The organism is Burkholderia sp. Bp9004, from assembly GCF_003858025.1.
In the GTDB taxonomy this organism is placed as follows: Bacteria; Pseudomonadota; Gammaproteobacteria; order Burkholderiales; family Burkholderiaceae; genus Burkholderia; species Burkholderia diffusa.
Genome location: NZ_QTQD01000003.1, coordinates 168254 through 395343, shown reverse-complemented (window position 1 = coordinate 395343; position 227090 = coordinate 168254). Strand labels below are relative to the sequence as shown.

Here is a 227090-nt window from a genome sequence, read left to right as displayed (position 1 = left end):
TCGGGCGCACGATGCAAAGCAGCAGTTTTTAACCTCGGACTCTAACTGCAGTTCGGACTAAAACCGGGGGCAGGTCAGTCTTAATGAAACCAGCCTGAAATGCATCAATTCTCACAACACCACATTCCCATTATAAATCAATCGCTTACGCGAAAGAACGGTGGCAGCGTAACTCACCGTGAAATTTGACGGGTCATTTCACGTTGGATAACGCGATGCAAGTCGCGTGAATCACGTCACGGGCAATCTATACCCGTCGCGAAGGCCACCCCCAAATGAGATGCCCTCCGCACGTTGAAGCTCAGCGCTCAGTTGGGCCACGGAATAACTGTGGTTCCACGAGAATTCATAGAATTGATAGCCACGCCGTGTTCAAATCCATAATTAACCCCACTCTCAAGATCACCTTCGAGAGTTAAACCAAAAGATCTATTTTCAATATCGGGTGTCGCCCAGAGGAATAGATCAAAAGTCAGATCCGATGGATGGTATCCTGACGCGGGCTTCGTAAGCGTAAACCATATATCTTGGGGCTTTATAATAAGCTGTGAGATCGGATTGCCGATAGCACCACCACCGGAGTATATTTGGATTCCGATACCTCTCTCATCACCTTGCGGAGGGTCACCAGCGGAAAAAGCCTGAAAATACACTGCGTGATAATCCGTATCAACTGAGATATTTACTTGAGATCCGTTTCTTACTCTCTCCATGGCAGACGCGCTTATTTGAAAGGTGAACTGCGTGGATACGTAGGTTGCGGCCATAGCAAACTCCTTTGCGGTCTTTCTATTTCGTTAAGCCGGGAACTACGGCAGCCAGCATAGCGCACTCCGTTTCAGACGCAATCCTCGTAAAAATATCAGTATGCTGACGACGCATACTACAGGTGAAATTTATTACCTAGTTGCGCCGACGAATTGTTTCAATCGGTAAAAATCACTGAAGGGCTCCTAGGAGAAAATTTTACGCCCTCGCTCTAATGGCATTCCTACCGCTTCAGTTGCTCCCAGGCCGCTGCATCCGGCCCGCCCCTCCAGACCACATTCACTTACGTTACGATGACTGGCCCTATAATCGTGCAGGCACGAGCGGTTGCGACGTGGAACAACACGGGCATAGGTCCAGCTGCGAATCCAGCCCGTCTGCATGCCAACAAAGACCGCTACGCGCCGCCATCCGGGGATCATATGACCAACACAAATTCTTCGCTTCCACCTCTCACGCTACCTGCGCAATCCTTCGCAGATGACACCGCAGCTTTCGACGGCGATCTCCTTCGACGTAGCGTCCTTGCAAGCCAAATCGAACAGTTTCTGCCAAGGCTCCGGAATGGGGCAGTTATTGCGGTTGACTCTCAATGGGGCGGCGGCAAGACCTGGTTCGGAATGAATTGGGCGAAGAGTCTGCGCGCCAGCGGACACAAAGTCGCGTTCATTAATGCCTTCGAGCAGGACTACACGGAGGACCCCTTTCTCCCTATAGCAGCCGAGCTTACTGCGCTGCTCGATGGCAACTCCAAGAAAGCTTTGTTGAAGAAAGCCGCTGAGGTCGCCAGCGCGTGTTTGCCAGTGGCCGCCAAGGTGGCAACAAGTGCGCTGTCCAAGTGGGCCCTTGGGGAAGTCGATCTCGCCGACGAATACGAAGCGGCAGTGAAGAAGGCTGAAGAGAAATCTGAGGAATTCGTCAAACGGTGGGTAGAGCGCAAACTAGAGAATCACAAAAAGGAACAGGAATCGTTGAAGGGATTTCGGCAAGCGCTCTCGGACATGGCGACCAAGGAGTCGAAGCCCGTGATCGTATTCGTCGACGAGCTCGATCGGTGCCGCCCCGACTTCGCCGTCCGCTTGATCGAGCGGATCAAGCACTTCTTCGAGACGCCAAACGTCATCTTTGTGTTGCTGATCCACCGCGAGCAGTTGAATCGAGCAATCGCTGGCGTCTACGGCCCGGCGACAGACGGCGCGGCATACCTGTCGAAGTTCGTGCACTTCTTCTTTACATTGCCGAGCGTCAGCACCAGAAACTACATTCCTTCTGTTCTCAATCGTCTTGGCTTTGACGGCCGGGATTCCGTCGCGTCGAGATTCGCGCAGGCACTGACGCTGTGGCAGGCGACCGTAGGACTTACAATGCGCGATATCGAGCGCGGTTGTGCACTATTTTCCTATGCGCGCTCGCGCGAAGCTGAAGAACTGCTGGCCTACCTTATTACCGTCAAATTGAAACGACCGGACCTTTTTGACGGTATGTTATCTGATAGCCATCTCGCATTCAAAGAGGCAAGGGAGTGGGCAGGCCGCGCCAGACTCGCCCAGAATAGCAACGACCTAGTAAAAAATGCCAGCGACTTCTTTAACCAACTGGATTTGATGCACGCAGTAAAGTTGGGTGAACATAATATTCGGACTTTGGCTACTACTGCAAGTATCGGCACCGGGTCTGGATTTGATTTTAGTTATCTTGGATCCAGCATACGCGCCAGGAGCGTGGAAGATGCTTTCAAGATGTATCTGCGTCAAATTGATCTTCCCATAGAGTAGACGACACGGAACTCTCGGCCAGAGGGTTGCTCTGGCCGGTAGCGACGCTATCGCGGATTCGTCTCATATCTTGAGCGCAAAGGTCCGCTCGTCTTGCGGATTCTTCCAGCCAGGCGCCGACCAGCCCCACGCCTCTCGGCGCTTCGTCTCCCATGTGGTGTAGTAGGGGCTATGCTGGACGGCCGGCATGATGTCACGCGGATCCGCCTTCAGTGCCGCGAAGAATTCCTCTTTCGTGACGACACGGAAGCCGACCGGAACGGTTACCTCGGCTCCTGTCGGCCGGCGCACGACGACGCACTCGGCCACGCTGTAGAACGCGCAGGGCTCGTCATCACCCTCGAACGTGAATCGGAGCTGGAAATCGCGCGGTCCGTGCGACACATCGACTACAAGACGGCCATCAGGTCAGGTCGGACGCGTGATGATCCGATCTCCTACTCGCACTTCGTTCGCCGTCACGCTCATGTCCTTCGTGTTCACGTCATTTCCCTTGTTCGTTGCGACAACATCAATTCTCGTGACCTCCCTGCGGAACACCATCAGCGACGTGCGGAATCTTCTCGAAGCACGGGCCGTAGTCCTTGTCGACCCACGCGTCGATGGCATCCTTGCAGCATGCGCAGTAGTAGGCACGCGTCGACCTGTTCCACCAGACGATGCCTTCCCCGCGCACGTCGCATGCGGTGCGATTGCACTTTCCCTTGAACAGCCCCTTGCCGCGCTGATCCACGTCATCCGTCAGATTGCGCGGGAATCGACGGTAACGATGCGCGAGCGACACGCGCTGCGTCGCCGTCATGCGATGTTGGAGCAGCTGGCGCTCACGTTTGGTCAGGTGCATTTGATTCCTTTCATGACGGGGTAAGTGTTGTCTCCGAAGACGGTAGAGCGATCGAAGAAGTTCTCGTCCACGTATTCGGCCGCAGCGCGCCACTGCGCGTTTCCGAGCAGCCAGACTTCGTCGCCGAAGTCGTCGACCGTGCTGCCCGCCAACGAAATCGCGAACGGAACAGGCAACGCCGAGGGAAAGTGACTCAGTCGCATGCACCCTCCTCGATCCGCTCGAGGTAGCACGGCCCGCGGCGCCGGCCATTCTCGTCGTCCCATTCGAACAGCTCGGCAAGCCCCTTGAACACCGGAGAAATCGCCTTGAATTCGCCCGTGTGCTGCCAGTGGGCGGTATCAAACAGGAAGTCGCCCGTCTCGCCGGTGGTGACATCGCGACACTGAATCGCATAATTGGTGAGACACGCCATTTCAGCCCTCGCTCTCGCCGAACGCACGATCCGCGCAGTTGCCACAGAGCCCGTCGTATCCTTCTCCGCCCGTGCTGTCCTCGCCGCATTCTCGGCAGGCATCGTCGTCATTCGGCATCCAGACCCACGCTTGGACCCATTTGCCATCGGGGGCCGGTGCGACGATCGCACCATCGTTGATTTCGATGTCGTCGGTTTCGTCGGTGTATGCCAGGCGCGCAGCAGCCAGCAGTTTCTCGTCCGCGAACTGCAGCTCAAGATAGGCAGCCTTCAGCTCATCGGCAGCGGATTGAGCGTCTTCGAGGATCGCGATACTTTTGGACTGCGCCATGTAGTCGCGCAGTGCATTGATGACCCGCATTACAGATCCTCCCATTCGACCGCGCCGACCTTCCGGTATCGCATAGCAGTGCAGCCGTAGCGGGGCGTCGCCCAATCGAGCGGTTCGAACGCGGCATCACCGTCTGCGTCATCCAGGCCGGCACATCGCCCGAGCAGGTAGACGCGACGATCGTCGTCGAGCAGTTGGAATTCATGCTCGAACTGCGAAGCATGTTCATTGACGAAGTGGTCAGTCGCCTCTTGCCGCAACTTCGCGTCACGTATGACGAGCGTCGAGCCGCCGTTGTAGCGCCCGGCGCCGACCTGACCTGCGTCGATGCAATCTTGTGTGATGATCCAGAACATCGTATTGCCCTCAGAAGAGTTTGTCCGGATGTGCTCCGGCGCCGAGGTCGCACCATTTAAGCAGGCGCTCATAACGCTCGCAGACGGACTGGTGATCCGCGAGGAATGCCGCGTATCCGGCGCTCGTCATGTGCGAAGGCTGATGGCGCGCCGTGTAGAAGTAAGCGTTGCAGCGGACGTGTGCGGCCAGGTCCGGACTCTCGACTTGCCAGTGCTTCGGGTCGTAGCGGCCCTGATACTGTGCGCCGCTCCCCCACTCCACCTCGAAGTCGCACTTATCGTATGCAAAGTTCGTCGGTGCAGTATCCGACCACGCCCGCAGCTGCGAGTCGGCGGCGGCCCAGGAGCTGACCACAACCCAGCGGTCGGACGTGCACCCCTCTGCGCGACGCAAGCGGATCTTGGTGACTGCTGCTTTCATAGATGTATCCCGTGTGGTATTTCGATGTTTTTATTGTCCCGACGGGGCGATGGCGTCTTTCAGGACTTCTGCGCATGAGGCACCAGCCTTGAAGGCCCAGCAGGACCAGCCAGTGCCGTCCGTCATGTTGACGAACACTCGACCAACATCCGCAAGCGCAAACACGTAGCTGCGATAGTTGTGGCCGAGGTAGTGCTGTCGGGCCTTACCGACGTCACTTGCTTCCACTTCGAATTCCTGATGGAGCGCGGCCGCGTCTCTGCCCCAAGCGTTGCGCGCTACGATCCGCTTCGGTTCATTGAGCTTTTTCATGCATGATCCCGGAACAGTTCGGTAAGTTTGCGATCGGCGAATCGGCAAAGCTCGCCGATGTAATCTTCGGGGTCCAATTCACCCGCCTCCCACAGCAGGTCGAATTCGTTCGCCCAATCGATGAACTCCTCAATCAGGCCGCGCGATCCGTTCAGTGCGTCGATCACCTTTCCGCACAATGTCGAGTCGGTGCGCGCCCAACGATTACCAGCTTCGAATGCGATGTCCGCTAGAATCTCCTGCTGGCGCTCAAGCGCTTCCTTCGTCAACTCGGTCATGCGTCTTCCTCCCCATGCTCTACGAGCACCGCGAGGATCTTCTCGGCCAGGTCGGAGCTGATCCATCGCATGTCGAGGCTGCACTCCCCGCTGGTATGGAGCGCTAGGGTCACGGAATAGCCGGCGGAGGTGTTCGTGCGATGCACATGCAGCCGCCTGTTGTCCCGACCGTCAGGCGACCAGCACTCACCCAGGATCCCGGCAAACTTTCGCATCGCTGCGTCGCGGCGATCCTCTTCGTCGGCCTCCTGCTTCAGCTCGATCCGGATGAGTTCCAACGCCTTCAGATAGCCCGACAGGATTCGGCGCTCGATGTCGACGGCCAACTGCGCCGGCGTCTTCGTCAAACCGAGCGTGATTTCGGACGTGAAGTCGATCTTCTCGAGCTGTCCCGGTCGCAGGTATCCGGCGGCAGCGATATGGCCGCTTCTGCTTTGGCCCAGCCGATTGAACGACGGCGTTACGACTAGCCGCCCAATCGATCAGGAGCGACGCACGATTCTTCACCTTCATGCCCATGCCGTCGATGATCGCCAGCGTCTCGTCCTGCTTGGCCTTGAGAGCGTCGCCCTCGAGTTCGGCGTCGGCGACCTCCAGCACCAGATAGTTGCCGAGGTTGTCGCCGTGACGGGCCTTGATCCGGTCGAGCTTGTTCGCGTAATGGACGCGCGGAGTGCGCTCCTTCTTCGCTGCAGCCGCCTCCGGGTCGGCGGTGTTCTCGGCGACCTGCGCCTTCAGGTCATCGGCGAGCGCTTCTTCGGCGATCAGGCGCTCCTTCGCCGCCTCCTCGTCCGTCATCGCTGGTAGTGCCGGCGAGTCGGGCACAACCATCGCGTAGTGCTCCTGCGTTTCCACCTGGGCAACGATCTCCGCAAGCGGAATCGGCGCGACCTGGACCGCGGCCGGCGTCTCGATTGCCGCGAGCAGCTCGCCAAGCTCTGCGTCCGTGTTGGCTTGCGTGGCGTCCGCCTCCGGGAGTTCGATGACTTCGCCCGCGTCGGCGACCAGCGCAGGCGCATCCTCGATTTGCTCGACTATCGGCTCGGCAGCCTCTTCGACCAGCGCCGCGCTCGGGCTGGCGACGCTGTTAACGTCAAGTGCGGTAAGCAGTTCGGCGAGTTGCGGACTCGACTCGCAAACTATTCGAGCGCGCGGTCAGGGGAGAAATCGGCTCCGACTTTCCCAAAGACCTGCTGACCACGCTGCAATCTGCCACTTGGTTTGACGAATTGCTGTTGATCCGCGATGAGCTTACCCACTCAACAATCGGAGCATGTCATCAGTGCGAAGGCTCCGAAAAAATCACATACATTCATCACGGCGTCCGGAAAAATAATAACGCGCTCGTCATAGACGACGTGTTTGAGAAGATCGACGAATTCTTCGACTCGACCAACCGATTCCGTGGGAAAGTGTTTCACTTCTTGAATACGAGCCTAGCCACGACACCTGTCGACGTCGTGTGCGCCTTTGCATTTGATCGCGTCTATGTGCGAAAACTGGTGATCGGGGATACGATCGACTTCAACAGCGGGATATGCGCCTCTTTTCATTGGTTTGACAAAGAACCGGAGCGCCGCTGCCTGCTTGCCGATGAGTGCGGCGCTTATAGGCGAGCAAAAGTGCAGGCCCCTCTACCCGTGGAAGAACCGGATGTCGACTCGAAACCACAGATAAAAAAGGACGCATAAAGCGTCCTTAAACTCAATAGCCTGAAAATCCTCAACCAATTTCGTCTAGCAATGGCAGAAGGTCCATTGAAATGAGCCGCGATTCGATGTTGTGCGCCGCGACCAAGTGCTCCTCGTTGTTGATAGAGAACGGCTCGTCCTTGATGCTGACAATGATTGTTCCAAGCCGCTTCTTTCCGGACAGAACCGGGATGAGCTCCTGGGCTTCAGGAATTTGCTGGGCAGAAAGCTCGATCGGCAGATACAGCATCCAGCCCACACCGGGCCGATCATCGAATGCCTGCTTCTCTTCGTAGCCTTTCGGTGCCGCCGAAATCACCGCCGGTAAGAATTCGAGTGCCGCCCTCTCCACAATCGCAGCAACCCGATCTTTACTCTCATCGACGAAGGCGCCTCGAGCGTTGATCGTGACGGTATCAGGGAAGTCCCCGCCGCATGCCAACACCTCGATCGATGCGCCGAACTCCTTGCGCACCTTGCCGCCCCATATCCCGAACGACGCTATGTTCTCACCGCCGAGATCGTTCTGAAGCTCCTCGATCGCGGCCGGACTCGGAGCGCCGTCAGCTTGGAAGACCGAATTGGTTTGCGCCTCTTCCAAGGAGTCGCCCTGCATGCGCCACTCCTGGCGAGACAGTGCGGGTTCGCCCGCCGCGATGACGTCGATGATCGCGCCGACCTTGCTCAGTGTTTGAGCGATTTCTGCCGGTGGAATCCCACCGCCCTTAACAGTGCACTCGATGTTCATGGCAGAGACTTACGGGAAGTATTCAGATTCAATTTTGAGCTTTTTCAGTGCGCGAGCCATCTTCTGATAGGTTAAGCGCCCTTGAAAATAATACCGCAGCCTCGTCGGCGGGTTCATCTTCACCGGACCCGCGCGCTTGACAACGGACTTCATCATCTTGGGGAACCCCTTGAAGAACTCATCCGAGCCAGGGATCGATCCGTCCAGAAACTGATCGTAGTTCCCCTTTGCCTCTTGCAGCAAACACTCCTCCGGCCTAAAGCCATCGAAGTCGATTTCTAGCCATTCCCACTCTTCGCTCCAGTGACACCCTTCCGTGTCGTAGGCATAGCCCGTCACCCTAGCTTGATACTCATACGCTGGCCAGTTGACGCCGTGGTTGTTGCGGACCTTCCTGCCTGTGTTTTCCGGTGGGCACTTTTTGCATGATTTCGTCGAATCGGAGATCGTTCTCGACCGTGCTTGCGCATCCTCCTTCTTCTGCGCCGTGCTGCCAGACATACTAGCCACGCCCGCTACTGCCGCCCCTCCCAACAAGGCGTTTCCAATAGCTGCCAAGGCCGGCCCCGCTTCCGCCGCCACCGCCGTCACTAGAGGAATCAATGGTGCCGCCATGCGGAACTCCTTTCAAGCTGTCTGGATGTTGTGATCGCCAAATGACTTCTTGGACGTATACGTGGAAGCGTTCATCGGCGCTTCGACCGGGTTTTGTGAGCCACGCTCGCGTCGCAGGCTTGTCATAGAAGTTGGGCGAATACGCTTCGACTTTCAGAAACTGGACCAGATGGTCGCTGTCCTGAATTCCGAACGACCGCGCCGCTCGATATGCATCCCACAGGCGGTTGTGGAGGTCGATGTCCTGCCCCAGCGCAGGATCGGCCTTGATCAAATCGCGACGCACGCCGTCGACGAAGTTGCGTGCTTCGCCTTCCGCGAGTGCAGAGAGATGGGCTGGTGTGAGGTTAAGTGGCATACGGGTGTGCCCTGAAAAGCTGTCCGTCGATCTCGATCAGCCAATCGAACATCGGGGAGAAGAACACCGGAAGTTCCGTCGAGCTGAGCGCCGGCGCGAAGTGCCGCATAACGCGTGCATCGTAGTAGCGAAGCATCACCGATCGACCATCCGGTAACGTCGCATCCAGTCGCTCACGAAGCTCACTCGCGAGTTGAACAGGCTGGTGTGCACTGACGATCCAGTTCACCCCGTATTCGCTCTGCGCCAGTTTCGCAAGCGCACTTTGTGCGTCTGCACCCGCGCGCTCACAATCGAACAGCCAGGGGCCGGCATCGGCGAGCGACGCATCAGGAGTCGCGTCGAGCAGCGCCATTACGGATCCGTCCACTCGCCTTGGGGCCGACCCGATAAGCTCGGAATACAGTAAGCCGTCGACGAGCGCAAACAGACGCAGGGGGAGACTTGCGCGCTGCTGCCACGCGGAGAATATGACCTGAACGCTCACGTCGGGTCACCCACGGACAATCATCGCGGCCGCATTCTTCGCCGCTGCAATCATGCAGGAAAGGCAAAAGCCTTCAGAGGGTTGCGGTGTTCCAGGATTCAGCGCCATCTGCTCGCCCGATGAAGTGAAACCCATGCTGCTCAAGGCTTCCGACTCGAACGACACAAACATGGAGGCTTGCGAAGCGAGCATTGTCGGCAGCGGACTGCACCGACAAGCGACCTTGTCGCCCTCAAGGGCCGGCTGCAGCCCCATCATCGAGCCCGGCCAACGCGGCCCGTTGGCAACGATGACACCCATCTGTTTGCAAGCGGGGCAGACGACCTTGGCGCCGACATAAGTCATCTGGCGCCCTAGACATTCCGTCGTCGGAATGCCGTCCACAACCGTGCCGCCTGTGGACGAATGATCGCCAACCCGGAGATAGTTCCGTTTCAACTGGTGGCCCTCTCAATTTCTATTTGTCCGACTATTACCGAAGAACGGGGAATTTGTCGAGAGAGCCGTGACGACTTAACCAAATGTGACAGTTCAGCCGAAGACCCAACTACCAGCTACCAGCGATATCGGCCACTTCTTCCTCCATGCCGCGTGTGTCGACGGCATCGGGCGGAGGTGGAACCAGAAGGTTCCCCCGCTCGACAAACTGACGGCCACCCTGACCGTCTGACGATGGCAGCCATTCGCAGCCCGCGTAGCGCACCAAAATGTCCTCGTAGGCGTCGATCAGCTCTTGCTCGCTGCGAAACTCGCGCGACGCGGTCGGGTCAGCCGTGCGCAACGGCTTCTCCAGCGGCCGCCCTTCTCCGTCCGTCGTGACGATGTTCACCACCGATAGGACAAAAGGCTTCCAGTGCTGCTTGGGAATGTTCATGCCGTTCTTGATTACGCCGGACCACTCGGCCGTGACGTTGATCCGCTCGTTCTCGAATTCGCGGACGATCGTGTATTCACGATCTTGACGGAGTTTCGACCACTCCCGCGGCTGAAGCGACAAGCGTCGTCGGTCCATATATGCCACTGCCATGACAGCACCTCAATGAAAGTTAAGCTATTGCTTATCATTGTAGTCATGCGACCCTGGAGCTCACCTGTCTATAATCACAGCGTAGGTTTTGGCGTAGGTTTTTCGGGAATTCAGGCTTTTCGGCACGCATCGCGCGAAGCTGCCGGCGGGCGATCTCGTGCTGTATCCGGCGTCGAGCCTGCATCGCGTGACGCCCGTGACGCGCGGGGAACGTGTCGCGTCGTTCTTCTGGATCCAGAGCATGGTGCGCGACGACGGCGATCGCACGCTGCTGTTTCAGCTCGATACGCAGATTCAGACGTTGTCGGCGGAAAAAGGCGCGAAGGATCCGATGGTCATTTCACTGACGGGGATTTATCACAACCTGTTGAGGAAGTGGGCGGATGCGTAGGGTGGCTTTTCGGTAGAAATTAATGCGCATGCACGCGAGTAGCGCCCGAGCGTTGGCAGCGTAATCGATTACATATCCGACGTTACAAAATCGAGATAGCATGCCTCCCGAATTTGAGCTATGTTCTTATGGTATGACAATTAGACATTAAGAATTAGCGCCAATCGGTGGAAATTGCATGATGCCGAATCCCGCCTGGCGATTTCGGCGCATCCATTTTAAGGAGACGATTATGCACACGGATGTGATCGACGTTTTGTTAGCAATCGACACGGAGGCGATCGTAAAATCGGTTGGATTCAACAATAGCGCTTCCAATCCTTCTACGGTGGACCCCTTGCATGTTTCCATTGCCGGAAGCGGCCAGAGTGCCAAGGATAACAACCTTTCTTTCAATTCACCGGATCCGGTCTATTGGCGGGCCTCTGCAATTGGTCTTGGTGACCCATGCGAAATTTATGATTTCGTCGGCACTGACGAAGTAATCACCCAGCCACAATTAGAGTCGCTTAACGGAACAACGCTCACCCCGAACCCAGAAAACCCGAGTGAGCCAACCGTGAATAACAATATAAAACTATGGCACTGGAAATCTACCGCAGGCCGCAAGGGACAAGCCACATGCGGGATTCGCTTCGTAATAGTTGGGCGCGAAGGCCGACAGACCGGTTACTACCAGTGCAATATATCAATCACGACTAGTTGACGGACTGCAGTTCATTCTGTGGCGCTCATTCTTCACCGCGGCGAGGGAGCGCCACTCAATGCGATCCATCCACTCATTCGTTCCAACCTGCCTGCACAATCGCGCGAAGTTCCGCCATTTCCCCTGTGGCACGTCGGGTTCGGGTGAGCACCGCGATAGCGGCGTCGGAATTCCTGGCGTTCGCCGCGACTCACCGTATCCAGGTCGGGCAGCGCCTTGTTCTGACGGGCTCTGCTTGCCCTGTCGAGCGCGTCCCGATCGCGCCGCATCTCCCCGAGCCTCCGAAAGCTCGTGCGCATGCAACTTCGACAATCAGGCATTGCGTTGCCGGTCGCGCGACCGACCGCTTGCTGCATCGCCCGTCGGCGATCTCCGGTAAAGCCGTGCCACGACGGAAAACGTCGGCCGAGACCGTCCCGCTCGTCGCTTGCATCAGGTCGCCACGCCGATCTAAAATGACCATCGTCAAATGACCATGCTCATATCATGATGCCGCACGCTCCCGTATCGAAATCCGAATTCAAGGCCCGCGCACTCGAATACTTCCGGCTCGTCGAGGCGTCGGGCGAAAGCCTCATCGTTACCGACCACGGCAAGCCGACGCTGGAAATCCGGCCCTATCACGCGAGCGAAGCCCAGCCATTGGACATATTGCGCGGCTCGGTCATGCGCTACGACAATCCTCTCGATCCGATTGCGGAAGATGATTGGGAGGCGTCGCGGTGATCGTGCTGGATACGCATGCATTGGTGTGGTGGGTAGCGGGCGACCCGTCGCTCAGCAAGAAGGCCCGCAGCGCAATCGATCGCGCGCGCGGCGAAGGCACGCTCGCCGCGTCCGCGATCTCCGCATGGGAAATCGCGATGCTGGTGCGCAACGAACGCCTCGCGCTGACGATGGACGTCGATGCGTGGCTCGCGACGGTCGCGCAAATCGACGGCATGCGCTTCGTGCCGGTCGACGCCGACATCGCCGCGAAGTCCACCGCCCTGCCCGGCACGTTCCACAAGGATCCGGCCGATCGCATGATCGTCGCCACCGCGCGGCGGCTCGGCGCGCCGCTCGTCACGCGCGACGAAAAGATTCGTGCGTATGCGCACGTGAAGACGCTCTGGTGACCGTCATCGACCCGTCGGCCAAATTCACGCACCGACGGAGCGTGACTTCGGTCGACAGGCGATTCGTCTGACCGAACCGATGGCGACGCTCGCGCGAAACCGTCCGCTATCGATCAACGCGCCGCCCCATACCGGTTTCACGCGTTACCACGCGAATAGTGGCATTGGCAGCGCTACGACCGCGATTGCCTCGTGATGCAAAGCGAATCGCTCGCCATATCCAGCCCTGTCGAGCACACTCTGCTCGACGAAGCTGCCCGCGGACATTCTTTCCGGCAGCAATGCGCACGCATCGGTAACATCCGCACTTGCCGATCCCCGCCCGCTCCCGCACAATCGGCCCACCTGCCTTCCTCCCCCCGCGCCGATGCCCTATGCGTCACTCGCCACCGGCGTCCTGCTCGCCGGCGGTCTCGGTCAACGCTTCGACCCGAGCGGTCTGCACAGCAAGCTGCTCGCGCTGCTTCCCGACGGCACGCCGGTTGCGGTCGCGGCTGCCCGTCGCCTCGCCGCGGCCACGGCCGACGTGATCGCCGTCGTGCGCCCCGGCGCGGAAAAACTCGCGATTCTGCTGAACGAAGCCGGCTGCCAGGTCGTCTACGCGCCCGACGCGATGCGCGGCATGGGCGCGAGCCTCGCGGCCGGTGTCCGTGCGACGCCGGAAGCAACCAGCTGGCTGGTCGCGCTCGGCGACATGCCGTGGATCGCGGCATCTACCTACGAAATGCTCACGCGCGCGCTCGACGCCGATGACGCGTCGATCGTCGCCCCCGTCCATCGCGGCGTACGCGGTCATCCGGTCGGCTTCGCCGCGCACCATTACGATGCGCTGGCCGCGCTCGACGGCGATACGGGCGCCCGCGCGCTATTCGCCAACGCGTCGGTGAACCTGCTCGACGTCGACGATCCCGGCATCCTTCGCGACGTCGATACGCCGGCGGATCTGGGCTGACATCGGAACGCGCCGGCCGCACCGCACATCGCGGATGCTGGCCTTCGCGCGATCCGGCGCGATACCTGCAGAGGCTCGCATATCGCCGGCAATCCGCATGCCGCTGCGAGAATCCCGCTGCAAACACCCGCCCGATTGCCTATAACGGAGACGAGGCACGCCCGCCGCGCCACCGCCGCCACGCATTACGCGAGTTTCCCATGGACCACACGACCCCGACGCCCGAGCCCCCGGCCGACCCGAACCGCGATCCGGAAGACGATCCGTTGTCGCCACCGCCACCGGGGCATCCTCACGACAACCCGCAGCAACCCGACGGACCGCCGAGCAAGGACCCGGTCTAGCCGGCATCCGCCGGTGCCATCGGACCTGCTCCGGCATTCGCCCCGACAAGCGCACGGCCACCTGCCGTGCGAGTGCCGCCGCTTGCGCCCGCTACCGCGCCGTATACCCGCCGTCGATCGCCAGCGACACGCCGCTGATCATCGACGCCGCGTCGCTGAGCAGGAACAGGATCGGCTCGACCACCTCGTCCGGTTCCGCGAATCGCCCGAGCGGAATCGCCGCGAGCATCGGCGCGCGCTTCTCCGGCTCGCTCCACGCGAACTGCGCCATTGGCGTGAGCGTAACGGTCGGGTTCACGCTGTTCACGCGGATTCCGTGCGCGCCGAGTTCGATGCAGAGCACACGCGTCACCGCATCGAGCGCCGCCTTCGATGCGCAATAGCTCAGATGCGCCGGCAGGCCGACGAGCGCGGCCTGGCTCGATACGTTGACGATACTGCCCCGCGCGCATGCCGCGCCGCGCCCCGCGCGTTCGATCATCTTCCGCGCGACGGCCCGCGCAACCAGCGCCGCGCCGCGCGCATTGACGGCCATCACGCGATCGAAGTGCGCCGCACTCACCTCGAGCGCCGGTTCGAGCGACGCGATCCCCGCGCAATTGACGAGCCCGTCGAACGCATCATGCACGGCGAGCGCCGCATCGATCGCGTGTTCGTCGCCGCCGATATCGATGCGCAAGGTTTCGCATGCGATCTCGCCCGCAAGCGAATCGAGCGCGGCCACATCGCGCCCCGCCGCGACGACCCGCGCGCCTGCATGGGCCAGCGCAACCGCGCAAGCGCGCCCGATCCCGCTCGACGCACCGGTGACGAGCACCCGCGCACCGCTGAAATCGAATCGTGCCTTCATGATGATGCGCGCAGTTCGTGCATGATCGGCTTGAGTGCCGGATACAACGCCGTATAAAGCGCGAAGCGCGCCGCATACGCATTCGCGCGCGCGGCATCGGGACGCGCGCGTTCGACGAGCGTGACCCAGCCGCCCTGCGCGTCGCCGTGCGACATCAGCCCCGCGCCGACGCTCGCGAGCAACGCGGCGCCCATCGCGGCTTCGACGTCCTGCTCGATCGTCCATACCGGAAAACCGGTCACGTCCGCGATGATCTGCATCCACAGCGCCGAATGCGCGGCACCGCCGACGACGATCAACCGGTCGTCCAGCGCCACCACGCCGCGCCGGCCGGCCTCGATGTTGTGCCGCAGCGCGAACGCGACGCCTTCCAGCACCGCGCGATACAGGTGCGCGCGCGTGTGCGCGAGGCTCAGTCCGACGAATGCGCCGCTCGCCTTCGCGTCCCACACCGGGCTGCGTTCGCCCATCAGGTACGGCAGGAACAGCACGCCGTCCGCGCCGGGCGGCACGCTTTCGGCCGCTTCATCGAGCAGCACGTGCGGGTCGCCGTGCGGCAGCAATCGCGCCGCATCGATCTCCGCATGACAGAACTGATCCCGGAACCACGCGACCGATGCACCGGCCGTGATCGCGCCGCCGAACACGTACAGGTCGCGCTGACCGTTGAACACGTGCGGCATGCTGACGAGCCCGTGCCGCGCATCGACGTGCTGGTTCACGTAGCCCCAGCACATGCTGGTGCCGATCATCGCGACATGCTGGCCGGTGCGCGTCGCACCGGCCGCGAAGGTCGCGACGGCCGCATCCACGCCGCCCGCGACGACCGGCGTGCCGGCCGGCAGGCCGAGCCGTTCCGTCCATTGGGACAGCAGCCCGCCGACGACGTCGGTCGATTCGACGAGCCGCTCGGGCATCATGGTCGCGGGGATGCCGAGCATGTCGAGTGCATCGTCGGACCACTCGCGGCGCGCGACGTCGTACACGCCGCCGATGTTGCCGGCCGAACTGTGGTCGACCGCGACTTCGCCGGTCAACAGATAGATCACGTACGCGTTCGGCGGCAGGAAATAACGCACATTCGCCCACACATCAGGGCGCTGCTCGCGCAGCCACAGCATCTTGGTGAACCCGTAGTAGCTGTCGACGCCGTTGCCTGTGATCACGCGCAGCCGCTCGACGTTCACGTTCTCGTTCACCCAGTCGACCTCCGCGGTCGCGCGCCGGTCCATCCAGATCAGGCACGGGTGCAGCGGCCGCATGTCGCTGTCGACCGGAATGCCGGAGCCGCCGTACAGGCTGCTCACGCACACGGCGCGGATCGCGTCGGCCGGCACGCCGTGCGCGCGCGCGTCGCTCACGCAGCCCGCGATGCAGTCGAGCACCGCATCGAACCACACCTGCGGCCACTGCTCGGCCCACAGCGGGCGCGGCGTGTCGGGCTGGTAGCCGGCCGAACGGCGCGCGACGATCGTGCCATGCCGGTCGACGAGCAGCGCCTTGGTGCTCTGCGTGCCGATGTCGACGCCTATCACGTATTCCATGATGTCTCCGGTGAGGGATCGCACGAGCCGTCGTTCAACGCGCCGGCTTCAGCAGCACCTTGATCGATTCGGGCGACTTCGCGACACGGATCGCTTCGTCCCAGTCCTCCAGCGCGAAGCCGTGCGTGACGATGCCTTTCGACGTGACGAGTCCGCGCGCGAGCAGGTCGATCGCGACCGGATAGCAATATGGCCCCAGATGCGCACCGCGCACGTCGAGCTCCTTGCGATCGCCGATGATCGACCAGTCGGCGGTCGTGTCCTCGCCGAACACGCTGAACTCGACGAACCGGCCGAGCTTGCGGATCAGTTCCAGCCCCTGGTTCACGCCGACCGGCGCGCCGGTCGTCTCGATGTACACGTCGCATCCGTAGCCGTCGGTCAGCGCGCGGACGATCTCGCGCGCATCGTCGCGCGTCGGATTGATCGTCACGTCCGCGCCGTATTGCCGCGCGAGTTCGAGCCGCTCGTCGATCAGGTCGATCACGACGAGCTTCTTCGGCGTCTTCAGGTGCGCGACCTGCGTCATCATCAGGCCGAGCGGGCCCGCGCCCGCGATCACCACGACGTCGTCGAGCTGAAGGTCGCCACGGTTCACGGTATGGATCGCGCACGACAGCGGCTCGATGATCGCCGCATCCTCGAGCGACACACCCAGCGGAATCCTGTGCACGATCGCCGTCGGCGGAATGCGCATGTACTCGGCCATCCCGCCGTCGGCGACCTCGCGCTGGAAGCCGAAGATGTTGTGCACCTCGCACATCCAGTATTGGCCCGACTTGCAGTAGCGGCACTTTCCGCACGGCACGATCTGCTCGGCGATCACGCGGTCGCCCAGTGCGACGCCGAAATGCTCGGCCGCGCCGTCGCCGAGCGCTTCCACGTAGCCGAAGAATTCGTGGCCGGGAATCACGGGCGCCTTTACCCATGGGCTCGGGCCACCCCAGAACATTTTCGCGCCCGTGTAGCATTTGCAATCGCTCGCGCAGATCCCGCACGCGGCGATGCGGATCACGAGCTCGTTCGCGCCCGCGCGCGGCTTCGCGACCTGCTCGACGCGGTAATCCTCGGGGCCGTGGCAAACCACCGCGGTCATGCGCGGCTGGGCTTCGGGTGTCGTCATGAGTTGTCTCTTCCGTTGATGTTTCGGATGTCTGATGAATGAATCGTTACCGCGACCGTTCGCGGCTTATGTAGATCGCGAGCAGGATGATTCCGCCCTTGATCACGTTCTGCACATACGGGTTCACGCCGATCATGTTCAGCCCGTTGTTGAGCACACCGAGCAGCAACGCACCGACGAGCGTGCCGAGGATCGCGCCGCGCCCGCCGGAGATCGACGTGCCACCCATCACGACGGCCGCGATGGCGTCGAGCTCGAAACCGACGCCGGCGTTCGGCTGCCCGCTCATCAGGCGCCCGGTCAGCACGATCGCGGCAAGCGCCGACGTGAGCCCGGCCAGCGTGTAGACGATCAGCTTCACGCGCGCCACGCGCACGCCGGTGAGCCGCGTCGCCTGCTCGTTGCCGCCGATCGCATACACGTAGCGGCCGAACGGCATCCGATCGAGCAGCAGCCATGCGATCGCGTAGACGACCAGCATGATCAGCACCGGCGCCTGGATGCCGAGCACCTTGCCGCTGCCGAAGAACGCGACCCAGTCGGGCAGCCCGTCGATCGGATAGCCGCCCGTATAGATCAGCGCGAGGCCGCGCGCGATGCCCATCGTCGCGAGCGTGACGATGATCGGCGGCATCCCCGCGAACGCAACGAACACGCCATTCAGGAAGCCGAACCCGAAACCCACCGCGATGCCGATCGCGAGCGCGGCGACCGCATTCACGCCGGCCACCATCAACCCGGCCGCCAGCGTGCCGGACAGCGCCATGACCGAGCCGACCGACAGGTCGATCCCGCCGGTCAGGATCACGCAGGTCATGCCGACCGCGATGATCGCGTTGATCGACACTTGCCGCAGCACGTTCTCCAGGTTCGCGGCGGACAGGAAGCTCGGGCTCGCGATCATCATCGCGATGCACACGACGATCAGCCCGACGAGCGGATAGAACAGCGTCGAGTGCCGCAGTTGCGTCCACATCGCGCGCGGCGGCGGCATCTCGCCGGCCGCGGCCGCGAGTGTCGAGGAAGCCGGGGAAGAAGAATCAGGCAAGTTCATGGGTCGCTCCTCGCGTGCCGCCCGTGGCATGGGTCATGACCGTGTCGGGATCGATCTCGTCGCCTTCGAGCGTCGCCTCGATGCGGCCCTGCCGGAACACGGCGACGCGATCGCACATGCCGACGATCTCCGGCAGCTCGGACGAGATCATGATGATGGCGTAGCCGCGCGCGGTGAGTTCGCGCATCAGCCCGTAGATTTCTGCTTTCGCGCCGACGTCGATGCCGCGCGTCGGCTCGTCGAAGATCAGCACCGTCGCGTGGTGATTCAGCCACCGCGCGATCACGACCTTCTGCTGGTTGCCGCCCGACAGCGTCGCGACTTCGGTATGGATCGACGGCGCCTTCACGCCGACACGCCGCATCACGTCGTTCGTCGTACGGGCTTCACCGCGGCGATCGATCAGCCAGTGCATCGACCGGTACTTGCCGAGGTTGTTCAGCGAGATGTTGTCGCGAATCGAGAACGACGTGACGAGCCCTTCCGTCTTGCGGCTCTCCGGCAGAAGGCCGATGCCTGCGCGCAGCGCATCGGCCGGATCGGCGAGCTTCGCCGCCGCGCCGCGCACGCGCACGTCCTTGCGGTGCGCGCGCGTCGCGCCGATGATCGCGAGCGCGGTCTCGGTACGGCCGGAACCGACGAGCCCCGCGAAGCCCAGAATCTCGCCCGCATGCAGCGCGAAGCGGTTGACCGGGCCGTCGCGCTCGATCTGCAGCGCGTCGACTTCGAGCACGGCGGGCGCATCGGCGGCGCGCGCCGGCTTCGGCGGGAAGCTGCTTTCGAGCCGGCGTCCGACCATCATCCGCACCAGTTGCTCGACGTCCGTGCGCGCGACGTCGGTGGTCGCGACATACTGACCGTCGCGCAGCACCGTGATGCGATCGCACACCGCGAAAATCTCGTCGAGATGATGCGAGATGAAGATCATCGCGACACCCTGCCGCTTCAGCTCGCGCATGATCGAGAACAGGCGTTCGGCCTCGGCCGGCGTGAGCGTGGCGGTCGGTTCGTCGAGAATCAGGATGCGCGCGTCGAGCGACAGTGCCTTGCCGATCTCGACGAACTGCTGCTGCGCGACCGACAGCGTGCGCAATGGCGCGTCGAGATCGATCGTCACGCCGAGCCGCGCGAAGATGCCGGCCGCGACGCGCCGCATCCGCGCACGATCGCGCACACCCCAGCGGGTGCGCAGCTCGCGGCCGAGGAACAGGTTGTCGACGGCATCGAGGTGCGGAATCAGGCTGAATTCCTGGAACACGATGCCGACTCCGGCCTCGACCGCGTCGTGATAACTCGCGAAATGCCGCGCGCTGCCGTCGATCTCGATCGTGCCGGCATCCGGCTGCTGGATCCCGCAGAGGATCTTCATCAGCGTCGACTTGCCGGCCCCGTTCTCGCCGAGCAGCGCATGAATCTCGCCGCGCGCGATTTCGAGGTGAATGTCCGACAGCGCCTTCACGCCCGGAAAGCTTTTCGTGATGTGATCGAGCGTCAGTATCGTGTCCATCGGCTTCTCCGTGCGAAGGGCGTCGGCCGGGCCGCCGCCCTCCACGTCGCGTTGCGCGTCGCTCACCAGCTGAATCCCTTGGCATTGCCGCGATCGACGACCTTCACGTCGACCGGAATCGCCTTCGGCACCGTCGCGCCCCACTTGCGCGCGATCGCGATGCCGAGCGCGATGCGCACCTGGTCGGCCGGGAACTGCGCGGTCGTCTCGATGAACTTCGAGTTCGGTTTCTGGATCGCCGCGATCGCCTCGGGGGCGCCGTCGACGCTGGTCAGCCTGATGTCCTTGCCCGATCCCTCGATCGCGGCGAGCGCGCCCATCGACCCGCCGTCGTTCACGCTGAAGATGCCCTTCAGGTTCGGATGCGCGGAGATCATGTTCTCCGTCACCGACAAAGCGGTCGCGCGCTCCTGCTTGCCGTTCTGCGTGTCGACCAGCTTCACGTTCGGGAATTTCGCAAGGCCGGCCTTGCATCCGCGCACGCGTTCGAGAATCGGCACGACCGGAATGCCGTCGAGGATCGCCACCTCGCCGCTGCCGCCGATCGCCTTCGCGAGGTATTCGCACGACATCACGCCCGCGTCGTAATTCTTCGAGCCGACGAACGAATCGACCGGGCCGTTCGCGTTCGCGTCGACGGCCACGACCACCGCGCCGGCCTTCTTCGCCTGCGTGATCGCCGACTGGATGCCGGTCGAATCGGTCGGATTCACAAGCAGGATGTCGATCTTCTTCTGCAGCATGTCCTCGACGTCGCTCACCTGCTTGCTGACGTCGTGATGCGCGTCCGTCACGACGACCTGTGCGCCGATCGACGCGGCCGCGTCGTTCAACGCCTTCTGCATCGTCACGAAATACGGGTTGTTCAGCTCCTGGAAAGTCATGCCGATCCGCAGCGGCGCCGCATGCGTGACCATCGGGAACCAGGTTGCGACAGCTGCCGCGGCAACGGTCGCGATGCGGGCGGCGCGGCGGCGGGATGAAGCGAGCGATGCGTGCGTCATGACGGTGTCTCCGGTTATGTGCGGTTTTTTCGTGGGTAAGCGAGCCCCTCGCGACGCGAACGGCGCGATCGGCTGGGTGAAACGGCAAGGAAAGTCAGGCGGGCGAATGCCCGTCGATCATCCGGGCTGCGGTACGAGCCCGAGCGCACCGGACGCGACCACGCGCGGCGGCATCGGATTGCCGGTGGGCGCGGCGTGCAGCGCGAGCTCGCGGCTGCGTGCGTTCAACCGCTGCAGCGCGCGGAATTCGGACGGTGCCATCCCCTTCACCGCGCGGAACTGGCGGTTGAAGTTGGACACGTTGTTGAAGCCGGCCTGGAAACAGATGTCGGTGATGTTCGCGTCGTCGGCGAGCAGCATCTGGCATGCGGATTCGATCCGCAGCCGGTTCACGTACTGGACGAACGGCAACCCGGTGTGGCGATGGAACGCGCGCGAGAATGCGCTGACGCTCTGTCCGGTCAATTGCGCGAGATCGGATTCGCGCAGCTCGGATGCGAGGTTCTTGCCGATGTACGACAGCGCGTGGCTGAGCCGCGTCGGCGTCACGTGTGCCTGGTCGTACGCGGGACTCGCGAGCAGCGTGCGTTCGGCCGCGCCGCACAGCCGTTCGAGAATCGTCATGAACAGCGCGATGCGACGCATCCCGCGCGCGTTCAGCAGTTCATCGAACAGCGGTGTGATCGCGGCGCTCGTGTCGTCGTCGAAGCCGACGCCGCGCCGCGCGTCGTCGAGCAGCGCCTGCGCGTCGCGGCATTCGGGAAACGCGTCCATGCAGCGGCGCACGAACGACGGATCGAACTGGATCACCAGGTTACGGCGCTCGACGGTTTCCCCTTCGGCCATGTCGCTGACCCAGTTGTGCGGCAGGTTCGGGCCGAGCAGCACCAGATGGCCGGGGCCGAATGAGCCGATGTGGTCGCCGACGAAATACTTGCCGCTCGTCGCGACGATCAGGTGCAGTTCGAATTCGGGATGGAAATGCCAGCGGATCGTGCGGTACGGATAGCCGTGCGACCAGACCTTGAACGACTCGTCGCGTCGCACGTCGACCACTTCCAGATCGGGATGCATCATCCTGGCGTCTCCATTCCCATGTCTCGCTGGCCGGGCCGTTCGGCGGTTCGCCTCGTTCGCCGCGTGAGTCGTGCGGCAACGCGACCGGTCGCATGGGAAGCAATGTAGGTCGATCGCGTGCGCGGCTCCACCAACTTTACGCCTGATTTTCGATACTTTTTTGCAGGTTGCGGGTGGAAACGGACACGAAACGCAAAATTGTGCAGTGCGGCACCCCGCCGACCGAACGCCGGCGGGAAGTACGCGCGCGCCGGAGAGCGGCCGCCATGCGGATCGACGACGGCCGCTGCCTCGGCTACGCCGCCGCGCTTTCCCGCGCGACACGCACCTCGTACGCCTTCAGGTGGTTGTACGCGATCCGCAGCAACGACAACGCATCCGCCGCCCGCGGGTCACGGCGGGCAAGCAGGTCGCCGATCACGTGATCGGCTTCGACCCGTGCGCGGTTTTCGACGTCGCGCAGCATCGATGCGGTCAGCGGCGACGGCGTCAGCACCATCCGCTGCATCCGCTCGACCGCGGCGGGATCGGGCCTGTAACCGTTATGCGCGGCGATCGCGCTGCATTCGTCGAGCATCGTCTCGAGCAGGCGGCGGCCGTCCGGCGCGGCGAGAATGTCGCCGATCGAACCGCGAAACAGCGACGTGCTCGCCGCGAGCGTCGCGAGAAACACCCATTTGTCCCACATCCGCGCGGCGATGTCGTCGCTGAGCGTCGCATCGAAACCCGCGCCGCCGAGCACCTCGGCCACCGCGCGCACGCGCGCCGATTCGCCGCCGGCGAGCTCGCCGAACGACAGCCCCGCCGTGTCGTTCAGGTGCACGATCCGCTGCTCGCGATCGAGCGTCGCCGCGATCACGCACAGGCCGCCGAGCACCTGCGCGGCATCGAACCGGTCGCGCAGCACGTCGAGATGGCGCATCCCGTTGAGCATCGGCAGGATCAGCGTCGTCGGCCCGACGAACGGCGCGAACGATGCGATCGCATCGTCGAGGCTGTACGCCTTGCAGCTCAACAGCACCAGGTCGAACGGCGCGGCCGCGTCGCTCGCGCGCAGCGTCTGCACGTTCGCGAGCGTCAGGTCGCCGCGCGGGCTGCGAATCAGGAGCCCGTCGCGCGCGAGCGCGGCCGCTCGGCCATCGCGCACGAGGAACGTCACATCGCGCCCCACCGCCGCGAGCCGGCCGCCGAAGTATCCGCCGACCGCGCCGGCTCCCACCACCAGAATTCGCATCGTTGCCTCCTTTCGGGTTCGTTCGACGCCGCCGCCGTTCGCCCGACCGTCGGGGCACGACGCGCAGCCGCCATCGCCCGACAGTATAGCGACGACGAGTATGTATATGCATAGATACCCGTACCGCGCGCGACGGTATCGAGCCGCTGCCGTTTCTAAGGGATTTCCCGCCTACGGCAACGTCCGCTTCATGCCGTCAAAGAATTATCCCGTCACGCCGTTCCGGCGCGCTTGTTCGACCGACCGACCTCACTACCCATGCGCACCCTTTCCCTGAACCAGAAACTCGCCTCGATGATCGTCATCCTGTGGCTCGGCCTGCTCGTGATCGCCGGCGTCGGCGCGTGGCAGACGCGCGCATCGATGATCACGGACCGCCGCGACCAGCTTGCGTCGCTGGTCGCGCAGGCGACGAACGTCGCCGACCACTACTACAAGCTGTCGCAACAGAACGCATTGCCGGAAGCGGACGCGAAGCAGAAGGCGCTCGAGGCGATCGCCGCGATGCGCTACGGCACCGACGGCTACGTCTCGATCAACGATTCGAAGCCGGCGATCGTGATGCATCCGATCAAGACCGAGCTCAACGGCAAGGACATGTCGAATTTCACGGATCCGAACGGCAAGCACCTGTTCGTCGAGATCGTGAAGGCCGGCAACGTGGAGGGCGGCAAGGGATTCGTCGAATATCTGTGGCCGAAGCCGGGTGCCGACAAGCCGCAGGACAAGACCAGCGCGGTGCAGCGCTTCGCGCCGTGGGACTGGTATCTCGTGACGGGCATGTACACGGACGACGTGCGTTCGGCCGTGCTCGCGAGCGTCGGCCGCTGGCTCGCGATAACGGCCGTGCTCGGCGCGATCTCGACCGCCGTGATGGTGGTCGTGCTGAAAAGCGTGCGCGCGAACCTCGGCGGCGAGCTCGAAGTGGCGCTCGACGCCGCGCAGCGCATCGCACAGGGCGACCTGACCGGGCGCGTGAGCGTGAAGCACGACGACCGCGGCAGCCTGCTGCATGCACTGCATACGATGCAGAGCGGGCTGATCGACATGGTGTCGCGCGTGCGCGCGGGCACGGAGAACATCAACGTCGGCGCGAGCGAGATCGCGTCGGGCAACACCGATCTGTCGCAGCGCACCGAGGAACAGGCGGCCGCGCTCGTGCAGACCGCATCGAGCATGGACCAGATGACCGCGAACGTGAAGCAGAACGCGGACAGCGCCGCCCAGGCCGCGACGCTCGCGGGCCAGGCCGCGCAGGTCGCGACGCGCGGCAGCGAGGTGGTCGACGATGTGGTGCGCACGATGAACGAGATCACCGACCGCTCGCACAAGATCGGCGACATCATCGGCGTGATCGACGGGATCGCGTTCCAGACCAACATCCTCGCGCTGAACGCGGCCGTCGAAGCGGCGCGCGCGGGCGAACAGGGCCGCGGCTTCGCGGTGGTCGCGGCCGAGGTGCGCTCGCTCGCGCAACGCTCGGCGACGGCCGCGAAGGAGATCAAGTCACTGATCGTGTCGTCGAACGAAACCGTCGAGCACGGCGCGTCGCTCGTCACGCACGCGGGCGAGACGATGGCCGAGATCGTGCAGTCGGTGCGGCGTGTGAACGAGATCCTCGACGAGATCAGCCATGCGTCGCGCGAGCAGAGCGCGGGGATCGAGCAGGTCAACCGCGCGGTGGGCGAGATGGACCAGGTCACGCAGCAGAACGCGGCACTCGTCGAGCAAGCCGCGGCCGCCGCGCATTCGCTGCGCGACCAGGCCGAAGCGCTGCGCGACGCCGTCACGCGATTCGCGTTGCCGGCCTGACGTCGCTCCATCCGTCGGCATCCCGCCGGATTCCGACGGATTTCGCCTGACCGGCCGGCAATGCGCGCCCGGCCCCTGCACGACCCAGGCCCCTCTCGCGCTACTTGCGCGCTTCTTCCACGCTTACCCCGCTCCGCCGGGCCGGCTCATGGCCTTGACACCGCCGAACCCGATCCCGGCCGCCCGCTGGACCAGTTCGATGTCGTTGGTCACGCCGAGTTTCTTCATCGCGCTGATCTTCTGCGCGCTGACGGTCTGCTTGCCCTTGTTCAACCGCTGCGCGATCGTCTTGATCGGCAGGCCGGCCAGATAAAGGCGCATCACCTCGATCTCGCGCGTCGACAGTTTCACCGGCGCCTGGTCGTGCTCGGCGACCGCATCGAGCGCGCGCCGGACGAGCGGCGACTGATAGCGCCCGCCGCTGTAGCTCGAATGGATCGCGGTGACGATGTGACCGACTTCGTCGAACTTGCTGACGAGGCTCGTGCCGCCTTTCGCGAGAATCGAGCGGAAGATCACCGGATTCTCGTTCCCGACGAGCGCGACGACTCCGACGTTCGGGCGCGTGCTGTGCAGCCAGTCGAACAGTGCGAGACCGTCCAGCTGCACGTCGCCGCGAATCGGATAGTCGACCAGCACGATGTCGCAGTCGAGGCGGCCGAGCACCTCGATCAGATCGCCCGGGGTCCGGGAGACGCCGACGAGATCGATTGCGCACGCGTCGCCGGCAATGTGCTCCATGCCAGCGAGCGTCAGCGGCGAGTCGTACGCGAAAACAGTGCGAATTCTGAATTTCCCCATGCGCAGTTCCAGAAGGTTCGCCGGGCCGCACGACGCGGAATGCGTGCGCGGCCGGATCGGCATTGAATCGACGTTCAGGATATTTTTATCCCGAACATCATTCTAGGCAGCAACGCGCGGTCGGGATATGGGGCGCCGTCTGAATTGATCCGTGCAGGCGTGATACGAGTTTGATATCGGCGCCGGTCGGATCGTTCGGCGGCAGCCCGCGGTCGGCCGGACGGCCGACGTTGCGGGTCGCGCGGGCCGCACGGACGGCCCGCGGGGTAAAATTGCGGCCTTTGCATGCCACTCCGGGCGACCGGCCAGGGGCAGCGCGCCATTGCCGGCCGCGCGCCCGCCCGTTCGCCGGCTACCCGTACTCCCCGCTTCCCCCATGACCGAATCCGATCTGCAACCCGACGACACCACCATCCACGAAGACGGCCTCTGGCGCGACAACGGCTGGACGGCCCGCATCATCAAGAACGAGGACGACGACGGCTGGGCCGTCGAGATGATCAAGGACGGCGAAGCCGAGCCCGCGCTCGTCGGCCCGTGGACGATGGGTCGCGACAAGAAGAATCCGAAGCCGATGGATGCGAATGCGTTCCGCACGCTGGTGAAGACCGCGACCGAGGTGCTGATGCGACACGAGCAGCAACGCCGTGCGATGCTCCACAAGGAAGTGACGGTGCAGGACGACGACGGACAGGATGTGTCGGTCACGCTCGACATCGTGCCGGACGAGTTCGAGCCGTATGCGCAACTGAAGGCGTTCGACCCGTACGGCGAGCTGCTGGCCGACGCGAAGGTTTCCGCCGGGTTCAAGCTCAACAAGGCCAGTGCCGCGCGCTGGGTCGAATCGGGCTTCGAACGGCCGGCCTGACGCCACGGACCGGCGCCCGCGCGAGCCCGGGCCGCATGCCGCGCGGGCGCAACCGGCGTCAGCCGTGCAGGCCGTGCGCGGTCATCAGGCGGTACAGCGTCGCGCGCGAGACGCCGAGTTCCGCCGCGACGTCGGCATGCTGGCGCCGATGCCGCAACAGCGTTTCCTCGATCGTGCGCCGCTCGGCCTGGCGGCGCGATTCCACGAGCGTCGGCGGCCGGTGAGACGTGTACTGGCTCAGCTCGAGATCGACGGCCGAGATCAGCGGGCCATTCGTCATCACGACCGCGAAGCGGATCCGGTTGATCAGTTCGCGCACGTTGCCGGGCCATGCATAGTCGTGGATCGCCTCGATCGCGCACGGCATGAAGCCGCGAATCCGGTGCGCGCTGTCGCCGCGATAGCGCCGCAATATGTGGTCGGCAAGCAGCATGATGTCGCGGCCACGCGCGCGCAGCGGCGGCTCGTCGATACGCAACACGCACAGCCGGTAGTACAGGTCCGCACGGAACCGGCCCGCGTGCATCGCGGCCTCGAGATCGACGTGGGTCGCGGACACAATCCGCACATCCACCGGAATCGACGCATACCCGCCGAGCCGCTCGATCTTGCCCTCCTGCAGGAACCGCAGCAGGCTCGCCTGGCTCTCGAACGGCATGTCGCCGATTTCATCGAGGAACAGCGTGCCGCCGTGCGCGGACTCGATGCGGCCGATCTTGCGCTGATGCGCGCCGGTGAACGCGCCGCGTTCATGGCCGAACAGCTCGGCCTGTAGCAGCGTCGCCGGAATCGCCGCGCAATTCACGGCGACGAACGGCGCGTCGGCGCGCGAAGAATGCTGGTGGATCGCCGACGCGGTCAACTCCTTGCCGGTGCCGGATTCGCCGGCGATGAACACGGTGGCCTCGGTGTTCGCGACCTTGCGGATCGTCGCGAACAGACGGCGCATCGCGTCGCACGCGCCGATCATCGTACCGCCGGGCGGCGCGGCATCGGCGGCCGGATCGCCTTCCTCCAGTTTCAGCATCCCGTACGCGTGGCCGACGAGATAACCGATCGTCGTATAGGCCGTCGCATTGCGCACGTAGCCGAAGCAGCACTGGCGGATCAGGCGCGCGATGGTGGCATCGCGCAGTCGCTCGTCGTCGGCGAGCGCGACCCAGCCGATCCGCGGATCGCGCAGCAGCGCCTCGAACGACGCGACGTCGGGCGACGCGAGGTCGTCGAAATCGACGATGCCCGCATGCAGGCGGTTCGCCTTCACGAGATTGAGTGCGTCCGCAACGGATTTCGCGCGCCACATGTCCCAGCCGCGCGACGCGAGACAGTCGACGAGCCCCGCATCGGGACGCTGCGACAGATACACGAGCGGGCGTGATGGCACGCTATGGAGACGCGGGACCGCGACGAACTGCGGCGTGCACGGGGCCCGTTCATCCTCCTGCGGGCCTGACAGTCTGATTGGGCAGCATTGGTTCACGATGGCCTCGCCGCATGGGGTTGTCTGGCGGAACGGACGGCGCGAAACGGTGCGCGGCAGGCCTCCCTGCCCACGCGCGACGCTGCCGGCATGTCCGCTCGGGAAAGTTTCGTCATCGGCAGAACACGACACGCTGCAGGTAGATCTGCGGTTCGACGACGGGCCGCGCGGCCTGGTTGAGATCGTCGCGATAAGCACGGTAGGTCTTGCCGTTCACCGTCACTTCCGTCGCAGGCGCCGTCTCGATCGTGTTCAGCCCCTTGCGCTGCCAGTCGCTGACTCGCGCCGACGCGGACAAGCTCGACTCGCCGGCGATCTTCTGCGTGATCGCGCTGCTGTCGCTCCACGGCTGCGTCTGCATGTCCTCCGCGTGCTGCATCGCGCCGATCGTCTTGCCGGTCGGCGTCGGCCCGGTCTGCGCTTCGAACGGCGCGCCACGACCGTACACCGGCGATTGCCACGACGGTGCGTGTCCTTCCGCCGGCATCATGTAGATCATCTGCGGATCGCCGACCATCATCATCGGCACGCATGCCGTGTTGTCCGCGCGGCCGAGCGTCGTCAGCGCCTGCTGGACGCTCGCGGCATTCGCGAGGGTCTGCTCGCTCAGGATGACAAAGACCGCAGGGTTCTGAAAAACCGACTGCGCGGCGGCTTGTGTGCCGACCAGCAGCAGCGCGACCAAAAAGATCCTCATGATTGAGGCCTCCTTGTACCCTCGTCAGGCAAAAAGAGGTGTTGACCTCGGGGAGGAACCAACACCCGTCAAACTTGCGACCTGCGTCGCGCCGCGAATCCCGGCGGCGCCCGCGCCACCGGCATGCCGATCGCACGGGCGCCCTGTCCGCATGATTACGACGACGTGCTCGTCGAGATGACGGTCGGCGCCGGCATCATCGGCGCGGCCGGGGCGGCCTGCCGGTCAACCGTGGCCGGCGCCGGATCGGATGCGGCCGGCATGTCGGCGGACGGTGCGGGCGCGGCAGCGGATTCGACGGCTTCCGTCGCCTTCGCGTCGGCGGCCGGCGTGTCGGCAACCGCAGCCGCTGCGGCGGGCTGCGCGGCTTCCGGCGCAGGCGCTTCGGCTGCTGCCTGCGTGGCCGGTTCGGCAGCCTTCGCATCGATCGCGGGCGCGGACATTGCAGCGTCCTGGGTCCGCGGTGCGGCGTCGGTCGCGGCCGGTCCGGATTGCGCGATATCCGGCGTCTTCGTGACAGCGGCCGGCGCTGACGCGGCTTGCGCGGCGGTGTCGGTTGCAGCCGGTGCAGGTTCCGGTGCCTTGTCGGCGACCGCCGGCGCGGGTTGTTCCGGCGCCTTCGTATCGACCGCAGGCGCAGCCGTGGCTTGCGCCATGGTGTCGGTTGCAGCCGGCGCGGGTGCCGAGGCCTTGCTGGCAACCACCGGCACGGGTTCCTTCGTCTTCGTCTCGACCGCCGGCGCCGCCGTGGCTTGCGCCGTGGTGCCGGTCGAGGCCGGCTTGAGTTCCGGAGCCTTGTCGGCAACCGCCGGCGCCGCAACGATGGCCGCAGCCGGCACCGCGCTCACCGCGGCCGGTGCTGCCGCAGGCGCGGCGCTCACTGCCGGTGCGGCCGCGGCAACCGGTGCGGCAACGGCGGCAGGCACGAGGGCAGCCGCTTGCGTCGCCTTCACGGCGGCCGCCTGTGCTGCAGCAGGCACCGCGCTGGCCGCCGGCGCGGCGATCGACGGCGCGGGCACCGGCGCCGGGATCGGCGCCGCCTGGACCGCGGTCGTCGCCACCGGGCGCGTCTGCACGGGCGCGGCGGCATCGAGCGGCGGCAGGCCCATGCGGTTGCGCACGAGCGGATCGCGATACTTCACGTCGTCGGCCACGGTCGCTTCGGCGGAGGGCGCCACGTTCGAGCGCGCAAGCGGCGCGGTCGTGCCCGGGCACAGGTGCCCGGTCGCTTCCACCGCACGCCGGTTCGCATCGCTCTGGCACAGCAGCGCGAGCGCGACGTCGGTCAGCCCCATCGCGCGGAATTCACGCGCGTCGAGACGACGCACGCATGCCTGGTCGACCAGGGTCGTGCCGCCCGTCGCGCCGAAGCCCGGAAACGACACGCCGACGCTCACCGAGCCCATGCAGGTATCGGACAGCGTGGTCGTGAGACCTGGCGCCTGGATCGCCGGGTTCGTCTTGATCGTCTGGGTGCCCGAGTAGTTGACGTTTTCCGCCGCCTGGGTGTTGTACGGGCTGGTGCCGGGCGAGCCGGCCGCGAGCGAGCTCGTGCTCTGCGGCGTCACGTTCGAGCCGCCACTCGTGGAAGACGGCAAGTTCAAGTTCACCTGCACGCTCGAATTGCCGCTGCTCCGAACGCCGCTGCTGCTCGTGGCATTGCCGCCGGTCGTGTTGTTCGTGTTCATGCTCGCGCCGCCGCCAAGGCTGACTGCCGTCGACGACGTCGAGGACTGCGCGCTTGAAGTCGAGTCGGCGGTCTGCGCTTGGGCACCGATCGTGGCCATCGCGAACATTGCCGCACATGCCACCCTGATCTTGTTGCTGTTCATTTCAATCTCCGGACGTGGTTTGACCTCCCACCCAGGCAACCGTATTAATTCCCCTGAATTCCTTCAGCTTTGCCTGCTTCCCCGAACTGCTTCCAGCCGCTGCCCAGCTGGGACCATGAACCGCCCGACATGCCCGGCCATTGCGGGGCCGCCGATGCACCGATGGCGCTGCCCGACGAAAGCGTGTGTTGTTGTGACGGTTTGGTTGTCTGGTCAGGATTGCTTGACGTTTGCACATTCGATTGCACGTCGTCGGCAGCACGGTCAGCGCCATACGCCGTCAGAGACGCGAGCATCAGAGCGGCGGCAATCAGTTTCTGCTTCATGCCAACTCCTTACGGTGACAACAAGGCGAGGAAAGAGAGACCAGCGTCGTTGGGAAGCTGGCCCCCCGACACGCGAATCAGGGACTGCCGGCGGTCGCGCCGGAGCTGCCCTGACTGCCGCCCGATGCGAACGGCGATCCGGCCGGACCCGTGCCCCATACCGTCGACGAGTTGTAGTGGTTCGAGCCCGCGACCGTTCCCGACCACCCACTGCCCGCCATGCCAGCGGCCCCCGCGTTGGCAATACCGTTGTCGTTCGCGCCGGTTGCCGTGTAGTGGTTCGCGCCGAGTACGATCGTGGCGGTCACCCCTCCCGACAGCGCATTGGCGTTCTCGCTCGTGTTGCCGGTTCCACCGAACGAGCCTGCGGCACCGATACCGCCGCCTGCCGCGAACGCGCCTCCGTTCGTGCCCCAGCCGCTGGCCGTCGAAGTCGAGTCGTGATAGGCGGATGCCGTGCCGGTGGATCCGGCGGGTGTCACGGTGCTTCCGGCGTTCGCGCCCGCGACCGAAGTCGAGTTGCTCGTGTAGCTGCCGGTACCGACCAACACCGAACCGGAGACGCCTGCCGCGACGGATTGCGTCTGGTTGAATGTCGTCGGACCTGCCGCCAGCACGACTGACGATAGGGCGGTGAGCGCTGTCGCTAAAATGACGTTGGCTTTCATAGCAATTCCTTGCTGTGAGGAAATTCGGTGGCCAGGTCGCCGGGTCCGCCCTCACGGGACGAAACCCGGCATCCCTGTCACCTATCCATGACGAACGCTATGCGCCGCGGCTTAGTAGTGATACATCGTCCAGCCGGTCGATCCGGCATTCGCGCCGCTGGAACCGCCCGCTTGTGCGCCGCCGAAGCCGAAGCCGCTCACCGTCGATGTGTTGGTGTGGTTCGTGTACGAGATCGAGCTGCTCGCGCCGCCACCGGCCGTTGCACCGGCAGCGCCGAGCGCCGCGCCGGAATCCATGGCAGTGAACGAACCGAACCCGACAACACCGGCCATCGTCTGGCCACCGCTCGACGAATTGCTGGTCGAAACCGTGCCGCTCGCTGCGAACGCTGCACCCGAAACCGCCATAACTGCTACTGCAATCAGAAGCTTCTTCATGGTCGACTCCATAACGGCGTGGACGGAACAAGCGAGGAAAGCTGCACGCCTTCAACTTCCCTGCCTCGAGCAATCCTTAAAAATAAGGATCACTATCCAATCACAAAGAAACGATTCATCTCGAATCCGAGACCACGTAATCGTTGGACAGTCCAACTTCAGGTTCGTATTTTTTAGTTTTCCGAATTTTTATTTAAATTTTCGATATCCAATATCGATTTTTAAAAATCAGAAAACAAATTGCCTCACGCACCCGAATTCAGGAACTCGACTTTCGGGACTGGTTTTTTCGAAATTCGCACCCGCGACATACCTGCACATGGCATTCGCTTCAGCGATCGAAAATGCGTGAAAATGATTAACTACCGAAAATGCAGCGCCAGCGAAAACATGCACGTCATCGTGGCGATAACGGGCCTGCATTACGGTCAGTCGGCATCGCTTCTCCCTGAGCTACCGATCAACGATCTTCCGGGCAATCCGGCCAATGGGTATTCGAGCTAGTCCGCCGAGCGCCGGCATTTTCCCGGCCCACTCGATACGGCCCTGCACGGTCGAAGTCGAATCGGGGTCAAGCTGTCCGGCACGAACAGCCCGGTCCACCCGGACGCGCCGAAAGAAGGGGAGCACCGCTGTCGGCCGGTTGTCATGCGGAACGACAGGCGTTCCAGCACGTGCAACACGCGGATGCCGGGAAACCGGCAACGAACCCGCGAGGCTGGCACTGCATCGCGAGCCGTACTCCGAGCTGTCCGACTACCCCACGGATGCGCAAGGAATGCGCGGAAAGAATGACTGCTTCTGGTCTTCATCGCTGTTTCCCCGACTGCTTATTGACGAACGCGTCGCCCCCCATCTTTGTCGCATCAGGTCGACCGCTCGCCGGTGCGTCCAATGTTGCAAGCGGCATGCCATGCGTGATTCCACCGACGGTTGCATGACGCGTACCGTCCGCGACGCGCGGCCACATCGCCAGGAATCGCTTTTTTCGTTTCAGGAATGTATCGCGACGACCGTGGGCAGCTTGCGCCGATCATTGAATGCCGCGAAACAATGCCGGAAAAGGCGGACGAATACGGCCCGCGGGGCCTCCCGCAAGGGGGTGGCGAACGGGTGTTTCATACTTGAGAACTGCGCGGTCGCACATTGCGGCCGATCTGCACATCGGCCCTGCCAAACCGCCTGCTGCAGCCCGTTCGACGGCGTTCGCAGGCCCGAAAAACGACGAATCGAAATACGCGGCGCCCGGTGCAGCGGAGCCCGCACGGCCGATATCGGCAAGCTTCCGGATGTGCACACCAGCCGCCGCGAAACGCGATTGATTCATCCGTGAAAATACCGACGGGATCAGGTCTCGACCGACAATGCGAACGTGCGGCAAAAAAAAACGGCAATTGCGATGCAGGCCGACATGCCCTTCACGCCACCGGCATATCGGAAAAAATGACAGCATGTGCCGCACGAACCCTTCAACACCCTTTATTCATTTTTACTGTCGTCATTCAATTTGGCGACATTCAATGTCAATAACCGTCGTGCTCCAATCGCTGGATGGCAACGCACGATGCGCGCGAGAAACATTTCCGATGCAATATCGGCGCGAATCTCATTGCTGAAACATGTTCGTGCAAAGCACGATTCATGCAGAAAATTCGTGACGACGCGACTTTTTTGCGCGTTTCGATCGGTCGATTCGTGTGCTGCTGGCAAGTGTCGCACTGGTTCGCGCAATCCAGGGATGCATGCGTGAAACAGAAGTTCGCGCGCGGCGCGGCAGCGCTGTCCGCCGCTCCCTCGCATCCTCACGCAGCAACCCTGGCACGCCGATTGTATGTCGTGCCGATTCGGCCGACCGCGCATCGCGCGACGAAGCCAGGCGCGATGCAATCGAAATGAACCGCGCGGCCGCTATGTGCCGAGCAATTCCTTCTTGCGCAGATGCACGACGTCGCGCATCGGCGGCGCGCCGAACAGCCGGCTGTATTCGCGGCTGAACTGCGACGCGCTTTCATAGCCGACGGTCGCGGCCACGGACCCGACGTCGCCGCCCTGCCGCAGCAATAGCCGCCGCGCCTCGTGCAGCCGCAGCTGCTTCTGATACTGCAGCGGGCTCAGCGTGGTCACGTGCTTGAAGTGGTGGTGTAGTGACGACACGCTCATGTTGACCGCCTGCGCGAGCGTGTCGACGCGCATCGGCTCCGCGTAGTGATCGCGGATCCATTCGATCGCGCGTGCGATCCGGTGCGTCTGGCTGCCGGCAACGGCCATGTGCCGCAGCCGCGTGCCCTGCCCGCTCGTCATCAGCCGGTACAGCAGCTCCTTTTCGATCAGCGGCGCGACCACCGGAATGTCGGCTGGCGTTTCGAGCAGCCGCAACAGCCGCAGTGCGGCATCGAGCAGCGGCGGCGTCAGCTCGGCAAGTGCGATGCCCTCGCCTTCGGGGCCGGCATCCGGCTCCGGCAGCCGCATCTCGGCCGCGAGCTCGACGATGCGTTGCGGATCGAGCGTCAGCGACAGGCACAGGTAAGGCGCGTCCGGCGACGCCTGCGTGACGCGCGAGAGAATCGGCAAGTCGATCGACGCAATCAGGCAGTTCCGCGTGTCGTATTCGTAAGCCTGGCCGCCCACGATCACACGCTTCGCGCCCTGCGCGGCGATCACGAGCGCGGCGCGCGACACGCCGCAGCCGAGATCGACCGGATGCCCATGCCGATGCAGCATCAGCGCGGGCACGGCCGTCGAGTGGGAGCCGTCCGTCGGCGCGAAGCGGGCAATCAGCGATGCCAGTTCGCGCCGCCCGGATTCGCGCGACGCCGCGATTTCGGTCATGTCCATGACGGGTTCCTCGCTTCGTTTCCCTGAACCGCGCGAGCATAGCGAATCGCTTGCCGTCGCGCCGGGGATTTGCAGGATTGTTCAATAAATTTGCAGGATTGGGTAGACGCAAAAATCGCGCGCTCGCGCACACTGCCCGCTAACCGGGCGCATGCCGGGTTTTCCCCATGGAGACATACAAACATGCCTACCTCGTTTGTCCTCAACGGCAAGAACGTTACGCTCGACGCCGATCCGTCGATGCCCGTCCTCTGGGCGATCCGCGAGCACGCGGGGCTGACCGGCACGAAGTTCGGCTGCGGCATGGCGCAGTGCGGCGCGTGCACCGTCCATCTCGAAGGCCAGCCGGTGCGCTCGTGCGTGCTGCCGCTCGCCGGCATCGCGGACAAGCACGTCACGACGATCGAAGGCCTGCAGAGCAAGCCCGCGCAGGCCGTGCAGGCCGCCTGGGTGAAGCTGCAGGTGCCGCAGTGCGGCTATTGCCAGTCCGGCCAGATCATGTCGGCCACCGCCTTGCTCGAACAGAATCCGAAGCCGACCGACGCAGACATCGACGCGGCAATGAACGGCAACATTTGCCGCTGTGCGACCTACGCCCGCATCCGGGCCGCGATCCACGACGCGGCAGCGACACTGGGAGCCTGACCATGACGATCGAACTCGAGAATCGCGGTTCGGTGCGACCGTCGCGCCGCACGTTTCTGAAAGCCGCGGGCGCCGCGGCCGCCGTCAGCCTGACGATCGGCTTCGAATGGGCCGGCCTCGGCCGCCGCGCGCTCGCCGCGACGGCACCCGCCGCCGATTTCGCGCCGAACGCATTCCTGCGCATCACGCCCGACGGTGTGGTCACCGTCGTCGCGAAACACGTGGAAATGGGCCAGGGTGCCTACACGGGCATCGCGACGATCGTCGCCGAGGAGCTCGACGCCGACTGGTCGAGCGTACGCGTCGAAAGCGCGCCGGCCGATGCGAAACGCTATGCAAACCTCGCCTTCGGCACGATGCAGGGCACGGGCGGCAGCTCGGCGATGTCGAACTCGTGGCAGCAACTGCGCGAAGCGGGCGGCAAGGCCCGCGCGATGCTCGTGTCGGCCGCGGCGGCGCGCTGGAAGGTGCCGGCCGGCGAGCTGACCACCGCCAACGGCGTGGTCACGCACGAGAAGAGCGGCAAGACGGCCGCCTACGGCACGCTGGTGGCCGACGCGTCGAAGCTGCCGGTGCCCGACAAGGTCACGCTGAAGCAGCCGGCCGACTTCAAGCTGATCGGCCATCGCATTCCGCGCGTCGACGGGTCGGCCAAGTCGAACGGCACCGCGCATTTCACGCTCGACACGACCTTCCCCGGCATGCGCGTCGCGCTGCTGCAGCGCCCGCCGCGCTTCGGCGCGACGGTCAAGTCGTTCGACGCGACGGCCGCGAAGGCCGTGCCGGGCGTGGTGTCGGTCGTGCAGGTGCCGGGCGGCGTCGCGGTCGTCGCGACCGGTTTCTGGGCCGCGAAACAGGGCCGCGACGCGCTGAAGGTCGACTGGGACGAAACGAACGCCGAAAAGCGCGGCTCGGCCGAGATCATGCGCGAGTACCGGCAGCTCGCCGCGAAACCCGGCGCGTCCGCGCGCAAGGACGGCGATGCCGACGCGGCGATCGCGGGTGCCGCGCGCAAGGTCAGCGCGACGTACGAATTCCCGTATCTCGCGCACGCTCCGATGGAGCCGCTCGACGCGGTCGTCAAGCTGACCGCGAACAGCTGCGAGATCTGGGCGGGCGACCAGTTCCAGACGGTCGACCAGGGCAACGCCGCCAGGGTCGCGGGCCTGAAGCCCGAACAGGTGCAGATCCACACGCTGTACGCGGGCGGCAGCTTCGGCCGCCGCGCGAACGCGTGGTCGGACTATGTGGTCGAGGCCGTGTCGATCGCGAAGGCGCTGGGCGCGGACGGCCAGCCGGTCAAGCTGCAGTGGACGCGCGAGGACGACATCCAGGGCGGCTTCTATCGCCCGATGTACTTCCACAAGCTCGACGCGGGGTTGACCGCGGACGGCAAGCTGGTCGGCTGGCGCCACCGGATCGTCGGCCAGTCGATTCTCGCCGGCACGCCGTTCGAGGCGTTCATGGTCAAGAACGGGATCGACGCGACATCGGTCGAGGGCGCGGCGAACCTGCCGTACGCGGTGCCGAACGTGTCGGTCGAACTCACGACCACCAAGGTCGGCCTGCCCGTTCTCTGGTGGCGCGTGGTCGGCAGCTCGCACACCGCGTACGCAGTCGAGGCGTTCATCGACGAAGCCGCGCACGCGGCCGGCAAGGATCCGTATCTGTTCCGCCGCGACCTGCTCGCGAAGGAGCCGCGGATGCGCGCAGTGCTCGAGCTGGCCGCGCAGAAGGCCGGCTGGGATCCGGCGAAGCCGCTGCCGAAGGGACGCGGGCGCGGGATCGCGGTGGCCGAGGCATTCAAGAGCTATGTCGCGCAGGTCGCGGAAGTGTCGGTCGACGCCGCCGGCAAGGTGAAGGTCGAACGCGTGGTGTGCGCGGTCGACTGCGGGATCGCGATCAACCCCGACATCGTCGCCGCGCAGATGGAAGGCGGCATCGGCTTCGGGCTCGGTGCGGCGTTGCACAGTGCGATCACGCTGAAGGACGGCCAGGTCGAGCAGCGCAACTTCGACGGCTATCACGTGCTGCGGATGGCGGAGATGCCGAAGGTCGAGGTGCATATCGTGCCGTCGGCCGAGGCACCGACCGGCGTCGGCGAGCCGGGCGTCGCGCCGGTGGGCCCGGCGGTCGCCAACGCGATCTTCGCGGCGACCGGCAAGCGCCATTACGTGTTGCCGTTCGATTCGGGCGACACCGCGAAGGCTTGACCGGCAGGTGAAACGCCGGTCGCGCGGCGGGCGTGTCGCGCGACCGGTTTGCTTTCTTTCCGCTTGGGGCAGGCCCCGGCGTACGGTCCGAAATCGGCAAAAATCCGCCCCAACCCATTGATTCCGCTCTGCAATCCGTCCAGGCAAGGGAGCGTTCGATGCAGGGTTCGCCGTCCGGTCGGCGCGCTGCCTGATCGGCGGGAATTTCCCGCCCCCACGTAACACCACCCGTAACGCCCGTAACGTTCCCGCCGGATGCTACGTAACAATCCTTCACTGTTGCTCCGACCCTTTCGAAGCCCGCCGCGCGTCCTGCGTTAAAAATTCTTTTAGATTCAAGGCCGGCGTACCGCCCGCCCCGCCCCCGCCGCCCGTCGACGTCCGACAGTCCATCCCTGGCCCGGAAGTTGCGGTACATGACTCGCAAACACTCCTTTACGGACATGCGAGGGCCAACATGGATTGCAAATACCTGTACATCGACAACATAAAAATCAACTTCGTGCGCCGCACGATCGAAATCGACAACAAAGTCGTCGACGTCACGCCGCGTGAATTCGACGTCGTCGAATTCCTGCTCGACAACATGAACAAGATCGTGCCGCGGCAAGCGATCCAGGAAGCGGTCTGGGGCCGCGAGCTCGGCGTGTCGTCGCGCACGCTCGACACCCACATCTCGCGCATCCGTTCGAAGCTGCAGCTCGATCACGACAAGAACCTGCGGATCATCCCGATCTATGCGGTCGGCTATCGGCTGGTGCTGTTCGGCGCGGCCATGACGCACGTCGAGCGCCATGACGCGGCGCCGATCCTGCGCGCCGCGCCGCAGCAGGCGCTGGCTGCCGACTACGCGTAACGGCTCACCCGCGCGCCGCCACTGCGCGGCGCGCCGGCAAGGCTCCCCACCGCGCCGCACGTCCGACGTGCGACGCCTCGCGGCCCGGCACGCGTGCCCGCCGCGCCACGACCGCCGCCTCCGGGCGGCGGCCGCCTTTGTGCGTGCGACGCGCCGCACGCGGCCACGCCGCCGCGCACCAGGCTTCGTAGCTCGCCGCCGCCCGCGCGGCCGGCACACGCGCGCGACTACGGATTCCGGCGCGGCACGCGGCCGGCGCCGTCCCTACAATCGACGCAGCAGCCGCGCGCCCCCCGCGCCGCCGGCCACAACAACCCGTCGAACCAACGCCGAATCCGCCCCGATCCCGCCGTGCCTGCGCTGTCCCTGACGAATGCCGACGCCGGCGACGCCGCGAACCGGGCCTCGCCCGCCGCTGCCACCCCGCCCGCCGCGGCGCCCGCCATCCCGCCCTCGCCGGCCGTGGTCGCGCTCGACGCGTCGCCCTGGCTGCCGCGCCTGTCCGCCGCCGCCGCGCGCGGGCTGTCGCATGCCTACGGTGCCACGGGCGCGGTCCCGGTCACGCTCGGCGAACACGCGTACGAGGTGCGCTGGCGCGTCGACGCCGAACCGGCCGCCGACGCGCACGCATACCGCTTCGTCATCGGCCCGGCCGCCGGCACGCTATGGATCGATCCGGTCGCGGAAAGCGCATGGCTCGACGACGCGGCCGACCCGGCCGTACCGGCCGTGATCCGCGCGGCGCTGCTCGCCGACCTCGTCGCACCGCTTTCGGCCGTGCTGCAAGCCGCGACACGGCAGCGCGTGGAACTGCTGCCGCCGCCGACGAGCGTGCCCGCGTGGCGCAGCGCGCCGGCCGCGCTGCGCTTCGAACTGCGTCGCGCCGACGGCGCATGGCGCTGCCACGGCGCGCTGCTGTTCGATGCACCGGACGCACTCGCGGTGTTCTTCGCGGCGCCGGCGGCCACGCGGCCCGACACGCGCGCCGCGTATGCAAGCCTGCCGGTGCCGCTGGTATTCGAGATCGGCCGGACCGAGCTGACGATGGCCGAGCTGGCCGACGTCGTCAGTGGCGACATCATCGCGATCGAGCGCTGGCGCGCGCACGAGCAGAACCTGCTGTGCGTCGCGCGGGTGCCGGCCGCGCCGTCGTGGGAGATCACCGGACGGCCGTCGGGCAACCGGCTGACCGTCGAACGAATCAGGGAGATGCCTTTGGAACCGACCCGCACCGACACCCCGCCCGCGACTGCGCAGGATGCGTCGCCCGACGATGCGCCGCGCTCGCTCGACGGCCTCGCGGTCGACCTGCGTTTCGAATTGCCGCCCACGTCGATCCCGCTCGGCGAACTCGGCGCGCTGCAGCCCGGCGCGGTGATCGAACTGCAGCAAGGCATCAACCAGAGCGTGATCCATCTCGTCGCGAACGGGATGCTGATCGGCACCGGCCATCTGATCGCGGTCGGCCAGAAGCTCGGCGTGCGCGTCGTCACGCTGACGCAGCCCGCGCCGCGCGAGCGCTGAACGATGGGCAGCCTGCCGAATCCGGTCGCGCTGATCGCGGTGATCGCCGCGCTCGGCATCGCGCCGTTCGCGGCGCTGATGGTGACGAGCTACACGAAGCTCGTGGTCGTGCTGGGCCTGCTGCGCTCCGCGCTCGGGATCCAGCAGGTGCCGCCGAACCTCGTGCTCAACGGCATCGCGCTGATCCTGTCGCTGTTCATCATGGCGCCGGTCGGCATGTCGATCCGCGACGCGCTGCAGGCACGCCACTTCGACGCATCGGGACAATTGTCGACCGCCGACATCGGTGCGCTCGCCGATGCCGCGCTGCCCCCCGTCAAGGATTTCCTGGTGTCGCATACGCGGCAGCGCGACCGCGAATTCTTCGTGCGCACCGCGACGTCGGTCTGGCCGAAGAACCGCGCGGACGGCATCAAGGACGACGACCTGCTCGTGCTGGTGCCGAGCTTCACGCTCGCCGAGCTGACGAAGGCATTCCAGATCGGTTTCGTGATCTACATCGTGTTTATCGTCGTCGACCTGCTGGTTGCGAACATCCTGCTTGCATTAGGCATGCAGATGATCTCGCCGACGACGATCTCGGTGCCGTTCAAGCTGCTGCTGTTCGTCGCGCTCGACGGCTGGTCGCTGCTCGTGCACGGGCTCGTGCTGTCGTATCGCGTGGCGGGGGCAGGATGAGCGCGCGTGGCCCGCGCGGCGTCGCCGCGATCCTGTGCGCGCTGCTCGCGCTGGCGCTCGCAGGCGCGGGCATGCAGCCGCGCGGCGCGCAGGCGGCGGGCAGCGCCGCAGGCTTCGCGCAGCTCGCGCGCGCCTGCGCACCGAACGTCGATCCCGACACGCTCGCCGCGCTGGTGCGCACCGAATCCGGTTTCAATCCGTATGCGATCGGCGTGGTCGGCGGCCACCTGACGCGCCAGCCCGCGTCGCTCGACGAGGCGCGCGCGACCGCAGGCGAGCTGGCCGCGCGCGGCTTCAGCTACAGCGTCGGCCTCGCTCAGGTTAACGAACGAAATTTCGCCAAATACGGCCTCGACGACACGACGATGTTCGAACCGTGTCGCAACCTGCGGGCAGGCGGCGCGATCCTGACCGAATGCTTCACGCGCTCGTCGAACACCGGCCGCCCCGCGCAGGCCGCGCTACGCGCGGCGCTGTCGTGCTATTACAGCGGCAACTTCACGACCGGGTTCTCGAGCGGCTATGTGAGCCGCGTCGTCGCGAGCGCGCAGCGCAACGCACGCGAAGGCGGTGTCGAACCGATTCCGGTGGTGCGCGACATGCCGCCACCCGCGCGGCAACGGCGCATGGACGCGGCCGCGACCACGCCGCCCGAACGCGCGCGCAGGCTCGCGTCGCCCGGCGCCTCCGCCGACGCGCCGTCGTGCCATGCGCGACCGGTCGTGATGATGTGCCGCGGATTGTCGGCGAGCCAGGCGAAGCGGCTGTGCGTGCGGTGCCTCGACCAGTGAGCGAGCGCCGAACACCAGCATGACGTGACGCGGCTCGCCGCGTCATCCCGCTTCATGCCGCCCGCTGATGTTCCAGCCACGCCTGGAACATCAGCACCGTCCACAGCTGATGCTGCCAGTTCATCCGGCCCGTCTGGTGCTGGCGCCACAGCCGCTCGACGGCCGCCGCATCGAAGAAGCCCTCGTCGCGCAGCCGCGACGGCTGAAGCAGCGCTTCGGCCCAGTCGCGCAATGCGCCGCGCAGCCAGTGATCGACGGGCGCGCAGAAGCCCTGCTTCGGCCGGTCGATCAGCGACGACGGCACGTACTGGTCCAGCAGCCGGCGCAACAGCGCCTTCGACTGCCCTTCCGGCAACCGCACCGACGCAGGCAGGCGCCACGCGAATTCGACGACGTGATGGTCGAGGAACGGCATGCGCGTCTCGAGGCTGACCGCCATCGCCGCGCGGTCGACCTTCGCGAGAATGTCGGTCGGCAGGTACGTGAGCGTGTCGATCGCCATCGCCTGCTCGGCGAAGCTCAGGTTCGCGGGCCATGCGGACACCGTGTCGAGCGGCGTCGGCGGCTCCTGGCCGCGTAGCGCGATGCGCTCCGGATGATGTACCGACGACATCAGCAGCCGGTACAGCCCGATGCGGCTCTCGGCCGTCATCACGTGACCGAGCTTGTGCAGCCGGTCGCCGATGCGGGTCGCCGAGTCGCGCGCGTCCACGCCGCCCCATGCGCCCTGCGCAACCGCCGCGAGCTGGTCGGCATGATCGGGGCGCAGCGCATGCAGCGCGGCGGCGATCCGCGCGCGCACCGCCGCCGGCACGCGATGCAGCTTGCGCCACAGGCGCGGCGTCAGGAAGTAGCGCGTATAGCCGCCGAACAGTTCGTCCCCGCCGTCGCCGGACAGGCTCACCTTCACGTGCCGGCGCGTCAGCTCCGACAGGAGGAAGGTCGGAATCTGGGACGCGTCGGAGAATGGTTCGTCGTAGATCGTCGGCAGCTTCGGCACGACGCCGAGCGCATGGTCGGCCGTCACGTAGAGCTCGGTGTGGCGTGTGCCGAGATGGCGCGCAACCGCCTTCGCGTAACCGGCTTCATCGTAACCGGCCTCGTGAAAGCCGATCGTGAACGTGTCGACCGGGTTCGCCGACTGCGCCTGCATCAGCGCAACGATCGCCGACGAATCGATACCGCCCGACAGGAACGCGCCGAGCGGCACGTCGGCTTCCATCTGCCGCGCGACGGCCTGCCGCAGGACCGCGTCGAGTTGCCCGACGGCCTCGTCGGCACTGCCCTCGAACGGCTGCTCGCGGCCCGCTTCGATCGCCTGCTCGAGCGTCCAGTACGCGCGCAGGCGCGGCGTGTCGCGCGCATGTTCGAACTGGACGAAGGTGCCCGGCGGCAGCTTGCTGATGCCGCGATAGATCGTATGCGGCGCCGGCACGCTCGACTGGCGCAGGTACAGGCACAGCGCGTCGCGATCGATCGTGCCGTCGAAGCCCGGATACCCGCGCAGCGCCTTGAGTTCCGACGCGAACACGAGTGCGTCGCCGATCCGGCCGTAGTAGAGCGGCTTTTCGCCGATCCGGTCGCGCGCGAGCGTCAGCACCCGCGACGCGCGATTCCACAGCGCGAACGCGAACATGCCGGTCGCGCGCCGCAGCGCCGCCTCGACGCCCCACGCGACGATCGCCGCGATCAGCACCTCGCTGTCGGAGTGGCCGCGCCACGCCGGTGCGCGACCCGCGCGCTCGAGCTCCGCGCGCAACTCGCGATGGTTGTAGATTTCGCCGTTGAAGACCATGACGTAGCGGCCGCATGCGGATGCCATCGGCTGCCGGCCGTGTACCGACAGATCGACAATCGCAAGCCGCCGGTGCCCGAGCGCGATACCAGCCTCCGGGTCGACCCAGAGGCCCTGCCCGTCGGGCCCGCGATGCGCGAGGCTCGCCGTCATTCGCGCGAGCGTGCCGCGCGCTGTCTCCTCATCGCAGGCGACGCTATTCAGAAAGCCGTCGATTCCGCACATTGATTTGTCTGCCCCTGTTGACCTGTTCCGTCAGCGGCGGCGCAATCTCGCAGCCCGCCGCCCGGTTGACGGTCGAGCCATATTACGAAGAAATAAATCAGCAATAATTCATGGGTGAATGTCGGACAAATCCGGAAAAAAACCGCGTCAAGCCCGACGTGCCATCGGCCTGGCGAGCAGGAAACGGGTCCACATCACGGCGCATCGACGCATCGTCGAGTCGCGTGCATGCCGGCGTGCCCGACGGGTCGTATTCGTCATGCCGCGCCGGTCGCCCACTTCAGCAACTGCGCGACCTCGCGGAAATGCTGCTGCTGGATCGTGCCCTTTTCTGGCGTGCTTTCGTACAGCGCGTGCGCGAGGCCGGCGTTCGCGAGCGTCGGGCGCAGCGCGTCGCGCGCGAGCCGCACGATCCGTTCGGCCGCCTCGCCCTCGCCGCGCGCGAGCACCCACGGCAGCGTCCCGATCCCGCCGTAATAGAGCGCAACCGCGACGCTCGACGAATAGACGACCACCGACGCGAAGCCGATCCGGTCGGGCAGCGACGAGAACTGCGCTTCACGCGCGAGCTGCCGGCGCTTTGCCTCGATGTGCGGATCGCCCTCGTCTTCCTTGTGCTCGCGCCGCACTTCGTCGATCGACATCTTCATCTTCTGGTTGAACTCATGGCGCTGGTGAACGATGTCGATCAGCGCCATCACGATGTAGATCAGCGCGGCCCAGCCGAACAGCAGCATCAGCAGCTTCACGATCAGCGCGAGAATCGACATCGGCCGCGTGAAGCCGGCCTGCACCGACGGGTCGAGCGACTCGACGATCAGCCAGCCGAGCGTCGCGGCGAGCAGCACGGTCTTCAGCAGCATCTTCGCGAGGTTCACGAGGTTGCGCATCGACCACATGTTCTTCAGCCCCTCGGCCGGATTGAGCCGCGACAGCTGCGGCACGAGCCGGCTCCACGCCATCACGCCGCCCACCTGCACGAAGCCCGCGAGCACGCCGGCCAGCAGCCCGGCCGCGACGATCTGCGCGAACAGCAGCGCCCAGTCGCGCGCGGCGCCGTGGATCAGCACGGCGAGCCGCGCGGACGGATCGGCCGCGCCGGCCGCATCGAACACGAGCCGGAACAGCGCCTGCAGCCGCGCGAACAACGTGCCGAGCCCCACCGCGAGCGCGACGCACACGCCGACGAAGAAGGCCGACGAGATCGTCTCCGCGCTCTTCGGCACGTCGCCCTTCTGGCGCGCCTCGCGCAAGCGCTTCGCGGTTGGCTGCTGGTTCTTCTCGGACATGGGCGCTCCGGTTCCGGCGGGCCGTCACGCGCCGCCGTGCGCGGCGAACAGCGCGCGCAGCAGCGCCATCAGCCCGCTGTCGGGGCTCAGCAGCGCATGCAGCGACGCGTACACCACCGGCAGGAACAGCACCATCATCAGCACCGCGAGCGCGCTCTTCACGGGCTGCGCGAACACGAAGATGTTCAGCTGCGGCACCGCGCGCCCGACGAGACCGATGCCGAGCTCGACGAGCACCAGCACGATGATGACGGGCGCGGCGAGCTTCACCATCCATTCGAAGATCGTGTCGGTCTGCCGCACGACGAAGGTCTCCAGCATCGACGAGAAATCGGGGCCGAGCGAGCCGATCGGCCACCACGCGTACGACTGCGCGAACAGTTGCACCAGCACCTGCAGGCCGCCCGCGGTGACGAACAGCGCGATCGCGACGAAATTGAGGAAGCCCGACGTCGGGCCGCCCTCGTGCCCGCCCATCGGATCGAAGAACGCGGCGCTGCCGCTGCCGGTCTGGAAATCGATCAGGTAGCCGACACCCTGGATCGCGAACAACACCGCGCTGAACGCGCCCGCGAGCAGCATACCGACCACCGCCTCCTTCGCGACGAGCAGGCACCACATCAGGAACGGCAGCGCGGCGACCTGCGCCGGGTCGATCACCGGCGCGACGAACGCGGCGATCACCACCGCGATTCCGTTGCGCACGAGGCCCGTGACGATCTGCTCGTTGAACACCGGCACGACGAACATGACCGGCAGCAGGCGCGGCATCACGTAGAGCAGCGGCCGCAGCGTGCCGGCGATGTCGTTGAAGTTCGCGGCGTGGTCTAGCATCGGCGGTCCGCGGCGGCGGGTGCCGGGTCGGCGGCGGGGGTGGGTGCAGTGTCTGCGGCGGTCGAGTCGGAGGTGTCGGCCGCGTCCGTCCCATCCGCATCCGCCGGCCGCGACACCATCTGCGCATCGAATACGGCGGCCATCTCCGGCTGCCCCGACGCATGCGCCTGCGCATCGCCCGCCCAGACGCCCGCCGTCGCGAAACGCCGCACCGCATGCGCATCCGCCACTTCGTCAGCGTCGCGCTCGACCCGCGCGGCACGCGCCTGCAATGCCTTCTCGCCAGCCTTGTCGAGCTTGTCCTCGGCAGCCTTCGCCTTGCGTGCGGCGCGCTGCAGGTCGGCGAGCGTCGCCTCGTGATCACGATGCACGTGCGCGGCTTCGCTGACCGACGCATTCGCAACGCCGATGTGGCGATCGAACGTGCGCGTGTCGGCCGCGGCGTTCTGCAGCGCGCGCGCCTCGCGCAGGTCGTCGGCGAGCCGCGTCTGGATCGCGGCCTTCGCGGCGACCTGCTGCGCGAGCTGCGCGTGCGCGGCATCGAGCGCGCGGCGGCTCTGCGCGGCGATGCCCTGCTGGCGCGCGGCCGCGACGCGCGCGATCTGGCTGCGCATCTCGCGCACGCGCTTCAGGCGCGCAAGCGTCGCGAGCACGAGACGGTCGTCGGCTTCAGACATGGTCGTTCGCGAGTTTCGTCAGCTTCGCGAGCAGCGCGTCGAAACGCACGTCCTCGTGCGAAACCTGCGCGCAGAACGCGCCGATCGCATCGCGCGCACGCAGCGCGAGATCGCCGAGCCGGTCGCTGCCTTCGCGGTACTCGCCGATCTGCACGAGCAGCTCGATCTCCTGGTACTTCGCGATCAGCTCGCGCACGCGCGCGGCCGATTGCTGATGCGCGCGGCTCGCGACGAGCGGCATCACACGCGACAGGCTCGCGAGCACGTCGATCGCCGGATAGCGGTTCGCGAGCGCGATCTTGCGCGACAGCACGATGTGGCCATCGAGGATCGAGCGCACTTCCTCGGCGATCGGATCGGACTCCTCATCGCCTTCGACGAGTACCGTGTACAGCGCTGTGATCGAGCCCGTCGCGCCCTGGCCCGCGCGTTCGAGCAGGCGCGGCAGCACGGCGAACGTCGACGGCGGGAAGCTGCGCCGCGTCGGCGGCTCGCCGCTCGCGAGGCCGACCTCGCGCTGCGCGCGCGCGAAGCGCGTCAGCGAATCGACCAGCAGCAGCACGCGCTTGCCCGCATCGCGGAAGTGCTCGGCGATCGCGGTCGCCACGAGCGCGGATTTCACGCGCTCCATCGCGGGACGGTCGGAAGTCGACACGACGACGATCGAGCGCGCGCGCACCTCGGGCGACAGGCTGTGCTCGATGAACTCGCGCACTTCGCGGCCGCGTTCACCGACCAGCGCGATTACGTTCACGTCGGCTTGCGCACCGCGCGCGATCATCCCGAGCAGCGTGCTCTTGCCGACGCCGGACGGTGCGAAGATGCCGACGCGCTGGCCGATGCCGAGCGTCATCAGGCCGTCGATCACGCGCACGCCGGTCGGAAACGGCGTGTCGATCATCTTGCGCGCAAGCGGGTTCGGCGGGTCCTGCTGCGTCGATACCCACGCGGCACCCGTCACGGGCCCGCGATCGTCGAGCGGGCGGCCGAGGCCGTCCAGCACGCGGCCGAACAGCGCTTCGCCGACCGGGAACACGTGCTCGCGCCCGGACGGCACGACGGTCGTCTCCGGCGACAGCCCGGCCACGTCGCCGAGCGGCGTGAGCAGCGTGGTCTGCCGCGAGAAGCCGACCACTTCGGCGAGCAGCGTCGGCTGGTTCGGCGTGCGCAACTCACAGATCTCGCCGAGTCGCGCGCGGATGCCGGTCGCGTTGAGGATCTGCCCGACCGCGTGATTGACGCGGCCCTGCACCGACACCGGCGAGAAGAACGCGAGCCCCGCGTCGAGATCGCCGACGAGGCGGCCGCGATCGAACGGCGCCGCATCGTCGTCGCTGTCACCGCCGAACGACTGCGGATCGTCGAGCGGCACGTTCATCGCGTCGTGCCCTTCAGCGCATCGCGGCGGATCGCCTGGCGCAGCGCGTCGATCTGCAGGTCGAGGCTCGCGTCGATGCGCCCGGACGGCGTCTCGACCGTGCACGCATGGCGTTCGAGCTGTGCGTCCTCGACGATGCGGATCCTTTGACGATTCGACTGTCCGGCGAACGCGCGCTCGAGCGCATCGCGCATCTCGTCCTCGCGGCCCGGCGCGACCCGCACGATCAGGAACGCCTCGTCGCGCACGAGCGGCGCGATCCGCGCGAGCGCGGCCTCGTAGAGCTTCTGCGTGCCCATCTCGCCGACGATCGCGCGCACGGCCTTCACGACGATGTCGGCCATCGAATCCTTCATCGACTCCATCGTCCGGGCGGCGGCCAGCGCCTGCGTGTATGCCTGCGCCGCATGCTCGCGCTGCGCGCGGCGCATTCCCTCGTCGTAGCCCGCCGCCTGGCGCTTGTCGAATTCGCGCTGCGCATCGGCGACGATGCGCGCGGCCTCGTCGCGCGCGGTCGCGATCACCGCGGAGGCGTCGAGCAGCGCCGCGTATTCGCGCTCCTTGAGCACCTTGCGCTCCGACAGCAGCTGCAGGTTGTCGCTCGTGATCAGAAAAGCCAGTCCCATGACGCAAGCCTCTCGGGAATCAGAAACAGGAACAGCAATTCGCCGAACTGGTCGCGCTGCGCGCGATTCAGCCAGTACGGCGCTTCGTTGTCGATCGCGCGGTTGAATTTCAGGCGCGCGCGCCGCGCGACCGCGTCGCCCGCCACACCGACGAAATCCGCGAGCAATCGCCCGCCGCGCGCACGAATCACCACCGGCAGCGCGGCCGGATCGCCACGCCACGGTTCGAGCGTGTCCGCGAGCGCGCCGAATTCCGGCGCGCGCTCGAGCGCGAGTTCCAGCGCGTCGCCGCCGAGCTTCGCCGCGACTTCCGCACGAATGCGGCGCACGGTCAGCGCGTCGCGCAGCCAGCCGCGATGCAGCAGCAGCCCCGTATACGACGCGAGCTGCTCGAGCGCCGCGCCGGGCAGCAGCGCGAGCCGCGCACACGGATTGGCGACGTCGAAGTCGTGGAGTCCGGCCACGCCGTTCGCATCGAGCAGGTGACGAGCAAGCAGCTTGCGGCCGGCCGGGCCGAACGCGTCGGGCGAGCGATAGCGCGAGGGCCACTCGGCCGGCACGCGCGTCACGTGCAGATAGCGGTCCGGGCGCAGGTTGAATTCGCAGACGAGCGCGTGAAACGCCGCGCGCCGCGCGGGAGGCGGCGGCGCGAGCGGTTGCAGCCACGGCAGCGGCGCGGCATCGGGCCTGGCACCCGGCGGCAGCGCAGCGTGTTCGCTCATGCGCCGTCGCGCGCGCCGTCCGGCGTGCGCAGGCCGCTACCCGACGACGCTGACGCACCGCCGGTTCCGTTCGCCCCGCGCGGCGTGCCGACCAGCCCGGCCAGCCGGGCGCCGAACATCCCGCGCCGCGCGGCCGACAGCGCGATCACCGCGCAGGTCAGCAGGATCAGCGCGAACACCAGCCAGCCGAGCGGCGAGCGCAGACGCAGGACGTCCGACACCGCGCTGCCGATGCCGTCCACGCGCGTCGTGTGTGCGGCGGCTGGCTGCAGGAACAGCGACACGTTGTCGTACTGCAGCCCTTCGATGCTGTGCGCGACGAGATCCTTGACCATCGGCGCCATCGCGCGCAGGTCCACGCCGGGCCGGTAGCGGATGTACACGGCCGCCGACGACGGCTTGATCTTGTCCGCGAGCGGATCGTTCTCCGGAATCACGACCTGCACGCGCGCGACCACCACGCCCTCGATGTCCTGGAGCGTGCGCGACAGGTCCTGCGACACGCCGTACAGGTAGCGCACGCGCTCCTCGGCCGGCGTCGACACGAGCCCCTGCTTCTGGAACAGCTCGCCGAGGCTCGCATAGCTCGGCTTCGGCAGCCCGTTCGCCTGCAGCACGGTGAGCGCCGACTGCATGTCGCCGTCCGCGACGCTCACCTGCCATGCGTTGCGATCCGACGTGTCGCGCGCGTCGTTGTCCTTCGACGCGCTGATGCCCGCATCGCCGAGCACGGCGACCATCTGGTTCGCGTCGCGCTCCGACAGGCCGGAGTACAGCTCCTTCTGGCAGCCGGCCAGCAGCGCGAGCAGTCCCGCGAGCAGCGCACGCGCTGCCCGGCTGCGCCACGCATGCATGCGCGGCGTCGAATCGATCGTCGTCATCGTTTGTCCGCTTCAGGGCGCGCGGCCGCTTCAGGCACACGCACCGGCCTTCGTCACTCCTGCGTCTTCAGCACCGTATGCGTGAAGCCGTTCGCCGCCTGCGCGACCGACAGGCTCAACTGGTATTCGGAAATCGTGGTCGTCGCCGTCCACTGGAAATCCATCGCCTTCACCATCGTCATCAGCGGATCGCTGCGGTTGTCCGCCATCGACGTCAGCATCTCGGTGCGATGCTTGTCGATGTTCGCGTACCGCGTGTCGAGATCGTTGCCGTACGTGCGCAACCGCTCGACCAGCGACGCATGATTCGCCTGCGCGGGTGTCGCGGGTGTCATCTGCACCGCCGGCACCGCATCGGCCGGCGCGCGCGACATCGCGACGCCCGACGCCGACGACGAGCCCGCGGCTGCACCCGGCTGCATCAACGCATCGAACTGGCGCACCTGCGCCGGATCGGACGCCGTGCCCGCCTGCTGCACGGCGCCCGCGAGCGCGGCCGCGCCCGGCGGTGCTGCACCTACGCCTGTTACCGACATGATCGTGTCCTCCTTGACCGGCAGCGCCGGAAACGAGCCGGCCGACACGCACGCGCGCCCCGCCAGGCACCCTGCACGGGCTGCCCGGGCATGTGGCGTCGCGCGGCGCGGCCGGCGTCCGGCGTCATGCGCGGCCGGCGGAACTCAGGTGTTGCGCAACCTGGGCGTTCGCCGTCCCTTCCTGCGCGGTCACTGCGTTGCTGGTTTCGAACGTCGCGGTCGACTGCTGGACCTGGAAGTTGATCTTCGTCAGTTCGAGCTGCGTCTTGGTCAGGTCGTCCGCCTGCTGCTGGACCTGGGTCGTGTCGTTCGGACCACCCGTGCTACCGGCTGCTGAGGCACCCATATTTCGCTCCTTTTGCGTGAAGAACGTCATCCACTTTCCGGCGGCGGCCCCATGCCCCGCCAGTGACGTGACGCGCCGCATGCATGCGGCGTGTCGCGTAATGCGCGCACCGCGCGACACGCGATGCGCAAATCCTGTCGCGACGCTAGTGCGCCGCCTCCTTCGGTGCACCAGCGGCCGCGACGGCCGGCGCCGCCGGCGCATCCTGCAGCAGCGTCGGGCCCGGCACCGGCTGCGCGACGCCTGCCGCCGCACCGCTCGCGAGCGGCGGCACGGGCGGCGCCGGCGCGCGCTCGGGCGCGCTCGCGGACGGGCCGCCAAGCGGCATCGTGATGCGCTGGCCGTTGCGCTCGAACACGACTGCGTCCGGACCGATCGACATGACGGTCGGCCCCTCCTTCAGCCGCGCGCCTTCGAAATAGCGGCTGCCGTCCGCCATCTCGATGTAGCGCTGGTCGCCGTCGCCCGCGAATACCGTCGTGATCTCCGGAATCCCCGCGACGCCGCCGAGCGTCGTCGCGGTGCGTGGCGCGGCGGCATCGGCGTCGCGCACGTGGTCCACCACCTCGAGCGCCGGACGCGCGTCCTTCATGTAGTTGCGGATGCGCGGCTCGATCTGCGCGCGCTCGGCAGCGCCCGTCAATTCGATCCGGCCGCGGCCGAGATACGCGACCGTCAGCGCCGTGTCGCTGAAATAGGTCTGCGCGGTCGCGACCAGGTCGCTGACCACGTAGATGTTGCCGAGCGCCGCGTTGTCGACGCCCGCGACGATCTGCGCGACGCGTTCGCGCGCGGCCGGATCGCTCACGTAGCCCGACACGATCACGCCGTCGTCGCGCGGCGCGACGGCCAGCTCCGGATACGCGTGCAGCAGTTGCTGCAGCCGGTGCGTGCGCGCGAGCACCGATTCGTGCTGCCACGGCAGGCGCCCGGACCAGGTGACGAAGCCGTAGCCGAGCGCGCCCAGCAGCACGCCGAGCCACAGCGCGACCAGCGCGATCACGAGCCGCCGGCTGCCGAGGCGGCGCAGCCCGCCTGCGAGCCAGCCGAGCCACGCGGCCTCGCGCGCGGTATCCGGCGCACCGGTTTCATCCGGCAGCGCGACGCTCGCCTGCGCGTGCCGCGCGATGCCGAGCCGGATCGAGCCGACCGTCACGACGTCATGCGGCGTCAGCGAGCGGCGGCCCGCGCCGAGCGGCTCGTCGTTGAACAGCACCGGCGCCCCGCCGTCGCCGCCGTGGTTCTGCACCGTTACAGCGAGCGCACCGACCTGCAGGCACACCTGTTTCGCGCCGATCTCGCGATCGGGCAGGATCACTTCGCAGTCGGCCGCGGTGCCGACCCAGTTCGCGCCGCGCGCGAGCGACATCGTGCGGCCGTACATCGGCCCGCTCAGGAAGCACAGGTTCCACGGCGACACGAGCGCGGCCGACCCGGCCGCGGCGCCTCCCGCACCGCCGGGCAATGCGCCGTCGCCGTGCGGATCAATGATGGTCGTCGACATGAGTGGTGGCTCCTGCGGTCGTCGCCACGGGCTGCGCGGCCGAATCCTTCGGCGGCGGCAGCGCAGGCGGGCCGAACTTCGTGCCGGGCAGCGGCGCGGGCGTGAGCGGCACCGCGATGTCGTTGTCCGGCGGGCGGTACATCGACGTGCCGTTCGAACCGGCCGGCCCGTCCGCGCCCGGATTCACCGGCGAGCCGTCGGGCGCATACATCGACGCGGTCGTCACCACGCGCGGCGTCAGCAGGTAGAACCGCTCCATGTGGTTGCCCGACTTGTCGGTGTACTTGAACAGGTTGCCGATCAGCGGGATGTCGGACAGCCACGGCACGCCGCTCTTGTTCAGCCTCACCTCGTCGTCGTTGAAGCCCGCGATCAGCAGGCTCTTGCCTTCGTCGATCATCGTCTTGGTGACGATGTTGCGCTGCTGGATCACCGGCACGTTCGACACGGCCTGCCCCGGCACGATGTTGCCGTCCTGGATGTCGATCGACATCATCACGCTCTGCGGGTTGCCGGAGACGGCGGCCGCGTTGCGGATCGCCTCGTCGACGATCATCGGCGTCACCTTGATGCTCGTGCCGGTCGTCACGCTGTACAGCGACGAATCCTGGTAGCCCTGCACCTGCACGTAGAACTGCGTCAGGTTCTCGAGAATGGCCTCGGTGTTGTCGAGCGCGAGCACCTTCGGCTTCGATCGCAGCTGCGCCTGCCCCTTCTGCGCGAGCGCGTTCACGCGCGTGAGCAGGTAGTTGCGCAACGAGCCGCCGATCGACGCGGTCAGCGCGATCCCGGTCGGCATGAAGGCGCCCGTCTGCCCGGTTTCCGACGTGCCGATGCCGAACGTCAGCGGCGGATTGCCGGCGCCGTTGAACTGCGTGTTGCCGTTCAGCGGGTTCTGGCCGTTGCCGATCTGCACGTCGCCGTGCGTCGTGTGCAGGCGCCAGTCGATCCCGAGGCTGTCGAGCGAATCCTCGTTGATGTCGATGATCGTCACGTTGATCTCGACGATGCGCGGCCGCTCGTCGAGCTGGTTGATCAGCGACTGGTAGCGGTACATGTTCTCCGGCAGGTCGCGCACGATCACCGCGTTGATCGCCGGATCGGCGACGATCTGCGGCAGCGTGTCGCCACCGCCGCCGCTCGAGAACGGCGAGAAGCCGCCCGCGCTGCTGTCCGCGCCGCCATAGCCGCCCTGGCGCGGGCCGCCGGACATGTCCGGGAAGTCGAGCCGCGGCACCGCGATCGTCAGGCCCGAGCCGAGCTTCACCTGACGCGCGGCCTGCCCGAGCGGCGTGCTCGACGGCAGTTCGCTCGTGCCGCCGCCCCTGCCGAACAGCCGGCGCAGGATCGTCGCGACGCCCGGCACCGTCACTTCCTTGCCCGAGCGGTTGATCGTGAAGTCGGACGCCCAGCCGTACCTGAGGCGGAAAGCGCGGATGTCCGCATGCGCGCCGTTCGCCGACGGATCGCCGACCGAGCCGACCGCCTGCCGCACGAGCTCCACGTAGCGGCGCGGGCCGGCCACGTATACGCTGTTCGCGCGGTCGTTGATCACGAGCGTGTAGCGCTTGTCGGGAATCTGCATCGCCTGCAGCGCGCGCCCGATCTCGCCGGCCGCGTTCGGCGGAATCGGGATCATCTGCGTCTGCGACTGGTCGGCCGGGTCGACGTACAGAAACGAGCCGTCGTAGTACCACGTGAGCCCGTAGGTCGAGCAGATCGTGTCGAGCGTCTGCTGCGGCGTGCCCGAGAAGCGGCCGCTGATCACGCCGTCGACCTTCGGGTCGACCACGGCCGTCACGCCCTGCGACGATGCGAGCTCGCGAATGAAGTCACCGATCTTCTTGCCGTTCGCGACGATCGTAAACGGCTTGTTGCGCCAGCGCAGGTCCGCCGCGCGCGCCGGCTGCGCGACCGTCATGCACAGCGATGCCGTGAGCAGCGCGGTCGCGCACATGGCGAGCGCGGCCCGTTGCAGGCGGCGCGGTTGAAACCGGATCGGGGTGACGCGTCGGCGCATCAAAGCACTCCTGTGGAAGAAACGAACATGCGTTCAAGCGCCTGCTGCGCGAAGCGCAACACCTCGCTGCCGAGCCAGCCCGACAGCAGCACGAGCGCGACCATCACGGCGATCAGCCGCACCGCGATGCCGATATTGGCGTCCTGCACCTGCGTGACCGCTTGCAGGATCGCGACCACGAGGCCGGTGACGGTGGCGATCAGCACGATCGGCAGCGACAGCAGCAGCACCAGCATCAGCGCCTGCCGGGTCAGGTCGAGGATCGTCGAGCTCGTCATTGCGCGACTCCCGGCGCGCGCACGCCGGCGCCCGCGCCGAGCGTGCCGTCGTCGGGCGGATTCTTCACCCAGCCGACCGTATGCAGCTGCACGTCCTCCTCGACCTCCTGGTACGACAGCACCGCGAGCTCGGGCAGCACCGGCTGCAGGATCGTCTTCACGTAACGACGCGCGCCGAGCGCGACCATCACCGCGAGCCGCGCGGCGCCTTGCGGGTTGCCATGGCCGCCTGCGCCGGCCGCCTGCGCCGACGTCGCGGCCTGCACGATCGCGCGCACCTGTTCGCCGATGTCCTGCTTGATCGCGCTCGACAGCGCGAGGAAATTGCCCTGCTTCGTGCGCATGACCGCGTTCTCGATCCGCTCCTGCAGGTTCTGCTCGAACAGCACGACGCGCAGCTGCCGCGTCGCGCCCGCATGACGATCGGTGATCATCCGGCGCAGGTCGACGCGCACCAGCTCGACCAGCGCGATCACGTCGTCCGGCTCGTTCGGCGCCCACGTGATGAGGCTTTCGAAAATCACGCGCAGGTTGCGGATCGGCACCTGTTCGGCAAGCAGCCGGCGCAGCACCTCGGTCACGCGCTGCAGCGGCACGAGCCGCGTCAGTTCGCCGACGAGTTCGGGATGCTCGCGGCGCACCAGGTGCACGAGCGCCTGCGTTTCCTGGATGCCGATCAGTTCGTCCGCATGCTGGCGCACGATCTGTTCGACGTGCGCGGCGAGCGCGCCTTCGCTCGTCAGCCACTTGCCGTCCGGCGCCGCGCCGTCGGGCTTGATCCACAGCGCGGTCGCGAACGGGCCGAACGCCTCGGCCGGCTGGCGCTCCGCGCGCTCAGGCAGCGGCGCGACGCCGTCCCACAGCAGCCAGCCCGGCTTTAGCGCGCCATGCGCCGCGAGCACGTCCTGCAGATAGATCCGGTACGTGCCGGCCGCTGCGCCTTCGTCGTCGTTCAGCGTGATGCGCGGAAATACCGTGCCGATATCCGCGTCGACGCGCGCCTTCGCGCTCGACAGCGCGGTCTGCAGCTGCGCAAGGTTCAGCGTCGTGCGCAGGTCGTCCGACAGCGACACCGCGATCAGCGACGTGACGCCCGCCGCATGCGACACCTTCGCGGGCTGGCCGTCGTCGGTCGCGCCGATGCGGCCCGCGATATGAATCAGGTTGAAGCTCGGCGCGGTCGTCTTGCGCTTCAGCTGCGTGAATGCGAACGCGCCGAGGCCGAACGCGATCAGCGCGAACGACCACTTCGGAAAACCGGGCACGACGAGGAAGCCGGCCAGCACCAGCGCCGCGATCAGCAGCGCGCGCGGATGCGCGCCGAGCTGCTCGCCCAGTTGTTCGCCGAGCTGGCGCTGCCGCGTGTCGCGCGTCGCGACGCGCGTCGTCACGATGCCGGCCGCGATCGACACCAGCAGCGACGGGATCTGCGACGCCATCCCGTCGCCGACCGTCAGGATCGCGTAACGTTGCAACGCCTCGCCGATGTCCATGCCGTGCATCAGCGTGCCGACCGCGATGCCCGCGACGATGTTGATGAACGCGATCACGAGGCCCGCGATCGCGTCGCCCTTCACGAACTTCATCGCGCCGTCCATCGCGCCGTGCATCTGCGATTCCTGTTCGAGCTTCTCGCGACGCTCGCGCGCTTCGTCGGCGCTGATGATCCCCGCGCGCAGGTCCGCGTCGATGCTCATCTGCTTGCCCGGCATCGCATCGAGCGAGAAGCGCGCACCGACTTCGGCGACCCGCTCGGAGCCCTTCGCGATCACGATGAACTGCACGACGGCGATCACGAGGAACACCACGCCGCCCACCACGACGTTGTTGCCGACCACGAGCCGGCCGAACGCGTCGATCACGTGGCCCGCGTTCGCGTGCAGCAGGATCAGCTTGCACGACGCGATGTTCAGCGCAAGCCGGAACAGTGTCGTAAACAGCAGCAGCGCGGGAAACGACGAGAAGCTGACGGCCGAAGGCACGTAAGTCGACACCGTCAGCAGCACGACGCTGGCGGCGAGATTCAGCGAGATCATCCCGTCGAGCGCGGCTTGCGGAAGCGGCAGGATGAACAGCGCGACCACCGACACGATGAACGCGGCGAGAAACAGGTCGGCGCGCGGCGATGCCCCGAGACGTCGCCCGGACACGCTGCGGGCGGCGGAAAAGATCCGCTGCCAGTCGCGAGGGAGCGCCTTCGGTTCTGCCATCGTGCCGTCGTCCTGTCGTTGTCGCCGGCGGGCACGGGCCGTCATGCCCCGTGTCGCGCGGACCGTTGAATGGGACGAGTGTAGCGACGCGACACCGCGCAAAAAGGGATGCACCTCGTAGCGGCGCGGCGGTTTTCCGGTGACGATCGGATCCGACTACGAAACCCGGCGGCGCCTGCTCGCGCGCATCGCCGGAACCGCTTCCATCGCGCGGCGGGCGCCGCGCGCGCAGACAGGGTCAGGACTCCAGACGGCGTGCGGCGAGATACGCGAGCTGCGCGCGATTCCGGACGTTGAAGAGTTTTTCGAGCGAACGGATATGGTGACCGACCTTGTGCAGCGACGTGCGCAGCGCGCTCGCGATCTCCTGGTCGGACAGCCCGTGCACGAGGCGCTCGAGCACCTGCTGCTGCTCGTCGCCCAGCGCGAAGCCGCGCATGCGCGCGATGCGCGCCTCGAGAAACGGCAGCGCGACGCGATGCACGGCGAGGCTCACCGCCAGCGCGCCGCCGATCACGCGATCGTCGATCCACTCGGTACCGTGCGCTTCCGACGTCACGTTCACCGCGACGCGCAGGTCGAGCCGCGGCGCCGACAGGCTGAAGATCACGCCGCTGTTCATCGCATGCGCACGCAGATGGCCGGCCAGCGCGAGCACCTTGCGGTCGCCGCTGCCCTGCGCGGACGACTCGATCTCGTCGAGCCGCCACGCGACCGGAAAGCCGCTTTGCCGCACTTGCGCGAAACGCGGGTCGCTCTCGTAGAGCATGCCCTCGATATACGGCTGCACGAACGTCGCGGGCGCGAGGTCGCGCAGCAGATGCGCGCACAGAATGCGCCGCCCGATCATTTCATACGCACCGTAACCGAGTGTGCTGAAACCGATTTGCCGCAATCGGGCATGGCATTGGGCGAAATCGACGGGAGCGAGGTCGGATTTACCGGGTGCGATTTGGATGCCGGTAAAAACGTCGCGCTCGATTGCATGAATTTCTTTCGAATAAGCGGCAGCAGCAGCGATATCGGCTTGCGAGAACCACTCGACGCGTGGCGCGTCGTCAGCATATGTCATGAGGAGCCCACCCTTTCCCAATATGTGAACCTGCCCCGTCACGATCTGGTCTTTTCTTTATGTTTTTCTGGTCTTCTCTATACCGGTGCGAATATGAACCTTTCGCCCGAATTAGTATTACGGCATATTACGCGCACACAGGCATTTTTGTACAATGCCCCCGCGTTTCGTCAGGATGACGATCGACGCATATCATAAAGATGCTCGATCGCATCGTCGCGAGCGCCGTACACGATACGGCTGCCGCCACGCGATGCGCGTCGATTCCGAGGGATGGCTCATGTCCGATATTGCATTGCAAGAAGAAGCGGTCGCCCCAACGTTGTCCCGTCCGTCGCGGCGGACGGCCGCCTGCACCGACGCGTCGAGAGAACGCACGGTGCAGGTCGTCTGGTGCGACGACATCAAGCGCGGCGACATCGCGCAGCCACACGCGCCGAAGCTCGGCGTCGCCGATACGCTCGCGAACGCGCAGAGCACCGCGGAGCGCAACCGGATCGTCGCAAGCCTGCTGCACCTGACGGGCTTCTCGACGTTCGCGTATTTCGCGCTCGAATTCTCGCGAGAGCGCGTCGAAAGTCTCTACCTCCACGAGGCGTTCACGCCGACCACCTATCGCGGCGACTACGTGAGGCACAACCATCACGACATCGATCCGCGCACGCTTGGCGCGCGCGTCTGCAACATGCCGATCGTGTGGGACCTGCAGCAGCTGCGCCGCGAACACCGCGAGCGCGACGACGCGCCGTGCGTGACGCCGGCAGCGCTCGACGGCTTCCTGCAGACGATGCAGGACGACGGCATGTGCAGCGGCATCATGTATTCGATGGCCGTGCCCGGCACGCGGCTGCACGCGTTCATGAGCTTCACCGCGCCGCGCCGCACGCGCGAATGGATCACGCCGGCGACGATCGAGCAGGCGCTGTCGATCGGGCTGTCGGTGCACAAGTTCGCATCGCCGCAACTGATCGCGACGTCGCGCGAACGCGCGGTGAACGGGCTCACGCCGTTCGAACAGGAACTGCTGCTGGGCATCGCGGAAGGCGCGTCGGACAAGGAGATCGGCCGGCGCCTCGACACCAGCGCGCACAACGTCGACTATCACCTGCGCAAGCTGCGCAAGCGCTTCGGCGTCGCGAACCGGATCCAGCTCACGTACCTGACGTCGAAGCTCGAACTGATCTGACGCGCGCGACGAACCCGCGTATACGCACATGCCGGCCTCGCGGGCCGGCATGTGCACACACCTGGCGACGACGCCGTAAGGCGCTACTTCAGCAGCGTCATCTGCACGACCTTGACGATCACGAGGCCGACCGCGATCACCAGATAGCCGCGCATCACGGCCATCCAGACGCGCGTCGCGACCGTCATCTTCTGCGGCTCGAGAGAATCGAGCGGCGGCATGCGCCACGTTTCGCGCAGCGTGCGGTCGATGCCCGGCTCGACGACACGCTTGTTGCGGCGGATCAGCACCGTCGCGAGATAACCGGCAATCGCGAGCACGGTGCCGCCGATCAGCACGTCGACGATCGCTTCGCCGCTGATGTCCGGATACATCACCGATGCGGTCAGGATGATCGACAGCAGCACGAGCACCCAGATCACCGCGCCCGTGAACACGTTCAGCTTCGTGGAGTTGACCCACGGGCCGAGCACCTGGCGATCGTTGCAGAGCACGAGCAGGAACACGGTCGCGCTCGGCAGCAGCACACCGGCGAGCGTCTGCACCGCTTCGGTCAGCAGGCCGAGCGGGCTGCCGGGAATCAGCACGAGCGCGGCAGCCGCCGCGACGATGCCGAAGTAGACGAGATAGAAGCCCTTCGCATCCGACACGCCGCGATGCAGCGAATGACGGATCTTGAACACGTCGCCGATCGCGTACGCAGTCGACAGCGACACCGCCGCCGCGCCGATGATGCACGCGTCGAGCAGCGCGACCGCGAACAGCGTCGCGCTCGTGCGGCCCGCATATTTCTCGAGGCCCGCGATCACGCCGCCCGCGTCGGTGAAACTGCCCGCTTCCGGATGGCCGCCGAACAGCGCGGCACTGAAGCCGATCATCGCGACCGCGCCGATCAGCACGAACGCGATGCCGATCCACAGGTCGACCTTCTCATACTTCATGAAGCGCGGCGTGATGCGCTTGTCGATCACGTAGCTCTGCTGAAAGAACAGCTGCCATGGCGCGACCGTCGTGCCGACAATGCCGATCACGAGCAGCATCACGTCGGACAGCTTCGCGTGCGCGGGCCAGTTCGGCACGAAGAAGTCGCGCGACATCTGCGCCGCCGGCGGGTGGATCGACACGAGCACCGGCACGAGCAGCAGGCTCATCACGCACAGCACGATCGCGAACCGCTCGAAGCGCCTGAAGTCGCCGGTACTCACCGCCGCCATCGTCAATGCGGCCGCCACGCAGACGCCCGCAACCTTCGGGAGCCCGAAGAAAGCCAGCACGAACGTGATGCCGATGAACTCGGTGACGATCGTCAGCGCATTGAGCAGGAACAGGTCGATCACGCTGAACGCGCCCCAGAACTTGCCGAAGCGCTCGAAGATCAGGCGCGCATGGCCGACGCCGGTAACGGCGCCGAGGCGCAGCACCATCTCCTGATTCACGTACAGCACCGGCACCAGCAGCAGCAGCGTCCACAGCAGCGTCGTGCCGTAGTTCTGGCCGGCCTGCGTATAGGTGCCGAATGCGCCGGCGTCGTTGTCGCCGACCATCACGATCAGGCCGGGGCCGATGATCGCGAGCAGCGTGCGCAGGCGCGCCCACCACGTCCCGCGCGCGGCGGTGTCGTGATGCGCGATGGTGCCGAGCGCGCCGCGGATGTCGCCCAGGTGGGCTTCGTCGAGCACGGCGCTGCGTTCGACGGCGATCGGTGGAGAGACGTTCGATGGCGTGGACATGATGAATTCCGTACGGCTGGTTTTTTTATACGGCAAGCGTGTGGCCTTGGAATACGCGCGCGGAATGGGTCCGCGCGCGCATGCCGAGACGCGCTCGGCGCTTCTTCAGCGGATCAACGATTTCAGCTGGTTCAGCAAACGGGAGAACACCCGCGGACGGGCGTCGAGCGTCAGCATCGCGTCGTAATGCGGACGCGATTCCGTGACGTGCGGGAGGTTCGACAGCAGAAGGCCGAAGTTCATGGTCTGGCTCCTGGCGGCAACGGCATGCGTGCCGGCCGCTTGGTGGGCGCGGGGCCAGTCCGGGGCCTGAACGACGTGTCAGGCTAGTCGGCCGGCATGTCCCTGCGACCCGGGTTCAAAAGGGTCTGTTGATGCAACGGGCATAAGGGACAACTGTCACTGTCGTTCACGGCGGCTCCTGTGCGGTGTTCCGGAGAACACGGTTGACCGCCGTCAGGCGCGGTCCGCCGTTCGGGTGCATGCGAAACGCATGCGCGAACGCGGCCGCGCGCCGGGCGGCGGCAAAACCGGATGGCGCATGCGAACACGCATCACGCTAACCGGCGCGAATCAGGGTGCACGTAGGGAGTTGCTGCGGAATACTGCTGCGCGCACCGTTTGCCTGGACGACAAACGGCGGCTTCGATGAGGCGCGGACGTCGGTCGCTCAGGCGGAAATTTCGTTCGAAGATCGACTACTGCAGGCGTCCAAGGCGGCGGCCCCAAGAGTGAAGATGCAGGATTCTATGGACCGGCCGAAACGGAAGTCAACCCTCTGGCATGCGCCGCGGGAAATTTTTTTCCGTCCCCTACACACTGAAAGATTCGCGCCCGGAATGGCGCGCCGCAACCTTTCAACGCGTTGCAGGGCGCGCGCCGCCGATGCGTGCGAGCAACAGTCGCCGCTGCCGCCGGTGGGCGGGCGTGCTGGGGCATCGGCCTGCCTGCGGCGCGGCGGCGCTGCCGATGCAACATGCGCAACGCCGCTGCTTTTTTGCTTGCACCGCAGCAAAGCTCGCGACTACAATCCGCCCCAATTCATCAAGGGAGTCCCTTCGTGGACACATGCTCCAGTTGCAGTTCGATGCCGGTCCAGGCCGGCCAAGCCATCGCGAGATAGCAGCCAGACACATGTCATTCGCCGCTAGCTCGCATTCGTCGGGTTAGCGCGCTTCCCCCGATGCCGGCATAGCCGGCTCGTCCGTCGCACGCTCCGTTACGTTCCAACCGCCGATCGCAGGTCGCGTCATGCACCCGCGCTCGATCACGTCGTCCGGCATGCGCCGGACCGGACGGAGGATCGTCATGTTCTTTCAATCGTTCGCGGCCAAACTCAAGCGACTCGCGCACGTCGCGTCCGACCGCTTGCTGGTTTCGGGCCTTTCGCCGCTCGCCCACGCGTTCGGCGACTGGCGCGGCAGCGCCCTCGCGCACCTGCCGGCGGCAACGCGCCCGCTCGACTGCGTGCTGATCGGTGCGGGCCGCCGCCGTCGCGCTCGTCGCGCTGCTCTGCACGGCCGCATCGCGCCTCGGCTTCGCATACGTATGGCGGATCGGCGGCTGGCTGCCGTAACTGGCAGTGCGCAACGCGCCGCATGCCTGCGTGTCGCTACCCCCACCTGCTCCATCGCTTCGCGTTCCCATTTCTTCAGTCAAGCTAATCAATCAAACAACGGAGCCCGCATGAAAAATCGCTTCGAATCCGCACCGCGTACACCGCGCCTCGATGCGCTCGCCGCGTTGCTGCTGTCGCTCGCCGCCGCGCCCGCGCTCGCGCAATCGTCGTCGCCGGCTGCCGCGTCCGCCGCGGCCGAGCCGGCGGCCGGCGTCAGCGACGCCGCCCCCGCACCGGCTGCCGATGCTGCCGCGCCAGCGCCCACCGGTTTCTGGGAGCGCTCGAACCTGCTCGGCAACATGGGCGGCCTGCGCGACGTGCTCGGCGATCACGGCATCACGCTGAACCTGCAGGAAACCAGCGAATACCTGTACAACGCCGCAGGCGGCACGCAACGCGGCGGTGCCTATCAGGGCCTCACGCAATTCGGCTTCAACGTCGATACGGAAAAGGCGATCGGATTGCCGGGCGGCACGTTCAACGTGTCGGCGCTGCAGATCCACGGCACCAACCTCACGCAGCGCTATTTGCAGACGCTGCAGACCGCGACCGGCATCGAAGCGAATTCGACCACGCGGCTGTGGGAGCTCTGGTACCAGCAGGCGTTCCTCGCCGGCAAGGCCGACGTGAGGGTCGGCCAGCAGAGCGTCGACCAGGAATTCATGGTGAGCCAGTACGCGGCGACGTTCATGAACGCGACGTTCGGCTGGCCCGTGCTGCCGTCGACCGACCTGCCGTCCGGCGGCCCCGCGTATCCGCTGTCGTCGCTCGGCGTGCGGCTGCGCTTGAAGCCGGCCGACGCGTGGACCGCGATGGTCGGCGTGTTCGACGGCAACCCGGCCGGCCGCAGCGACGGCGACGCACAGGTGCTGAACGCGCACGGCACCAACTTCAACCTGCGCAGCGGCGCGTTCGTGATCGGCGAACTCCAGTACGCGCTGAACGCGCCGCCGACCGATCCGAAGGCGCCGCAACCGCTCGGCCTGCCGGGCACGTACAAGCTCGGCTTCTGGTATCAGTCGCAGCACGCGAACGATCCGCGCCTCGGCACCGACGGGCTGTCGCTCGCGAATCCGGCCAGCAACGGAATCCCCGCCACGCATCGCGGCAACTACGGTTTCTATGCGGTCGCGGATCAGATGGTGTGGCGGCCGTCGGCGGACAGCCCGCGTTCGGTCGGCGTGTTCGCACGCGTGATGGGCGCGCCGGGCGATCGCAACGTCGTCGATTTCGCGGCGAATGCGGGCGTGACGCTCAAGGCGCCGTTCAAGGGCCGCGACGACGATACAGCCGGCATCGCGATCGGCTACGCGAAGATCGGCTCGCACGCACGTGCGCTCGACGGCGACACGGGCACGTATACGACGCCCGGCTATCCGGTGCGCCGCGCGGAAACGGTGATCGAGGCGACCTATCAGTACCAGGTCGCACCGTGGTGGCAACTGCAGGCCGACCTGCAGCACTTCTTCCGGCCTGGCGGCGGCATCCCGAACCCGAACCAGGCCGGCGCGCGCATCGGCGACGAAACGGTGGTCGGCGTACGCACGACGATCACGTTCTGACACGCGCGCATGTGATATGGGCCGGACTGCCGCTCGCGCGGCGATCCGGCCCGTGTCCGTTTACGTGCCTGCGTGCCTGCGTGCAACGCACGCGGCCCGTCACTCGCCATACAGGCCGAGCAGTTTCAGCGTGACGCCGTTGGTCCAGCCGAAGCCGTCCTGCAATGGATATTCGCCGCCACCGCCACCGCCCGCGCCGGCCCCTTCCACCACGTACTTCTCGACGAGCTTGCCTTCGGTCGCATACACATGCTTCACGTCGGCCAGGAAGCGCGTGCCGATGTCCTTCGCGAGTGCCGGTTCGCCGTAGCGGCGCAGTCCGTCGATCGCGATCCACTGCAACGGCGCCCAGCCGTTCGGCGCGTCCCATTGCTGGCCGGTGTTCTCGGTCGTCGTCGCGAGGCCGCCCGGTTGCAGCAGCGTCTTGCGCACCTCGCGCGCGGTCGCCTTCGCGCGTTCGGGCCATGCGACACCCGCGAACAGCGGATACAGCGCGGCCGCCGTCACGCCGTCGCGCGGCTTGCGCAACTGCCAGTCGTAGTCGCCGTAATAACCGCGGCGATTCCACAAATAGTGGTTGATCGCCGCCGCGCGCCGCGCCGCCCGGCCGGAAAAATCCGCCACGCACGCGATGTCGCGCGTGACCGCGCAGCCCTTCACGATCGTCGTCTCGAGATGGAACATCAGGCTGTTCAGGTCGACCGGCACGATCGACGTCGTGCGGATCGTCGCGAGCGTCTTGCCGTCGCCGAACCAGCGCGAGCTGTAGTCCCAGCCGCTTTCGGCGCCCGCGCGCAGGTCGCGGTACACCTCGTTCGCGGGGCGATTCGGCACCGCCTTCGCGGTCGTCACGTCCTCGAGATACGACTCGTCGCGCGGCGTGTCGCTCGCGTCCCAGTAGCGGTTCAGCACCGCGCCGTCCGGCATCGCGACCACGTTGCGCGCCGCCTGCCCGCGCGGCGTCGTGGTTTCGCCCTGCATCCAGTACGCATGCTCCTTGCGCAGCGCCGGCAGGTATTTCTGGTAGACCTTGTCGCCTTCGGCTTGCGCGGCGAGCGTGACCATGTAGGCGAAGAACGGCGGCTGCGATCGGCTCGCGTAGTACGTGCGGTTGCCGTTCGGGATGTGGCCGATCGTGTCGATCAGATACGCGAAGTTGTCGAGCATGTCGTCGACGAGATCCTCGCGCCCCGACACCTGCAGCCCGAGCATCGTGAAATAGGTATCCCAGTAGTAGCCTTCGCGGAAGCGGCCGCCCGGCACGACGTACGGCTTCGGCATCGCGATCAGCGAGCTGTACGGCGGCACCGTCATGCTGGTGCGCGTGAGCTGCGGCCACAGCCAGTCGATGTGCTGGCGCAGCGTCTGGTTCGCGGGTGGCGTGACCCCGCCTTCCGGCGGCGGCGTGAAGTGCTGGTCGACGAACGCCTTCAGCGAGAAGCCCGGCTGCGACTTCTGTTGCTGATACAACTGTACGATCGTCGCCGGATCGGTGTTGGGCGTCGCGTCGACGAAGGTCTTCTGATCGGGATAGATTTGAGCCGTCTGCACCGCGACGAACAAGTCGCCGTAGAGCTGGCTCGGTGGCGGCAGCAGCGTGCCGGAAGCCGGGCTCGCGAGCGTCGCCGTGGCGGGCGCGGCGGACTGGCTGGCCGCCTGCATCGAGGCTTGATTTGCGCTGTCGGCCTGCGCCGCGCAACCGGTGACGGCGAGGTAAGCAACGGCAAGGACGGCGGCCCAGCGCAGACGCGGCGCGGGAACGGACGGATGCGAGGCAGGATGCGATGCGGTCGATGCGGCACGACGTGACGTCATGACGTGTCCCCTCCTTTCGATGATGAATGGTTCGGCAGGGGTCTCGTTCGCGCGTGCGCTCGTCGCGATGGCCGTCGATCGATGCGCGTCGTTGTATTACGCAGATGAGTTCCGACTGTCGCACGAAACGCGCAACGCACGCAAGTTTCGAGGCGGCCACCGCGAGCGCACGTCATGTGCCGTGTCACGAACCGCACCCGGCACCGCAGTCGTTCCTTCTTTCACGCGCGGTAACAGGAACGACTGTTGCAACATGCGGAACAACCATTGTCTCGCGTGACGCAACGACCACATTGTGGGCATAATGGCGTCTTTACCGCGCGCCCTGCCCATGTCGCCCGTCTTTCTAGCACCGCTCATCGTTGCCTGTGCGTTGTTCATGGAAAGCGTCGACGCGAACATCATCGTCACCGCACTGCCCGCGATGGCGAGGGACTTCGGGCACAATCCCGTCACACTGAACATTGCGATCACGGCCTACGTGGTCGGCCTCGGCGTATTCATCCCGATCTGCGGATGGCTTGCCGACCGCTTCAGCGCGCGCGCCGTCTTCCGCACCGCGATCGGCATCTTCGTCGCCGGCTCGCTGATGTGCGCGGCCTCCAACTCACTCGGCGTGCTGACGTTCGCGCGCTTCGTGCAGGGCGTCGGCGGCGCGATGATGGTGCCGGTCGGCCGGATCATCATCTTCCGCGCGGTGCCGCGCTCCGATCTCGTGCGCGCGATGAACTACCTCGCGATTCCCGCGCTGTTCGGGCCGACGCTCGGGCCGCTCGTCGGCGGCTTCATCACGACCTATCTGCACTGGCGGATGATCTTCTTCATCAACGTGCCGATCGGCATCTACGGGATCTACCTCGCCAGCAAGCACATTGCGAACACACACGAGCCCGATCCCGGCCCGCTCGACTGGTTCGGCTTCCTGCTGTCGGCAAGCGGCGCCGCGCTGCTGCTGATGGGCCTCACGCTGATCGACGGCTCGCTCACGTCGCGCGGCAACGCGCTCCTGATGTGCGTGGCCGGCGCGGTGATGCTCGCGCTCTACGTGCCGTACGCGCGCCGCAAGGCGCGTCCGGTGCTCGATCTCAGTTTCCTGAAGATCCCGACCTATCACGCAAGCGTGGTCGGCGGGTCGCTGTTCCGCATCGGCCTCGGCGCGGTGCCGTTCCTGCTGCCGCTCGCGCTCCAGGAAGGCCTCGGGATGAGCGCGTTCCACTCCGGGCTGATCACCTGCGCATCCGCGCTCGGCGGCGCGGTGAGCCGCTCGACGGCCACGCATACGCTGCGCCGCTTCGGTTTTCGCACGGTGCTGATCTACAACGCCGCATTCGCCGGACTCGCGATCGCCGCCTACGGCGTGTTCCATCCGGGCATGGCGACCTGGGCGATCTGGACGATCGTGCTGGTCGGCGGCATCTTCCCCGCGCTGCAGTTCACGAGCCTGAATTCGATGATCTACGCGGATATTTCGCAGGCCGATGCAGGCCGCGCGACGAGCCTGGGCAGTGTCGTGCAGCAGATGTCGCTCGGGCTCGGCGTGACGGTCGCCGGCCTCGTGCTGCACGTGTCGCACTGGCTGCAGGGACATCAGACGATGGTGTGGTCGGATTTCTGGCCCGCGTTCGTCGTGGTCGGGCTGTGTTCGTTCGCGTCGATTCCGATCACGCGACGGCTGCCGCCCGGCGCCGGCGATGAAGTCGCGCGCGGCAAGCGGCAATAAACAGGCTGTCCGGGAAAAGGCTGGCAGCGGAACAACCGGAAAACAAAAAAAATCAGCGGACATCCACACGGGGCCGGTGCACAGCCGCATGGATGTCCGCTCAGGGCTCCGGGTCTCTCATTGGGGGTTGAGATTCCCTGATCTGCTTCCTGCGTGCCATGGACATATGTGCGTCGGAAGCCGAATCGTTGCGCGCACATTTCGTCGCGCCATGACTGCACTATAGGGAAAGTCGCGCCGCGCATCTGTCAAGCATTGTCAGAAGCGTCGCGTGCATGCGTCGCACACGTGCGCCGCTTTCGCGCTAAAGTGGTGCCCGACTGCCACCCTCAGCCGCCGTTCCGATGCTTACGCTCTCGCCCGCCGCCGCCCGCGCGCTGCATCTCGCCGCGCAGGGCCTGCTGACCCCGCCCCGCCGCAAGGCCACCAAGGCCGACGTGCTCGACACGATCCGCCGGATGGCGCAGTTGCAGATCGATACCATTCACGTCGTCGCGCGCAGCCCGTATCTCGTGCTGTTCAGCCGCCTCGGCGACTTCGCCCCGCAGTGGCTCGACGAACATCTCGCCGAGGCGCGCCTGTTCGAATACTGGTCGCACGAGGCGTGCTTCCTGCCGGTCGAGCAATTCGGGCTGATGCGCTACAAGATGCTCGATCCGTCGGGAATGGGCTGGAAATACGCGGCCGAATGGCACGAGCAGAATCGCGCGGACATCGACCGCATGCTCGCGCGAATTCGCGACGAAGGCCCGGTGCGATCGGCGGATTTCATTCGCGAAGACGGCGCGAAGGGCAACGGGTGGTGGGACCGCAAGCCCGAGAAAAAGCACCTGGAGGTGCTGTTCACGACCGGCGACCTGATGGTGTCCGAACGCCGCAACTTTCAGCGGATCTACGACGTGCGCGAGCGCGTGCTGCCCGGCTGGGACGATGCACGCGACCTGCCGCCGCGCGACGCGGTGCTGCCCGCGCTGCTCGACTACACGTGCCGCGCGCTCGGCGTCGTGCGCGCGGACTGGGTGGCCGATTACTACCGGCTGCCGCGCCGTTCGTACCGCGCGGAGCTCGAGCGGCTCGCGGATGCGGGCGAGCTGATTCCGGTGGAGATCGCGGACTGGAAGGAGCCGGCCTACGTGCATCGCTCGCTCGAAGCGCTGCTGCCGGCCGCCGCGGCCGATACGCTGCGCTCGACCGTCACGACGCTGCTGTCGCCGTTCGATCCGGTGGTGTGGGACCGGCGGCGCGCGTCGACGCTATTCGGGTTCGACTACACGATCGAGTGCTATACGCCCGCGCACAAGCGGCGCTACGGCTATTTCTGCCTGCCGGTGCTGCATCGCGGCCGGCTGATCGGGCGCGTCGACGCGAAAGCGCATCGCGCGCTCGGCACGTTCGAATTGAAGGCGGTGCATGTCGAGCCGGGCGTGCGGTTCGGCACGGGGCTCGCGGCCGACGTCGCGAAAGCCGTGAAACGGCTGGCGGCGTGGCATGGGACGCCGGAGGTGGCGGTCGCGCACGCGCCGCCCGAATTGTCGAAGGCGCTGGCCGGCGCGTAAGACCGGCGGAGCCGCGCCGCGCGACGGGCAACAGCGACGCGCGCGCCGCTTGCGATTGCGCGGCGGCGCGCCCGTCTGCCGCCACCTGCCACCTGCCACGGCTCAGTCGCGCAGTTTGCGAAAGCGCGGGGTGCCGTCCGGCAGGTTCTCGTTGAACATCGCTTCCGGCCGCACCCACAGGCCGCGCGCATGCGGCCACAGATGCTCGTACACCACCACCGATTCCTCGGTTTCGGAATGACGGGCGACGCCGATGTAGCGATACAGCCCGCCCTTGTAGTGACGATGCGTGGCGAGTTGTTCGGCTTCCTGTTCGGTCATGATCTGCTTCCCTTCGGCAAAACGAAAGCGCGTATTGTATGCGCTCGCCGCGCGTCAGCGTTTCGCGTAGATGTCGGGGCGGCGAATCTCCATCAGCCGCTCCGGATTCGCGGACGGCCCGAAGCCGACCGGCCGGTACAGTTCGTGCGCGTCGGTCGTCACGAGCATGATGCGGCGCAGGCTGCGCACCATCGGCTGCGCGAATACGTGGTCGATCAGCGCGCGGCCATAGCCGTTGCCGCGGTCGGCCGGCAAGACGAAGACGTCGCACAGGTACGCGAACGTCGCGTGGTCGGTCACGAGCCGCGCGAACCCGACGAGCCGGTCGCCCACATACGCGCCGAAGCACAGCGATCCGTCGATCGCACGCTCCACGACGTCGCGCGGAATGCCCTGCGACCAGTACGCGTCCCGGTGCAGGAAATCGAAGATCGCGTCGATGTCGAGTTCGCGCTTGTCGGTGGAAAATCTCAGCGTGGCGGGAGTGGCTGCGGGCACGTCGGCTCTCCGGTCGGGTCGGGGGCGGAGCAGCAACGATAGCGCGACTCGAACAGCCGAGGCAACCGAACGCCGCGCGACGCGCTCCGGCGTCTGCTCCTCCATCTCGTCTCGCCTCGCCACGGGCACAACCGATCGCACGGGCCACGCGGCTCGATTCGGTGATATCGTCACCGGCTCAATGAACTCGCAGCATCGCTTCATGCCCTATCGACTCATCGCGTTCGACTTCGACGGCACGCTCGCCGATTCGCTCGACTGCTTTCTCGCGGCGCTGACCGAAGCGTCGCGCATGCACGGCTTTCGCGACGCGACGGCCGACCTGCGCCCGGCGCTACGCGGCATGTCGGCGCGCGAGATCATTCGCGCGCTCGAGGTGCCGATGTGGAAAGTGCCGCGCGTGACGCTCGACATGCGCCGGCTGATGCGGCCACGCATCGCGCACGTGAAGCTGTTCCCGGGTGTCGACTCGACCTTCGACGCGCTCGCCGCGCGCGGCATCCGCATCGCGATCGCGACGTCGAACAGCGAGGACATCGTGCGCGACCGGCTAGGCCCGCATGCGAGCCGATGCGTCGATACGTTCGCGTGCGGCATTCCGCTTTTCGGCAAGGCACGCCGGCTGCGCGCGCTCGTGCGCGAAGCGGGCATGCAGCCCGCCGACGTGCTGTACGTCGGCGACGAAATCCGCGACGCCGAAGCGGCACGCCGCGCGCGGATCGCCTTCCAGGGCGTCTCGTGGGGCTACACGGCCGCCGATGCGTTGCAGGCGCATTGCGCGACGCCATTGCTGCCGCATCTCGACGCCTTGCTCGACCGCGTGTGAGGAAGCAGCGCGAATCGCGCGTTCGATTCGACGGATCGCGAAGCAACCAACGCGCTCTGCCCGCAAGACGATGAAACGCCGATGACACGCGCACACATCGCAGCCATTGCATGCACGCCGCGCACGCAAAAATTTCCGCCACGATGCGCGCGACAGGTACGCTCTACCTGCCCGCGCGCACACACATCGATTCGTCTTACCAACCGTTACACAAACCACAGCGCGGTTGCACCTGCTACCTGAGCGGTCTCCTAGAATCAGTCGGGCCGGGAAACACTTCGAACGCCGCCGCGGCAGAGCGGCCACCGAGTCCGGCCCGGGCGCGCCCGGTCTCTCGCACAGCTGCGGATCACCCGATCCGCCCGTTAATCAGAGCCCCGATTGAAAGGAGGTCCCATGAACCGCTTTCCCCAAGTCTCGCGCCTTGCATTGTCTGCCGCTGGCCTGCTTCTCGTCGCCGTGACGGCGACCGCGCAAACCGCGCAACCGGCGCCGGCCGCACCGGCCGCCGCCACGCAAACGCGCATCCACGAAGCCGACCAGACTTTCATCACCGACGGCACGAAAACCGTGTCGACGCAGCACGATGCCGCACGCATCGCCAATTCGCGCACGTCGGACAGCCAGGTGAAGGCGTTCGCGCAGCGCGTGTCGACCGACGATGAGAAGATCATCCAGGCGATGCGCGCGGCCAGCCCGCGCGGCGTCGACGTGCCGGCCAACGATCCCGACACGGCCGTGCTGGACGGCATCAAGAACCTGCGCGGTGCGGAATTCGACAAGGCATACATCGAGCAGGTCGCGCTCGCCGGCCAGCAAAAGACGATCTCGGCATTCCAGGCCGAAATCGCTTCGGGCCGCGACACGAAGCTGAAGGAAGTCGCACGCCAGGCGCTGCCGATCCTGCAGGCGCACTACGCGGACGCGCAGAAGCTCGCCCAGCGTCACCACCTCGCATCGGCACAGTAACGCGATGCCCCACCGCGCATCGCGCGCGGTGCTTCTCTTCCCCGCTCGTCGCGTCGCCGCCCCCCTTTCGGCGGCGCGACGCCAGCGCCTCCCCGGTTCGCGTTACGTCGCCAGCTTCGCGCGCAACCGCTCGCTCACGTCCGGCCATTCGTCGTCGATGATGCTGAAGCGCACCGAATTGCGCTTGCGGCCGTCGGGCATGATCCGCTCGTGACGCACGATCCCTTCCTGCTTCGCGCCGAGCCGCAGAATCGCCGCGCGTGACTTCTCGTTCAGTTCATCGGTCGTGAACTGCACGCGCACGCAGTGCAGCGTGTCGAACGCGTACGAGAGCAGCAGCCATTTCGCCTCGGTATTCGCACGCGTGCGCTGCGCCGATTCGCTCAGCCACGTATGACCGATCTCGAGCTTGCGATTCTTGCGGTCGATCTTCCAGAAACGCGTGCTGCCGATCGCGCGGCCCGACGCGCGATCGACGATCACGAACGGCATCACGGTGCCGGCCGCGCGGCCTTGCAGCGCCGTGTCGATATAGGCGTCGACCGTGTCCTCGCCCGGCACGACCGTGACCTTCAGGTTCCACAACCGACCGTCCGCCGCCGCATCGAGCAACGCTTGCCGGTCGGATGCCTCGAGCGGCCGCAGTACGATGCGCTCGCCGGTGAGCGTCGGTTGTTCGAGGGAAGATGATGCGTCCGTCATGTCCGGTTCCGTTTCCATGAAGATGACGCGGAGGATGACCCGCCGCGCAGCGAAACGCCCATCATACGGCCGGCGTCAGCCGGGCAGCGCGGCGAGCCGCTGGCGAATCGCGTGCGCTTCGCCGCGCAGCGCGTCGGCGAATGCGTCGACGAGCAGGCTCTTCGGCCGGTGCTCGGGCACGATCACGCTGACGCGGTATGGAAACGAGCGCGTGAGCGGCCGCACGTGCAGGTCGCGCCCGACGAAATCGAGCGCGGTCAGCGGGTTGACGATCGCGGCGCCGAGCCCCTGCCGCACGAATGCGCACACCGACACGGCCGACGGCGTCTCGACGATCGAACGCGGCGCGACGCCGAGCTGCGCGAATGCCTCGTCGATCAGGATCCGGTACGGGTCGTTCAGCGACAGGCTCACGAACGGGCGATCGGCGAGATCCGCGAGATCGATCGCGCGTTGCGCGAGCAGCGGATGGCCGTCGGGCAGCACGCACACCTCGTCGACTTCGAGCAACGGCGTGAGGACCGTGCCGGCCGGCGCGATGTCGTGTTCGGTCAGCCCGAGATCGTAGCGCTGCGCGGTCAGCCACTCCTCGAGCACGGGTGACTCCTGCGTCGCGACCGACACGCTGACGCCCGCATGCGCGTCATGGAAACGCCGGCAGGCGCCGGGCAGGATCGCGTGCGAAAACGCCGGCAGCGCGATCACCGACAACTGCCCGTCGCGAAACTCGCGCAGCCGCGCGGCCGTCGCCGCGACGCGCTCGAGCCCCACATACGCGAGCCGCACGTCGTCGAACAGCGTGAGCGCGGCCATCGTCGGCCGCAGCCGCCCGTGCGAGCGCTCGAACAGCGCGAAGCCGATCACCTGCTCCATGCGCGCGAGCTCGCGGCTGATCGTCGGCTGCGACGTATAGAGCATCTCGGCCGCACGCGTCGTGCTGCCGGTGACCATCAGCGCGCGGAAGACCTCGATGTGCCGGTGTGTGAGCATGAGCACCTATATCCAAAATGAATAGAATCTCGAAAAACAGGCATTTTACTGTATAGACGTTCAGGCGCATCATTCACGCTATCCGTTCATTCGATCCGATTCTTCCGCCATGTCCCTCGATTCCCGCCAGCTCGCGGCGCTCGCGCAGCAATACGGCACCCCGCTGTGGGTGTACGACGCCGACGTCATCCGCGACCGCATCGCCCAACTGCGCCAGTTCGACGTGATCCGCTATGCGCAGAAGGCGAACTCGAACCTGCATATCCTGAAGCTGATGCGCGACGAAGGTGCGTGCGTCGACGCCGTGTCGCTCGGCGAAATCGAGCGCAGCCTCGCGGCCGGGTTCAGTCCTGCGGGCGAACCGGAAGGCGTCGTGTTCACGGCCGACCTGATCGACCGCCCGACGCTCGCGGCCGTGCTGAAGCACGGCGTGACCGTGAACGCCGGCTCGCTCGACATGCTCGCGCGCGTCGGCGAGCATGCGCCCGGCCACCGTGTATGGCTGCGCGTGAACCCGGGCTTCGGCCACGGCCACAGCAACAAGACCAACACCGGCGGCCCGCAGAGCAAGCACGGCATCTGGATCGACGACGTACCGCGCGCGATCGAGATCGTGCGCCAGTACGGGCTGAAGCTGGTCGGCATCCACATGCATATCGGCTCGGGCGTCGACTACGGCCATCTGTCGCAGGTGTGCGACGCGATGGTCGACCTCGTCACGTCGCTCGGCCACGACATCGAAGCCATCTCCGCCGGCGGCGGGCTGTCGATTCCGTATCGAGACGGCGAGCCGCGCGTCGACGTCGGCCACTACTTCAGCCAGTGGGACGCCGCGCGCAAGCGGATCGAACGGCATCTCGGCCACGCGGTGCGCATCGAGATCGAACCGGGCCGCTTCCTCGTCGCGGAAGCCGGCACGCTCGTCACCGAAGTGCAGGCCGTGAACCACCGGCCGAAGCACGACTTCGTGCTGATCGACGCGGGCTTCAACGACCTGATGCGTCCGTCGATGTACGGCAGCTACCACGCGGTATCCGTGCACACGCACGACGGCGCGCTGCCTGCCGGCCGGCCGCTCGTCGACATCGCGATCGCAGGGCCGCTGTGCGAGTCGGGCGACGTGTTCACGCAGGACGCGGGCGGCGTGGTCACGCACCGCAAGCTCGCGCAGCCGCAGATCGGCGACCTGCTGTTCCTGCACGATGCAGGCGCATACGGCGCGTCGATGTCCTCGAACTACAACAGCCGGCCGCTCGCGCCGGAAGTGCTCGTCGATCGCGGCACGCCGCGGCTGATCCGCCGCCGGCAGACGATCGACGAACTGCTTGCGCTCGAAACGTTCGAGTAAAACGCGCCTTCGCGCCGCGTTCGACGCGGCGGACGCCAACGGCCAGGCTTGCCACTACCGGCATGCCTGGCCGTTCTGCTTTTCAGCAATCGTTTCGGGCGCAACCGCTCGACCACGCCGTAGCACCCGATGCTGCGCAACCCGCACAACCGCAGCAGATCGCATGCAACGTGCTTCACGCATGGAGAAAAACTTTCCACGCCGCGTGGAAAGTCCATGCTTTTTTGGAAGCACTTTCCTTTTTGACAAAACTAAGATTGCCCTTAGTCGTTCAGCATTTGCGTCACCGGACACGCATCGACGATGCAGCCGGTCTACCCCACTCGCAAGCCGCACGGGCACTCATGAACACGATGCTTGAACTCTTCGCCGCGCAACGCTACGCCACCGTGCGCGAACGCATGCCGTAACGCCTCGCGGCACACGGCTCGCGCCGTCTCTCGCCGCACTGTTTCCCGCTTCCCGCCCACGGCGACGCCACCCGTCGCCGCGGACGCGCTCACCCTGAATTTTCGACAACGACGTTTCGACAACCACCCCGGAGACAACCATGAAGCCCTTCACCCCGACGCTCAAGCAAGGCCTCGCCGCCGCCCTCCTCTGCGTGGCGGCCACCGCATCGCACGCGGCGGACCTGCTCGACACCGTCAAGCAGGCCGGCGTGCTGAAGATCGCGCTCGAAGGCACCTACCCGCCGTTCGACTACCGCAACGCCGAAGGACAACTCGAAGGGTTCGACGTCGACGTCGCGAAGGCCGTCGCCGCACGGCTCGGCGTGAAGCCGCAGTTCGTCACGACCGAATGGAGCGGGATTCTCGCCGGGCTGCAGGCCGGCAAGTTCGACGTGATCGTCAACCAGGTCGCGATCACGCCGTCGCGCCAGCAGGCGCTCGACTTCAGCATGCCGTACGTGTATTCCTCCGCGCAGCTGCTGCAGCGCCAGAACGACACGCGTGCATTCAAGTCGCTCGACGAGCTGAAGGGCAAGAAGGTCGGCGTGACGATGGGCAGCAACTACGTCGATCTCGTGAAGACCGTGCCCGCGATCGATCTGCAGGTCTATCCGGGTACACCGGAAAACCTGCGCGACCTCGCGGCGGGGCGTATCGACGCGGCGGTCAACGACCGCCTGATGCTGAGCTATCTGATCAAGAACTCGCACCTGCCGCTGCGCCCCGGCTCCGTGCTCGCCGGCGGCGAGGACCGCATGGGGATCCCGTTCCGCAAGGGCAACCCGAAGTTCGCGAAGGCGATCGACGATGCGGTCGCGTCGCTGCAGCAGGACGGCACGCTGAAGAAAATCTCGATGCAGTGGTTCGGCTCGGACACGACGAAACCGATCGCGCAATAACGCAGCCGTCACGCGGCCGCGCACACGCACGCGCGGGCCGGCCGCCACCTCGGCGCACACGACACACAATCAGGAGACACGCGATGGAAGCACTCGATCTGGTCATTCAAACCCTGCCCGTGATGGTGAAGGGCGCGCTGCTCACGCTGAAGTTCGCGGTGGCGTCGATGGCCCTCGGCCTCGTCGTCGGGCTCGTGGTCGCGATCATGCGGATCGGCAGCAACCGGCTCGCGTCCGGTCTCGCGCAGGGCTACGTCAGCCTGATGCGCGGCACGCCGCTGCTCGTGCAGATGTTCGTCGTCTACTACGGGCTGCCCGATCTCGGCATCACGCTCGATCCGACGACGGCCGGCATCTTCACGCTGACGCTCAACGCCGGCGCTTACCTGTCGGAAAGCATGCGCGGCGCGATCCTCGGCATCGGCCGCGGACAATGGGCGGCCGCGCACAGCCTCGGCCTCACGCATGTGCAGACGCTACGCTACATCGTCTGCCCTCAGGCGCTGCGCCTCGCGGTGCCGAGCCTCGGCAACACGCTGATCAGCCTGATCAAGGACACGTCGCTCGTGTCCGTCATCACCGTCACCGAGCTGCTGCGCTCGACGCAGGAAGTGATCGCCGCGACGTTTCAACCGCTGCCGCTCTACCTCGCGGCCGCCGCGATCTACTGGGTGCTGAGTACGCTGCTCACGCGGCTGCAGGGCCGCGTCGAGACGCGCCTCTCGCTGCCGTCCACGCATTGAGCATGCGCACCTCGTTCAACCCGAACCTCAATCACGGACAACCATGATTACGCTCGACAACGTTTCCAAGTGGTATGGCAAGCATCAGGTCCTTTCCGAATGCAGCGCGGCGGTATCGAAAGGCGAAGTGGTCGTCGTCTGCGGGCCGTCGGGCTCCGGCAAGTCGACGCTGATCAAGACGATCAACGGCCTCGAGCCATTCCAGAAAGGCAGCATCGTCGTCGACGGCATGCGGCTCGGCGATCCCGCCGCGAAACTCGCGCAACTGCGCGCACGCGTCGGCATGGTGTTCCAGCATTTCGAGCTGTTCCCGCACTTGTCGATCACCGACAACCTGACGCTCGCGCAGGTCAAGGTGCTCGGCCGTCGCAAGGACGAAGCGATCGAGAACGCGATGAAGCTGCTCGATCGCGTCGGCCTGAGGGCGCACGCGCACAAGTATCCGGGGCAGCTGTCGGGCGGGCAGCAGCAACGCGTCGCGATTGCACGCGCGCTGTCGATGAACCCCGTCGCGATGCTGTTCGACGAACCGACCTCCGCGCTCGATCCCGAGATGATCAACGAAGTGCTCGACGTGATGGTCGAGCTCGCGCGCGACGGCATGACGATGGTGTGCGTCACGCACGAGATGGGCTTCGCGAGGAAGGTCGCGCATCGCGTGATCTTCATGGACCAGGGCGCGGTGGTCGAGGATGCGGCGAGCGAAGCATTCTTCGCCGCGCCGCGCTCCGAACGCGCGCGCGACTTCCTCGACAAGATCCTGCACTGACCGCGCGACGGCTTCGCTCCGATTTGACCGACTTTCAAAGGACGACATCTTGAACCAACCGCACTCGACCGACACCCTGCTCGCTCACGAAGGCCGCGCGCACGGCCAGCCCGGCTCGCCGGTGAACCCGCCCGTGTATCGCCAGTCGACGCTGCTCTTTCACGGCACCGACGCGCTCGACGCGGTGCGCGGCACGCCGCTCGCGTACGGACGCCACGGCAGCCCGACCACACGTGCGCTCGAAAAGGCGCTCGCACGCCTCGAAGGCGCGCACGCCGCGCTGCTCACGCCGAGCGGGCTCAGCGCGATCACGACCGCGCTGCTCGCGGTACTGAACCCCGGCGACCATCTGCTGATGGCCGACTCGGTGTACGACCCGACCCGCTCGTTCTGCGACGAGACGCTCGCGCGCCTCGGTATCGAGACGACCTACTACGATCCGTCGATCGGCGCCGGCATCGCGTCGCTGATGCGGCCGAACACGCGCGCGGTCTTTACCGAATCGCCGGGCTCGCTGACCTTCGAAGTGCAGGACATTCCCGCGATCTGCCGCGTCGCGCACCAGCACGATGCAGTCGTGCTGCTCGACAATACGTGGGGCACGCCGCTGAATTTCCGCTCGTTCTCGCACGGCGTAGACGTGTCGATTCACGCGGCGACCAAGTACATCGCCGGACACTCCGACGTGCTGATGGGCGTGATCCTGACAACCGAGGCGCTCGCGCAGAAGGTCACGCGCTGCTACCGGCAGCTCGGGATGACCGTCAGCGGCGACGATGCGTATCTCGCGCTGCGCGGGCTGCGCACGTTGTCGGTGCGCCTCGAACGCCACCAGCGCAACGCACACGTGCTGACCGAATGGCTCGCGCGGCAGCCGGAAGTCGCGCAGATCCTGTATCCGGCCCGGCCGGGCGATGCCGGCCATGCGCTGTGGCAGCGCGACTTCACGGGCGCGTGCGGCTTGTTCGGCCTGGTGCTGCATCCGCAGCCCGACGATGCCGTGCGCGCGCTGCTCGACGGCATGACGTGCTTCGGCATGGGCTACAGCTGGGGCGGCTTCGAAAGCCTGATCATCCCGTCGAATCCGTCGCGCCACCGTACCGCGACGCCATGGCTGGCAGCCGGCCCGCTGCTGCGCATCCACGCAGGGCTCGAGCATCCCGACGACATGATCGCCGACCTCGACGCCGGTTTCGCGAGAATGCGTGCCGCCGCGGCCGCGCTCGCGGAAGCCTGACATCGGGCGCGTCGCACGCATCTCCCCGCACTCCCGTTTTTTTCAACGTCCGACCACCACTGATAGCGAGGCCATCATGAAAGACACGCTGTTCATTCTCCGCCCGGGTTTCTTCAAGGACTCCGAAGGTCCGTTCTACTGCGGCGATTCGGTTGCCGTCGAAGGGCTGCTGAGCTTCTATCCGCAGTTGCGCGACGCCGTCTCGGTCGAGTACGTCGACGCGCCGCGGCCGCGCCGGCCGATCGTCGCGCTGATCGGCGAGGACAACCAGTCCGCGCCGGTGCTCGTCCTGGGCGACGGGCAGGCGCCGAAGGACGACGCGGTCGGGATTCGCGAACACAACGGCCGCCGCTTCATCGATTCGCCGGCCGATATCCGGCGCTACCTGTCCTCGCAATACGGCGTCGCGCACGTCGCGTAAGCACGCCGGCGCCCGGTGTCGACGGGCGGCGCCGAACGGGGCGCGCGGCAGGCGCGGCCCGTTCGCCGTTTCCGGCACGCACGTCGCCGCGCGCGTGCGACGTACTCGGTCACGCGGCTCGCCGCGACCGATGGCCGGCCCGGGCACCCCGCGTCCGGCCCGATGGACTTCAACGCAACGCGACACCGGATGCTGGCACACACCGGGGCCCGCCGCGACCAGCCTCAGCCGGGCGAACTGCAGACGGGCGCGAACGCGAATGCCGCCGGCTCGGACGGCACGTGGCGTGCGAGCCACAATGCGGCCTCGGTCCGGTTGCTCACGCCGATCTGGCGGAACAGCGCATACAGGTGATTCTTGATCGTGCCTTCCGCGACGTTGAGCACGCGGCAGATCTGCTTGTTCGATTTGCCTTCGGCCAGCAGCCGCAGCACGTCGCGCTGGCGCGGCGTGAGACGCTCGAATGCGCGATCGTCCCCGGCCGGCACGCCGCCCGGGCGCGCCTGCGTCGCGCCGCCGTCGTTGGGCGGCACGTAGATCGCACCGGCCGCGACCCGGCCGAGCGCGTCCGCGAACTCGTCGGCGCTCGCGTGCCGGTCGATGATGCCGGCCGCCCCCGCCAGCAGCGCATCGGCAATCGTGCGGCGGCACACGGTGGCCACCACGCACAACCACGGCGCGCCGGCGAACGTCTCGTTCAGCACGCTCGGCCAGCTTGGCCGCGCGGCATGCTCGTCGCATTCGATCGTGATCGCCTCGACCGTCCCGGGCAGCAACGCGTCGCGCAAGCGCAAGACGTCCTCGGGACGGCGGGCCGACCACACATGCCAGTCGACATCGCGTTTACACAGTACGTCCGCCACGCCCGCGACGAATAACGGCGGGCTATCGATCATCAGAACGTTCATTGCGCGGTTTCCTCGAAATCGGGATGCTCGGTTTAGGTTTTTTTGCTTCCCTACCCGGCGTTTTTTTACCGCTCTTTTACCCGCCGCGCACTAGGCCCGTCGCTCCGTGACGAATGGCCTAATTCATCCACGCCGCGCGTACCGATGCCCGCCGAGGGCCGGCCATGGCCGCCGGACGTGACCGACGTCATATTTTGTAAACGTCTTCAATTTCCTAATGTAAATAAAGACAACGAATTTCCGTTGTCTTCAACACGAAGAGGAGTTTATTCATGGACGCGAATTTCATCGGCTCAGTGATTAACGCTTTACCCATGGACCAAATGATCGCCGGCCCGTTAAAGGCGATGATCAGCGCGCAGACGCAGGCCGCGAAGAGCTACGCGGATTTCCTGATGCAGGTCTGCATCCAGGGCGGCAAGGCCGTGGCCGTCCAGTTCGACTACGACGAGACGCTGGTGGACGAAGCCGGCGTGTCGAAGGGCGTCGTGCAGAAGACGATGCGCATCCCGCTGCTCGCGGCGATCGTCCATCCGATCATCGCGATCGAGGAAGGCACGATCGACTTCGAAATGGAGATTACGCAATCGGAGAAGTCGTCGTCGTCGACCGAGGCCGGCGGCGAATTCCAGGCGAAGTTCGGCTGGGGGCCGATCAGCGTCAGCGTGTCCGGGCGTGTCTCGCACAAGGCGGAGCAGACGCGCAGCACCGACACGCGCGCGAAATATTCGATCCATACGCAGGTGAAGCGCCAGTCGCCGCCCGAAGCGCTGATGCGCGTGATCGACTTCCTGACCGAAGCCGCGACCAAGCCGGTCGTCACGGAAGGCAACGCGAAGGCCGTGAAGCCGCTGCCGGCGACGCCGACCGACGGCAAGCTGGTCGGCGATGCGTCGGCGGCGGGCGGCGGCACGGCCGCGCCTGCCGGAGCCGGTTCGGATGCCCAGCAGCCGGCGCACGCGTAAGCGCGCGGGCCGGCCATGTTCAGGCTCTTCAGACGGTCTCGCCGCGCGGACGGCGGGCACGACGATGGGGATACGCGTCCGGGCGGCAGCACAGCCCGACCGGAACCGGACGCGACGGACCCGCCGCCGGCCGGTGCGGCGGCCGGCAATACCGGGACGGTCGCGGGCACCGGTGCCTCGGCGGCGGTAACCGCCGATCCGGTGCGCCACGTGCCGCCCGAGGCCTCCGGCTCGCCGGCCGGGGCCGCGCCGGGCACGCACGACGCACCGGGCACCGCGGCGCCCGGCGCGTCCGCCGGCGGCATGCCCCCCGCTCCGCCCGCCCCACCGGCGCCGCCGGGCATGCCGGCCGACGACGAGCGCCCGCCGCCACGCGGCATCGCGCTCGACGAAATCGCGCGCGGGATGCAGCACGCCGCGGCCGCCGCGAACCAACTGCTCGCGCACCAGTACACGGCCGTGCTCGATCAGTTCTTCGACCTGCGCGACGACGGCCTGCTCGCACCACGCGAGGTCACGGTCGCGCTCGACGCGGAGCACACGATGCCGGTGCCGCTCGTCGCGCTCGCCACGCCGCGCGGACTCGCGCTCGACCGGATGATCGTGCACCTGACCGTGCGCGGCGACTTCACCGAGGCGTTGCCGGCCGGCGGTGTCGCGGGCGACGACGACCAGCGCGGCCGCTTCTACGTGACGTTCGCGCCGCGCTCCGGGAAGAAGGACGCGCAGGGCAACGCGCGGCAGCGCGACACCGAGCACATCGACATCGAAATGCAGTTCGCGGCGCTGCCGCCGCCCGAAGCGATCATGCGCGTGATCGACGAATACACGCATCGCCTGGTGCCGCGCGCACGGCCGGGCAGCAAGGAGAACGACGATGGCGAACCAGCCTGAACACACCGGTGAGCAAGGCATCGCGCTGATCAAGCAGTTCGAGGGGCTGCGGCTCGCGCGCTATCTCGACGCGGTCGGCAAGCCGACGATCGGCTACGGGCACCTGATCCTGCCGCACGAGCGCTTCACACGACCGCTCACGCCGGCCGAAGCCGAGGCGCTGTTGCGGCGCGACCTGCGCGGCGCCGAGCTGAACCTGCGCAAGCTGCTGCGCGTGCCGGTCACGCAGCAGCAGTTCGATGCGCTGATGTCGTTCGTCTTCAATCTCGGCGCGGGACGGCTGCGTTCGTCCACGCTGCTGCGCTACCTGAACGCCGGCGCGTGCGCGCGTGCGGCCGACCAGTTCCTCGTCTGGAACAAGGCCGGCGGCAAGCCGCTCGCGGGGCTCACCAAGCGCCGCCAGGCCGAGCGCGCGCTGTTCAGGTCGTGAGCGCCGCGGCACCGCACCGGCCGAACGTCACGGGTCGCCGCGCATGTCGTTCGCGCCATTTCGCACGTCGTCGGCGGCACGTAAGCTGAAACCGTCGCTGAAGTCTTGCCGCATCCGTTCCAGCCGTTCGTCATTCGCCATTCGTTACTCGTCACGACAGGAGTCCCGCATGAACGTCACTCGCTCGCCCGGCCGCACGACGCCGCCCGGTTCCACCGTTTCGCGCACGCTGCGCCGCGTGCTCGGCGCCGCATGCGTCGCCGTTGCCGCAGTGGCGTCGGTCGCGCCGCACGCCGTCGCCGCCCCCGCCGATCCGCTGCCCGCATACGGCGCCGACCTCAAGCGCACGTCGGTGTCGGGGCTGTCGTCCGGCGGCTTCATGGCCGCGCAGTTCGACGTCGCGTTCTCGAGCCGGCTGATCGGCGCGGGCATCGTGGCGGGCGGGCCGTTCTACTGTGCGGGCGTGAACGAGTTGATCCCGCCGGCGGTGGCCGCCACCACGCTGTGCATGCAGCCGATCGGCCCCGCGCCATCCGCGGCCGATGCATGGCGCGCCGCGCGCATGTTCGCGCAGCGCGGCGAGATCGACGATCCGGCCGCGCTGCGTGGTCAGCGCATCTACGTGTTCAGCGGCGCGAAGGATACGGTGGTGTCGACGCGCGTCGTCGACCAGACCGCGCGCTTCTACACGCTCGCGCAGGTCCCGGCCGCGAACCTCCAGTACCGCGAATCGCCGGACGCCGGGCATGCGTTCATCACGAACCGCCCCGAAGACAACACATGCAGCGCGAACGCGAGCCCGTATATCGACAACTGCGGCTTCCAGCAGGCGCACGACATCGTGCGCTGGATCTACGGCACACCTGACAAGCCGCTCAATCCGCCGGCCGCTCAGGCAGGCGGCAAGCTGCTGAAGTTCGATCAGCGCGCGTTCGATCCGCAGCGCGGCGCGTCGCTCGGCGACACGGGCTACGCATACGTACCGGCCGACTGCGAGCGCGTGGCCTGCGCGGTGCACGTGGTGTTCCACGGCTGCGTGCAGAACGTCGCTGCCGTCGGCGAGAAGATGATTCGCGGCGTCGGCTACAACGAGATTGCCGATACGAACCGGTTGATCGTGCTCTATCCGCAGGTCGAAAAATCGGCCGTCAATCCGCTCGGCTGCTGGGATTTCTGGGGCTATACGAGCACCGATCCGCTCCACCCCGGCTTCTACCGCCGCGACGCGCCGCAGATGGCCGCCGTGATGCGGATGGTGCAGCGCCTCGGCGCCGCGCGTCAGTAATCCACGTATCGGCCGCCATCGCGCCGTCACCGCCCCTTCATCACGAGGAATCGCCATGTTCTCCACGTTCATCGCCCAATGGGAACGCGCGCACGCCGACGCGCTCCAGCAGTTCGGCAAGGTCGCCGCGCAGGCGACCGGCACCGGCTGCACGCCCGGCGGCCCCGCGTGGCGCGCGTTCGCGCACACCGCGCTGCTCGCCGGCCACCGTTACACCGATGCCTGCCAGGCCGCGACCGACGCGTTGTGGCGCGGCCAGCTCGAACGGTTCGCGCCCGGCAGTTCGGCCGCCGCGGTCAAGGAGCTCGCGGCACTGAACGCCGATCTCGCGACACGCGTCACACAGAGCCATCTGCAGCATGCGGGCGCGATGGCCGACGCGGCCGCGCAATATCTCGACGATCTCGGCCGCACGCGCGGCCCCGCCGATGCCGTGATGGCGCTCGGCCGCTTCGCGGGCGACCTTCAGGCCCAGGCGCGTGCACATGCGCTGCACGTCGCGTCGCTCGCGAACGGCGTCGCGCCCGCGCTTGCGCAGTGGGCCGACCGCACGCTGCGCGACGATCGCGGCACGTCCGATCAGGAGCAGGCGTCATGAACATCAAGCTCCGCTTCGTCAACCGCTCGAACGACTGCGGCAACAGCGAGGTCGTGCTGTTCCAGCGCGACGTGATCCCCGATCTCGACGCATTCGCGATCGCGTGGAAGGTGATCCGTTATTGCGGACGCGACTGCTTCCATCCGTTCGACTACTCGACCGACATCGACGTCGCGCTCGGCGACGAGCACGGCAACTTCTCGCCGCGCGTCACGGCGCCCGCCGGCGTGCGCTTCGTGGTCGACGCGCAGCCGACGGGACGCGGCCGGCTCGTGCCCGACCCGGCCGACGCACCGGGCGGCGACATCGAGGTCGTCAACCGGCTGCGGCGCGGCGCCGTGAACGTCAACGCGTTCAGCGCGGGCCGGCTGATCGCGGTGAAGGAAGCGGTCGCGCCCGGGCAGAAGGCCGTGTTTCGCTTCACGCCGACGCTGTGGATCGGCGTGGCGTCGCAGATACAGGAAAGCCGCGCGCTGCACGCGGCGGTGCTATCAAGCGCGAACACGCTTCTGCCGCTGGCGGGCGTCGCCGCGGCCGACATCGTGATGACGGGCGGCGGCACCGGCACCGACGCGCAGCCGTTTGCATTCGCGCTCGAACACATCGTGCGCGCGTAGCGCCGCCAGACACGGATTGAACCGGCTTGACGGCACGGCTTCGCGGCCGGGCCGGCGGGAAAGGTGTGCGGCAGACCGACTGCCGTCTTTTCAAACTCAAGGAGCAACGACGTGGATATCCAACTGAACCTGATCAACCGCTCGAACGACGCCAACAACTCGAGCGTCGTGATCTTCCAGAAGAACGTGGCGACCGACTTCGACGAACTCGCGATCGCGTGGAAGGTGATCCGCAATTGCGGCCAGGGCGACAACCATCCGTTCAAGTTCCCGATGACGATGAGCGTGAGCGCGAGCGACAGCTGGGGCAACTACATGCCGCAGCAGGTCGCCTCGAACGGCCAGGTGTTCCAGGTCGTGCGCTCGAGCTCGGGCGACGTGCTGCAACTCGGCGGGGACCCGGGCGCGAGCTCCGAGGTGCAGGTGCGCAACGACCTGCCGGCCGGCGCGATCAACGCGACGATCTACAAGGACGGCAGCGCGCTTGCGCGCAAGACGTCCGTCGCGCCGGGCCAGAAGGCCGTGTTCCAGTTCAAGCCGACGATCTGGATCGGCGTCGCATCGCAGATCGAACAGGGTGCGCTGATGAATTCCGCGGTGATCTCCGACATCAACACGGAACTGTCGCTGCTCGGCATTGCGAGCGCCGACATCGTGATGACCGGCGGCGGCCCCGGCCCGCGCTCGATGCCGTTCACGTTCCGGCTGGAAAACGTGGTGATGGCGTAACGGTTCGTGCGCCGGCGATGCACGGCCGGCGCCCATTCAATCAGTTATCCAAATCGAACCAAGGTGACTCATGGACATCAATCTCAACTTCGTCAACCTGTCGAACGACGTCAACAACAGCCAGATCGTGATCTTCCAGAAGAACGTGTCGACCGACTTCGACGAGCTCGCGATCGCGTGGAAGGTCATCACCAACTGCGGGCGCGGCGACAACCATCCGTTCGTGTTCCCGATGCTGACGACCGTCTCCGCGAGCGATGCCGACGGCAACTACATGCCACAGAAGCGCGCGGACAACGGACAGGTCTTCAACGTGTCGCGCTCGACGTCGGGCAACGTGCTCGCGTTGGCCGGCCCGGCGCCGACGTCGCGCGAGATCCAGCTGCGCAACGACCTGAGCCAGGGGGCGATCACCGCGTCGGTCTTCAAGGACAACCGGCTGCTCGCGCACAAGACGGGCATCGTGCCGGGGCAGAAAGCCGTGTTCGAGTTCAAGCCGACGCTGTGGATCGGCACGGCGTCGCAGATCGAACAGGGCGCGGTGATGAATTCGGCCGTGCTGTCCGACATCAACACCGAACTGTCGCTGCTGGGGATCAAGAGCGCGGACATCGTGATGACGGGCGGCGGCGGCGGCACCACCGCGACCGCGTACCAGTTCCGGCTCGCGAACGTGGTGATGGGGTAAGCCGCAAGCCGCGCCCGCGCGACGGCGAACGGGTGGCACCCGTCACGTCGTCGCGCGCCGGCGCGTCAGCCCGCGCGCTGCACGGGCGCCATCTTCGAGAAGTACTTCGCCCCCGCGACGCAGCCGACAACCACGGCCGTCACGGCGAGCATCGACGGCGGCACCGTCTCGTGCAGCAGCCCGGCCGCGAGCAGGAAACCGAAGAACGGCTGCAGCAACTGAAGCTGGCCGACGCCCGCGATCCCGCCGAGCGCGAGGCCGCGATACCAGAACACGAAGCCGATCAGCATGCTGAACAGCGACACGTACGCGAGCCCCCACAGCGCGGCAGCGTCGACGCCGTCGAACGTCGCGGGCCACGTGAACCACGCGAGCGGCAACATCACCGGCAGCGACAGCACGAGCGCCCACGAGATCACCTGCCAGCCGCCGAGCTGGCGCGACAGGCGCGCGCCTTCCGCATAACCGAGCCCGCATGCGACGATCGCGGCCAGCATCAGCGCATCGCCCACCACCGACGCACTTCCGCCGTTGCGCAGCGCGAACGCGGCCACCGCCCCGCTACCGACCAGCGAGAAGATCCAGAACGGCAGCCGCGGCCGTTCGCCGCCACGCCAGACACCGAACAGCGCGGTCGCGAGCGGCAACAACCCGACGAACACGATCGCATGCGCGGACGTCACGTGCTTGAGCGCGAGCGCCGTCAGCAACGGGAAACCGACCACGACCCCGAGCGCGACGACGACGAGCGACGCGGTCTCGGTACGCGTCGGCCGCTTCTGTTTCAGCGCGACGAGCAGGATCAGGCCGAGCACGCCGGCGATCGTCGCGCGCGCGAACGTGAGGAACAGCGGGTCGAGCCCCTGCACCGCGACGCGCGTCGCGGGCAACGAGCCACTGAAGATGATCACGCCCAGCAGGCCGCTGAGCCATCCGTCGGTCGTCTTTTGCACGGGAAATCCTGATCGGAAAAAGGTGAATGACCGATGATCCGCCGCCCGTGAAAAGCGCGTAAGCTACAGCCCAATACAATTCGGACAAACTGTACTGGACAACCGTCTGTACAGTTCCCTCTCGCCATGAGCCGTTCCATGCAAGCCCCTGCTCCGCCCGCGCCGTCGCGCACCCGCGTGGAAACGGTGATGGACACGCTGCGCGCACGGATCGCGAGCCGCGCGCTGATGCCCGGCGCGCGCGTGCCGTCGATCCGGATGATGGCCGACTCGCTGCACGTGTCGAAATCGACCGTCGTCGACGCATACGAGCGGCTCGCGAGCGAAGGCGTGCTCGTCGCGCGGCGCGGCTCCGGCTTCTACGTGTCCGGGCACGCGCCGCCGCTCGCGCTCGCCGAACTCGGCCCGCGCCTCGATCGCGAACTCGATCCGCTGTGGCTGTCGCGCCAGTCGCTCGAGGCGGCGCCGAGTTCGGTGAAGCCGGGCTGCGGCTGGCTGCCGTCGTCGTGGCTGCCGGACGAAAGCCTGCGACGTGCGCTGCGCGCGGTGTCACGCGACGAAACCGACGCGCTGACTGACTACGCGACGCCGCTCGGGCTGCCCGCGTTGCGCCAGCAGTTGGCGTGGCGGCTCGCGCAGCACGGCGTCCATGCGGAACCCACGCAGATCATGCTGACCGACGGCGGCACGCACGCGCTCGATCTCGTGTGCCGGCTGCTGCTGGAGCCGGGCGACACCGTCGTGCTCGACGATCCGTGCTACTTCAACTTCCAGGCGCTGCTGCGCGCGCATCGCGCGCGCATCGTCAGCGTGCCGTACACGCCGAACGGCCCCGATCTCGCACGCTTCGAGCAGGTGCTTGCCGAGCATCGGCCGCGCCTGTACATCACCAACGCGGCGCTGCACAACCCGACCGGCGCGACGCTCGCGCCGCCGGTCGCGCACCGCCTGCTGACGCTGGCGGCCGAGCACGGCCTGCTGATCGTCGAGGACGACATCTTCGCGGATTTCGAGAGCACGCCCGCGCCGCGCCTCGCGGCATTCGACGGGCTGTCGCGCGTCGTGTCGATCGGCAGCTTCTCGAAGACGCTGTCGGCCGCAATCCGCTGCGGCTATGTCGCGGCGCGCCCCGAATGGATCGACGCGCTCGTCGACCTGAAGCTCGCGACGTCGTTCGGCAATGCGCAGATCGGCGCGAACATCGTGCACCGGCTGCTGATCGACGGCACCTACCGGCGCCATCTCGACGGCCTGCGTGCGCAGCTGGCCGATGCGATGGGCGAAACGATCCGGCGGCTCGCGCGCGCCGGGCTCGGGATCTGGACCGAACCGCGCGGCGGCCTGTTCGTATGGGCGGAACTGCCCGACGGGCTCGATGCCGCGCGCGTGGCGCGTCATGCACTCGACCACGATGTGGTGCTCGCGCCCGGCAACGTGTTCAGTGCGTCGCACGGCGCGACGTCGTTCATGCGCTTCAACGTGTCGCGCTGCAAGGGGCCGGCGGTGTTCGATGCGCTGGCGCGGGCGATGGAGGCAACGCGTGCGGCGGAGCGCAGCGGTCGCACACTGGCCGGCGACCGATGAACATCCACGGCGGCGGAGCGCACGAACGCCCCGCCGTCGCCCTCACATTTGCGCCGCGTGCGCCCTCGCCCGCACCTCGGCGAACGTCGTATCGACCAGCATTCTCCCCGTATCGAACACCGTTTCGAGCGCCTCGTCCCATTCGCCTTCCAGCGCGCGATCGTCCCATGCGACCGGCAGCGTCACCGTCCGGTATTCGCCCGTGCGCCGATTGCGCAGCAACGTGAGCCGCCCCTTCTTCGAGCGCTTGCCCTGATCCGTGACCGGATCCTTGCGGACGTCGTGCCATACGTCGCCACGACGGATCGCCGAACACTTCATCGCGAAGCGCTGCGTATCGCGGTTCACCTGCTGCAGCAGCGCGCCGCCCATGCCAAACACGACGTTGCCGGCCGCATAGCCTGCGTCGTCGAGCGCGGAGAGAATCGCGTCGATCGACAGCTCGTCGACGCCGTCACCCTGGATCACGCGGACATGGTTCAACACGCGCCGTCCCTTGCCGTTCACGGACGATCCGAACGATGCGTCGAGCGCGCGCACGGTCTGCAGCACGATCGCCACGGGGTCGCCCGAATCGGGACGCACGACCAGCGTCGCACCCGAATCGATCACGGCTTGCCGAAGCTCGCCGCCCCACATCTCGAGTGCGGCGAACAGATCGTAGGAGTCCGACACAACTGACACGATCGCGCCGGGCAGACCGAAGCGGGCGATCATGTTGCGATACGCATCGGCTTCGTGCTCGCGCCCCCAGGACGTGATCGTGCTGTGCTCGGCCGCCGGCACCGAATACGCGGCCATCGGCTCGCGATAAAAGCGGTTCGCGGCCAGCACGCCGAGCACCGTGTCCGAACCCATGAAGCTCACGAGATGCGCGGCGCCGCCGATCGCGGCCGATTCCGCGCTCGATACGCCGCGCGCGCCGAAGTCGTGCAGCTTGAACGGCAGTTGCGCGAGATCGTCGTCGGTCTTCTCGAGAAAGCGTCGGATCGTCTGCCGCAGGTGCCAGCTGCGCGTCGCGACCGTCACCGGGTACCACACGCGCAGCAGCATCGTCTCCAGATACGACGCGAGCCAGAACACCTTCGGGTCGTCGCATTCGACGGTCATCAGCACGTTGTGCACCGGCACGATCGAACCCTCGGGCACCGCGCGAATCTTCACGGGCAGGTAGCCGTCGTAGTGCTCGACGATATGGCGCCAGCCGTCCTCGTTGAACGGCTCGCCATGCACCGCGAAGAAATCGCGGGCTTGGTCGATCATCGCGTGCGTGACGGGCCGGCACAGATATTCCTTCAGCAGCATCTGCAGGCCGAAGAACAGCGTGCGGTCGTAGCGGCCGCCGCGCGACTCGACGTACGAGAACATCGCCTGCGCGTCGGGCGGATATTGCAGGAAGTGGGAAGCCTTGTACGAATCCGTGTTGAGGATCGGATTGGCGAGAACCGCGGCAAAGCCGCCGGGATCGTTTTGCATGGCTAGAGCTCCTCTAGGCCGTTGAAGTGCCGCCGCGTCTGTCGCGACGGACCGGAATCCGGGGAATCAGCGCGTCACAGCTTCCCCAGGAAGTGATACGCGATCTCGAAGTGATCCTCGAACATCACGTTGCGCATCTGCGCGAATTCGTTGAGCGGCACCCAGCGCGCCTTGTCGGCGTCGTCGCTGCCCTTCACGCGCGGCAGCTCGCCGGTCGGGAAGTTGAACAGGCACGCGTGCGTGATCGTGCGGCCGCGCAGCGAGCGGGCCGGATGATCGAACACCTGGCGATCCTTGATCGAGCCGCGCAGCACGGGCTCCGGCAGCTTCAGGCCGGTTTCCTCGCGCAATTCGCGGATGCACGCCGCGTCGAGCCGTTCGTCCTGGTTCACGAACCCGCCCGGCAGCGCCCACAGGCCGCGGCCCGGTTCGCTGCGCCGGCGCACGAGCAGGATATGGCCCGAGTGCACGACCACCGCGTCGACCGTCACGAACGTGACCGGATACGGTGCGGCCGACCATGCCTTGCGATACGCGGCGATGAATTCGGCCTCGGCCTTCAGCTGCGCGAATTGCGGCTGCGTGCGGAAATGCTCGAGCCAGCCGAACACGGGTTCCGGCACGGCCCATTGCACGAAGCTGTTGGTGCGTTCTGCGAAATACTGGTCGCGGATTTCGGTGGCGGAGATGTCTTCGGTCGCATCGACGTCGACGAGCTCCCATTGCGGGAACATCCGCAGGTAATACGACGTGGCGTCCTTTTCGTGGCCGATCAGCCCGACCTTGCGCTGCGCGACGTCGCCGAGCGCGGCGGCCACCGCATCCTGCACCCAGCGCACCCAGTCGCCGTCGTTGTACGTCGAATCCTGCACGGGCGCGACCGTCACGCGCTCGCGCTCGGACGGCTCGAGCAGCGAGGCCAGCATCTGGCAGCGCTCGTCGAACGAGAACGGATCCTTGATGGTGCGGGGCTTGTCGGTCGACCCGATCAGCACGCACACGCGCTCGGCCCGGCTCAGTGCCGACTTCAGCACGTTCAGGTGACCACGATGCGGGGGCTGGAAACGACCAATGAAAACGAGCGCGTCGAAGCGCCGGTTCTGTTGCGTACTCATGAGGCTCCCTCAAGAGATTGAAACGCTTCGGGTCTGTCCCGAAGGCATGGAATCGATCGTAGGGGAATTCCCGCAGAAGGTCAATCGAGCACGCGCTCGACTTGACGAAGTCTGACGAAATGCGCGGCACCGGCGCGGTACACTCGATTTCATCCTAATCCGCGCCCTGGCGCCCGCCATCCATCATGAGGATCTCAGTCAGCCGGACCGTCGGCGTCGATCGCAGACGCCTCTTCACGTGGTCGCAGGACTACGCGCGGCGGCTCGTATGGGACAGCTTCCTCACCGACGCCTATCTGCTCGACGAAACGACGGCCGACGTCGGCGTCGACGCGTTCTGCCGTAGTCAGTCGGGCGCGACGATGGTGTCGCGCTACATCTCGTACCGCCCGCCGCAGGTCGCCGCCGTCGAAATGGTCGAAGGGCCGAAGGTGCTCGAACGCTTCAGCGGCAGCTGGAACTTCACCGAACACACGCCGGGTTCGACCGAAGTGAAATTCACCTACCACTTCCGCGCGCAGCCGTCCTGGCTGCGCTGGCTGCTCGAACCGCTGATCGGCGCGTTCTATCTCGTGCACACGCGCCGGCGCCTCGATTCGTTCAAGCGCTGGGCCGAAGCGGAGGCGTTGCTGCGCTGAGAGTCGCTCACGCGATGCCGCGCGCCACCTGCTGCCGGACCTGCGCCCGCGTACCGAGCGCAGCGGCGATCGCATCGACCGCATCGGCCGCGCGTGCTGCGCCGCACATGAACGCATCGACGGCCGCGAAGCAATGCTCGGGCCACGTATGGATCGTGATGTGAGATTCGGCGAGCAGCACGACACCCGTCACGCCATGCTCGCCGCCGAAATGATGAAAGTGCGCACCGATCACGCGCGCGCCTGCCCGTTGCGCTGCTTCGGTCAGGATCGTTTCAAGCCGTGCGGCGTCGCGCAGCAGCGCCGCGTCGATGCCGGCCAGGTCGGCCAGCACGTGCGAGCCGAGCATCGCACGCGGCGCGGCGAGACCGTCGCGCGCGGTCATTTGTGCGACCCGTACGACGAGTAGCCGCTGCGCGCCGACGAACTGCCCCACCCGCTGCCACCCGACCCGCCGCCGCCGAGCGACGCGCAGCTGAACAACGTGACGACGATCAGCCCGTAAAGTCCGTAGAGGATGTAGCGCATTACGCGTTGCCCCCGTCCGACGCGAAACCCTTCCACAGCCATTCAGGCAGCCACAGCACCAGCAGGCCGACCAGCACGTAGACGGTGCGGCCGCTGAACGAGAACAGCGAGTCCATGTTGAAAATCACGAGCAGCGCGCTGAACACCCACGGCAGCGGCGCGAAACTGTGCGGGTGTTTCCCGCCGAACAGGCCCGTCGACGCGGTGGCGCCCGTCGCAGCCGCCGTCGCGAGCGCCGGCGTGCCGAAGCGCTCGGCCAGCGCGCTGCCCGACAGCGGCCGCGCGCGCGACCAGACGATTTCCGCGGCGCTGCGCTCGCGCGTCAGTTTGTCCTTCTGCCAACCGTAATCGATGATCGACGTGCGATCGCCCACCTGCACGCGCCAGTTGAACGCGCCCACCACGTAGACGACCTCCGATTCATACGCCTCGCGCAGGCGGTAGGTCTTGCCGCCGTCGGTCACGTCGGACTCGCCGCCGATCGTCGGCCAATGGTCGAGCACCTGCACGCGTTCCCAGCGCCCTTCGCTCTGCACGAGCCACAGGAAGCCGCGCTTCGGGTTCAGCAGCAGGTATTCGTCCCACGTCTCTTCGTCGCCCGGCACGCGGCATCGCATCATGCCGATCACCGTGTACTTCACGCCGTCGAACGTGCCGATTGCACCGAGCTCCAACGCACCCTTCACCGATTCGAGCTTGCGCTGCGCCGCGAACACGGTCTGCTGCTCGGCCGTACACTGCACGCCAGCATGACAACTGCCGCACACGACGTAATCGGCCACGTTCGGCGCATAAGACAGCGGCGCGCCGCAGCTCGGGCACGCGAACGGCACCATCTCCGCGCCGCGCTTCTCGCGCGTATCGGTCTCGGTATCGCGCAACCCGGTGAACGCGAGCGCGTCGAACTCCAGTGCCTCGCCCGTATAGACGGCGGGGCTCCCGCCGTTCGCATCGGCGTCGGAATAGTCGAAGGTCGCGAACGCGTTGCCGGTGCGCAGGTCGACGACGCGCGCTTCCCAGCCCGCGTCGACGCGGAACGGCAACTCGCCGTCGCCGCCCGTGCAGCGCGCGGTGCGCACGTCGGACACGAGAAACGCGCGGCCGCCGTGGTCGATCCGCATGCCCGGTTCCAGCGTGCCGAACGCCGGCCACGCGCCGCCGGACGCGTCGTCGGGCTCGCGCACCGTGACCGCATACTGGCCCGACGCATCCGACAGCCAGCCGAACGCGCCGTCGTCGAACACGACGTACCACTCGCTCCACGCGCCGGCGTCGTAGGTCATCTGGAGGCGGCCGAGCACCGTGAACGCGCGCTTGCCGTAGCGTCCGGCCGTGCCGATCTGGATCGGCGACGCGTCGTCGAGCACCGTGGCCAGCTCGCCGATGCGCTCGACGTCGGTGCCGCGCTTGAGCAGCGTGCTGCGACAGAACGCGCAGACGGCCATCACCGCCGCCGCCGAGCGAAACTCGACCGGCGCGCCGCACTGGGGGCACGAAGTGCTGAACATGCGCGACGCTTACCGTGTGAGCTTCGCGAGGATTTCCGCCTTCGCGCGCGAATAGTCCTCTTCGGTCACGAGGCCCTTGTCGAGCAACGCCTTCAGTTGTTCGAGACGCTGCACGTAATCGGTTCCTTCGGCCGGCGCGGCCGGCTGCGCGGCGGCGACCGGTGCCACGGCGGGTGCGGGTGCAGGTGCGGCCTGCGCCGGTTGCGCGGCGCCCGCGATCTGGCCGGCCATCGCCTGCCCGATCGCCGCGCCGGCCGCGAGCCCCGCGCCGACGCCCGCGATGCCGCCCGGGTTCTGCGCGGCCAGCGGGATTGCCTGTGCCGTCTGGTATTGCGTCGCGCGGGCGAGATCGCCGGCCATCCCCGCGCCGATTCGCAGGTCGAGCGCCTTCTGCAGCTCGGCCGGCAGCGATACGCTTTCGACCGCGAACGCATCGAGCGCGAGGCCGTAGCGCGTGAACACCGGGACCAGCGCCTCGGCGACGCGTTGCGACAGCAGCGTCTGGTTCGCGGCCATGTCGACGAATGGCACGTCGGCCGAGCCGAACGTCGTGCTCATCGCTGTGACGACCAGATTGCGCAGCTGCTGTTCGAGATCGTCGACCGTGTACTGCGCGCGCGTGCCGCTCACCTCGCGGTGGAACGCGGCCGCGTCGACGATCCGGTACGAGTAGATGCCGAACGCGCGCAACTGCACGAAGCCGAATTCGCGATCGCGGATCGTCACCGGCTGCGCGGTGCCCCAGCGCCGCCCGAGCTGCAGCCGCGTGCTGAAGAAGTAGACATCCGACTTGAAAGGCGACTGAAAGAACTTGTCCCAGTTCTTCAGATACGTAAGCACCGGCAGCGTGCGCGTTTCCAGCTTGTACAGGCCGGGCTGGAACACGTCGGCGACCTTGCCTTCGTTGACGAAGATCGCGACCTGCGTTTCGCGCACGGTCAGCTGGCCGCCGTACTGGATCTCCTGGTCTTCCATCGGATAGCGCCAGGCCAGCACGCCGTCGGTGTCTTCCGTCCATTGCAGGACGTCGATGAACTGCTTGCGGATAAACGAACCCAGACTCATGTCGGTCTCCTCGCGCGCGGGCGCGTCAGGTCAGGCAGGCGGCATTGATGATGCCGACGACGAGCGACGCGGCGCCCATCAGGCCGCCCATCGCGACGTTGCGATCCTCGATCGCATGGTTCATGCCGGGAATCAGCCGGGTCAGCACCGCATAGGTGACGAGCTGCACGGCCATCGCGCCAACGGCCCACAGCATGACTTCGCCGAGCGTCGAGTTGTGCGCGATGCTGGAGGCGAGCGTCAGGCAGAAGCCGATCAGCGCACCGCCGAACGACAGCGTCGCGGCCGCGTTGCCATCGCGGATCAGTGCCAGTTCGTCGAACGGGGTGACCTTCAGGTACACTGCCGCGAACACGAAAAGCAGCACGAACGCCGACAGCAAATGAACCGCATAAAGATAGGCACTATTCATTCTTTTCCTCGGATTTTGTGCTCGGTTCGCCGCCCCCTCGCCGGCCGGCCCATGGCGGGCCGCCCTACTGAAATCCGCGCCAGTATAGCCACATTGACGAGCCCTGCACAACGGACGCGCCATGCTGCATAAGCGCGCGCTCGTCCTGTCGATCCTCGTGCTCGCGTCGTGCGGGCTCGGCTACGAACTGATCAGCAGCGCGCTGTCGAGCTACCTGCTCGGCGATTCGATCCTGCAGTTCTCGTCGGTGATCGGCTGCTACCTGTTCGCGATGGGGATCGGCTCGTGGCTCGCGAAGTTCGTCGAGGACGACGACGTGCTCGACCGCTTCGTCGACATCGAGCTGCTCGTCGGCCTGCTCGGCGGCGTGTCGGCAGCGCTCCTTTTCGCGGTGTTCGCGTGGCTGGCCGCGCCGTTCCGCGCGGCGCTCTATGCGCTCGTGCTCGCGCTCGGCCTGCTGATCGGGATGGAGATCCCGCTCGTGATGCGCGCGTTCCAGCAGCGCCGCCAGGCGTTTCGCCATACCGTCAGCGAGGTGCTGACCTTCGACTATCTCGGCTCGCTCGCCGTGTCGCTGATCTTCCCGCTCGTGCTCGCGCCGCGTCTCGGCCTGTTGCGCACGAGCTTTCTGTTCGGGCTACTGAACGCATTCGTCGCGCTGTGGACCACGCACCTGTTCCGCGACGAGATCCGCAACGTGCGCGGCAAGCTGATGCGCGCGTCGCTCGTGATCGGACTGCTCGTCACCGGCTTCGCGCTGTCGGACCGCATCACACACTGGGCCGAGCACGGCGTATACGGCGACGAGACGATCTATTCCGAAACGACGCCATACCAGCGCATCGTGCTCACGCAATGGCACGACGACATGCGGCTGTACCTGAACGGCAACCTGCAGTTCTCGTCGCGTGACGAGCATCGCTATCACGAGGCGCTGATCCATCCGACGATCGAGGCGCTGCCGTGGGCGAAACGCGTGCTCGTGCTCGGCGGCGGCGACGGCCTCGCGGTGCGCGAACTGCTCAAGCACCGCAACCTCGAACGGATCACGCTCGTCGATCTCGACCCCGCGATGACGAAGCTGTTCTCGACCTCCGCGCCGCTCGTGAAACTGAACCAGGGCGCACTGAAGGACCCGCGCGTGCAGGTGATCAACGACGACGCGGTGCGCTGGCTCGAATCGAATGCCGACGTGTACGATGCGATCGTCGTCGACTTCCCCGATCCGACCAACTTCGGGCTCGGCCGGCTGTATTCGGTGCCGGTGTTCCGGCTGCTCGCCCGCCACCTGTCGGAAAACGGCTATGCGGTGATTCAGTCGACGTCGCCGTACTTCGCGCCGCACGCGTACTGGACGATCATCGCGACGCTGCACGAAGCCGGGCTCAACACGTGGCCGTACCACTGCTACGTGCCGTCGTTCGGCGACTGGGGCTTCGTGATCGCGGGCAAGCGCCGCGACTTCGCCGTGCCGACGCGCTATTCGGTGCCGACGCGCTGGCTCGACGCGCAGACGGCCGCCGAGATGTTCCATTTCCCGGCCGACATGCCGGCGCTGCCGATGTCGCCGAACGAACTCAACGACCAGCCGCTCGTGCGCCGCTTCGACGACGACTGGAAGCACGTGCTGCGCTGATGGATCGCCGCACGTTCCTCCTCGCGTCCGCGGCCGCGTCGCTCGCCGCGTGCGGCCGCACCGGCTGGATCGAGACGACGCCGCGCGTCGGCTACCCCGGCATGCGCGAAGGTCACGCGCTGCGAGATCTCGCAGCGCTGCCACCGCCGTCCGGCACGATCGAGACCGACGTCGCGATCCTCGGCGCGGGCGCGGCCGGCCTGTCGTGTGCGTGGCAGCTTGCGCGCGCCGGTCACACGCGCTTCGTCGTGCTCGCCGGTCCCGAATTCGGCGGCAATATGGCCGGCGGCCGCTTCGGCGAGCTCGGCTATCCGAAGGGCGCACACTACCTGCCGCTGCCCTCGCTCGAATCCGCGCATCTGCGCGACATGCTCGCCGATCTCGGCGTGATCGAATCGGCGGCGTTCTCCGCGCACCCCGCATACGACGAACGCGCGCTCGTGCACGCGCCCGACGAACGGCTGTTCATCGCCGGCCAGTGGCAGGACGGCATCGTGCCGACGACCGGCCTCGACGACGCCGCGCTCGCGCAGCAAACACGCTTCTTCGCATACACCGACAGTTTGCGCACCGCGCGCGGCGCGGACGGCCGCAAGGTGTTCTGCATCCCGATCGCTGAATCGTCGCGCGATCCGCGCTGGCGCGCGCTCGACCGGCGTTCGTTCAAACAGTGGCTGCTCGACGAGGGCTACACCGCGAGCGCGCTGCACTGGTACCTGAACTACTGCTGCCGCGACGATTACGGCGCGGGCTACGAGCACGTGTCCGCGTGGGCCGGCCTGCACTACTTCTCGTCGCGCGGCGCTCACGCGAGCGATGCGGGCGACGGCGCGGTGCTGACCTGGCCCGACGGACTGCACACGATGGCGACGAAGCTGGGCGACTCGATCACCGCGCGCACCGACTCGAACACGTGGTCGCGGGACGGCTTCGCCGTTCGCGCGACCGAACGCAAAGGCGGCGTCGACGTGCTGTGCGCGCGCGTCGCCGACGACGGAACGCTGACGACGTTCACGCTGAAGGCGCGGCGGGTCGTCAGCGCGATGCCGCTGTTCGTCGCGGCGCGCGTGTTTCCGCAGCTTCACGCATACGGCTTCGATCCCGTGCGCGACCTGCCGCCGCGCGCGCCGTGGCTCGTGTCCAATTTCCTGCTCGACGGGATGCCGGCCGAGGAAGCCGGCGTGCCGCTCGCATGGGACAACGTCGTCTACGACGGCGCGGGGCTCGGCTATGTCGTGTCGACGCACCAGCTGATCCGGATGTCGCCGCCGACGCGCTCGGTGTTCTCCGCCTATCAGGCGCTGAGCGCGCGCTCGCCGGACGACACGCGTCGCTGGCTCGCGCAGGCGAAACCCGACGCGCTGCGCGAGCAGGCGGCGATCGACCTGCAGGCCGTATACGGACGCGAGCTGTGGAAACATGCGACCGCGCTCGAGATCACCGTGCGCGGCCACGCGATGGCGACGCCCGACGTCGGTTTCCTGAGCCGGCCGGGGCTGCTCGCGCTGCGTGAGGCAGACGGCCCCGTCGTGTTCGCGCATGCGGACCTGTCCGGGCTGTCGCTGTTCGAGGAAGCGTCGTACTGGGGCATGCTCGCCGCCCGGCGCATGCTCGCCTGATTGCCGGCTCGCGCCTTCCGTGCGGCAGTGGTCATTGCGTCATTGCGCCGCCGCCGGCAACCGCTATAATCGCGCGACATTCCGACTGCATTGAGCAGGCCGACGGTGCGCGCCATGCGACGCGCCGCATGTCCTCCTCGACAACAATAATGACAAACCGAACCGTTCGACGCCTTCGCCCGTTCGTGCGCGCCGCCGCGCGCCTGCTCGCGTGCGCCCCGCTGCTGGGCGTGCCGCCGGCGCTGCATGCGGCCGATGCCGCAAGCCCGGATGCGCAGCCGGCCTCCGGCCGCTACGTCGTCGTCGACACCGGCCATACGCCGGCCCACCCGGGTGCCACCGGCGCCAGCGGCCGCGTCGAATACCGGTACAACCTCGACCTGTCCACCGCCGTCGCGGAGAAGCTCGCCGCGCACGGCGATCGCGTGCTGCGCACGTCGGCCGACGGCCGCGAGATCGCGCTCGACCAGCGCTCGACGCAGGCGCCCGACGCGAACCTGTTCGTGTCGATCCATCACGATTCGATGCAGCAGCAGTTCATCGACGCGGGGCGGCAACGCGAATTCCGCGGGTTCGCCGTGTTCGTGTCGGAGCGCAATCCGCACTACGCGGAAAGCCTGCGTTGCGCAAAGGCGATCGCCGAGCGGCTGGTCGCGGCCGGTGAACGTCCGTCGCTGTATCACGCGCAGCCGATCAAGGGCGAGAACCGTCCGCTGATCGATCCACAACTCGGCATCCACCGCTTCGATGATCTCGTCGTGCTGCGCACCGCGCCGATTCCGGCCGTGCTGGTCGAGGCCGGCGTGATCGTCAATCCCGACGAGGAAAAGCGGCTCGCGCAGCGCGAAACGATCCAGCGCCTCGCCACCGCGATCGCGAGCGGGATCGACGTCTGTACGGCGACCAGGTAAAGGTAACGCCCGTTGGTTTCAACGGTTTTCACCCAGTGAGGAGGAGTCCCATGAAGAAGAAGAATCTGCTCGTATCCTGCGCGCTGCTTGCGCTCGCCGTGCCGTTCGCCGCGCATGCGGCCGGCTGCGGCAAACCGCGCAGCGCGTTCGACCAGGTGTACTGCAGCAGCAACGAGTTCTCGCAGCTCGACCGCGAACTGAACGACGAGTACGGCCGCGTGCGCAAGCAGTTGAGCGGCGACCAGCAGGCCAAGCTGAAGACGGGCCAGCTCGCGTGGATGAAGCAGCGCGACGACCGCTGCAGCGAAACGCGCGACGACGGCTATCTCGTGAACCTGCAATGCGCGATCGACTTCACGCAATCGCGCCTGTCGTTCCTGCGCGAACGCGAGCGCGAGTGCTCGAGCACGGGGTGTGTGACGGCGAAGCTCGGGGAGTAAGGGCTTTTTCGCATGCCGCGCCGCGAAGCGCTTTGCGGCGCGGCGTGTCGTGCCCTTGCGGTTCCGCCACTTCGGCACCGCGAAAGGAGCGGCGATGCGACTTAAATGCTCTGAAGTCCTCAATGATCTGAACACGATGAAGATCGACATCCGCGCCGCCACGCCCGACGATGCCCCGGCCATCGCCGCCATTCACGTCGCATCGTGGCAGGCCACCTACCCGGGCATCATGCCGGCGTCGTTCCTCGCCGGCCTGTCGGTCGAAAAGCGCACCGCTTCGTGGTGCCACGCGCTCGGCGCAGGACGGCCGCGTGTCGCGCTCGCCGTCGCGCAAAATGGGCCGACGGGCTGGATCGCCTACGGGCCGACGCGCGACACCGACAAGGATCGCACCTGGGGTGAAATCGAAGCGATCTACCTGCATCCGTCGCATTGCGGGCAACGCGTCGGCGCGGCACTCGTCGACCATGCCTGCCGGGCGCTGCACGACATGGGCCATGAATGGGTGTCGCTGTGGGTGCTGGTCAAGAACCATCGCGCCCGCGCGTTCTACGAACGCGAGGGTTTCGTCGCCGAAGACGACATCAAGACGTTCGAGATCGACGGTGCGCCGATCGACGAAGTGCGCTACTGGCGCGCACTGCTGAAGCGATCGTCATGACGGCATCGCTTCCGCCACCGCAAGCCGCGCCTGCATCAACTGCAGCAACGCGCGAATCTTCGCGTTGACGGAATTGCGGCTCGAATAGGCCGCCAGCAGTTCGAGCGGCGCCGGCACCATCTCCAGCGGCACGCGCACCAGCCGCCCGGCAGCCAGTTCGGCCGCGCATCCGCGTTCGACGAGAATCGCGAAGCCGATCCCGTTCACCGCCGCCAGACCCGCCATTTCCCCGCTATTGACGCGATACCGGCTGGTGACCGGAATCTTGTGAATCCGCCCGTCGCCGTCGGCGAACTGCCACGGCTGCCCTTTCAGCGTGCTCAGCGTCGTGATGCACGGCAACTGCCTGAGCTGCTCCGTCCGCGTCGGCATGCCCGTGCGTTCGATCAGCGACGGCGCAGCCACGACGACGCTCGGCAAGCTGACGAGCGGCCTGACGACGAACGCGCTGTCGTCCAGCCTTCCGCGATTGACGATGATCGACAGGTCGATATCGTCGCGCAGCGTCGGGACGCCCGCGAGGCGCGTGTCGCAATCGATTTCGACACGCGGGTGGCGGCTCGCGAATTCCGCGACGATCGGCCCGAGCATACGCGGCCCGATCTCGCCGGGCACGCATAGCTTCAGCACGCCGCGTAATTCCGTCTGCTGCGAGGTCAGTTCGAATTCAGCATGCGTCAGCGCATCGAGCATCGGCTTTGCGCGCTCGTGCAACAGGCGTCCGGCCTCCGTCATGCGCAAGTGCCGCGTGCTGCGCTCCAGCAGCCGCACGCCGAGCCTCGATTCCAGCTGCGCCACATGGCGGCTCACGTTGGAACCGGGTATCGACAGTACGCGTGCGGCGCCGGCAAAGCTGCCTTCGTCGACGACCGACACGAACACGCGCACCGCGTTCAGATCCAGCTTGCTGCGCATCATTATCCCGTTTCAGGTATCAAAGCTCGCCGTTTTTCGCGGCTTATCCCGTTCGTGACCGTAAATTACGATGTGGATCCAGTCAAGGCGCGGCCGCCGGCACGAATCCGCGCCGACGCGAGCACGCGCACGCACCTACCGGAGCATCAATATGGATATCGCCATTCTCGGCGCCGGCGTGGCCGGCATGAGCACCGCGCTTGCGCTTGCCGGGCACGGACATCGGATACGGGTCTACGAACGCAGGCCGTCCGAGACGACGATGGGCGCCGGCGTCGTCCTATGGCCGAATGCCTGCTTCGTGCTCGAGCAGCTCGGCCTCCTGCCCGACATCGTCGAAGTCAGCGGCCACCTGCGCGCGATGCGGTGCATGGACCGGCATGGCACTCCGTTCAAGCACGTCGATATCGGCGAACTCGACCGACACATGGGTTTTCCGACGCGCGCAATACTGCGGCGCGACCTGCAGGCCGTGCTGGCCCGACACGTCGCGGCACACGACATCGACGTCCGCTTCGGCCACTGTGCAACAGCCATCGACGCCGGCCCCGACGGCCGCGCCGTCGTTCATTTCGACAACAGCGCGACGATCGCCCCCGATCTCGTGATCGGCGCGGACGGCCGCATGAACTCCGTCGCGCGACGCCATGTGGCTGGGGACGCCACACCCGTCTATCAGGGATTCGTCAACTGGATCGGCGTGGCGCACGGCGACGTGCCGCTGGTCGACGACGTGTCGATATTCGACTACTGGGGCCAGCGCGAACGATTCGGCATCGTCGCGCTGGATCGGCATCGCATGTACTGGGCGGCGGCCCGGGCCGAGGCCGAATTCGACGACAGCCGCTACGGCGACGATGCAGCGCCGGATGATCCCGGCCCGCTACTGGAACGTCTGTTCGATGGCTGGCCGGCACCCATCGCGGAGGTGATGCGCGCAACGCCACCCAACACGATCGCGAAGATCCACGTGCACGATCTCGATCCGGTCGATGTATGGCATCGCGGCAATGTGCTGCTGATCGGCGATGCCGCGCACGCGCCACTCCCCACCTCCGGACAGGGCGCATGCCAGGCACTCGAAGACGCGTGGCATCTCGCCCAATGTCTCGACGAGCATGGCAAAGGCAACGGTCGCGGCCTCGACGCCGCACTCGTGGCGTTCACGCTGCGCCGCAGCCGTAAAACCGCGACGATCACGCTGCGCGCACGCGAGTTCGCTCACCGGTTGTTCGGCAACGACATGCACGAAGCCGCGCGACAGGTCGATCCGATCGCCGAAATCGAAGCGCTCGCGAACGCGTGGGGAGCGGGCCTGCCGATGATGCAGGGGCGAGATCGATAAGAGCCTGACACGTCACTCGACGGCGGCAGTCATGCGCGCATGGTCGTCGTCGACATCAAACGCATCGTCACGCGGACATCCCTGCCCCCGTGCGTCCTACAGAAACCACCGATACTCCCGCGCCCCGATCTCGTTGCGAAAATCCAGCTCCTCCTGCCGCTTGTTCTCGCAATACACCATCACGAATTCACTGCCGAGCCCTTCACGCACGGCCGCGTGATCCTGCATCGCCGCGACGGCCGACAGCATCTCCTTCGGAAAATCGATCCCGCTGCCGCGATCGTCGTTCAGCGGCGCGATCGGCTCGATCCGTGCGTCGAGCCCGTGCTCCATCCCGCTGAGGATCGCCGCGAGCACGAGGTACGGATTCGCGTCCGCGCTCGCGAGCCGATGCTCGATCCGCAGATTGCGCGCATCCGATTCCGGAATCCGGATGCACGCGTCGCGATCCTCGAAGCCCCAGCTTGCACGGCTCGCCGCGTTCACCATCGATCCATAGCGCCGGAACGCATTGTGATTCGGCGCGAACACCGGCATGCAGTGCGGCAGCAGCTCGAGGCAGCCGGCCACCGCATGCCGTAGCGGCCGCTGCCCATCCGCGGCGAGCAGGTTGCGGCCCGCGTCGTCGTACAGGCTCACGTGCACATGCATCCCGCTGCCCGGCGCATGCAGATACGGCTTGCCCATGAAGCTCGCGCGATAGCCGTGCTGCAACGCGACGCCGCGCGTGCTGCGGCAGAACAGCGCCGACCAGTCGGCCGCGCGCAACGCGTCGTCGGTATGGCCGAAGTTGATCTCGAACTGGCCGGGCCCGAGCTCCGCCGTGATCACCGTCGCGTCGACGCCCTGCTCGCACGCGGCCTCGACCATCTCGTGCAGCACGTCGGAAAACCGCGACAGGCGTTCGATGTGCATGTTCGGCTGGTCGTCGCGGTCGTCGCTCAAGCGATCGCGCGGATACTGCGGCATCCCGTCCGCGAGCTGCGCGGCGAACAGATAGAACTCGAGCTCGAACGCGACGACCGGCCGGATGCCGCGTGCCGCGAACCGCCGAAGCACGCGCGCCAGCACTTCGCGCGGCTCGAACTCGATCGGCGCATCCGTGCCATCGGAGCTGATCAGCATCTGCGCGAGCGGCTTCCGCTCCCAGCGCACCGGCTTCAGCGTGCCTGGAATCAGGCGACGCGGCGCGTCCGGGTCGCCGTCGTTGAAACAGTAATCGCCGATCTTGTAGAGGCCGCCCTGCGTGCCGAGCAGCACGCAGTTCTGCGGCAGCTTCAGCAGCGAACCCGACGCGACCTTCTCGAGCGCATCGATCGGATAGCGCTTGCCGTAGAAATGGCCCGGCAGGTCGAGACAGATCAGGTCGACATAACCGATCTCGGGATGCGCCTGCCGGAATGCGCGGATTTCATCGACCAGCACGGGAACGACGTCAGCCATGTCTCATCCTTTCCATGTCTTGTATGGCGGTGCCGCAACGCGGCGAACCGGACTCACCGGCATGCGGCACGTCACATGCCCGATATCGATCAGTACTGCAAACCGGCAACACGGCGAGACGGCCCCTCGGGCCGCCGGCCGACAAACTCAGGTGAACACCCAGATCACGCGCGCCGGGGCATCGCCCAGGTTCGCGTAACGGAACCGCTTGTGCGCGGGAAGCTGGAATGCGTCGTTCGGGCCGAGCGTGATGGGTGTGTCGTCGCCGTCGATCCAGATCGTCAGCTCGCCTTCGAGCACGAAGCCGCCCTGCTCGTCGCTGTCGTCGACGGAGCGCTCGCCGCTGCTCGCCCCGGGCGCGAGATGACTCTCCAGGATCGAGAAGCGCGAACGCATGTTCGGCGACACGAGGATGTCCGTGATGCCGGCCGCGTAATACACGGTGCGCCGCTCGTCGGGCCGCGTGACCCACGGCACGCTGCGCGGTTTGCTGAGGCTGTAGAAATACGTGGTCGGCACGCCGAGCGCCTCGCCGATCGCGGTGAGATCCGCGACCGTCGGGCGCGACAGCCCGCGCTCGACCTGCGATAGAAAGCCGACGGAGCGGCCGATTCGTTCCGCGAGATCGTTGAGCGTGACCTTGCGATGCTTGCGCAGATCGCGGATCAGGATCGCCAGACTTTCTATCTCTTCCTGCTCGTTCATGATGGATTCCGGTGCGTCAGACGGTATCGCGCAAACGGTACCAGGCCTTGCCGATCGCTTCCAGCGGCGCGGCGAGGCGGTCGCCGCCCGGGAAGCGCGGGTTGCGGATGCGCTGGTACAGCGCGAGCAGGCGATCGTCGCCGAGCACGGCGTCGGCGACCGCGCGCGCGCCGGCGAGCGTCGGCAACACACCGTGCCCCGAGAAGCCCTGCAGCCAGAAACGCTGGCCGCGACGGCCGATGTCCGGCGTGCGTCGCATGCTGATGTCGATGTGGCCACCCCACGCGTAGTCGAGCGACACGCCGGCCAGTTGCGGGAACACGCGTTCAAGGTGCGGGCGCGTCGCGGCCGCGATGTCGGCCGGAATCCCGCCGAGATACGTGCAGCCGCCGCCGAACAGCAGGCGGTTGTCCGGGCTGAGGCGAAAGTAGTCGGGCACGAACTGGTTGTCGATCACGCAACTGTTGCGCGGCAGCAGCGAGCGTGCGACGTCCGGCGCGAGCGGCGCGGTCGCGACCTGGTAGGTGCCGACCGGCAGCAACCGGCGCGACAGTTCGGGATCGAGCCGGTCGACATACGCGTTGCACGCGAGCACCAGCACGTCCGCGCGCACCTCGCCGTGCGCGGTGCGGGCAACGTGACCGCCCTCGGTCTCGCGATACTCGAGCACGCGGCTTTGCTCGAAGATGCGGCCGCCGGCCCGTTCGATCGTCTGCGCGAGACCGAGCGCGAGCTTCAGTGGATTCAGATGGCCGGCCTCGGGATCGTGGAGCGCGGCGAGATAGCGCGCGCTGCCGATCCACTCGGGCATCTCGTCCTGCCCGATCACGCGCAGGCGGTCGTAGCCCCAGCGCTGCGCTGCCTCGTCGCGGGCCTGCGCGAGCATCGCGACGCGACGCGGCCGCACCGCGGCCCACAGACTGCCGGGCCGGTAGTCGATGTCGAAGCCGTGCCGCGCGGGCAGTTCGCGCACTTCGGCCGCGGCCCAGCGCATGCTGTCCCACAGCACGCGCGCGCCGTCGCGGCCGAGCGAATCCTCGAGCGGCTGCATGTCGCACGACCAGCCGAGCAGCGCCTGTCCGCCGTTGCGGCCCGATGCGGCCCACGCGACGCGACTCGCTTCGAGCACGACCACGCGCTTGCCCGCGAGCGCGAGGCGCAATGCCGTATGCAGCCCGCTGAAGCCCGCGCCGACGACCAGTACGTCGGCGTCGATGCGTTCGTCCAGTTCAGGCCGCCGCGAAATCGGCGCCGGATAAGTGCCGGCGTAGTAGCTTGCGACGTGACGGTCGGACTGCACGAACATGCGGATTCCCGTGAAATTTTCATCGCCAAATTTCATGAAAAATTAGCACGACAATTTCACGAGAGCAAGCGGGAGAATGAAGTCCGAGGAAATCCGACGTGACCCTGGAGTCCGAGGTGACCTTACCCCGCCGAGTACACCGTTCGTAAGTTAATGGTCTCGGCGGTTTTCGGTTGATGCAATTGCCCGAATTGGTCCGGCGCCAATTGCCCCAACGCACTATGCGGACGCACCGAGTTGTAGTCGCGCGCCACGCTTCGATTCGCCTGCGTACATCGTCGAGACTGACGAACGCATGCTGATTCAAACACTCTTCACGCAGTCGGCCGTTGAAGCTCTCGATGTGAGCGTTCTCCACCGGTTTGCCGGGCCGAATGAACTGCGGTTTTACGCCGTGCTCGTGTGCCCAGGCGTCGAGCGCCCTGCTGACGAACTCCGGGCCGTTATCCACCTGAATCAGATTGGGGCGCCGTCCTCGCTGCCGCGACTGCTCGAGCACACGCGTCACGCGAACACCCGTCAGCGAGAAGTCGACCTCGATGTGCGGGCACGCCCGGTTCCACATATCGATGATGGTCAACATTCGAATGCGGCGGCCATGCACCAGCGCGCAGCCGGTGCAACGCCGCTTTGCGAAGCCCCCTAACGCTTCGACGAGCGCCCGCGCGGTGCCGCCTTCGCAGTCGCAATCGGTGAGGCTTGCGTCGACGCCAGTGCCGTCCGCTTGAACCAGGGCGAACCAAGCGTGGCCGCGCTCATGTCAGCCGCAGAGGCGAGCAACAGCGGTGCGAGCTCTTTCAGCCGGGATTCCGGCAAGCGGCTTGTCGGGCCGGCGAGGCTCACGATGCCGACTACTTCGTTCGTCACGGGATTACGCACCGCTGCCGCGATCGACGTCATACCGATCTCGTACGTCTCGATCGCCACGCCGTAGCCACGCTCGCGCGCACCCTTCAGGTCCTTCAGGAATTGCTGGATGGTCTTCGGCGCGCGCGGCACGTTCTGCGTCTTCGCGCTGAGCCCGCCCTGCTTCGACACCAGCTCGATCGCGCGCTCGTCGGGCAGCGTCGCGAGCCATGCCTGGCCGCTCGCGGTGCAATGCAGCGGCGGCTGGCTGCCCATGTCCGGGTCGTAACGCAGCCCGGATTTCGCACCCTGCGCCTTGCCGACGAACGTGATGTGATCGTCCTCGACCACACCGAGCCGCGCCAGTTCGCCGGACGACTCGGCCAGGCGATCGAGCACCGGCTGGGAAATGTCGAACACCCCGCTCGTCGACAGGTAGATCAGCGCGAGCGACACCAGCTTCAGCGCCAGCATATACTCGCCGTGCTCTTCATCCTGACGCACGAACCCTTCATCGATCAGCATCGACAGCAGGCGATGCGTGCCGCTGCGGGGAATGTTCAGCGTATCTGCAATGGTGGCCAGCGGCATGCGGCCGCCGTTCTTTGCCAGCAATTCCAGCACTGCGAGCGCACGCTCGAGGTTTCCTGCCATGGCGCTTTCTCGTCCGTATGGTGAATGTCAAATAAGAACATAATTCCATACTGGAATTCAAGCGAATTTGCGCGGCGCCGAGACCGTGGCCGCGGCGCCGCGCCCGCCATCAATGGCCGGCCGCCCCGCTCACGGCCACGAACGTGCCGCGATGGCGCGCGCCCTTGAGCAGCACCGCTGCGCCGCCCACGGCCGCCGGCACCGCAAGCGCCGCGAAGACCTGGCCGAAGCTCCAGTTCGCATGGAGCATGGCCGCGCCCAGCATCGCGCCCGCAATGCCGCCGAAACGGCCGACGCCGAGCATCCAGCTGGTCCCGGTGGCCCGCATCTCGGTCGGATAGGAGCCGGCCGCCAGCGCGCAGAAGCCCGTATTCGAACCGTTCATGCAGTAGCCGATGCCGAACGCCAGTACGCAGATCACCGTGAACGGATGGGCCGACACGCCCATGTACCAGGCAAGCGCGCCGCCGGCGAGCACGGTCGCGCCAAGCGCCGCGTGCGGATTGAAACGGTCCATCTGCCACCCGATCAGCAGCGAGCCGACCGTGCCGCCCGCCTGGAACAGCGCGCCGACGATCGCGGCCTCGGCCAGCGAAAACCCGAGCCCGCGGATCAGCGTCGGCAACCAGTTGCCGAGCAGATACACGGTCAGCAAGCCCGCGAAGTAGCAGATCCACAGCATCACCGTGCCGAACGCATGTTCGCGCGACAGAATCGCGCGGACGGGGCTGCGCGCATCGCGCACCGGCTCGGCCGACACGAAGCGCGTGCGCGCGTCGGCAACGCCGGGCTGCACGCGGTTCAGCACGCCGATGAGCCGTGCGCGGCGCTGCTCCGACAGCGCGAGATAGCGCGCGGATTCCGGCAGCCATTTGACGAGGATGGGCACGTACGCAATCGGCAGCACGCCGCCGAGCAGCAGAACCGAATGCCAGCCCCACGTTTCAATCAGCCACGCGCTCACGAAGCCGCCGCCTGCCGCACCGAAGGTGAAGCCGCAGAACACGGCCGTCACCATCAGCGCGCGCCGCCGCGGCGGCGCATATTCGGCCATCAGCGTGGCTGCGTTCGGCATCGACGCGCCCAGGCCGATGCCGGTCAAAAAGCGCAGCACCGTCAGCGACACCACGCCCGTCGCAAACGCCGACGCAATGCTCCAGATGCCAAAGAACGCCACCGCGCTGACCATCACCGTCTTGCGGCCGAAGCGGTCGGACATCGGGCCGGCCGTGAGCGCGCCGAATGCGAGACCGAGCAGGCCGCCGCTCATTACCGGCCCCAGCGCGTCGCGCGGAATCGACCACGCGCTGGAAATCGACGGCGCGATGAAGCCGATCATCACCGTGTCGAGCCCGTCGAGCATCACGATCAGCATGCACAACAACAGCACGAGCCACTGGAACGCGCCCACCGGCCGCGTATCGAGAAACTGTTGAACGTCGAGCGAGCGCGCGTCTTTCGATTCGCGATCCTGAATAGTCTGCTTCGGCTTTCGGGCCGTCTGCGAGGAAGTCATGCTGATGTCTCCGGAAATGTTGTTCTTGTCGTCGTGTCGAATGCCCGATCCGCGCGCCGGCACGATGCCTGGCGCCGATCGGGCCCGTTGGGTCGCGAAGGCGGCCGGCGTGTGCTCAGGCCGGCACGGCCGCCGCGTCGATCACGGCAACGGTGGCCTCGCGCAAGCGGCGCGCCCGCTCGACGGCCGGCGTCGTCTTCGCCCACGCTTCGTTCGGCACCTCGACGCTCACCGGCAAGTGAGCGGGCAGCGCGCGCAGGATGCCCGCGAGATCGAGGCCGCCTTCGCCCGGCACCATCCGCGCGCAGCGTGCCTGGAACAGCAGCGTGTCGACGTCGGTCGGCCGCTCGGCCGGCGCATCGCAGAACTGCACGTAGCCGAAGTACGCGTGCGGCAACGCCCGCAACGCGTCGGGCGACGAACCGGCACGATCGAAGTGGATCGGGTCGACGATCAGCCCGGTGTTGCGTCGGCCGCACGCGTCGACGATGCGCGCCCCGGCGCCGATGTCCTTCACGTCGGTCCACGGCATCGGCTCCAGCGACGGCAACAGGCCGAGCGGCGCGGCCAGGTCGCACAGCCGGCCGAGCCGGTCGATGGTGCGCGCTTCGTCGGTATCGTTGCCGGCCACGAGGACGTAGCGCGCGCCGAGTTCCGCCGCCGTTTCGAGCATCGGCAGGTAGTGCGTCACGTCGGTATCGGGCTTCAGCCGCACGATCTCGACGTCGAGCACGCGCATGCCGGTATCGCGCAGGACCGCGAGCGTTTCGCGCTTGAGCCGCGTATCGCCGATGATCTCGTGGCGAACCTCGGTGTCGGTGGCCGGCAGCAGTCGCAGGCCGACGTAGTCGTAGCCCGCGTCGACGGCGCATTGCACCATCTGCGGCGGACTCAGTTCGAGCACGGTCAGCGCCGACAGCGACAGCGCGCGGGATTGAGGCTGGGTCATATCGTCTCCTTGAGCGTCATGGCGTAACACGCGGCAGGTTCAGCGCAACGGCGAGAACGGCGCGGGCACGCAGATCGTCGACTCCATGGTCGTGAGATGGGCCGGGCCGCCCTTCGGCGGCCAGATGCCGTCCTTGACCGCCTCGGCGCGAATGCGCGAACGCTCGTCCACGCTCGCATACGGCCAGATGTTCAGGAAGCGCGGCGTATCGCCGTCGAGCGCATACATCGCGCCGACCAGCGGCGAGCGCCGGGTGCGCTCCGGCACCGCCTGTTCCCACACATCGATCGTGTGCTGCAGGCTGCCGAGCTTCGTGCCGTACACGCGCATCTCGTAGATGCCGCCGTGCACGGCCGGTTCGATCGGCGGCAGGAACGGGAACAGCGCATAGCTGGCCGTCTTCACGTCGATGATGGATTCGCCGCAGCCGAAGGGGTTGCCTTCGAGCAGCATCCGCTTGCGCTCGCCGACGAGCGCGGCCTCCGATTCATAGCCGCGCAGCACCAGCACCTGGCCGAGCGTGCCGATGTCCGAATACCACGCGCCGAGCAGCTTGCCGCCCTGCGGATCGCCGCTGGCCTGAATCCCTTCGAAGACCTGCGCGTTCGCGCCGATCTTCACCGTGAGCGTCACTACGTCATACAGTGTCATTGCATTGTCCTCGAGGATGAATCGATGCCGGCACGCGCGGGTTCGGGCGCGGCGTCGGCGAGAGAAAGGCCGGCGAGATAACCGAACGTCATCGCCGGACCGAGTGTGATGCCGCCGCTGGGATAGCAGCCGCCCATCATGCTGGCCGAATCGTTGCCGACCGCGTAGAGGCCGGCGATGGCGCGGCCGGCTGAGTCGAGCGCGCGTGCATCGCGATCGGTGGCCAGGCCCGCGAACGTGCCAAGGCTGCCGGGCAACAGCTTCACCGCATAGAACGGCCCCGCTTCGATTGGCGCGAGACACGGGTTCGGCTGCTGGTCGGCGTCGCCCTGCACGCGGTTGTACGGTGTCGAGCCCTTGTGAAACGCCGGATCGCAGCCTTGCTTCGCGTACTGGTTGTAGGCCGATACCGTGTCCGCCAGCGAGGCTGCGTCGATTCCGCATTCGCGCGCGAGCGCATCGAGCGTCGCGCCGCGCTTGAGATAGCCGGAGCGCCGGTACGGGCCGGTCGGGAACGGAAACGGCTTCGAGAAACCGAGCCCGTAGCGCCGCTGAAAGCGATGGTCGCAAACGAGCCACGCGCACACTTCTTCACCGGCCGGCGTCGTGTCGAGCAGCGCGGAAATGAAGTCGTGATACGACGACGCCTCGTTCACGAAGCGCTTGCCCGCGCACGTCACCGCGATCACGCCCGGCTTCGCGCGCTCGATCAGATGCGGAAACGCGACCGCATCGCCGCCCGGCTGCGGCACCAGCGAGACGGGCGCCCACGCCGCCGGCGCATCGAGCGACCGGTCGAAATGCGCGCCGATCGATTCGCCGAGCCGGATCCCGTCGCCGGTATTGCAACGCGGCGCCGCCGACCAGTGTTCGCGGCCCGACGGCGTATAGGCGAACGTCTGCGCGCGCCGCGCCTGATCGTGCGGGAAACCGCCGCAAGCCAGCACGACGCCGCGCGCCGCGCGCACCTCGTGCACGATGCCGTCGATCGCCACGCGTGCGCCGGTCACGCGTGCGTCATCGCGCACCAGGCCGATCGCCTTCGCGTTCGTGCGCAGGTCGACCCCGAGATCGGCCGCCGATTTCAGCAGGCGCGCGACGAGCGCATTGCCGTTCACCAGATGCATCGAGCGCCCGTAGCGCAACTTGTGCCACCCGAACGCGGCCAGCCGGCGGCCGACATGCAGCGCCGACTTCAGCGCGCGCGTGGCGCGATAGAAATGCGCGAGATCCTGGCCGGACGCGAGCGCCATCCCCTTGAGCGTCGTCACCGACAGCGGCTCGCGCAACCGGTCGATCAGCGGGCCCAGCTCGCGACCGTCGAACGGCATCGCGCAGACCGAGCGCCCGCCCGTGCCGGCACCCGGCGTGGTGTGGAAATCGGGAATGCGGTTGCCGTCGACGAAGCGCACGGCCGTGTTCCGCTCGAAGAATTCGACCATCTCCGGGCCGCGTTCAAGCAGCGCATCGGCCTTCGCCGCATCGAACTGCGCGCCCAGTTCGTTCTTCAGATACGTGCGCGGCACCTCGATGTCCTCGCGAATGCCGGCCCGCGCCGCGAGCGGATTGCGTGGAATCCACATCCATCCGCCCGACCACGCGGTCGTGCCGCCAAACACGGCCTCCTTCTCGGCGACGATCACGCGCAGGCCCTGCGCCGCCGCCGTGACCGCCGCCGCGAGGCCGCCCGCACCGGAGCCCAGTACCAGCACGTCGCAATCGAGTATCGGTTCACGCTTCATGTTCAATCTGCCCGTTCAGTGTCTCCAACGCCGGATGCGACCCGATCGCGACGTCTATGGAATATTCTTTCGAAGTGGAATACTATTCCACTAAATCGGGTTTAGCAAAGACTTTAACGAAAGGGAGGCAGCGCAATGCGAGTACTGGTAACGGGTGGCAGCGGTTTTCTCGGCGCATGGATCATCAGGAGGCTGCTCGCGCGCGGCATGGAATGCGTGAGTTTCGACGTGCGCACGAACCCGCGCCTCGTCGAGGCGCTCGCGCCAGAGCGCGCCGCGGCCGTGCAGTGGCGCACCGGCGACATCGCCGACGCGGCCGCCACGGCACGCGCATTCGACGGCTGCGACGCGGTGATCCATCTCGCGGGCATCCTTACGACGGACTGCGCGGCCGATCCCGTGCGCGGCGCGCGAGTCAACCTGGTCGGCACGCTGAACGTATTCGAGGCCGCCCGCGCGTCCGGGATGCAACGCGTGCTCTATGCGAGCAGCGCCGGCGTATTCGGCCCCGACGACGGCGCCGTGCCGCTACCGCAAACCCACTACGGTGCGTTCAAGCTGGCGTGCGAAGGATCGGCGCGCGCGTACTGGCACGACCACGGGATCGCGAGCGTGGGCTTCCGTCCGCTCGTCGTCTATGGCGCCGGGCGCGAGACCGGATCGAGCGCGGGGCCGAGCCTGGCGTGCCGGGCGGCCGCGCGCGGCGAGCGCTACACGATTCCGTTTACCGGCACGACGGGCCTCGTGTTCGCCGACGACGTCGCCGCCGCCTACGAGGCCGCGCTGCTGGCCGAGATCGACGGCGCGCACGCGTTCACGCTCGCGGGCGAGATCACCCCGGTGAACACGCTGATCGAGCGGATCGCGGCCATCGTGCCGGGTGCGCACCTCGATGCCGGCGGGCCGCCGCTGCCGATCGCGACGGCGTTCCCCGACGACCCCGCGCTCGGGCGCCTGCTGCCCGGCCTGCCGCGGACCGCGCTCGACGACGGCCTGCGGCAGACGGTGGCGTTCTACCGGCGCCAGCGCTAGGCCGGCGCACGCCCCCGCGGCTATGCCGCGACGTCCGCGGGCACAACGCCCGTGCGCGTCGCTGCCGCACGATGCACGGCGAGCGTCGCCGCGAGCGTGCGCGCGGCGTCGTCGGCCGAACAAAGCGGCGCCTCGTCGCCCGCGATCACCGCCGCGAAGTGGCGCAACTGCTCGTGATACGGATCGGCGCCATGCGGCGTGCAGCGCTCGACCGTCAACGGATCGTGCCAGCCCTTCCCGCTGCGGTATTCCCACAGATCGAGTTGCGGCATCGTGAGCGATGCATCCGTGCCGATCAGGAAATGCGTGTTCACCTGCTGGCGCGGATAGTGCGAGGCCTCGCCCGCCGCGAGATCCCAGTTCCAGGGTGACGCCGCGCAATCGGACACGGCCAGCGTGCCGAGCGCGCCGCTGTCGAAGCGAAGGAGCACGGCGGCCGTGTCTTCCACGTCGAAGCCGCGCACGCGATTGGACGCCTGGGCCTGCACCTCGACGATCTCGCCGAGCAGGAACCGCATGATGTCGATGTCGTGGATCAGGTTGATCAGCACGGGGCCGCCGCCCGCGCGACGGCGCCACTCGACCTCGAAATACGCGTCGGGTTTGTAGAAGGTCGCGAGCGCATTGGCCGCGACCGGCTTGCCGAGCCGCCCCGACTGCACGATCTCTCGCGCGCGCCGCAGGATCGGATTGTGGCGGCGATGGTGGCCGACCAACAGCGGCACGCCGGCTTCGCGTGCGGCGCGTCCCAGCTCGGCTGCCGCCGCGACGCTGTCCGATACCGGCTTCTCGATCAACGCCGGCACGCCGCGCGCGATGCACGCAAGGCCGACCTCCACATGTGTCGCATTCGGCGTCGCGACGATCGCGCCGTCCGGGCGCACCGCGTCGAGCATCGTCGCGTAATCGGCGAACCCGCGTACCCCCTCGGCACGCGCGAACTGTTCGGCCGCCGGCGATGGATCGGCGATCGCCACCACTTCCACCTGCGCGTGCATGCGCGCGCGCTCCACGTGCATCCGCCCGATTGCGCCCGCACCGATCACTGCCAGCCGTCTTCTTGCCATCGCTTCATCTCCGTTGTTCGGGGCGTCCGCATCGCGTCGTGTCGTTCGCATTCCGGACCGACCGGGTGAATACCCCGATTTATTGAAATCTCCTTTGATTGTTGAATGCTATTCCACTTCAAACCAGAATTCACGAAAAAATTCGACACGTGTCGCGCGGCCTGCCCAAGGACCGCGCGGAATCGACCTTGACCAGGAAACAGGAGGCCAGACACATGACTGACCAGCACGAGCAGAACGACACCCTTTCCAGCCACCCGGCGGACGCGCCCGACAGCCCGGCGTTGTCGCGCCGCGCGTGGCTCGTCACCGCGGGCAAGGCGCTCGCGGGCGGTGCGGCGGCGCTCGCCGCGCCGGCGATCGTGCGCGCGCAGGGCGAGCAGCCGCTGAAGCTGGGCCTGCTGATGGCCAAGCAGGGCGTGTGGACCGAACAGGGCGAGGTGATCGCGAACGGCGTGAAGCTCGCGCTCGACGACGCGGGCAACCAGGCGCGCGGCCGGCGCGTCGATCTCGTCTGGTACGACGAACCGAATCCGCAGTCGGCGCAGCAGAACATGCAGAAGCTCGTCGAGCAGGACAAGGCGATCGCGGTGATCGGCGGCACGAACAGCGGCACGTCGCTGGCGATGTCGTCGGTCGCGTGGCGCACCAAGACGCCCTACATCGCACCGAACGCCGCGGCGCGCGAGCTCACCGGCAGCAGCTGCAACCCGTACACGTTCCGCGTGCTGAGCCCGACGCCCGTCGCGTGCCGCGCGCTCGCGCCGTCGCTGCTCGCGATCGGCAAGAAATGGCACTTCCTCGTCGCGAACTATGCGTACGGGCAGGACATCCAGCGGGCGATGTCGGATTTGCTGAAGCAGTCGGGCGGCTCGATCACCGGCGCCGACGTCACGCCGCTCAACACCACAGATTTCAGCTCGTTCATCCTGAAGATCCGCCAGTCGAAACCCGACGTCGTGCTGCTCGGCCTGCCGGGCGGCGACCTGTCGACGTTCCTGAAGCAATACGCGGAAATGGGCATGAAAGGCCGGATCCCGGTGGCGTGCCCGATCATCGGCGACTCGGATCTGTGGTCGATCAACGCCGATGCGGCGACCGGCTACTACGGCAAGCCGTGGCATTTCAGCTCGCCGGGCCATTCGCCGGAAGAAGTCGCGTTCGTCAGGAAGTACACGGCGAAGTACGGCAAGCCGCCGGCCGACAAGGCCTGGATCGGCTGGTTCACGGCGCGCGCGCTGCTGCAGGCGATCAACCACGCGAAGAGCACGTCCGGAGCGGACATCGTGCAGAGCCTGGAAACCATTCAGCTCACCGACGGCAGCGGCCCCGCGAATTTCCGCCCGTGGGACCACCAGCTGCTGCGGCGCTGGAGCGTGTTCAAGGTGAAGGACCGGATCGCGGACAAATGGGACTGGCTCGACCCGATCTCCGTCGTGCCGCAGAACCCCGCCGAGCTCGACCGCCTGTTCGGCACGCGCCAGGAGATCGGCTGCCGGATGGCCGCGCGCTGAGCCCGCGCGCCGCCGCTGCGGCGGCGGCGCCCGAATCGACACGGCCCCAAGCGTATCCCGCGCGCGTCGCGGCCCGCCGCTCGCCCGTCACCACGGGGCGCGGCGCGGCGGCGGGCCGCACTCTGGAGTAAGGGCATGGCTGAAATGTTGTTGTCCCAGGTCGCCAACGGACTGGTGCTGGGATTCCTCTATGTATTGCTCGCGATCGGACTGTCGATCATCTGCGGGCTGCTCGGCATCGTGAATTTCGCGCATGGCGCGCTGTTCGCGCTCGGCGCCTATTTCGCGATCGCGCTGTCGACGCAGTTCGGATGGGTCGCCGTCGTGCTCGCGCCGGTGGTCGTCGCGGCGGTGGGCGTGCTGATCGAACTGGTGTTCATCCGACGCCTGTACGGCAAGGAGCCGCTGCTCGGCCTGATCGTCACGTTCGCGCTGTCGCTGCTGCTGACCGCGCTGGTGCGCCTCGTGTGGGGCGCGGGCGGCCTGCCGTTCAGCCCGCCCGAAATGCTCAACGGCTTCCTCGTGTACGGGCCGCTGCTGATCACGAAGTACCGGCTGTTCGTGCTCGCCGCGACGGTCGCGATCCTCGTCGTGCTGTGGTGGTTCATGAACTACACGCCGTACGGGCGGATCCTGCGCGCCGGCAGCCGCGATCCGGAAATGGTCGGGCTGCTCGGCATCAACCTGCCGCGCGTGCTGACCGGCGCCTTCGCGCTCGGCGCACTGCTCGCGGGCGCCGCCGGCGTGCTCGCCGCGCCGCTCGTCACGGTCACGCCGGGGATGGCGACGACCGCCGTGATGCCGGCCTTCGTGATCGTGACGATCGGCGGGCTCGGCTCGTTCGCCGGCGCCGTGGTCGCGGGCCTGCTGGTCGGCATCGTGACCGCGCTGGCCGTCCAGTTCTTTCCGGAGGGCTCGTCAGTCGCCATGTACGTGCTGATGGCACTCGTCCTTCTCGTCCGCCCTCGCGGGCTGTTTGGTGAACGCTGGGAGCGCTTCGAGTGAAACCCGACTATCTGACCCGCCACCCTGTCGCGGTGCTGACCACCGCGCTCGTCCTCGTGTCGCTCGCGCTCACCGCGACCGGCACGCCGCTCGAGCGCGCGACCCAGATCGCGATCTACACGCTCTACGGAATGGGCGTGAACCTGCTGGTCGCGTACACGGGCCTCGTGCCGTTCGGCGCATCGGTGTTCTTCGGCACGGCCACGTACCTGGTCGCCGTGTCGCTGCTGCGCGTGCTCGGCAACGAGCTGCTCGCGCTCGCGGCCAGCGTGGTCGTGACGACCGTGCTGGCCGCGCTGATCGGCGCGATCGTGTTGCGCCGGCGCGGGCTGTACTTCTCTTTGCTCACCCTCGCCTGTTCGCAGATCGCATTCGAGATCGCATTCAAGTGGACGGATGTGACCGGCGGCGAAAACGGGCTGCAGAACGTGCCGCGCCCGACTTTCCCGACGACCGTCGGCTTCCACGTGTTCGCGTGCGTGACGGTGATCGCCATCGCGTATCTGCTGTGGCGCCTCGTGCACGCGCCGTTCGGGCGGGCGCTGCAGGCGTTGCGCGACAACGAGCAGCGCGCGGCGAGTCTCGGCTACGACACGTATCGGCTCAAGCTGCGTGCGTTCGTGATCTCGGCCGCCGTGATCGGCTACGCAGGCGGCCTGCTGTGCCTGATGCTGCAAGGCGCATACGCGAACAACCTGAGCTGGGAGCACGCGGGCGACAGCCTGTTGATGACCGTGCTCGGCGGCGTCCACCAGTTTCTCGGGCCGCTGTGGGGCGCGATCGCGTTCATCCTGCTCGAGGACAAGCTCAGCAGCCTGACCGAGCACTGGTGGCTGATCTTCGCGCCGATCATCATCGCGTTCGCGTTCTTCTCGCCCGAGGGCATCCACGGCATCGTGCAGCGGTTGCTGCGACGCCCGCGCTGGACCCTCGTGCGCGACACGATTCCCGCGCGCCCCGACACGATCGCGCCGTATCGCGCCGGCGGCATCGACACCGATTCCGACAAGCCCGTGCTGAGCGTGCGCGGGCTGTCGAAACATTTCGGCTCGCTCGTGACCGCCGAACAGATCGACCTCGACGTCCATCCGCGCCGGCTGCACAGCTTCATCGGCCCGAACGGCGCGGGTAAGACCACGTTCTTCAACATGCTGACGGGCGTGCTGTCGCCGACGGCCGGCACGATCACGTTCGACGGCCGGGACGTGACGAAGCTCGCGATGTTTCGCCGCGTGCGGCTCGGCATGAGCCGCTCGTTCCAGATCCTCAGCGTGTTCCGCAACCTCACCGTGTTCGAGAACGTGCGCGTGGCCGTACAGGCCGCGCAGCACGATCGCCTCGGCATGTGGCGCGACGCGCACACGCTCGGCGAACAGAATGCGCTGACCTGGTCGCTGCTCGCGGCGGTCGGGCTGGAAGATCGCGCGGCGCACGGCTGCGAAAGCCTGTCGCATGGCGAGCAGCGCCTGCTCGAAATCGCGCTGTCGCTCGCGACCCGCGCGCGCCTGCTGCTGCTCGACGAACCGCTCGCGGGGCTTGCCGAGGCCGATCGCGTGCGCGTGGCGGCGATCATCCGCGAGCTGGCCAACCATCATGCGGTGCTGCTGATCGAGCACGACATCGATCGCGTGCTGACGATCTCCGATCGCGTCAGCGTGCTCCATCGCGGCCGGCTGATCGCGGACGGCTCGCCCGCCGAAGTCGCGCGCCATCCCGAGGTGGTCGAAGCCTATCTCGGCCACGCGAAGGGCGAGCGGCCGGTCGATGCGCGGCTGGCCGCACGACGCGGCGCGCAGCACGAAGAAGCCGCGCCGGCGCGACGCCCGCTGCTGCGCCTCGAAGGCGTGAAGGCCGGTTACACCGGCAACACGATCCTCGACGGCATCGACCTCACGCTCCACGAAGGCGAAGTCATCGCGATCCTCGGCCGCAACGGCGTTGGCAAGACGACGACGTTGCGCGCCGCGACCGGCGTCGCCGAAGTCACGGCCGGGCGCATCGTGTTCGACGGCCACGACATCACCGGGCGCCCCGCGCACGAGATCAATCGCCTCGGGCTCGCGATGGTGCCCGAAGGCCGCCGGCTGTTCCCCAACCTCACGGTTGCCGAGAACCTGCGGCTCGCCGCGCGCAAGGGCGGCGCGAGCGTCGACGAAATGTTCACGCTGTTCCCGCGCCTCGCGGCGCGCAAGGATGCGCGTGCCGAACACCTGTCCGGCGGCGAACGGCAGATGGTGGCGATCGCCCGCGCGCTGATGGCGCCGGCGAAGGCCATCCTGCTCGACGAGCCGTTCGAAGGGCTCGCGCCCGCCGTCGTGCAGGAAGTGCTCGACGCGGTCGTCAAGCTACGCGAGCGCGCGAGCGTCGTGATCGTCGAGCACCAGGCCGACATGGTGCTGCCGATCGCCGATCGAGCATACGTGCTCGTCAACGGTCACGTCGCGCACGAAAGCAGCGCGGTCGCGCTCGAACAGGACCCCGCCACCCAGGCGAAATTGCTCGGCATCGTACACAACGAAGCCGGTTCCACCCAGGAGATGAAAACAGCATGATTGCCCCCGTGACCCCGACCACCCCGGTTTCGCTCGACGAAGGCCTGAGCGGTGCGACCCGTGTCCACTTCATCGTCGGCGATCCGATCGCGCAGGTCCGTTCGCCCAAGGGCGTGACGGCCGCGCTGCGCGAGGCCGGACTCGACGCGCTGGTCGTCCCCGCGCACGTCGCGCCGGACGATCTCGCGGCGTTCTTCGCGGGCATCACGCCGATGCGCAACGTCGACGGCGTGATCATCACGGTGCCGCACAAGTTCAGCGCCGCCGGGTTCTGCACGAGCCTGTCCGACGAAGCCGCATTCCTCGGCGCGGCCAATACGCTGCGCCGCACCGCCGACGGTGGCTGGCACGGCGGCATGTTCGACGGCACCGGCTTCGTCGCCGCGCTCGGCGACGCAGGCTGCGACCTGCGCGGCAAGCGCGCGCTGCTGGTCGGCGCGGGCGGCGCAGGCTCGGCGATCGGCCATGCGCTGGTGATGGCGGGCGTCGCGTCGCTCGACGTGCGCGACAACGATGCCGCCCGCACCGCGTCGCTGGTCGACCGGCTGGCGACGCTGCAACGCGGCACGGTGCGCGTCGCCGCCGCGGACGTCGCGCCCGAATCGTTCGACGTGATCGTCAATGCGTCGCCGATGGGCATGCGGGCGGACGATCCGCCGCCCGTCGACGTATCGCGCGTGCCGGCCACCACCTTCGTCGGCGACGTCGTCACGAAGCCGCCGCTCACGCCGTTCATCGAAGCGGCGCGTGCCCGCGGCTGCCGAACCGTCACGGGCACGCAGATGTTCTCGCGGGTCTGTGACCGGATGGTCGCGTTCCTGATCGATACCGCCGCCTGAGCGCGTGCGGGCGGGGTGCGAGCGCCGTGCGCGGCGCGCCCCGCCGAATCCCGTTCGCCACCACGGGCAGCGGCCACATCATCGACGCGACCGCCACGCTCGGCGACGGCTTCAACTCGGCGCCGTCGTCCACGCGCAGCCAGTTCGCGGCCGGCGTCGGCATCGTGCACCGCTTCTGAACGTCGCCGCACGCCGCTTCACCTATTTTTAGAACACTATTCCACTTTGCTATTTATTGGAATAACATTCCATAATTATCGGAGCATCTTCCGCCGCGCGTCGAATCCGGGCGCGCGACGGAACGACATGAAGGAGACGTGGACATGGGTGCGGTGCAACAGGACTGGGACGAGGAAGTGGACCTGCTGGTATTCGGCGCGGGGGCGGCGGGCATGACCGCCGCGCTCGTCGCGCATCACGAGGGGCTCGCGGTCCTCGTCTGCGAAAAAACAGCCGTGGTGGGCGGCATCACGTCCACGTCGGGCGGCACGACGTGGGTGCCGGGCACCCGCCTGAGCGTCGATGCGGGCGTGCCCGACAGCATCGACGATGCGCGCCGCTTCCTGCAGTCGGTGGTCGGCGCACGCGGCGGCGACGACGCGCGCGAAGCCTTCCTGCAGAGCGGCCCCGATGCGATCGACGAGCTCGCGCGCATCAGCGAAGTCAAGTTCGTCGCCGCCGCCGCGCATCCCGATTACGTGAACGGCCCCGGCGCGGCCTATGGCGGGCGGGCGCTCGTGCCCGCGCCGTTCGATGCGCGCGTGCTCGGCCGCGCATTCGCGCGCGTGCGCCCGCCTCGCAAGGAGTTCATGGGGCTCGGCGGGATGATGGTCGCGCGCGCCGACCTCAATGCGCTGCTCGCGCCGTTCGCATCGGCCGCGAACTTCAAACGCACGGTCGCGGTCGTCGGCCGCTATGCGATGGACCGCCTGCGTTTTCCGCGCGGCACGCAGCTCGTAATGGGCAACGCGCTCGCCGCGCGGCTCTATTACAGCCTGCTCAAGCGCCAGGTCGAGATTCGCTTCGACACGCCACTACTCGAACTGGTACGCGACGACGGCCGCGTCACCGGCGCCATCGTCACGACGCCGGACGGCGGCCGCAGGCGAATCGGCGCGCGGCGCGGCGTGGTGCTCGCGACCGGCGGCATCACGCGCCATCCGTCGCTGCGCCAGCAGTTCTTCCCCGCCGCGGCCCGGCCGCTGTCGCTGTCGCCGGCGACGCACACCGGCGACGGCGTCGACCGCGCGCAGCGCGTCGATGCGCGGGTCGAAAACGGCGGCGACAGCCCGGGGCTGTGGATGCCGTGCTCGATTCGCCGTGCCCCGGGCGGCGACGGCGACAGCGTCTGGCCGCACATCATTCTCGATCGCGCGAAACCCGGCCTCATCGCGGTCAACAGCCGCGGCGAGCGCTTCGTCAACGAGTCGGACTCGTATCACGACTTTGTGATGGGCATGCTGCGCGACAGCGGCAATGGGCCCAGCGTGCCGGCCCATCTGATCGTCGATGCGGCGTTCATCCGGACCTATGGCCTCGGCCTGCTGATGCCGGCGCGCAGCGCGGCGCGCATCGCGGCGTTCGAGCGTGCCGGCTATCTGGTCAAGGGCGCGACGCTGGCCGAGCTGGCAGCGAAATTGCAGGTGGATGCGAACGGCTTGGCGCGTACCGTCGCGACCTACAACCGCGACGCCGCCAACGGCGAGGATCCGGCGTTCCAGCGCGGCAGCAGCCCGATGAGCCGCTTCAATGGCGACCCGGCGCAACAGCCGAACCCGTGCATTCGCCCGATCGGCGCCGGGCCCTACTATGCCGTGACCGTATGGCCCGCCGACCTCGCGTGCAGCGCGGGGCTGAGCGGCACGGCGAACGGCGAGGTGGTCGACGTCGACGGGCGCGTGATTCCCGGCCTGTTCGCGTGCGGCAACGATCTCGCGTCGATCTTCCGCGGCACCTATCCGGGCCCCGGCACGACGCTCGGCCCGGCCATCGTATTCGGCTGGCGCATCGCGAAATTCGTCGCGCGACGCGACGCGGGGTCGACGGGCACATCGGCCGCGACCGCCGCGCATCGCTCGACCTGCGACAGCGCCCATGGCTGACGAACGCGCCGGCACGGCACGGGCAAGCCGAGCCGGCTCAACCCATCGAGGAGGAATCGTTCATGCAATGTATCGTCAACCGCCACGCGTTGAACATGCCGAAACTGGGGCTCGGCACGTGGCCCATGCTCGGCGACGACTGCACGCGCGCGGTCGCGCTCGCGCTGGAATCGGGTTATCGGCACCTCGATACCGCGGCCGCATACGAGAACGAAGCGGCGGTCGGCGAGGCCATCGCGGCGTCGAACGTCCCGCGCGAGCAGATTCACGTGACCAGCAAAGTGTGGTGGGACCAGTTGAGCCCCGAACGCATGCGGAAATCGCTCGACAACACGTTGCGCGCGCTGCGCTCCGACTACGTGGACCTGTTCCTGATCCACTGGCCGGCGCCCGACTGGAATCTTGCCGAGACGATCGACACGCTCGTGTCGTTCAAGGAGCAAGGACGCGCCCGGGCGATCGGCGTCGCGAACTTTCCGCTTCCGCTGTTGCGCGATGTCGTTGAAAACCGGCAGGCACCGCTGGCCGCGATACAGGTCGAGTACCACGTGCTGCTGGGTCAGGCGCGGCTGCTGCAATTCGCGCGCGAGCACGACATGGCGCTGATCGCGTACAGCCCGCTCGCGCGCAACCGCGTGTCGGAGATTCCGGAGCTGCAGCGGATCGCCGACAAGCATCGCGTGCTGCCGACCCAGGTCGCGCTGAAATGGCTGCTTGACCAGCCGAACGTGGCCGCCGTGCCGAAGGCGGCCGGACAACGCAATCAGCTCGCCAACCTGGCATCGCTCGACGTGGGTCTGGACGACGCCGATCGTGCGCTGATCGGCGGCCTGCCGAAGAACCAGCGCCTCGTCAGCCCGGCGTTCGCGCCGCAGTGGGACCCGGCTGAATGAAGAACCGGGGTGGGGCATTGCGCACGCCCCGAGGTCCGGCGCTCAATGGATTCAGCAACCGGAGTGCGACTCCGTTTCCGAGATTACAGAGTCGCGCCCGTTGATAGGACAGATGCTCTTATCAGGTGAATGGCCAACAAACGGTATGCCGAACCTCCCGTTCTGCTGGCGACTCGAGAGTGATACGGTGAACGCCGAATGGCTGCACCGCGTGCGCTGCCTGCATTCGCAAAGGCACGCCGCTCCCGCGCTGTCCAAGCACCAGCCGCGCGACTTCCGCTGCCCACGCTCGCTCTATTCGAGCGAGATCATGTCAACGCGCCGCTCCCGCCCCCCCTCCAGACCACGCGCTTCCCGCGTGATCGCCGCCGCAGCGCTCCCCGATCCCGACTAGCGCCAGTCGCGAAATTCGACAACACACTTTCAACCATCCAGACAACAATCGAAGAAAAAAAGGGCGAGCAAAATCCGCGGCTCGCCCTTAAAATGCACCGCTTAGTTAATTTCTACAGCTAACCAGGCTGCACGATCAGGATCTGCGAAGCCCGCATCCGCGCATGCATGCAACGCGGCGCCGCCTCCATATGATCGAACAGGGCCACCCGCTGCGCCCTCTTCCTGCCTTCGATGCAGCCCAGGCGCAACCGGATAGAAGACACTCATGTCCAAGCAATCAACTGCAGGGCCGATTCATGCTTCGGCCCGAATCGGCCTGATCGCCGCGGGATTGGTCTCGCTGCTTCTCGGGCTCTATTTCATCATCGGCGGCGGCATGCTCTTCGCACGCGGCGGTAGCTGGTATTACCTGCTGGCAGGGCTCGCGCTGTGCGCGACCGGCGTCCAGCTCGCCCGCCGTCGCTCCAGCGCGGTCGCGATCTACCTCGTCATGCTGATCGCCACGGCGCTGTGGGCCGTCTGGGAAGTCGGCTTCGCGTTCTGGCCACTCAACGCGCGGATCTTCATGTTCTCGATGATCGGCATGCTGCTCGTGACGGTCTGGCCGCTGCTGCGCCGTGCCGAAGGCAAGGCGCCCGCACGAGGCGCGGCATGGGGCATCGCCGCCGTGCTGCTCGCCTGCAACGGCGTGTTCGTCTACGGGATGTTCGTGCCGCACGGCACGTTCGGCACCGAGACGCCCGCGCCGGCGGCGGGCATCGCAGGCACCGAGGACTGGACGGCATACGGTCACTCGGCCGGCGGCGACCGCTTCGCGGGCTACACGCAGATCAACCGCGACACGGTGAAGAACCTGCAGGTCGCATGGACGTTCCACACCGGCGACACGCCGCTCAGCCCGGACGGCGGCGGCTCGGAAGACCAGGAAACGCCGCTGCAGGTCGGCAAGACGCTGTTCCTGTGCTCGCCGCACAACACGGTGATCGCCGTGGACGCCGCAACCGGCACCGAAAAATGGCGCCATGCGTTTCCGACCAAGACGACGGTCTGGGTGCGCTGCCGCGGCCTCGCCTACTTCGACGCGGACAAGCCGCTCGTGCAGCCGACCGTCGCCGGTTCGACGCCGGTCCTGCCGATCGCCGCGTCCGGCGATCCGGCCGTGTGCCGCCGCCGCATCTTCATGAACACGATCGATGCGAAGCTCGTCGCACTCGATGCCGACACCGGCAAGCTCTGCGACGCATTCGGCGATCACGGCATCGTCGACATGAAGGCCGGCCTCGGTAACGCGAAGAGCCCGCTGTACGAACTCACGTCGGCGCCGACGGTCGCGGGCACAACGGTGGTCACGGGTGGCCGAGTGGCCGACAACGTGTCGCTCGACATGCCCGGCGGCGTGATCCGCGGCTTCGACGTGATGACCGGCAAGATGAAGTGGGCGTTCGATCCGGGCAATCCGGACGATCACGCGGAGCCGGCACCGGGCAAGATCTTCACGCGCTCGACGCCGAACGTATGGGCGCCGATGACCTATGACGCGACGTCGAACACGATCTACATGCCGGTGGGCAATGCGGCGATCGACCTGTGGGGCGTGAAGCGCACCGCGCTCGACGAGAAGTACGGTGCATCCATCCTCGCGCTCGACGCGACGACGGGCGCGGAAAAGTGGCACTTCCAGACCGTTCACCACGACCTGTGGGACTACGACGTGCCGATGCAGCCGACGCTGATCGACTTCCCGATGGAAGATGGCAAGCGCGTGCCGGCGCTGATCGTCGGCACCAAGATGGGCCAGCTGTTCGTGCTCGATCGCGCGACCGGCAAGCCGCTGACGAAGGTCGTCGAACATCCGGTCAAGACCGCGTCGATTGCGAACGAGCCGTATTCGAAGACGCAACCGCTGTCCGTCGGCATGCCTCAGATCGGCGCGGACGTGCTCAAGGATTCGGACATGTGGGGCGTCACGCCGATCGACCAGTTGATGTGCCGCGTGATCTTCCGCGGCATGCGCTACGACGGCCTTTTCACTGCACCGGACACCGATCGTTCGCTCAGCTTCCCGGGTTCGCTCGGCGGCATGAACTGGGGCGGCCTCTCGTATGATCCGAACGCGGACATGATCTACGTGAACGACATGCGCCTCGGCCTCTGGGTCCATCTGGAAAAGGAAAAGAACCGCAGCGGTACATCCAACGGCAACGAATCGGTGAACGCAGGCATGGGTGCGGTGCCGCTCGGCGGCACGCCATACTCGGTGCTGAAGGACCGTTTCTTCTCGCCGCTCGGCATCCCGTGCCAGAAGCCGCCGTTCGGCAGTCTCACCGCGGTCGACCTGAAAACACGTAGCATCGCATGGCAAGTCCCGCTCGGCACCGTGAAGGACACGCGCCTCTACGGCGTGCCGATGCACATGCCGTCGCCGATCGGCATGCCCACCATCGGCGGCTCGCTCACGACGGGCGGCGGCCTCGTGTTCTTCGCCGCGACGCAGGACTATTACCTGCGCGCGTTCGACAGCTCGACGGGCAAGGAAGTGTGGAAAGCACGTTTGCCGGTGGGGAGCCAGGGCACGCCGATGAGCTATACCCTCAACGGCAAGCAGTACATCGTCATCTCGGCAGGTGGTGCGCGCCAGTCGCCCGATCGAGGCGACTACGTGGTTGCCTACGCATTGCCGGACAACAAGTAAGCGCCTGATTCGACCGGATTGCGTGCGGCATGGTGCGGCAACCCTCGCCGCACCACGCCGCACGCGACGCGTCGCCCCACTGCCGAGGCTGCCCGCCTCCCTTGCCCATGAGTCATTCCCTTCCCGCTTCCCGCCCCCGACGTCACGATGCCGCGTCGGAAAACGGCCGAGCGCGCCGGCCGGCGGCCGGCACACGTGTCGCGCTCCGCATTGGTGTCGCAGCGGCGGCCATTGCCGCGCACGCATCCGTGGTCCATGCACAAAGCAGCGTGACGCTGTACGGTGCGATCGACACGAGCATCGAAATCACGAATCCGGGCTCCGGCTACGTCGCGCGGATGGATTCCGGTGCATATCGCGGTTCGCGCATCGGCGTGCGCGGCGCCGAGGATATCGGCAACGGCGTAAAGATCCTGTTCGATCTCGAGAACGGCTTCGGCTCGACGGACGGCAGTCAGGCCGTCGCCGGCACGTTGTTCAACCGCCAGGCCTGGATCGGCGTGAGTTCGCGCTACGGCACCGTGCGGATCGGCCGCCAGTATTCGCCGATCTACATCCCCTTCAAGGGGCAGCTCGATGCGTTCGGTGCTGGCACGATCGCGTCGGGCCTCGACAATCTGTCGAAAATCACGCCGTACGAAAGCAACGCGATCACGTACCTTTCACCCGAGGTCCATGGCTTCTCGACCACGATCATGGCGTCGTTGCGCGCGCCAACCGACGGCGACGGCAATGGATTGGCAGGCCACATCGAGACGTTCTCGTGGCATGACGGCCCGCTCCGCATTTCATATGCGCACCAGCAAACCCACGGCAGCGGCGCATTGCGCGCCAACCTCGGCGGCGCCTCCTATGCATTCGGCCCGGTGACCGGCTTCCTGTCGTATTTCAATGGCGACGGCGGAACGCCCCACTACCACAACGACGGCGTGTCGGCCTCCGCGCGCTATGCGGTGAGCGCGCGTTTTCGCACGTCGCTGGGGTACACGTGGCTGCGTGACCGGTCGGGCGGCGACAACGACGCCGACCAGTTCAGCGCCGCGTGCGAATACGATCTGTCGAAGCGCGTCCTGCTCTATGCAAGCGCGGCCTGGCTGCATAACCGTGGCCAGGCCGCGTTCACGCTGAAAGGCGTGAACGTGATCGGCCTCACGCCGTCGTGGCTGGGGGCGTCGGTGCGCGGAATCCAGTTCGGGATGATCGACCGTTTCTAGAAGCCACCGCCAGTTGCCGCAAGCAAGGCGAGCAACTGATTCGCTGCCTGCAGCGCCTGCACGGACGTGAATCCCGCAAGACGCGTTCCCGGGTTCCCGGGTTCCCGGGTTCCCGGGTTCCCGGGTTCCCGAACGGATGCTGCGCGCGATCGCCTCGAGCGTGGCGATCATATCGACCGACTCCGCTTCGGTGCTGCCGTTCCACGGCTCCCGGCCGGGCCGGACGGCGCGCACGAAGCGCTCGGTTTCCGCGAGAAGGCCGCTGTCGCCCGGCAGCACGATGGTTTCCCGCGGCGTCGTGGACGGAACGCCGCGGCGCAGATGAATCTCGGGCGGCCCGGCTTGCGGCGGGCTGTTGAGGAAGGTCGTCTCGAGGATGCCGTCGGTTCCCGTGATCCGCCGTGACGGGGGAACGCCGTGTTGAAGCTGCATGCGATCTGGCCCAGCACGCCGTTCGGCAACTCGAGGCAGGCAGTCACGGTGAGATCGACCTTCGTATCCGATCAGCGCGCAGCGGCACTGAACCGCACCGAATTGGGTGGAGGCGCGTATTCTTGAGAGAATCGAGCCATGAACAAGAAGGCAAGCACGTTTTCCCCGGATGTCCGAGAGCGTGCAGTGCGCCTGGTACGCGAGCAGCGTAGCGAGCATCCGTCGATGTGAACGGCAGTCGAATCGATTGAACCGATGATCGGCTGCACGCCGCAGACGCTTCTGGATTCGGTCAATTCAGACATGGATGCCCCCGGAAATTTGGTGGGTGAGATTTGGTTCTGGGGACTTGAGGGCACATATCGTCAGATAAATGAAAGCCTCGCCGGTTGCGGGCATGACGCTTGCGCCCGCCCTCAGTATCTTTCTCCATGCGCGGCCGGCGCCGATAATGCGTACGGCAGCGGCCGACGACACCGCACCGAGGCAAGGAGGCTCCCCGCATGACGACGCCGTTCAAGCCGGGCGACCACGTCCGCTGGAATTCCGAAGCCGGTTACGTGACCGGCACGATCATCGCGATCCACACGCAGGATTTCGACTACAAGGGCCATCGCCACCGTGCGTCGCCCGACGATCCGCAATACGAGATCAAGAGCGATCGCACCGACCACATCGCCGCGCATCGCGGGCGCGTGCTCGAACGCATTGCCGACAAGGACGACACGTGACGCTCCCGTTCTACACGATCGGCCATTCGAACCGCACGCTCGACGCGTTCGTCGGGATGCTCGACGCGGTCGATATCGCGCTGCTGGCCGATATCCGGAAGATGACGCGTTCGCGCACCAATCCACAGTTCAACGAAGCAACGCTCCCCGCCGCACTGGCCGCGGTCGACATCACGTACGAGCACATCGCGGCACTCGGCGGACTGCGCGGCAAGTCGCGCGGCGTGCCCGACGAGGTCAACGGCTTCTGGACGAACCGCAGCTTCCATCGCTACGCCGACTACGCGCTGTCGCCCGAGTTTCGAACGGGCCTCGACCGGCTGATCGCGCAAGGGCACCGGCAGCGCTGCGCGATCATGTGTTCGGAAGCCGTGTGGTGGCGCTGTCATCGGCGCATCGTGTCCGATTACCTGATTGCGCGCGGCGAAACGGTGCTGCACATCATGGGCCCGAATCGCGTGGAGCCCGCGCGCCTCACGGCCGGCGCGGCGATCCGGGACGACGGGACGATCGTCTATCCGGACGTCGAAGGCGACGCGCCAGCAGACGAAGCCGGCGCGCGGCCGACCGCGTGACGCGTCACCGATCGTGCGCGTGATGCCGTGACGGCATGAAAGCGTGAAGGTGCGCAGACCCGATGCAACGCCCACGTCGATCGACCGTGCCCGCTGCGCACCCGATACGCTGCACGCTCACCCCGCTTTGCGCCGCCGCGATCCTGCATTACCATCGTGCGTCCACCGCGCGTACGCGCGCGCCCCGCCACCTCTGCACTCCCGCACCGATGCTCGCCCTCATCATCATCGCCGGCCTGTGGGCCGGCCTGCAGAACGCCCTCGCGGGTGGCGGCTCGTTCGTCACGCTGCCCGCGCTGATCGTGTCGGGGATGTCGCCGCTCGCGGCGAACATCACGTCGACGGTCGCGCTGTTCCCGGGCCAGGTCACGACGGGCTGGGCGAGCCGGAACATGGTGCGCGGCGCGGGCAAGCTGTCGTTTCGCGCGCTGTTCGCGATCAGCGTGGTCGGCGGCGCGCTCGGCGGCCTGCTGCTGCTGAAAACCCCGTCGTCGATCTTCTCGCACCTCGTGCCGTGGCTCGTGCTGTTCGCGACGGTCGTGTTCGCATGGGGCAGCTTCTTCCGCAAGCCCGGCGCCGGCACGCAGCATCTCGGCCCCGTCACCGCCGCGATCTCGCAATTCCTGATCGCGATCTACGGCGGCTACTTCGGCGGCGGCATCGGGTTCCTGATGATGGCCGCGCTGACGATGGCTGGCCTGTCGCCGCGTCACGCGATGTCGACGAAGAATGCGCTCGCTGGCGTGATGAACGCGTCGGCGGTCGTGCTGTTCCTGACCTCGCCGCACCTGCACTGGCGCGAGGCCATCGCGCTCGGCGGCGGCGCGATCGTCGGCGGCCTGCTCGGTGCGTGGGCGCTGCACCGCGTGAACGAGCGCGTGCTGCGGATCGCGATCGTCTGTATCGGCGCCGCGCTGACCGTCGGGCTGTTCGTCAAACCGATCTGACGCACACGCGCCGAGCGCGCGGATGGCACGCACGCCGTCGGTCGCGACGGATTCGCAATCAATGGGCAAGCGGCCGTGCGCCGAGCGCTGGTGGAGTCACGCGCCCGCCTCGATGTCGCGGACGCTTGCGACAACTTGCGCGCCAAGCGCTTCGATCCTTGCAGGCGGGTGCGTTCAACCGAACGGCCGCACGCCGATCAGCGGGCCGTGCAGGAACAGCGCGAAGACGGCCCAGACAACGAGCCCGGCGACGATCGTCACGGCATCGCCCGACAGCCTGCCGGCCGGATAGCGGACGCCGTCGAGGCGATCGCGCGCGCGCCACACGACGAAATCGACCAGCGACCACACGAAGAATGCGCCGAACAGCACGACCGCGTGCAGCGTGCCGTTCGCGAGCAGGTGCGCGATCGCCCACACCATCACGCCGGCCACCATCGGATGGCCGACGAGCGTCTTGATGCGGTTGCGCGGCACGTAGGACGCGGTGATCAGCACGAATGCGATCGCGGTCAGCATGCCGGTGAGATGGCGAATGCCGACGGGCGACACCCACAGCAGCGTCCCGCCCTGGCGCGCAATCCCGTAACCCCAGATGATCAGCACGAAGCCGACGATCGACACGATCGCATAGGGGCCCTTCCAGCGTTTCTCGCCGATCCGCTCGATGGTCGCGGATCGCCAGCCGTCCGCGACGATCCGAATCGAATGCACACCGAGGAAGATCGCTAAACCGAGAATCAGGACGAGCATCGGCTATCTCCGTCTGGAACGATGAGTTGGGAATCATTCGCGCGGCTTTCGATGCGCCGTTCGCGAGGCCGGCAGCGAGACCGGCTCGGGTTGCGCCGGGCATGGACACAATCGCGCCGATCATAAACGCCGGGGCCGCCGTTGTGAAGCAGCCGGAACATGCGGTGCGTCAAACCCGGCGCTTGCGTGCACCCGCGGTGGCTCGAAAGCAAGGAAAGGAAATGCGCCGCCGTACGCTCGGCGCTAGGTGCGCTTGCGTGTCGCTTCCGGTTTCGGCGCCGGCTTCGACTTCGGCCGTGCCTTGCGCTTCGGCGCCCCGGCCAGCAGCGCCGCGCGATACGCGCCGCGACACCAGTCGAACAGCGCGCCCGTGTCCTCGAGCACGTCGGCCGGCGTTTCGTAATAGCCCTCGAGTGCAACGGTGCGCGTGGGACGCTCATACGAGAACGGCCCCATCCCCGCCGCGACGAACGCGGGACGGTTCACGTCGTCGACGCGCAGGAACAGCGACCCGCGCGACATGAAACCGAACATCACGCCGTCGAGCCGCATCGCGGCGCCGCTGAAGAACCGCACGACCTGTACGTTGCCGAGCGGCGCGAGCCGATACGCGATCTCCTCGCCGTGCGCCTTCTCCGATTGCCAGCTCATGCGAGCCCCGTGCAGCGCTGCGTCCACACGTCGAGTTCCGCGTCGTCGAAGCCCACCGCCGCCGCGCTCTCGCGGATCTGCCGCCACGTCGCACGATCGACCGGAATGCCGTCCGCGCCGCGCGCGGCGCGGCTCGCCTCCTCCGGCTCGCCGGGCATCCGCACCGGCGCGTCGCCCGCCTGCGGCGACGCCTTCGCCCATTCGACGAACGCATCGGCTTCGCGCTCCGCATCGGCCGCGTCGAACGCGTTCGGATCGATCAGCACCGACAGCATCCCGTTGACGATCGCGCTCGTCTTCTGCAGCGTGCCGCCGTAGGTCGTATGCCCGCCGACCAGCGCGCCGCCGAAGATCTCGCACATCGCCGCCAGCGCATAACCCTTGTGCAGTCCGAACGGCAGTAGCGAGCCGAACGGCTGCTCGTGCATGACTGCCGGATCGTCGGTCGGCCGGCCGCGATGATCGATCAGCGACCCGGCCGGCACGCGCTTGCGCTGGTTGTATGCCACCCGCGTCTTGCCATACGCGATCGCGCTCGTCGCGAAATCGAGCAGCAGCGGCGGCCGGCCCGCGCGCGGATACGCGGCGCAGAACGGATTCGTGCCGAAACGCGGATCGGTGCCGTGCAGCGGCGCGACAAGCAGGTCACCCGGCACGTTGACGAAATGGAACGACACGAGCCCCGAGCGCGCGCACTGCTCGGCCCAGTGCCCGATGCGGCCGAGGTGATGGACGTCGCGCAGCCCGATCGCGCAGATGCCCATGCGTCGCGCGCGCTCGATCCCTTCGACCATCGCCTCGAACGCGATCACCTGGCCGAAGCCGCGCCCGCCGTCGATCGTCAGCACCGCGCCGCCGTCGCGAACGATCGACGCGTGCCCGTTCAATTGCAGCTGCCCTTCCCGCCACGACGCCACGTAGTTCGGGATCATCCCGATCCCGTGCGAATCGTGCCCCGCCAGATTGGCACCGACCAGATGATCGGCAACGAGCCGCGCCTCGCGCTCGCTGCTGCCGGCCCGCTCCCAGAGTGCCGCGACGAATGCATGCAGCGGTTCGGCGCGCATGCTCAGCGGGTCGGTATCGGAAGTCGGCAGCGCGGTCATCGGCAAGGCTCCGTGAGGTCGGGGTGAATCCGGGTGAATCCGGTCGAATCCGTTCGGGTCAGGCAGCGCGAACGCTCAGCGCGCGGACGCGATCACGTCCGCCACCGCCGCGGTCAGCTTCTTCGCGTACGGCACGTGCAGGAACTCGTTCGGGCCGTGCGCATTCGATTTCGGCCCGAGCACGCCGCACACCATGAACTGCGCGGACGGGAAGCCGGCCTGCAGCACGTTCATCAGCGGGATCGTGCCGCCGAGACCCATGTACGCGCAGTCCGCGCCGAAGTGGCGACGCGACGCGGCGTCGAGCGACGACGCGAGCCACGGCGCGAGATCCGGCGCGCTCCAGCCGGTCGCGGCGCCCGCGTCCGGCTTGAACGTGACCTTCGCGTTGTACGGCGGATCGAGTTCGAGCAGTTCCTTCAGCTGCTGAACGGCCTGTGCGGCGTCGACGAGCGGCGGCAGGCGCAGCGACAGCTTGAACGCGGTGCGCGGACGCAGCACGTTGCCCGCGTCGGCGAGCGCCGGCAGACCGGCCGCGCCCGTCACGGACAGCGACGGACGCCACGTCGAATTCAGCAGCGCCTCGCGCGGATCGGTCGTGGTCGGCAGCACCGGCTTGCCGTCCGCGCCGCATGCCCACGGCAGCCCCTTCCATACGGCGTCGCCGAGGATCGCGGCGGCCGTGTCGGCTTCGCGCACGCGGCTGTCGGGAATCTCGCAATGGAACACGCCCGGCAGGAGGTTGCCATTCTTCGCATCTTCCAGGCGCTCGAACAGCTGGCGCATCACGCGGAAGCTCGACGGCGCGATGCCGCCGAAGACGCCGGAGTGCACGCCTTCCTCGAGCACCTCGACCTGCAGGTCGCCGGACACCAGCCCGCGCAGCGACGTCGTGAGCCACATCTGGTCGTAGTTGCCCGCGCCCGAATCGAGGCACACGACGAGCGACACCTGGCCGAGCCGGTCGCGCAGCGCGTCGACGTACGGCAGCAGGTCGTAGCTGCCCGACTCCTCGCAGGTCTCGATCAGGCCGACGCAGCGCGGCCGTTCGACGCCCTGCTCGTCGAGCGCGCCGAGCGCCGCGAGGCTCGCGTAGATCGCATAGCCGTCGTCCGCGCCGCCGCGGCCGTACAGCTTGCCGTTCTCGAACTTCGGTGTCCACGGGCCGAGGTCCGCGCGCCAGCCGTCGAATTCGGGCTGCTTGTCGAGGTGGCCGTACAGCAGGATCGTGTCGGTGCTGCCCGAGCGCGTCGCAGGCGTTTCGAAGAAGATCACCGGCGTGCGGCCGGGCAAGCGCACGATCTCGAGCTTCAGGCCTTTCACCGGCTGGCGCTCGGCCCACTGCGCGGCATCGGTGACGACCCGCTCGAGATACCCGCGCTGCGCCCAGTCGGGGTCGAACGCGGGGCTCTTCGCCGGGATCGCGATGTAGTCGGTCAGTGCGTGGAGAATTTCATCGTTCCACTTGCGCTCGACGAAGGTAACGAGCTTGTCATGGTCGAGGACGGGGGTAGTGTCGACGGAGGTCATGGTGGGGTGCCTGGATAGGGCTGACGAAAAACCGGATGATACGCCGATGCCCCCGCCCCAGGGCGCTTTCCGTGGCCGTATTCAGGGGCCCGTTCGGGCCCGTTTCCCGCAGCGCCTGGATCAGCGGCAGGCGAGAAAGCGGCATCGTCATCGGAATCACCGTTCGGTTAAAACAATCACGGGCGACGGCGAGCGCATTTCGAGTACTCGATAATAACCGACCAATTCGATCAAGATTTTCCGAGTCATTCAGCCCATAAATTGAATTAACCAGTTCGGCAAAAAACAATTATCCGTTCGATTTTCACGATACCTCGGCCGCGAACACGCCCCCGACCGGCTCGAGGGCACCGCCCGGCGCCATCCAGCCCCATCCAACCCCATCCGGTCGCACCATGACATTTCATCTTCATCAATGATGATCATCAATATTCAAGATATTAAATTACATCGTTTACTCTTACTCGAATTCAATTAAGAGATAAGATGCTGTCGTTCAATAAAACGACGGACCATTCCGGAATCGTCGACTGGCGCCGGGCCGCGCCACCTCAACCGCATCACGATCATTCAAGGAGCCTCGCATGTCCGATGCCAGCTCGTCCTCCTCCCGCTCCACCGTCGCGCCAGCCGCGACCGCCACGCCGAAAATCGGCGTCATCCCCGCCACGCTGATGGTTGCCGGCAACATGATGGGCTCCGGCGTCTTCATGCTGCCCGCGAACCTCGCCGCCACCGGCGGCATCGCGATCTTCGGCTGGCTGATCACCGTCGTCGGCGCCGTGTCGCTCGCGCTGGTGTTCGCGAAGCTCGCGGCAATCGACCCGGCCGCCGGCGGTCCGTATGCGTATGCGCGCAAGTCGTTCGGCCCGTACATCGGCTACCAGACCAATCTGATCTACTGGCTCGCGAACGTGCTCGGCAACGTCGGCCTGGCGGTCGCCGGCCTCGGCTATCTCACGCACTTCTTCCCGATGCTGCGCGACCCGCTGGTATTCGCGCTCGCGCAGATCTTCGTGATCTGGTTGTTCACCTACGCGAACATTCTCGGACCGAACGTGGTCGGCCGCGTGCAGTCGGTCACGACGATCTTCGCGCTCGTGCCGATCCTCGGGATGGCCGTGTTCGGCTGGTTCTGGTTCAGCAAGGATGTGTACTTCGCCGGCTGGAACGTGTCGGGTGCGAGCAGCTTCGGCGCGATCGGCGCGACCTTGAACTTCACGCTGTGGGCGTTCATCGGCGTCGAGAGCGCGTCGGTGTCGGCCGGTGTCGTCGAAAACCCGTCGCGCAACGTGCCGATCGCGACCGTCGGCGGCGTCGTGCTCGCGGCCGTCTGCTACGTGCTCAGCTCGACCGTGATCATGGGGATGATCCCGAACAAGGCACTGCTCGCGTCGAGCGCGCCGTTCGCGGATGCCGCGCGCCTCGCGCTCGGCGACACCGCCGCGAACGCGGTCGCGATCTGCGCGGCGCTCGGCTGCCTCGGCTCGCTCGCGGGCTGGACGCTGCTGGTCGGCCAGACCGCGAAGGCCGCGGCCGACGACGGCCTGTTCGCCGGCGTGTTCGCCCGCGTCAACTCGAAGAACGTGCCGTCGGCCGGCCTTGCGATCGTCGCGGTCATCATGTCGGTGCAGGTGCTCGCGACGATGTCGCCGAGCGCGAGCGAGCAGTTCGGCAAGATCGCGTCGATCGCCGTGATCATGACGCTCCTGCCATACATCTACTCGTGCATCGCGATCAAGGTGCTCGGCTACGGCAAGATGCCGTCGCACCAGTTCACCTTCTACACGATCGTCGGTCTGATCGGCGCCGTCTACGCGCTGTGGGCGATGGTCGGCTCCGACGGCCAGCAGACGCGCTGGTCGCTGATCTTCGTGATCGCGACGATCGTGTTCTACGAGCTGTCGATCAACCGTCAGCGCGAAATCGAGGAAACCCACATCCATCCGGGCGGCCGCTCCCCGCGCTGGGTGCGCTACCTCGCGCTCGGCATCACCATCGCCGCGCTCGTCGCGACCTTCTGGATCTCCGTGGGCCGACACACGGCCGACATCCTTCACGCACGCTCGCCGGCCGCGGGCGTCCAGGCAACCCAGCAAACGGGGGAATGACCCATGACCGCTTCCTTGACCCAACCGGCGTTCCGTCGCCTCGGCATGAAGGCGCTGCTCGTGCAGCACGACATCGACGAACGCACAGCCACCGGACGCGCGGCCACCGCGCTCGTCGAAGAATTGCGCACGCGGCTCGTCGACGTCGTGATCGCGACCTCCGCCGACGACGCGTGCGCGGTGGTCGACGCCGATCCCGCGATCCAGTGCCTGCTGCTCAACTGGGAGCTCGGCAACGATCCCGCCCATGCGCCCGCCCAGGCCGTGCTCGACGCGATGCGCGCGCGCAATGCGACGGTGCCGGTGTTCCTGCTCGCGAGCCGCGCGAGCGCAGCCGCGATTCCCGTCGACGCGATGCGCAAGGCCGACGACTTCATCTGGATGCTGGAGGACACCACCGCGTTCATCGGCGGGCGGATCGTCGCTGCGATCGAACGCTACCGCGAAACCGTGCTGCCGCCGATGTTCCGCGCGCTCGCGCAGTTCTCGCGCGTGTACGAATACTCGTGGCACACGCCGGGCCATACGGGCGGCACCGCGTTTTTGAAATCGCCGGTCGGCCGCGCATACTTCGAATTCTTCGGCGAGGCGCTGTTCCGCTCGGACCTGTCGATCTCGGTCGGCGAACTCGGCTCGCTGCTCGACCACTCCGGTCCGATCGGCGAAAGCGAACGCTACGCGGCGCGCGTGTTCGGCGCGCACCGCACGTACCACGTGACGAACGGCTCGTCGATGTCGAACCGCGTGATCCTGATGGCGAGCGTCACGCGCAACCAGGTCGCGCTGTGCGACCGTAACTGCCACAAGTCGGCCGAGCACGCGATGACGATGTCCGGCGCGATTCCGACCTACCTGATCCCGTCACGCAACCATTACGGGATCATCGGGCCGATCATGCCGGAACGGCTCACGGCCGCCGCCGTGCGCCTCGCGATCGACGCGAACCCGCTGGTGCGCGGGCGCGACGGCATCGATCCGACGCCCGTGCATGCACTGATCACGAACTCGACGTACGACGGCCTCTGCTACAACGTCGCGCGCGTCGAGGAACTGCTCGGCCAGAGCGTCGACCGATTGCATTTCGATGAAGCGTGGTACGGCTACGCGCGCTTCAACCCGATCTACCGCGATCGTCACGCGATGCACGGCGATCCGTCGCAGCACGACGCGAGCAAGCCGACCGTGTTCGCGACGCAGTCGACGCACAAGCTGCTCGCCGCGCTGTCGCAGGCGTCGTTCATCCACGTCCGCGACGGCCGCAATCCGATCGAGCATGCACGCTTCAACGAGGCATACATGATGCATGCGTCGACGTCGCCGAACTACGCGATCATCGCGTCGAACGACGTGAGCGCCGCGATGATGGACGGCCCCGGCGGCGAGGCGCTGACGACCGACGCGATCCGCGAGGCCGTGTCGTTCCGCCGGATGCTCGCGCGGCTGCATGCGGAATGCGAGGAGAGCGACGACTGGTTCTTCAACGGCTGGCAGCCGGACACCGTGGTCGATCGCAAGACGGGCCGGCGCGTGCCGTTCCATGAAGCGGACGAAACGCTGCTCGCCACCGATCCGTCGTGCTGGGTGCTGCATCCGGGCGAGACGTGGCACGGCTTCGGCGAGATCGAGGACGACTACTGCATGCTCGATCCGATCAAGGTGTCGATCGTCACGCCGGGCGTCGCGCCGCACGGCGGGCTGATGCCGGTCGGCATTCCGGCGTCGGTCGTCACCGCGTATCTGGACCGGCACGGGATCGTCGTCGAGAAGACGACCGACTTCACGATCCTGTTCCTGTTCTCGATCGGCGTGACGAAGGGCAAGTGGGGCACGCTCGTCAACACGCTGCTCGACTTCAAGCGCGACTACGACGCGAACGCGCCGCTCGAACAGGCGCTGCCGGAACTCGTCTCGCGCTATCCGGACCGCTACGGCAAGCTCGGCCTGCGCGATCTGTGCGACCTGATGTTCAGCGCGATGAGCGACCTGAAGACGACCGAGATGATGTCGCGCGGCTTCTCGACGCTGCCGCAGCCCGACTTCAGCCCGGCCGAGGCGTTCGAGCATCTCGTGCACAACGACATCGAGATGCTGGAGCTGGCGGAGATGGAAGGCCGCACCGTCGCGACAGGCGTCGTGCCCTATCCGCCCGGCATTCCGCTGCTGATGCCCGGCGAGAACGCAGGGCCCGCCGACGGCCCGCTGCTCGGCTACCTGAAGGCGCTCGAGCAATACGACCTGCGCTTCCCCGGCTTCACGCACGACACGCATGGCGTCGAAGTCGAGGACGGCGTGTACCGGATCGCGTGCATCAAGAAAACCGCGCGCGACACCAACACGCGCTGAGCATGCGCGCCGCGACGCCGCGCCGGCAGAACGCGGCCGGCGTCGCGACGCGTGACGACTCGCCGGTCATGCCGGCAAGCGACCGACCCACTCGGCGAGCTGCGCTTCGCCTTCTTCGTCGAGCTTGCCCTTCAGTTCGCCGTACCACGGCGCGATCGCATCGGCCGGCTGCGTGGCCTTCAGGATGTCGAGACTGTTCTCGAGGAACGACGAAAAGAACGGAATGCCGCGCATGTAGAGGAAGGTCGAATCGGTGATGCGCACGTGGCCGTACACGTCGCGCACCCACGCGAGATGCGGCAACGCCTCGCGCAGGTGGCCGCTTTGCATCAGCGCGGAAATGAAGTTCACGCGCGCGGCGACGTCGGACTGCTCGTGCGTGTCGTGATTCACCTCGGCGGCCTTTTGCATCCACGCCTCGCCGCGCTCCACTTCGCCGCACATCACCGACGTCGTCGCGAGCTGCACCGCGTTGTGCGCGCTCGGCTCGCGATCGAACAGCGCAAGCCAGTACGGAAACGCTTCCGGATAACGCTCCATCGCCGAGTACGAGAGCGCGCACAGGCGCGCCGCATCGGCCAGTCGCTCCGCGTGCGGCGCGGCGGCCGCGATCGCGGCGTCGTGCCGGCCGGCCTGGAATGCCTTCAGCGCGGGCGCGAGCTCGGGCGCGATGTCGGGGCCGCTCTGATCGTCCGCGCCTTCGGGTGCGTCGGGTGCGTCGGGTGCGTCGTTCGCGGACGGCGCGGGCGTCGCCGCTTCATCACGCGGTTTCTTTCCGAACAGCTTTCCCAGCAGGCCCATGGCGATTGTCCTTGTCGTTGTGATGGATGAATGGCGGCTGGTTGCAGCGGCGCAGGAAGCGCGGCGCGCGTGAACCGGATCGCCGCACGGCGACCGCCATCTTACGCGCGCTCGAAGTCAGCAGGAAGTGAACGGCGGCAGGGCGCTGATGTGGCGAAGCAAGGCGCGACGCTCACGCGTCCGTGGGCCTCACGCCGCGATCCATTCCGCGCCGGTACGCGGCAGGGCTCGTCGCCGCGACGCGCCGGAAGTGCCGGCGCAACGACTCCTCGGAACCGAACCCCGCGCGCGCGGCAATCTGCGCGAGCGACATCCCGGGATGCGCTTCGAGCATGTCCTTCGCGACGTTCACGCGCTCGCGGATCAGCCACGCGAGCGGCGACATCCCCGTCGCGTCCGCGAACTGCCGCTGCAGCGTGCGCGTGCTCATCGCCGCCTGCGCGGCCAGCGACGCGAGCGTGTGCGGCTCGGCCGCATGCGCGCGCATCCAGTCGATCAGCTTCGCGAGCCGGTCGCTGCCGCCCGGTGCGACCGGTCGCGGCACGAACTGCGCCTGGCCGCCGTCGCGATGCGGCGGCAGCACGAGGCGCTGCGCGACCCGGTTCGCAATCGCGCCGCCGTGGTCGCGGCGCACGAGATGCAGCAGCATGTCGAGCCCCGCCGCCGAGCCGGCCGACGTGACGATCTGCCCTTCGTCGACGTACAGCGCGTCGGGATTCACGCGCAGCGCCGGATAGCGCGCCTGCAGGCGGTCGGCGTAGCGCCAGTGCGTCGTGACGGTGAGCCCGTCGAGCACGCCAGCCGCCGCAAGCACGAACACGCCCGAGCAGATCGAACAGAGCCGCGCGCCGCGGCGATGCGCGGCACGCAGCTTCTTCAGCAGCGGCTCCGGCGGCGGTTCGTCCGGATCGCGCCAGCCGGGAATCACGATGGTGTCCGCGCGATCGAGCATCGCGAGCCGGTACGGCGCGGCGACCGTGATGCCGCCCCCCGCGCGCACGGGGCCCGGCTCGCTCGCGCAGACGGCGAAGCGATACCAGTCGACGCCGAGTTCCGGGCGTTCGAGCGCGAACAGTTCGACCACGCAGCCGAATTCGAAGGTGCAGAGGCGATCGTAGGCGAGCGCGACGACGAGATGATTGTGCATGGCGCGATGTTACCGGAACTTGTCGATCGCGCCACTGCCGCGATGGCCGCCGAACCGCGATACTGCCCTTCATCCCGGCGCATTCCGCGCCGTCTTTCAGGAGCGCGTTTCATGTCTTACGTCACCGACGTCCCCGCCGCCGACAGCGCCGCCGCCCTCGCGCACTTCGAAGCCTCGCTGCGCTTCGAGACCGATTGCTGGGACGTGCACGACGCGTTTGCGTCCGGCTCGCCCGATTTCGTACTGCTCGACGTCCGGGGGCCGGAACAGTTTGCCGCCGGCCACGTGCCCGGCGCGCGCAACCTGCCGCACCGCAAGATCGTCGCCGGCAAGCTCGCCGACCACCCGGCCGACACGCTGTTCGTCGTCTACTGCGCCGGCCCGCACTGCAACGGTGCCGCACGCGCGGCGATCCGGCTCGCGCGCCTCGGCCGCCCGGTGAAGCTGATGATCGGCGGGGTCACCGGCTGGCTCGACGAAGGTTTCGCGTTGTGCAACGAAGTCCAACCGGAGGACGTCGCCGCGCGCTGATCGTCATTAAAAACGCAACAATCAATTGCCGGCACACGAACGGAAAAAGCGCGACAATCGGCCACATTGCAGTTCTCGGATGGAGCAGCAACATGGAACACGCAGTCCTGATTCAGATGGCCGGCTCGGTCGCGGCGATCGCGCTCTATTTTCTTCCGGCCATCGTCGCCGACCGGCGCGGCCGGCACGACAGGCTGACGATCGCAATGTTCAACGCCCTGTTCGCGTGGACGGGCATCGGCTGGCTGATGACGCTCTACTGGGCATGCCAGCCGAACCCGCAAACCGACGTCGCGCAAGCCATCCTCGCGAAGCGCCGCGGCATCAGCATGCGGACTTTCTCGACCGGCCTCGTCGAACGCGTGCAGCGCCGCGTCGCCGCCCAGGAGCAATGGGCCGAGAAGCAAGGTTGCCGCTAGGCAGTCCCGCTGTTCCCTTTACTTTGCCTTACCTCGCCGTGCCGAACTTCGGCATCCTGACGTTGGTCGAGGCCCGGTAGTCCCACACCAGCCTCTCGCGCGGCGCCTCACCGCCCGCGCGCAGCCACGCCCCGAACGCCCCCGCCGTCACCGCCCGCGCGATCCGCTCGCCCGGGCAGCCGTGCGGCCCCGTGCCGAACCCGAAGTTCGGCCCCGGCGCGCGGCCCGGCAGCAATCGGTCCGGCTCGCGGTGCACGGCCGGATCGCGGTTCGCCGCCGCGAGCACGACCAGGATGGCCGCACCGGCATCGACGGTCACGCCTTCGATCGTCGTGCGCGACGCGACGAAGCGGCGCGTGTTCTGCACCGGCGAATCGAATCGACCGACCTCGGCGACGAATGCCTCGAGCATCGCGGCATCCGGCAGCGTGCGTTCGGCACCGGTTGCGTCCCACGCGACCAGCACATTGCCGAGCCACGCGGCCGTCGCCTCGCACGTCTGCGACAGCAACCCGACGAGATTCGCGACGAGCGCGCCGCTCGCATGCCAACCCGCGGCACCGGCCGCCTGCTGAATCGCCGCGACCCATGAGCCGTCCTGCGCGCGTGTGCGCGCGACACGCTCCGTCATCCGGTCGAGCAGTTGCCGCGCGGCCTCGCTCGCACGGGCCAGTGCCGCGTCGTCCGACAGCGGCGACAGCGCGGCGACGAAGTCGACGACCAGCGCGGCGATATCGTCGAGCTGCGTGTCGTCGAAGCCGAGCAGATCGGCGACCGCGCAAACGGGCACCGTCAGGCACCACGCGTTCAATGCATCGGCGTCGTACGGCATGCGCAACCGGCTGCCGGCGAGTTGCGCGGCCCGCTCGCGCAACGCGTCGACGTCGATCGGCGCGAACGCCGCGCGCAGCGCCTGCTTCGGCACGTCGTGCCGCAATGCGCCGTCGTTCATGCGCACCAGTTCGCCGAACAGCGCGCCCGCCGTCGTCCCACGCAATGCGGGCGGTACCGGCGCATCGAGCGGCCTGACGCGGCACGCCGGGTGGCCGAGCACGGCCGTCACGCTCGCCGCCCGGCTCGCGACCCACAGGCCGAGCGAGGCGTCGAACGCGAGCGGCGGCCCGTCGACGAGCGTCGAGTAGTAAGGGTAGGGATCGCGGTGCGTGACCGCGGCAATCGGATTGGTCGGGTTCATGCGTGCAGTATCGGCGCGCCGGGCCACCGCATGTTTCAGGTTGACGTGAAATGTCGCGGATGTCGCGCTCATGCTCATGCCGGCACCGCGGAGTGCTGCGACGCAGCAACCCACGGGCGGCAAGCGACGCGGCGCCGTGACGGACGTGGCGTCAGGCTGCCGACCGGTAGCGGTGCGCCTGCATGCGCAGGCGGACGCGCCCGGCGGAAATCGCACGCGGTTCGGGCACCACCGTTTCGTGATGAAACATTTCCTGCCGGAAGCGGCCGCCGTCGTCGAACCACTGGCAGATCAGCCAGTCGGCATCGTCGAACACGACCGGCCCGGCATAGGTGACGGTCATGCGCGGCCCACCGGTTTTCAGCGTCACGACATCGCCGACGCGAAAGCCGTTGCTGTGATTTTCTCGGATTTTCATCGCTCTCTCGATTTTTTATATATTCATTTTCCGGCGGCCCGCTGACAGGTCATTCGGATACGCGGCAGATTACCAATCCAATAAATAACCGGCAACTCCCGAATACCCGAAAACATCGACCTGAAAATCGCAACACTACGCGGCACCGATTCGCGTGGCGGGCTTCTGACACCATAATCGGCGCGGCTTGCGCGCCGATTATGGTCAAACAACCGGAGTGCAGAGAATAAACGATGAATTTCGCGCCGTCATCGAACTTCAAATCGGCGGTGGTTTCGATTGATTACTGTCAATCGGTTTCCGGCTGGAAACGTTCCCACGTTTTATCGGCGCTCATTGTTCGAACCGCACGGGCGAATTGTCCGGCGCCGAAAACCAGCGATTGAGGTCGCGTCCCGGCACCGCCGCCTGCGTAAACGTGAACGTGCCGTCGCGCGCCATTTCCGTTGCAGCGCGCAGGAACGCGCCGAATGCGGCCCGCGCCAGCGCGCCGCCGACGCTGACGCGCTTCACGCCGAGCGCCGCGAGCGCCTCGAGGCTCAGCAACCCGCCCTGCAGCCCCATCACGACGTTGACCGGCGCGCCGACCGCGCGCGTGACCGCCGCGATCTCGTCGGGATCGGTCACGCCGGGTGCGTAGAGCACGTCGGCGCCCGCGTCGCGGTACGCGACCAGCCGCGCGATCGTGTCGGCAAGGTCGGAGCGGCCGTGCAGGTAGTTTTCACAGCGCGCGGTCAGCGTGAACGGAAACCGCAGCGAGCGCGCCGCGTCGACCGCCGCCGCGATGCGCTCGACCGCCACGTCGTGCGGGTAGATCGGCGCGTCGGCACGGCCGGTCGCATCCTCGATCGAGCCGCCCACCGCGCCGGCGTCGGCCGCCAGGCGAATCGTCTCGGCGACCGTGTCAGGCGCGTCGCCGAAACCGTTCTCGAGATCGGCGCTGACCGGCAGGCCGCCCGCGGCGACGATCTCGGCGATGTGGTCGAGCATTTCGTCGCGATCGATCGCGTTGTCGGGCCGCCCTCTCGAAAAGGCGAAGCCGGCGCTCGTGGTGGCAAGCGCTTCGAAGCCGGCCATCGCGAGCAGCCGGGCGGAACCGGCATCCCACGGGTTCGGGATGATGAAGGCGCCGGGCCGCGTGTGCAGCGCGCGGAAGGTTTCGGCTTGGCGAAACTGCACGTTGGAATCGGACATCGAAGTCTCCTCGGAATGGAGACGTCAGCATACGCGCGCGCGGTACCGCGACGGTTCAGGGCGCGCTGAAATATCGATGTGGATGCCGGGGCCTCGCGCGCGGCGCGGTGTGCCGCCGGTCACGCCGCCGCGCGGGGACCGAGCGTCTTCGTCAGGAAAATGCGCGCATGCCCGGTCGGGTAATCCGGCAGCTCGCCGAAACGGACATAGCCGCGCTTTTCGTAGAACGGCTGCGCCTGAAAGTCGAACGTGTCGAGCCACGCGCCGTGACAGCCGCGTGCGACGGCTTCCGCCTCGGCGAGATCCATGATGCGCGAGCCGGCCCCCTGGCCGCGCGCCGCCTCGGGCACGACGAGCAGGTCGACATGCAGCCAGCCGAACGCCGTGCTGCCCCACAGGCCGCCCACGACCGTGCCGTCGGCGTCGGTCACGCGCACGGCCAGCGGCCGGAAATCGATCGGGCCGGCCTGGCTTTCGTTGAACCGGACGAGCGGCGCCGCGATCTGCTTGCGGACGTTCGCGTCGCCGGCGTCGGTCACGTCGTAGGTGAGCGTCATCGGTTACGTCGAATCAGGAAGAAAACGGGAGATGGCAAGACGGCCGGACCCGCGCGCGACTACACCACGTAGGCGCCCTTCGCATGCAGTTCCGCTTCCGTGCGCTCGAGCGCCGTGATCGCATCGCTGCCTTCCAGCGCCAGCAACTGCGCGACCAGTGCCTCGGCCATCGCATGCGCGGCGACCAGCGACGGAAAGAACGACGGGCTGTCGTGCGTGAAGATCAGCTGCGCGTCCGCATGCAGCGCGATCGGCGACACCGCGCTGTCGGTGATCGCGACGATCTTGCTGCCCTGCGCCTTCGCCGCCTGCGCGACACGCGTCGCTTCCGCGGAATACGGCGCGAAACTGATGATCACCGTCACGCTCTGCTTCGCGATCGTGCGCAGCTCCATCTCGAGCGAGCCGGCGACGCCGTTGAGCAACGACACGGTCGGCCGGAACAGCCGATAGCCGTACACGAATCCGAACGCGACCGGATAGCACGACCGGAACCCCGCGACGTGCACGTGCGACGCCTTGCGGATCAGCTTCGCGGCGTCGGCGAGCGCGTGCTCGTTCTGGGCGGAGGTGGCGGCGAGATTGTGCTGCTGCGCGGCAAGCAGGTCGTGCGCGAGCGACGCCTTCGCGTCGGGCCGCACGAGCGAACGCGCTCGCTGCGTGAGCGGCTCGGGACGCGTGCGCACGCGCGCGACGCACAGGTCGCGCAGCTCGTTCCAGCCGGGGAAACCGAATTGCTGCGCGAGCCGCACGAGCGACGCGGGTTGAACCTGCGCGCGCTGCGCGACCTTGCGCATCGACGAGGTGGCAACCTCGTCGGGATGATCGAGCAGAAATGCAGCGCCCGCCTGGAATTGCGGGCTCAGTTCGGAAAATTGCGCCCGGATCCGGGACGCGAGTTCATCGAAATTGGCAGCCATCTTGGTGAGAACGGGAACCGGTCGTCCATGGTATCACCGGCCCCGTCTGCACCGGTGCACCGGTGCACCGGTCAGCGCAGCACTTCGACGTGATCGGCGTCGACCTTCACCTTGCCCGACCACTTGCGCTCGAACTCGCCGGTCAGCTTCACTTCGCTCTTGTCGCTGACGGGCTGGCCGGCCGCCCACAGCTTTTTGTCGATCTCGACGCGGATCGTGCCGGTTGCATCGGCGAACTCGTAGTCCTCGCCGCCGGTATGCTTGACGATGCGCCCCTGGAGTTGCACGTGCTGGTCGTCCTTGCCGTTCGCGAGCAGTTCCTTCACGGTCGTCGTGGTCAGCGTGGACGGCCCCGTGTATTCCGCGTAGACGGCGGCGGGCAGCACTGCAAGCGCGACCGCCAGGATTCTCGTCAGGTGTTTCATGATCTCGTTCCTCCAGTTGTTCGAGTACGTCGCGCTCCCGTTGAACGCGACGGCCCGAGATTACGGAGCGTAAGATTAAGCAAACCTGAAGGTCGTCCCCCGCGGCATGCCGTCGCGGCGTTTCGGTGCGCGAACGCACGGAAGCGCCCGTGTTTAAGCTCGGCCTAAGGCACCTGCGCTTATCATGGGAACCCCGGGCGCCACGCCCGCCAACAGGCACGAATCCATGCGCGTACTGCTCGTCGAGGACGATCCGCTGATCGGCAGCGGGCTCGAACAGGGCCTCAAACAGGAAGGCTTCGCAGTCGACTGGGTCAAGGACGGCGATGCCGCGACGCTCGCGCTGCGCTCGACCGGCTACGGCCTGCTGCTGCTCGACCTCGGGCTGCCGAACCGCGATGGCCTGTCGGTGCTCGCGTCGCTGCGCCGCCGCGACGAAACCCTGCCCGCGATCATCATCACCGCGCGCGACGGCGTGCCGGACCGCATCGCAGGCCTCGACAGCGGCGCCGACGACTACCTCGTCAAGCCGTTCGTGCTCGAGGAACTGCTGGCGCGCATTCGCGCGGTCAACCGCCGCCACGCGGGGCGCGCGCAGACGACGCTCGCGATCGGCCCGCTGCGCCTCGATCCCGTCAAGCACTTGGTGTGGCTCAACGACGACGAAGTGACGCTGTCGCCGAAGGAATTCGTGCTGCTGCAAGAACTGATGCGCGACCCCGGCGCGGTGATCTCGCGCGAACAGTTCGAGGAACGGCTGTACAGCTGGGGCGAGGAAATCGAGAGCAACGCGGTGCAGGTGCACATCCACAACCTGCGCAAGAAACTCGGCCACGACATGATCCGCACGGTGCGCGGCGTCGGCTACCGGATCGGTGACGGCGCATGACGCGTCTGCAACACGCGATCGCGCGCTGGCGCAGCGCATCGCTGCGGCGGCGCCTGTTGATGTGGCTGCTGCCGGCCGCGTGCGTGATCGGGCTGGTCGCGAGTGCGGGCACCTACTGGGGCGCGCTGCGCGAGCTCGACGATCTCCTCGACGACCAGATGCGCAGCATGTCGAAGCAGATCGTCGTCGGCCCGGACGGCGAACTGTCGTTCCGCAATCACGGCGACGGCAAGCACGAATTCGAGGCCAGCGATCCCGACGCGGTGCTGCTGCAGGTCTGGCGCAACGGCACGCTGGTTTACTCGACCGATCGCAAGTCCGAGCTGCCGCCGCCCGCGCAGACGGGCATCGGGAGCGTCGACGTCGATGGCCAGCCGTGGCGCACCTACGTGACCGAACGCGGCGGCACGACGATCCGGCTCGCGCAGGCGCGCCATGCGCGCTGGGAAGCGATCGCGGGCATCGCGGTGCACCTGCTGTGGCCGGTGTTCTCGATGCTGCCGGTACTCGCGATCGGGCTGTGGTTCGGCATCGGCGCGGGGCTTCGGCCGCTGCGCACGATCGCATCCGGCCTTAAGCGCAGGAATGCGAACAATCTCGAACCCGTCGACGTCGCGTCGATGCCGAACGAGGTCCGCCCGCTCGCCGAAGCGATCAACGACCTGCTCGCGCGGCTCGACCGCTCGTTCACGCTGCAGCGGCACTTCATCGCCGACGCCGCGCACGAGTTGCGCACGCCGATCATGGGGCTGTCGATCCAGTCGCAATTGCTGCGGCGCGCGTCGACGGCCGACGAGCGCGAGCAGATCCTCGCGCAGATCCAGGCCGGCACGACACGCCTCGGCCACCTCGCCGAGCAGTTGCTGACACTCGCGCGCCTCGAACCGGACGCGCAGGCGTCCGCCGCGGCATCCGCGAGCGTCGATCTTGCCGCGCTGTGCCGCTCGGTGGTCGCCGACCGCACGCGCGTCGCGGATGCGCACCGGATCGACCTCGGCGCGATCGTGGCGTCGCCGGTGATGGCCACGGGCAACATGGACACGTTGCGCGTGCTGCTGAACAACCTCGTCGACAACGCGATCCGCTATGCGGGCGACGGCGCGCGCGTCGACGTGTCCGCGCGCCTCGACGGCACGACGCCCGTGCTCGAAGTCGCCGACGACGGCCCCGGCATTCCGGAAGCCGAGCGCAAGGACGTATGGGAGCGCTTCTATCGCGGCGAAGGCGCGCAGGCTGCCACGTCGTCGGGCAGCGGGCTCGGCCTGTCGATCGTCAAGCGGATCGCCGAACAGCATCGCGCGACGGTCGCGCTCGGCACGACGCAAGGCGGGCGCGGGCTGACCGTGACGGTGCGTTTTCCCGTGCCGGCCTGACGCTCGCCCGACGGGCGGCTTTTCCACAGATTGTGTTGGCAAGCTTGTGGACAACCGGCCGCTAACGACGACAAGCGATTGATCCGAAAGGGTTTGTCGGTCGTGCGCAGCGAATGCGCCAGACCGCGCCGCACACCCCACGTCCGGACGCGACATCGCGTACCGATCCCCTCTCCTGCCACGCCCGCCACGCCCGTCCGGCCGTGGCGATCCACGACAAGATTGACAACCAGTTACCCATTACGTAAATTGGTTGTCAATTTATCGCACATCCCGACCATGACGAAACCCGCCAAGCTGACTGCCGTCGCGCTGTCCGTCTTCCGCCTGAACGGCCTGTTGATCGAATGGGGCAATACCTTTGCCGCACCGCACGGCCTGACCAGCGCGCGCTGGCAGGTGCTGGGCGCCATCTCGATGGCGCCGGAAGCCCCGAACGTCCCGCAGATCGCCGACGCCATGGGCATCACGCGGCAGGCCGTCCTGAAACAGATCAACGTGCTCGTGGAAGAAAGGCTGGTGCAACCGCTGCCGAACCCGACGCACAAGCGCTCTCCGTTGTACGCGCTGACCCCGCGCGGTACCGCGGCCTACCAGGCGGTGGTCGGGCAATGGCAGCAGCATGTCCGCGACATCGCCGGCCAATTCAGTTCGGCCGATCTCGATGCGGCGATTCGCGTGCTGTCGACGATGTCCGGCGCTCATGCGCCGAACGGGCAGGCGTGATCGCGCCATCGCCCCAATTACTTGCAGGAGTGCTCCATGCCTCGTTTCAAACCGATGGACCCGGCCTTTCCGATCCAGCAACAGCTCGGCATCGACGCGCAACCCGTCGTCCTCGTCAACGTCTTCACGCTGGATCCGGCCGACGAAGCGGATTTCCTGGCCGTGTGGAAGGACGACGCCGAGTTCATGAAACGGCAGCCCGGATTCATTTCGACCCAGCTTCATCGCGCACTCGGCGACAGTCCGACTTACTTCAACTACGCGATCTGGGAATCGACCGACGCGTTTCGCGCGGCCTTCACGCATCCGGCGTTCGTCGCGAAACTGTCGGCTTATCCGTCGTCCGCCGTCGCGAGCCCGCACCTGTTCCAGAAAGTCGCCGTGGCAGGCGTGTGTACCGCGTGAGCCGATGCGCGAGCCGGCACGACGCACGGTTTGCACGCGGTGCCGCGCCACGCGATCGCCACGCGGACTTCTCCACAGAAAATGTTGGCAAGCTTGTGGATATCCTGCGCACCGCGACGCTAAGCCCTTGATCCGACGGACTTTGGCACGCGTGATGCAGACGCGGCGCGCGCCGCGCCCGTCACACGCGCCGGTTCGCCGCACTTCGCATCACGATGCCACGTCGATGCGCGTTCGATACACGGCGCGATCGCCGCGCCACTTACCCACAGAAAATGTTGGCAAGCTTGTGGATATCCTGCGCATGCATCGCCTAACCCGTTGATCGGCCAATGATTCATGCGCCGCGCCACCGTTGCGGCAGCGCGCGGTCCGCTCACGCGCGCAATCGGACGATCCGGCGCAACGGCGCGCCCTGCACGCGGCTTGACGTGCGTGCATGCGACGCGTCAGGATCACACGAGCCGCACGCGGCCGCGCATCTCGAGACTGCGCGCGGCGTGCGGGCCGTTCGGCCCGCATCGTACAACGACACATCATCCGAGGAAGGCCATGGAACACTTCACCGCAGGGCAGTTGATCGTCTCGCTCGTGCTCGTCGCGATCGTCGTCTATCCGTATGTCCGGATCGTTCGGCGTACCGGGCATTCAGGCTGGTGGATCCTGACGATGTTCGTCCCGGTCCTGAACTTCATCATGTTGTGGGTTTTCGCATTCGCGCGCTGGCCCTCGGTCGACGATCGGCATGGCTGAACATCAAGCGGGCTTGTCCACAGATTGTGTTGGCAAGCATGTGGATAGCCTGCGCATACCACGCACAAGCGCTTGATCCGAAAGGTTTTGTCCGTGCTGCTTCGAACCGTGCAGGCAGGCCTGCGGCACGCGAGCGCCGTGCCCGCTGCGCGATGAACGAGACCGCTCGCGGGCTTGTCCACAATTTTTGTTGGCAAGGATGTGGATATCCTGAGCATGCGTGACCTAAGTCGTTGATCGCACAACGTTTCGACGTGCCGGTCACGCCTGCGGCACGGCGCGCCTCCATCGCTTCGTCCAGCCATCGATGAACGCACGCCGCGCCGCCCGCTCAGGCGAACGTCGCGAGCGCGATGCGCGCGGCGGCCGCGATCACGTCGTCCTTCGCCTTCGCATCGGCACGCGCCTGCGTGTAGTACACGACGAGCACGATCGGCGCGCGCGACGGCGGCCAGATCACGCCCGCGTCGTTCGTCGTCCCGTAGTCGCCGGTGCCGGTCTTGTCGGCCACCTGCCACCCGGCCGGTACGCCCGCGCGAATCCGCTTGTCGCCGACCTTGTTGCCGCGCAGCCACGCGACGAGCTGCGCACGCTGAGCAGGCGGCAGCGCGTCGCCGAGCGTAAGCACGCGCATGCTCGCGGCCATCGCGTCGGGCGTCGTCGTGTCGCGCAGGTCGCCCGGCAACGCGGTGTTCAGTTCGGTCTCCCAGCGATCGAGCCGGAACGTGTCGTCGCCGATCGAGCGTGCATACGCGGTCACCGCCGCCGGCCCGCCGATCAGCTTCATCGCCAGGTTCGCGGCCGAGTTGTCGCTGTACTGGATCGCCGCCTCGCACAACTCGGCGACGGTCATCCCGGTGCCGACGTGCTTGCCCGACACCGGCGAGTAGTTCACGAGATCGGACTGCGCGATCGTCACGCGCTGCTGCAGCAGCCCCGGGTGCTCGACGCTCTGCGCGAGCACCGCCGCGCTCAACATCGCCTTGAACGTGCTGCAGAACGGGAAGCGTTCGTCCGCGCGATGCCGCGCGTGCCGGCCGCTCGCGGTGTCGATCGCGCACACGCCGAGACGACCGCCCGCGGCGCGCTCGAGCGCGGCAAACGACGTCGCGGACGAAACGTCCTGCCCCGCGGCCGGCGGTGACGCGCACGCGGCGACGGTCAGGACGAGCGGCGCCGTCGCGGCGGCCAGCAACAGGGTTCGACGTTGCGATGAGTAGGTCATGTCGTGTCTCTCGTGGTGGAGTGGATGCGGAACGGCCGGCCGGCGAGACAGCACTATCGTGACTTTACGGTTGCCTGACAAGCAACGATAATTGAGCGCTGACACAAGAAATTCTTATGACTAAGCTCCGCCCTCATCTTCCGCTCAATGCGTTGCGCGCATTCGAATCGTCGGCGCGCCACCTGAACTTCACGCGTGCCGGCCTCGAGCTGAGCGTGACCCAGGCTGCCGTGAGCCAGCAGGTGCGCTCGCTCGAGGAGCGGCTCGGCTGCGCGCTGTTCACGCGGCTGCCGCGCGGCCTCGGGCTCACCGACGAAGGGCGCGCGCTGCTGCCGGTGCTCAGCGACGCATTCAGCCGGATCGAGACCGTGCTCAAGCAATTCGAGGGCGGACGCTTCCACGAGGTGCTGACGCTCGGCGCGGTCGGCACCTTTGCCATAGGCTGGCTAATGCCACGGCTGAAGCGCTTCGGCGACACGCACCCGTTCGTCGAGCTGCGGCTGCGGACCAACAACAACGTCGTCGACCTCGCGGCCGAGGGCCTCGATTTCGCGATCCGCTTCGGGGAAGGCAACTGGCCGGCGACGCGCAACGAGCGGCTGCTTGACGCACCGCTCACCGCGCTGTGCGCGCCGGAGATCGCGCGGCGCCTCGCACGGCCGACGGATCTCGCGAACGAAACGCTGCTGCGCTCGTACCGCACCGACGAATGGCTCGGCTGGTTCGACGCCGCGCAGCTCGAACCCTGGCCCGTGAACGGGCCGGTGTTCGATTCGTCGCGACTGATGGTCGAGGCCGCGATGCAGGGCGCGGGCATCGCGCTCGCGCCGGCCTGCATGTTTGCGCGCGAACTGCAGCTCGGCCAGCTCGCGCGGCCGCTCGACATCGACGTGCGCGCGGGCGGCTACTGGCTCACGTCGCTGAAGTCGAAGCCGCTCACGCCGGCCATGACGCTGTTTCGCGACTGGATCGTTGCGGAAGCGGCCGACGCGGCGCCGGTCGAATGATGAGGCCCTGCTTGTCCACAGATTTTGTTGGCAAGGATGTGGATATCCTGGGTACCCGGGGCCTAACCCGTTGATCGCGCACGAATTACCGCGCCGATGCACGTATCGGGCAGCCCGTGCCATCTGGAGCTTGAACGCAACGGCCGCCGCGCGGCGGATCCTCAACCATCAGGAAGCAATCACGTCAGACTTATCCACAGATTTTGTTGGCAAGCCTGTGGATATTCCACCAATGTGACACGTAACATCCTGATACAAAAGGGGATTCAGTAGATCGGGCCAGACAGGTCAATGACGCGGCATCGTTTGCGACCTCGCGGCGCGCACCCTGCGCACCGGCACGGGGGCCGGACGGTTCTCCACAGATTGTGTTGGCAAGCTTGTGGATATCCTGCGCACCGGCCGGCTAACTCATTGAGCGCACGGGGTTTTGTGCGCGCCACGCAAGATTGTGCAGCACCGGCGCAGGCCGTGCGGCCGACGCCGGCGCTGCCGGCTCATCAATGCCGATCGAGCCCGCTGCGCAATTCGCTCGCCTTGTCGCGCAGCGCCTCGTATCCGGAGCGCGCATGTTCGGGCAGGTCGGGATCGCCGATCAGCGCGCCGAGCGTTTCGATCAGGCTGAACAGGATGCCCTTCGCCGCGCCAGCCGCGATGCTCTGCGACTCGATCGACTTGTGCAGGTGGTCGACCGCCGCTTCCAGATTCTCGAGCTTCTGCTCGCCGTCGTCGGGCCGTTTATCGGTCGTCATCGTAGGTGCCTCCGCCATCGTTCAAGGGTCATGTCACGATTCTATGCCGCTGCGCGCGGACATGGCGCGACATCGCGCAACGTCCGTGCAGGCTGCCGCATCACTACAGCACCGCGACCACCTTCACCCGCCCCGGCTGCGCGGCCGCCGCGAAGACCTGGCCGTCGACGCGCCGGAACGTCAGCGATACGGTCTCGTCGCCGACCCGCAGTTCGTCGATGCGCAGCCAGTCGACGCCTTCGGGCAGCGTCGGGCGTTCGACACGCACTTCGTGGCGCGCCGCGTCGACGCTCACGCCGAGACAGGCCTGCAGCATCATGAACGGCGCACCGGCCGCCCACGCCTGCGGCAGGCACGCGACCGGATACGCCGTCGGCGGCTCGCCGCGCCGGCGCGGGAACCCGCAGAACAGCTCCGGCAGCCGCATCTCGAAGCTGACCGCGGCTTCGAACAGCGCGCGCAGCAGGTTCACCGCCGCCGTCTTGTCGCCGTAGCGCGCGAGCCCGCGCGCGATCAGCGCATTGTCGTGCGGCCACACCGAACCGTTGTGATAGGCCATCGGATTGAAGCGCGGCTGGCCGGCCGCGAGCGTGCGAATGCCCCAACCCGTCTGGAACAGCGTCGAGCCGAGCACGCTGGCGACCGCCGCGCCACGCCCGGCGTCGGGCAGTCCGAACGCGAGCAGATGGCCCGCGTTCGACGCCAGCACGCGGCACAAGTCACCGTGACCGTCGAGCGCGATCCCGTAGAACTCGGACTCCGGCATCCAGAACAGTGCCTCGACCTGGTCGCGCAGCGTCTTCGCGCGCAACGCATAGCGCGTCGCGTCAGCCGCGTGTCCACGCCGGTGCGAGCACATCGACATCGCATCGAGCGCCGCGCACGCATACGCCTGAACTTCGACGAGCGCGATCGGGCCGTCGGGGAAGCGGCCGTCCGCGTGGAACACCGAATCGTGGCTATCCTTCCAGCCCTGGTTCGCGAGGCCGCGCTCCGACGTGCGCTGGTAATCGAGCAGCCCGTACGGATTGCGGTCGCACTTGTCGATCACCCACTGCGCGGCGCGCTCGAGCGCGGGCCACAGCTCGTCGATCAGCGCATCGTCGCCCGTGTGTTCGACGTACGCCCCCGCGAGCACGAGGAACAGCGGGGTCGTATCGACGCCGCCGTAATAGAGCGCGAACGGCACCTCGCCCGTCGCAGCCATCTCGCTGCGGCGGAATTCGTGCATGATCTTGCCGGGCTCCGCATCGCGGAACGCGGACGTCTCGCGCGCCTGGTGCTCCGCGAGAAAGCGCAGCACGCCGCGCGCGAGCGACGGCTGCAGCCACAGCATCTGCAGCGACGTGATCACCGCGTCGCGGCCGAACGGCGTCGAGAACCATGGAATGCCCGCATACGGATACGGCCCGGTGTCGAGCTGCGTCGTGAGCAGCCCGAGATCGGCGAGCGACCGGTCGAGCCATGCGTCGAACAGCGGATTGCTGGTGTTCACGCGCGCCATCGCCTCGCGCCGCGAACGCATCTCGCGATGCACGCCGACGAGCGCGGTGCGCAGCGCGACGCGGCCGCATCCCGAGCCTTCCCCGTCGCGCGCGGGGCCGAGCGTCGCGTCGACGGTCAGGTAGATCGACACGCACGCCTGCGCGGCGATCGTCAGCGTGTAATCGGCGCGATCGACCGAGAGCGCGTCGGGTGCCGGCGAGAAATGCACGGTCACGTTGCGCTCGACCTTGTCGAGGCCGTCGTAACGCAGCCGCACCGCACCGGCGTCGACGCACGGCGCGGCCACCGTGCCGCGCTTCGGGCGCTGCGTGCCGCGCACTTCGAACATGTCCTTGAAATCCGCCGCGAACGACAGCGACAGCGGCACCTCGGCCTCGCTCGCGCCGTAGTTCGTCAGCGTCAGCGCTTCGTGCAGCACGTCGCCCGCGAGCACGCGCATCCGTTCGATGTGGATCACGCCCTCGGGCGTCTCGCGGCCGCCGAGCGGCGGCAGCGGGCGGTTCGTCAGGTGTGCGGTAAACGACGCGTTGTCCGCGCTCGTCGCGCCCGACAGCAGCGACGGCGCACGGCCGCCGAAGGTCAAACGCCATGTCGACAGCACGCGCATGTCGTCGACGAACAGGCCGTCGTCATGGCCGCCGATGTCGCCGAGCGCATCGCTGACCACGAATGCGTCGCCGGATTTCAATACGTACTGGTTGTTGCGTGCGAGTGCCTGCGGATCGGCTTCGGGCGCGATGAACGCGGGGCCCGTCGCCTGGGTCGGGGGAACCGGCGCGACTTGCGGCGCCTGCGTCGTGGTGGCTTCGGCGTGATTCGGCATCGATGCTCCTGTGTCGAGGCGCAACGCGCGGTGCGCGTCGCGTGTTTCGCACAGGATAGGCCAGAACCGGGGGGGCGCGCAGCGACGAAAAAGACGCGGCCCCCGCGGCGTTGCCGTCGCCGCACCGGGCCGCGCACAGGCACATCAGGCGACGGTCAGAACTTCCACAGGATGTTGCCGAGCACCGCGTTGTCACGCACGCCGCTGCCGTACTGGCCGCTGAACGTGAGGCCGAGTGTCAGGCGCTTCGTGATGGTCGCGTCGATGCCCGCTTCGAGCACCGCGCTGTCGCGAGCAATCGGCACGCCCGATACCTGGAACGACGTACCGCCGTTCGCGAACGTGAACGCCGACGACGGCTGCACGTTGCCGAACGCGTGCCGCCAGCCGACCGTCCCGCGCGCGGTGAACGTGCCGAACTGCGACGCGGCACGCACGCCGAGCGTCGAGAAACCGACGTGGGTCGTCTGGCCGCCGGCCCGCAGCGCGGCCGCACCGCCGCTTTCCGTATAGCCGTCGGTATGCAGGTTCACGTAGGCAAGACCCGCGAACGGTTCGAGCGCGACCGGCCCGACCGGCAGCGCGTAGCCGACTTCGCCGAACACCTGCGCGGAATTCGCGTTGTAGCCGGCCGAATCGTGGTCGGAGAAGCCCGCGAAGCCCGGATAGCGGTCGCTGTTGATCCGATACCACGTGTACGACGCGCCGCCGCGCACGCCGAGCGCACCGTACTGCGCGCCGCCGTACAGCGACAGGTAGTAGCTGTTGACCGACGCCGACGAACTCAGGTCGTTGTCGAGCGAGCTGTGCGTGACGCCGGCGGCCAGGCCGGCACGCCACTTGTCGTTGAGCGCCATGTCGGCACCGGCGATGAAGCCCGTCATGCTGCGGTTGATCGCCGACGTGTTGCCGTCGCCCGCGAGCCTGCTGCGGCCGCCGAATGCCTGCCCCCAGACAACCGGCTGATAAGGCGTGCCGCCATGGCAGCCGGCCCGCGAGCCGATCCGGCGCTCCGGCGACAACGTCGGGTCGGTGACACCGGCCGTGTTGTCGCCGCACAGCGCGGCGCCGCCCGACGACAGCGCCGCGAGCGGCCCCGATCCGGGCGCGAGGCCCTGGCGCACACGATCGGTCACGGCATCGCGCACGTAGCGGCTGTCGAGCAGCAGCATGCTCTTCAGGCTCGCCTGCAGTTCGCCGTCGAGCATCCCGTACGCCCGGCGCGCGGTGGCCGCATCGGTCGTCAGCACCGTGTCGTACAGCGGGTTGCCCGCACCGAGCGCACCGATCGCGGTCGCGACCGCGCGCTGGTTCGGCGTCGTCGCGACATCGGTCAGCGACGTGCCGTTCGCGACCAGTTGCAGGTACACGTGGTCCGGATCGTAGCTGAGCGTCGGCATCAGGAACGCGTAGTTCGAATTCACCTGACTGAACGTGCCCTGCACGCCCGACGACGCGCTGAGGATCGTGTACTTCGTGGTCGGCTGGTAGCTGGCCTGGTTCGCGAGCACCTGCACGGTGCCGCCGTTCAGCGTGGCCGTGCCGCTCGCCGCGACGCTGCCCGCCTGCTGCGGCGTGACCGCGACCTGCAGCGTCGAGCCCGGCTGGAACGTGACGTTGCCGGCGACGTTCAGCGCCGCGCCCGGCTGCGACACGGCCGCGAACGCGCCGCTCTGCACGACGAGGCCGCCGACCGTGCCGGTGCCCGTCAGCGTCGCGCCGTTCTGCACGGTCACGGTCGACTGGCCGAGCGAACCGTCGACGGCGAGCGTGCCCGCGGCGACGGTGGTGGGGCCGCTCAGCGTACTGGTGCCAGTCAGCGTCAGTTGTCCGCTGCCGGCCTGGGTCAGCGAGCCGGTGCCGGACAGCACGCTCGCGAGCGTCACGTTGGCGGACTGGTTGAAGATCAGCGCGCCGTTGTCGACGACGTTGCCGACCACGCTGCCCGACGAGCCGCCGTTGCCGAGCTGAAGCGTGCCACCCGCCGCGATCGTCGTGCCGCCCGTGTACGTGTTGCTGCCGGTCAGCGTCTGAATGCCGGTGCCCGCGACCGTCAGGCCGCCGGTGCCGCCGATCACCCCGCCGAACGTGCCGCTGGCGGTTCCGCCCAACGTAAGCGCGTTGCCGCCGAGACTCACGTTGCTGCCGGCCACGCCCGACAGCGCACCGAGCGTTTGCGCACCCGACGCGCCGCTCAGGTCGAGCGTCGCGCCGGTGCCGGCGAGGTTCACCGTGCCGGCCGCCGCCAGGCTGCCGCCCGCCCCGAGCGCCAGCGTGCCCGCGTTGATCGTCGTGCCGCCGGTGTACGTGTTCGCGCCCGTCAGCGTCGTGGTCGCCGCGCCGTTCTTCACGAGCGCACCCGTGCCGGAGATCGCGCCGCTCAATCCGAGCGCATTGCTGCCGCCGAGCGTCAGCGTCGCGCTCGTGCCGAGAGCGACCGCATTCGTCATCGACAGGTTTGCGTTCGTATCGAGCGTGGCCGCACCGCCGACGTTCAGCGCGCCGGTACCGAGTGCCGATGCGTTGCCGAGCACCAGGCCGCCACTGTTGAGGCTCGTGCCGCCCGAATAGGTGCTCGCGCCGTTCAGCGTCTGCGTGCCGGTGCCCGCCAGCGTCAGGCTGCCGGTCCCGCCGATCGCACCGCTGAACGTGCCGCTGCCCGTCCCGCCCAGCGTCAGCGCGTTGGCGCCGAGATTCACGTTCGTGCCGCTCACGCCCGACAGCGCGCCGAGCGTTTGCGCACCCGACGCACTGCTCAGATCGAGCGTCGCGCCCGCGTTCGCGAGATTCATCGCGCCGGTCGCCGCCAGGCTGCCGCCCGCACCGATCGCCAGCGTGCCCGCATTGATCGTCGTGCCGCCCGTGTACGTGTTCGCGCCCGTCAGCGTCGTGGTCGCCGCGCCGTTCTTCACGAGCGCGCCCGTGCCGGAGATCGCGCCGCTCAATCCGAGCGCGTTGCTGCCGCCGAGCGTCAGCGTTGCGCCCGCGCCGAGATCGACTGCGTTGGTGACCGACAGGTTCGCGTTCGTATCGAGCGTGGCCGCACCGCCGACGTTCAGCGCGCCGGTGCCGAGTGCCGCGGCGTTGCCGAGCACCAGGCTGCCACTGTTGAGGTTCGTGCCGCCCGAATAGGTGCTTGCGCCGTTCAGCGTCTGCGTGCCGGTGCCGGCCAGCGTCAGGCTGCCGGTGCCGCCGATCGCACCGCTGAACGTGCCGCCGGCCGTCCCGCCCAGCGTCAGCGTATTGGCGCCGAGATTCACGTTCGTGCCCGCCACACCGTCCAGCGCGCCGATCGACTGCGGCACCGTCGCAGCGCTCAGGTCGAGCGCCGCGCCCGCGTTCGCGAGATTCATCGCGCCGGTCGCCGCCAGGCTGCCGCCCGCGCCGATCGCCAGTGTGCCGGCGTTGATCGTCGTGCCGCCTGTATACGTGTTCGCGCCCGTCAGCGTCGTGGTCGCCGCGCCGGCCTTCACGAGCGCACCCGTGCCGGAGATCACGCCGCCCAGCACGAGTGCGTTGCTGCCGCCCAGTGTGAGCGCCGTGCTCGCGCCGAGATCGATCGCGTTGCCGATCGACAGGTTCGTGATCGCATCGAGCGTCGCCGCGCCGCCGACGGTCAGCGTGCCGGAACCGAGGGCCGCGGCATTGCCGAGCGCGAGGACGCCGGCGTTCAGCGTCGTGCCGCCCGTGTAGTTGTTCGCGGCGTTCAGCGTCAGCGTCGCCGCGCCGTTCTTCACGAGCCCGCCGCCGCCTGAGATCGTGCCGCCGAGCCCGAGATCGGTGCTGCCGACCAGTGTCAGCGTCGTGCCGGTGGCAACGTTGATGCCGTTCGCGAGCGACACGTTGGCGGTCGCATCGAGCGTCGACGAGCCGTTGACGTTCACCGCGCCCAAGCCCAACGCCGTGTTGCTGCCGACGGCCAGGTTGCCGCCGTTCAGGTTCGTGCCGCCGGTGTAGACGTTCGTGCCGGTCAGCGATTGCGTTCCGGGGCCCGACAGCGTCACGCTGCCCGCGCCGCCGATCGTGCCCGCGTAGGTCGCATTGATGGTGCCGTTGAGCGTCAGCGAAGTGCTGCCCAGGTTCACGTTCGTGCCGGCCGCTCCCGCCAGCGCGCCGATCGTCCGTGCGCCCGACGCGCCGCTCAGGTCGAACGTCGCGCCCGCGCCGGTCAGGTTCACCGTGCCGGTCGCCGCGAGGCTGCCGCCCGTACCGAGCGCGAGCGTGCCGGCGTTGATCGTCGTGTCGCCCGTGTACGTGTTCGTGCCGTTCAGCGTCAGCGTCGCCGCGCCGTCCTTCACGAGGCTGCCGGCGCCGGCGATCGCGCCGGACAGCGCAAGCGCGTTGCTGCCACCGACCGTCAGCGTCGTGCCGGTGGCGAGATTGACCGCGTTGCCGAGCGTCACGTTCGTGCTCGCGTCGAGCGACGCCGCCGCATTGACGTTCAGCGCGCCCGCGCCGAGCGCCGTGTTGCTGCCGACCACCAGGCCGCCGCCGTTCAGGTTCGTGCCCCCCGTATACGTGCTCGCACCCGACATCGTCAGCGTGCCGCCGTCGTTCTTCGTCAGTGTGCCGCTACCCGTCACCGTGCCCGATAGCGTGAGCCCGGTCGCACCCTGCACCGTCAGCCCGCCCGCGCCGAGATCCACGTTGTTGGCGACGTTCAGCCCGGCCGTGCCCGCCTGCAGCGCACCGCCAGTGGCCGTGACGGTGCCCGTGCCGAGCGACGCGTTGTCGTTGATGATTGCGACGCCGCCCGCGAGCGTCGCGTCCTGCGCGGTCGACGCGCCGTTGACGGTCCAGTTGCCGCTCGTGACGTCGAGATGATTGAAGTTGATGTAATTGTTGACCGCGATCGTGCCGTTCGCCGTAGCGCCCTGCTGCAGCACCAGCGTGTTGTTGCCGCCCGCGCCGCCGTCGACGACGCCGGTCGCCGCGACGCCGAGCGTGAAGGGGCCGACCGTGATGTTGAACGCGCCGCCCGTGCCACCCGCCGTATTGACCGACGAGCCGGTGACCGCGGTGAACGTGTTCGTGCTGTTGGCGCCCATCGACACGCCGCCGTTGATCGTGCCGGAGTTGACGAACGTGTTGCCGAGCCCGGGCGTGCCGCTCGAGCCGAGCGACACGCGCCCGGTGATCGTTCCGCTGTTCGACATGTTGACCTGGCCGCCACCGTAAGCGGCAACCACGGGCGCGTCCGCGCCGGACAGCGTCGCACCGACCAGCGGCGTGGAGCCGATCACGCCGGTGTTCGTGATGCTGGAGACGCCGCCCGTACCGTTCTGGACCGACAGCGCCATGCCCGTCACGCCGCTGATCGCGACGCCGGTCGAGCCCATCATCGTGCCGTTGTTGGTGATGGTCGTGGTGCTCGCCGACGCATTGCCGACCACCGTGCCACTCGACAGCACGCCGAGCCCCGAGCCGAGCGCCGAAGGATCGATCGTGCCGTTGTTGGTCAGCGTGACGCCGCTACCGGTCAGCGACATCGCGGTGCCGCCGACGCCCAGCAGCACGCCGACGCTCGCGCCGGGATTGACTGTGACGTTCAGGTTGTTGGCGCTGTTTGCATAGCTCGGCGCCAGCGGATTCGCGACGCCCGAGCAGGTCACCGTGGTGCCTGCCGTGCTGCAGGTCGCGTACGCGGGAACGATGCCCGCGCCGGACAATGCCAGAAAAACCCCCGTCGGCAACAGGAATCTCGGAAACGGCTCCCCGCTCTTCTTCGATTGCGCAATGTTCATGCTTCCCCTCGTGATCGGCATGGACGCTGAATCGGACCGGCGACAGCGGAAAATCCGGGACGCAAGCGTGCCCTCCGGCGGTCGCGGAACGACGTCGGTTTATTCGTGGATGAATTATTGGTTAATCGATTCTCGTTTGAGGATGCAAAACTAACCGGATGCCATGATCTTGACCCTTGTTTTTATGCAGCGACTTTCTGGTTGATTTGATTACCGCCCCTGCTTTTGTCAGACAAGGCTATATCAAAAAAACATGGTTTTCCAGTCGATGTTTCGTTATCTCAGAAGGGTCAATAGAATGCGTATTTTTTACTTGATGAAATGCGCAAAGTGACGGGTTTCCACGGATCTCCCGGTCACTCCGTCAAATCCGGCGCGAAGCTGCCGACGGAGCTCGATCCGTGAAAATGCCGATACCTCATAGACGGCTGATTTTCGCGGTGCAATATAAGTGACGGCTGCGGCAGTCGGTTCGATAATCCGGATCCATTTCATTTGCCAAATTGAAATCGCCGATTTTCAACATGCTTCCCGGCGGTTTCGGATCCGGCCCATGCAAAGGCGGCATTTGGAAATTAAAATGAAAGCCGTAAAATCGACCGAATCCCGGCCGGAACGCCGTGTTATGAAAACAGGCTCATCAGATAAAGCATCGGCCGGAACGACATGGGCCGTGCATCGGGATCGAGCCACAGGCGCAGCGCATAGATCGCGTACGCGGGCACTTCCCGCCAGCTCGAATAGATATCCCGCCACTGGAAGCTGTGCGGATACGCAGCGAAAATGTTCGCGGGCGCGATGCCGACCCGCTCGAACGCGAGGCGCGCCCGCGCGAGGTGGTAATACTGGCTGACGATCAGCACGCGCGACATCCGGTGCGCCTGCATGTACGCGCGCGTGTGCTGCGCGGTCGCGAGCGTGTTGTCGCCCTGGTCGTCGACGGCGATCCGGTCGGCCGGCACGCCGCGCGCGACCAGATAGTCGCGCATCGCGGTCGCCTCGTTCAGCCCGGGGCCGTCGATCGCGCCGCTGACGAGGAACGCCGGGCACTGCCCGGTGCGATAACAGCGCACGCCGACATCGAGCCGCGCCGCGAGCACCGGTTTCGGCGCACCGCCGTCGTCGAGCGCATTGCCGAAGATCACCGCGACGTCGGCCGGCTCGCTCGGCATCCGCATCCCGGTTCCGACGAGCACAACTGCTGCGACAATCCACAAACACGCGAACGCGGCCAGGACACGGCCGATCCGGGCCGCACGGCCCCGCTTGAAACGCTGGTTCAAAGGTATCGGACTCCTGGAGAAGCGTGCCGCCGGTTCGCACGGCACACGGCCCGGCATGCTGCCACGGCGCGCTCGCGCCTGTCCAGGTAACGAGGTCGACACGACGTGCCGAGCGTGTCCGGAGAACCCGGACGATGTTCGGCATGCAGGAAATCCGGGGTTCGAAAGGCCGGCAAGGAACGCCAATGCGCCGGCCCGGCCGGCGTCAATCCATCGGACACGTCGCGAGCCGCCCCTTCGCCTCCCCCGCGCCGCGCACCGCGCAGGTGGCCGGCTCGTCGGCGATCCGCGCGGTCAGTCCGGTCTCGTCGCGCAGCAGGCGTTCGAGGTCCGCGAGCAGCGCGCCGCCGCCCGTGAGCACTACGCCGCGATGCGCGATGTCGGTCAGGAGTTCGGCCGGCGCATTTTCCAGCACCGACTTCACCGCGCCGATCACCTGCTTGAGCGGTGCGGCCAGTGCGTCCGCCACGTCGTGGTTGGACAACTCGATCGACCGCGGCAGGCCGTCCGCGACCCCGCGCCCGATCGCGCGCGTCGACGTGCGCGGCACCGCGCTGGTTGCCGAGCCGATCGTATTCTTCACGCGCTCGGCTGTCTGCTCGCCAAGCAGCACGCCGTACAGGTTGCGCACGTGGTTGACGATCGCCGCGTCGAACTGGTTGCCGCCCACGCGGATCGCCTCGCGGTAGACGATGCCGCCGAGCGCGATCACGGCAACTTCGGTCGTCCCGCCACCGATATCGATCACCATCGAGCCGACCGGCTCGGTCACCGGCAGGCCCGCGCCAAGCCCGGCGGCGAGCGCTTCCTCGATCAGTTCGACGTCCGATACACCGGCCGCGAACGCGGCCTCGCGGATCGCGCGGCGCTCGACCGCCGTCGCGTCCGACGGCACGCACAGCGTGACCTCGACGCGGCGTCCGAAACGCGAACGCGTGCGCGACATGTCGATGAAGCGGCGGATCATCTGCTCGGCGGCGTGCGCATCGGCGATCACGCCGTGCCGCATGGGCCGCACGGCCTCCAGATGCCCCGGCTCACGGCCGAGCAGCGCCTTCGCGCGCTCGCCGACCGCTTCGAGCGTCGGTCGCGCGTCCGTCGCACCACCCTTGCGAAAGCAGACGACCGACGGCTGGTTCAGCACCACGCCGCGCTCGTGCGTATAAATCCGCGTACTCGCCGTTCCAGGGTCGATCGCAACGGGTTGCGCAAACAACTTTCCGAACAGCGGTGTCGACATATCAAGCCTTTTTTTGAACAAACCGGCCGAAACGGCCAGGCCGCGTCTCCGCGGCGCGCTTTTACCGCCCCATCATGGACTTAGCGGCAAATCGTTCCGGTACTTTAGACAATTCCGATGATTTTTTCGCGACGAGATTGCCGAATGTGTGTTTCGGCAGGTCCGCGGCTACGCATCGGCCTCTCGCGTCGCGCTTGTAAAACACGGTAATCTCTCGGTCTTGCCTGCTCCCGGCAGGCGTCCGACGCCCGATCACGCCAGGTATTCCTCCATGACAGCGACCGCTTTTCCCCGCTGGCTCGGGGTGCGCCAACTGGGCGCAACGCTCGTTGCGCTCTGGTGCTGCACCGTTGCCGCGCAGCCCTTGCCGGCAGCCGACACCGCCCCCGGCACCGCGACGGCGGCCACTTCCGCCGCGCCGGCCGCCGCCCCCACCGCCAGACCCGCGCCGACCTGCAACGCCGACGGCGGTCCGGCCGGCCGGCCGGCGATCGGCCTCGTGCTGTCCGGCGGCGGCGCCCGCGGGTACGCCCACCTGGGCGTGCTGAAAGTGCTCGAGGAGAACCGCATTCCGATCGATTGCATCGCCGGCACCAGCATGGGCGCCGTGGTCGGCGGCCTGTATGCGAGCGGAATGGCCGCCGACGAGATGCAGAAGCAGCTGTCGGAAGTGAACCTGGCCGACATCGCGTTCGACGTGACCGACCGCGCGGACCTGCCGCAAAGCAGCCGCGAGGACGAGCGACTGTACATCAACAGCCTTACACTGGGCTTCGGCAAGAAAGGCGTGAAGGCGCCGGTCGGCCTCGTGCAGGGCAACCGGCTGCAGGCGCTGCTCGCGAACTGGACGGCCGCCGTGCCGACCAATCAGCCGTTCGACCAGTTGCCGATCCCGTATCGCGCGGTCGCAACCGACCTGCAGACGGGCCAGATGGTCGTGCTGGACCGCGGCTCGCTGCCGCTCGCGATCCGCGCGAGCATGGCGATGCCCGGCCTGTTCGCGCCGGCCGAGATCAACGGCCGCGCGCTCGTCGACGGCGGCCTCGTGAGCAACCTGCCGGTCGACACCGCGCGGCAGATGGGTGCGAAGGTCGTGATCGCCGTCGACATCGGCTCGCCGCTGCGCCCGCTCGACGCGCTCGCGTCGCCGGCCGACGTGATGCAGCAGATGGTCGGCATCCTGATCCGCCAGAACGTGACGTTGCAGCGCAAGCAACTCGCCGCGCAGGACGTGCTGCTCACGCCCGACCTCGGCGCGCTCGCGTTCACCGATTTCCAGAACGCGAAGCAGGCGATCGCCGCCGGCGCGGCCGCCGCGACCGCGGCGCTCCCGCGGCTCAGGCACTTCGCGCTCACGCCGGAACAGTACGCGGCCTACCGGTCCGCGCATGCGCAGCCGCTGCCGCCGCCGATCCGCATCACGCGGGTCGAGATCAAGACGACCGGCGGCGTGCCGAAGCGCGTCGTCAGCGACGCGCTGCACGTGAAACCGGGCGACACCTACGATCCGGCGACCGTCAGCCAGGACCTGCTCGGGCTGACGACCGGCGGCAATTTCGAGAGCGTGACGCAGCAGATCGTGAGCCACGGCGACGAGAACGTGCTCGAGATCGATGCGCGGGAGAAATACTGGGGGCCGAATTTCCTGCTGTTCGGCGTCGGGATGTCGAGCAGCTCGACCGACGAGGGCGGCTTCCGCCTGCACATCGGCTACCGGCGGCCGTGGCTCACCGAATCGGGCCTCGAGTTCCGCGCGGACACGACGATCGGCAGCGATCTGCAGTCGGCGCGCGTCGAATTGCGCCAGCCGTTGCCGGCCGCATACGGCTTGTACATTTCGCCCTACGCGGAATATCAGCGTCGCTACGTGAACCTGTACGACAACAGCGGCGAGGTGAAGCTGAATCAGTACTTGATGCAGACGGCGCGCACCGGGCTCGACTTCGGCCTGCCGATCGCCCGGCTCGGCGACTTCCGGATGGGTATCGGCTACGCGACCGGGCACGGCTCGCCGAACTACAACCTGCCGTTCCCGTTCGATGACGGCAGCTCGACGCTGATATGGCCGAGCTTCACGTCGCAGGCGCTGACCGCGCGGGCGCGGCTCGTCATCGATCAGCTCGACGATCCGATGTTCCCGCGCCGCGGCTACTACGGCGAATTCCGTGTCGAACGGTCGCTGTGGTCGCACAACAGCCAGTCCGCGGAGGACCTCGCCGATACGTCGAACACGCCTTACACCGAGCTCTACGGCAAGGCGATGATCGCGCAGCAGTTCGGCCGGCACAGCGTCAGTGCAACGATCGAGGGCGGCAAGAGCATCGGCGGCACCAACCTGATCAACGCGTTCAACTTCACGCTCGGCGGATTCCAGCATCTGGCCGCGTATGCGGCCGACCAGCTGACCGGCAATGAACTCGCGTACGGTAACGTGACGTACATGAACCAGCTGATGACGTTCAACGCGTCCCCGATCAAGGCGCTGTCGGTCGGCGCCAGCGCGGAAGTCGGCAATGTGTGGACGAGCGGCGTGAAGGTCGGCGGCGGCACGCTCAAGCAGAGCTACACGTTCTTCACGAGCCTGTCGACCGCATTCGGTCCGCTGTACATGGGTGTCGCGCTCGCGCCGGGCGGCCGGCGCAACATCTACCTGCAGCTCGGCCGCACGTACTGACGGCGCTCAGATCGGCCAGCTGATCTCGAAGCGCGCGCCGCCGAGTTCGACCGGATCAACCACCGCGATCCGGCCGTTGTGCGCGTGGAGCACCTGCCGCGTGATCGCGAGGCCGAGCCCGTAGCCGCCGGTGCGGCGGTCGAGGCGCACGAACGCGTCGAAGATCCGCTCGCGCTCGCTCTCCGGCACGCCCGGGCCGTCGTCCTCGACGAAGATCGCGATGTTGCCGTGCTCGAGCGCGATCCCGACGACGATCCGCGACGCCGCATATTTGCTCGCGTTGCGCAGCAGGTTGCGCATCGCGTACGACATCAGCCGCCGGTCCATCTTCACGCGCAGGTCCGACGCGATCGCGATGCGCGACTCGATCGCGCGCTCCGGATACAGCAGTTGCGCGTCGCTGACCTGGTGCTCGAACCACGCGACCGGCGCGGTCAGTTCGAGGTTCGACTGCAGCGAGCTGTATTCGAGCCGCGCATACGTGAGGCTCATGTCGATCAGCTCCTCGAGCTCGGTCACGTCCTGCGCGATGCTCTCCAGCGCACCGTGGTATTCGGCGGCGGAGCCCGGTTCGCGCAGCATCTCGAGCGCGAAGCGCACGCGCGCGAGCGGCGTGCGCAGCTCGTGCGAGATCCCGTTCGTCAGGTCGCGCTGCGCCGCGATCAGCCGCTCCATGCGCATCGCGAGCGCATTCAGCGTGCGCGCGAGCGGGCCGATGATCACGCTGTGCGACTCCCGCGCGCGCGTGTTGAAGCGGCCGCCGGTGAAGTCGATCGCGCGCTCGCGCACCATCACGAGATCCGACCAGACCGGCCGCATCCACCGATATGCGGCGAGCGCGGGCGCTGCGAACACGAACGCCAGCACGATCCAGATATCGCCCGGCAGCGCGTCGAACGCGTGCCACACGACTTCCGGCGACAGCACGACGCACAGCGCGAGCGCCGGCACGAGCGCGGTCAGCAGCACGAGGCCGAGCAGATGCAGGTAGGTCCGCACGTACAGGCGCGACCAGCTTGGAATGCGGTCGGCGCGCGTGTCGGTCCACGCGCGGCGGAAATGCAGCCAGCGCCATCTGACATAGCGCGGCGCCGAAAGCGGCGCTGCATCGGGGTGCGAACGGGTGCGTCGGATCATCGCGGCTTCCGGCTATCGTGCGATGCGGGGATGCGGCGGCCGACGGCGTCGTGCCGGGCCGGCGTCATTCCCACGCATGCTTGCTGAACTGGTAACCCTTGCTGCGGATCGTCTTGATCCGCTGCGGGTTGCCCGCATCGTCATGCAGCTTGCGGCGCAGCTTCGAGATGCGCCCGTCGATCGTGCGGTCGAGACCGTCGAACTCGACGCCGCGCAGCTGCAGCATCAGGTCGTCACGGCTGACGACTTCTCCCGCATGGCACACCAGCACCCACAGCAGGTCGAACTCGGCCGACGTGAGGTCCGGCGAGCCGCCGCCCGGCAGCACGACCGAACGGTCGGTGCGGTCGATCGAGAACTGGCCGAACGTGTAGCGCTCCGGCTGCGGCGCGGCACCCTCGGCCGCGCGCGCGGGGACGCGGCGCAGTTGCGCCTTGATCCGCGCGAGCAGGATGCGCGGCTCGACCGGCTTGTGCACGTAGTCGTCGGCGCCGAATTCGAGGCCGAGCAGTTCGTCGAACGGCTCGTCGCGCGCCGTCACCATGATGATCACGCCGTCGTACTCCTTGCGCGCCTCGCGGCAGATCTCGAAGCCGTCCTTGCCCGGCAGGTTCACGTCGAGAATGACGAGATCCGGGCGCGTGGACAGGATCGCCGGGACGGCGGCGTCACCGTGCAGCACAGTGTCGACTTCATAGTCGTTCTTGCGCAGGTAGCCGGCGATCAGTGTGGACAGGCGGGTGTCGTCTTCGACGAGCAGGATGCGAAAAGACATGGGCAACGGTCGGATCGTACGGGGAAACCGCGGCGGCGGCAGGCCTGCGCCGGCTGCCGGCCATCGGTCGAAACGTACCGCATGATACTGCGCCCACCGATTGCCCGTTTGAAGATCTGGAGAATAAGGGTGCGATGGTCGCCGCGCTTGACGAATCGGCGCCGAAACGGTTCCATACGGGCTCTCCGAAAACCGGGCCGCGCGCCCGCCCTGCCTCACACACGATGAATTACCAGTCGATCCTCGAACGCATCCATGCCGAACTCGCCCCCTGGATCGGCCAGGGACGTGTCGCCGACTACATTCCCGAGCTCGCTAAAGTGCCCGCCGACAAGTTCGGGATGGCCGTCGTGACGCTGGACGGAAACGTTTACACCGTCGGCGACGCGCAGGAGCGCTTCTCGATCCAGAGCATCTCGAAGCTGTTCGCTTGCACGCTCGCGTTCCAGCTGCTGGGCGATGCGCTGTGGGAGCGGGTCGGCCGCGAGCCGTCCGGCACCGCGTTCAATTCGCTCGTTCAGCTCGAAAGCGAGCGCGGCAAGCCGCGCAACCCGTTCATCAACGCCGGCGCGCTGGTCGTCACCGACGTGCTGTGCCGCCGCTTCGTCAAGGCCGAGACGGCGCTCGTCGAGTTCGTGCGGCGGCTGAACGGCGCGACCGACCTCGACTACGATTCGCGCGTCGCGCTCTCGGAACTGCAGCACGCGGAACGCAACCGCGCGATGGCGCATTTCATGGCGAGCTTCGGGAACATGCAGATGCCGCCCGACACGGTGGTGGACGCGTATTGCCGCCAGTGTGCGATCACGATGAACTGCGTCGAGCTTGCGCAAGCGGCGCTGTTTCTCGCGAACGGCGGCGTCGCGCCCGTCACTGGCGAGCGGGTCGTCGATGCGAGTTCGGCGAAGCGGTTGTCGGCGCTGATGTTGACCTGTGGCACCTACGACGCGGCGGGCGACTTCGTTTATCGCGTCGGCTTGCCTGCCAAGAGCGGTGTCGGCGGCGGGATCGTCGCGGTGCTGCCGGGTGACATGGCCGTGTGCGTATGGGCGCCGGGGCTCGATGCGAACGGGAACTCGCTGGCAGGGACGCTGGCGCTGGAGTGGTTGACGACTTATACGGGAAGGTCGATTTTTTGAGGGGGCGAGGTTGGGCGCGCGTCATTTGGCACAACGGCGGCAGGTGAAGATCGGCACACTCGAGCATTGAAATCGGGCGAATGAGCCGAAATCGAACGCTTCGCGGTGATCGCCGCGAACGACCGAAGGGAAAATACGTCCGGCCCGACAGTAATTCAACGACCTGCCAGCAAAGTTGGTGAGCAGCGGAAGCGTCATTTGATGCGCCATAGCAACGGCCTGAGAAATGCGGCATTTCCCCCAAACGCCTTGAAACCAGGTAGTTTCCGTTTGATTGCCGTTAGCATGGTTACTGAGCACCGCTAGCATCAATAAAGAACGCCAACAATAGGGACGCATCCCGCCCGCGTGAAAAACCGATTTCAGCTTTGGTTATGCGTGCGCCGGGAGTGCGCACGCGCATGCGTCCGGTCCCGGCTCGAAGCGCTCATTGCTGGATGCCCCAGCGGCGCACCGTCACGCGTTCGAGCGTATCGAACACGAGGTGCTCGACGAGCAGCCCGATCACGATGACGGCCGCGAGGCCCGCGAACACGCGGTCGGTATACAGCTCGTTGCGGTTCTGGAAGATGTACCAGCCGAGCCCGCCCTGCCCCGCGCTCGCGCCGAACACGAGCTCCGCGGCGATCAGCGTGCGCCACGCGAAGGCCCAGCCGACCCGCAGCCCCGACAGGATCGACGGCAGCGCGGCCGGCACGAGGATCAACGCGATTTGTCGCAAGCCCGTGAGGCCGTAGTTGCGCCCGGCCATCTTCAGCGTGGCCGGCACGCCGGCGAAACCCGTATACATGCTGAGCGCGAGCGGCCACAGCACCGCGTGCACCAGCACGAACAGCAGGCTGCCGGTGCCGAGCCCGAACCACAGCAACGCGATCGGCAGCAACGCGATCGACGGCAGCGGGTTGAACATCGACGTGAGCATCGCGAGCACGTCGCGGCCGATGCGCGTCGACACCGCCACTGACGTCAGCACGAACGCGAACAGCACCCCGAGCGCATAGCCGCGCAACAGCACCGACATCGAGATGCCGGTCTTCACGAGCAGTTCGCCCGACGCGATGCCCTGCACGAACGCGGCCAGCGTCGCGCCGAAGGTCGGCACCAGCAGGTCATTCGCGACGATGCGCGCGATGATTTCCCATGCGGCGATCAGCACGAGCGCGATGACGGCGCGGCGAAACCCGCTCGCGCCGACGATGCGGCGCATCAGCGGCACGGGCGCCGCGCGTTCGGCGTCGGGCGGCGTGTCGAGCGCATGGACGTATTCCGCGCGAACGGGCGGCAGCGGCGGCAGAGCCGGATCGATCGTGCTCATGATGCGATTGCCTCCGTGGCCGATGCTGCGCGGGTGACGTTCGCTTCGTCGGTATCGAACAGGAGATGATGAATGCGCGCGACGCTGTCGCGGAAGTCGCCGCTGCCGACGCTGTCGAGCGAATAGTCGTGGCTGTTGAGCTCCGCGCGCACGCGGCCAGGATGCGGCGACAGCAGCAGGATCCGGTTGCCGATGACGAGCGCCTCCTCGATCGAATGCGTGACGAACAGCAACGTGAAGCGGAGCTCGTCCCACAGGCGCAGCAGTTCTTCCTGCATCTTGCGACGCGTGAGCGCGTCGAGCGCGGCGAAAGGTTCGTCCATCAGCAGCACGCGCGGCTGCATCGCCAGCGCACGCGCGATCGCGACGCGCTGTTTCATGCCGCCCGACAGCGTATGTGGGTACGTATCGGCGAAGCCGGCGAGCCCGACCTTGTCGAGATAGTGCAGCGCGCGCTCGCATGCTTCGGCACGCGACAGCTTCGCGGCCGCACGCAACGGAAACGCGACGTTCTCGACCACCGTCTTCCACGGCGGCAATTGGTCGAACTCCTGGAACACGACGATGCGATCCGGGCCGGGCCCGTGCAAGGGCCGGCCGTCGAGCGCGATCGAACCCGACACCGGCTCGATGAAGCCGGCGATTGCCTTCAGCAACGTCGACTTGCCGCACCCGGACGGGCCGAGCAGCACGAAGCGGTCGCTGCCGTACACGTCGAAGCTGACTTGATGGGTCGCGCGGACGATTCGCGCGCCGCTCCGGTATTCGAGGCTCACCCGATCGATCGCCAGCAGGCGCTCGCTGGGTGCGCCGGCCGGTGCGGGGTGCGGCGCGGTTCGGCTCACCGTGCGCGCTGCGTCGGTAGGAGGAGGTACGGCCGGCGCAGCGGCACCGCGCGCCGCATACGGCGGCAATGCGATTCGGGGAGAAGTGGCGTTCACGATCGAAACTCTTGCGGGTAAAGCATCAACATACGGCGGCGCGGCGCGTGACCCAACCAACGATTGCACATATCGAAACCGCACCGACGCATAAGCGTCGATCGCGACGCGGGAACGCCACCGCCGTTCGACTGCAGTTCAACTGCCGCCGGCCGTCGCCGGATCGTCGACGAAGTAGTCGTGCCACGACTTCGGCTCGTTGCGGATCGCACCAATGCGATACATGAACTGCGCGAGCTTCAGCGTGTTCTGCGGCGCCGTCTTGAACTGCACCTGCGGATTGCGCAGGATTTTCAGCAGCAACGCGCGATCGATCTTCGATCCGTTCACGCGGATATAGGTGTCGGCCGCACGCTCGGGATCGGCCGCGATCTGGCGCGCGGCGTCGGCGAGCGCCGCGACGAATGCGCGATACGTCTTCGGGTTGTCGTCGCGGAATTTCCCGGTCGCGTACAGCACCGTCGCGGAACTCGGGCCACCGAGCACGTCGTACGAATTCAGCACGATGTGCGCGTTCGGATTGCCCGCGAGTTCCTGATCCTGAAACGGCGGATTGCCGAAGTGGCCGGTAATCACGTTGCTGTTCGCGAGGATCGCGGCCGTTGCGTCAGGATGCGGAATCGCCTGCGTGAGCGGATCGAGCCTGTCGAACTGCTTGTCGCCCCATTGCTTCGCGGCCGCGTATTGCAGCACGCGCGACTGCACCGACACGCCGACGGCCGGCACCGCGATGCGGTCCTTCGTGCTCAGGTCGGCGATCGTCTTCACGTTCGGGTTGCTGCTGACGAGGTAGTACGGAAAATTGCCGAGCGATGCGACGCCCTTCACGTTTTGTCGGCCGCGCGTGCGGTCCCATACGGTCAGCAACGGCCCGATGCCCCCGCCGGCGATATCGACCGCGCCCGACAGCAGCGCGTCGTTCACGGCCGCCCCGCCCGACAGCCGCACCCAGTCGACCTTGATGTCGACGCCGGTCTTGCGCCCTTCCTTCTCGATCAGCTGCTGGTCGCGCGCGACGTTCAGCATCAGGTAGACGACGCCGAACTGCTCGGCGATGCGGATGTGGCCTTCCGCATGCGCGGCTTGCGGCGTGCCCGCGGCGGCGAATGCCAGCGCGGCGGTGAGCGTGGCGGCCAGCGCGCGGCGCGCGGACAGCGTCGTACGGCACAGGGCCGCAGAAAGCGGAAACGACATCGGAACTCCAGTGAGAATGAGGCGGCAGAGAGGGCGCGACGCTCAGAACGGCGTGTCGCCCTCGATCGTCGTGCGGTACAGCTTGCGGCGCAGATGGTCTGGCGTGCCGGCCGCGAGATGCATCAGCGAGCGGTTGTCCCAGAATACGAGGTCGTGGTCGCGCCAGTGATGGCGATACAGATGCTCGGCACGCACGCTGTGCGCGAACAGTTCGTCGAGCAGCGCGCGGCTTTCGTCGTCGGGCAAGTCGACGATGCGCGTCGTGAAATGCTCGCTGACGAACAGAGCCTTGCGGCCCGTCTCCGGATGCGTGCGCACGACGGGATGCACGACCGCGTCGACCTGCGCGATCTGCTCGGCCGACAGGTTCGGGCGCCACGGGCTGCGGGCCTGCAGCTCCGCATAGCGCGCGAGATACGTGTGCTCGGCGCGCCGCCCTTCGACCGCACGGCGCAGGTGCGCGGGCAGCGTATCCCATGCGAGATGCATGTTCGCGAATAGCGTGTCGCCGCCTTCGGCAGGCAGCTCCTGCGCATGCAGCAGCGAGCCAAGGCTCGGCTTTTCCTTGTACGACAGGTCGGAGTGCCAGAAATGGCCGGCGTCGCCGAGGCCGATCGGCTTGCCGTGCTCGACGATGTTCGACACGATCAGCACTTCCGGATGCGCGGCGAGCGCGAACTGGTGGAGCACGTGGATCTGCAGTGGGCCGAAGCGGCGGCTGAACGCGATGTGTTCGTCCGGCGTGATGCGCTGGTCGCGAAACACCAGCACGTGATGATCGAGATGCGCGCGGTGGATGCGCGCGAAACCGGCCGCGTCGAGCGGTTGCGACAGGTCGAGCCCGACGACTTCGGCGCCGAGCGGCGCATCGAACGGAACGATGTCGAAGCACTGCGCGCGCGCCTCGAGCGGCAACGCGGGTCGATGGCCGGCGGACGTCGATGCGGCGGCGCGGATGGCGGGAGTCGTCACGGTACAGCCCCTGATTCGATGAAAATTCGAATCTACGAGCGCGTGCCGGACTGCGTCAACGAAGCGATTCGGATACGTTTATCTGCTGCAGCGATAAAGATCGCTGCTCGGGCGGCGGGCGCGCAGGACGGGCCGTCCGCCACTCGCCGGCCGCCCATTACCCGCGACTCGGGCGCCGCCACCGCGCTAAGGCTGCCCCCCGCCGCCCGACGCGCCATAGATCTGTCCCGGCCCGTCACTCGCACGCGACGACGCCAGCTCGACGTAGATCGACGTGATCGATCTTCACGCGTCGTACCGGCGGGCGCGGCACGGTCGCAACCGGAACAGCACGTGATGGTTCATGTCACGCAAAGTCATACCGTATCGACCGGCGCGTCAGCGTCAGTCGGATGCGGATTGCCGGAACGACGCACCATGCGCGGTGTCCGGCAGGCGGTCGCGGCCGGTCAGCCGCGAGCGGAAGGTGCCGGCCGGCGCCGTCGTCCGGTACAGTCCGCGCTTTTTCAGTTCCGGCACGATCAGTTCGGCGAAATCGTCGAGCGAGCCGGGGCTGATCAGCGGATTGAGCATGTAGCCGCTGGTCGTCGACTGCCGCGCATGCTCGGCGATCTGGTCGGCGACTTCATCGGGCGAGCCGACGAGAATCAGGTCGGTGCCGCGCGTGACGCTCGCGAACTTGCGCCGCACGTCGCCGGCAGTAAGCGGCTTGCCGCTGCCATCGGGCCGCACGACGTAGGACGTGAGCCCTTCCGTCTGCGTCGTCAGCGGCTCGTCGTCCGCATAGCGGTCGATGTCGATCCCGGTGTCGCCCGCATAGCTGACGAGTTGCGCGTGCTGGTGATAGTGCTGCTGCAGCGTGTGGTATTTCTCCTTCGCGTCGCTCGACGAGCGCGCGGTCACGATGCGCAACACGGTCAACGACTTCACGTCGTCCGCCGCACGGCCGCGCTCCGTCGCGAGACGGCGAATCTCGTCGAGGCCGGCACGAATCTCGTGCGGATTCGACTTCGCGACGAACACCACCTCCGCGTGCTTCGCCGCGAATTCACGCCCGCGGCCCGACCAGCCAGCCTGGATCAGCACGGGCGAGCGCTGCGGCGACGGCGCGCAGACGTGCGGCCCCTGCACGCGATAGTGCGTGCCTTCGTGCGCAATCGGCCGCACGCGGTCGCCGCGCGCATAGCGCGGCGCGTGCTTGTCGGCGACGACCGCGTCGTCCGCCCAGCTCCCTTCCCACAACTTGTACACGACGTCGAGAAATTCCTCGGCGCGCGCGTAGCGTTCGTCATGGCCGATCATCCGGTCGAGCCCGAAGTTGCGCGCCGCACTCGTCAGGTAGGACGTCACGATGTTCCAGCCGATCCGGCCGTCGCTCAGATGATCGAGCGTGCTGAAGCGGCGCGCGAGCGCGAACGGATGCTCGTAGGTCGTGCTGGCGGTCACGCCGAACGCGAGGCGCTCAGTCTGCGCGACGAGCGCCGGAATCAGCATCATCGGATCGTTCGCGGGCGACTCGACCGCCCATCGCAGTGCCGCGTCGGCCGACCCGCCATAAACGTCGTACAAGCCGAGCACGTCGGCGAAGAAAAGCATGTCGAGGTCGGCCTGCTCGGCCGTGCGCGCGAGGTTCGACCAGAACGCGAGCGTGTTCGCGCGCAGTCGCTCATCGGCGGGATGGGTCCAGAGGCTGGGCGCACCGCCGCAGCCGACACTGGCTTGTTCATACAGGGAAAACAACAACGGGCGAGGATCGGACATCGTGGAATTCGTTACCAGGGCAGGAATCAGTTGGGTGCCGCCCACGCGCCCGACGCTGCGCCGCGGCGCCGGACACGCATGTGAGCGTCGGGCGCGCGCGTCAGATAGCGATTGACGCGTTTCTCGAGTCGGGCAGCGGGAATGGTCAGCAGCGCGACCAGCATCACATAGACGACAGCCGCGCCGACCAGCGGTTCGTACACGCGCAACGTCTCGAAGCGCAGCGTATTGGCCGTCCCCATCACGTCGAACACGGTAACGGTCGACGCGAGGACGGTCGATTTCAGCAGCAGGATCGCCTCGCCGGTGAGCGCGGGCAGTGCAATCCGCCATGCGCGCGGGCCGACGATCCGGCGCAGCACCTGCACGCGCGTCATCCCGTATGCGTGCCCGGCTTCGATCTCGCCGGCAGGCACGCCGGCGATCGCGCCGCGCAGGATCGTCGCGACGTACGCGCTCTCATTCACGCTCAACGCGACGATCGCGTACCAGAACGCGTCGCGCAGCAGCGGCGACGCCCAGCTGTCGCGCATCCATTCGCGCGGGACGATCTGCCCGAATCCGTAATACAGCAGATAGAGCTGGACGAGCAGCGGCGTGCCGCGAATCAGCATGAGCCAGCCGCGCGCGGACCAGCGCAGCGGCGCGCGGCGTGCACCGGCGGCGAGCGCGAGCGGCACGCCCAGCAGCAGGCTGGCCGCGCCCGACAGAAGCGTCAGCGCGAGCGTCGTCGGCACCGCGGCGAGCAGCTTCGGCATCACCGTGTCGAGCAGAAATGGCAGCGAGAAGATCATGCGGTTGCGCGCCTCGTGCCACGGTTCGCGTGGCGCTCGAGCGCCGCGAAGAGGCCCGTCGAGGCGATGCTCAGCAACAGGAACAGCGCGGCCGTGACGAGATAGAAGAATACGTAGTGGCGCGTCGCGCCGGCCGCGAGCTGGCTCGCCTTCAGCAGATCCGTGAACGAGCCGAGCACGCTGATGAACGACGCATCCTTGGTCGCGTTCAGCCACACGTTGCCCGTGCCCGGCAACGCGAGCCGCGCGGCGGCAGGAAGCCGGATGCGCGTGAACGTCTGCCACGGCGTCATCCCGTACGCGTGCGCGGCTTCGATCTGCCCGGTCGGCACGTTGACGAGCGCCGCGCGGAAGATGTCGGTCAGATACGCACCCTGGATGAAACCGAGCGACAGCGCCGCGACGAGGAACGGCGGGAACGCGAAGCCGTCGGGCACCAGGCCGCCGCGGTGCAGCGCGACCTCGACGGCAGGCGCGAGCGCATAGAACGCGAGCAGCAGGCACAGCAGCTCGGGCAGCGCGCGCACGAGCATCGTGTAGAGCCGCGCGAGCCATGCGAGCGGCGCGTGCCGCGACAGCTTGCCGAGCGCGCCGGCGATGCCGAGCAGCGCACCGGTGCAGAACGACGCTGCCGCGACGCCGAACGTCAGCGCGAATGCGCCGACGAACACGCGGCCATAGCCGCCGTCGCCGAATGCGAGCAGCGCGAGCAGCGCGAGCAGCGAATCGTCCGCGGCCATCGAGTCAGCGGCCCTTCTCGATCGTGCCCTTCAGGTTCGGATAGCGGGCGGTGATCGCATCCCACGTGCCGTCCTGCTGCAGTTGCGCGATCGCGGTCGACAGCTTGCCGCGCAGCGCATCGCCTTGACGCACGCCAGCACCGATGCCGAGGCCCAGCACCGGATTGTCCGCGCAGGTCGCCTTGACTTCGAAGTCCTTGCCGTCGCGCGACGCGAGGAATGCCGTGAACAGCCCCTTGCCTTCCTGCACGTAGTCGACCCGGCCGGACACCAGATCCGCGAGCGCGTTGTCGAACTTGTCGAAGGCCTTGATCTGCGCCTCCGGCTTGAAGCGGGAATCGAGGAACGCCGAGAAGTTCGTGCCGGCCTCGACGCCGATCACGCGGCCCTTGAAGCTCGCGGGCACCGCGCAGTCGACGTGGCGCCGGTCGCTTTTCGCACCGACGAACACCGTCGGCGACTCGTAATATGCACGGCTGAAATCGATCGCCTTCTGCCGTTCGCCCGTAATCGTCATCGACGACCAGATCACGTCGATCTTGCGGTTCTGCAACGCCGGAATCAGGCCGTCCCACGCAATGTCGGTGAGCTCGCAGCGCACGTTCAGTTTGCCGCACGCGGCATCGAGCAGGTCGATTTCCCAGCCCTTCCATTTGCCGCTCGCGTCCTTCGAAAAGAACGGCGGATACGACTCGGCGTCGATGCCGACGCGCAACGTCGGCTGGGCTGCGTGGGAAACCGGCGCAAGGCCGAGCACGAACAGCGCGGCCGCGGCACGGCGGATCCTGGAACGCATCAAACGATTCATGTGGCGAATTTCTGAAATAACGTCGGAACGACCGGCGTCGCAGCCGGCAGGAGGCGAGACTGTAATGCCTGCCGAAGCGTGTACCAAATGGTTATTTTTTCGATGGATATCTGGTTGCGCGATATGGCGGAACGGCGCCCCGTCGAATGTAAAGCACGGTGCATCGTTCGCGCGCTCGCCCACTCACGCCTGCGCGGTTTCGCGCTGCAACGCAGGCAACTCGAGATTCGCGCGGAAATCGCCGCCCACATAGTCGGTATCGATCAGATCACGACGGCGCGGCTCGGGCAGCAACCCGTTGAGCAGCAGGTCTTCCTGGTCCGGCTGGCCGAGCCCGTGCAGCGACAGCACGTCGACGACGTCCTGCGCGATAGCACGTTTCGATCGCATCGGCGAGCTGCTCCGGCGTGCCGGCGACGGACCAGTGGCCGGTCTCCTGCGCACGGATAATCAGCTCGCGCAGCGTCAGCCTCTGGCGTGCGTAGCCGACGAAGATCGCCACGCGTCCGCGCCGGCGGTGCGCGCTATCGATCGCCGTCAGCAGCGATTCCGGCAACGGCCGGTCGAGCGGCAGCTCGCGCAGGTCGACGCCACCGCCGAGCATGTCGGCGAGCTTCAGTCTGCCCTGCTCGTCGTCGATGCGCTCATGCTTGTCACGCAACCGTCGCGCGACGTCGGCATCGGATTCGCCGATCACCGAATGGAACGAGTTCATCACGAACGGCAGCCGGTCGCCGCGGCCGAATGCGACGGCCCGCCGAGATTGAACGCGGCGCCAAGCGCGGCGCGCTGCGGCGAGGCCGGCTCGGCACTGCCAAAATGGGAAAACCAAATCAGGACGGGAATTAGCAGGCGTCCGAACGAACCGTCCGATCGATTGACTGCCTAGGGCCGTCGCCGCGATCCACGACGGACGGCGCGCTTCAAGCGACAAATCGGGCTTCGACACCGCTTCGCACCACCAGGTCGAAGCGCTCCGGCCGAATATGAAACACGGTGGCTTCACATGTGCGGCCGTCGGGCAGACGAGATGTGCGCCGCAACACCAGGAGCGGCGCCTGCTTGCCGGCCTTTAGCCGGGCGGCAATATCGTCCGGCGCGGCCACGGCCGTCACCGACATGTCGGCGTCGGCAATACGCCAGCCGAGCAGTTGCTCCAGCAGCTCGTAAGTCGGCAGGCTGTCGGCCTGCGCATAAGCCGCGTCACTTGCTTCGGGCAGCAGGCAGGTCTGCGCGAGCGCGATGGGTTCCTCGTCGACCCAGTGCAGGCGTTCGAGATAGATGCAGCGCGTGACGTCGGCGGCGAATGCCTGGCGCAAGCCCGGCGGCACGTCGCACTCCTCCATCCGCAGCAATTCCATGCGTGCGCGTGCGCCCTGCCCGGCGATCGAATCGTAAAGCCCGCGCAGCACGTCGAGCCGATGCCGCAACCGCCGTTTCGCGGCGAACGTGCCCTTGCCCTGCTTGCGCTCGACAATGCGCGCGTCGGTCAGGCGATCGAGCGCGAGCCGGACCGTCACGCGGCTCACCTGAAAGCGCTCGCTCAGCTGCGCCTCGGACGGCAGCTTGCCGGTCGGTTCGTACACCCCTTGCTCGATCTCGTCGCGCAGCGTCGTCGCGATCTGCTCGTAAAGCGACGTTGCGTCGTCACGCACCAGCGTCATCGATTGTTCCTCTCCGTGCTCGGCTCGCGTTATGCGCGATTCCCGATATCGATATGAAAAGCAATTGGATCGTCCAACTTGTATTAATACGTATTATTACATCTCGACAGACGGTCGGGGCTGCCGTTTCAGGGCTCGACGCACGGGGAGCATAGCAGTGACTGAAAACGCAATCGGCACGCCGCCACTGGGCGGCGCGCAGACAAGCCTACCATCACGGGCGGAACCGGCGGCGGTTCCACACGCCGATCCGCACGCGGCAGGCCGATCGCGAAGCGTGCGGTGGCGTGCCGCGCTCGGCTTCGCCGCCGCGTGGCTCGCGTTCTTCGCGATCGCATGGTGGCTGCCCGCGCCCGCGCATCTGTCCGTCGAAGGCAAGGCGACACTCGCGGTCGTCGCGTGGATCGCGATCGTATGGATCACCGATGCGATTCCCGTCGGCGTGAGCGGCATCCTGCTGCCAATGCTGCTCGTGCTGTCGCATGCGAGCCCGTCGTTTCCGAAGGCGGCCAGCGGCTTCGCCGCGCCCGTCGTGTTCCTGTGCCTCGCCGCATTCCTGTTCTCCGCGATCATGCAGGCGTGCGGGCTCGACCGCCGCATCGCCCTGTTGCTGCTCGACCGCCTGAAGGTGCGAACCGCCAACGGCGTGATCTGGGCGATGTTCGCGGTGAACTGCGTGATGGCGCTCGTCGTGCCGGCCGCGAATGCACGGGCCGCCACACTGCTGCCCGTCACGAACGGGATCGTCCGGCTATTCGGCGAGTCGCCGCGCGAGCGGGCCGCGCGCAAGGCGATCGTGATCCAGACGCTCGTGTACGGCGCGATGATCAGCGGCATGTGCATCCTGACGGCCCACCTGCCGAACATGGTCGTGTCCGGCCTGCTCGAGAAGCAGCTCGCCATCAAGATCTCGTATCTGACGTGGCTGAAGCTGCAGTGGCCGTACCTCGGGATGTTCGCGATCACGCAGGCCTGGGTGCAGTTCTACTTCCGCTCGCGCGCCATCGCGATTCCCGGCGGCCCCGGCGCAATCGCCGCAATGCGCCGGGCGCAGCCGAGCGCCGCTCGCAACGAATGGGCCGTGCTCGTGCTGTTCGCGGCCGTCGCCGTGGCGTGGGCGACCGAGCCCCTGCATCATCTGCCGTCGGAAATCGTCGCGCTGATCGCGCTGGCGTTGCTGTTCGCGCCCGGTGTGCTGCGCTTCGGCTGGGCCGAGGTCGAGCAGCGCACGATCTGGGGCACGCTGTTCCTGCTGGCCGGCGCGCTGTCGCTGTCGTCGGCGATCAGTACGTCGGGGCTCGCGAACTGGGCCGCCGATCACATCTATGTCGCCGCGCGCGGTCGCGGCTGGTGGTTGGCGATCGCGATCGTGATGCTCGGCACGCATGTGATCCGCATCGGCATGCTGTCCAACGTCGCGGCCGTCACGATGATCGCGCCGATCGCGCTCGCACTGGCGCCGCGTCTCGGGCTGCATCCGGTCGCTTTCACGATGCTCGTCAGCGACACCGACAGCTTCGCTTACCTGCTGCCCACGCAGATTACCGCCGGCGTCATCGCGTACAGCAGCGGTGCATTCTCGACCGCCGACTACGCGAAGGTCGGCGTGGTGTCGGTGCTGATCGCGATCGTGTACGGCCTCTGCGTGATCGCGCCGTGGTACGCGTACATGGGCATCCCCGTCTGGGATCCGAGTGCGCCGTGGCCGTTCGCACATTGAAGTGCGCTGCCTTCCGTCGACATTTTTCAAATTCCCCATGAACGAAACCAACGCCCCCGTCGATACCGTTGATGCCCGCGCCGCTGCGCTGCGCGAACGCCTGGGTCCGCACGTCGCACCCGAAGGCCTGTATGAACGCCACAAACGCCTGCCGTTCGCCGGACGCGTGCGCTGCAACGTCGCACGGCTCGAAGCCGGCGAATGGAGCGAGATCGTGCTCGATTACGAAGTCGGCTCATCCGGCATCGCCGATGGCGGCTGGCTCAAGGCCACGTTCAAGTTCTATTCGGATTGGGCGCTGTTCCAGACGAGCGATCCGACCGCGGCCAACTACATCAGCGCCGAATACCATGCCGCCCCGCTCGCACCAGGCCAGAGTCCGGCCACCGTCCAGGCGCTGAATGTGCGCTTCGACCAGAAGGGGCATGAACGGCCATTCCAGAAAGCCGTGATCGTCGACATCGTCGACGGATACGTCAATGCGGGCGACCGGATCGTGATCCGTCTCGGCGATCGCCGTCGAGGCCCTGGCACGCGCGTGCAGACCTTCGCGGAGGACAACTTCCGGTTCCGGCTCTACGTCGATCCGCTCGGCACGTCGCGCTTCGTCGCGGTGCCGGGCGACGTATCGATCGACATTCGCGCCGGCGCGCCGTCCGACCTACTGCTGAGCGGCCCGCGCTTCGTGCATCCCGGCACGCGCGCACCGTTCAGGCTGTCGCTGCAGGACCGCTGGGGCAATGCGTGCCGCGATGTTGGCGGCATTGCGCGTGTCGTCGCTTGCGACGGACGCGGAGAGGCCGTCTATCGGCGCGAACATGTGCTGCCCGATGCCGGGTTTGCGAGCTGCGCGCTCGACGATCTGCCGGTCGACGCGGGCACGCTGCGGATCGTAGCCGACCTGCCCGCGCGGCCCGACGTGCGCATCGCGGAAGCATGGCTGACGGTCGACGCGTCGCTGCCCGCGCCGCGCGCGCTGTATGCGGACCTGCACGTCCATGCCCACGATACGGTCGGCACCAACAGTCCCGAGTACAACGCACGCTATGCGCGCGACATCGGAGGTATTGACGTGCTCGGCTACACGGCGAACGATTTCCAGATCACCGACGAGAACTGGCAACTTGGCGTCGACGCGGTCGAGCACTTCAACGAGCCGGGCCGATTCGTCGCCTATCCGGTGCAGGAATGGTGCGGCAGCTCGACCGCGGGCGGCGACCACAACGTTGTTTTCCTCGGCGACACGCGGCCGGATTTTCCATACAACGCGCGCGGCGAACACAATCGCACGCTCGTCTGGAACGAAGACATGAAGGGGAATGCGGTGGAACTCGGCCGTTGGCCCGTCGAGGAGCTGTGGGACGCGTATGCGGACGCTGCCGCCCAACACCTGGTGATGCCGCACGTGGGCGGCCGCCGCTACATCGCGGACTGGCACCATCCGGAACTCGAGCGGCTCGTCGAGATCGCATCGTCATGGGGGCATTTCGGCTGGCTGTACCAGGACGTGATCGCGCGCGGCTATCAGCTTGGCGTCGCGGCCAGCGGCGACGAACATCGCGGCCGGCCGGGCGGTGGCGCGCCCGGCGTGCAGGTGTTCGGCGTGCACGGCGGACTGACGGGCGTGCTCGCGCCCGTGCTCGATCGCAAGCACGTCGGCGAAGCGCTGCGCGCCCGCCGCACGTGGGCAACCACCGGCGAGCACAGTGCGCTGCTCGTGCGTTGCGGCGATCACTGGCAAGGCGATGCGTTTGCGCATCGCGGGCCGGCGCGGCTCGACTACCGGCTGCTCGGCCAGTCGGGCTGGGAATATGTGGCCGCGTACGATCACGAAGGGCTGCTGTGGGAACGCAACCTGCATGCGGAACTCGGCTACGCGGATCGCCTGATCCGCGTGCGCTGGGGCGGCGCCCGCATCCGGGACCGCTATCGCTGGGCCGCGTGGCGCGGCCGGATCCGCATCGTCAACGGTACGATCCATCGTTTCGGGTCGAACGGGTTCGAGCACGTGGAGGAGTCGGCATGGCGAACCGGCGCAACCGATGTCGAATTCCGTAGCGACACTTATGGCGACGCGGACAGCATCGAGCTCGACATCGGCAATCTCGCCGCCGCGACGATCGTGGTCGAAGGCACGATCGACAGCTTCGCGAAGGTCGGCGATCCGCTACAACGCAATCCATTCGTCCATGCGCCTGAATTCCGTTTCGAGATCAGCGGTGCGGAACTGCTCGCGCGTGGTACGGCGACGCATGCGCTTGGCGGCACGGAGCTGTTCGTCGCGATCGAGCGGCTGACCGACCAGCCACTGCCGGTCGATCTCTCCGGCAGCATCGAGGTGACGCCCGGCAATGCGGCGTTCGGCAACCGCCCTGTCTATTTCTTTGGGCGGCAGCGCAACGATAGCAAGGTGTGGTCGTCGGCGCAGTTCATCACGTTCGGCTAGCCTTTCTCACGTCCCGCGACTTCCCGAGTCCGGTCTTGACGGATATTCCTGCGATTCATGCAGTGAAAACCAACGGGACATGCCGCGCCGTCCGATTCGTCGCTCAAGCGGAACCGCATGTCAAACCTGGTTCGGAGGGGACGCGGATCCCGCGCCCCCTTCCGCCGAAGACTTCGATGCGCTCGAACCGGCTTCCCGGAAATCAGGTTCGCTCCGGGAGACTGTGCGGCACCACCCGGTACCTAGATTTTTGCGGTGAACGTCAGTCCAACAGTCCGAGGATCGCCGTACAGCACGGGATACGCTCCATACGACGGCAGCAGCTCGAGTTTCTTGTAGACCTTGTTGGTCAGGTTCGTCACGTAGCCCGTCACGATGTACTTCTGGTTCGGCGTCGTATAGGACACGTGCGCGTTCAGCACCGTGTAGCCACCCTGCCAGAGCTGCGGCATCGTCTGCCGCGTCGCGCTGAAGTACTCGCGGCTGCGGTAATTCACGTCGCCGCCGGCCGTCAGCGTGCCGACCGATACCGGCACGCGATAGTCGAAGCCCGCGTTGATCGTCGTATGCGGCGAACGCGCGAACGAATTGCCGACGGCGGTCGGTACATAGCGGAACTCCGTGTAGCGCGTGTTCAGCATCCCGAGGTTCGCGAACAGGTACAGACTGTTGACCGGCTGCGCCTTCAGCTCCAGCTCGAAGCCGTCCGCGCGCCCCTGGCCCGCATTCGACAGCGTCGACACCGGCGGGCCGCCGAACGGGTTCGGCGCCAGCGCGAACACCTGGATGTCGCGATAGTCGTAGTGGAACACGCTCGCGTTGACGATCAGCCGCTTGTCGAACCACTCGCTCTTGATGCCGACTTCGTAGTCGGTCAGGTACTCCGGCGACACGGTCGACACCGTGCTCTGCGTATACGCGTTGCCGTTGTAGCCGCCCGAACGGAAGCCGCGCGCATAGCGGAAATATGCGCGCACGTTGCTGCTGAGCGCATATTCGGGCGTGAGGTCCCAGGTCGGCGCCCGCCACGTGTTCGTCTGGTTCTGCCGCGCGCTGACCGCCAGCGGCGACGACACCGACGACGGATCCCACCAGCTGCCCGGATTGCTGAACGTCACGTTGCCGGCGTTCTGAATCCCGGTCAGGTTGATGTTCTTGCGCTCGATCGTATAACGCAGACCGCCCGTCACGTTGAAGCGGTCGGTGAACCGGTACTTCACGCTGCCGAAGATCGCCGCGCTTTGGGTGTGCTGCGTGAGTTCGGTCAAGTGGTAGAACGCGGGCGACGGCGCGCCCGGCAGGCCGCCGCCGGCACCCTGCTCGGCCAGTTGCTCGGTGAACAGGTGCGTACCGACGAGCCAGCTGAGCCGGTCGTTCTGCGGCGATTCGAGCCGGAATTCCTGCGAGAACTGGCGGCTCGACAAGCGATCGTGCGAGCGCGCGGCATCGAACGCCGAATAGTCCTCGTCGTCCTGGTACCAGCGGTGCAGCCCTTCGAACGCGGTGATCGACGTCAGCGTCACCGCCGGGTTGATGCGCCAGTGCGCGGTGAGCGACGTGCCCCAGGTCGAGATGTGATCGTTCGACGGCGCATTGAGCGATACCGTGTACGGATCGCTCGACCCGACGAAGCCGAACTGGTTCGCGCCGCCCGGCCCCGCGCCCTGCGCGTGCCACGCATTGCCGCCGCCCGTGTAGTTGCGGCCGTGGATGTTGAACAGGAAGTCCGTGTCCGAGGTCGGCACGGCCAGCACCTGGAAGCGCACCGCATTGTCGTGGAAGCCGCCGAAGCGCCCTTGCTGCACGGTGTTCGTGTAGAAGCTGTCGGCGTTCTCGTGATACACCGACACGCGCGCGGCCAGCACGTCGTTCTTGCCGATCGGCCCGCCGATCGCGGCTTCCGCGAGCCGGCTGTTGTACTGGCCGATTCCGATCTTGCCGTAACCGCTCACGTCGAAGGTCGGCTTCTGCGACGTGATGCTGAGCGCACCGCCGACGGTATTCTTGCCCCACAGCGTGCCCTGCGGGCCGCGCAGCACTTCGACGCGATCGAGGTCGAAAAGCGGGAAGCCCTGCCCGAACACACTGTTGATGTAGACGTCGTCGAAATACACGCCGATCGGGCTCAGCGACAAGTCCGACGGATCGTTGCTGCCGACGCCGCGCAGGAACCAGCGCGGCCGCTCGCGGCCTTCGGTCGACTGGCCGGTGAAGTTCGGCACGTATTTCGTGACGTCGTTCACCACGCGCAACTCGTTGTTCCTGATCGTGTCGCCGCTCAGCGCGCTCACCGCGACCGGTACGTCCTGGATGCTCTCCTTGCGCCGGCGCGCGGTCACCGTCACCGTGCCGAGATTCGTTTCGCGTGCGGCCGCGCGGCGGGTCGCGCGGGCTGCCGTCGGTGCCGCCGCGGCTGCATCGTCCGCGCCCTGTTGCGCCGGCTTCGCGTCCGGTGCCGCCGCCACCGCGCCATCTTCCGCCCATGCGGGCAACGATACGGCCCCGCCCGTCAGCAGTCCCCCCAGCGCGGTGACAATTAGTTTTTTCCTGAACATCGATGAGTCATCCTGTTTGATCGGTTGAACGCACGTGCGTGCACGACGCACGGGTGACCTATTGCAATTCGGATGCCAGCATCGAGAGGCCCGTCGGACGGGGCTTCCGGCATGGGTGTGGTGCAGATGTTGCTGCATGCGCATCTGTGACGGGAAGCAAACTGCTTGTCACGCAACACCGCGCGGATTCCGCAACACCCGATCCGATGGTCGTCAGTACAGCTATTCAGTCACCGGATGCGATGCCTCGCACCGCCCCGTTGCGACGCGCAACGCGAACGCAACCAGCACGACGACGGGCAGCCAGCACAGAAACATGCCCGGCAACCCGACGAGCGGCACGAGCGCGCTACCGGCCAGCGGGCCGCAGAACGCGCCCGTCATCGACGCGAGGTTGTAGAGGCTCGACACCTGGCTCTTGTCGGCCGGGTGACTGCCGAGACGCTGCATGTTGACGAGATGCAGCAGCGACGACCCGGCGCACAGCGCGGCGAGTCCCGCACCGACGATCCATGCGTCATGCGCAAGACCCAGCGCGAGCAACCCGGCCACGCCACCGGCAAGACTGAGCGCGTGGCAACGGCGCGCCGTCATCCGCTGCGCGACATGCCCGAGCCCGAACAGCGCGATCACCGCGACAACGCCCTGCAGCGTCAGCAGCGCGACGGCTTTCGTCTGCGACAGCCCGAGCGACTGGATCGCCAGCACCACCGTATACGCGCCGGCGAGCGAACGTGTCGCGCTGTTTACGGCTTCCAGCATGAGCTGCTCGCGCACGTCGTGACTCCATGCGAGCGCCAGCAATACGCGCAGGCCACCGGGTTCAGGTTGCTCACCGCGTGCCGCAGGCTCCGCGCCACAGAGCAGCGTCCGGCTGAACAGCGCCATGCCCGCGAAGCTCGCCGATGCCGCGCAGAACGTCGCGACCGCGCCATGCGCGCCGATCAGCCAGCTCGCGAGCCACGGCCCGACCATGCCGGTACCGACCGACATCGCCGCGCGGTACCAACCGGCGCGCGCGAGTCCGATCTGCGCGAGACGCGCGAGGAACACGCCGCTGATCGACACGATCCGGAACGGGATGCACAGCCCGATCAACACTTGCGTGAGCGCGATCAGCGGCCATGCGCCGGTAAACGGCACGACGAGATTGAGCAGCATCGGGCCCATGCTCGCGACGAAGTACACGCGCCGCGCGCCGTAGCGCGCGACGAGCAGCCCGGCCGGCAGCGTCATCAACGCGATGCCGAGCGGCTCCATCGCCGCGATGATGCCGAGCCGCGCGCTGTCGACGCCGAGCGCGAGCGCGTACAGCGTCGTCGCGAGCTGCGCCATGCTGATCGTCGTGCCGCTCGCGAGCGCCAGCAGCATGAAGCCGCCGGTGAAACGCTCGCGCCGCCATGCGTCGGCGACGCGTGCCGGCGGGCTCACCGCGCAGCGTCGCGAGACAGCGTCGCGATGCCGTCGAGCGCGCGCCGGTCGACCCACGCATGCACGTCGAAGTCGGCCGGCAGAAATCGCCATTCCACGAGGAAGCGCTTGAAATCGTCGAGCGCGGCAATAGATGCGTCGTCGAGATCCGTGCGCAGCCGCCGATGCACGTCCGCGCCGTACGCGAGCCGCAGCCAGTCATGGCCCGATCCCGTCTCGCGGCCGAGATAGCCGAGCACTTCCTGCTCGTGCTCGCGCGCCCAGCCCTCGACATCGGTCACGCGCGCGAGGAAGCGGCTGACGATGTCGGGATGGCGTTCGAGCGTCGACGCATTGACGGTCAGCGGCCGCGGCGACCCGTTGTTGATGCGGATCTGCGGATCGGGATGAAAGCCGATGTCGACGACCGGCTGCGCGCCGATCAGGTGCGCGGTTTCGAGCCCGAGCGAACCCTTCACGTAGATCGCGTCGACCTCGCCGCGCACGAGCGCAGCCGCTTCGGCCGCATAGAGCCGGCGGCTCGACAGGCTCGCGGGATGGCTGAATGCCGCGTCGCGCGTCGCCGGTATCGACACCGGTGCGCGCAGGGTCGACGCGGGCACGTCGATCCATTCGACGTCGGCGGGGCCGAGCCCGTCGAGCGACAGCGCGCTGACGAAGCCGCGCAGCGCGGCCGCACGGAAGATGTCGATGCGCTCGCCGTCGCGGCGCGGCAGGCCGATACGGCGCCCGCGCAGGTCCTTCGGCCGCTTCAGGCCGCTTTCCGGCAGCGCGACGATCGCCTGCGCCTCGTCGACCCAGGTCAGGGCGACCACGCGCGTATCGGCGCCGGCCGCGCGCGCCCACAGCGCGGGAATGCTGCCGCCCTGCCGGAATGCATTGTCGAGTGAATGATCGATGTGCGCGTGATGCAGCGCCGCGTGCTGGCTCTCCTGCAGCGCGCGCACGGTGATGCCGTCGCCGGCGAATTCGCTGTCGAGCCAGCCAAGATGCGCGGCGATGCCGAGCGGCGTCGGCACCGGACAGCGTGTGTACCAGATCGACTGGACGTTACGGGAAGCCGTGATGCTCATGGATGCGTTCGTCAAGGGAGTCGTGAACCGCGCGTCAGCCGCGCGGCGCGGTGAGCACCGACAGCCGCGTGATGCCCGCATGCTCGATCGCGGCCATCAGCTTCGCGACCGTGCCGTACGGCACATGTTCGTCGGCCTGCAGGTCGAGCGCGACATCGGGCCGGCCGGCCTTCAGCGCAGCCAGCTCGGCCGGCACCGCAGCCAGTGCGACCGCACGCTTGTCGAGATACACGACGCCCTTGTCGTCGACGCTCACGGTCACGTTCGGCTTGCGATCGGCCGGCGCCGTGGCGACGGTGTTCGGCAGATTCACGTGCACCGCGTTGTTGAGCAGCGGGGCCGTGACGATGAACGCGACGAGCAGCACGAGCATCACGTCGACGAGCGGCGTGATGTTGATTTCGCTGAGCACGTCGTCGTTGTCGGAGGAAGAAGAGAAAGCCATTACGCGAACGCCTCCTGACGGGTGTCGTCGGCACGACGTGCCGGTGCGGGCGCGGCGGCTGCGGCCGGCACGCGGAAGCCAGCTTTCTGCGCGAGCGTGACGAAATCGGTGGCGAACGCATCGAGATCGGCCGACGCGGCCTTCACGCGACGCACGAAGAAGTTGTACGCGAGCACGGCCGGCACGGCGACCGCGATGCCGATCCCGGTCGCGACGAGCGCCTCGCCGATTGGCCCGGCCACGACGTCGATGCTCGCCGACGCGCTGTGCGTGATCGCGGTCAGCGCGTGGATGATGCCGAACACGGTGCCGAACAGGCCGACGAACGGCGCGGTACTGCCGATCGACGCGAGCACCGCCAGCCCCGCCTCCTCGCGCCGGCGCGCGTTGTGGATCTGCTGCCGGAGATGACGTTCGAGCAGGTCGTGGCGGCTCCAGCTGTGTTCGAGGTCGTGAGCGCTGCTCTCGTCGGCGCGCCGCAGCGCGTCGAAGCCCGTCGCGGCGAGTTCGCCCACCGGGCTGTTCGCGCCGTCGAGCGCGGCGGCCTCGTGAAAGCTGTTGGCCGCCCAGAACGCGCTGACGTAACGCCGGTTGCGCGCGCTCGCCCGCAGGCTCTGGATCGCCTTCACGACGATCAGCGTCCACGTGACGACGGAGAAGAGGACGAGCAGCCAGAGCGCGCCCTGGACGATGAAGGTGGTCGGGATACCATTCATGATGTGAGTTCCTTGAAGAATGTGGCGGGCCACCCGGCGGGTCAGCCCAGCTTGAAATCGATCGGCACGTTGACCCAGCCGTCGACTGCTTCGTCGCCGCGCTTCGCGGGCACGAACGTCCAGCGCTTCACCGCGGCCACCGCCGCGTTGTCGAGCATGCGGCGGCCGCTGCTCGTGCGGACCTCGACGGAATCCGGCGTGCCGTTCGCGAGCACGCGCACGCGCAGCACGACGCGCCCTTCCCAGCCCTGGTCCTGCGCGAACGCCGGATAGTCGGGCGCCGGGTTGCGCAGGTAGGCCGCGTCGCCGATCGGTGCGGTTTCACGCACGGGTGCGGCTTGCGCGGCCGGTGCGGCTGGCGCCGCGATGGCCGGTGTCGCCGTCGCGGGGGCCGCCTCGCGCGTTGTTTGCGGCGCGGCGGTCAGTGCAGGCGCCGCATGCGCGACGGCCGCACGCGGCTTCGGCGGGGTCGGCGCCTGCTTCAGCGGCTTCGGCGGCACCACCGGTGGCGGCTGATGCACGGCCTGCGGCAACGGTTCGGGCGGCCGCGTCAGTTCGACCGTCATCGGCAGCGGCCGCGGCGGCTGCACCGGCGGCGCGGCAGGTGCGCGCGCGGCCAGCAGCGCGACACCCGCATGCAGTGCCGTGACGGCGAGCGCAATCCCACCCGTGACGCGCCACGCGCCCGGCTTCGCCGCTCGCGCATCCGGCCGTGCCGAAGGCGAAGCGGACGGCGGATGCACCACCTCCGCCTCCCTGCCCGTACCCGCGCGCGGCGCAGTACGCGCCGCGTGTCGGCGTGCCGGCGGCAAGCCGTATTCGATCGTCAGACCTGTCATGCTCGACTCCTTGCAATGACGCGCCGCGGCGCGCTACGCGACCCACGCATGCCGTTGCCGATCGATGCGCGTGAACGGCGCCGGGTCGATCCAGGCGCGCGCATCGAAATCCTGTTCGAGAAAGCCCCACTCGACCAGGAAGTCCTTGAACGCGACCAGCCCGTCGATGGACGTCTGCGCGAGCCCCGTCTCCAGATGGCGGTGCACATCGGCACCGTACGCATAGCGCACCCACTCGTCGGATGCGCGCGTCTCGCGGCCGATATAGGCGACCGTCTCCGCCGGATGGCGCGCGGCCCAGTCGCCCGCCCCCACCACCACCGACAGGAAGCGGCTCACGAGATCGGGACGCGCGTCGATCAGCGCACGATCGACGGTCAGCGTGCGCGGCGTGCCGTTGCCGATCCGCACGAGCGGATCGGGGTGCGCGCCGAGATCGATGACGACCTGCGCGTCGATCAGATGCACGGTTTCGAGCCCTTCGACACCTTTCACGAACACCGCGTCGACCTCGCCGCGCACGAGCGCCGCGACCTCGAGCCCGTACTCGTGCGGGCCGCGCGTGAACGAAGCGGGCCCGGTGCGACGTTCGCGTTCGTCCGGCAGGTCGACCCATTCGGCGTCGCCGTGCCCGAGTCCTTCCAGTTCGAGCGCACTCAGAAAGCCTTTCAGCGCGGCCGCCCGCCAGAAGTCGATGCTGATCGGATGGCGCGGCAGCCCGAGCCGCCGGCCGCGCAGATCGCGCACAGAGCGGATGCCGCGATCGGGCAGCGTGACGATCGCCTGGAATTCGTTGGTCCACGACAGGCCGATTACGCGCGTATCGGCGCCGCGTGCCCGCGCCCACAGCGCGGGAATGTTGCCGCCCTGCCGGAACGAGTGCGGCAGGCTGTGATCGAAATGCGATTCGCGCTTGCCGGCGTCGGCCGTCTCCTGCAGCGAATGCAGCGCGATACCGTCAGGCCCGAACTCTTCGTCGAACCAGCCGCGGTGCACGGCGATGCCGAGCGCGGTCGGCACCGGGCAGCGCGTGTACCAGAGTGCGTCGCAGGCCGTGACCTGCGCAGCGAGTGTCGTCATGGTGAATATCCTTGTCGATGTCGTTGGATGGCGCGGGAATGCCGTCGCGTTCATGCGCCGGCCACGCGCAGCGCCGCCTGCGTACCGCGCGCGTTCAGCGCGCCGTCGACGAGCGGCAGCACTTCCTCGCCCACGCGGTACGCCTCCTCGAGATGCGGGTTGCTCGCGAGAATGAACGTCGAGACGCCGATGTCGACGTATTCCGCGAGCCGCTCGGCCACCTGCTCGTGGCTGCCGACGATCACGCAACCGGGGCCGCCGCGGATCTGCGACATCCCGGCCCAAAGGTTCGGGCCGACGATCAGGTCGTCGAAATGCTGCGTGTTGCCCTGGTGCAGCGCGAACTGGCGTTTCGCGCCGACCGACTCCGACGATTCGCCGCGCCCGCCGAAGCCGTTGCGGGTCACGTCGCCCACCGTCGCGAACATCTGCCGCAACTCGGCCCACGCCTGCGCCTCGGTCTCGCGCGCCAGGATGTCGATGCGCATGCCGAAGCGCAGGTCACGCTCGGCGTTCTGCCGATCGAGCGCGCGACGCGCCGCATCGATCACCTCCTTCTGTTTTGCGAGCGGCTCGCCCCAGCTCAGATGCACGTCGCCGTGCTTCGCGGCGACCGCGAGCGCAGCGTCGCTCGCGCCGGCCAGGTAGATGCGCGGCGGCTTCTGGCCGCTCAGCGGCGGCAGCAGGCCACCGGCTTCGACGCGGTAGAAGCGGCCGTCGAACGTGAACGGCTCGCCGGCCGCGACGCCCTTCACGACATCGAGGAATTCGTCGGTGCGCGCATAGCGGCTGTCGTGATCGATGAAGTCGCCGTATGCACGCTGGTCGGGGCCGCCGCCGCCCGTGACGACATTCCACTCGACGCGGCCGCGGCTGATCCGCTGCAGGCTCGCGGCCATCTGCGCCGCGTAGACCGGATGCACGAAATGCGGCTGCAGCGCGATCAGGAGCCGCAGCCGGCGCGTCTCGCGCGCCAGCGCGGCCGCCACGACCCATGGCTCCTCGGTGAAGCGAAAGATTGGAATCAGTGCGCCGTGGAAGCCGGCGATATCGGCCGCGCGCGCGACCTGCGACAGATAGTCGATGTAGCCGAAATCGTCATCGTCGACTTTGGGCGCGACACGCGATGCGCGCTGGCGGTTCCATTCGCCGCGCGTATGCAGGTCGTGTGCGCGCCGGCCGTCGCCATGCATCGGCAGGCGCCACAGAAATTCAACAGCCATCGGAGTTCTCCTGGTCGGGCCATTCGGATTGCGTGCGGCATCGGCGTGCCGCGCGAGTGCTGCGCTGTAAAGCACGCGGTGTGCCAACGCGCGCTCGACGGCGCGTGCGTGGCCGCCGGCGAACCTGCGCAGTGCCTTGCACACCGGGCATCTGCGGCAATCGGATCGCACCCGCTCGCGATTGCCCAGGCCGTCACGACGCGCACGTATCGCACTGCTGCACCGACCACACCGCTGCTGCGCGCGCAACAGTGGCCGACGCGACTGTTGCTGACGCAACAGACCATGCATCGGCGCAAGCACCGCGCCTCCCGCGCGATGCCCGCGTCGCGTGCGGCCGCGTCGCTTCCGTTCACTGGCCCGGAACTTGCAACGTTGATCGGCCCGCGCGTGCGACACCGACACCGTGCGCAACCGCGCTTCAACCATGCTCAAGCAGAGAGGGAATCTCACCCATGACAGACAGGCCCGATTCGTCATCGGACAAGCAGCAGACGTTCTGGTACGCCCGATCGCCCGTGCCGACCCCGCTCGGCATCGCCGTGCATCTCGGCTGGCTCAACGGCGAGACGTCGGCCGACGGCGTCGCGATCCGCTCGCCGCGCGGCGCCACACGGCACGACGTGTCGTCGATCAGCGATCAAACGCTCGCGCAGTCGTTTCGCCAGGGCGGCAGCATCCCCGCGATGTGGGCACGCTCGAACGGCGCGAATACGCGCGTGATCGGGCTGTCGTGGGTCGACGAATCGCAGTTGATCCTCGCGCGGCCCGAGTCGGGCATCCGCTCCGTGAAGGCGTTGCGCGGGCGCCGCATCGCGATCCCGAGCCGCCCCGACGACCGCATCGACATCTTTCGTGCGTCGGCACTGCGCGGCTTCGTCAATGCGCTGAGCCTCGACGGGCTGGCCATACGCGACGTCGAACTCGTCGACGTGCGCGCCCGCACGCTGCAGGCCGTCGGACCGGCACACGCGGCGGACCTGTTCGCGTCACCGCACGGCTTTTCGAGCCGCGCGCTGTACGCGGCCGAAGCCGGCGCGCTGCTGCGCGGCGAGGTCGACGCGATCTACGTGAAGGGCTCGACCGGCCTCGAGATCGCACAGCTGATCGGCGCGCACGTCGTGATCGACATCGGCTTTCATCCGGAGCGCGCGATCCGCAACAACAACGGCACACCCCGCCCGCTGACCGTCAACGCGGACGTGCTCGCGAATCATCCGGACATCGTCGCCGGTTTCCTGAAGCTCGTGGTCGCAGCCGGCGACTGGGCCGGCACGCATCCCGACGAGACCGCGCATTACGTGGCCGGCGAAACCGCGTCGTCGATCGACTGGGTCCGCGCCGCGTACGGCAACCAGCTGCACCGGCATCTCGGGGTCAACCTCGACGACGAATCAGTCGCCGCGCTCGACGACTTCAAGACCTTTCTGCACGACCACGGCTTTCTGGAAGCCGACTTCGACGTCGCCGACTGGATCGACCCGCGCCCCCTCGCCGACGTGCTGCGGCCATCGCTGCAGAAGCGTGCGTGAGTCCCCATTTCCGCCTACCGTTCCGGACCATCATGAAACACACGCTCTCTCTCGCGTCGCTGCGCCGCCCGCTGCGCGCATTGTTCGCCGCGCTGCCGTTCGCCGCGGCATCGCTCGCCGCACCGGCCGCGCATGCGGACGATGCGCCCAAGGTCGTGCGGATCGCCGTCGTCGCCTATTCGAGCGGCGGCAAGACGCAATACGCGGGTGCGTCGGCACTGATCGACGCCGACAAGTCGCTCGAGAAGGCGCTCGCCGCGCGGCACGTGAAGCTGCAATGGGTGCCTGTATCGACCGCGGCGGTCGGCACGCTCGTGAACGAGGCATTCACGAACGGCAGCATCGATTTCGCCGGCTACGGCGACCTGCCGTCGGTCGTCGTCAACGCATCGGGCACCCGCACGCGCCTGATCGTCCCGGGCGGTGTCGGCAGCAACACGTATCTCGTCGTGCCGGCCGGCTCGACCGCGAAGTCGATCGTCGATCTGAAAGGCAAGCGCATCGCGCTCAATCGCGGCCGGCCGTGGGAAGTCACGTTCAGCAAGCTGCTCGCCCAGAACGGGCTGAAGCTGTCCGACTTCAAGATCTACAACCTCGACCCGCAGGCCGGTGCGGCAGCCGTCGCGGCCGGCCGCGTCGATGGCTTCTTCACGCTGTCCGACGCGTATTCGCTCGTCGACAAGAACGTCGGCAAGATCATCTGGTCGACCAAGACCGCGCCCGACGACTGGAAGATGCGCGCGGAACTGTGGGCGTCCGACGATTTCGTGCGGCGCTACCCCGACGTCACGCAGCTCGTCGCGACGGCCTACGTGCGCGCCGCTCACTGGATCTCGCAGCCGCAGAACCGCGACGCGTACGTGAAGATCCTGAGCGCGTCCGGCCAGCCGGAAAGCGTCGTGCGCCGCGAATACGCGGATGAGGCGACACCCTGGAAGGAGCAATGGACGCCGCTCTTCACGCCCGCGCTGACCGGCCACTACCGCGACGTCGTCGCGTACAGCCGCCAGGCCGGCCTGACGTCCACGCCGGTCGACGTCAACACGCTGCTCGCGCCGACGTTCGTGTCGACCGCGCTCAAGCAGCTCGGGCTCGACGGCTACTGGCGCACCGACGCGGCGCGCGTCGCGAGCCGCTGATGCCGACGCATGCCCTCGCGTCGAACGGCGCACGCGCGCTCCGCCTGCCCGGACTCGCTCGGCTCGGCGGAATCGCGCTGTGGTGGGCCACGCCCGTCGCGTTCGTCGCGCTATGGTGGCTCGCGAGCGCGCAGCGCTGGTTCCCGCCGCAGCTCGTCGTGCCGCCGGATCGGCTCGCGGCAACGCTGCGCACGCTGCTCGACACCGGCGAACTGCGCGACAACCTGCTGATCACGCTGCATCGCCTCGCGCTCGGCTTTGCGATCGGTGCGACCAGCGGTGCCGCGTTCGGCATCCTGCTTGCGCGCAGCCGGCTGTTCGCCGATTACCTGCGGCCGACGTTCGACCTGCTGCGGCAGGTGCCGACGCTCACGCTGATTCCGCTGCTGATCCTGCTGATCGGCGTCGACGAACCGCTGAAGCTCGTCGTCGTCGCCAAGGCCGTATTTTTTCCGGTCGCGCTGGCCGCGTACACGGGCGTGCACGACGCGCCGCGCGATCTCGTCGAGATGGCGCGCCACTACGGGCTTGGCCGCTTCGCCCTGCTGCGCGACGTGCTGCTGCCGGCCGCGTTTCCGCCCCTGCTGACTGGCGTGCGGATCGCGCTCGCGCGCGCCTGGCTCGCGCTCGTCGCGGTCGAGCTGCTCAGCGCCGACAGTGGGATCGGCCAGATGATGGAACTGGCGCGGCAGATGCTGCGCCTCGACGTCGTGCTGATCGACGTCGCGGTGATCGGGCTGATCGGCTTCGCGATCGACCGGTCGATCGCGCTCGTGCAACGCTATGCATTGCGCTGGCAGACGCCCGCGCGCTGAACGAACAGGTTTCCGAATGTCCCTCGCCAAGCCCCCCTTCTCGTTCGCCGCGATGCGCCGCCGTGCGCGTGGCCTCGTCGTGCCGGCCGTGCTGGTCGCCGCATGGCAATACGCGTCGTCCGGCGACGCGGCCCATCAATACGCGTTCGTGCCGTTGCAGCAGGTTGGCGCCGCGCTCGTCGAACTCGCACGCAGCGGCGAACTCGCAACCGATCTCGGCGCGAGCCTGCGGCGCACGACGCTCGGCCTGGCGGCCGGCATCGTGTTCGGGCTCGTGTTCGGCGCGGCGATGGCGCGCTCGACGCTCGCGCGCAAGCTCGGCGAGCCGGCGTTCCAGGCGCTGCGCTACGTGCCGCTGCTGGGGCTGATTCCGCTGCTGAGCTTGTGGGCCGGCACCGGAGAATTCGCGAAGGTGTTCATCATCGCGCTCGCCGCGTTCTACCCGATGACCACCGCCAGCTTCGACGGGCTGCGCCGCGTCGATCCGCGCTATGTCGAACTCGCGCAGTCGTATCGCCTGACGCGCGCCGGCCTGTGGCGCGACGTGCTGATCCCGGGCGCGCTGCCCGACCTGTTCGCGGGCGTGCTGCAGGCCGTGCCGTTTGCGTGGATCACGGCAACCAGCAGCGAGCTGCTGTTCAACGCGGGTGCGGGCGTCGGCAGCCTGATGCAGAACGCGCAGGCCGGCGCGCGCGCCGACGTGTTGCTGGTCTGCGTGCTGGGCGTGACGGCGCTCGCCGTCGGCATGAGTGCGCTATGCGAGCGGATCGCACAGCGCGCGCTGCGCTGGCGCGATCACGCCTGACGGCGCAGCCGCGCGTCGGCGTCGCCCGCGTCGCGCGGCTTCAGGATGCCGAGCTGCGCGAGCCGCGCGCGCACGATGTTGCGCGACTGGTCGAGCAGGCGCGACATGCGCAGCTGGTTGTGGTCGCTGTAGTCGAACACGCTGCGGTAGACGGTGTCCTCGATGTGCTGCCACAGCGCCGGCGTGCCGAGATCCAGCAGCTCGATCACCGCGTGGCGCAGCGCATCGGTGGCCTCGGCCACGTCGCGCGCACGGCGCGGCGGTGCCGCCGCCGTGATGCGCGGGTCGCCGGCATCGGGCGCGAGTGACAGCGCGGAAAACTGCAGGTCGCTCACGTCGATCACGCCGCCCGCGCAGATCAGCACCGCGTGGTGGATCACGTTCTCGAGTTCGCGGATGTTGCCGGGCCATGCATGCGCATGCAACCGGGCGCGCGCGGCGTCCGTCAGCGTCGGCGCGGCCACGCGCAGCCGCTTCGCATAGGTGTCGATGAAGTGCTCGATCAGTGGCGCGATGTCGCCGGGCCGCTCGCGCAGCGGCAACAGGCTCAGCTTGACGACGTTGAGCCGGTAGTACAGATCCTCGCGGAAATTGCCCGCGCGCACCGCGGCTTCGAGATTCACGTTGGTCGCCGCGACGAGCCGCACGTCGATCTTCACGGTCTTGCGCGAGCCGACCGGCGTCACTTCGCGCTCCTGCAGCACGCGCAGCAGCTTCACCTGCGCGGAAAGCGGCAGATCGCCCACCTCGTCGAGAAACAGCGTGCCGCGATTCGCCGATTCGAACCAGCCGGGCTGGCTGTTGATCGCGCCGGTAAACGCGCCGCGCTCGTGGCCGAACAGTTCGCTCTCGATCAGCGTCTCGGAGAATGCGCCGCAGTTGACCGCGACGAACGGGCCGTCATGGCGCTCGCTCAGCGAATGCACGAGGCGCGCGATCAGCTCCTTGCCGGTGCCGCTCTCGCCGGTGACGAGCACGGTCGCGTCGCTTGGCGCGACCAGCTGGATGCGCTCGAGCAGCACCCGCGATTTGGGATCGTCGAACGTCAGCGCCTTCGCACGAATCGTGATCGCGTGCGAAGTCGGGTCCGGCAAGCTGAAGATGGCCATGGCACGACAGGCGGGTTGAACGGGGAAGATTCGACGATAGCAAGGCGCGCGCCGGCCACGAACCAATTCATCGAGCTATCGGTATGACGGCGGCCGGATTGCGCCGGCCGCCGCATGGGGTCACGCGAGCCCGGTCATCTTCCATTGCTGCTCGAGCGCGCCCGGGCCGAATTCGAGCGAGCCGCCGAGCGGTTCCGCGAGCGCCTGGAAATACGCGGCTTCCTCGAGGATCAGGATGTACTTCGACACATCGAGGATCGATTTGCCCCAGAACGTCGCGCCGCCATTCGCTTCGATGATCGCCGGTACCTCGCGGTCACGGCGGATCGTGTCGACGATGAAGCGCGGCTCGCCGGGACGACGATCGACATACACCGGAATCTCGCGGGCGCGTGTGTAGCGCGCGGCCGGCGCATAGCGGATCGGCAGCGGGCGATGCGCGCTCGCCCAGGCGCCGAGGTACGGGCCGTGCACGTGGATCACGACGCCGACTTCCGGCACCTCGCGGAACACGTCCGCATAGCGCGGCCCGTTGCCGCCGGCGCGCGCGTCGCCGTGCAGCACGTCGCCGTCGAACGTCACGACGACCGGCTGGATCTCCCGCGACGCGGCCCACGGGCTCGGCGCCGACAGCGCGACAATGAGTTCCGTGCCCGGCACGCGCTGGAACGCCTGGAACGTGTTGGTCGCGGACAGCGTGCGCGTGTCCTTCAGCACGCGTTCGGCCTGCGTGAATTCGCGCGTGGCGCGCTCGACGAATGCCACGAGTTCGCCGCTGTCGATGGTTGAGGTGACGGACATGAGGACGGTTTCCTTGATCGGGTGAACGGATGGGCTCGCATCGCGATGTCGTAGCGCCGCGACGCACGGCCACCGGATCAGCAGCAATCGTGCCAGCCGGGCATGCATGTGTCGAAGGCCCGCGCCACGGTGCGCGTGCGCCACGCACGATGCGCGCCGTCAGAGCCACGCGTGCGCCTCTGTTGCGGGAGCAACAGCCTGCCGGCCCGGATTGCTGCCCGACACGCAGCCGCTGAAAGCGTGCGCGGCACGCCGTACGACACGGCGGCCCGTCTTGCCACGCGCCACGCGCCCGACAGCTGCGCTGGTTCGAAACTTGCATTGTGGTCGGCCCGCGCCGCGCAACGTGCAGCGCGTCCGATCCGAACTCTCCGACCTCCATCCGACCATGACGCTCCTCCCCCTGCGCGGATACGCCGCGCGCACGCTGCTGGCTTCGGCGCTCGCCGTCTCGTCCCTCCTCTCGCATGCGGCTTCGCCGGGCCGCGTTCCTGCACCCGATCCATTGCAGGGCGACGGTCGCGTGTCCGCGTTCTACACGTGGGACCGCGACATTCCGGCGACGCCCGGCGTGCTGCTGCGCACCGAGCCGCTTCCAGCGACGCTCGGGCTCGCGAGCGCCGGGCGCCAGCTGCGCATCCTCTATGCATCGACCGACGGCGTCGGCGGCCGCACGCCGATCGCCGTGTCGGGTGCGCTGTTCGTGCCGCGCGGCACGCCGCCGGCGGGCGGCTGGCCGATCGTCGCGTGGGCGCACGGCACGTTCGGGATGGCCGACATCTGCGCGCCTTCGTGGTACGGCCGCTCGTATCGCGACGTGCGCTACCTGAACGCATGGCTTCAACAAGGGTTCGCGGTCGTCGCGACCGACTATCAGGGGCTCGGCACGCCCGGCCCGAATCCGCAGCTCAACAACCGCTCGAACAGCTACACGCTGCTCGACAGCGTGCGCGCGGTGCTCGGCGGGGTGCCGGGCCTCGCGAACCAGGTCGTGCTCGTCGGCCAGTCGCAGGGCGGCTCGGCCGTGTTCGCGGCGGCCGGCTACGCGAGCGCCTACGCGCCCGAACTCGCGATCCGCGCGACCGTTGCCACCGGCACGATCTACAACGCGTCTCCCGCCACGCTCGCGTCGCTGCCGAAGTTCGAGAGCGCGTACCGGCGCGATCCCGATCGCGTCGATCCGACGCTCGCGTACCAGTTCTACTCGGTGCTCTCCGCGCAGCAGATCGATCCGTCGCTGCGCGCGGACGAAGTGCTGACCGACCAGGCATTGCCGATCCTCGAACAGTCGCGCATCAGTTGCCTCGCATCGCTCGAGGACGACGCCGCGCTCGCGCACCTCACGCACGCGAACACCGTGAAGCCCGGCGGCGATGCACGGCTGAAGGCGTGGTGGGACGAATACCTGACGTACCCGACGCTGAAGATCGCCACGCCCGTCTTCATCGGTGCGGGCGCGGACGACGGGCTCGCGCCGCTCGAACTCGCGCTCGCGAAGGACGCGTGCGCGGCGGGCACGACGGTCGAGGCGCACCTGTATGCGGGCCGCGAACACAACGGCACCGTGAACGCGTCGCTCGCCGATTCGATTCCGTTCGTGAAGCGCGTGCTCGCAGGCGAGACGATCCGCCCGATCTGCACGCCCTCCGCGCAGCAAGCCGTGTCGCAATAGCCGGCGCCACACGCTTTGCACGACGGCGCGAATGCATTTCCGAATCCGTTATTGGATCGCGGCGCCGTGCATTTTTATACTCGTCAGCACTCTCTTCCAAAGAGTGCCAACCAATCTCGACAGAACAGCACAGGACGAACCAATGAGCCTACGCCCCTTGCACGACCGCGTGATCGTGAAGCGACTCGACCAGGAAACCACCACCGCATCGGGCATCGTGATCCCCGATAGCGCCGCGGAAAAGCCCGACCAGGGTGAAGTGATCGCCGTCGGCCCCGGCCACAAGGATGCGGACGGCCAGCGCATCGTGCCCGACCTGCAGGTCGGCGAGCGCGTGCTGTTCGGCAAGTACGCGGGCCAGGCCGTCAAGGTGGACGGCAACGAGTTTCTCGTACTGCGCGAAGAAGACATCGTCGCCGTCGTCAATCAATAACGGAGCGCAATCATGGCAGCGAAGGAAATCATTTTCAGCGACGTCGCACGGGCCAAGCTGACGGAAGGCGTGAACATTCTCGCGAACGCGGTGAAGGTCACGCTCGGGCCGAAAGGCCGCAACGTCGTGCTCGAACGCAGCTTCGGCGCCCCTGTCGTCACGAAGGACGGCGTGTCGGTCGCGAAGGAAATCGAACTCGCGGACAAGCTGCAGAACATCGGCGCGCAGCTCGTGAAGGAAGTCGCGTCTCGCACGAGCGACGCGGCCGGCGACGGCACCACGACGGCCACCGTCCTCGCGCAGGCGATCGTCCGCGAAGGCCAGAAATACGTCGCGGCCGGGCTCAACCCACTCGACCTGAAGCGCGGCATCGACAAGGCCGTCTCGGCGGCCGTCGACGAGCTGAAGAAGATCAGCCGGCCGACCACCACGAGCAAGGAAATCGCGCAGGTCGCGACGATCTCCGCGAACGGCGAGGAATCGATCGGCCAGCGCATCGCCGAGGCGATCGACCGCGTCGGCAAGGAAGGCGTGATCACCGTCGAGGACGGCAAGTCGCTTGCCGACGAACTCGACGTCGTCGAAGGGCTGCAGTTCGATCGCGGCTACCTGTCGCCGTATTTCATCAACAACGCCGACAAGCAGATCGCCGAGATCGAGAACCCGTACATCCTGCTGCACGACAAGAAGATCTCGAACATCCGCGACCTGCTGCCGGTGCTCGAACAGGTCGCAAAGTCGGGCCGGCCGCTGCTGATCATCGCGGAAGATGTCGAAGGCGAAGCGCTCGCGACGCTGGTCGTGAACAACATCCGCGGAATCCTGAAGACGGTCGCCGTGAAGGCGCCGGGCTTCGGCGATCGCCGCAAGGCGCTGCTCGAGGACATCGCGATCCTCACCGGCGGGCAGGTGATTGCCGAGGAAACGGGCCTCACGCTCGAGAAGGCGACGCTCGCCGAACTCGGCCAGGCAAAGCGCATCGAGGTCGGCAAGGAAAACACGACCGTGATCGACGGCGCGGGCGATGCGAAGAACATCGAAGCGCGCGTGAAGCAGATCCGCGTGCAGATCGAGGAAGCGACCTCCGACTACGACCGTGAAAAGCTGCAGGAACGCGTGGCCAAGCTCGCGGGCGGTGTCGCGGTGATCAAGGTCGGCGGCGCGACCGAGATCGAAGTGAAGGAGAAGAAGGACCGCGTCGACGACGCGCTGCACGCGACGCGCGCGGCCGTCGAGGAAGGCATCGTGCCGGGCGGCGGTGTCGCGCTGATCCGCGTGCGGCAGGCGATCCGCGAGTTGCAGGGCGTGAATGCAGACCAGAACGCGGGCATCAAGATCGTGCTGCGTGCACTCGAGGAACCGCTGCGCCAGATCGTCACGAACGCGGGCGAGGAAGCGAGCGTCGTCGTCGCGAAGGTGGCCGAAGGCTCGGGCAACTTCGGGTACAACGCGCAGACCGGCGAATACGGCGATCTCGTCGAATCGGGCGTGCTCGATCCGACCAAGGTCACGCGCACCGCGCTGCAGAACGCGGCGTCGGTCGCGGGGCTGTTGCTGACGACCGATGCGACCGTGTTCGAAGCGCCGAAGGACGCGGCGCCGGCGGCGGCTCCCGGCGGCCCGGGTGCGGGTGGGCCCGGCTTCGACTTCTGACCGGCGCGCGCGCATTGCCCGTTCGGCGGCAGTGCGCGGCGCAACGCTCCGGTTTCATGCGCAACGCGTGGCGACCCAGTTCGCCACGCGTTGTTTTTCATCTCCGCCAGATCCGCAATCCCAATCCGGAAAGCGCAACATCGTTCAATCCCCGTCGTGCCCGATCGAATGGTGGGCCGGCCTGACGGCGAAAGCCGGCGCCGCGCGAAGGAAGTGCCGCCTTCGTCGTTGCCGGCGCGTCTCGTCTGCCACCGCCTATCCGTCGACCCGGCAGGACAGCCTGCCGCGGTGGTTCTTCGCCGGCTGGCTGAGCGATGCGGACATCGCCGCGATCCGCTTCGGCGACGAAGGCCAGGAACGGACGCTGATGCGGGTCGACGCGCACTGCGCCTTCCGCACGCGATCGAGCATTTGCAGGCGCGCGTGACCGAATATCTGCGCCTTTGACGGCGCACGACCCGCCCGGCGATTCACCTGTGCCGATCGCATGTCGTCCATCGACGCATGCGGACAACGTGCATCGCGTTCAGCCGTCCTCCACGAACCCAACAAAAAGCCGCCTGCGACACGTCACGAATGACGCCCGCAAGCGGCTCGACCTTCAGACCCGGACACCGTCAACGGCGCGTCGACAGCCTCCGCACGACACGCACCAACGCATCGACCTCGTCGCACGTGTTGTAGAACGCGAGCGACGGCCGCACCGTGGCCTCGAGCCCGAAGCGCCGCAGGATCGGCTGCGCGCAGTGATGCCCGGAGCGCACCGCGATGCCCTCCTCGTTCAGCGCCTGCCCGACCTCCTCGGTTTCATAGCCCTTCAGCACGAACGACAGCACGCTCGCCTTGTCGCGCGCGGTGCCCACGAGCCGCACGCCCGGTACCGGTGCGAGCACGCTCGTCGCGTACGCGAGCAGGTCGTGCTCGTAGCGCGCGATGTTCTCGATGCCGACGCGGCTCACGTAGTCGAGCGCCGCGCCGAGCCCCACCGCATCCGCGATGTTGCCGGTGCCGGCCTCGAAGCGGTTCGGCGGCGGCTGGAACACCGTGCGCTCGAACGTCACGTCCGCGATCATGTTGCCGCCGCCCTGCCACGGCGGCATGTCGTCGAGGATCGCGCGCTTGCCGTATACGACGCCAATCCCGGTCGGCCCGTAGATCTTGTGCCCGGAAAACACGAAGAAATCCGCATCGAGCGCCTGCACGTCCACGCGCATGTGCGAGATCGACTGCGCGCCGTCGACGAGCGCCTTCGCGCCCGCGCGATGCGCGAGCTCGACGATTTCCTTCACGGGCACGACCGTGCCGAGTGCGTTCGACACCTGCGTGACGGCCACGATCTTCGTGCGGTCGTTGAGCAGCTTCCGGTATTCGTCGAGCAGCACCTGCCCCGAATCGTCGACCGGAATCACGCGCAGCTTCGCGCCTTTCTGCGCGGCGAGCTGCTGCCAAGGCACGATGTTCGCGTGATGCTCGAGATGCGACACGACGATCTCGTCGCCTTCGCCGACATGCTGCACGCCCCACGTCTTCGCGATCAGGTTGATCGCCTCGGTCGTGCCGCGCACGAACACGATCTCGTCCGGCGACGATGCACCGATGAAGCGGCGCACGGTCTCCCGCGCATGCTCGTACGCATCGGTCGCGCGGCCCGCGAGCGCATGCGCGGCGCGGTGGATGTTCGAGTTCTCGTGCGCGTAGAAATACGCAAGGCGATCGATCACGGCCTGCGGCTTGTGCGTCGTCGCCGCGTTGTCGAACCATACGAGCGGCTTGCCGTTCACGCGCTCCTGCAGGATCGGGAAGTCGCGGCGAATCGCGTTGACGTCGAACGGCGGGTGCGCCCCGCGATGCAACTGGTTCGACGGTTCAATGGCATGCGCATCGTCGATGAAATAACGCGGGACGTCCGCGCCCGATGCGCGCGAGACCGGCAGGTCGAGCTGCACGGCGAGCAGTTCGCGCAATTCGTCGTCGCCCGGCAGCCCGAACGCTTCTGGCGAAGCCAGCCCATTCGACGGCACGACGATGTCCTCGGGCGTCGCCTGCCAGCCTTGCCGCACGCCGTCGGTGAAGTAGTACGGCGATGCGGCCTTCGCGCTTTCCTCCGCCGCGACCGCGTTCGCCTGCGGCACGCCGAGCGCCGCGCCACCGACGCGCGGCTCCAGCGCCGGCGCGATCGACACGGCGTTGTCGGGCAGCCCGTTCTGTGCGGCCGCATGCGGCGTGAGCGCCGGCACGCGATTGCCGAGCGACAGCACGTGCGTCGGTGCGGACGGCGCGAGATTCGCACCCGGTGCCTTGCCTTGCGGCAGCGCGAAGCCCGGCACGCCGGTGCCCGTGCCGCCCGGCCCGGCGAGCGGCGAGCCGGCCGGCGCGGGATTGCTCACCGACGCGAGAATCGGCGCTGCGGCCGGCAACGCCGACGGTACGCCGCCGACCGCGCCACTGCCGGCCGACAGGCCCGGCGCGGGCGCCTGCCCGGGCGGCGTCGCGAAGAACTCGGACGCGAGCCGTGCGAGCGCCGCCGGGTCCGGCAAACCGGCAGGCAGCGGCGCGTGCGGCCGCGCCGGAGCGTCGCCGCCGATCGAGCCGGGATTAACGGTAGGTGTCGGGATAGTCATGGTACTTGGCGATTTCGACGTCATCGAGGACAGCCAGCGCATCCGGCGAGTGGACCGCGAGCGAGCAGTACAGCGAAATCAGGTACGACGCGATCGCCTGGTCGTTGATCCCCATGAAGCGAACCGACAGGCCCGGCCCCTGCTCGCCCGCGACGCCCGGCTGGTAGAGCCCGACGACGCCCTGGCGCTTGTCGCCGACGCGCAGCAGCAGGATCTTCGTCTTGCCGTCCGCGACGGGCACCTTGTCCGACGGGATCAGCGGAATGCCGCGCCATGTGAGGAACTGCGAGCCGAACAGGCTGACCGTCGGCGGCGGCACGCCGCGCCGCGTGCATTCGCGGCCGAACGCGGCGATCGCGAGCGGGTGCGCGAGGAAGAACGCCGGCTCCTTCCACACCTTCGTCAGCAGTTCGTCGAGATCGTCGGGCGTCGGCGCGCCGGTCAGGGGGAAGATCCGCTGTTCGTCGGTCACGTTCGCGAGCAGCCCGTAGTCCGGGTTGTTGATCAGCTGGCCTTCCTGCAGCTCCTTGATCGTCTCGATCGTCAGGCGCAGCTGTTCCTTGATCTGGTCATGAGGGCTGCTGTAGAGATCGGAGATCCGCGTATGCACGTCGAGCACCGTGCTCACCGCGTTGAGGAAATATTCGCGCGGCTGTTCCTCGTACGGCACGAAGGTTCGCGGCAGCACGCGCTCGTCCTCGAGCTGCGTGCACGCGGCGCGCACGGCCTCCGGGTTCTTCACCTGGTTCAGCCGATAGATGCCGGCCTCGACCGGCACCCACTGCAGCAGGTGCGTCAGCCAGCGCGGCGTAATCGTGGAAAGCTGCGGGACGGTCTTGGTAGCGTTCGCTAGTTGGCGGGCGGCGTGATCGCTCAGCGCGGCCGTGCCGCTTGCAACGGTCGACATGTGTGGCTCCGGATTCTTAAGATGAAAAACGGGATTGCTTATGACGCTGGATGATTATCGGAAGCACGCACCTGCCGGCTCAACATGCTATAGCCGTCATATGGCACCACCGAACGGGAAAAGCAGCGCGATGCGTCAGGCGGCGTACACGCCGCGCAGCAGCGTCGCGATCGACACGTCGAACGCGCGCGCGATCTTGTCGGCGGTGACGATCGACGCGATCGCCTCGCCGCGCTCGATCTCGCCGACGTACGAGCGGTTCAGCCCCGCGTGTTCCGCGAGCTGCTCCTGCGACCACGTGCGGGATTCGCGGAGCTTGCGCACGTTGGCGCCGAAGTGCTGGATCAGGTCGCTCATGGCGTCACCTGCGCGGCCGGCCGAGCCGGTTCGGTCCGCGCGGGCGGGCCGGCGTTCGCCTCGCTGCGCAGCACGGCCTGCGTGACGTTCGCGCCGGCCGGCACGTCCTGCGTCAGCCACACGTTGCCGCCGATCACAGCGCCGCGGCCGATCGTCACGCGGCCGAGGATCGTTGCGCCCGCATAGATCACGACGTCGTCCTCGACGATCGGATGGCGCGCGAGCCCCTTCTCCAGATGCCCTGCCGCGTCGCGCGGGAAGCGCTTCGCGCCGAGCGTGACGGCCTGGTACACGCGCACGCGCTCGCCGATGATCGCGGTTTCGCCGATCACGACGCCCGTGCCGTGGTCGATGAAGAAGCCGCCGCCCACGCGCGCGCCCGGATGAATGTCGATACCGGTTTCGGCGTGCGCCTGCTCGGCAATGATGCGCGCGAGCAGCGGCAGCCCGAGCCGGTACAGCTCGTGCGCGAGCCGGTGATGAATCATCGCGAGGATGCCGGGATAGCACAGCAGCACTTCGTCGACGCTGCCGGCCGCCGGATCGCCGTGAAATGCGGCCAGCACGTCACTGTCGAGCAGCCGGCGAATATCCGGCAAGCGTGCGGCGAACGCCTGCACGGCCGCGGACGCGGCCTCGTCGATTTGCGCGTCGGCATTGCGTTGCCGCGCCGCGTAGCGCAACTCCAGCGTCACCTGCGCGAGCAACGCGTTCAGCGCCGCGTCGAGTGCATGGGCCACATAGAAGTTCTCGCTCTCCTGTCGCAGGTCGGGCGGCCCGAGCCGCATCGGGAACAGCACGCCATTCAGCGCTCCGATGATCTGTGCGAGCGCTTCGCGCGCGGGCAGGTCGCGCCCGCCCGGTTCGAGCGAGCGCCGCTGTTTCTCGCGCCACGCGCGGCGCACGGTCTGGAGCGACTGAACGATGTCGTCGATTTCGAATGCGGCCATGCTGACTTCTCCCCGTAACGGCCGTGATTCAGTCCTGCGTCCACGGCAGGCCGCGATGGCGCCAGCCGTTGCGGTCGCCGCGATGCTGCTGTTCGTCGAGGTCGCCCTCGAACCCTTCGAGCACGTTGAACACCTGCGTGAAGCCCGCTTTGGTGGCAGCCTCGGCCGCTTGCGCGGACCGGTTGCCGCTGCGGCAGAGCAGCAGCACCACCGCGTCCTTGCCTGTCTTCGCTTCCAGCTCGCGCACGAAGCGCGGGTTGCGCGTCAGGCTCGTGCCGGTCGCCCATGGCACGTGCAGCGACTCCGGCACGTGGCCGACGAATTTCCGTTCCTCCGCGGTCCGCACGTCGACCAGCAACGCATGGCCAGCGGAAAACAGCGCCCATGCGGCGTCGGGCGCCACGCCCCCCGCGTACGGCGTGCCCGCCGCTGCCGCGACCGCGCGGGCGTCGTCGAGCGCCTGCCGGGCGGCCGTTCGTTCTTCCAATGCAAACGTCATCACGCTTCCTTGTTCTCGCAGATTCGTATGATCAAAAAACAACCGGGAATGCGGCCGGTGCAGCTTGCTTGCTGTCTATAGCCGTCAGCACCACTATGCGAGCGCGAACAGGGAAGCAGAACCAATAAAAATTCATTTCCTAAGCAGCGGCGTGCGTAATGCAATCGCGAAGGTGTCAGCGCCGATGTAGAAATGCCCCTAGACCGCCGCCGCTGGCCTGACCAACCTCGGAGAGAAAAAGACGGTTTTTTGCCGGCGACGATGGCATCGATCTACGCCACTCGCCCGAAGAGATTGCATGTCAGGTCGTATTGACCGAGTTCCGGCACGCTTGCATCGGAATGATTGACGACGTATAACGAGCGATCGATTTTCTGAGACACCGAAATGACTCATGGGAGAGCATCAGTCATGCAACCGGAACACGCTTCAGATCTCGCAACGACTCGCCACGCAAACGCGGAAGGCCGCACGCACACACCGATTCCGCCGATCGTGCCGGCAAAAACCGCACTGGTCGTGATGCACTACCAGACCGACATTCTCGGTCTCTTTCCATCGGTCGCCCCTACCCTGCTCGCCAACACGCGCAAGCTGTGCGATGCAGCCCGGGCGGGCGGCGTCCACGTGTGTTTCGCCAATCTCCGTTTCAGCCCGGGCTACCCGGAAGTCAGTCCACGCAACAAGAACGGGCAAGGGATCAAGCAGCTCGGCCTCTTCGTCGACGACGGCCCATGCCCGGAACTCGGACGGCTGGACCACGAGCCGCTGACCGTCGCGCATCGCGCGAGCGTGTTCTTCCGCACCGACCTGCAGTCACGGCTCGTCGCGCAAGGCATCGACACGCTGATCCTCGTCGGAATTGCGTCGACCGGCGTCGTGCTGTCGTCGGTTGCGCACGCAAGCGATGCGGATTTCCGGCTGTATACGGTGAAGGACTGCTGCTACGACCCGGATGAGGTCGTGCACGAGCATCTGTTCGCGACGGCGTTCGAGACGCGCACGACAGTGCTGTCGCTCGCCGACGCACTGCTGCTGCTCGCATAGACGCGCAACACCCGCACCACGCCGGCCGGAACGCTCCCGACCGGCGCATCCCGTGCAACTTCGCGCGTTACTTCGCGATATACACGCCCGACGTCGGGCACGTCCCCTGCGTATTCCCGTCCGTCACGAGCGACGCCGCGCTCGGAAACTGCGTGGTCGCATTCGTCTTGACCGCGATCCACGCTTCCGTGAAATAGCTGACGCCGTTGGTCTTCGTGCACTTCAGCGACACCGCGCTGCGCGTATTGCTGCCGAACGCGCCTTCGAACGCGGACAGCAGCTGGTTGCGCGTCACGGTCTTGCCCGCGTTCGCCTGCAGGAACGCGTTGAACGACGTGTTGCCGAGCCGGCTGACCATGCCGGCCGCCTCGTTCCAGTATGCGTCCGGCGATGCCGAATTCGAGCAGGTGCCATGCTTGAACCATTCGTGCTTGTCGAGGCACGACGCCACGCCCGGCATGTAGGTTGACAGCGTGTTGCGCGTCGCGGTGCTGACCGGATACGCATCCATGCTGCACCACTGGTGCGCATTGTCGAGATCGACGTCGCTCTGCGGCACGCCACAGTAGAACGGCTGGTTGCCGTCGTACCTGTTCGGCCACAGGCCGTGCAGCGACAGGCTCGTCGCCGCGTACGTACCGGCGAGGTTCGTACACTCCGGCGTGTCGTGCGACGCGCAGAAGCCGGGCTCCCACGAAGCCGCGAGCAACAGGTAGTCGTAGCTGGTCTGCGCGACGGCGTGCAGCGATGCGGATGCGACGGCGAGTGCGGCCGCGGCGCGGGCGAGCGTCTTGAGCATGGCGTTTCCTCGGAAAAGGCTTGCGGTCGCGGGATGCGCCGCAAGATTGTCGAATGTCTGCCCGCGATTGTTGTCCGCGCAACGTGGCATCAATATGAAGGTCGACGAAGGAATTCGTCGTGCAACGCCGAGCCCGTTATCGGCGGCACCGATCCCGACGCTCGCCTTCCTGCGCCTGCGACGCCGGCCTGCCCTGTCGCCATCTTCATCCTGCGACGGAGCATCCCAGGATGACGGCCTCCCGGCCAGGCAAGCCATACCGCGTCGAGATCGGGAACCGGGGAAGCTTCACACGGGAATCAGGATGCGGAATGCGCTCGTGGCGTTCATTGTTGTTCGCCAGGCAAGTTCCGATAGCGGGCAACCACGCCGGATCGTCCGGCGGCGGAACCTGTCGCGCCCGGCCCTCGTCCGGCACCGCACGATTATTTCACCGACGCGGCTTCCGATTCACCCGGTGACAGTGCCGCGCTGTCCTGCGCTCGCCACGCGCGGCGCGACGCCATGATCGCCTTCACGGCCGAGCGCGCAACCTTCCACCACGCGAACGGCCGCGGATCGGCGAGCATGCTGAGCGCGCGCGCATAGTCGAGCGTGAGGCCGGGCGTCCAGGCCATCGTCACCGCACGCTTGCGGATCTGCGCGGCGACCCACAGCTCGGGCGTGAGCAGCAGCCGGATGAATGCGCCCCACCCGGCACGCGTGCCCCTGAGCCGCCACACCGCGCCGTCGAGTGCCGCTTCGAGCGCGTTCGAGACGGTGCTCGAGCAGTTGCGGTGCGTGAGGTTGTACGTGACGGTCTGCCGATACGACGACCAGAATGCGGCCAGCTTCGCCGGATCGTAATTGCGGATCCGCACGCGCACGGTCGACGGACACCACGCTTTCGACTCGGTCGCATAGTCGGGCTGGAACAGGCCCGGCACGTCGTTCTCGCGCGTCGCGCGCAGAATCCGCGTGAATTCGTCCGGAGAACGATCGATTTCCACCGCCGGATAGAGGCTGATGTAGACGCCCTCGGGCGACTCCAGCGCCGCATGGCCAGTGGAGATCACGCCGTTGACGTCCACCGCCGCGATGTAGCGGTCGATCACCGGATAGCGCTGGGCTTCGGCCTTCGACGTGCCGGTCGGCGTCCACACGTGCACGGTCAGCGCGTGCTCGTGGTCGGCCGGCGGGCCGTCCCATTCCGATTGCGTGAAGCGCGGGATGTCGGGCGCCGCGTCGATGTCGGGCACGATCGACGGCGCCGGCGATGTGACGAACGCGGGATTTCGCGTCAGCCGCCGCACGCGCGCGGCAAGGCTCAGCATGTGCATCCCGCCAAACATCAGCAGCAGGCCGAGGCAGTACGGCACGGTACCCACATAGTGGGTCGGATACGGCTGATAGAAGAAGACGGCCAGCAGGATCTCGACGACGCCCCACGCGAATGCAACGTTCCAGCGCCGGTAACGCACCATCCATGCGGACGTGCACTGCAGCAGCCCGTCGACGAGGAACAGCGTGCCGAAGATCATCGACAAGAGGAAGTGGCCGTGATGATGGCCCGCGAACACGAGCCCGGCGGCCACGACGACCGCGATGCCCTTCACGTAGCGCAGGATGCGCTGGCCGCCGACGCCGCTGCCAGCCACCGCGAGCGTCGCGAGCCCCTCGATCAGGAACAGCCAGGCGAACAGTTCGATCGGAAAATGCAGCGCACCGTCGAGCGCGTCGACGAAGATGCCGACGCCCGCGACGACCCACAACCAGCCCAGCACGGTCAGCCCGCGCGAGCGCGTTCGCAGATATTCGATGCCCAGCAGCAGCAAGACCAGTCGTACCATGGCGCCCTCGTATGTTTTTTCGGGATACGCGCTGGCCACGTGTCCCGCGTCGTGCCGACCGCGCATTCGTGCGATGCGGAAGTCGGAAGCCAGAGCTGACCGGCGCATCATGTTTCAACATGAACAATGACAGCCGGCGCACTCCGCTTTCGCCGAATAATAAGATATGGAGGAGCCGGTTGAAAGCCTGGCGAAAACAATTCCGGTGAGTCCTGACGCCCGACGTCAAGGTCGTCGTGATCCAGGCATCCCCGGAACAACGGCCGATTGATCCATTTCGCAACGCGGCGCCAGCGCGGCCCGCATCCCGAACGGAGCACGAATATGTCCGCCTCACCGCTTCACACCCCGCCGCTCGGCCCGCAACTCAAGCGTTGGCGCACGCTGCATCGCGTGAAGCAGAGCCACGCGGCCGAGTTGTTCGGCGTCGCGCAATCGACGATTTCGCGCTGGGAAGCCGGCATCCAGCAGATGTCGCCCGACGAGCGCGCGATGGCCGAGCGGCTGCTTGCCGCGCGCCTGGATTCAGCGGGCGACCGTGCACTCGCCCGGCTGATCGCGAGCAGCACGGCCCGCATGCATCTCGTGTGCGACCTCACGCACCGCCTGCTCGCCTGCTCGCCATCGCGCGCGGCCGAGTTCTCGCGGCCGCTGCCGACGTTGCTCGGCACATCGCTGTGGCGCTACGCGACGCCGGAAATCGTCCGCATGGAAGCCGCGCTCGACCCGCTTGGCTGGCACGATCGCGCGGGGCCGCCGAGCGTCGAATTCGCGACTGGCGCAAATGTATCGCGCGTCGTGCCGATCCGCGGCAGCACCTGCCGATGGACACGGATGACGCTGTCGGACGGCTCCGCCGCGCGGCTCGTCGAAACGTTGTAGCAAGCGCGGCGCGCATATTTCATGCGTGGACGCATCGCGTCCGCGCGACGTACGCTTGAGGGCTCGAATCAAGCACTTCCCTGCCATGAACCTCGACACGATCCACGCGCGGCTCGATTTCCTGCGCGAAGCCGAACGCCTGAAAGACGTGCTGCGCAGCGGCCATACGTCGACCGGGCGCGCCGAAAGCACGGCCGAACACAGCTGGCGGCTGTGCCTGATGGCGCTCGTGTTTGCCGATGCGCTACCCGACGTCGACACGACGAAGCTGCTGAAGCTGTGCGTCGTCCACGATCTCGGCGAAGCGCTGCACGGCGACATCCCTGCGATCGAGCAGGCCGCGCATCCGGACAAGAACACACGCGAACGCGACGACCTGCTGACGCTGACGGCCGGGCTCGATCGCGTGCTGCGCGACGAGATCGTCGCACTGTGGGACGAATACGAGGCGGCGGCATCACCGGAAGCGCGCGCCGCGAAGGCACTCGACAAGCTCGAAACGATCCTCCAGCACAACCAGGGCAACAATCCGCCGGATTTCGACTACGCGTTCAATCTCGGCTACGGCCGGCGCTACACCGACGCGGTGCCGCTATTCAGCACGATCCGCGCGATCGTCGACGCGGACACGCAACGCCGGATCGACGCTCGCGGCAACGGCGCGTAAGCGCGCGGAACCGGCCGCGCGCGACACTGCGCGCGTCATTCACACACCGCCGCCCCGCGCCTTGCCGGCGCGAACGCCACCGCGCTCGCGATCGCGAGCACGGCCACGCCAGCCGCGCCGTACACCATCACCCAGCCGAACCCGTGCAGGAGCGCCGCGTGCAGCGCCGCCCCGGTCGGGTCGGCCTTTGCGAGCGCCGGCGCGATCGCCTGCAGCCCATCGGTGCGGCCCGACGCGATCTGCTGCGCCAGCATGCGCAGCGTCCCCGCATCGACCGCCCCCGCGACGCCCGCCTTCAGGCTCGCGACGATCCCCGCAACCAGCACGAAGCCCATCGTCGCGATGTTCAGCGCGAGCGAGATCATCCGCGCGCTCATGTCGATGCCTGATGCCATCCCGGCGCGCGAGCTTGGCACCGCGCCCGTCGTCGTGTTCGTGACCGGCGTGTTGGTGAGCCCGAGCCCGATGCCGGCGATCACGCAGCCTGGCAGCATCGTGAGCCAGCTGGCATGCTCGACGCCGCTGCCGATCCGCATCAGCGCGAAGCCGGCCGCGATCGTAAACAGGCCACCCGGAATCACGACACCAGGCCCGTAGCGCAGTGCGAGCCGCTCGCCGAACGGCGGCGCCACCAGCGTCGGCAGCGTGTATGCGAGCAGCGCGAGGCCGGCCGTCACGCTGTCGTAGCCGAGCGCGACCTGGAACCAGATCGGCAGGTAGATCATGAACGGCCAGAAGCTGAAGTTCATCCCCATCGAGCCGAAGATCGCGCCGGTGAACGCGCGAATCCGGAACACGGAGAAGTCGAACATCGGCCGCGCGCTCGTGCGCTCCGCGATGAAGAAGCCGGCCAGCGCGAGCACGGTCGCACCGAGCACGCCGAGCCCGGCCGCACTCGTGAGCCCCAGCTCCGCGCTCTGCGTGATGTAGAACGCGAGACCGAGCACGGCAAGCGACAGCGTGACGATGCCCGCGACGTCGAGCGTGCCCGCGTGCGGATCGCGCGACTCCCGCACCGCGCCGCCGACCAGCACGAGCGCGACCGCCGCGAGCGGCGCATGCACGAGAAACACCCATGGCCAGTTCGCCAGCGCGACGATCGCGCCGCCGACGAGCGGCCCGAAGCCGAGACCGATCCCGAACACGATCCCCCAGATCCCGAACGCGCGGCCGCGCTCGCGCCCTTCGCGGAACTGGTGCGACAGCACCGCGATCTGGCAGATCAGCATCGCGCCGCCGCTCGCGCCCTGCAGCAGCCGGCCCGCGACCAGCACCGGCACGGTCGGCGCAAGCCCGCACAGCAACGACGTCGCACCGAACAGCACGGTGCCGATCACGTACACGCGCTTACGGCCGAACCGGTCCGCAAGCGTGCCGGCCGCCATCAGCACCGTCGTGCACGCAATCGTGTACGCGTTCATGATCCACTGCATGCCGTTGAAGTCGCCGTGCAGCACGTGTTCGAGCGTCGGCAGGATCACCGGCACGCTCGAGATCTCGAGGCCGAACATCAGCGACGTGAGACAGACGGCCGCGAGCGCGACCGCATTCCTGCGGGAGTCGGATAGCGTCATGCGTATTGCGCGCCGGCCCGGCAACGGGCCGCGCGCCTCCAGTGAGAAGGGTTCGCCGCGCGCGGCCGGCGACGCACGCTGAACGGGAATCGGTACTATAGTGAGAATTTCGCTCCCCATTGACGCGCCTATTTCCACGAACCAGGGAATCACAGGACGCAATCAATCCAACCCGCCATGACCGACAGACTCGACGGCGTAACGACCTTCGTCCAGGTCGTGGAATCCGGCAGCTTCGCGCTCGCCGCGGAACGGCTCGACATGACGCGCTCGGCGGTCGGCAAGGCGATCGCGCGGCTCGAGAAGCGGCTCGGCGCGCGGCTGCTGCAGCGCACGACCCGCAGCCAGAGCCTGACCGACGACGGCCAGGCGTACTACGACCGCTGCGTGCGCGCGCTCGCGGAGCTGGAAGCGGCCGAAGCCGATCTCGATTGCGGCCGCAACGAAGCGCGCGGCAAGCTGCGGCTGAGCGTGCCGCTCGCATTCGGGCATCACTGCGTGACGCCGATCGTGCTCGATCTCGCGCGCACCTATCCGCACCTGCGGATCGACGTGTCGATCACCGACCGTTTCGTCGATCTGGTCGAGGAAGGGATCGACCTCGCGGTACGAATCGGCCAGCTCGCGGACAGCACAAGCCTCGCGGTACGGCGGCTCGGCACGCAATACGGGAGCCTCGGCGCGGCGCCGTCGTATCTCGCGCGCTACGGAATGCCGCAATCGCTCGACGACCTCAGGAACCACCGGACGATCGCGTATTCACGCTCGGGCGTCGCGCAGCCGTGGGACCTGCGCGCGCCGGACGGCTCGACGGTGCGCATCGACATGCCGCATCAGCTCAGTTTCGACGACGTGCAGGCAATCGCGGCGGCAGGCGCCTCGGGGTTCGGAATCGCATGGCTGCCGAGCTGGCTGCTCGATCATTACGTGAAGCGCGGCGAAATGGTCGTCGTGCTCGACCGCTGCTTCGTCTGCGAAGGCGACATCCACGCGATCTGGCCGAAAACGCGCTACCTGCCGCGCAAGACGCGCTGTGTGATCGACGCGCTCGTGCAGGCGGTGCCGCCGATGATCGAGCGCTGAGCGCAGACGCGCAGAAAGGAAATGGGTTGAAGCCGACGCGCCGCACAGGCGCGTCGGTGCATCACGTCACCTCACGCCGCGCCAAGATCGGCGAGCGGATGTGCGAACAGTTTCCACGGCGACGTCAGGAAATGCCGCACGCGTTCGGCGCGCAGTTCGACGAGCGACGCCGGCGCCCAGCGCGGCTTGCGATCCTTGTCGACGAGGTGCGCGCGCACGCCTTCGCAGAAGTCGCCCTCCTCGATCGCGCGCGCCACGATGCCGAGCTCCATCCGGAACGATTCGGCGAGCGTCATCTGACGGCCGCGCAGCAGCGCTTCGCGCGTCACGCACAACATCGTCGGCGAATGGCCGTTGAGTGCGTCGAGCGTCGCCTGCAGCCATTGGCGATGCTCGCGCGCCAGCTCGTCGCGTTCAAGCTCCTGCTTCAGCGTCGCGACGATCCGCTCGACGGTCGAGCGCTTGTCGAAGTGACGAACGATCCACGCCATCTGGCTGTCGAGCGCCGAATGCGGCACGACGTTGCACGGCGGCTCGAACACCTTGCGCAGCGCCGGCAGCACGTCGCCGTCCCATTTGACGCTTTCGATGCGCGTCTCGAACGTATCGAGCCACGACGACGGCACGCACAGGTCGGCGAGCTTCGCGGTCAGCGCGTCGGCACCCGACAGCATCGCGCCCGTCAACCCCACGTACAGCTCGAGTTCGACCGGCATGCGCGACAGGAAATGCGTCGCGCCGACGTCCGGCACGAGGCCGATGCGCGTCTCCGGCATCGCGATCTTGCTGCGCTCGGTCGCGACGCGCAGCGCCGCCCCTTGCGCAAGCCCCATTCCGCCGCCCATCGTCACGCCGTCCATCAGCGCGACGACCGGCTTCGGGAACGCATGGATCGCGTAGTCGAGCCGGTATTCGTCGACGAAGAACGGCAGCCACGTCTCGCGCTGCGCGACCATCCGGTGCAGCGCGCGCACGTCGCCGCCCGCGCAGAAGCCCTTCTCGCCCGCGCCGCGCAGCACCACCGCGACGATCTGGTCATCGGTGCGGCACCGTTCGAGGTGTGCGGCCAGCTCGCCGATCATCGAATAGGACAACGCATTGAGCGCGGCCGGCCGGTTCAGCGTGATGAGCGCCACGCGGTTCACCACGCGGAACAGCACCTCCGGCGCGGGTTGCGCGACGCTGTCATGAGTCTTGACCGGCGTGCTCATCGTTGCGGCTCTCCATCGGTATGCCATTGCGGCGCGCGCTTGCCGAGAAACGCGGCCACGCCTTCGCGCGGATCGTTCGTGTCGAACAGGTCGACGAAGCGTTCGCGCTCGACCGCGAGCGCCGCGCTGCGCGGCACGCCGCGGCGCGCGAGGCCGATCAGTTCCTTGCTGTATGCAATCGCGTGCGGGCTCTGCCGTGCGACGTTGCGCGCGAGCGCCAGCGCCGCATCGCGTGCCGCGCCGCTTTCGACCACGTCCTCGACGAGGCCGATCCTGAGCGCCGTTGCCGCGTCGACGCGCGTGCCGGCCAGGATGATCTTCTTCGCCCAGCCCTCGCCGACGAGCCAGGGCAGTGTCTGCGTGCCGAGCCCGCACGGCAGCAGGCCGACCGACGGTTCGGGCAGCGCCATCTGCGCGTGCGTCTCCGCGATCCGCAGGTCGCACGCGAGTGCGCATTCGAGGCCGCCGCCCATCGCATAGCCGTTGATCGCCGCGATCGTCACGACACGCGCGTCATGCAGCGCCTCGAACGCCGCGCCAAAGCGCGCGGCCATCGCGCGCGCGACCGCGCGGTCACCGTCGGCGAACGTGTTCAGGTCGGCGCCCGCGCTGAAGAACTTCGGGCCGTCGCCGGTGATCACCAGCGCGCGCACGCGCGGGTTCGCGTTCAGTTCGGCGACGGTTTCCTGCAGTTGCCGCAGCCCGTCGGCGGTAAATGCGTTCGCGGGCGGACGCTTGAGCGTCGCGCACGCGATCGCGCCGTCGTCGACGTAGTCCAGTTCGATCATGAGGCGTCCTTCTTCGTGGCCGGTTGGTACAGGCGGATCACCGCCGAGAAATCGAGTTGCCCGTCGCCGCGGCTGCTCATCGTCTGGTACAGCTGCTGCGCGAGCGCGCCGAGATAGACGGGCTGGCGCGCCTGCTTCGCGGCGTCGTTCGCGAGGCCGAGATCCTTCAGCATCAGGTCGGTGCCGAAGCCGCCGCTGTAGCCGCGCGACGACGGCGCGGTGTCGATCACGCCCGGATACGGGTTGTAGGTGTCCGAGCTCCAGCAACGGCCCGTCGACGTATTGACGATCCCGGCCAGCACCTTCGGGTCGATGCCGAGCGCGACGCCGAGCGACATCGCCTCCGACACGGCCGCCATCGAGATGCCGAGCACGAGGTTGTTGCATACCTTCGCGACCTGCCCCATCCCCGTCGCGCCGCAATGGACGATGTTCTTGCCCATGCCGGCGAGCACGGGCTTCACGCGCTCGAAATCCGCGTCGCTGCCGCCGACCATGAAGGTCAAGGTGCCTGCCGCCGCGCCGCCGGTGCCGCCCGACACGGGCGCATCGACGAACGCGCCGCCGCGCTCGCGCACGAGCGCGCCGAACGCCTGCGCGCTCGCCGGATCGATCGTGCTCGAATCGATCACGGTCGCGCCGGCGCCGAGGCCGGCCAGCACGCCGTTCTCGCCGGCGAGCACCGAGCGCACGTGCGGCGCGGCCGGCAGCATCGTGATGACGAAGGTCGCGCCCGATGCGGCTTCGCGCGGCGACCCGGCCACCTGCGCGCCGGCGTCCTGCAGCGCGCGCAATGCGTCGGCGCTCAGGTCGAACGCGTGCACTTCATGGCCAGCCTTCAGGAGGTTCAGCGCCATCGGCCCACCCATGTGGCCGAGTCCGATAAATCCGATCTTCATGTTCGTGTCCTCCCCGGCTCAATGCAGCCGGATCGTCGTGTTCACCGGGCCGGCCGTCGTGTCGTCGTCGAACCAGCGCGCGGTGACCGTCTTCGTCTGCGTATAGAACTGCACGACCTGCTTGCCGTACGGGCCGAGATCGCCGAGCTTCGAGCCGCGCGAGCCGGTGAAGCTGAAGAACGGCACGGGCACCGGAATCGGGATGTTGATGCCGACCTGGCCGACGTCGATCTCGCTCTGGAACTTGCGCGCGGCCGCGCCGCTCTGCGTGAAGATGCCCACGCCGTTGCCCATCGGGTTCGCATTGACGAGCGCGATCGCTTCGTCGAGCGTGTCGACTTCCATCACGACCAGCACCGGCCCGAAGATTTCATGCGTGTAGATCGTCATGTCAGTCTTCACGCCGGAGAAGATCGTCGGCCCGATGAAGTTGCCTTCCTCGAAGCCGGCGACCTTCACGTCGCGGCCGTCGAGTTCGAGCTTCGCGCCTTCCTTGATGCCCGTGTCGATCAGCGACAGGATGCGCGCCTTCGCGCCGCGCGACACCACCGGCCCGACGTCGGTGCCCGCTTCCGAGCCCGCGTTGACCTTCAGCTGCTTCGCCTTCGCGACGATGTCCGGCAGCCACTCGCGCGCGTTGCCGACCAGCACCGCGACGGAGGTCGCCATGCAGCGCTGGCCGGCCGCGCCGAAGCCGGCGCCGACCAGCGCGTTGATCGCCTGCTCGCGGTTCGCGTCGGGCAGCAGGATCGCGTGGTTCTTCGCGCCCATCATCGACTGCACGCGCTTGCCGTGCTGGCTGCCGAGGTTGTACACGTGCGTGCCGACGGCGGTCGAGCCGACGAACGAGATCGCCTTCACGAGCGGATGCGTGCAGATCGCGTCGACCACTTCCTTGCCGCCGTGCACGACGTTCAGCACGCCCTTCGGCACGCCGGCCTCGATCGCCAGTTCGACGAGCGCCATCGTCGACATCGGATCCTGCTCCGACGGCTTCAGCACGAACGTGTTGCCGCACACGATCGCCATCGGGAACATCCACAGCGGAATCATCGCGGGGAAGTTGAACGGCGTGATGCCCGCGCACACGCCGAGCGGCTGGCGCAGCGTGTAGGTGTCGACACCGCCCGCGACGTTCTCCGCGAATTCGCCGAGCTGCAGCGTGCCGACCGAGCACGCGTGCTCGACCACTTCGAGGCCGCGGAAGATGTCGCCTTCGGCGTCGGGCAGCGTCTTGCCCTGCTCGGCCGTCAGCGTCTTCGCGATGCGCTGCAGGTTCGCGCGCACGAGATCCTGGAACTTCAGCATGATGCGCATGCGCGCGGAAATCGGCGTGTTCTTCCATGTCGCATACGCGGCGTGCGCGGCCTGCACGGCCGCGTCGACTTCCGCGACGGTCGCGAACGGCACGCGCGCGAGGACCTGCTGCGTCGCCGGGTTGACGATGTCGCGCCACTCGCTCGTGGTGGACTCGACGAAGGCGCCGTCGATCAGCAGCTTGACCGTCGGCACGTCTTGCCCCGTGCGGGGCGTCGGATTCGCGTTCATCGATGCACTCTCCTTGCAGTGGGCCGTGTCGCGTCATGCAACGCGCGGCCGGTTCAATCGGTGCCGCGGGCGACGGCCGCGACATGCGGCACGCGGCCCACGGCAGGTCATTTCAGTTCGGCGGCGAAATCTTCTTCCCAGTATTCGCCGGGCATCCGCGTGGTTGCATCGTCGCCGCGCTCGATCTCGCGGCGGCGCAGCTCGACGCGGCGGATCTTCCCCGAGATGGTCTTCGGCAGCTCCGCGAACTGCAGGCGCCGGATGCGCTTGTACGGCGCGAGCTTCTCGCGCGAGAAGCGGAAGATCTCCAGCGCGAGCGCGGGACTTTCCTCGTATCCCTGGCGCAGCGTGATGAAGGTCTTCGGCACCGACAGCCGCACCGGGTCCGGGCTCGGCACGACGGCCGCTTCCGCGATCGCCGGATGCTCGATCAGCACGCTTTCGAGTTCGAACGGGCTCAGCCGGTAGTCGGACGACTTGAACACGTCGTCCGCGCGGCCGATGTACACGTAGTAGCCGTCGTCGCCGCGCATCGCAATGTCCGACGTGCGGTAATGGCCGTCACGCATCGCGTAGGCCGTCGCGTCCGGATTGTTCGCATAGCCGTTCATCAGGCCGACCGGGCGCGTCACGCCCGCGCCGATCGGCAGCGCGACCTCGCCTTCGCTGACGGGCGCGCCGTCCGGGTCGAGCAGCGCGATCCGGTAGCCGGGCAGCGGGCGCCCCATCGAACCGGCGACGACGGGCTGGCCCGGTGTGTTGCCGATCAGGCAGGTCGTCTCGGTCTGGCCGTAGCCGTCGCGAATCGTGATGCCCCATGCCTTCTTCACGCGCTCGATGATCTCGGGATTCAGCGGCTCGCCGGCGCCGACGATCTCGCGCAGCTTCACGTCGAACGACGCGAGCGGCTGCTGCACGAGCATGCGCCACACCGTCGGCGGCGCGCACAGCGTGGTCACCTGGTATTTGACGAGCGCGTCGAGCACGACCTTCGGCTCGAAGCGCGCATAGTTGAACGCGAACACGCACGCCTGCGCATTCCATGGCGCGAAGAAGCAGCTCCACGCGTGCTTCGCCCAGCCCGGCGAGCTGATGTTCCAGTGAATGTCGCCCGGCTGCAGGCCAACCCAGTACATCGTCGACAGGTGCCCGACCGGATAGGTGCGGTGCGTATGCTCGACGAGCTTCGGCTTCGAGGTCGTGCCCGACGTGAAGTACAGCAGCATCGGATCGTTCGCGTGCGTGATGGCGTCGGGCTCGAACGCGGCACTCGCCGCGTAGCCGTCGTTCATCGCGAGCCAGCCCGCGCGCGGCGCGCCGGCGACGATCTTCTGCTTGAGGCCGAGATCGGCCTGTTCGAATTTCGCGGTTTCGTTCTCGTCGACGATCGCGTATTTCGCGCCGCCGATCTGCACGCGATCGCGCACGTCGTCGGCCGACAGCTGCGTGGTCGCGGGCAACACGATCGCGCCGAGCTTCATCGCGGCGAGCATCGCGTCCCACAACTCGACACGGTTCGGCAGCATCAGCAGGATCCGGTCGCCGCGCACGACGCCGATGCCGCGCAGCCAGTTCGCGACCCGCGACGAGCGCTCGGACATCTGCGCGAACGAATACGGGTCGCCCGTGCCGGTTGCCGCGTCGACGATCCACAGCGCGGGCTTGTCGTTGCCGCGCGCCATCGGGTCGAAGTAGTCGAGCGCCCAGTTGAACGCATCGAGCACCGGCCATTCGAAATCGCGGTACGCGGTTTCGTAGTCGGTGCGATGGCGCAGCAGAAAGTCGCGTGCGTCCAGGAATGCCTGTACCGTCATCGTGTCGTCTCCTGTCTCCTGTCGACGAGAGTCGGCGCATCAACGCTTGCTCTCATCCCATGCCTCGTGCGGTCGGTCCAGCGCAAATGCTTCAGCACTTGCGCCTGCCCCATGGCCGGGTGAATCTCCAAGCCCCGCGGCCAACCAGTGCATGTGCTGCAGCGCATGCCCGGTTCCGTGTCGCGCGGCGCACGGTCACGTCGTTGCGTGCCGCGTTTGCCGCGCTGCCTTCGTGCCCTGCCTGTTTGCCTGCCTGTCTGGTTCTTCGCGTGGTTGTCGGTGGAGCGCGCGTCGCGATTCGGGACTCAAAGCTCTCGCGCGATCACCATCCGCTGCACTTCGCTGGTGCCCTCGTAGATCTGCGTGATGCGCGCGTCGCGATAGTGACGCTCGACTTCGTAATCGACGAGGTAGCCGTAACCGCCGTGGATCTGGATCGCGTCCGAACACACGCGCTCGGCCATCTCGGACGCGAACAGCTTCGCCTGCGATGCTTCGGACAGGCACGGCAGCCCCGCCGTGCGCAGCTTTGCCGCGTGATGCACGAGCAGGCGCGCCGCGTTGATCTGCGTGGCCATGTCGGCCAGCTTCTGCTGGATCGCCTGGTGCTCGGCGATCGGCTTGCCGAACTGCACGCGCTCGCGCGCATAGCGGCGCGCCTTGTCGAACGCGGCACGCGCGATGCCGAGCGCCTGCGCGGCAATGCCGATGCGCCCGCCTTCCAGGTTCGACAGCGCGATCTTCAGCCCTTCGCCACGATTGCCGAGCAGGTTTTCTTCCGGAATCGCGCAGTTTTCGAACGTGATCGGGCATGTGTCGGATGCGCGGATGCCCATCTTCTTTTCCGGCTTGCCGACGATGAAGCCCGGCGTGTCGGTCGGCACCAGGAACGCGGAAATGCCGCGCTTGCCGGCTTCCGGGTCGGTCATGGCAAAAACGATCGCGACCCCGGCGCGCTGGCCGTTGGTCACGAACTGCTTCGCGCCGTTCAGCACCCACTTGCCGTCGCGCAGTTCGGCCCGCGTACGCAGGTTGTTCGCCTCGGAGCCGGCCTGCGGCTCGGTCAGGCAGAACGCGCCGATGATGCGGCCCGCCGCCATCTCGGCCAGCCAGCGATCCTTCTGCGCGGGTGTACCGAAACCGAGGATCGGCCCGCAGCCAACCGAGTTGTGCACGCTCATCATCGTCGCGCACGCGGCATCGCCGGCGGCGATTTCCTCAATCGCCAGCGCGTAGGCGACGTAATCCGTATACGCGCCGCCCAGCTCCTGCGGCACGATCATCCCGAGCAGGCCGAGTTCGCCGAGCTGCGCGACAACGGCGTCGGGCAGGTGCGCGTCGTGGTCCCACTGCGCGGCGTTCGGTGCCAGCACCTCGGTGGCAAAAGCACGCGCGGCGTCGCGGATCATCCGCTGGTCTTCGGTGTAAAGCTCGTCCATGGCGCTGCTGTCTCCTGCGGCCGCGTGCGGCGACCGACCTTTCGTTTCGATGCAACAAGTGTAGGCAAGCGCGCGCGACTGTTCGATGCTCGCGCCGCTCATTTACACTGAGCGTTTTTGCCATACCGGCGGCTTCGATGAAGCAGGAAGACAAGGGAACCGTCGCGATCAGCCTCGTCGCCTACAGCGTCGCGCTCGCCACCCGGCGCGGCGTCGCGGCCGAGCCGCTGCTCGCTCAAGCCGGCATCGCGCCCGCGCTGCTCGGGCAGCCGCGTGCGCGGGTGTCCGCGCAGCAATACGGGGCGCTGTGGAACGCCATCGCGCGCGCGCTCGACGACGAGTTTTTCGGGCAGGATCGCCACCCGATGCGCAGCGGCAGCTTCATCGCGATGAGCCAGGCGGCGCTGTCCGCGAAGGACGGGCTGCACGCGATGGCGCGCGCGGTGAATTTCATGCACTGCGTGCTCGACGACCTGCACGCGGAGCTCGACGCCAACCCGCAACGCGTGCGGCTGCGTTTTGTGCACCGCAACAGCACCGCGACGCCCGCGATGTTCACGTACGCGACCTATTTCATCATCGTGTACGGGCTCACCTGCTGGTTGATCGGGCGACGCATCCCGCTGCTCCACGCGAGCTTCCGTTGCGACACGCCGCCGGCCGACCACGAATACCCGTCGATGCTGTGCGACGACATGCGGTTCAACCAGCCCGATTCGTATGTCGATTTCGATCCCGAATTCGCCACGCTGCCGGTGGTGCAGAACGCCAGGACGCTGAAAACGTTCCTGCGCAACGCGCCGGCCAGCTTCATCGTCAAGTACCGCAACCCGAACGCGCTCGCGCAACGCGTGCGCACGGTGCTGCGCGGCATGCCGCCCGCCGCGTGGCCCGGCGCCGACGGGATGGCCGCGCGGCTGCACGTGGCCGAGGCGACGCTGCGCCGCAAGCTGCATCAGGAAGGCCACGCGTACCAGTCGATCAAGGACACGCTGCGGCGCGACCTCGCGTTCGAGGCGCTGGCCGATCCGTCGCGGACCATCGCCGACGTCGCGGCGGCCACCGGTTTCGCGGAACCGAGCGCGTTCTACCGCGCGTTTCGCAAATGGAGCGGGCGCAGCCCGGCCGAATACCGGAAAGAAGCGCTCGCGCGCGGCGGCGGCGCCGGCTGAATCAGCGGCCTGCCGCCGCACCTTCGCGCTTTCCGCGGAAACCGCCTAATCTTCAATCATCGGGCCAACGCCCTTTACGCGAGCCGGACGGCGTGCGGCTGCGCGCCACCCGGACGCCCCGATGCGCATTCACCGTCATGGGCCGCCGCCGGCACCTGCATCGCCCGGCGGCCGTCCCCGTCACCCGCTGTCCGCGCGGGTCGCGCGCGCCGCGCTGTTCGCGGCGCTGCTCGTCGTGTGCGCGGCGGTTGCCGCCCCGCCCCCCGCCGCCGCACCCGCGGCCGCGCTGCCGGTATTCGTGATTCCGGTCAACGGCGCGATCGGGCCGGCCAGCGCCGACTTCATCGTCCGCTCGCTCGAGCGCGCGGCGCGCGAGCACGCGCCGCTCGCGATCCTGCAACTCGATACGCCCGGCGGGCTCGACACGTCGATGCGGCAGATCATCAAGGCGATCCTCGGCTCGCCGGTGCCGGTCGCCGCGTTCGTCGCGCCGGGTGGCGCACG

The 227090-nt window shown here is 67.3% G+C and carries 218 protein-coding genes and 4 pseudogenes (1 of these 222 cut by a window edge); 91 read left to right on the top strand and 131 right to left on the bottom strand.

From position 1 onward, the window contains the following. Window positions 1-308: 308 nt before the first annotated feature. Window positions 309-767: a hypothetical protein gene (locus DIE08_RS06005; protein ID WP_124901291.1), complete on the bottom strand. Its 459-nt coding sequence runs from the start codon at window positions 765-767 to the stop codon at window positions 309-311. 423 nt (window positions 768-1190) lie between these two features. Between DIE08_RS06005 and DIE08_RS06000 the strand changes: the two genes are divergently transcribed. Beyond that, window positions 1191-2543: a P-loop NTPase fold protein gene (locus DIE08_RS06000; protein WP_185715833.1), complete on the top strand. Its 1353-nt coding sequence runs from the start codon at window positions 1191-1193 to the stop codon at window positions 2541-2543. Window positions 2544-2606: 63 nt separating this feature from the next. Here DIE08_RS06000 and DIE08_RS05995 read toward each other — a convergent pair whose 3' ends face one another. The 10 genes from DIE08_RS05995 to DIE08_RS05950 form a co-directional block, all read right to left on the bottom strand. Continuing rightward, complete coding sequence (locus DIE08_RS05995) at window positions 2607-2927, bottom strand: hypothetical protein (protein ID WP_124901289.1); 321 nt, start codon at window positions 2925-2927, stop codon at window positions 2607-2609. Window positions 2928-3054: 127 nt separating this feature from the next. Next, a complete protein-coding gene (locus tag DIE08_RS05990; RefSeq protein WP_124901288.1) occupies window positions 3055-3387 on the bottom strand; it encodes a hypothetical protein in 333 nt (110 codons plus the stop codon). Beyond that, window positions 3378-3590: a hypothetical protein gene (locus DIE08_RS05985; protein ID WP_124901287.1), complete on the bottom strand. Its 213-nt coding sequence runs from the start codon at window positions 3588-3590 to the stop codon at window positions 3378-3380. The genes DIE08_RS05990 and DIE08_RS05985 overlap by 10 nt, the downstream gene beginning before the upstream one ends. Continuing rightward, window positions 3581-3802: a hypothetical protein gene (locus DIE08_RS05980; RefSeq protein ID WP_124901286.1), complete on the bottom strand. Its 222-nt coding sequence runs from the start codon at window positions 3800-3802 to the stop codon at window positions 3581-3583. The genes DIE08_RS05985 and DIE08_RS05980 overlap by 10 nt, the downstream gene beginning before the upstream one ends. 1 nt (window position 3803) lies before the next feature. Further along, window positions 3804-4163 (bottom strand): hypothetical protein, encoded by a 360-nt coding sequence (locus DIE08_RS05975; protein WP_124901285.1) that lies wholly within the window; start codon window positions 4161-4163, stop codon window positions 3804-3806. Further along, a complete protein-coding gene (locus DIE08_RS05970) occupies window positions 4163-4489 on the bottom strand; it encodes a hypothetical protein (protein ID WP_124901284.1) in 327 nt (108 codons plus the stop codon). Before DIE08_RS05970 ends, DIE08_RS05975 begins: the two co-directional genes overlap by 1 nt. 10 nt (window positions 4490-4499) lie before the next feature. After that, a complete protein-coding gene (locus DIE08_RS05965) occupies window positions 4500-4910 on the bottom strand; it encodes a hypothetical protein (RefSeq protein WP_124901283.1) in 411 nt (136 codons plus the stop codon). A gap of 30 nt (window positions 4911-4940) precedes the next feature. Then, the gene (locus DIE08_RS05960) at window positions 4941-5222 is read right to left on the bottom strand and encodes a hypothetical protein (RefSeq protein ID WP_124901282.1); all 282 of its coding nucleotides are present in this window, start codon (window positions 5220-5222) and stop codon (window positions 4941-4943) included. Then, window positions 5219-5500, bottom strand: coding sequence for a hypothetical protein (locus DIE08_RS05955; protein WP_124901281.1), 282 nt, complete (start codon window positions 5498-5500; stop codon window positions 5219-5221). Before DIE08_RS05955 ends, DIE08_RS05960 begins: the two co-directional genes overlap by 4 nt. A gap of 186 nt (window positions 5501-5686) precedes the next feature. After that, on the bottom strand, window positions 5687-6355 hold the full coding sequence (locus DIE08_RS05950) for a hypothetical protein (protein ID WP_124901280.1): 669 nt from the start codon (window positions 6353-6355) through the stop codon (window positions 5687-5689). On the opposite strand from DIE08_RS05950, the gene DIE08_RS05945 reads away from it, so the two are divergent. Further along, window positions 6338-6697: a hypothetical protein gene (locus DIE08_RS05945; RefSeq protein WP_124901279.1), complete on the top strand. Its 360-nt coding sequence runs from the start codon at window positions 6338-6340 to the stop codon at window positions 6695-6697. The genes DIE08_RS05950 and DIE08_RS05945 overlap by 18 nt on opposite strands. A gap of 38 nt (window positions 6698-6735) precedes the next feature. Continuing rightward, window positions 6736-7191, top strand: coding sequence for a hypothetical protein (locus DIE08_RS05940; RefSeq protein WP_185715832.1), 456 nt, complete (start codon window positions 6736-6738; stop codon window positions 7189-7191). Window positions 7192-7222: 31 nt separating this feature from the next. Here the strand turns inward: DIE08_RS05940 and DIE08_RS05935 are convergent, their stop codons facing one another. The 6 genes from DIE08_RS05935 to DIE08_RS05910 all read right to left on the bottom strand — a co-directional run bounded on the left by DIE08_RS05935 (window position 7223) and on the right by DIE08_RS05910 (window position 10426). Continuing rightward, window positions 7223-7939, bottom strand: coding sequence for an Imm52 family immunity protein (locus tag DIE08_RS05935; protein WP_124901278.1), 717 nt, complete (start codon window positions 7937-7939; stop codon window positions 7223-7225). A 9-nt stretch (window positions 7940-7948) separates the two neighbouring features. Beyond that, window positions 7949-8554 carry a restriction endonuclease fold toxin 5 domain-containing protein gene (locus DIE08_RS05930; RefSeq protein ID WP_124901277.1) on the bottom strand — a complete coding sequence of 202 codons (606 nt, stop codon included), beginning with the start codon at window positions 8552-8554 and terminating at the stop codon, window positions 7949-7951. Next, a complete protein-coding gene (locus DIE08_RS36045; RefSeq protein ID WP_124901276.1) occupies window positions 8442-8912 on the bottom strand; it encodes a hypothetical protein in 471 nt (156 codons plus the stop codon). The genes DIE08_RS05930 and DIE08_RS36045 overlap by 113 nt, the downstream gene beginning before the upstream one ends. Next, the gene (locus DIE08_RS05920; RefSeq protein WP_124901275.1) at window positions 8902-9399 is read right to left on the bottom strand and encodes a DUF4123 domain-containing protein; all 498 of its coding nucleotides are present in this window, start codon (window positions 9397-9399) and stop codon (window positions 8902-8904) included. The genes DIE08_RS36045 and DIE08_RS05920 overlap by 11 nt, the downstream gene beginning before the upstream one ends. Window positions 9400-9405: 6 nt before the next feature. Next, complete coding sequence (locus tag DIE08_RS05915) at window positions 9406-9837, bottom strand: PAAR domain-containing protein (protein ID WP_124901274.1); 432 nt, start codon at window positions 9835-9837, stop codon at window positions 9406-9408. Between the two features lie 109 nt (window positions 9838-9946). Then, complete coding sequence (locus DIE08_RS05910) at window positions 9947-10426, bottom strand: hypothetical protein (protein ID WP_124901273.1); 480 nt, start codon at window positions 10424-10426, stop codon at window positions 9947-9949. Window positions 10427-10544: 118 nt separating this feature from the next. On the opposite strand from DIE08_RS05910, the pseudogene DIE08_RS05905 reads away from it, so the two are divergent. From DIE08_RS05905 to DIE08_RS35520, 6 genes and pseudogenes are all read left to right on the top strand, one after another. Beyond that, a pseudogene (locus tag DIE08_RS05905) lies at window positions 10545-10817 on the top strand (PKHD-type hydroxylase); the annotation flags it as partial. 178 nt (window positions 10818-10995) lie between these two features. Further along, on the top strand, window positions 10996-11523 hold the full coding sequence (locus tag DIE08_RS05900; RefSeq protein ID WP_260436462.1) for an inclusion body family protein: 528 nt from the start codon (window positions 10996-10998) through the stop codon (window positions 11521-11523). Window positions 11524-12009: 486 nt separating this feature from the next. Next, window positions 12010-12249, top strand: coding sequence for a type II toxin-antitoxin system Phd/YefM family antitoxin (locus tag DIE08_RS05895; RefSeq protein ID WP_124628195.1), 240 nt, complete (start codon window positions 12010-12012; stop codon window positions 12247-12249). Beyond that, window positions 12246-12641, top strand: coding sequence for a type II toxin-antitoxin system VapC family toxin (locus DIE08_RS05890; protein ID WP_006759143.1), 396 nt, complete (start codon window positions 12246-12248; stop codon window positions 12639-12641). The genes DIE08_RS05895 and DIE08_RS05890 overlap by 4 nt, the downstream gene beginning before the upstream one ends. Window positions 12642-13008: 367 nt before the next feature. After that, window positions 13009-13593 (top strand): NTP transferase domain-containing protein, encoded by a 585-nt coding sequence (locus DIE08_RS05885; protein WP_124901272.1) that lies wholly within the window; start codon window positions 13009-13011, stop codon window positions 13591-13593. 200 nt (window positions 13594-13793) lie between these two features. Continuing rightward, the gene (locus DIE08_RS35520) at window positions 13794-13937 is read left to right on the top strand and encodes a hypothetical protein (RefSeq protein ID WP_179955245.1); all 144 of its coding nucleotides are present in this window, start codon (window positions 13794-13796) and stop codon (window positions 13935-13937) included. A gap of 91 nt (window positions 13938-14028) precedes the next feature. Here DIE08_RS35520 and DIE08_RS05880 read toward each other — a convergent pair whose 3' ends face one another. From DIE08_RS05880 to panE, 8 genes are all read right to left on the bottom strand, one after another. Further along, entirely contained in the window at window positions 14029-14787 is a 759-nt protein-coding gene (locus DIE08_RS05880; protein WP_124901271.1) for an SDR family oxidoreductase, read from the bottom strand. After that, window positions 14784-16331 (bottom strand): FGGY-family carbohydrate kinase, encoded by a 1548-nt coding sequence (locus DIE08_RS05875; protein WP_124901270.1) that lies wholly within the window; start codon window positions 16329-16331, stop codon window positions 14784-14786. Before DIE08_RS05875 ends, DIE08_RS05880 begins: the two co-directional genes overlap by 4 nt. A gap of 34 nt (window positions 16332-16365) precedes the next feature. Then, the gene (locus DIE08_RS05870; protein ID WP_124628188.1) at window positions 16366-17454 is read right to left on the bottom strand and encodes an alcohol dehydrogenase catalytic domain-containing protein; all 1089 of its coding nucleotides are present in this window, start codon (window positions 17452-17454) and stop codon (window positions 16366-16368) included. A gap of 46 nt (window positions 17455-17500) precedes the next feature. After that, on the bottom strand, window positions 17501-18508 hold the full coding sequence (locus DIE08_RS05865; protein WP_124901269.1) for an ABC transporter permease: 1008 nt from the start codon (window positions 18506-18508) through the stop codon (window positions 17501-17503). Next, the gene (locus DIE08_RS05860) at window positions 18495-20015 is read right to left on the bottom strand and encodes a sugar ABC transporter ATP-binding protein (protein WP_124901268.1); all 1521 of its coding nucleotides are present in this window, start codon (window positions 20013-20015) and stop codon (window positions 18495-18497) included. The genes DIE08_RS05865 and DIE08_RS05860 overlap by 14 nt, the downstream gene beginning before the upstream one ends. Window positions 20016-20077: 62 nt before the next feature. Continuing rightward, window positions 20078-21019: a substrate-binding domain-containing protein gene (locus tag DIE08_RS05855; protein ID WP_124901267.1), complete on the bottom strand. Its 942-nt coding sequence runs from the start codon at window positions 21017-21019 to the stop codon at window positions 20078-20080. 117 nt (window positions 21020-21136) lie between these two features. Further along, on the bottom strand, window positions 21137-22096 hold the full coding sequence (locus tag DIE08_RS05850) for an AraC family transcriptional regulator (protein ID WP_124628182.1): 960 nt from the start codon (window positions 22094-22096) through the stop codon (window positions 21137-21139). A 295-nt stretch (window positions 22097-22391) separates the two neighbouring features. Next, window positions 22392-23330 carry a 2-dehydropantoate 2-reductase gene (gene panE / locus DIE08_RS05845; RefSeq protein WP_124901266.1) on the bottom strand — a complete coding sequence of 313 codons (939 nt, stop codon included), beginning with the start codon at window positions 23328-23330 and terminating at the stop codon, window positions 22392-22394. A gap of 258 nt (window positions 23331-23588) precedes the next feature. Between panE and DIE08_RS05840 the strand changes: the two genes are divergently transcribed. Next, a complete protein-coding gene (locus tag DIE08_RS05840) occupies window positions 23589-25142 on the top strand; it encodes a methyl-accepting chemotaxis protein (RefSeq protein WP_124628179.1) in 1554 nt (517 codons plus the stop codon). A 123-nt stretch (window positions 25143-25265) separates the two neighbouring features. Here the strand turns inward: DIE08_RS05840 and DIE08_RS05835 are convergent, their stop codons facing one another. Then, the gene (locus tag DIE08_RS05835; protein WP_124901265.1) at window positions 25266-25943 is read right to left on the bottom strand and encodes a response regulator transcription factor; all 678 of its coding nucleotides are present in this window, start codon (window positions 25941-25943) and stop codon (window positions 25266-25268) included. Between the two features lie 376 nt (window positions 25944-26319). On the opposite strand from DIE08_RS05835, the gene DIE08_RS05830 reads away from it, so the two are divergent. Then, on the top strand, window positions 26320-26811 hold the full coding sequence (locus DIE08_RS05830; RefSeq protein WP_124628176.1) for a hypothetical protein: 492 nt from the start codon (window positions 26320-26322) through the stop codon (window positions 26809-26811). Between the two features lie 58 nt (window positions 26812-26869). Here the strand turns inward: DIE08_RS05830 and DIE08_RS05825 are convergent, their stop codons facing one another. From DIE08_RS05825 to DIE08_RS05790, 7 genes are all read right to left on the bottom strand, one after another. Then, window positions 26870-28291 (bottom strand): sigma-54 dependent transcriptional regulator, encoded by a 1422-nt coding sequence (locus tag DIE08_RS05825; RefSeq protein WP_124901264.1) that lies wholly within the window; start codon window positions 28289-28291, stop codon window positions 26870-26872. Between the two features lie 112 nt (window positions 28292-28403). Then, a complete protein-coding gene (locus DIE08_RS05820; protein ID WP_124901263.1) occupies window positions 28404-28988 on the bottom strand; it encodes a hypothetical protein in 585 nt (194 codons plus the stop codon). A 155-nt stretch (window positions 28989-29143) separates the two neighbouring features. Continuing rightward, on the bottom strand, window positions 29144-30820 hold the full coding sequence (locus DIE08_RS05815) for a chemotaxis protein CheA (RefSeq protein ID WP_124901262.1): 1677 nt from the start codon (window positions 30818-30820) through the stop codon (window positions 29144-29146). 44 nt (window positions 30821-30864) lie between these two features. Further along, on the bottom strand, window positions 30865-31146 hold the full coding sequence (locus DIE08_RS05810) for a hypothetical protein (RefSeq protein ID WP_124901261.1): 282 nt from the start codon (window positions 31144-31146) through the stop codon (window positions 30865-30867). 77 nt (window positions 31147-31223) lie between these two features. Continuing rightward, on the bottom strand, window positions 31224-31814 hold the full coding sequence (locus tag DIE08_RS05805) for a hypothetical protein (RefSeq protein WP_124901260.1): 591 nt from the start codon (window positions 31812-31814) through the stop codon (window positions 31224-31226). A gap of 111 nt (window positions 31815-31925) precedes the next feature. Continuing rightward, window positions 31926-32252 carry a hypothetical protein gene (locus tag DIE08_RS05800; protein WP_124901259.1) on the bottom strand — a complete coding sequence of 109 codons (327 nt, stop codon included), beginning with the start codon at window positions 32250-32252 and terminating at the stop codon, window positions 31926-31928. A 1033-nt stretch (window positions 32253-33285) separates the two neighbouring features. Next, window positions 33286-33705 carry a hypothetical protein gene (locus tag DIE08_RS05790; RefSeq protein WP_124901257.1) on the bottom strand — a complete coding sequence of 140 codons (420 nt, stop codon included), beginning with the start codon at window positions 33703-33705 and terminating at the stop codon, window positions 33286-33288. 98 nt (window positions 33706-33803) lie between these two features. On the opposite strand from DIE08_RS05790, the gene DIE08_RS05785 reads away from it, so the two are divergent. Next, complete coding sequence (locus DIE08_RS05785; protein ID WP_124901256.1) at window positions 33804-34148, top strand: hypothetical protein; 345 nt, start codon at window positions 33804-33806, stop codon at window positions 34146-34148. Between the two features lie 12 nt (window positions 34149-34160). On the opposite strand, the gene DIE08_RS05780 is transcribed toward DIE08_RS05785, so the two are convergent. Then, a complete protein-coding gene (locus tag DIE08_RS05780) occupies window positions 34161-35087 on the bottom strand; it encodes an AraC family transcriptional regulator (RefSeq protein WP_124628159.1) in 927 nt (308 codons plus the stop codon). 183 nt (window positions 35088-35270) lie between these two features. Here DIE08_RS05780 and DIE08_RS05775 point away from each other — a divergent pair, with 183 nt between their 5' ends. The 6 genes from DIE08_RS05775 to DIE08_RS05750 all read left to right on the top strand — a co-directional run bounded on the left by DIE08_RS05775 (window position 35271) and on the right by DIE08_RS05750 (window position 41794). Further along, entirely contained in the window at window positions 35271-35732 is a 462-nt protein-coding gene (locus DIE08_RS05775; protein ID WP_124901255.1) for a (2Fe-2S)-binding protein, read from the top strand. 2 nt (window positions 35733-35734) lie between these two features. Beyond that, complete coding sequence (locus DIE08_RS05770; protein ID WP_059600075.1) at window positions 35735-37945, top strand: xanthine dehydrogenase family protein molybdopterin-binding subunit; 2211 nt, start codon at window positions 35735-35737, stop codon at window positions 37943-37945. Between the two features lie 457 nt (window positions 37946-38402). After that, window positions 38403-38801, top strand: a complete 399-nt coding sequence (locus tag DIE08_RS05765) for a winged helix-turn-helix domain-containing protein (protein ID WP_059526731.1) — start codon at window positions 38403-38405, stop codon at window positions 38799-38801. Between the two features lie 351 nt (window positions 38802-39152). After that, complete coding sequence (gene sctQ / locus DIE08_RS05760; RefSeq protein ID WP_124901254.1) at window positions 39153-40325, top strand: type III secretion system cytoplasmic ring protein SctQ; 1173 nt, start codon at window positions 39153-39155, stop codon at window positions 40323-40325. 3 nt (window positions 40326-40328) lie between these two features. After that, complete coding sequence (gene sctR / locus DIE08_RS05755; protein ID WP_044847619.1) at window positions 40329-41003, top strand: type III secretion system export apparatus subunit SctR; 675 nt, start codon at window positions 40329-40331, stop codon at window positions 41001-41003. Beyond that, the gene (locus DIE08_RS05750) at window positions 41000-41794 is read left to right on the top strand and encodes a lytic transglycosylase domain-containing protein (protein ID WP_124901253.1); all 795 of its coding nucleotides are present in this window, start codon (window positions 41000-41002) and stop codon (window positions 41792-41794) included. The genes sctR and DIE08_RS05750 overlap by 4 nt, the downstream gene beginning before the upstream one ends. A 52-nt stretch (window positions 41795-41846) precedes the next feature. Here the strand turns inward: DIE08_RS05750 and asnB are convergent, their stop codons facing one another. From asnB to DIE08_RS05675, 15 genes are all read right to left on the bottom strand, one after another. Beyond that, entirely contained in the window at window positions 41847-43814 is a 1968-nt protein-coding gene (gene asnB, locus DIE08_RS05745; RefSeq protein WP_124628149.1) for an asparagine synthase (glutamine-hydrolyzing), read from the bottom strand. Window positions 43815-44071: 257 nt separating this feature from the next. Then, window positions 44072-45103 (bottom strand): EscU/YscU/HrcU family type III secretion system export apparatus switch protein, encoded by a 1032-nt coding sequence (locus DIE08_RS05740; protein ID WP_124901252.1) that lies wholly within the window; start codon window positions 45101-45103, stop codon window positions 44072-44074. A 24-nt stretch (window positions 45104-45127) separates the two neighbouring features. Beyond that, window positions 45128-45937, bottom strand: a complete 810-nt coding sequence (gene sctT / locus DIE08_RS05735; protein WP_059526749.1) for a type III secretion system export apparatus subunit SctT — start codon at window positions 45935-45937, stop codon at window positions 45128-45130. Beyond that, window positions 45931-46614: a hypothetical protein gene (locus DIE08_RS05730; protein WP_124901251.1), complete on the bottom strand. Its 684-nt coding sequence runs from the start codon at window positions 46612-46614 to the stop codon at window positions 45931-45933. Before DIE08_RS05730 ends, sctT begins: the two co-directional genes overlap by 7 nt. Then, window positions 46607-47992, bottom strand: a complete 1386-nt coding sequence (sctN, locus tag DIE08_RS05725) for a type III secretion system ATPase SctN (RefSeq protein WP_124901250.1) — start codon at window positions 47990-47992, stop codon at window positions 46607-46609. The genes DIE08_RS05730 and sctN overlap by 8 nt, the downstream gene beginning before the upstream one ends. Then, entirely contained in the window at window positions 47989-48618 is a 630-nt protein-coding gene (gene sctL / locus DIE08_RS05720; protein WP_124610256.1) for a type III secretion system stator protein SctL, read from the bottom strand. Before sctL ends, sctN begins: the two co-directional genes overlap by 4 nt. Next, window positions 48600-49340, bottom strand: coding sequence for a SctK family type III secretion system sorting platform protein (locus DIE08_RS05715; RefSeq protein ID WP_124901249.1), 741 nt, complete (start codon window positions 49338-49340; stop codon window positions 48600-48602). Before DIE08_RS05715 ends, sctL begins: the two co-directional genes overlap by 19 nt. Then, window positions 49337-50221: a type III secretion system inner membrane ring lipoprotein SctJ gene (gene sctJ, locus DIE08_RS05710; protein ID WP_124628139.1), complete on the bottom strand. Its 885-nt coding sequence runs from the start codon at window positions 50219-50221 to the stop codon at window positions 49337-49339. Before sctJ ends, DIE08_RS05715 begins: the two co-directional genes overlap by 4 nt. Window positions 50222-50274: 53 nt before the next feature. Next, entirely contained in the window at window positions 50275-50757 is a 483-nt protein-coding gene (locus tag DIE08_RS05705; protein ID WP_124901248.1) for a hypothetical protein, read from the bottom strand. A 124-nt stretch (window positions 50758-50881) separates the two neighbouring features. After that, window positions 50882-51103: a hypothetical protein gene (locus DIE08_RS05700; RefSeq protein WP_040141234.1), complete on the bottom strand. Its 222-nt coding sequence runs from the start codon at window positions 51101-51103 to the stop codon at window positions 50882-50884. 145 nt (window positions 51104-51248) lie between these two features. After that, window positions 51249-52607, bottom strand: coding sequence for a type III secretion system inner membrane ring subunit SctD (sctD, locus tag DIE08_RS05695; protein WP_124901247.1), 1359 nt, complete (start codon window positions 52605-52607; stop codon window positions 51249-51251). Next, window positions 52588-54627: a type III secretion system outer membrane ring subunit SctC gene (gene sctC, locus DIE08_RS05690; RefSeq protein ID WP_124628133.1), complete on the bottom strand. Its 2040-nt coding sequence runs from the start codon at window positions 54625-54627 to the stop codon at window positions 52588-52590. Before sctC ends, sctD begins: the two co-directional genes overlap by 20 nt. Continuing rightward, complete coding sequence (gene sctS, locus DIE08_RS05685; RefSeq protein WP_006751731.1) at window positions 54627-54905, bottom strand: type III secretion system export apparatus subunit SctS; 279 nt, start codon at window positions 54903-54905, stop codon at window positions 54627-54629. Before sctS ends, sctC begins: the two co-directional genes overlap by 1 nt. Beyond that, a complete protein-coding gene (sctV, locus tag DIE08_RS05680) occupies window positions 54902-57115 on the bottom strand; it encodes a type III secretion system export apparatus subunit SctV (RefSeq protein ID WP_124628131.1) in 2214 nt (737 codons plus the stop codon). Before sctV ends, sctS begins: the two co-directional genes overlap by 4 nt. 238 nt (window positions 57116-57353) lie before the next feature. Next, window positions 57354-58187 (bottom strand): autoinducer binding domain-containing protein, encoded by an 834-nt coding sequence (locus tag DIE08_RS05675; protein WP_124628129.1) that lies wholly within the window; start codon window positions 58185-58187, stop codon window positions 57354-57356. 280 nt (window positions 58188-58467) lie between these two features. On the opposite strand from DIE08_RS05675, the gene DIE08_RS05670 reads away from it, so the two are divergent. After that, entirely contained in the window at window positions 58468-59373 is a 906-nt protein-coding gene (locus DIE08_RS05670; RefSeq protein WP_059600315.1) for a LuxR family transcriptional regulator, read from the top strand. An 83-nt stretch (window positions 59374-59456) separates the two neighbouring features. Here the strand turns inward: DIE08_RS05670 and DIE08_RS05665 are convergent, their stop codons facing one another. Both DIE08_RS05665 and DIE08_RS35515 read right to left on the bottom strand, forming a co-directional pair. Then, on the bottom strand, window positions 59457-61103 hold the full coding sequence (locus DIE08_RS05665) for an Nramp family divalent metal transporter (RefSeq protein ID WP_124901246.1): 1647 nt from the start codon (window positions 61101-61103) through the stop codon (window positions 59457-59459). Between the two features lie 105 nt (window positions 61104-61208). Next, a complete protein-coding gene (locus DIE08_RS35515) occupies window positions 61209-61346 on the bottom strand; it encodes a hypothetical protein (RefSeq protein WP_170296434.1) in 138 nt (45 codons plus the stop codon). Between the two features lie 1065 nt (window positions 61347-62411). On the opposite strand from DIE08_RS35515, the pseudogene DIE08_RS05660 reads away from it, so the two are divergent. Together DIE08_RS05660 and DIE08_RS05655 are read left to right on the top strand one after the other, a co-directional pair. Then, window positions 62412-62679: pseudogene (locus tag DIE08_RS05660) on the top strand (hypothetical protein). 110 nt (window positions 62680-62789) lie between these two features. Continuing rightward, the gene (locus DIE08_RS05655; RefSeq protein WP_124901245.1) at window positions 62790-64283 is read left to right on the top strand and encodes a carbohydrate porin; all 1494 of its coding nucleotides are present in this window, start codon (window positions 62790-62792) and stop codon (window positions 64281-64283) included. Window positions 64284-64382: 99 nt separating this feature from the next. On the opposite strand, the gene treA is transcribed toward DIE08_RS05655, so the two are convergent. Further along, window positions 64383-66098: an alpha,alpha-trehalase TreA gene (gene treA / locus DIE08_RS05650; RefSeq protein ID WP_124901244.1), complete on the bottom strand. Its 1716-nt coding sequence runs from the start codon at window positions 66096-66098 to the stop codon at window positions 64383-64385. A gap of 331 nt (window positions 66099-66429) precedes the next feature. Between treA and DIE08_RS05645 the strand changes: the two genes are divergently transcribed. Together DIE08_RS05645 and DIE08_RS05640 are read left to right on the top strand one after the other, a co-directional pair. Then, window positions 66430-67818, top strand: coding sequence for an MFS transporter (locus DIE08_RS05645; RefSeq protein ID WP_124628116.1), 1389 nt, complete (start codon window positions 66430-66432; stop codon window positions 67816-67818). A gap of 344 nt (window positions 67819-68162) precedes the next feature. Beyond that, on the top strand, window positions 68163-69374 hold the full coding sequence (locus tag DIE08_RS05640; protein WP_124901243.1) for a winged helix-turn-helix domain-containing protein: 1212 nt from the start codon (window positions 68163-68165) through the stop codon (window positions 69372-69374). Between the two features lie 102 nt (window positions 69375-69476). On the opposite strand, the gene DIE08_RS05635 is transcribed toward DIE08_RS05640, so the two are convergent. Together DIE08_RS05635 and DIE08_RS05630 are read right to left on the bottom strand one after the other, a co-directional pair. After that, window positions 69477-69695 carry a DUF1653 domain-containing protein gene (locus DIE08_RS05635; RefSeq protein WP_006751720.1) on the bottom strand — a complete coding sequence of 73 codons (219 nt, stop codon included), beginning with the start codon at window positions 69693-69695 and terminating at the stop codon, window positions 69477-69479. A gap of 54 nt (window positions 69696-69749) precedes the next feature. Beyond that, window positions 69750-70193, bottom strand: a complete 444-nt coding sequence (locus DIE08_RS05630) for a GNAT family N-acetyltransferase (protein ID WP_059685971.1) — start codon at window positions 70191-70193, stop codon at window positions 69750-69752. Window positions 70194-70395: 202 nt separating this feature from the next. Here DIE08_RS05630 and DIE08_RS05625 point away from each other — a divergent pair, with 202 nt between their 5' ends. Further along, window positions 70396-71019, top strand: coding sequence for an HAD hydrolase-like protein (locus DIE08_RS05625; RefSeq protein WP_124901242.1), 624 nt, complete (start codon window positions 70396-70398; stop codon window positions 71017-71019). A gap of 396 nt (window positions 71020-71415) precedes the next feature. Next, window positions 71416-71988: a DUF4142 domain-containing protein gene (locus tag DIE08_RS05620; RefSeq protein WP_124628110.1), complete on the top strand. Its 573-nt coding sequence runs from the start codon at window positions 71416-71418 to the stop codon at window positions 71986-71988. 102 nt (window positions 71989-72090) lie between these two features. On the opposite strand, the gene DIE08_RS05615 is transcribed toward DIE08_RS05620, so the two are convergent. Together DIE08_RS05615 and DIE08_RS05610 are read right to left on the bottom strand one after the other, a co-directional pair. Further along, entirely contained in the window at window positions 72091-72690 is a 600-nt protein-coding gene (locus DIE08_RS05615; RefSeq protein ID WP_124901241.1) for a GNAT family N-acetyltransferase, read from the bottom strand. Between the two features lie 75 nt (window positions 72691-72765). Next, the gene (locus tag DIE08_RS05610; RefSeq protein ID WP_059600096.1) at window positions 72766-73680 is read right to left on the bottom strand and encodes a LysR family transcriptional regulator; all 915 of its coding nucleotides are present in this window, start codon (window positions 73678-73680) and stop codon (window positions 72766-72768) included. 109 nt (window positions 73681-73789) lie between these two features. On the opposite strand from DIE08_RS05610, the gene lysA reads away from it, so the two are divergent. The 7 genes from lysA to DIE08_RS05575 all read left to right on the top strand — a co-directional run bounded on the left by lysA (window position 73790) and on the right by DIE08_RS05575 (window position 79549). Then, the gene (gene lysA / locus DIE08_RS05605) at window positions 73790-75028 is read left to right on the top strand and encodes a diaminopimelate decarboxylase (RefSeq protein ID WP_059600097.1); all 1239 of its coding nucleotides are present in this window, start codon (window positions 73790-73792) and stop codon (window positions 75026-75028) included. 62 nt (window positions 75029-75090) lie between these two features. Beyond that, window positions 75091-75438, top strand: coding sequence for a hypothetical protein (locus tag DIE08_RS05600; RefSeq protein ID WP_124901240.1), 348 nt, complete (start codon window positions 75091-75093; stop codon window positions 75436-75438). A gap of 140 nt (window positions 75439-75578) precedes the next feature. Then, window positions 75579-76379: a transporter substrate-binding domain-containing protein gene (locus tag DIE08_RS05595; protein ID WP_124628104.1), complete on the top strand. Its 801-nt coding sequence runs from the start codon at window positions 75579-75581 to the stop codon at window positions 76377-76379. An 83-nt stretch (window positions 76380-76462) separates the two neighbouring features. Then, window positions 76463-77122, top strand: a complete 660-nt coding sequence (locus DIE08_RS05590) for an amino acid ABC transporter permease (protein WP_059600099.1) — start codon at window positions 76463-76465, stop codon at window positions 77120-77122. Window positions 77123-77165: 43 nt separating this feature from the next. Beyond that, the gene (locus DIE08_RS05585; protein WP_059468348.1) at window positions 77166-77891 is read left to right on the top strand and encodes an amino acid ABC transporter ATP-binding protein; all 726 of its coding nucleotides are present in this window, start codon (window positions 77166-77168) and stop codon (window positions 77889-77891) included. 49 nt (window positions 77892-77940) lie between these two features. Then, on the top strand, window positions 77941-79128 hold the full coding sequence (metC, locus tag DIE08_RS05580) for a cystathionine beta-lyase (protein ID WP_124901239.1): 1188 nt from the start codon (window positions 77941-77943) through the stop codon (window positions 79126-79128). Window positions 79129-79204: 76 nt separating this feature from the next. Then, window positions 79205-79549, top strand: a complete 345-nt coding sequence (locus tag DIE08_RS05575; protein WP_124628100.1) for a DUF3088 domain-containing protein — start codon at window positions 79205-79207, stop codon at window positions 79547-79549. Between the two features lie 224 nt (window positions 79550-79773). Here the strand turns inward: DIE08_RS05575 and DIE08_RS05570 are convergent, their stop codons facing one another. After that, entirely contained in the window at window positions 79774-80457 is a 684-nt protein-coding gene (locus DIE08_RS05570) for a response regulator transcription factor (protein WP_059600102.1), read from the bottom strand. Between the two features lie 272 nt (window positions 80458-80729). On the opposite strand from DIE08_RS05570, the gene DIE08_RS05565 reads away from it, so the two are divergent. The 8 genes from DIE08_RS05565 (at window position 80730) to DIE08_RS05530 (ending at window position 86663) form a co-directional block, all read left to right on the top strand. Next, entirely contained in the window at window positions 80730-81422 is a 693-nt protein-coding gene (locus tag DIE08_RS05565; protein ID WP_059685956.1) for a DUF2589 domain-containing protein, read from the top strand. 15 nt (window positions 81423-81437) lie between these two features. Next, entirely contained in the window at window positions 81438-82316 is an 879-nt protein-coding gene (locus tag DIE08_RS36040) for a DUF2589 domain-containing protein (protein WP_260436461.1), read from the top strand. Continuing rightward, the gene (locus DIE08_RS05555; RefSeq protein WP_124901238.1) at window positions 82300-82746 is read left to right on the top strand and encodes a lysozyme; all 447 of its coding nucleotides are present in this window, start codon (window positions 82300-82302) and stop codon (window positions 82744-82746) included. Before DIE08_RS36040 ends, DIE08_RS05555 begins: the two co-directional genes overlap by 17 nt. A 169-nt stretch (window positions 82747-82915) precedes the next feature. Further along, the gene (locus DIE08_RS05550) at window positions 82916-84031 is read left to right on the top strand and encodes a poly(3-hydroxybutyrate) depolymerase (protein ID WP_124901237.1); all 1116 of its coding nucleotides are present in this window, start codon (window positions 82916-82918) and stop codon (window positions 84029-84031) included. Between the two features lie 55 nt (window positions 84032-84086). Continuing rightward, the gene (locus DIE08_RS05545; protein WP_124901236.1) at window positions 84087-84629 is read left to right on the top strand and encodes a hypothetical protein; all 543 of its coding nucleotides are present in this window, start codon (window positions 84087-84089) and stop codon (window positions 84627-84629) included. Then, window positions 84626-85246 (top strand): hypothetical protein, encoded by a 621-nt coding sequence (locus DIE08_RS05540; RefSeq protein WP_124901235.1) that lies wholly within the window; start codon window positions 84626-84628, stop codon window positions 85244-85246. The genes DIE08_RS05545 and DIE08_RS05540 overlap by 4 nt, the downstream gene beginning before the upstream one ends. A gap of 111 nt (window positions 85247-85357) precedes the next feature. Next, window positions 85358-85975: a hypothetical protein gene (locus tag DIE08_RS05535; RefSeq protein WP_059600108.1), complete on the top strand. Its 618-nt coding sequence runs from the start codon at window positions 85358-85360 to the stop codon at window positions 85973-85975. 70 nt (window positions 85976-86045) lie between these two features. Next, window positions 86046-86663 (top strand): hypothetical protein, encoded by a 618-nt coding sequence (locus DIE08_RS05530; protein ID WP_059600109.1) that lies wholly within the window; start codon window positions 86046-86048, stop codon window positions 86661-86663. 65 nt (window positions 86664-86728) lie between these two features. On the opposite strand, the gene DIE08_RS05525 is transcribed toward DIE08_RS05530, so the two are convergent. Continuing rightward, window positions 86729-87616, bottom strand: a complete 888-nt coding sequence (locus DIE08_RS05525) for a DMT family transporter (RefSeq protein ID WP_059600110.1) — start codon at window positions 87614-87616, stop codon at window positions 86729-86731. 126 nt (window positions 87617-87742) lie between these two features. Here DIE08_RS05525 and DIE08_RS05520 point away from each other — a divergent pair, with 126 nt between their 5' ends. Continuing rightward, complete coding sequence (locus DIE08_RS05520) at window positions 87743-89200, top strand: PLP-dependent aminotransferase family protein (protein ID WP_124901234.1); 1458 nt, start codon at window positions 87743-87745, stop codon at window positions 89198-89200. 42 nt (window positions 89201-89242) lie between these two features. Here DIE08_RS05520 and DIE08_RS05515 read toward each other — a convergent pair whose 3' ends face one another. Further along, complete coding sequence (locus DIE08_RS05515) at window positions 89243-90676, bottom strand: nicotinate phosphoribosyltransferase (RefSeq protein ID WP_124901233.1); 1434 nt, start codon at window positions 90674-90676, stop codon at window positions 89243-89245. 74 nt (window positions 90677-90750) lie between these two features. After that, window positions 90751-91791, bottom strand: a complete 1041-nt coding sequence (locus tag DIE08_RS05510; RefSeq protein WP_059685934.1) for a bifunctional nicotinamide-nucleotide adenylyltransferase/Nudix hydroxylase — start codon at window positions 91789-91791, stop codon at window positions 90751-90753. Window positions 91792-91976: 185 nt separating this feature from the next. On the opposite strand from DIE08_RS05510, the gene DIE08_RS05505 reads away from it, so the two are divergent. Further along, window positions 91977-92429: a type II toxin-antitoxin system RatA family toxin gene (locus tag DIE08_RS05505; protein WP_124901232.1), complete on the top strand. Its 453-nt coding sequence runs from the start codon at window positions 91977-91979 to the stop codon at window positions 92427-92429. Window positions 92430-92436: 7 nt separating this feature from the next. On the opposite strand, the gene speD is transcribed toward DIE08_RS05505, so the two are convergent. Genes speD through DIE08_RS05485 form a run of 5 tightly spaced genes read right to left on the bottom strand, consistent with a single transcriptional unit; the run spans window position 92437 to window position 95942 of the window. Then, window positions 92437-92814, bottom strand: coding sequence for an adenosylmethionine decarboxylase (gene speD / locus DIE08_RS05500; RefSeq protein WP_124901231.1), 378 nt, complete (start codon window positions 92812-92814; stop codon window positions 92437-92439). Continuing rightward, window positions 92811-92957 carry a hypothetical protein gene (locus tag DIE08_RS35510; RefSeq protein ID WP_175815984.1) on the bottom strand — a complete coding sequence of 49 codons (147 nt, stop codon included), beginning with the start codon at window positions 92955-92957 and terminating at the stop codon, window positions 92811-92813. The genes speD and DIE08_RS35510 overlap by 4 nt, the downstream gene beginning before the upstream one ends. Further along, complete coding sequence (locus tag DIE08_RS05495; RefSeq protein WP_124901230.1) at window positions 92957-94465, bottom strand: DUF4178 domain-containing protein; 1509 nt, start codon at window positions 94463-94465, stop codon at window positions 92957-92959. Before DIE08_RS05495 ends, DIE08_RS35510 begins: the two co-directional genes overlap by 1 nt. 9 nt (window positions 94466-94474) lie before the next feature. Beyond that, on the bottom strand, window positions 94475-95530 hold the full coding sequence (locus tag DIE08_RS05490) for an SPFH domain-containing protein (protein ID WP_124901229.1): 1056 nt from the start codon (window positions 95528-95530) through the stop codon (window positions 94475-94477). A gap of 25 nt (window positions 95531-95555) precedes the next feature. Beyond that, window positions 95556-95942 (bottom strand): DUF350 domain-containing protein, encoded by a 387-nt coding sequence (locus DIE08_RS05485; RefSeq protein ID WP_057929417.1) that lies wholly within the window; start codon window positions 95940-95942, stop codon window positions 95556-95558. A 121-nt stretch (window positions 95943-96063) separates the two neighbouring features. Here DIE08_RS05485 and DIE08_RS05480 point away from each other — a divergent pair, with 121 nt between their 5' ends. The 5 genes from DIE08_RS05480 to DIE08_RS05460 all read left to right on the top strand — a co-directional run bounded on the left by DIE08_RS05480 (window position 96064) and on the right by DIE08_RS05460 (window position 101209). Next, window positions 96064-97578, top strand: coding sequence for a polyamine aminopropyltransferase (locus DIE08_RS05480; RefSeq protein WP_124901228.1), 1515 nt, complete (start codon window positions 96064-96066; stop codon window positions 97576-97578). Further along, window positions 97578-99197 carry an NAD(P)/FAD-dependent oxidoreductase gene (locus DIE08_RS05475; RefSeq protein WP_124901227.1) on the top strand — a complete coding sequence of 540 codons (1620 nt, stop codon included), beginning with the start codon at window positions 97578-97580 and terminating at the stop codon, window positions 99195-99197. The genes DIE08_RS05480 and DIE08_RS05475 overlap by 1 nt, the downstream gene beginning before the upstream one ends. Before the next feature lie 149 nt (window positions 99198-99346). After that, a complete protein-coding gene (locus tag DIE08_RS05470) occupies window positions 99347-100108 on the top strand; it encodes an N-acetylmuramoyl-L-alanine amidase (RefSeq protein WP_124901226.1) in 762 nt (253 codons plus the stop codon). A 50-nt stretch (window positions 100109-100158) separates the two neighbouring features. Then, on the top strand, window positions 100159-100548 hold the full coding sequence (locus DIE08_RS05465; RefSeq protein ID WP_124629632.1) for a lysozyme inhibitor LprI family protein: 390 nt from the start codon (window positions 100159-100161) through the stop codon (window positions 100546-100548). Window positions 100549-100684: 136 nt separating this feature from the next. After that, entirely contained in the window at window positions 100685-101209 is a 525-nt protein-coding gene (locus tag DIE08_RS05460) for a GNAT family N-acetyltransferase (RefSeq protein WP_260436460.1), read from the top strand. Here DIE08_RS05460 and DIE08_RS05455 read toward each other — a convergent pair. Then, a complete protein-coding gene (locus DIE08_RS05455; protein WP_124901296.1) occupies window positions 101204-102124 on the bottom strand; it encodes a LysR family transcriptional regulator in 921 nt (306 codons plus the stop codon). The genes DIE08_RS05460 and DIE08_RS05455 overlap by 6 nt on opposite strands. Before the next feature lie 151 nt (window positions 102125-102275). Between DIE08_RS05455 and DIE08_RS05450 the strand changes: the two genes are divergently transcribed. Continuing rightward, the gene (locus DIE08_RS05450; protein WP_124901224.1) at window positions 102276-103469 is read left to right on the top strand and encodes an FAD-dependent oxidoreductase; all 1194 of its coding nucleotides are present in this window, start codon (window positions 102276-102278) and stop codon (window positions 103467-103469) included. Between the two features lie 96 nt (window positions 103470-103565). Here DIE08_RS05450 and DIE08_RS05445 read toward each other — a convergent pair whose 3' ends face one another. The 9 genes from DIE08_RS05445 to DIE08_RS05405 all read right to left on the bottom strand — a co-directional run bounded on the left by DIE08_RS05445 (window position 103566) and on the right by DIE08_RS05405 (window position 113281). Next, the gene (locus tag DIE08_RS05445) at window positions 103566-104912 is read right to left on the bottom strand and encodes a glutamine synthetase family protein (protein WP_124901223.1); all 1347 of its coding nucleotides are present in this window, start codon (window positions 104910-104912) and stop codon (window positions 103566-103568) included. A 147-nt stretch (window positions 104913-105059) separates the two neighbouring features. After that, window positions 105060-105617, bottom strand: coding sequence for a helix-turn-helix domain-containing protein (locus DIE08_RS05440; protein WP_059600125.1), 558 nt, complete (start codon window positions 105615-105617; stop codon window positions 105060-105062). Between the two features lie 16 nt (window positions 105618-105633). After that, window positions 105634-106923, bottom strand: a complete 1290-nt coding sequence (locus DIE08_RS05435; protein ID WP_124901222.1) for an FAD-binding oxidoreductase — start codon at window positions 106921-106923, stop codon at window positions 105634-105636. Between the two features lie 19 nt (window positions 106924-106942). Continuing rightward, window positions 106943-107488, bottom strand: a complete 546-nt coding sequence (locus DIE08_RS36680; RefSeq protein WP_409360392.1) for an integrase core domain-containing protein — start codon at window positions 107486-107488, stop codon at window positions 106943-106945. Between the two features lie 77 nt (window positions 107489-107565). Further along, the gene (locus DIE08_RS05425; RefSeq protein ID WP_059600127.1) at window positions 107566-108423 is read right to left on the bottom strand and encodes an IclR family transcriptional regulator; all 858 of its coding nucleotides are present in this window, start codon (window positions 108421-108423) and stop codon (window positions 107566-107568) included. A gap of 109 nt (window positions 108424-108532) precedes the next feature. Then, entirely contained in the window at window positions 108533-109939 is a 1407-nt protein-coding gene (locus DIE08_RS05420) for an MFS transporter (protein WP_124901220.1), read from the bottom strand. 115 nt (window positions 109940-110054) lie between these two features. Beyond that, on the bottom strand, window positions 110055-110888 hold the full coding sequence (locus tag DIE08_RS05415; protein WP_124901219.1) for a sugar phosphate isomerase/epimerase: 834 nt from the start codon (window positions 110886-110888) through the stop codon (window positions 110055-110057). Between the two features lie 39 nt (window positions 110889-110927). Next, a complete protein-coding gene (locus tag DIE08_RS05410; RefSeq protein ID WP_059600129.1) occupies window positions 110928-111539 on the bottom strand; it encodes an NIPSNAP family protein in 612 nt (203 codons plus the stop codon). After that, window positions 111536-113281: an FAD-dependent oxidoreductase gene (locus DIE08_RS05405; protein WP_124901218.1), complete on the bottom strand. Its 1746-nt coding sequence runs from the start codon at window positions 113279-113281 to the stop codon at window positions 111536-111538. Before DIE08_RS05405 ends, DIE08_RS05410 begins: the two co-directional genes overlap by 4 nt. Window positions 113282-113416: 135 nt before the next feature. Between DIE08_RS05405 and DIE08_RS05400 the strand changes: the two genes are divergently transcribed. Next, complete coding sequence (locus DIE08_RS05400; protein WP_124901217.1) at window positions 113417-114313, top strand: NAD(P)-dependent oxidoreductase; 897 nt, start codon at window positions 113417-113419, stop codon at window positions 114311-114313. Window positions 114314-114333: 20 nt separating this feature from the next. Here DIE08_RS05400 and DIE08_RS05395 read toward each other — a convergent pair whose 3' ends face one another. After that, the gene (locus DIE08_RS05395) at window positions 114334-115380 is read right to left on the bottom strand and encodes a Gfo/Idh/MocA family protein (RefSeq protein WP_124901216.1); all 1047 of its coding nucleotides are present in this window, start codon (window positions 115378-115380) and stop codon (window positions 114334-114336) included. Between the two features lie 215 nt (window positions 115381-115595). On the opposite strand from DIE08_RS05395, the gene DIE08_RS05385 reads away from it, so the two are divergent. The 13 genes and pseudogenes from DIE08_RS05385 to DIE08_RS05335 all read left to right on the top strand — a co-directional run bounded on the left by DIE08_RS05385 (window position 115596) and on the right by DIE08_RS05335 (window position 131272). Next, window positions 115596-116894 (top strand): ABC transporter substrate-binding protein, encoded by a 1299-nt coding sequence (locus DIE08_RS05385; protein ID WP_059600132.1) that lies wholly within the window; start codon window positions 115596-115598, stop codon window positions 116892-116894. Window positions 116895-117029: 135 nt separating this feature from the next. Then, on the top strand, window positions 117030-117899 hold the full coding sequence (locus DIE08_RS05380; protein ID WP_124901215.1) for a branched-chain amino acid ABC transporter permease: 870 nt from the start codon (window positions 117030-117032) through the stop codon (window positions 117897-117899). Then, window positions 117896-120451: a branched-chain amino acid ABC transporter ATP-binding protein/permease gene (locus tag DIE08_RS05375; RefSeq protein ID WP_124901214.1), complete on the top strand. Its 2556-nt coding sequence runs from the start codon at window positions 117896-117898 to the stop codon at window positions 120449-120451. The genes DIE08_RS05380 and DIE08_RS05375 overlap by 4 nt, the downstream gene beginning before the upstream one ends. Further along, window positions 120448-121290: a shikimate dehydrogenase gene (locus tag DIE08_RS05370; RefSeq protein WP_124621856.1), complete on the top strand. Its 843-nt coding sequence runs from the start codon at window positions 120448-120450 to the stop codon at window positions 121288-121290. The genes DIE08_RS05375 and DIE08_RS05370 overlap by 4 nt, the downstream gene beginning before the upstream one ends. A gap of 26 nt (window positions 121291-121316) precedes the next feature. Next, a complete protein-coding gene (locus DIE08_RS35505; RefSeq protein ID WP_159086507.1) occupies window positions 121317-121469 on the top strand; it encodes a hypothetical protein in 153 nt (50 codons plus the stop codon). Window positions 121470-121613: 144 nt separating this feature from the next. Further along, on the top strand, window positions 121614-123392 hold the full coding sequence (locus tag DIE08_RS05365) for an FAD-dependent oxidoreductase (RefSeq protein ID WP_124901213.1): 1779 nt from the start codon (window positions 121614-121616) through the stop codon (window positions 123390-123392). A gap of 62 nt (window positions 123393-123454) precedes the next feature. Continuing rightward, window positions 123455-124285: an aldo/keto reductase gene (locus DIE08_RS05360; protein WP_124901212.1), complete on the top strand. Its 831-nt coding sequence runs from the start codon at window positions 123455-123457 to the stop codon at window positions 124283-124285. Between the two features lie 661 nt (window positions 124286-124946). Then, the gene (locus tag DIE08_RS05355) at window positions 124947-127373 is read left to right on the top strand and encodes a membrane-bound PQQ-dependent dehydrogenase, glucose/quinate/shikimate family (RefSeq protein ID WP_124901211.1); all 2427 of its coding nucleotides are present in this window, start codon (window positions 124947-124949) and stop codon (window positions 127371-127373) included. A 107-nt stretch (window positions 127374-127480) separates the two neighbouring features. Then, window positions 127481-128587 (top strand): porin, encoded by a 1107-nt coding sequence (locus DIE08_RS05350; RefSeq protein WP_124901210.1) that lies wholly within the window; start codon window positions 127481-127483, stop codon window positions 128585-128587. A gap of 570 nt (window positions 128588-129157) precedes the next feature. Beyond that, a pseudogene (locus DIE08_RS36675) lies at window positions 129158-129322 on the top strand (IS3 family transposase); the annotation flags it as partial. A 200-nt stretch (window positions 129323-129522) separates the two neighbouring features. Next, entirely contained in the window at window positions 129523-129750 is a 228-nt protein-coding gene (locus DIE08_RS05345) for a DUF2945 domain-containing protein (RefSeq protein WP_124901209.1), read from the top strand. Beyond that, complete coding sequence (locus DIE08_RS05340) at window positions 129747-130325, top strand: DUF488 family protein (RefSeq protein WP_124901208.1); 579 nt, start codon at window positions 129747-129749, stop codon at window positions 130323-130325. The genes DIE08_RS05345 and DIE08_RS05340 overlap by 4 nt, the downstream gene beginning before the upstream one ends. Window positions 130326-130534: 209 nt before the next feature. Continuing rightward, window positions 130535-131272 (top strand): sulfite exporter TauE/SafE family protein, encoded by a 738-nt coding sequence (locus DIE08_RS05335; RefSeq protein WP_124901207.1) that lies wholly within the window; start codon window positions 130535-130537, stop codon window positions 131270-131272. Between the two features lie 174 nt (window positions 131273-131446). Here the strand turns inward: DIE08_RS05335 and DIE08_RS05330 are convergent, their stop codons facing one another. The 4 genes from DIE08_RS05330 to DIE08_RS05315 all read right to left on the bottom strand — a co-directional run bounded on the left by DIE08_RS05330 (window position 131447) and on the right by DIE08_RS05315 (window position 135312). Then, window positions 131447-132025, bottom strand: a complete 579-nt coding sequence (locus tag DIE08_RS05330; protein ID WP_124901206.1) for an NnrU family protein — start codon at window positions 132023-132025, stop codon at window positions 131447-131449. A gap of 243 nt (window positions 132026-132268) precedes the next feature. Further along, complete coding sequence (locus tag DIE08_RS05325; RefSeq protein WP_124901205.1) at window positions 132269-132676, bottom strand: TfoX/Sxy family protein; 408 nt, start codon at window positions 132674-132676, stop codon at window positions 132269-132271. Then, window positions 132673-133782 carry a malate/lactate/ureidoglycolate dehydrogenase gene (locus DIE08_RS05320; protein ID WP_124901204.1) on the bottom strand — a complete coding sequence of 370 codons (1110 nt, stop codon included), beginning with the start codon at window positions 133780-133782 and terminating at the stop codon, window positions 132673-132675. Before DIE08_RS05320 ends, DIE08_RS05325 begins: the two co-directional genes overlap by 4 nt. A gap of 75 nt (window positions 133783-133857) precedes the next feature. Continuing rightward, window positions 133858-135312: a M20 family metallopeptidase gene (locus tag DIE08_RS05315; RefSeq protein WP_124901203.1), complete on the bottom strand. Its 1455-nt coding sequence runs from the start codon at window positions 135310-135312 to the stop codon at window positions 133858-133860. A gap of 584 nt (window positions 135313-135896) precedes the next feature. Here DIE08_RS05315 and adiC point away from each other — a divergent pair. Continuing rightward, window positions 135897-137423 (top strand): arginine/agmatine antiporter, encoded by a 1527-nt coding sequence (gene adiC, locus DIE08_RS05310; protein WP_124901202.1) that lies wholly within the window; start codon window positions 135897-135899, stop codon window positions 137421-137423. 3 nt (window positions 137424-137426) lie between these two features. Next, entirely contained in the window at window positions 137427-139766 is a 2340-nt protein-coding gene (locus DIE08_RS05305) for an Orn/Lys/Arg decarboxylase N-terminal domain-containing protein (RefSeq protein ID WP_124901201.1), read from the top strand. A 66-nt stretch (window positions 139767-139832) separates the two neighbouring features. Here DIE08_RS05305 and DIE08_RS05300 read toward each other — a convergent pair whose 3' ends face one another. Further along, window positions 139833-140567 carry a hypothetical protein gene (locus DIE08_RS05300; protein ID WP_124901200.1) on the bottom strand — a complete coding sequence of 245 codons (735 nt, stop codon included), beginning with the start codon at window positions 140565-140567 and terminating at the stop codon, window positions 139833-139835. Between the two features lie 172 nt (window positions 140568-140739). Then, a complete protein-coding gene (gene ftrA, locus DIE08_RS05295) occupies window positions 140740-141714 on the bottom strand; it encodes a transcriptional regulator FtrA (RefSeq protein WP_124901199.1) in 975 nt (324 codons plus the stop codon). Between the two features lie 111 nt (window positions 141715-141825). On the opposite strand from ftrA, the gene DIE08_RS05290 reads away from it, so the two are divergent. Next, complete coding sequence (locus DIE08_RS05290; protein WP_124621919.1) at window positions 141826-142245, top strand: rhodanese-like domain-containing protein; 420 nt, start codon at window positions 141826-141828, stop codon at window positions 142243-142245. Between the two features lie 92 nt (window positions 142246-142337). Then, complete coding sequence (locus DIE08_RS05285; RefSeq protein ID WP_059600150.1) at window positions 142338-142664, top strand: superinfection immunity protein; 327 nt, start codon at window positions 142338-142340, stop codon at window positions 142662-142664. A gap of 28 nt (window positions 142665-142692) precedes the next feature. On the opposite strand, the gene DIE08_RS05280 is transcribed toward DIE08_RS05285, so the two are convergent. The 6 genes from DIE08_RS05280 to DIE08_RS05255 form a co-directional block, all read right to left on the bottom strand. After that, the gene (locus DIE08_RS05280; RefSeq protein ID WP_124901198.1) at window positions 142693-143859 is read right to left on the bottom strand and encodes a cytochrome P450; all 1167 of its coding nucleotides are present in this window, start codon (window positions 143857-143859) and stop codon (window positions 142693-142695) included. A gap of 151 nt (window positions 143860-144010) precedes the next feature. Further along, window positions 144011-144277, bottom strand: coding sequence for a YodC family protein (locus DIE08_RS05275; protein ID WP_059600151.1), 267 nt, complete (start codon window positions 144275-144277; stop codon window positions 144011-144013). Window positions 144278-144610: 333 nt separating this feature from the next. Then, window positions 144611-145471, bottom strand: coding sequence for an oxaloacetate decarboxylase (locus DIE08_RS05270; RefSeq protein WP_124901197.1), 861 nt, complete (start codon window positions 145469-145471; stop codon window positions 144611-144613). A 119-nt stretch (window positions 145472-145590) separates the two neighbouring features. Then, window positions 145591-146028, bottom strand: a complete 438-nt coding sequence (locus tag DIE08_RS05265; RefSeq protein ID WP_124621925.1) for an N-acetyltransferase — start codon at window positions 146026-146028, stop codon at window positions 145591-145593. A 59-nt stretch (window positions 146029-146087) separates the two neighbouring features. Further along, the gene (locus DIE08_RS05260) at window positions 146088-146948 is read right to left on the bottom strand and encodes a MurR/RpiR family transcriptional regulator (RefSeq protein ID WP_124621927.1); all 861 of its coding nucleotides are present in this window, start codon (window positions 146946-146948) and stop codon (window positions 146088-146090) included. A gap of 71 nt (window positions 146949-147019) precedes the next feature. After that, complete coding sequence (locus DIE08_RS05255) at window positions 147020-147373, bottom strand: YgiW/YdeI family stress tolerance OB fold protein (protein ID WP_124621929.1); 354 nt, start codon at window positions 147371-147373, stop codon at window positions 147020-147022. 226 nt (window positions 147374-147599) lie between these two features. On the opposite strand from DIE08_RS05255, the gene DIE08_RS05250 reads away from it, so the two are divergent. From DIE08_RS05250 to DIE08_RS05230, 5 genes are all read left to right on the top strand, one after another. Continuing rightward, the gene (locus DIE08_RS05250; protein WP_059685844.1) at window positions 147600-148262 is read left to right on the top strand and encodes a response regulator; all 663 of its coding nucleotides are present in this window, start codon (window positions 147600-147602) and stop codon (window positions 148260-148262) included. After that, complete coding sequence (locus tag DIE08_RS05245; protein ID WP_124901196.1) at window positions 148259-149635, top strand: ATP-binding protein; 1377 nt, start codon at window positions 148259-148261, stop codon at window positions 149633-149635. Before DIE08_RS05250 ends, DIE08_RS05245 begins: the two co-directional genes overlap by 4 nt. Before the next feature lie 279 nt (window positions 149636-149914). Next, complete coding sequence (locus DIE08_RS05240; RefSeq protein ID WP_124901195.1) at window positions 149915-150361, top strand: MarR family winged helix-turn-helix transcriptional regulator; 447 nt, start codon at window positions 149915-149917, stop codon at window positions 150359-150361. Between the two features lie 36 nt (window positions 150362-150397). Next, window positions 150398-150766 carry an antibiotic biosynthesis monooxygenase gene (locus DIE08_RS05235; RefSeq protein WP_059600158.1) on the top strand — a complete coding sequence of 123 codons (369 nt, stop codon included), beginning with the start codon at window positions 150398-150400 and terminating at the stop codon, window positions 150764-150766. A gap of 552 nt (window positions 150767-151318) precedes the next feature. Continuing rightward, on the top strand, window positions 151319-151519 hold the full coding sequence (locus DIE08_RS05230; protein ID WP_044847905.1) for a membrane protein: 201 nt from the start codon (window positions 151319-151321) through the stop codon (window positions 151517-151519). Between the two features lie 331 nt (window positions 151520-151850). Here DIE08_RS05230 and blaPEN-bcc read toward each other — a convergent pair whose 3' ends face one another. After that, on the bottom strand, window positions 151851-152744 hold the full coding sequence (blaPEN-bcc, locus tag DIE08_RS05225) for a PEN family class A beta-lactamase, Bcc-type (RefSeq protein ID WP_124901194.1): 894 nt from the start codon (window positions 152742-152744) through the stop codon (window positions 151851-151853). A gap of 116 nt (window positions 152745-152860) precedes the next feature. Between blaPEN-bcc and penR the strand changes: the two genes are divergently transcribed. Beyond that, complete coding sequence (penR, locus tag DIE08_RS05220) at window positions 152861-153751, top strand: beta-lactamase transcriptional regulator PenR (RefSeq protein WP_124901193.1); 891 nt, start codon at window positions 152861-152863, stop codon at window positions 153749-153751. A 500-nt stretch (window positions 153752-154251) separates the two neighbouring features. Here penR and DIE08_RS05215 read toward each other — a convergent pair whose 3' ends face one another. From DIE08_RS05215 to DIE08_RS05195, 5 genes are all read right to left on the bottom strand, one after another. Then, the gene (locus DIE08_RS05215) at window positions 154252-154503 is read right to left on the bottom strand and encodes a hypothetical protein (protein ID WP_059600328.1); all 252 of its coding nucleotides are present in this window, start codon (window positions 154501-154503) and stop codon (window positions 154252-154254) included. Window positions 154504-154606: 103 nt separating this feature from the next. After that, window positions 154607-156832, bottom strand: coding sequence for an amylo-alpha-1,6-glucosidase (locus DIE08_RS05210; RefSeq protein ID WP_124901192.1), 2226 nt, complete (start codon window positions 156830-156832; stop codon window positions 154607-154609). Between the two features lie 155 nt (window positions 156833-156987). Beyond that, on the bottom strand, window positions 156988-162576 hold the full coding sequence (locus DIE08_RS05205; RefSeq protein ID WP_124901191.1) for an autotransporter domain-containing protein: 5589 nt from the start codon (window positions 162574-162576) through the stop codon (window positions 156988-156990). A gap of 623 nt (window positions 162577-163199) precedes the next feature. Further along, entirely contained in the window at window positions 163200-163859 is a 660-nt protein-coding gene (locus DIE08_RS05200) for a YdcF family protein (protein WP_124621941.1), read from the bottom strand. 205 nt (window positions 163860-164064) lie between these two features. Next, window positions 164065-165099, bottom strand: coding sequence for a rod shape-determining protein (locus DIE08_RS05195; RefSeq protein WP_124901190.1), 1035 nt, complete (start codon window positions 165097-165099; stop codon window positions 164065-164067). Between the two features lie 271 nt (window positions 165100-165370). On the opposite strand from DIE08_RS05195, the gene DIE08_RS05190 reads away from it, so the two are divergent. Next, window positions 165371-167773 (top strand): patatin-like phospholipase family protein, encoded by a 2403-nt coding sequence (locus DIE08_RS05190; protein ID WP_124901189.1) that lies wholly within the window; start codon window positions 165371-165373, stop codon window positions 167771-167773. A gap of 6 nt (window positions 167774-167779) precedes the next feature. Here DIE08_RS05190 and DIE08_RS05185 read toward each other — a convergent pair whose 3' ends face one another. After that, window positions 167780-168910 (bottom strand): ATP-binding protein, encoded by a 1131-nt coding sequence (locus tag DIE08_RS05185; RefSeq protein WP_059600167.1) that lies wholly within the window; start codon window positions 168908-168910, stop codon window positions 167780-167782. A gap of 64 nt (window positions 168911-168974) precedes the next feature. Then, window positions 168975-169685: a response regulator gene (locus tag DIE08_RS05180; protein WP_124621947.1), complete on the bottom strand. Its 711-nt coding sequence runs from the start codon at window positions 169683-169685 to the stop codon at window positions 168975-168977. Window positions 169686-169909: 224 nt separating this feature from the next. Here DIE08_RS05180 and DIE08_RS05175 point away from each other — a divergent pair, with 224 nt between their 5' ends. Then, the gene (locus tag DIE08_RS05175; RefSeq protein WP_124621949.1) at window positions 169910-170824 is read left to right on the top strand and encodes a glutaminase; all 915 of its coding nucleotides are present in this window, start codon (window positions 169910-169912) and stop codon (window positions 170822-170824) included. Window positions 170825-171251: 427 nt separating this feature from the next. Here DIE08_RS05175 and DIE08_RS05170 read toward each other — a convergent pair whose 3' ends face one another. From DIE08_RS05170 to DIE08_RS36030, 10 genes and pseudogenes are all read right to left on the bottom strand, one after another. Then, complete coding sequence (locus DIE08_RS05170) at window positions 171252-172139, bottom strand: ABC transporter permease (protein WP_124621951.1); 888 nt, start codon at window positions 172137-172139, stop codon at window positions 171252-171254. Next, window positions 172136-173080, bottom strand: coding sequence for an ABC transporter ATP-binding protein (locus tag DIE08_RS05165; protein ID WP_260436458.1), 945 nt, complete (start codon window positions 173078-173080; stop codon window positions 172136-172138). Before DIE08_RS05165 ends, DIE08_RS05170 begins: the two co-directional genes overlap by 4 nt. 138 nt (window positions 173081-173218) lie before the next feature. Then, complete coding sequence (locus DIE08_RS05160) at window positions 173219-174274, bottom strand: ABC transporter substrate-binding protein (protein ID WP_124901188.1); 1056 nt, start codon at window positions 174272-174274, stop codon at window positions 173219-173221. A 42-nt stretch (window positions 174275-174316) separates the two neighbouring features. Next, window positions 174317-175246 (bottom strand): TauD/TfdA family dioxygenase, encoded by a 930-nt coding sequence (locus tag DIE08_RS05155; protein ID WP_124901187.1) that lies wholly within the window; start codon window positions 175244-175246, stop codon window positions 174317-174319. Window positions 175247-175432: 186 nt separating this feature from the next. Then, window positions 175433-175525: pseudogene (locus DIE08_RS36525) on the bottom strand (short-chain dehydrogenase); the annotation flags it as partial. Window positions 175526-175630: 105 nt separating this feature from the next. Next, the gene (locus DIE08_RS05150) at window positions 175631-177007 is read right to left on the bottom strand and encodes an LLM class flavin-dependent oxidoreductase (protein ID WP_124901186.1); all 1377 of its coding nucleotides are present in this window, start codon (window positions 177005-177007) and stop codon (window positions 175631-175633) included. Between the two features lie 26 nt (window positions 177008-177033). Beyond that, complete coding sequence (locus DIE08_RS05145) at window positions 177034-177801, bottom strand: ABC transporter permease subunit (protein WP_124901185.1); 768 nt, start codon at window positions 177799-177801, stop codon at window positions 177034-177036. Next, window positions 177798-178541 carry an ABC transporter permease gene (locus tag DIE08_RS05140; protein ID WP_124901184.1) on the bottom strand — a complete coding sequence of 248 codons (744 nt, stop codon included), beginning with the start codon at window positions 178539-178541 and terminating at the stop codon, window positions 177798-177800. Before DIE08_RS05140 ends, DIE08_RS05145 begins: the two co-directional genes overlap by 4 nt. Before the next feature lie 4 nt (window positions 178542-178545). Beyond that, window positions 178546-179349, bottom strand: a complete 804-nt coding sequence (locus DIE08_RS05135) for a transporter substrate-binding domain-containing protein (protein WP_124901183.1) — start codon at window positions 179347-179349, stop codon at window positions 178546-178548. A 183-nt stretch (window positions 179350-179532) separates the two neighbouring features. Next, window positions 179533-179739 carry a hypothetical protein gene (locus tag DIE08_RS36030; protein WP_260436456.1) on the bottom strand — a complete coding sequence of 69 codons (207 nt, stop codon included), beginning with the start codon at window positions 179737-179739 and terminating at the stop codon, window positions 179533-179535. A gap of 34 nt (window positions 179740-179773) precedes the next feature. Between DIE08_RS36030 and DIE08_RS36025 the strand changes: the two genes are divergently transcribed. Continuing rightward, window positions 179774-180238, top strand: coding sequence for a hypothetical protein (locus DIE08_RS36025; RefSeq protein ID WP_260436455.1), 465 nt, complete (start codon window positions 179774-179776; stop codon window positions 180236-180238). A 34-nt stretch (window positions 180239-180272) separates the two neighbouring features. Here the strand turns inward: DIE08_RS36025 and DIE08_RS05120 are convergent, their stop codons facing one another. Next, window positions 180273-181013 (bottom strand): GntR family transcriptional regulator, encoded by a 741-nt coding sequence (locus DIE08_RS05120; protein ID WP_124901182.1) that lies wholly within the window; start codon window positions 181011-181013, stop codon window positions 180273-180275. A gap of 277 nt (window positions 181014-181290) precedes the next feature. Between DIE08_RS05120 and DIE08_RS05115 the strand changes: the two genes are divergently transcribed. Beyond that, window positions 181291-182733, top strand: a complete 1443-nt coding sequence (locus tag DIE08_RS05115) for an anion permease (RefSeq protein ID WP_260436454.1) — start codon at window positions 181291-181293, stop codon at window positions 182731-182733. Between the two features lie 37 nt (window positions 182734-182770). Beyond that, entirely contained in the window at window positions 182771-185179 is a 2409-nt protein-coding gene (locus tag DIE08_RS05110; protein ID WP_124901181.1) for a hypothetical protein, read from the top strand. A gap of 242 nt (window positions 185180-185421) precedes the next feature. On the opposite strand, the gene DIE08_RS05105 is transcribed toward DIE08_RS05110, so the two are convergent. From DIE08_RS05105 to DIE08_RS05070, 8 genes are all read right to left on the bottom strand, one after another. Then, window positions 185422-187734, bottom strand: a complete 2313-nt coding sequence (locus DIE08_RS05105; protein ID WP_124901180.1) for a TonB-dependent receptor — start codon at window positions 187732-187734, stop codon at window positions 185422-185424. A gap of 222 nt (window positions 187735-187956) precedes the next feature. Beyond that, window positions 187957-189165: an MFS transporter gene (locus DIE08_RS05100; RefSeq protein WP_124901179.1), complete on the bottom strand. Its 1209-nt coding sequence runs from the start codon at window positions 189163-189165 to the stop codon at window positions 187957-187959. Next, window positions 189162-190238 (bottom strand): ABC transporter substrate-binding protein, encoded by a 1077-nt coding sequence (locus tag DIE08_RS05095; protein WP_124901178.1) that lies wholly within the window; start codon window positions 190236-190238, stop codon window positions 189162-189164. Before DIE08_RS05095 ends, DIE08_RS05100 begins: the two co-directional genes overlap by 4 nt. A gap of 34 nt (window positions 190239-190272) precedes the next feature. After that, window positions 190273-190683, bottom strand: coding sequence for a biopolymer transporter ExbD (locus tag DIE08_RS05090; protein WP_009694203.1), 411 nt, complete (start codon window positions 190681-190683; stop codon window positions 190273-190275). Further along, a complete protein-coding gene (locus DIE08_RS05085; RefSeq protein ID WP_124901177.1) occupies window positions 190683-191399 on the bottom strand; it encodes a MotA/TolQ/ExbB proton channel family protein in 717 nt (238 codons plus the stop codon). Before DIE08_RS05085 ends, DIE08_RS05090 begins: the two co-directional genes overlap by 1 nt. A 41-nt stretch (window positions 191400-191440) precedes the next feature. Continuing rightward, window positions 191441-192238: an energy transducer TonB gene (locus DIE08_RS05080; protein WP_124901176.1), complete on the bottom strand. Its 798-nt coding sequence runs from the start codon at window positions 192236-192238 to the stop codon at window positions 191441-191443. A 33-nt stretch (window positions 192239-192271) separates the two neighbouring features. Next, window positions 192272-193318: an ABC transporter substrate-binding protein gene (locus tag DIE08_RS05075; RefSeq protein WP_124621975.1), complete on the bottom strand. Its 1047-nt coding sequence runs from the start codon at window positions 193316-193318 to the stop codon at window positions 192272-192274. Between the two features lie 50 nt (window positions 193319-193368). After that, window positions 193369-194541, bottom strand: a complete 1173-nt coding sequence (locus tag DIE08_RS05070; RefSeq protein ID WP_124621977.1) for an LLM class flavin-dependent oxidoreductase — start codon at window positions 194539-194541, stop codon at window positions 193369-193371. A 455-nt stretch (window positions 194542-194996) separates the two neighbouring features. Between DIE08_RS05070 and DIE08_RS05065 the strand changes: the two genes are divergently transcribed. Genes DIE08_RS05065 through DIE08_RS05050 form a run of 4 tightly spaced genes read left to right on the top strand, consistent with a single transcriptional unit; the run spans window position 194997 to window position 198832 of the window. Beyond that, the gene (locus DIE08_RS05065) at window positions 194997-196073 is read left to right on the top strand and encodes an ABC transporter substrate-binding protein (RefSeq protein ID WP_124621979.1); all 1077 of its coding nucleotides are present in this window, start codon (window positions 194997-194999) and stop codon (window positions 196071-196073) included. A gap of 32 nt (window positions 196074-196105) precedes the next feature. Continuing rightward, on the top strand, window positions 196106-197212 hold the full coding sequence (locus DIE08_RS05060) for a PhnD/SsuA/transferrin family substrate-binding protein (RefSeq protein ID WP_124621981.1): 1107 nt from the start codon (window positions 196106-196108) through the stop codon (window positions 197210-197212). Further along, complete coding sequence (locus tag DIE08_RS05055) at window positions 197212-198027, top strand: ABC transporter permease (RefSeq protein ID WP_124901175.1); 816 nt, start codon at window positions 197212-197214, stop codon at window positions 198025-198027. The genes DIE08_RS05060 and DIE08_RS05055 overlap by 1 nt, the downstream gene beginning before the upstream one ends. Before the next feature lie 16 nt (window positions 198028-198043). Beyond that, window positions 198044-198832: an ABC transporter permease gene (locus DIE08_RS05050; RefSeq protein WP_124901174.1), complete on the top strand. Its 789-nt coding sequence runs from the start codon at window positions 198044-198046 to the stop codon at window positions 198830-198832. Here DIE08_RS05050 and DIE08_RS05045 read toward each other — a convergent pair. After that, the gene (locus DIE08_RS05045) at window positions 198823-199941 is read right to left on the bottom strand and encodes a sigma-54-dependent Fis family transcriptional regulator (RefSeq protein WP_124621987.1); all 1119 of its coding nucleotides are present in this window, start codon (window positions 199939-199941) and stop codon (window positions 198823-198825) included. The two genes, DIE08_RS05050 and DIE08_RS05045, sit on opposite strands and share 10 nt — an antisense overlap. A gap of 120 nt (window positions 199942-200061) precedes the next feature. Further along, entirely contained in the window at window positions 200062-200742 is a 681-nt protein-coding gene (locus DIE08_RS05040; protein ID WP_124901173.1) for a class II aldolase/adducin family protein, read from the bottom strand. Between the two features lie 388 nt (window positions 200743-201130). Here DIE08_RS05040 and DIE08_RS05035 point away from each other — a divergent pair, with 388 nt between their 5' ends. From DIE08_RS05035 to DIE08_RS05020, 4 genes are all read left to right on the top strand, one after another. Continuing rightward, entirely contained in the window at window positions 201131-202414 is a 1284-nt protein-coding gene (locus DIE08_RS05035) for an alpha/beta fold hydrolase (protein WP_124621991.1), read from the top strand. A 142-nt stretch (window positions 202415-202556) separates the two neighbouring features. Next, window positions 202557-202847: a co-chaperone GroES gene (locus tag DIE08_RS05030; protein ID WP_124901172.1), complete on the top strand. Its 291-nt coding sequence runs from the start codon at window positions 202557-202559 to the stop codon at window positions 202845-202847. A gap of 12 nt (window positions 202848-202859) precedes the next feature. After that, window positions 202860-204500, top strand: a complete 1641-nt coding sequence (gene groL, locus DIE08_RS05025; RefSeq protein ID WP_124621993.1) for a chaperonin GroEL — start codon at window positions 202860-202862, stop codon at window positions 204498-204500. Between the two features lie 67 nt (window positions 204501-204567). Beyond that, window positions 204568-204927, top strand: a complete 360-nt coding sequence (locus DIE08_RS05020) for a hypothetical protein (RefSeq protein ID WP_124901171.1) — start codon at window positions 204568-204570, stop codon at window positions 204925-204927. A gap of 190 nt (window positions 204928-205117) precedes the next feature. On the opposite strand, the gene DIE08_RS05015 is transcribed toward DIE08_RS05020, so the two are convergent. The 5 genes from DIE08_RS05015 to DIE08_RS04995 all read right to left on the bottom strand — a co-directional run bounded on the left by DIE08_RS05015 (window position 205118) and on the right by DIE08_RS04995 (window position 209834). Then, window positions 205118-207121, bottom strand: a complete 2004-nt coding sequence (locus DIE08_RS05015) for a family 2A encapsulin nanocompartment cargo protein cysteine desulfurase (protein ID WP_124901170.1) — start codon at window positions 207119-207121, stop codon at window positions 205118-205120. After that, window positions 207096-208028: a family 2A encapsulin nanocompartment shell protein gene (locus DIE08_RS05010; protein ID WP_124901169.1), complete on the bottom strand. Its 933-nt coding sequence runs from the start codon at window positions 208026-208028 to the stop codon at window positions 207096-207098. Before DIE08_RS05010 ends, DIE08_RS05015 begins: the two co-directional genes overlap by 26 nt. A gap of 135 nt (window positions 208029-208163) precedes the next feature. Further along, window positions 208164-208385, bottom strand: a complete 222-nt coding sequence (locus tag DIE08_RS05005; protein ID WP_124622001.1) for a helix-turn-helix domain-containing protein — start codon at window positions 208383-208385, stop codon at window positions 208164-208166. Continuing rightward, entirely contained in the window at window positions 208382-209335 is a 954-nt protein-coding gene (gene epsC / locus DIE08_RS05000; RefSeq protein ID WP_124901168.1) for a serine O-acetyltransferase EpsC, read from the bottom strand. Before epsC ends, DIE08_RS05005 begins: the two co-directional genes overlap by 4 nt. Before the next feature lie 28 nt (window positions 209336-209363). Continuing rightward, on the bottom strand, window positions 209364-209834 hold the full coding sequence (locus DIE08_RS04995; RefSeq protein ID WP_124622003.1) for a rhodanese-like domain-containing protein: 471 nt from the start codon (window positions 209832-209834) through the stop codon (window positions 209364-209366). Between the two features lie 411 nt (window positions 209835-210245). Between DIE08_RS04995 and DIE08_RS04990 the strand changes: the two genes are divergently transcribed. Further along, on the top strand, window positions 210246-210881 hold the full coding sequence (locus DIE08_RS04990) for an isochorismatase family cysteine hydrolase (protein WP_124901167.1): 636 nt from the start codon (window positions 210246-210248) through the stop codon (window positions 210879-210881). Window positions 210882-210948: 67 nt separating this feature from the next. On the opposite strand, the gene DIE08_RS04985 is transcribed toward DIE08_RS04990, so the two are convergent. After that, window positions 210949-211680, bottom strand: a complete 732-nt coding sequence (locus DIE08_RS04985; protein WP_124622007.1) for a ribonuclease T2 — start codon at window positions 211678-211680, stop codon at window positions 210949-210951. A 425-nt stretch (window positions 211681-212105) separates the two neighbouring features. Then, window positions 212106-213509: an HdeD family acid-resistance protein gene (locus DIE08_RS04980; protein WP_124901166.1), complete on the bottom strand. Its 1404-nt coding sequence runs from the start codon at window positions 213507-213509 to the stop codon at window positions 212106-212108. Between the two features lie 324 nt (window positions 213510-213833). Here DIE08_RS04980 and DIE08_RS04975 point away from each other — a divergent pair, with 324 nt between their 5' ends. Both DIE08_RS04975 and DIE08_RS04970 read left to right on the top strand, forming a co-directional pair. Further along, window positions 213834-214391, top strand: a complete 558-nt coding sequence (locus DIE08_RS04975; RefSeq protein WP_124901165.1) for a helix-turn-helix transcriptional regulator — start codon at window positions 213834-213836, stop codon at window positions 214389-214391. A gap of 85 nt (window positions 214392-214476) precedes the next feature. Continuing rightward, window positions 214477-215058, top strand: coding sequence for an HD domain-containing protein (locus DIE08_RS04970; protein WP_124901164.1), 582 nt, complete (start codon window positions 214477-214479; stop codon window positions 215056-215058). 35 nt (window positions 215059-215093) lie between these two features. Here DIE08_RS04970 and DIE08_RS04965 read toward each other — a convergent pair whose 3' ends face one another. Continuing rightward, window positions 215094-216632 carry an MFS transporter gene (locus DIE08_RS04965; protein ID WP_124901163.1) on the bottom strand — a complete coding sequence of 513 codons (1539 nt, stop codon included), beginning with the start codon at window positions 216630-216632 and terminating at the stop codon, window positions 215094-215096. Window positions 216633-216809: 177 nt separating this feature from the next. Here DIE08_RS04965 and DIE08_RS04960 point away from each other — a divergent pair, with 177 nt between their 5' ends. Beyond that, complete coding sequence (locus DIE08_RS04960) at window positions 216810-217715, top strand: LysR family transcriptional regulator (RefSeq protein WP_124901162.1); 906 nt, start codon at window positions 216810-216812, stop codon at window positions 217713-217715. Between the two features lie 71 nt (window positions 217716-217786). Here the strand turns inward: DIE08_RS04960 and DIE08_RS04955 are convergent, their stop codons facing one another. The 6 genes from DIE08_RS04955 to DIE08_RS04930 all read right to left on the bottom strand — a co-directional run bounded on the left by DIE08_RS04955 (window position 217787) and on the right by DIE08_RS04930 (window position 225414). Continuing rightward, window positions 217787-218926 carry an enoyl-CoA hydratase/isomerase family protein gene (locus DIE08_RS04955; RefSeq protein WP_124901161.1) on the bottom strand — a complete coding sequence of 380 codons (1140 nt, stop codon included), beginning with the start codon at window positions 218924-218926 and terminating at the stop codon, window positions 217787-217789. Beyond that, entirely contained in the window at window positions 218923-219714 is a 792-nt protein-coding gene (locus tag DIE08_RS04950) for an enoyl-CoA hydratase (protein WP_124901160.1), read from the bottom strand. The genes DIE08_RS04955 and DIE08_RS04950 overlap by 4 nt, the downstream gene beginning before the upstream one ends. Continuing rightward, entirely contained in the window at window positions 219711-220613 is a 903-nt protein-coding gene (gene mmsB, locus DIE08_RS04945; RefSeq protein WP_059600174.1) for a 3-hydroxyisobutyrate dehydrogenase, read from the bottom strand. Before mmsB ends, DIE08_RS04950 begins: the two co-directional genes overlap by 4 nt. Window positions 220614-220631: 18 nt before the next feature. Next, on the bottom strand, window positions 220632-222161 hold the full coding sequence (locus tag DIE08_RS04940) for a CoA-acylating methylmalonate-semialdehyde dehydrogenase (RefSeq protein WP_124901159.1): 1530 nt from the start codon (window positions 222159-222161) through the stop codon (window positions 220632-220634). Window positions 222162-222268: 107 nt separating this feature from the next. Then, window positions 222269-223975 (bottom strand): AMP-binding protein, encoded by a 1707-nt coding sequence (locus DIE08_RS04935; protein WP_059600176.1) that lies wholly within the window; start codon window positions 223973-223975, stop codon window positions 222269-222271. A gap of 305 nt (window positions 223976-224280) precedes the next feature. Beyond that, window positions 224281-225414 carry an acyl-CoA dehydrogenase family protein gene (locus tag DIE08_RS04930; protein ID WP_124901158.1) on the bottom strand — a complete coding sequence of 378 codons (1134 nt, stop codon included), beginning with the start codon at window positions 225412-225414 and terminating at the stop codon, window positions 224281-224283. A gap of 137 nt (window positions 225415-225551) precedes the next feature. Between DIE08_RS04930 and DIE08_RS04925 the strand changes: the two genes are divergently transcribed. Together DIE08_RS04925 and DIE08_RS04920 are read left to right on the top strand one after the other, a co-directional pair. Beyond that, window positions 225552-226586, top strand: a complete 1035-nt coding sequence (locus DIE08_RS04925) for an AraC family transcriptional regulator (protein ID WP_124901157.1) — start codon at window positions 225552-225554, stop codon at window positions 226584-226586. 121 nt (window positions 226587-226707) lie between these two features. Next, window positions 226708-227090, top strand: partial view of a nodulation protein NfeD gene (locus DIE08_RS04920; RefSeq protein WP_124901156.1) — the start only. The gene runs 1174 nt beyond the window's last position; the window shows 383 of its 1557 coding nt (coding positions 1-383); its start codon is at window positions 226708-226710; its stop codon lies beyond the right edge, outside the window.

Excerpts from the sequence above, each read along its gene's own strand:
- DIE08_RS05565 (WP_059685956.1), top strand. The coding sequence starts at position 80,730 with ATGGACGCGAATTTCATCGGCTCAGTGATTAACGCTTTACCCATGGAC.
- sctJ (WP_124628139.1), bottom strand. The coding sequence starts at position 50,221 with ATGACGACGATCGATTCGACGCCGCGCATGCATGCGTGGCGCAGCCGG.
- DIE08_RS05635 (WP_006751720.1), bottom strand. The coding sequence starts at position 69,695 with ATGACCGAACAGGAAGCCGAACAACTCGCCACGCATCGTCACTACAAG.
- DIE08_RS05105 (WP_124901180.1), bottom strand. The coding sequence starts at position 187,734 with ATGTTCAGGAAAAAACTAATTGTCACCGCGCTGGGGGGACTGCTGACG.
- mmsB (WP_059600174.1), bottom strand. The coding sequence starts at position 220,613 with ATGAAGATCGGATTTATCGGACTCGGCCACATGGGTGGGCCGATGGCG.
- DIE08_RS05935 (WP_124901278.1), bottom strand. The coding sequence starts at position 7,939 with ATGAACATCGAGTGCACTGTTAAGGGCGGTGGGATTCCACCGGCAGAA.
- DIE08_RS05110 (WP_124901181.1), top strand. The coding sequence starts at position 182,771 with ATGAACGAAACCAACGCCCCCGTCGATACCGTTGATGCCCGCGCCGCT.
- DIE08_RS05505 (WP_124901232.1), top strand. The coding sequence starts at position 91,977 with ATGAGGATCTCAGTCAGCCGGACCGTCGGCGTCGATCGCAGACGCCTC.
- DIE08_RS05895 (WP_124628195.1), top strand. The coding sequence starts at position 12,010 with ATGATGCCGCACGCTCCCGTATCGAAATCCGAATTCAAGGCCCGCGCA.
- DIE08_RS05545 (WP_124901236.1), top strand. The coding sequence starts at position 84,087 with ATGTTCTCCACGTTCATCGCCCAATGGGAACGCGCGCACGCCGACGCG.
- DIE08_RS05900 (WP_260436462.1), top strand. The coding sequence starts at position 10,996 with ATGATGCCGAATCCCGCCTGGCGATTTCGGCGCATCCATTTTAAGGAG.
- DIE08_RS05300 (WP_124901200.1), bottom strand. The coding sequence starts at position 140,567 with ATGGGCCTGCTGGGAAAGCTGTTCGGAAAGAAACCGCGTGATGAAGCG.
- DIE08_RS05160 (WP_124901188.1), bottom strand. The coding sequence starts at position 174,274 with ATGTCGTTTCCGCTTTCTGCGGCCCTGTGCCGTACGACGCTGTCCGCG.
- DIE08_RS05495 (WP_124901230.1), bottom strand. The coding sequence starts at position 94,465 with ATGTTCAGCACTTCGTGCCCCCAGTGCGGCGCGCCGGTCGAGTTTCGC.
- DIE08_RS04975 (WP_124901165.1), top strand. The coding sequence starts at position 213,834 with ATGTCCGCCTCACCGCTTCACACCCCGCCGCTCGGCCCGCAACTCAAG.
- DIE08_RS05785 (WP_124901256.1), top strand. The coding sequence starts at position 33,804 with ATGGCAACGCACGATGCGCGCGAGAAACATTTCCGATGCAATATCGGC.
- DIE08_RS05450 (WP_124901224.1), top strand. The coding sequence starts at position 102,276 with ATGGATATCGCCATTCTCGGCGCCGGCGTGGCCGGCATGAGCACCGCG.
- DIE08_RS05085 (WP_124901177.1), bottom strand. The coding sequence starts at position 191,399 with ATGAATGGTATCCCGACCACCTTCATCGTCCAGGGCGCGCTCTGGCTG.
- DIE08_RS05870 (WP_124628188.1), bottom strand. The coding sequence starts at position 17,454 with ATGACGACACCCGAAGCCCAGCCGCGCATGACCGCGGTGGTTTGCCAC.
- DIE08_RS05930 (WP_124901277.1), bottom strand. The coding sequence starts at position 8,554 with ATGGCGGCACCATTGATTCCTCTAGTGACGGCGGTGGCGGCGGAAGCG.
- epsC (WP_124901168.1), bottom strand. The coding sequence starts at position 209,335 with ATGGCCGCATTCGAAATCGACGACATCGTTCAGTCGCTCCAGACCGTG.
- DIE08_RS05090 (WP_009694203.1), bottom strand. The coding sequence starts at position 190,683 with ATGGCTTTCTCTTCTTCCTCCGACAACGACGACGTGCTCAGCGAAATC.
- asnB (WP_124628149.1), bottom strand. The coding sequence starts at position 43,814 with ATGTGCGGAATCGACGGCTTTCTGAATAGCGTCGCCTGCGATGAGGAG.
- DIE08_RS05330 (WP_124901206.1), bottom strand. The coding sequence starts at position 132,025 with ATGCTCGTCCTGATTCTCGGTTTAGCGATCTTCCTCGGTGTGCATTCG.
- DIE08_RS04995 (WP_124622003.1), bottom strand. The coding sequence starts at position 209,834 with ATGACGTTTGCATTGGAAGAACGAACGGCCGCCCGGCAGGCGCTCGAC.
- ftrA (WP_124901199.1), bottom strand. The coding sequence starts at position 141,714 with ATGCACAATCATCTCGTCGTCGCGCTCGCCTACGATCGCCTCTGCACC.
- DIE08_RS05145 (WP_124901185.1), bottom strand. The coding sequence starts at position 177,801 with ATGATCTTCTCGCTGCCATTTCTGCTCGACACGGTGATGCCGAAGCTG.
- DIE08_RS05055 (WP_124901175.1), top strand. The coding sequence starts at position 197,212 with ATGCCGACGCATGCCCTCGCGTCGAACGGCGCACGCGCGCTCCGCCTG.
- DIE08_RS05120 (WP_124901182.1), bottom strand. The coding sequence starts at position 181,013 with ATGACGCTGGTGCGTGACGACGCAACGTCGCTTTACGAGCAGATCGCG.
- DIE08_RS05775 (WP_124901255.1), top strand. The coding sequence starts at position 35,271 with ATGCCTACCTCGTTTGTCCTCAACGGCAAGAACGTTACGCTCGACGCC.
- DIE08_RS04940 (WP_124901159.1), bottom strand. The coding sequence starts at position 222,161 with ATGAACGCGAATCCGACGCCCCGCACGGGGCAAGACGTGCCGACGGTC.
- DIE08_RS05990 (WP_124901288.1), bottom strand. The coding sequence starts at position 3,387 with ATGCACCTGACCAAACGTGAGCGCCAGCTGCTCCAACATCGCATGACG.
- DIE08_RS05800 (WP_124901259.1), bottom strand. The coding sequence starts at position 32,252 with ATGAAGAAGCTTCTGATTGCAGTAGCAGTTATGGCGGTTTCGGGTGCA.
- DIE08_RS05485 (WP_057929417.1), bottom strand. The coding sequence starts at position 95,942 with ATGAATAGTGCCTATCTTTATGCGGTTCATTTGCTGTCGGCGTTCGTG.
- DIE08_RS04990 (WP_124901167.1), top strand. The coding sequence starts at position 210,246 with ATGCAACCGGAACACGCTTCAGATCTCGCAACGACTCGCCACGCAAAC.
- DIE08_RS05780 (WP_124628159.1), bottom strand. The coding sequence starts at position 35,087 with ATGGACATGACCGAAATCGCGGCGTCGCGCGAATCCGGGCGGCGCGAA.
- DIE08_RS05230 (WP_044847905.1), top strand. The coding sequence starts at position 151,319 with ATGGAACACTTCACCGCAGGGCAGTTGATCGTCTCGCTCGTGCTCGTC.
- DIE08_RS05540 (WP_124901235.1), top strand. The coding sequence starts at position 84,626 with ATGAACATCAAGCTCCGCTTCGTCAACCGCTCGAACGACTGCGGCAAC.
- panE (WP_124901266.1), bottom strand. The coding sequence starts at position 23,330 with ATGCGAATTCTGGTGGTGGGAGCCGGCGCGGTCGGCGGATACTTCGGC.
- DIE08_RS05305 (WP_124901201.1), top strand. The coding sequence starts at position 137,427 with ATGACCGCTTCCTTGACCCAACCGGCGTTCCGTCGCCTCGGCATGAAG.
- treA (WP_124901244.1), bottom strand. The coding sequence starts at position 66,098 with ATGACGTCACGTCGTGCCGCATCGACCGCATCGCATCCTGCCTCGCAT.
- DIE08_RS05575 (WP_124628100.1), top strand. The coding sequence starts at position 79,205 with ATGAAAGACACGCTGTTCATTCTCCGCCCGGGTTTCTTCAAGGACTCC.
- DIE08_RS05620 (WP_124628110.1), top strand. The coding sequence starts at position 71,416 with ATGAACCGCTTTCCCCAAGTCTCGCGCCTTGCATTGTCTGCCGCTGGC.
- DIE08_RS05345 (WP_124901209.1), top strand. The coding sequence starts at position 129,523 with ATGACGACGCCGTTCAAGCCGGGCGACCACGTCCGCTGGAATTCCGAA.
- sctD (WP_124901247.1), bottom strand. The coding sequence starts at position 52,607 with ATGTCGACGACCATCATTGATCCGCACGGCGACGGCGCATTGCCCGGC.
- DIE08_RS05360 (WP_124901212.1), top strand. The coding sequence starts at position 123,455 with ATGCAATGTATCGTCAACCGCCACGCGTTGAACATGCCGAAACTGGGG.
- DIE08_RS05275 (WP_059600151.1), bottom strand. The coding sequence starts at position 144,277 with ATGAAAATCCGAGAAAATCACAGCAACGGCTTTCGCGTCGGCGATGTC.
- sctC (WP_124628133.1), bottom strand. The coding sequence starts at position 54,627 with ATGCGCCGACGCGTCACCCCGATCCGGTTTCAACCGCGCCGCCTGCAA.
- DIE08_RS05740 (WP_124901252.1), bottom strand. The coding sequence starts at position 45,103 with ATGTCCGAGAAGAACCAGCAGCCAACCGCGAAGCGCTTGCGCGAGGCG.
- groL (WP_124621993.1), top strand. The coding sequence starts at position 202,860 with ATGGCAGCGAAGGAAATCATTTTCAGCGACGTCGCACGGGCCAAGCTG.
- DIE08_RS04985 (WP_124622007.1), bottom strand. The coding sequence starts at position 211,680 with ATGCTCAAGACGCTCGCCCGCGCCGCGGCCGCACTCGCCGTCGCATCC.
- DIE08_RS05370 (WP_124621856.1), top strand. The coding sequence starts at position 120,448 with ATGATTGCCCCCGTGACCCCGACCACCCCGGTTTCGCTCGACGAAGGC.
- DIE08_RS05395 (WP_124901216.1), bottom strand. The coding sequence starts at position 115,380 with ATGGCAAGAAGACGGCTGGCAGTGATCGGTGCGGGCGCAATCGGGCGG.
- DIE08_RS36030 (WP_260436456.1), bottom strand. The coding sequence starts at position 179,739 with ATGCGATCGAAACGTGCTATCGCGCAGGACGTCGTCGACGTGCTGTCG.
- DIE08_RS05380 (WP_124901215.1), top strand. The coding sequence starts at position 117,030 with ATGGCTGAAATGTTGTTGTCCCAGGTCGCCAACGGACTGGTGCTGGGA.
- DIE08_RS05665 (WP_124901246.1), bottom strand. The coding sequence starts at position 61,103 with ATGTCCACGCCATCGAACGTCTCTCCACCGATCGCCGTCGAACGCAGC.
- DIE08_RS04955 (WP_124901161.1), bottom strand. The coding sequence starts at position 218,926 with ATGAGCACGCCGGTCAAGACTCATGACAGCGTCGCGCAACCCGCGCCG.
- sctT (WP_059526749.1), bottom strand. The coding sequence starts at position 45,937 with ATGCTAGACCACGCCGCGAACTTCAACGACATCGCCGGCACGCTGCGG.
- DIE08_RS05265 (WP_124621925.1), bottom strand. The coding sequence starts at position 146,028 with ATGACGCTCACCTACGACGTGACCGACGCCGGCGACGCGAACGTCCGC.
- DIE08_RS04935 (WP_059600176.1), bottom strand. The coding sequence starts at position 223,975 with ATGACGGTACAGGCATTCCTGGACGCACGCGACTTTCTGCTGCGCCAT.
- DIE08_RS05070 (WP_124621977.1), bottom strand. The coding sequence starts at position 194,541 with ATGGCTGTTGAATTTCTGTGGCGCCTGCCGATGCATGGCGACGGCCGG.
- DIE08_RS05335 (WP_124901207.1), top strand. The coding sequence starts at position 130,535 with ATGCTCGCCCTCATCATCATCGCCGGCCTGTGGGCCGGCCTGCAGAAC.
- DIE08_RS05530 (WP_059600109.1), top strand. The coding sequence starts at position 86,046 with ATGGACATCAATCTCAACTTCGTCAACCTGTCGAACGACGTCAACAAC.
- DIE08_RS06005 (WP_124901291.1), bottom strand. The coding sequence starts at position 767 with ATGGCCGCAACCTACGTATCCACGCAGTTCACCTTTCAAATAAGCGCG.
- DIE08_RS05615 (WP_124901241.1), bottom strand. The coding sequence starts at position 72,690 with ATGACGGACGCATCATCTTCCCTCGAACAACCGACGCTCACCGGCGAG.
- DIE08_RS05260 (WP_124621927.1), bottom strand. The coding sequence starts at position 146,948 with ATGGCTGCCAATTTCGATGAACTCGCGTCCCGGATCCGGGCGCAATTT.
- DIE08_RS05150 (WP_124901186.1), bottom strand. The coding sequence starts at position 177,007 with ATGTCCGATCCTCGCCCGTTGTTGTTTTCCCTGTATGAACAAGCCAGT.
- DIE08_RS04970 (WP_124901164.1), top strand. The coding sequence starts at position 214,477 with ATGAACCTCGACACGATCCACGCGCGGCTCGATTTCCTGCGCGAAGCC.
- DIE08_RS05135 (WP_124901183.1), bottom strand. The coding sequence starts at position 179,349 with ATGAATCGTTTGATGCGTTCCAGGATCCGCCGTGCCGCGGCCGCGCTG.
- DIE08_RS36040 (WP_260436461.1), top strand. The coding sequence starts at position 81,438 with ATGTTCAGGCTCTTCAGACGGTCTCGCCGCGCGGACGGCGGGCACGAC.
- DIE08_RS05980 (WP_124901286.1), bottom strand. The coding sequence starts at position 3,802 with ATGGCGTGTCTCACCAATTATGCGATTCAGTGTCGCGATGTCACCACC.
- DIE08_RS05280 (WP_124901198.1), bottom strand. The coding sequence starts at position 143,859 with ATGAACCCGACCAATCCGATTGCCGCGGTCACGCACCGCGATCCCTAC.
- DIE08_RS05355 (WP_124901211.1), top strand. The coding sequence starts at position 124,947 with ATGTCCAAGCAATCAACTGCAGGGCCGATTCATGCTTCGGCCCGAATC.
- DIE08_RS05440 (WP_059600125.1), bottom strand. The coding sequence starts at position 105,617 with ATGAACGAGCAGGAAGAGATAGAAAGTCTGGCGATCCTGATCCGCGAT.
- DIE08_RS05415 (WP_124901219.1), bottom strand. The coding sequence starts at position 110,888 with ATGACCCAGCCTCAATCCCGCGCGCTGTCGCTGTCGGCGCTGACCGTG.
- DIE08_RS05180 (WP_124621947.1), bottom strand. The coding sequence starts at position 169,685 with ATGTCTTTTCGCATCCTGCTCGTCGAAGACGACACCCGCCTGTCCACA.
- DIE08_RS05705 (WP_124901248.1), bottom strand. The coding sequence starts at position 50,757 with ATGTCGGTAACAGGCGTAGGTGCAGCACCGCCGGGCGCGGCCGCGCTC.
- DIE08_RS05445 (WP_124901223.1), bottom strand. The coding sequence starts at position 104,912 with ATGGCTGACGTCGTTCCCGTGCTGGTCGATGAAATCCGCGCATTCCGG.
- DIE08_RS05035 (WP_124621991.1), top strand. The coding sequence starts at position 201,131 with ATGACGCTCCTCCCCCTGCGCGGATACGCCGCGCGCACGCTGCTGGCT.
- DIE08_RS05075 (WP_124621975.1), bottom strand. The coding sequence starts at position 193,318 with ATGACGACACTCGCTGCGCAGGTCACGGCCTGCGACGCACTCTGGTAC.
- sctS (WP_006751731.1), bottom strand. The coding sequence starts at position 54,905 with ATGACGAGCTCGACGATCCTCGACCTGACCCGGCAGGCGCTGATGCTG.
- DIE08_RS04965 (WP_124901163.1), bottom strand. The coding sequence starts at position 216,632 with ATGACGCTATCCGACTCCCGCAGGAATGCGGTCGCGCTCGCGGCCGTC.
- DIE08_RS05290 (WP_124621919.1), top strand. The coding sequence starts at position 141,826 with ATGTCTTACGTCACCGACGTCCCCGCCGCCGACAGCGCCGCCGCCCTC.
- DIE08_RS05185 (WP_059600167.1), bottom strand. The coding sequence starts at position 168,910 with ATGATCCGACGCACCCGTTCGCACCCCGATGCAGCGCCGCTTTCGGCG.
- DIE08_RS05850 (WP_124628182.1), bottom strand. The coding sequence starts at position 22,096 with ATGATGCATCCCGATCTGGAAGTGGTCGACGTGCGACGCGACGAGTCG.
- DIE08_RS05790 (WP_124901257.1), bottom strand. The coding sequence starts at position 33,705 with ATGCTGTCATTTTTTCCGATATGCCGGTGGCGTGAAGGGCATGTCGGC.
- DIE08_RS36680 (WP_409360392.1), bottom strand. The coding sequence starts at position 107,488 with ATGTGGAACCGGGCGTGCCCGCACATCGAGGTCGACTTCTCGCTGACG.
- DIE08_RS05820 (WP_124901263.1), bottom strand. The coding sequence starts at position 28,988 with ATGAGGATCTTTTTGGTCGCGCTGCTGCTGGTCGGCACACAAGCCGCC.
- sctL (WP_124610256.1), bottom strand. The coding sequence starts at position 48,618 with ATGGGACTGGCTTTTCTGATCACGAGCGACAACCTGCAGCTGCTGTCG.
- DIE08_RS05240 (WP_124901195.1), top strand. The coding sequence starts at position 149,915 with ATGACGAAACCCGCCAAGCTGACTGCCGTCGCGCTGTCCGTCTTCCGC.
- DIE08_RS05045 (WP_124621987.1), bottom strand. The coding sequence starts at position 199,941 with ATGGCCATCTTCAGCTTGCCGGACCCGACTTCGCACGCGATCACGATT.
- DIE08_RS05465 (WP_124629632.1), top strand. The coding sequence starts at position 100,159 with ATGAAGAAGAAGAATCTGCTCGTATCCTGCGCGCTGCTTGCGCTCGCC.
- DIE08_RS36045 (WP_124901276.1), bottom strand. The coding sequence starts at position 8,912 with ATGCCACTTAACCTCACACCAGCCCATCTCTCTGCACTCGCGGAAGGC.
- DIE08_RS05245 (WP_124901196.1), top strand. The coding sequence starts at position 148,259 with ATGACGCGTCTGCAACACGCGATCGCGCGCTGGCGCAGCGCATCGCTG.
- DIE08_RS35510 (WP_175815984.1), bottom strand. The coding sequence starts at position 92,957 with ATGCGCTACATCCTCTACGGACTTTACGGGCTGATCGTCGTCACGTTG.
- DIE08_RS05670 (WP_059600315.1), top strand. The coding sequence starts at position 58,468 with ATGTCCGATATTGCATTGCAAGAAGAAGCGGTCGCCCCAACGTTGTCC.
- DIE08_RS05960 (WP_124901282.1), bottom strand. The coding sequence starts at position 5,222 with ATGAAAAAGCTCAATGAACCGAAGCGGATCGTAGCGCGCAACGCTTGG.
- DIE08_RS05410 (WP_059600129.1), bottom strand. The coding sequence starts at position 111,539 with ATGACACTGTATGACGTAGTGACGCTCACGGTGAAGATCGGCGCGAAC.
- DIE08_RS05005 (WP_124622001.1), bottom strand. The coding sequence starts at position 208,385 with ATGAGCGACCTGATCCAGCACTTCGGCGCCAACGTGCGCAAGCTCCGC.
- DIE08_RS05270 (WP_124901197.1), bottom strand. The coding sequence starts at position 145,471 with ATGTCCGATTCCAACGTGCAGTTTCGCCAAGCCGAAACCTTCCGCGCG.
- DIE08_RS05350 (WP_124901210.1), top strand. The coding sequence starts at position 127,481 with ATGAGTCATTCCCTTCCCGCTTCCCGCCCCCGACGTCACGATGCCGCG.
- lysA (WP_059600097.1), top strand. The coding sequence starts at position 73,790 with ATGTCCCTCGATTCCCGCCAGCTCGCGGCGCTCGCGCAGCAATACGGC.
- DIE08_RS05955 (WP_124901281.1), bottom strand. The coding sequence starts at position 5,500 with ATGACCGAGTTGACGAAGGAAGCGCTTGAGCGCCAGCAGGAGATTCTA.
- DIE08_RS05255 (WP_124621929.1), bottom strand. The coding sequence starts at position 147,373 with ATGAAACACCTGACGAGAATCCTGGCGGTCGCGCTTGCAGTGCTGCCC.
- DIE08_RS04925 (WP_124901157.1), top strand. The coding sequence starts at position 225,552 with ATGAAGCAGGAAGACAAGGGAACCGTCGCGATCAGCCTCGTCGCCTAC.
- DIE08_RS05830 (WP_124628176.1), top strand. The coding sequence starts at position 26,320 with ATGACCGAATCCGATCTGCAACCCGACGACACCACCATCCACGAAGAC.
- DIE08_RS05965 (WP_124901283.1), bottom strand. The coding sequence starts at position 4,910 with ATGAAAGCAGCAGTCACCAAGATCCGCTTGCGTCGCGCAGAGGGGTGC.
- DIE08_RS05715 (WP_124901249.1), bottom strand. The coding sequence starts at position 49,340 with ATGAGCGAACACGCTGCGCTGCCGCCGGGTGCCAGGCCCGATGCCGCG.
- DIE08_RS05195 (WP_124901190.1), bottom strand. The coding sequence starts at position 165,099 with ATGTCGACACCGCTGTTCGGAAAGTTGTTTGCGCAACCCGTTGCGATC.
- DIE08_RS05460 (WP_260436460.1), top strand. The coding sequence starts at position 100,685 with ATGAAGATCGACATCCGCGCCGCCACGCCCGACGATGCCCCGGCCATC.
- DIE08_RS05805 (WP_124901260.1), bottom strand. The coding sequence starts at position 31,814 with ATGAAAGCCAACGTCATTTTAGCGACAGCGCTCACCGCCCTATCGTCA.
- DIE08_RS05520 (WP_124901234.1), top strand. The coding sequence starts at position 87,743 with ATGAGCCGTTCCATGCAAGCCCCTGCTCCGCCCGCGCCGTCGCGCACC.
- DIE08_RS05490 (WP_124901229.1), bottom strand. The coding sequence starts at position 95,530 with ATGAGTCTGGGTTCGTTTATCCGCAAGCAGTTCATCGACGTCCTGCAA.
- DIE08_RS05405 (WP_124901218.1), bottom strand. The coding sequence starts at position 113,281 with ATGAAGCGTGAACCGATACTCGATTGCGACGTGCTGGTACTGGGCTCC.
- DIE08_RS05600 (WP_124901240.1), top strand. The coding sequence starts at position 75,091 with ATGCCTGGCCGTTCTGCTTTTCAGCAATCGTTTCGGGCGCAACCGCTC.
- sctN (WP_124901250.1), bottom strand. The coding sequence starts at position 47,992 with ATGAACGTGCCGCTCGACGATCCGCAGTCGTTCGGCGGTGACAGCGAC.
- DIE08_RS05975 (WP_124901285.1), bottom strand. The coding sequence starts at position 4,163 with ATGCGGGTCATCAATGCACTGCGCGACTACATGGCGCAGTCCAAAAGT.
- DIE08_RS05555 (WP_124901238.1), top strand. The coding sequence starts at position 82,300 with ATGGCGAACCAGCCTGAACACACCGGTGAGCAAGGCATCGCGCTGATC.
- DIE08_RS05015 (WP_124901170.1), bottom strand. The coding sequence starts at position 207,121 with ATGACTATCCCGACACCTACCGTTAATCCCGGCTCGATCGGCGGCGAC.
- penR (WP_124901193.1), top strand. The coding sequence starts at position 152,861 with ATGACTAAGCTCCGCCCTCATCTTCCGCTCAATGCGTTGCGCGCATTC.
- DIE08_RS05515 (WP_124901233.1), bottom strand. The coding sequence starts at position 90,676 with ATGCAAAACGATCCCGGCGGCTTTGCCGCGGTTCTCGCCAATCCGATC.
- DIE08_RS05510 (WP_059685934.1), bottom strand. The coding sequence starts at position 91,791 with ATGAGTACGCAACAGAACCGGCGCTTCGACGCGCTCGTTTTCATTGGT.
- DIE08_RS05645 (WP_124628116.1), top strand. The coding sequence starts at position 66,430 with ATGTCGCCCGTCTTTCTAGCACCGCTCATCGTTGCCTGTGCGTTGTTC.
- DIE08_RS05770 (WP_059600075.1), top strand. The coding sequence starts at position 35,735 with ATGACGATCGAACTCGAGAATCGCGGTTCGGTGCGACCGTCGCGCCGC.
- DIE08_RS05250 (WP_059685844.1), top strand. The coding sequence starts at position 147,600 with ATGCGCGTACTGCTCGTCGAGGACGATCCGCTGATCGGCAGCGGGCTC.
- DIE08_RS05095 (WP_124901178.1), bottom strand. The coding sequence starts at position 190,238 with ATGAGCATCACGGCTTCCCGTAACGTCCAGTCGATCTGGTACACACGC.
- DIE08_RS05835 (WP_124901265.1), bottom strand. The coding sequence starts at position 25,943 with ATGGGGAAATTCAGAATTCGCACTGTTTTCGCGTACGACTCGCCGCTG.
- DIE08_RS05215 (WP_059600328.1), bottom strand. The coding sequence starts at position 154,503 with ATGACGACCGATAAACGGCCCGACGACGGCGAGCAGAAGCTCGAGAAT.
- DIE08_RS05470 (WP_124901226.1), top strand. The coding sequence starts at position 99,347 with ATGACAAACCGAACCGTTCGACGCCTTCGCCCGTTCGTGCGCGCCGCC.
- DIE08_RS05765 (WP_059526731.1), top strand. The coding sequence starts at position 38,403 with ATGGATTGCAAATACCTGTACATCGACAACATAAAAATCAACTTCGTG.
- DIE08_RS35515 (WP_170296434.1), bottom strand. The coding sequence starts at position 61,346 with ATGAACTTCGGCCTTCTGCTGTCGAACCTCCCGCACGTCACGGAATCG.
- DIE08_RS05855 (WP_124901267.1), bottom strand. The coding sequence starts at position 21,019 with ATGACGCACGCATCGCTCGCTTCATCCCGCCGCCGCGCCGCCCGCATC.
- DIE08_RS05810 (WP_124901261.1), bottom strand. The coding sequence starts at position 31,146 with ATGAAGCAGAAACTGATTGCCGCCGCTCTGATGCTCGCGTCTCTGACG.
- sctV (WP_124628131.1), bottom strand. The coding sequence starts at position 57,115 with ATGGCAGAACCGAAGGCGCTCCCTCGCGACTGGCAGCGGATCTTTTCC.
- DIE08_RS05205 (WP_124901191.1), bottom strand. The coding sequence starts at position 162,576 with ATGAACATTGCGCAATCGAAGAAGAGCGGGGAGCCGTTTCCGAGATTC.
- DIE08_RS05455 (WP_124901296.1), bottom strand. The coding sequence starts at position 102,124 with ATGCGCAGCAAGCTGGATCTGAACGCGGTGCGCGTGTTCGTGTCGGTC.
- DIE08_RS05190 (WP_124901189.1), top strand. The coding sequence starts at position 165,371 with ATGACAGCGACCGCTTTTCCCCGCTGGCTCGGGGTGCGCCAACTGGGC.
- blaPEN-bcc (WP_124901194.1), bottom strand. The coding sequence starts at position 152,744 with ATGACCTACTCATCGCAACGTCGAACCCTGTTGCTGGCCGCCGCGACG.
- DIE08_RS05170 (WP_124621951.1), bottom strand. The coding sequence starts at position 172,139 with ATGAGCACGATCGATCCGGCTCTGCCGCCGCTGCCGCCCGTTCGCGCG.
- DIE08_RS05590 (WP_059600099.1), top strand. The coding sequence starts at position 76,463 with ATGGAAGCACTCGATCTGGTCATTCAAACCCTGCCCGTGATGGTGAAG.
- DIE08_RS05640 (WP_124901243.1), top strand. The coding sequence starts at position 68,163 with ATGCTTACGCTCTCGCCCGCCGCCGCCCGCGCGCTGCATCTCGCCGCG.
- DIE08_RS05550 (WP_124901237.1), top strand. The coding sequence starts at position 82,916 with ATGAACGTCACTCGCTCGCCCGGCCGCACGACGCCGCCCGGTTCCACC.
- DIE08_RS05475 (WP_124901227.1), top strand. The coding sequence starts at position 97,578 with ATGGATCGCCGCACGTTCCTCCTCGCGTCCGCGGCCGCGTCGCTCGCC.
- DIE08_RS05050 (WP_124901174.1), top strand. The coding sequence starts at position 198,044 with ATGTCCCTCGCCAAGCCCCCCTTCTCGTTCGCCGCGATGCGCCGCCGT.
- sctR (WP_044847619.1), top strand. The coding sequence starts at position 40,329 with ATGGGCAGCCTGCCGAATCCGGTCGCGCTGATCGCGGTGATCGCCGCG.
- DIE08_RS05435 (WP_124901222.1), bottom strand. The coding sequence starts at position 106,923 with ATGTTCGTGCAGTCCGACCGTCACGTCGCAAGCTACTACGCCGGCACT.
- DIE08_RS05140 (WP_124901184.1), bottom strand. The coding sequence starts at position 178,541 with ATGGCCGCGGACGATTCGCTGCTCGCGCTGCTCGCGCTGCTCGCATTC.
- DIE08_RS05840 (WP_124628179.1), top strand. The coding sequence starts at position 23,589 with ATGCGCACCCTTTCCCTGAACCAGAAACTCGCCTCGATGATCGTCATC.
- DIE08_RS05030 (WP_124901172.1), top strand. The coding sequence starts at position 202,557 with ATGAGCCTACGCCCCTTGCACGACCGCGTGATCGTGAAGCGACTCGAC.
- DIE08_RS05875 (WP_124901270.1), bottom strand. The coding sequence starts at position 16,331 with ATGGAATACGTGATAGGCGTCGACATCGGCACGCAGAGCACCAAGGCG.
- DIE08_RS05365 (WP_124901213.1), top strand. The coding sequence starts at position 121,614 with ATGGGTGCGGTGCAACAGGACTGGGACGAGGAAGTGGACCTGCTGGTA.
- DIE08_RS05985 (WP_124901287.1), bottom strand. The coding sequence starts at position 3,590 with ATGCGACTGAGTCACTTTCCCTCGGCGTTGCCTGTTCCGTTCGCGATT.
- DIE08_RS04980 (WP_124901166.1), bottom strand. The coding sequence starts at position 213,509 with ATGGTACGACTGGTCTTGCTGCTGCTGGGCATCGAATATCTGCGAACG.
- DIE08_RS05425 (WP_059600127.1), bottom strand. The coding sequence starts at position 108,423 with ATGGCAGGAAACCTCGAGCGTGCGCTCGCAGTGCTGGAATTGCTGGCA.
- DIE08_RS05320 (WP_124901204.1), bottom strand. The coding sequence starts at position 133,782 with ATGACCGCGCTGCCGACTTCCGATACCGACCCGCTGAGCATGCGCGCC.
- DIE08_RS05570 (WP_059600102.1), bottom strand. The coding sequence starts at position 80,457 with ATGAACGTTCTGATGATCGATAGCCCGCCGTTATTCGTCGCGGGCGTG.
- DIE08_RS05815 (WP_124901262.1), bottom strand. The coding sequence starts at position 30,820 with ATGAACAGCAACAAGATCAGGGTGGCATGTGCGGCAATGTTCGCGATG.
- DIE08_RS06000 (WP_185715833.1), top strand. The coding sequence starts at position 1,191 with ATGACCAACACAAATTCTTCGCTTCCACCTCTCACGCTACCTGCGCAA.
- DIE08_RS05315 (WP_124901203.1), bottom strand. The coding sequence starts at position 135,312 with ATGACCTCCGTCGACACTACCCCCGTCCTCGACCATGACAAGCTCGTT.
- DIE08_RS35520 (WP_179955245.1), top strand. The coding sequence starts at position 13,794 with ATGGACCACACGACCCCGACGCCCGAGCCCCCGGCCGACCCGAACCGC.
- DIE08_RS05860 (WP_124901268.1), bottom strand. The coding sequence starts at position 20,015 with ATGGACACGATACTGACGCTCGATCACATCACGAAAAGCTTTCCGGGC.
- DIE08_RS05235 (WP_059600158.1), top strand. The coding sequence starts at position 150,398 with ATGCCTCGTTTCAAACCGATGGACCCGGCCTTTCCGATCCAGCAACAG.
- DIE08_RS04930 (WP_124901158.1), bottom strand. The coding sequence starts at position 225,414 with ATGGACGAGCTTTACACCGAAGACCAGCGGATGATCCGCGACGCCGCG.
- DIE08_RS05625 (WP_124901242.1), top strand. The coding sequence starts at position 70,396 with ATGCCCTATCGACTCATCGCGTTCGACTTCGACGGCACGCTCGCCGAT.
- DIE08_RS05675 (WP_124628129.1), bottom strand. The coding sequence starts at position 58,187 with ATGACATATGCTGACGACGCGCCACGCGTCGAGTGGTTCTCGCAAGCC.
- DIE08_RS05585 (WP_059468348.1), top strand. The coding sequence starts at position 77,166 with ATGATTACGCTCGACAACGTTTCCAAGTGGTATGGCAAGCATCAGGTC.
- DIE08_RS05910 (WP_124901273.1), bottom strand. The coding sequence starts at position 10,426 with ATGGCAGTGGCATATATGGACCGACGACGCTTGTCGCTTCAGCCGCGG.
- DIE08_RS04960 (WP_124901162.1), top strand. The coding sequence starts at position 216,810 with ATGACCGACAGACTCGACGGCGTAACGACCTTCGTCCAGGTCGTGGAA.
- DIE08_RS05285 (WP_059600150.1), top strand. The coding sequence starts at position 142,338 with ATGGAACACGCAGTCCTGATTCAGATGGCCGGCTCGGTCGCGGCGATC.
- DIE08_RS05210 (WP_124901192.1), bottom strand. The coding sequence starts at position 156,832 with ATGCCGAATCACGCCGAAGCCACCACGACGCAGGCGCCGCAAGTCGCG.
- speD (WP_124901231.1), bottom strand. The coding sequence starts at position 92,814 with ATGACCGCGCGCGACGGTCTCGCCGCGCCGCGTGCGATGCTCGGCTCG.
- DIE08_RS05175 (WP_124621949.1), top strand. The coding sequence starts at position 169,910 with ATGAATTACCAGTCGATCCTCGAACGCATCCATGCCGAACTCGCCCCC.
- DIE08_RS05700 (WP_040141234.1), bottom strand. The coding sequence starts at position 51,103 with ATGGGTGCCTCAGCAGCCGGTAGCACGGGTGGTCCGAACGACACGACC.
- adiC (WP_124901202.1), top strand. The coding sequence starts at position 135,897 with ATGTCCGATGCCAGCTCGTCCTCCTCCCGCTCCACCGTCGCGCCAGCC.
- DIE08_RS05865 (WP_124901269.1), bottom strand. The coding sequence starts at position 18,508 with ATGAACTTGCCTGATTCTTCTTCCCCGGCTTCCTCGACACTCGCGGCC.
- DIE08_RS05065 (WP_124621979.1), top strand. The coding sequence starts at position 194,997 with ATGACAGACAGGCCCGATTCGTCATCGGACAAGCAGCAGACGTTCTGG.
- DIE08_RS05480 (WP_124901228.1), top strand. The coding sequence starts at position 96,064 with ATGCTGCATAAGCGCGCGCTCGTCCTGTCGATCCTCGTGCTCGCGTCG.
- DIE08_RS04950 (WP_124901160.1), bottom strand. The coding sequence starts at position 219,714 with ATGATCGAACTGGACTACGTCGACGACGGCGCGATCGCGTGCGCGACG.
- DIE08_RS05730 (WP_124901251.1), bottom strand. The coding sequence starts at position 46,614 with ATGTCTGAAGCCGACGACCGTCTCGTGCTCGCGACGCTTGCGCGCCTG.
- DIE08_RS05010 (WP_124901169.1), bottom strand. The coding sequence starts at position 208,028 with ATGTCGACCGTTGCAAGCGGCACGGCCGCGCTGAGCGATCACGCCGCC.
- DIE08_RS05040 (WP_124901173.1), bottom strand. The coding sequence starts at position 200,742 with ATGTCCGTCACCTCAACCATCGACAGCGGCGAACTCGTGGCATTCGTC.
- DIE08_RS05420 (WP_124901220.1), bottom strand. The coding sequence starts at position 109,939 with ATGACTTCCTCGCAGACGGCCCGAAAGCCGAAGCAGACTATTCAGGAT.
- DIE08_RS05970 (WP_124901284.1), bottom strand. The coding sequence starts at position 4,489 with ATGTTCTGGATCATCACACAAGATTGCATCGACGCAGGTCAGGTCGGC.
- DIE08_RS05080 (WP_124901176.1), bottom strand. The coding sequence starts at position 192,238 with ATGACAGGTCTGACGATCGAATACGGCTTGCCGCCGGCACGCCGACAC.
- DIE08_RS05885 (WP_124901272.1), top strand. The coding sequence starts at position 13,009 with ATGCCCTATGCGTCACTCGCCACCGGCGTCCTGCTCGCCGGCGGTCTC.
- DIE08_RS05750 (WP_124901253.1), top strand. The coding sequence starts at position 41,000 with ATGAGCGCGCGTGGCCCGCGCGGCGTCGCCGCGATCCTGTGCGCGCTG.
- DIE08_RS05060 (WP_124621981.1), top strand. The coding sequence starts at position 196,106 with ATGAAACACACGCTCTCTCTCGCGTCGCTGCGCCGCCCGCTGCGCGCA.
- DIE08_RS05400 (WP_124901217.1), top strand. The coding sequence starts at position 113,417 with ATGCGAGTACTGGTAACGGGTGGCAGCGGTTTTCTCGGCGCATGGATC.
- DIE08_RS05325 (WP_124901205.1), bottom strand. The coding sequence starts at position 132,676 with ATGAGCTGGCAATCGGAGAAGGCGCACGGCGAGGAGATCGCGTATCGG.
- DIE08_RS05385 (WP_059600132.1), top strand. The coding sequence starts at position 115,596 with ATGACTGACCAGCACGAGCAGAACGACACCCTTTCCAGCCACCCGGCG.
- DIE08_RS05610 (WP_059600096.1), bottom strand. The coding sequence starts at position 73,680 with ATGCTCACACACCGGCACATCGAGGTCTTCCGCGCGCTGATGGTCACC.
- DIE08_RS05595 (WP_124628104.1), top strand. The coding sequence starts at position 75,579 with ATGAAGCCCTTCACCCCGACGCTCAAGCAAGGCCTCGCCGCCGCCCTC.
- DIE08_RS05655 (WP_124901245.1), top strand. The coding sequence starts at position 62,790 with ATGAAAAATCGCTTCGAATCCGCACCGCGTACACCGCGCCTCGATGCG.
- DIE08_RS05880 (WP_124901271.1), bottom strand. The coding sequence starts at position 14,787 with ATGAAGGCACGATTCGATTTCAGCGGTGCGCGGGTGCTCGTCACCGGT.